Annotated in this window: 210 protein-coding genes and 2 tRNA genes (2 of these 212 running past the window's edge); 105 read left to right on the top strand and 107 right to left on the bottom strand. The window is 61.8% G+C overall.

The features are described 5' to 3' along the window. Positions 1 to 434, top strand: partial view of a bifunctional 2-polyprenyl-6-hydroxyphenol methylase/3-demethylubiquinol 3-O-methyltransferase UbiG gene (ubiG, locus tag AX756_RS02100; RefSeq protein WP_068307939.1) — the 3' portion only. The gene continues 313 nt to the left of window position 1, outside the view; the window shows 434 of its 747 coding nt (coding positions 314-747); the start codon falls outside the window, past its left edge; it ends in the stop codon at positions 432 to 434. 6 nt (positions 435 to 440) lie between these two features. Here ubiG and thpR read toward each other — a convergent pair whose 3' ends face one another. The 5 genes from thpR to AX756_RS02075 are packed head-to-tail and all read right to left on the bottom strand — an operon-like array spanning position 441 to position 3279. After that, positions 441 to 989, bottom strand: a complete 549-nt coding sequence (gene thpR / locus AX756_RS02095; RefSeq protein ID WP_068307937.1) for an RNA 2',3'-cyclic phosphodiesterase — start codon at positions 987 to 989, stop codon at positions 441 to 443. A gap of 3 nt (positions 990 to 992) precedes the next feature. Next, entirely contained in the window at positions 993 to 1433 is a 441-nt protein-coding gene (locus tag AX756_RS02090) for a MarR family winged helix-turn-helix transcriptional regulator (RefSeq protein ID WP_068307934.1), read from the bottom strand. After that, positions 1430 to 2263 (bottom strand): carbon-nitrogen hydrolase family protein, encoded by an 834-nt coding sequence (locus tag AX756_RS02085; RefSeq protein ID WP_068307931.1) that lies wholly within the window; start codon positions 2261 to 2263, stop codon positions 1430 to 1432. Before AX756_RS02085 ends, AX756_RS02090 begins: the two co-directional genes overlap by 4 nt. 9 nt (positions 2264 to 2272) lie before the next feature. Then, positions 2273 to 2536: a glutaredoxin 3 gene (gene grxC / locus AX756_RS02080; protein ID WP_068307928.1), complete on the bottom strand. Its 264-nt coding sequence runs from the start codon at positions 2534 to 2536 to the stop codon at positions 2273 to 2275. A 35-nt stretch (positions 2537 to 2571) separates the two neighbouring features. Next, positions 2572 to 3279 (bottom strand): double zinc ribbon domain-containing protein, encoded by a 708-nt coding sequence (locus tag AX756_RS02075; protein ID WP_231700959.1) that lies wholly within the window; start codon positions 3277 to 3279, stop codon positions 2572 to 2574. A 37-nt stretch (positions 3280 to 3316) separates the two neighbouring features. On the opposite strand from AX756_RS02075, the gene AX756_RS02070 reads away from it, so the two are divergent. Both AX756_RS02070 and hemH read left to right on the top strand, forming a co-directional pair. Next, positions 3317 to 4177 (top strand): methyltransferase domain-containing protein, encoded by an 861-nt coding sequence (locus tag AX756_RS02070; protein ID WP_068307924.1) that lies wholly within the window; start codon positions 3317 to 3319, stop codon positions 4175 to 4177. Positions 4178 to 4232: 55 nt separating this feature from the next. Beyond that, complete coding sequence (gene hemH / locus AX756_RS02065) at positions 4233 to 5267, top strand: ferrochelatase (protein ID WP_068307920.1); 1035 nt, start codon at positions 4233 to 4235, stop codon at positions 5265 to 5267. Between the two features lie 92 nt (positions 5268 to 5359). Here hemH and msrA read toward each other — a convergent pair whose 3' ends face one another. Further along, positions 5360 to 6022 (bottom strand): peptide-methionine (S)-S-oxide reductase MsrA, encoded by a 663-nt coding sequence (msrA, locus tag AX756_RS02060; protein WP_068307918.1) that lies wholly within the window; start codon positions 6020 to 6022, stop codon positions 5360 to 5362. A 134-nt stretch (positions 6023 to 6156) separates the two neighbouring features. Here msrA and AX756_RS02055 point away from each other — a divergent pair, with 134 nt between their 5' ends. Both AX756_RS02055 and AX756_RS02050 read left to right on the top strand, forming a co-directional pair. Next, positions 6157 to 7074, top strand: coding sequence for a D-amino acid aminotransferase (locus AX756_RS02055; RefSeq protein ID WP_068307915.1), 918 nt, complete (start codon positions 6157 to 6159; stop codon positions 7072 to 7074). After that, positions 7074 to 7796, top strand: coding sequence for a sulfotransferase-like domain-containing protein (locus AX756_RS02050; RefSeq protein ID WP_068307912.1), 723 nt, complete (start codon positions 7074 to 7076; stop codon positions 7794 to 7796). The genes AX756_RS02055 and AX756_RS02050 overlap by 1 nt, the downstream gene beginning before the upstream one ends. A gap of 27 nt (positions 7797 to 7823) precedes the next feature. Here AX756_RS02050 and AX756_RS02045 read toward each other — a convergent pair whose 3' ends face one another. Further along, on the bottom strand, positions 7824 to 8111 hold the full coding sequence (locus tag AX756_RS02045) for an SCP2 sterol-binding domain-containing protein (protein ID WP_068307910.1): 288 nt from the start codon (positions 8109 to 8111) through the stop codon (positions 7824 to 7826). Positions 8112 to 8237: 126 nt separating this feature from the next. After that, complete coding sequence (locus AX756_RS02040; RefSeq protein WP_068307908.1) at positions 8238 to 9461, bottom strand: argininosuccinate synthase; 1224 nt, start codon at positions 9459 to 9461, stop codon at positions 8238 to 8240. Positions 9462 to 9861: 400 nt separating this feature from the next. Between AX756_RS02040 and ilvA the strand changes: the two genes are divergently transcribed. Continuing rightward, complete coding sequence (ilvA, locus tag AX756_RS02035) at positions 9862 to 11106, top strand: threonine ammonia-lyase IlvA (protein WP_068307905.1); 1245 nt, start codon at positions 9862 to 9864, stop codon at positions 11104 to 11106. 88 nt (positions 11107 to 11194) lie between these two features. Here ilvA and AX756_RS02030 read toward each other — a convergent pair whose 3' ends face one another. Continuing rightward, on the bottom strand, positions 11195 to 11692 hold the full coding sequence (locus AX756_RS02030) for an Hpt domain-containing protein (RefSeq protein WP_231700958.1): 498 nt from the start codon (positions 11690 to 11692) through the stop codon (positions 11195 to 11197). A gap of 20 nt (positions 11693 to 11712) precedes the next feature. Here AX756_RS02030 and AX756_RS02025 point away from each other — a divergent pair, with 20 nt between their 5' ends. After that, positions 11713 to 12981, top strand: coding sequence for a PP2C family protein-serine/threonine phosphatase (locus tag AX756_RS02025; protein WP_068307901.1), 1269 nt, complete (start codon positions 11713 to 11715; stop codon positions 12979 to 12981). On the opposite strand, the gene AX756_RS02020 is transcribed toward AX756_RS02025, so the two are convergent. Continuing rightward, positions 12953 to 13423, bottom strand: coding sequence for an NUDIX hydrolase (locus AX756_RS02020; protein WP_068307898.1), 471 nt, complete (start codon positions 13421 to 13423; stop codon positions 12953 to 12955). The two genes, AX756_RS02025 and AX756_RS02020, sit on opposite strands and share 29 nt — an antisense overlap. A 77-nt stretch (positions 13424 to 13500) precedes the next feature. Here AX756_RS02020 and hslO point away from each other — a divergent pair, with 77 nt between their 5' ends. The 9 genes from hslO to AX756_RS01975 all read left to right on the top strand — a co-directional run bounded on the left by hslO (position 13501) and on the right by AX756_RS01975 (position 23247). Next, positions 13501 to 14496 carry an Hsp33 family molecular chaperone HslO gene (hslO, locus tag AX756_RS02015; protein ID WP_068307895.1) on the top strand — a complete coding sequence of 332 codons (996 nt, stop codon included), beginning with the start codon at positions 13501 to 13503 and terminating at the stop codon, positions 14494 to 14496. Further along, positions 14483 to 15088, top strand: coding sequence for a CoA pyrophosphatase (locus tag AX756_RS02010; RefSeq protein ID WP_082738879.1), 606 nt, complete (start codon positions 14483 to 14485; stop codon positions 15086 to 15088). Before hslO ends, AX756_RS02010 begins: the two co-directional genes overlap by 14 nt. After that, positions 15085 to 16248 carry a CCA tRNA nucleotidyltransferase gene (locus AX756_RS02005; protein WP_068307893.1) on the top strand — a complete coding sequence of 388 codons (1164 nt, stop codon included), beginning with the start codon at positions 15085 to 15087 and terminating at the stop codon, positions 16246 to 16248. Before AX756_RS02010 ends, AX756_RS02005 begins: the two co-directional genes overlap by 4 nt. Next, positions 16245 to 16841 carry a LysE family translocator gene (locus AX756_RS02000; RefSeq protein WP_068307891.1) on the top strand — a complete coding sequence of 199 codons (597 nt, stop codon included), beginning with the start codon at positions 16245 to 16247 and terminating at the stop codon, positions 16839 to 16841. Before AX756_RS02005 ends, AX756_RS02000 begins: the two co-directional genes overlap by 4 nt. Before the next feature lie 80 nt (positions 16842 to 16921). Continuing rightward, on the top strand, positions 16922 to 18766 hold the full coding sequence (locus AX756_RS01995; protein ID WP_068307888.1) for an ABC transporter ATP-binding protein: 1845 nt from the start codon (positions 16922 to 16924) through the stop codon (positions 18764 to 18766). Next, on the top strand, positions 18763 to 20595 hold the full coding sequence (locus AX756_RS01990; RefSeq protein ID WP_068307886.1) for an ABC transporter ATP-binding protein: 1833 nt from the start codon (positions 18763 to 18765) through the stop codon (positions 20593 to 20595). Before AX756_RS01995 ends, AX756_RS01990 begins: the two co-directional genes overlap by 4 nt. Then, positions 20592 to 21821 carry a class I SAM-dependent RNA methyltransferase gene (locus AX756_RS01985; RefSeq protein WP_068307884.1) on the top strand — a complete coding sequence of 410 codons (1230 nt, stop codon included), beginning with the start codon at positions 20592 to 20594 and terminating at the stop codon, positions 21819 to 21821. Before AX756_RS01990 ends, AX756_RS01985 begins: the two co-directional genes overlap by 4 nt. A gap of 22 nt (positions 21822 to 21843) precedes the next feature. Further along, entirely contained in the window at positions 21844 to 22659 is an 816-nt protein-coding gene (locus AX756_RS01980) for an ion transporter (protein ID WP_068307882.1), read from the top strand. 87 nt (positions 22660 to 22746) lie between these two features. After that, positions 22747 to 23247, top strand: a complete 501-nt coding sequence (locus tag AX756_RS01975; protein ID WP_068307880.1) for a L,D-transpeptidase family protein — start codon at positions 22747 to 22749, stop codon at positions 23245 to 23247. Positions 23248 to 23274: 27 nt separating this feature from the next. On the opposite strand, the gene dalA is transcribed toward AX756_RS01975, so the two are convergent. Further along, positions 23275 to 23763 carry a divisome-associated lipoprotein DalA gene (gene dalA / locus AX756_RS01970; RefSeq protein WP_068307877.1) on the bottom strand — a complete coding sequence of 163 codons (489 nt, stop codon included), beginning with the start codon at positions 23761 to 23763 and terminating at the stop codon, positions 23275 to 23277. Positions 23764 to 23923: 160 nt separating this feature from the next. On the opposite strand from dalA, the gene AX756_RS01965 reads away from it, so the two are divergent. The 3 genes from AX756_RS01965 (at position 23924) to AX756_RS01955 (ending at position 25212) form a co-directional block, all read left to right on the top strand. Further along, positions 23924 to 24523 (top strand): L,D-transpeptidase, encoded by a 600-nt coding sequence (locus AX756_RS01965; RefSeq protein WP_068307874.1) that lies wholly within the window; start codon positions 23924 to 23926, stop codon positions 24521 to 24523. 137 nt (positions 24524 to 24660) lie between these two features. After that, positions 24661 to 24843 (top strand): hypothetical protein, encoded by a 183-nt coding sequence (locus AX756_RS01960; RefSeq protein ID WP_068307872.1) that lies wholly within the window; start codon positions 24661 to 24663, stop codon positions 24841 to 24843. 186 nt (positions 24844 to 25029) lie between these two features. After that, on the top strand, positions 25030 to 25212 hold the full coding sequence (locus AX756_RS01955; RefSeq protein WP_068307870.1) for a hypothetical protein: 183 nt from the start codon (positions 25030 to 25032) through the stop codon (positions 25210 to 25212). An 82-nt stretch (positions 25213 to 25294) separates the two neighbouring features. Here AX756_RS01955 and AX756_RS01950 read toward each other — a convergent pair whose 3' ends face one another. Beyond that, the gene (locus AX756_RS01950; RefSeq protein WP_068307867.1) at positions 25295 to 26179 is read right to left on the bottom strand and encodes a ribokinase; all 885 of its coding nucleotides are present in this window, start codon (positions 26177 to 26179) and stop codon (positions 25295 to 25297) included. Positions 26180 to 26183: 4 nt separating this feature from the next. Beyond that, positions 26184 to 28439, bottom strand: a complete 2256-nt coding sequence (locus AX756_RS01945) for an NADP-dependent malic enzyme (protein ID WP_068307864.1) — start codon at positions 28437 to 28439, stop codon at positions 26184 to 26186. Between the two features lie 183 nt (positions 28440 to 28622). Between AX756_RS01945 and mutS the strand changes: the two genes are divergently transcribed. Beyond that, complete coding sequence (gene mutS, locus AX756_RS01940) at positions 28623 to 31274, top strand: DNA mismatch repair protein MutS (protein WP_438938391.1); 2652 nt, start codon at positions 28623 to 28625, stop codon at positions 31272 to 31274. Between the two features lie 103 nt (positions 31275 to 31377). Here mutS and AX756_RS01935 read toward each other — a convergent pair whose 3' ends face one another. Together AX756_RS01935 and hrcA are read right to left on the bottom strand one after the other, a co-directional pair. Next, a complete protein-coding gene (locus AX756_RS01935; protein ID WP_068307859.1) occupies positions 31378 to 31956 on the bottom strand; it encodes a nucleotide exchange factor GrpE in 579 nt (192 codons plus the stop codon). Positions 31957 to 31964: 8 nt separating this feature from the next. After that, complete coding sequence (gene hrcA, locus AX756_RS01930; protein WP_068308166.1) at positions 31965 to 33029, bottom strand: heat-inducible transcriptional repressor HrcA; 1065 nt, start codon at positions 33027 to 33029, stop codon at positions 31965 to 31967. A 124-nt stretch (positions 33030 to 33153) separates the two neighbouring features. Here hrcA and rph point away from each other — a divergent pair, with 124 nt between their 5' ends. From rph to AX756_RS24940, 4 genes are read left to right on the top strand one after another with little or no spacing between them, the layout of a single operon-like run. Then, positions 33154 to 33867: a ribonuclease PH gene (rph, locus tag AX756_RS01925; protein ID WP_068307858.1), complete on the top strand. Its 714-nt coding sequence runs from the start codon at positions 33154 to 33156 to the stop codon at positions 33865 to 33867. A 1-nt stretch (position 33868) separates the two neighbouring features. Then, positions 33869 to 34483 (top strand): RdgB/HAM1 family non-canonical purine NTP pyrophosphatase, encoded by a 615-nt coding sequence (rdgB, locus tag AX756_RS01920; protein WP_068307856.1) that lies wholly within the window; start codon positions 33869 to 33871, stop codon positions 34481 to 34483. Further along, the gene (gene hemW / locus AX756_RS01915) at positions 34440 to 35639 is read left to right on the top strand and encodes a radical SAM family heme chaperone HemW (protein ID WP_068307854.1); all 1200 of its coding nucleotides are present in this window, start codon (positions 34440 to 34442) and stop codon (positions 35637 to 35639) included. Before rdgB ends, hemW begins: the two co-directional genes overlap by 44 nt. Further along, entirely contained in the window at positions 35636 to 36043 is a 408-nt protein-coding gene (locus tag AX756_RS24940; RefSeq protein WP_082738877.1) for a YbaN family protein, read from the top strand. The genes hemW and AX756_RS24940 overlap by 4 nt, the downstream gene beginning before the upstream one ends. On the opposite strand, the gene AX756_RS01910 is transcribed toward AX756_RS24940, so the two are convergent. The 7 genes from AX756_RS01910 to AX756_RS01880 form a co-directional block, all read right to left on the bottom strand. Next, positions 35964 to 36881 (bottom strand): ParB/RepB/Spo0J family partition protein, encoded by a 918-nt coding sequence (locus AX756_RS01910; RefSeq protein WP_068307852.1) that lies wholly within the window; start codon positions 36879 to 36881, stop codon positions 35964 to 35966. The genes AX756_RS24940 and AX756_RS01910 overlap by 80 nt on opposite strands. Positions 36882 to 36893: 12 nt before the next feature. Beyond that, entirely contained in the window at positions 36894 to 37703 is an 810-nt protein-coding gene (locus tag AX756_RS01905) for a ParA family protein (RefSeq protein WP_068307849.1), read from the bottom strand. Next, the gene (gene rsmG, locus AX756_RS01900) at positions 37696 to 38328 is read right to left on the bottom strand and encodes a 16S rRNA (guanine(527)-N(7))-methyltransferase RsmG (protein WP_068307847.1); all 633 of its coding nucleotides are present in this window, start codon (positions 38326 to 38328) and stop codon (positions 37696 to 37698) included. The genes AX756_RS01905 and rsmG overlap by 8 nt, the downstream gene beginning before the upstream one ends. Then, positions 38321 to 40192: a tRNA uridine-5-carboxymethylaminomethyl(34) synthesis enzyme MnmG gene (gene mnmG, locus AX756_RS01895; protein WP_068307846.1), complete on the bottom strand. Its 1872-nt coding sequence runs from the start codon at positions 40190 to 40192 to the stop codon at positions 38321 to 38323. Before mnmG ends, rsmG begins: the two co-directional genes overlap by 8 nt. A gap of 2 nt (positions 40193 to 40194) precedes the next feature. Further along, entirely contained in the window at positions 40195 to 41475 is a 1281-nt protein-coding gene (gene mnmE, locus AX756_RS01890; RefSeq protein WP_068307845.1) for a tRNA uridine-5-carboxymethylaminomethyl(34) synthesis GTPase MnmE, read from the bottom strand. 21 nt (positions 41476 to 41496) lie between these two features. Continuing rightward, entirely contained in the window at positions 41497 to 42768 is a 1272-nt protein-coding gene (gene rho, locus AX756_RS01885) for a transcription termination factor Rho (RefSeq protein ID WP_068307844.1), read from the bottom strand. A gap of 132 nt (positions 42769 to 42900) precedes the next feature. After that, complete coding sequence (locus tag AX756_RS01880; protein ID WP_068307842.1) at positions 42901 to 43353, bottom strand: CopD family protein; 453 nt, start codon at positions 43351 to 43353, stop codon at positions 42901 to 42903. A 409-nt stretch (positions 43354 to 43762) separates the two neighbouring features. Between AX756_RS01880 and AX756_RS01875 the strand changes: the two genes are divergently transcribed. From AX756_RS01875 to dnaQ, 4 genes are read left to right on the top strand one after another with little or no spacing between them, the layout of a single operon-like run. Next, complete coding sequence (locus AX756_RS01875) at positions 43763 to 44359, top strand: Maf family protein (protein WP_068307841.1); 597 nt, start codon at positions 43763 to 43765, stop codon at positions 44357 to 44359. Further along, positions 44356 to 45189: a shikimate dehydrogenase gene (locus AX756_RS01870; RefSeq protein ID WP_068307836.1), complete on the top strand. Its 834-nt coding sequence runs from the start codon at positions 44356 to 44358 to the stop codon at positions 45187 to 45189. The genes AX756_RS01875 and AX756_RS01870 overlap by 4 nt, the downstream gene beginning before the upstream one ends. Beyond that, positions 45186 to 45779 carry a dephospho-CoA kinase gene (coaE, locus tag AX756_RS01865; RefSeq protein ID WP_068307834.1) on the top strand — a complete coding sequence of 198 codons (594 nt, stop codon included), beginning with the start codon at positions 45186 to 45188 and terminating at the stop codon, positions 45777 to 45779. Before AX756_RS01870 ends, coaE begins: the two co-directional genes overlap by 4 nt. Then, positions 45772 to 46461: a DNA polymerase III subunit epsilon gene (gene dnaQ / locus AX756_RS01860; RefSeq protein WP_068307832.1), complete on the top strand. Its 690-nt coding sequence runs from the start codon at positions 45772 to 45774 to the stop codon at positions 46459 to 46461. Before coaE ends, dnaQ begins: the two co-directional genes overlap by 8 nt. Before the next feature lie 8 nt (positions 46462 to 46469). Here dnaQ and AX756_RS01855 read toward each other — a convergent pair whose 3' ends face one another. Next, positions 46470 to 47258, bottom strand: a complete 789-nt coding sequence (locus AX756_RS01855) for a glycoside hydrolase family 25 protein (protein ID WP_068307830.1) — start codon at positions 47256 to 47258, stop codon at positions 46470 to 46472. A 144-nt stretch (positions 47259 to 47402) separates the two neighbouring features. Between AX756_RS01855 and hslU the strand changes: the two genes are divergently transcribed. The 3 genes from hslU (at position 47403) to AX756_RS01840 (ending at position 51142) form a co-directional block, all read left to right on the top strand. Further along, on the top strand, positions 47403 to 48710 hold the full coding sequence (hslU, locus tag AX756_RS01850) for an ATP-dependent protease ATPase subunit HslU (protein WP_068307828.1): 1308 nt from the start codon (positions 47403 to 47405) through the stop codon (positions 48708 to 48710). 61 nt (positions 48711 to 48771) lie between these two features. Next, the gene (locus AX756_RS01845) at positions 48772 to 49890 is read left to right on the top strand and encodes an alpha/beta hydrolase (RefSeq protein ID WP_082738876.1); all 1119 of its coding nucleotides are present in this window, start codon (positions 48772 to 48774) and stop codon (positions 49888 to 49890) included. A 1-nt stretch (position 49891) separates the two neighbouring features. Continuing rightward, positions 49892 to 51142, top strand: coding sequence for an MFS transporter (locus AX756_RS01840; protein ID WP_068307824.1), 1251 nt, complete (start codon positions 49892 to 49894; stop codon positions 51140 to 51142). Here AX756_RS01840 and AX756_RS01835 read toward each other — a convergent pair. From AX756_RS01835 to AX756_RS01825, 3 genes are all read right to left on the bottom strand, one after another. Next, positions 51104 to 51553, bottom strand: coding sequence for a Smr/MutS family protein (locus AX756_RS01835; RefSeq protein ID WP_321186416.1), 450 nt, complete (start codon positions 51551 to 51553; stop codon positions 51104 to 51106). The genes AX756_RS01840 and AX756_RS01835 overlap by 39 nt on opposite strands. 165 nt (positions 51554 to 51718) lie before the next feature. After that, entirely contained in the window at positions 51719 to 52750 is a 1032-nt protein-coding gene (gene mltA, locus AX756_RS01830; protein ID WP_068307820.1) for a murein transglycosylase A, read from the bottom strand. After that, entirely contained in the window at positions 52747 to 53415 is a 669-nt protein-coding gene (locus AX756_RS01825; RefSeq protein ID WP_068307818.1) for a Tim44/TimA family putative adaptor protein, read from the bottom strand. Before AX756_RS01825 ends, mltA begins: the two co-directional genes overlap by 4 nt. A gap of 105 nt (positions 53416 to 53520) precedes the next feature. Between AX756_RS01825 and AX756_RS01820 the strand changes: the two genes are divergently transcribed. Together AX756_RS01820 and secB are read left to right on the top strand one after the other, a co-directional pair. Next, positions 53521 to 54009: an FxsA family protein gene (locus AX756_RS01820; RefSeq protein WP_068307816.1), complete on the top strand. Its 489-nt coding sequence runs from the start codon at positions 53521 to 53523 to the stop codon at positions 54007 to 54009. A gap of 64 nt (positions 54010 to 54073) precedes the next feature. Further along, positions 54074 to 54601, top strand: coding sequence for a protein-export chaperone SecB (gene secB / locus AX756_RS01815; protein ID WP_068307814.1), 528 nt, complete (start codon positions 54074 to 54076; stop codon positions 54599 to 54601). 118 nt (positions 54602 to 54719) lie between these two features. Here secB and hslV read toward each other — a convergent pair whose 3' ends face one another. From hslV to regB, 9 genes are all read right to left on the bottom strand, one after another. Beyond that, positions 54720 to 55277, bottom strand: coding sequence for an ATP-dependent protease subunit HslV (hslV, locus tag AX756_RS01810; protein WP_068307810.1), 558 nt, complete (start codon positions 55275 to 55277; stop codon positions 54720 to 54722). Positions 55278 to 55387: 110 nt separating this feature from the next. After that, complete coding sequence (gene trxA / locus AX756_RS01805) at positions 55388 to 55708, bottom strand: thioredoxin (protein WP_068307809.1); 321 nt, start codon at positions 55706 to 55708, stop codon at positions 55388 to 55390. Between the two features lie 58 nt (positions 55709 to 55766). Further along, positions 55767 to 59159 (bottom strand): double-strand break repair helicase AddA, encoded by a 3393-nt coding sequence (gene addA, locus AX756_RS01800; RefSeq protein WP_068307807.1) that lies wholly within the window; start codon positions 59157 to 59159, stop codon positions 55767 to 55769. Then, positions 59156 to 62122, bottom strand: coding sequence for a double-strand break repair protein AddB (gene addB / locus AX756_RS01795; RefSeq protein WP_068307804.1), 2967 nt, complete (start codon positions 62120 to 62122; stop codon positions 59156 to 59158). Before addB ends, addA begins: the two co-directional genes overlap by 4 nt. Further along, on the bottom strand, positions 62115 to 62813 hold the full coding sequence (locus AX756_RS01790; RefSeq protein ID WP_068307802.1) for a nucleotidyltransferase family protein: 699 nt from the start codon (positions 62811 to 62813) through the stop codon (positions 62115 to 62117). The genes addB and AX756_RS01790 overlap by 8 nt, the downstream gene beginning before the upstream one ends. After that, entirely contained in the window at positions 62789 to 63811 is a 1023-nt protein-coding gene (locus AX756_RS01785; RefSeq protein ID WP_068307800.1) for an aminoglycoside phosphotransferase family protein, read from the bottom strand. The genes AX756_RS01790 and AX756_RS01785 overlap by 25 nt, the downstream gene beginning before the upstream one ends. Continuing rightward, positions 63795 to 64322: a tRNA (adenosine(37)-N6)-threonylcarbamoyltransferase complex ATPase subunit type 1 TsaE gene (gene tsaE, locus AX756_RS01780; RefSeq protein ID WP_068307798.1), complete on the bottom strand. Its 528-nt coding sequence runs from the start codon at positions 64320 to 64322 to the stop codon at positions 63795 to 63797. The genes AX756_RS01785 and tsaE overlap by 17 nt, the downstream gene beginning before the upstream one ends. A 53-nt stretch (positions 64323 to 64375) precedes the next feature. After that, on the bottom strand, positions 64376 to 65956 hold the full coding sequence (locus tag AX756_RS01775; protein WP_068307794.1) for a PAS-domain containing protein: 1581 nt from the start codon (positions 65954 to 65956) through the stop codon (positions 64376 to 64378). Positions 65957 to 66036: 80 nt separating this feature from the next. Next, a complete protein-coding gene (gene regB, locus AX756_RS01770; protein WP_068307792.1) occupies positions 66037 to 67437 on the bottom strand; it encodes a sensor histidine kinase RegB in 1401 nt (466 codons plus the stop codon). A gap of 93 nt (positions 67438 to 67530) precedes the next feature. Between regB and AX756_RS01765 the strand changes: the two genes are divergently transcribed. From AX756_RS01765 to AX756_RS01755, 3 genes are all read left to right on the top strand, one after another. Then, on the top strand, positions 67531 to 68151 hold the full coding sequence (locus tag AX756_RS01765) for an SCO family protein (RefSeq protein WP_068307790.1): 621 nt from the start codon (positions 67531 to 67533) through the stop codon (positions 68149 to 68151). A 120-nt stretch (positions 68152 to 68271) separates the two neighbouring features. Continuing rightward, entirely contained in the window at positions 68272 to 68826 is a 555-nt protein-coding gene (locus AX756_RS01760) for an ActR/PrrA/RegA family redox response regulator transcription factor (RefSeq protein ID WP_068307788.1), read from the top strand. Positions 68827 to 68851: 25 nt separating this feature from the next. Then, positions 68852 to 69223 (top strand): hypothetical protein, encoded by a 372-nt coding sequence (locus AX756_RS01755; RefSeq protein ID WP_156461356.1) that lies wholly within the window; start codon positions 68852 to 68854, stop codon positions 69221 to 69223. An 11-nt stretch (positions 69224 to 69234) separates the two neighbouring features. On the opposite strand, the gene AX756_RS01750 is transcribed toward AX756_RS01755, so the two are convergent. Both AX756_RS01750 and AX756_RS01745 read right to left on the bottom strand, forming a co-directional pair. Beyond that, on the bottom strand, positions 69235 to 69807 hold the full coding sequence (locus AX756_RS01750; protein ID WP_068307785.1) for a hypothetical protein: 573 nt from the start codon (positions 69805 to 69807) through the stop codon (positions 69235 to 69237). Positions 69808 to 69854: 47 nt separating this feature from the next. After that, positions 69855 to 70451, bottom strand: a complete 597-nt coding sequence (locus AX756_RS01745; RefSeq protein ID WP_068308163.1) for an HD domain-containing protein — start codon at positions 70449 to 70451, stop codon at positions 69855 to 69857. 191 nt (positions 70452 to 70642) lie between these two features. On the opposite strand from AX756_RS01745, the gene ahcY reads away from it, so the two are divergent. Beyond that, positions 70643 to 72031 carry an adenosylhomocysteinase gene (gene ahcY, locus AX756_RS01740; RefSeq protein ID WP_068307783.1) on the top strand — a complete coding sequence of 463 codons (1389 nt, stop codon included), beginning with the start codon at positions 70643 to 70645 and terminating at the stop codon, positions 72029 to 72031. Between the two features lie 204 nt (positions 72032 to 72235). Continuing rightward, positions 72236 to 72577, top strand: coding sequence for a DUF2853 family protein (locus AX756_RS01735; RefSeq protein ID WP_068307782.1), 342 nt, complete (start codon positions 72236 to 72238; stop codon positions 72575 to 72577). 366 nt (positions 72578 to 72943) lie between these two features. On the opposite strand, the gene AX756_RS01730 is transcribed toward AX756_RS01735, so the two are convergent. Continuing rightward, a complete protein-coding gene (locus AX756_RS01730) occupies positions 72944 to 73189 on the bottom strand; it encodes an acyl carrier protein (RefSeq protein ID WP_068307781.1) in 246 nt (81 codons plus the stop codon). A gap of 110 nt (positions 73190 to 73299) precedes the next feature. Here AX756_RS01730 and AX756_RS01725 point away from each other — a divergent pair, with 110 nt between their 5' ends. Genes AX756_RS01725 through AX756_RS01710 form a run of 4 tightly spaced genes read left to right on the top strand, consistent with a single transcriptional unit; the run spans position 73300 to position 78593 of the window. After that, positions 73300 to 74565: a type III PLP-dependent enzyme domain-containing protein gene (locus AX756_RS01725; protein WP_068307779.1), complete on the top strand. Its 1266-nt coding sequence runs from the start codon at positions 73300 to 73302 to the stop codon at positions 74563 to 74565. A 4-nt stretch (positions 74566 to 74569) separates the two neighbouring features. Beyond that, positions 74570 to 76024, top strand: a complete 1455-nt coding sequence (locus AX756_RS01720) for a class I adenylate-forming enzyme family protein (protein WP_068307777.1) — start codon at positions 74570 to 74572, stop codon at positions 76022 to 76024. Positions 76025 to 76054: 30 nt separating this feature from the next. Next, entirely contained in the window at positions 76055 to 77695 is a 1641-nt protein-coding gene (locus tag AX756_RS01715; protein ID WP_068307776.1) for a GSCFA domain-containing protein, read from the top strand. 4 nt (positions 77696 to 77699) lie between these two features. Next, a complete protein-coding gene (locus tag AX756_RS01710) occupies positions 77700 to 78593 on the top strand; it encodes a GNAT family N-acetyltransferase (protein WP_068307773.1) in 894 nt (297 codons plus the stop codon). On the opposite strand, the gene pyrC is transcribed toward AX756_RS01710, so the two are convergent. Genes pyrC through AX756_RS01695 form a run of 3 tightly spaced genes read right to left on the bottom strand, consistent with a single transcriptional unit; the run spans position 78590 to position 81241 of the window. Beyond that, positions 78590 to 79867, bottom strand: a complete 1278-nt coding sequence (gene pyrC, locus AX756_RS01705) for a dihydroorotase (protein WP_068307771.1) — start codon at positions 79865 to 79867, stop codon at positions 78590 to 78592. The genes AX756_RS01710 and pyrC overlap by 4 nt on opposite strands. Positions 79868 to 79904: 37 nt before the next feature. Beyond that, positions 79905 to 80306, bottom strand: coding sequence for a hypothetical protein (locus AX756_RS01700; RefSeq protein WP_068307770.1), 402 nt, complete (start codon positions 80304 to 80306; stop codon positions 79905 to 79907). Further along, positions 80303 to 81241: an aspartate carbamoyltransferase catalytic subunit gene (locus tag AX756_RS01695; protein ID WP_068307768.1), complete on the bottom strand. Its 939-nt coding sequence runs from the start codon at positions 81239 to 81241 to the stop codon at positions 80303 to 80305. The genes AX756_RS01700 and AX756_RS01695 overlap by 4 nt, the downstream gene beginning before the upstream one ends. Before the next feature lie 169 nt (positions 81242 to 81410). Between AX756_RS01695 and AX756_RS01690 the strand changes: the two genes are divergently transcribed. Together AX756_RS01690 and AX756_RS01685 are read left to right on the top strand one after the other, a co-directional pair. Further along, a complete protein-coding gene (locus AX756_RS01690; protein WP_068307766.1) occupies positions 81411 to 82739 on the top strand; it encodes an aspartate aminotransferase family protein in 1329 nt (442 codons plus the stop codon). Positions 82740 to 82813: 74 nt separating this feature from the next. Further along, entirely contained in the window at positions 82814 to 83824 is a 1011-nt protein-coding gene (locus tag AX756_RS01685) for a class 1 fructose-bisphosphatase (RefSeq protein WP_068307764.1), read from the top strand. Between the two features lie 364 nt (positions 83825 to 84188). Here AX756_RS01685 and tkt (AX756_RS01680) read toward each other — a convergent pair whose 3' ends face one another. Further along, entirely contained in the window at positions 84189 to 86198 is a 2010-nt protein-coding gene (gene tkt / locus AX756_RS01680) for a transketolase (RefSeq protein WP_068307762.1), read from the bottom strand. A 152-nt stretch (positions 86199 to 86350) separates the two neighbouring features. Here tkt (AX756_RS01680) and AX756_RS01675 point away from each other — a divergent pair, with 152 nt between their 5' ends. Further along, positions 86351 to 86806 carry an RpiB/LacA/LacB family sugar-phosphate isomerase gene (locus AX756_RS01675; RefSeq protein WP_068307759.1) on the top strand — a complete coding sequence of 152 codons (456 nt, stop codon included), beginning with the start codon at positions 86351 to 86353 and terminating at the stop codon, positions 86804 to 86806. Between the two features lie 68 nt (positions 86807 to 86874). On the opposite strand, the gene AX756_RS01670 is transcribed toward AX756_RS01675, so the two are convergent. Continuing rightward, entirely contained in the window at positions 86875 to 87645 is a 771-nt protein-coding gene (locus tag AX756_RS01670) for a triose-phosphate isomerase (RefSeq protein WP_068307757.1), read from the bottom strand. After that, positions 87642 to 88415, bottom strand: coding sequence for a DeoR/GlpR family DNA-binding transcription regulator (locus tag AX756_RS01665; RefSeq protein ID WP_068308160.1), 774 nt, complete (start codon positions 88413 to 88415; stop codon positions 87642 to 87644). Before AX756_RS01665 ends, AX756_RS01670 begins: the two co-directional genes overlap by 4 nt. A gap of 237 nt (positions 88416 to 88652) precedes the next feature. Here AX756_RS01665 and dhaL point away from each other — a divergent pair, with 237 nt between their 5' ends. After that, positions 88653 to 90404, top strand: coding sequence for a dihydroxyacetone kinase subunit DhaL (gene dhaL, locus AX756_RS01660; protein ID WP_068307755.1), 1752 nt, complete (start codon positions 88653 to 88655; stop codon positions 90402 to 90404). A 146-nt stretch (positions 90405 to 90550) separates the two neighbouring features. Here dhaL and AX756_RS01655 read toward each other — a convergent pair whose 3' ends face one another. Continuing rightward, positions 90551 to 91240, bottom strand: coding sequence for a GntR family transcriptional regulator (locus tag AX756_RS01655; RefSeq protein ID WP_068307753.1), 690 nt, complete (start codon positions 91238 to 91240; stop codon positions 90551 to 90553). 445 nt (positions 91241 to 91685) lie between these two features. Here AX756_RS01655 and denD point away from each other — a divergent pair, with 445 nt between their 5' ends. From denD to AX756_RS01625, 6 genes are all read left to right on the top strand, one after another. After that, positions 91686 to 92675, top strand: coding sequence for a D-erythronate dehydrogenase (gene denD / locus AX756_RS01650; protein WP_068308157.1), 990 nt, complete (start codon positions 91686 to 91688; stop codon positions 92673 to 92675). Between the two features lie 4 nt (positions 92676 to 92679). Further along, complete coding sequence (locus AX756_RS01645; RefSeq protein ID WP_068307751.1) at positions 92680 to 93612, top strand: sugar phosphate isomerase/epimerase family protein; 933 nt, start codon at positions 92680 to 92682, stop codon at positions 93610 to 93612. An 855-nt stretch (positions 93613 to 94467) separates the two neighbouring features. Continuing rightward, complete coding sequence (locus AX756_RS01640; RefSeq protein ID WP_068307750.1) at positions 94468 to 95481, top strand: TRAP transporter substrate-binding protein; 1014 nt, start codon at positions 94468 to 94470, stop codon at positions 95479 to 95481. 108 nt (positions 95482 to 95589) lie between these two features. Next, the gene (locus AX756_RS01635; protein ID WP_068307748.1) at positions 95590 to 96396 is read left to right on the top strand and encodes a TRAP transporter small permease subunit; all 807 of its coding nucleotides are present in this window, start codon (positions 95590 to 95592) and stop codon (positions 96394 to 96396) included. 28 nt (positions 96397 to 96424) lie between these two features. Next, on the top strand, positions 96425 to 98026 hold the full coding sequence (locus tag AX756_RS01630; protein WP_068308154.1) for a TRAP transporter large permease: 1602 nt from the start codon (positions 96425 to 96427) through the stop codon (positions 98024 to 98026). A 196-nt stretch (positions 98027 to 98222) separates the two neighbouring features. Beyond that, the gene (locus AX756_RS01625; RefSeq protein ID WP_068307746.1) at positions 98223 to 99125 is read left to right on the top strand and encodes a DMT family transporter; all 903 of its coding nucleotides are present in this window, start codon (positions 98223 to 98225) and stop codon (positions 99123 to 99125) included. Between the two features lie 51 nt (positions 99126 to 99176). On the opposite strand, the gene AX756_RS01620 is transcribed toward AX756_RS01625, so the two are convergent. Next, complete coding sequence (locus tag AX756_RS01620) at positions 99177 to 99911, bottom strand: SDR family oxidoreductase (protein ID WP_068307744.1); 735 nt, start codon at positions 99909 to 99911, stop codon at positions 99177 to 99179. A gap of 380 nt (positions 99912 to 100291) precedes the next feature. Between AX756_RS01620 and AX756_RS01615 the strand changes: the two genes are divergently transcribed. The 7 genes from AX756_RS01615 (at position 100292) to AX756_RS01585 (ending at position 106089) form a co-directional block, all read left to right on the top strand. Next, entirely contained in the window at positions 100292 to 101005 is a 714-nt protein-coding gene (locus AX756_RS01615) for an AzlC family ABC transporter permease (protein ID WP_068307742.1), read from the top strand. Beyond that, positions 101002 to 101331 (top strand): AzlD domain-containing protein, encoded by a 330-nt coding sequence (locus AX756_RS01610; protein WP_068307740.1) that lies wholly within the window; start codon positions 101002 to 101004, stop codon positions 101329 to 101331. Before AX756_RS01615 ends, AX756_RS01610 begins: the two co-directional genes overlap by 4 nt. Positions 101332 to 101345: 14 nt before the next feature. Then, the gene (locus AX756_RS01605; RefSeq protein WP_068307738.1) at positions 101346 to 102044 is read left to right on the top strand and encodes an RraA family protein; all 699 of its coding nucleotides are present in this window, start codon (positions 101346 to 101348) and stop codon (positions 102042 to 102044) included. Positions 102045 to 102310: 266 nt separating this feature from the next. After that, entirely contained in the window at positions 102311 to 102916 is a 606-nt protein-coding gene (locus tag AX756_RS01600; RefSeq protein ID WP_068307737.1) for a LysE family translocator, read from the top strand. A gap of 49 nt (positions 102917 to 102965) precedes the next feature. Then, a complete protein-coding gene (locus AX756_RS01595; RefSeq protein ID WP_068307735.1) occupies positions 102966 to 103883 on the top strand; it encodes a dihydrodipicolinate synthase family protein in 918 nt (305 codons plus the stop codon). 76 nt (positions 103884 to 103959) lie between these two features. Beyond that, complete coding sequence (locus AX756_RS01590) at positions 103960 to 105111, top strand: fumarylacetoacetate hydrolase family protein (RefSeq protein WP_068307733.1); 1152 nt, start codon at positions 103960 to 103962, stop codon at positions 105109 to 105111. Positions 105112 to 105186: 75 nt separating this feature from the next. After that, positions 105187 to 106089 (top strand): AEC family transporter, encoded by a 903-nt coding sequence (locus tag AX756_RS01585; RefSeq protein WP_068307731.1) that lies wholly within the window; start codon positions 105187 to 105189, stop codon positions 106087 to 106089. A gap of 289 nt (positions 106090 to 106378) precedes the next feature. Here AX756_RS01585 and AX756_RS01580 read toward each other — a convergent pair whose 3' ends face one another. From AX756_RS01580 to AX756_RS01555, 6 genes are all read right to left on the bottom strand, one after another. Beyond that, complete coding sequence (locus AX756_RS01580; protein WP_068307729.1) at positions 106379 to 107317, bottom strand: 2-hydroxyacid dehydrogenase; 939 nt, start codon at positions 107315 to 107317, stop codon at positions 106379 to 106381. A gap of 155 nt (positions 107318 to 107472) precedes the next feature. Continuing rightward, a complete protein-coding gene (locus tag AX756_RS01575; protein WP_068307727.1) occupies positions 107473 to 108423 on the bottom strand; it encodes an SMP-30/gluconolactonase/LRE family protein in 951 nt (316 codons plus the stop codon). Next, positions 108420 to 109397 (bottom strand): ABC transporter permease, encoded by a 978-nt coding sequence (locus AX756_RS01570; protein WP_068307725.1) that lies wholly within the window; start codon positions 109395 to 109397, stop codon positions 108420 to 108422. Before AX756_RS01570 ends, AX756_RS01575 begins: the two co-directional genes overlap by 4 nt. Next, positions 109394 to 110323: an ABC transporter permease gene (locus tag AX756_RS01565; RefSeq protein ID WP_068307723.1), complete on the bottom strand. Its 930-nt coding sequence runs from the start codon at positions 110321 to 110323 to the stop codon at positions 109394 to 109396. Before AX756_RS01565 ends, AX756_RS01570 begins: the two co-directional genes overlap by 4 nt. Beyond that, on the bottom strand, positions 110320 to 111747 hold the full coding sequence (locus AX756_RS01560; protein WP_068307721.1) for a sugar ABC transporter ATP-binding protein: 1428 nt from the start codon (positions 111745 to 111747) through the stop codon (positions 110320 to 110322). Before AX756_RS01560 ends, AX756_RS01565 begins: the two co-directional genes overlap by 4 nt. A gap of 66 nt (positions 111748 to 111813) precedes the next feature. Then, positions 111814 to 112821: an ABC transporter substrate-binding protein gene (locus AX756_RS01555; protein ID WP_082738872.1), complete on the bottom strand. Its 1008-nt coding sequence runs from the start codon at positions 112819 to 112821 to the stop codon at positions 111814 to 111816. A gap of 285 nt (positions 112822 to 113106) precedes the next feature. On the opposite strand from AX756_RS01555, the gene AX756_RS01550 reads away from it, so the two are divergent. Both AX756_RS01550 and AX756_RS01545 read left to right on the top strand, forming a co-directional pair. Next, positions 113107 to 114285: a GAF domain-containing sensor histidine kinase gene (locus AX756_RS01550; protein ID WP_068307715.1), complete on the top strand. Its 1179-nt coding sequence runs from the start codon at positions 113107 to 113109 to the stop codon at positions 114283 to 114285. Next, positions 114282 to 114998, top strand: a complete 717-nt coding sequence (locus tag AX756_RS01545; RefSeq protein WP_068307713.1) for a response regulator transcription factor — start codon at positions 114282 to 114284, stop codon at positions 114996 to 114998. The genes AX756_RS01550 and AX756_RS01545 overlap by 4 nt, the downstream gene beginning before the upstream one ends. A 266-nt stretch (positions 114999 to 115264) precedes the next feature. Here the strand turns inward: AX756_RS01545 and AX756_RS01540 are convergent, their stop codons facing one another. The 4 genes from AX756_RS01540 to tkt (AX756_RS01525) all read right to left on the bottom strand — a co-directional run bounded on the left by AX756_RS01540 (position 115265) and on the right by tkt (AX756_RS01525) (position 119944). Continuing rightward, positions 115265 to 116071, bottom strand: a complete 807-nt coding sequence (locus tag AX756_RS01540; RefSeq protein WP_068307712.1) for a shikimate dehydrogenase family protein — start codon at positions 116069 to 116071, stop codon at positions 115265 to 115267. A gap of 109 nt (positions 116072 to 116180) precedes the next feature. Beyond that, entirely contained in the window at positions 116181 to 117062 is an 882-nt protein-coding gene (gene garR / locus AX756_RS01535; protein WP_156461355.1) for a 2-hydroxy-3-oxopropionate reductase, read from the bottom strand. Between the two features lie 79 nt (positions 117063 to 117141). Next, a complete protein-coding gene (gene hyi / locus AX756_RS01530) occupies positions 117142 to 117909 on the bottom strand; it encodes a hydroxypyruvate isomerase (protein ID WP_068307710.1) in 768 nt (255 codons plus the stop codon). A 10-nt stretch (positions 117910 to 117919) separates the two neighbouring features. After that, positions 117920 to 119944, bottom strand: a complete 2025-nt coding sequence (gene tkt / locus AX756_RS01525; protein WP_231700956.1) for a transketolase — start codon at positions 119942 to 119944, stop codon at positions 117920 to 117922. A gap of 535 nt (positions 119945 to 120479) precedes the next feature. Between tkt (AX756_RS01525) and AX756_RS01520 the strand changes: the two genes are divergently transcribed. Both AX756_RS01520 and AX756_RS01515 read left to right on the top strand, forming a co-directional pair. Continuing rightward, positions 120480 to 121151 (top strand): GntR family transcriptional regulator, encoded by a 672-nt coding sequence (locus AX756_RS01520; protein ID WP_068307708.1) that lies wholly within the window; start codon positions 120480 to 120482, stop codon positions 121149 to 121151. A 207-nt stretch (positions 121152 to 121358) separates the two neighbouring features. After that, the gene (locus tag AX756_RS01515) at positions 121359 to 122864 is read left to right on the top strand and encodes an aldehyde dehydrogenase (NADP(+)) (protein WP_068307706.1); all 1506 of its coding nucleotides are present in this window, start codon (positions 121359 to 121361) and stop codon (positions 122862 to 122864) included. A 167-nt stretch (positions 122865 to 123031) separates the two neighbouring features. Here AX756_RS01515 and AX756_RS01510 read toward each other — a convergent pair. The 4 genes from AX756_RS01510 to AX756_RS26760 form a co-directional block, all read right to left on the bottom strand. Beyond that, positions 123032 to 123107, bottom strand: a tRNA-Thr gene (locus AX756_RS01510). A 251-nt stretch (positions 123108 to 123358) separates the two neighbouring features. Beyond that, positions 123359 to 124891, bottom strand: a complete 1533-nt coding sequence (locus tag AX756_RS01505; protein WP_068307705.1) for a heme biosynthesis protein HemY — start codon at positions 124889 to 124891, stop codon at positions 123359 to 123361. Between the two features lie 11 nt (positions 124892 to 124902). Next, complete coding sequence (locus AX756_RS01500; protein ID WP_068307704.1) at positions 124903 to 126417, bottom strand: ICP22 family protein; 1515 nt, start codon at positions 126415 to 126417, stop codon at positions 124903 to 124905. Positions 126418 to 126493: 76 nt separating this feature from the next. After that, positions 126494 to 127228, bottom strand: coding sequence for a uroporphyrinogen-III synthase (locus tag AX756_RS26760; RefSeq protein ID WP_068307703.1), 735 nt, complete (start codon positions 127226 to 127228; stop codon positions 126494 to 126496). A 60-nt stretch (positions 127229 to 127288) separates the two neighbouring features. Here AX756_RS26760 and tsaD point away from each other — a divergent pair, with 60 nt between their 5' ends. After that, on the top strand, positions 127289 to 128386 hold the full coding sequence (tsaD, locus tag AX756_RS01490) for a tRNA (adenosine(37)-N6)-threonylcarbamoyltransferase complex transferase subunit TsaD (RefSeq protein WP_068308148.1): 1098 nt from the start codon (positions 127289 to 127291) through the stop codon (positions 128384 to 128386). A gap of 18 nt (positions 128387 to 128404) precedes the next feature. Here tsaD and AX756_RS01485 read toward each other — a convergent pair whose 3' ends face one another. From AX756_RS01485 to AX756_RS01465, 5 genes are all read right to left on the bottom strand, one after another. Continuing rightward, complete coding sequence (locus tag AX756_RS01485) at positions 128405 to 129508, bottom strand: flagellar basal body P-ring protein FlgI (RefSeq protein WP_068307702.1); 1104 nt, start codon at positions 129506 to 129508, stop codon at positions 128405 to 128407. Beyond that, on the bottom strand, positions 129508 to 130515 hold the full coding sequence (locus AX756_RS01480) for a flagellin family protein (RefSeq protein ID WP_068307699.1): 1008 nt from the start codon (positions 130513 to 130515) through the stop codon (positions 129508 to 129510). Before AX756_RS01480 ends, AX756_RS01485 begins: the two co-directional genes overlap by 1 nt. Positions 130516 to 130517: 2 nt before the next feature. Further along, positions 130518 to 131975, bottom strand: a complete 1458-nt coding sequence (gene flgK, locus AX756_RS01475; RefSeq protein ID WP_068307698.1) for a flagellar hook-associated protein FlgK — start codon at positions 131973 to 131975, stop codon at positions 130518 to 130520. Positions 131976 to 132005: 30 nt separating this feature from the next. Continuing rightward, complete coding sequence (locus tag AX756_RS01470; RefSeq protein WP_068307696.1) at positions 132006 to 133349, bottom strand: flagellar hook protein FlgE; 1344 nt, start codon at positions 133347 to 133349, stop codon at positions 132006 to 132008. A 100-nt stretch (positions 133350 to 133449) separates the two neighbouring features. Beyond that, positions 133450 to 134283 (bottom strand): flagellar motor protein MotB, encoded by an 834-nt coding sequence (locus tag AX756_RS01465; protein WP_068307695.1) that lies wholly within the window; start codon positions 134281 to 134283, stop codon positions 133450 to 133452. 268 nt (positions 134284 to 134551) lie between these two features. On the opposite strand from AX756_RS01465, the gene AX756_RS01460 reads away from it, so the two are divergent. From AX756_RS01460 to AX756_RS01445, 4 genes are all read left to right on the top strand, one after another. Next, a complete protein-coding gene (locus AX756_RS01460) occupies positions 134552 to 135133 on the top strand; it encodes a polysaccharide biosynthesis/export family protein (protein ID WP_231700955.1) in 582 nt (193 codons plus the stop codon). Positions 135134 to 135147: 14 nt separating this feature from the next. Then, positions 135148 to 136536 carry a hypothetical protein gene (locus AX756_RS01455; protein ID WP_068307691.1) on the top strand — a complete coding sequence of 463 codons (1389 nt, stop codon included), beginning with the start codon at positions 135148 to 135150 and terminating at the stop codon, positions 136534 to 136536. Positions 136537 to 136623: 87 nt separating this feature from the next. Continuing rightward, on the top strand, positions 136624 to 137283 hold the full coding sequence (locus AX756_RS01450; protein ID WP_082738868.1) for a rhomboid family intramembrane serine protease: 660 nt from the start codon (positions 136624 to 136626) through the stop codon (positions 137281 to 137283). A gap of 224 nt (positions 137284 to 137507) precedes the next feature. Beyond that, complete coding sequence (locus tag AX756_RS01445) at positions 137508 to 137753, top strand: hypothetical protein (protein WP_068307687.1); 246 nt, start codon at positions 137508 to 137510, stop codon at positions 137751 to 137753. 87 nt (positions 137754 to 137840) lie between these two features. On the opposite strand, the gene AX756_RS01440 is transcribed toward AX756_RS01445, so the two are convergent. The 3 genes from AX756_RS01440 to AX756_RS01430 all read right to left on the bottom strand — a co-directional run bounded on the left by AX756_RS01440 (position 137841) and on the right by AX756_RS01430 (position 139623). Continuing rightward, positions 137841 to 138260, bottom strand: a complete 420-nt coding sequence (locus tag AX756_RS01440; RefSeq protein WP_068307686.1) for an EVE domain-containing protein — start codon at positions 138258 to 138260, stop codon at positions 137841 to 137843. Further along, positions 138260 to 138532 carry a YciI family protein gene (locus tag AX756_RS01435; protein WP_068307685.1) on the bottom strand — a complete coding sequence of 91 codons (273 nt, stop codon included), beginning with the start codon at positions 138530 to 138532 and terminating at the stop codon, positions 138260 to 138262. The genes AX756_RS01440 and AX756_RS01435 overlap by 1 nt, the downstream gene beginning before the upstream one ends. Positions 138533 to 138669: 137 nt before the next feature. Next, complete coding sequence (locus AX756_RS01430; RefSeq protein WP_068307684.1) at positions 138670 to 139623, bottom strand: sugar phosphate isomerase/epimerase family protein; 954 nt, start codon at positions 139621 to 139623, stop codon at positions 138670 to 138672. 258 nt (positions 139624 to 139881) lie between these two features. On the opposite strand from AX756_RS01430, the gene AX756_RS01425 reads away from it, so the two are divergent. The 4 genes from AX756_RS01425 to AX756_RS01410 all read left to right on the top strand — a co-directional run bounded on the left by AX756_RS01425 (position 139882) and on the right by AX756_RS01410 (position 142449). Next, positions 139882 to 140358 carry a hypothetical protein gene (locus AX756_RS01425; RefSeq protein WP_068307683.1) on the top strand — a complete coding sequence of 159 codons (477 nt, stop codon included), beginning with the start codon at positions 139882 to 139884 and terminating at the stop codon, positions 140356 to 140358. A gap of 116 nt (positions 140359 to 140474) precedes the next feature. After that, positions 140475 to 140945 (top strand): DUF1810 domain-containing protein, encoded by a 471-nt coding sequence (locus AX756_RS01420; protein ID WP_231700954.1) that lies wholly within the window; start codon positions 140475 to 140477, stop codon positions 140943 to 140945. A gap of 62 nt (positions 140946 to 141007) precedes the next feature. Next, a complete protein-coding gene (locus AX756_RS01415; protein WP_068307681.1) occupies positions 141008 to 141880 on the top strand; it encodes an SDR family oxidoreductase in 873 nt (290 codons plus the stop codon). An 8-nt stretch (positions 141881 to 141888) separates the two neighbouring features. Then, a complete protein-coding gene (locus AX756_RS01410) occupies positions 141889 to 142449 on the top strand; it encodes a hypothetical protein (protein WP_068307678.1) in 561 nt (186 codons plus the stop codon). A 17-nt stretch (positions 142450 to 142466) separates the two neighbouring features. On the opposite strand, the gene dxs is transcribed toward AX756_RS01410, so the two are convergent. The 6 genes from dxs to AX756_RS01380 all read right to left on the bottom strand — a co-directional run bounded on the left by dxs (position 142467) and on the right by AX756_RS01380 (position 147809). Then, complete coding sequence (dxs, locus tag AX756_RS01405; protein WP_068307677.1) at positions 142467 to 144401, bottom strand: 1-deoxy-D-xylulose-5-phosphate synthase; 1935 nt, start codon at positions 144399 to 144401, stop codon at positions 142467 to 142469. 54 nt (positions 144402 to 144455) lie between these two features. Further along, positions 144456 to 145328 carry a polyprenyl synthetase family protein gene (locus AX756_RS01400; RefSeq protein WP_068307676.1) on the bottom strand — a complete coding sequence of 291 codons (873 nt, stop codon included), beginning with the start codon at positions 145326 to 145328 and terminating at the stop codon, positions 144456 to 144458. Further along, a complete protein-coding gene (locus tag AX756_RS01395) occupies positions 145325 to 145567 on the bottom strand; it encodes an exodeoxyribonuclease VII small subunit (RefSeq protein WP_068307673.1) in 243 nt (80 codons plus the stop codon). Before AX756_RS01395 ends, AX756_RS01400 begins: the two co-directional genes overlap by 4 nt. Continuing rightward, a complete protein-coding gene (locus tag AX756_RS01390; protein ID WP_068307672.1) occupies positions 145564 to 146499 on the bottom strand; it encodes a histone deacetylase family protein in 936 nt (311 codons plus the stop codon). The genes AX756_RS01395 and AX756_RS01390 overlap by 4 nt, the downstream gene beginning before the upstream one ends. An 81-nt stretch (positions 146500 to 146580) precedes the next feature. Then, positions 146581 to 147300, bottom strand: coding sequence for a response regulator (locus tag AX756_RS01385; protein ID WP_068307671.1), 720 nt, complete (start codon positions 147298 to 147300; stop codon positions 146581 to 146583). Further along, positions 147297 to 147809, bottom strand: coding sequence for a MarR family winged helix-turn-helix transcriptional regulator (locus tag AX756_RS01380; protein WP_068307669.1), 513 nt, complete (start codon positions 147807 to 147809; stop codon positions 147297 to 147299). The genes AX756_RS01385 and AX756_RS01380 overlap by 4 nt, the downstream gene beginning before the upstream one ends. 155 nt (positions 147810 to 147964) lie before the next feature. Between AX756_RS01380 and AX756_RS01375 the strand changes: the two genes are divergently transcribed. Further along, entirely contained in the window at positions 147965 to 148834 is an 870-nt protein-coding gene (locus AX756_RS01375; protein ID WP_068307667.1) for a branched-chain amino acid aminotransferase, read from the top strand. Between the two features lie 89 nt (positions 148835 to 148923). Beyond that, entirely contained in the window at positions 148924 to 149394 is a 471-nt protein-coding gene (locus AX756_RS01370) for a hypothetical protein (protein ID WP_156461353.1), read from the top strand. A gap of 40 nt (positions 149395 to 149434) precedes the next feature. Here AX756_RS01370 and AX756_RS25465 read toward each other — a convergent pair whose 3' ends face one another. The 4 genes from AX756_RS25465 to mtgA form a co-directional block, all read right to left on the bottom strand. Further along, entirely contained in the window at positions 149435 to 149632 is a 198-nt protein-coding gene (locus tag AX756_RS25465) for a hypothetical protein (RefSeq protein ID WP_156461352.1), read from the bottom strand. A gap of 66 nt (positions 149633 to 149698) precedes the next feature. Continuing rightward, positions 149699 to 150736 carry a tRNA epoxyqueuosine(34) reductase QueG gene (gene queG / locus AX756_RS01365; protein ID WP_068307663.1) on the bottom strand — a complete coding sequence of 346 codons (1038 nt, stop codon included), beginning with the start codon at positions 150734 to 150736 and terminating at the stop codon, positions 149699 to 149701. Between the two features lie 15 nt (positions 150737 to 150751). Further along, positions 150752 to 151417, bottom strand: a complete 666-nt coding sequence (gene fzlA / locus AX756_RS01360) for an FtsZ-binding protein FzlA (protein WP_068307661.1) — start codon at positions 151415 to 151417, stop codon at positions 150752 to 150754. Between the two features lie 61 nt (positions 151418 to 151478). Beyond that, entirely contained in the window at positions 151479 to 152222 is a 744-nt protein-coding gene (gene mtgA / locus AX756_RS01355; protein ID WP_068308142.1) for a monofunctional biosynthetic peptidoglycan transglycosylase, read from the bottom strand. A gap of 124 nt (positions 152223 to 152346) precedes the next feature. On the opposite strand from mtgA, the gene AX756_RS01350 reads away from it, so the two are divergent. Next, entirely contained in the window at positions 152347 to 152853 is a 507-nt protein-coding gene (locus AX756_RS01350; RefSeq protein ID WP_068307659.1) for a hydrolase, read from the top strand. Between the two features lie 66 nt (positions 152854 to 152919). Here AX756_RS01350 and gltB read toward each other — a convergent pair whose 3' ends face one another. Genes gltB through AX756_RS01335 form a run of 3 tightly spaced genes read right to left on the bottom strand, consistent with a single transcriptional unit; the run spans position 152920 to position 159665 of the window. After that, a complete protein-coding gene (gltB, locus tag AX756_RS01345; RefSeq protein ID WP_068307657.1) occupies positions 152920 to 157458 on the bottom strand; it encodes a glutamate synthase large subunit in 4539 nt (1512 codons plus the stop codon). Then, positions 157445 to 158200 (bottom strand): hypothetical protein, encoded by a 756-nt coding sequence (locus AX756_RS01340; protein ID WP_068307655.1) that lies wholly within the window; start codon positions 158198 to 158200, stop codon positions 157445 to 157447. The genes gltB and AX756_RS01340 overlap by 14 nt, the downstream gene beginning before the upstream one ends. Positions 158201 to 158228: 28 nt before the next feature. Beyond that, positions 158229 to 159665, bottom strand: a complete 1437-nt coding sequence (locus tag AX756_RS01335; RefSeq protein ID WP_068307654.1) for an NAD(P)-dependent oxidoreductase — start codon at positions 159663 to 159665, stop codon at positions 158229 to 158231. A gap of 215 nt (positions 159666 to 159880) precedes the next feature. Between AX756_RS01335 and AX756_RS01330 the strand changes: the two genes are divergently transcribed. Continuing rightward, on the top strand, positions 159881 to 160684 hold the full coding sequence (locus AX756_RS01330) for an undecaprenyl-diphosphate phosphatase (protein WP_068307652.1): 804 nt from the start codon (positions 159881 to 159883) through the stop codon (positions 160682 to 160684). Between the two features lie 110 nt (positions 160685 to 160794). On the opposite strand, the gene AX756_RS01325 is transcribed toward AX756_RS01330, so the two are convergent. Continuing rightward, on the bottom strand, positions 160795 to 161775 hold the full coding sequence (locus tag AX756_RS01325) for a complex I NDUFA9 subunit family protein (RefSeq protein ID WP_068307651.1): 981 nt from the start codon (positions 161773 to 161775) through the stop codon (positions 160795 to 160797). 182 nt (positions 161776 to 161957) lie between these two features. On the opposite strand from AX756_RS01325, the gene AX756_RS01320 reads away from it, so the two are divergent. Both AX756_RS01320 and AX756_RS01315 read left to right on the top strand, forming a co-directional pair. Continuing rightward, a tRNA-Leu gene (locus AX756_RS01320) sits at positions 161958 to 162044 on the top strand. A 165-nt stretch (positions 162045 to 162209) separates the two neighbouring features. Continuing rightward, the gene (locus AX756_RS01315) at positions 162210 to 163394 is read left to right on the top strand and encodes a tyrosine-type recombinase/integrase (protein ID WP_068307650.1); all 1185 of its coding nucleotides are present in this window, start codon (positions 162210 to 162212) and stop codon (positions 163392 to 163394) included. Between the two features lie 157 nt (positions 163395 to 163551). Here the strand turns inward: AX756_RS01315 and AX756_RS01310 are convergent, their stop codons facing one another. The 4 genes from AX756_RS01310 to AX756_RS01295 form a co-directional block, all read right to left on the bottom strand. Continuing rightward, positions 163552 to 165786 carry a RelA/SpoT-related domain-containing protein gene (locus AX756_RS01310; protein ID WP_082738864.1) on the bottom strand — a complete coding sequence of 745 codons (2235 nt, stop codon included), beginning with the start codon at positions 165784 to 165786 and terminating at the stop codon, positions 163552 to 163554. A gap of 175 nt (positions 165787 to 165961) precedes the next feature. Beyond that, on the bottom strand, positions 165962 to 167446 hold the full coding sequence (locus tag AX756_RS01305; RefSeq protein WP_082738863.1) for a recombinase family protein: 1485 nt from the start codon (positions 167444 to 167446) through the stop codon (positions 165962 to 165964). 1256 nt (positions 167447 to 168702) lie between these two features. Continuing rightward, positions 168703 to 168921: a DUF1127 domain-containing protein gene (locus tag AX756_RS01300; RefSeq protein ID WP_231700953.1), complete on the bottom strand. Its 219-nt coding sequence runs from the start codon at positions 168919 to 168921 to the stop codon at positions 168703 to 168705. A gap of 210 nt (positions 168922 to 169131) precedes the next feature. Beyond that, on the bottom strand, positions 169132 to 170145 hold the full coding sequence (locus AX756_RS01295; RefSeq protein WP_068307644.1) for a LacI family DNA-binding transcriptional regulator: 1014 nt from the start codon (positions 170143 to 170145) through the stop codon (positions 169132 to 169134). A gap of 164 nt (positions 170146 to 170309) precedes the next feature. Between AX756_RS01295 and AX756_RS01290 the strand changes: the two genes are divergently transcribed. From AX756_RS01290 to AX756_RS01270, 5 genes are read left to right on the top strand one after another with little or no spacing between them, the layout of a single operon-like run. Further along, on the top strand, positions 170310 to 172307 hold the full coding sequence (locus AX756_RS01290) for an FAD-dependent oxidoreductase (protein ID WP_068307642.1): 1998 nt from the start codon (positions 170310 to 170312) through the stop codon (positions 172305 to 172307). Positions 172308 to 172310: 3 nt separating this feature from the next. After that, entirely contained in the window at positions 172311 to 174170 is a 1860-nt protein-coding gene (locus AX756_RS01285; protein WP_068307640.1) for a [FeFe] hydrogenase, group A, read from the top strand. A gap of 40 nt (positions 174171 to 174210) precedes the next feature. After that, positions 174211 to 175191 carry an ABC transporter substrate-binding protein gene (locus AX756_RS01280; protein WP_068307636.1) on the top strand — a complete coding sequence of 327 codons (981 nt, stop codon included), beginning with the start codon at positions 174211 to 174213 and terminating at the stop codon, positions 175189 to 175191. Between the two features lie 5 nt (positions 175192 to 175196). Then, entirely contained in the window at positions 175197 to 175952 is a 756-nt protein-coding gene (locus AX756_RS01275) for an ABC transporter permease (protein ID WP_231700952.1), read from the top strand. Then, complete coding sequence (locus AX756_RS01270) at positions 175949 to 176731, top strand: ABC transporter ATP-binding protein (protein ID WP_068307630.1); 783 nt, start codon at positions 175949 to 175951, stop codon at positions 176729 to 176731. Before AX756_RS01275 ends, AX756_RS01270 begins: the two co-directional genes overlap by 4 nt. Here AX756_RS01270 and AX756_RS24935 read toward each other — a convergent pair. The 3 genes from AX756_RS24935 to AX756_RS01260 form a co-directional block, all read right to left on the bottom strand. Then, a complete protein-coding gene (locus AX756_RS24935) occupies positions 176677 to 176868 on the bottom strand; it encodes a hypothetical protein (protein ID WP_082738862.1) in 192 nt (63 codons plus the stop codon). The genes AX756_RS01270 and AX756_RS24935 overlap by 55 nt on opposite strands. A gap of 174 nt (positions 176869 to 177042) precedes the next feature. Continuing rightward, positions 177043 to 178431, bottom strand: coding sequence for a MarR family transcriptional regulator (locus tag AX756_RS01265; RefSeq protein WP_068307627.1), 1389 nt, complete (start codon positions 178429 to 178431; stop codon positions 177043 to 177045). A gap of 107 nt (positions 178432 to 178538) precedes the next feature. Then, entirely contained in the window at positions 178539 to 180806 is a 2268-nt protein-coding gene (locus tag AX756_RS01260; RefSeq protein ID WP_068307626.1) for a response regulator, read from the bottom strand. 169 nt (positions 180807 to 180975) lie between these two features. Between AX756_RS01260 and AX756_RS01255 the strand changes: the two genes are divergently transcribed. Together AX756_RS01255 and pbpC are read left to right on the top strand one after the other, a co-directional pair. After that, a complete protein-coding gene (locus AX756_RS01255; protein WP_068307625.1) occupies positions 180976 to 186432 on the top strand; it encodes an alpha-2-macroglobulin family protein in 5457 nt (1818 codons plus the stop codon). After that, positions 186429 to 188462 (top strand): penicillin-binding protein 1C, encoded by a 2034-nt coding sequence (gene pbpC, locus AX756_RS01250; protein WP_068307624.1) that lies wholly within the window; start codon positions 186429 to 186431, stop codon positions 188460 to 188462. Before AX756_RS01255 ends, pbpC begins: the two co-directional genes overlap by 4 nt. Positions 188463 to 188476: 14 nt before the next feature. Here pbpC and AX756_RS01245 read toward each other — a convergent pair whose 3' ends face one another. Together AX756_RS01245 and AX756_RS26320 are read right to left on the bottom strand one after the other, a co-directional pair. Further along, complete coding sequence (locus AX756_RS01245; protein ID WP_068307622.1) at positions 188477 to 189652, bottom strand: acetyl-CoA C-acyltransferase family protein; 1176 nt, start codon at positions 189650 to 189652, stop codon at positions 188477 to 188479. Between the two features lie 73 nt (positions 189653 to 189725). Further along, complete coding sequence (locus AX756_RS26320) at positions 189726 to 190154, bottom strand: MarR family winged helix-turn-helix transcriptional regulator (protein WP_231700951.1); 429 nt, start codon at positions 190152 to 190154, stop codon at positions 189726 to 189728. A 129-nt stretch (positions 190155 to 190283) separates the two neighbouring features. Here AX756_RS26320 and AX756_RS01235 point away from each other — a divergent pair, with 129 nt between their 5' ends. Together AX756_RS01235 and tdh are read left to right on the top strand one after the other, a co-directional pair. After that, positions 190284 to 191477 carry a glycine C-acetyltransferase gene (locus tag AX756_RS01235; protein WP_068307620.1) on the top strand — a complete coding sequence of 398 codons (1194 nt, stop codon included), beginning with the start codon at positions 190284 to 190286 and terminating at the stop codon, positions 191475 to 191477. A gap of 8 nt (positions 191478 to 191485) precedes the next feature. Continuing rightward, positions 191486 to 192511 carry an L-threonine 3-dehydrogenase gene (gene tdh / locus AX756_RS01230; RefSeq protein WP_194247538.1) on the top strand — a complete coding sequence of 342 codons (1026 nt, stop codon included), beginning with the start codon at positions 191486 to 191488 and terminating at the stop codon, positions 192509 to 192511. 16 nt (positions 192512 to 192527) lie between these two features. Here tdh and AX756_RS01225 read toward each other — a convergent pair whose 3' ends face one another. Next, positions 192528 to 193367 carry an amino acid ABC transporter substrate-binding protein gene (locus AX756_RS01225; RefSeq protein ID WP_068307616.1) on the bottom strand — a complete coding sequence of 280 codons (840 nt, stop codon included), beginning with the start codon at positions 193365 to 193367 and terminating at the stop codon, positions 192528 to 192530. A 195-nt stretch (positions 193368 to 193562) separates the two neighbouring features. Between AX756_RS01225 and hmgA the strand changes: the two genes are divergently transcribed. Then, on the top strand, positions 193563 to 194924 hold the full coding sequence (hmgA, locus tag AX756_RS01220) for a homogentisate 1,2-dioxygenase (protein ID WP_068307612.1): 1362 nt from the start codon (positions 193563 to 193565) through the stop codon (positions 194922 to 194924). 134 nt (positions 194925 to 195058) lie between these two features. On the opposite strand, the gene serA is transcribed toward hmgA, so the two are convergent. Both serA and AX756_RS01210 read right to left on the bottom strand, forming a co-directional pair. Further along, positions 195059 to 196654: a phosphoglycerate dehydrogenase gene (gene serA, locus AX756_RS01215; RefSeq protein WP_068307610.1), complete on the bottom strand. Its 1596-nt coding sequence runs from the start codon at positions 196652 to 196654 to the stop codon at positions 195059 to 195061. Between the two features lie 66 nt (positions 196655 to 196720). Further along, the gene (locus AX756_RS01210) at positions 196721 to 197863 is read right to left on the bottom strand and encodes a phosphoserine transaminase (RefSeq protein ID WP_068307606.1); all 1143 of its coding nucleotides are present in this window, start codon (positions 197861 to 197863) and stop codon (positions 196721 to 196723) included. Positions 197864 to 198124: 261 nt separating this feature from the next. On the opposite strand from AX756_RS01210, the gene serB reads away from it, so the two are divergent. The 3 genes from serB to AX756_RS01195 all read left to right on the top strand — a co-directional run bounded on the left by serB (position 198125) and on the right by AX756_RS01195 (position 200227). After that, entirely contained in the window at positions 198125 to 199003 is an 879-nt protein-coding gene (gene serB / locus AX756_RS01205; RefSeq protein ID WP_068307605.1) for a phosphoserine phosphatase SerB, read from the top strand. After that, entirely contained in the window at positions 198996 to 199751 is a 756-nt protein-coding gene (locus AX756_RS01200) for a TSUP family transporter (RefSeq protein WP_068307604.1), read from the top strand. The genes serB and AX756_RS01200 overlap by 8 nt, the downstream gene beginning before the upstream one ends. 158 nt (positions 199752 to 199909) lie before the next feature. After that, the gene (locus tag AX756_RS01195) at positions 199910 to 200227 is read left to right on the top strand and encodes a YciI family protein (RefSeq protein WP_068307603.1); all 318 of its coding nucleotides are present in this window, start codon (positions 199910 to 199912) and stop codon (positions 200225 to 200227) included. A gap of 17 nt (positions 200228 to 200244) precedes the next feature. Here AX756_RS01195 and AX756_RS01190 read toward each other — a convergent pair whose 3' ends face one another. Next, positions 200245 to 201243, bottom strand: coding sequence for an asparaginase (locus tag AX756_RS01190; RefSeq protein WP_068307601.1), 999 nt, complete (start codon positions 201241 to 201243; stop codon positions 200245 to 200247). Positions 201244 to 201411: 168 nt separating this feature from the next. Between AX756_RS01190 and AX756_RS01185 the strand changes: the two genes are divergently transcribed. Continuing rightward, positions 201412 to 201939, top strand: a complete 528-nt coding sequence (locus AX756_RS01185; RefSeq protein ID WP_068307595.1) for an invasion associated locus B family protein — start codon at positions 201412 to 201414, stop codon at positions 201937 to 201939. Positions 201940 to 202030: 91 nt separating this feature from the next. Next, positions 202031 to 203218, top strand: a complete 1188-nt coding sequence (gene rlmN, locus AX756_RS01180) for a dual-specificity RNA methyltransferase RlmN (protein WP_068307593.1) — start codon at positions 202031 to 202033, stop codon at positions 203216 to 203218. A 71-nt stretch (positions 203219 to 203289) separates the two neighbouring features. Here rlmN and AX756_RS01175 read toward each other — a convergent pair whose 3' ends face one another. The 3 genes from AX756_RS01175 to AX756_RS01165 all read right to left on the bottom strand — a co-directional run bounded on the left by AX756_RS01175 (position 203290) and on the right by AX756_RS01165 (position 205379). Beyond that, a complete protein-coding gene (locus AX756_RS01175) occupies positions 203290 to 203817 on the bottom strand; it encodes an HdeD family acid-resistance protein (RefSeq protein WP_156461351.1) in 528 nt (175 codons plus the stop codon). 72 nt (positions 203818 to 203889) lie between these two features. After that, the gene (locus AX756_RS01170; RefSeq protein ID WP_068307587.1) at positions 203890 to 204525 is read right to left on the bottom strand and encodes a class I SAM-dependent methyltransferase; all 636 of its coding nucleotides are present in this window, start codon (positions 204523 to 204525) and stop codon (positions 203890 to 203892) included. Positions 204526 to 204527: 2 nt separating this feature from the next. After that, positions 204528 to 205379: an LOG family protein gene (locus tag AX756_RS01165; protein ID WP_068307586.1), complete on the bottom strand. Its 852-nt coding sequence runs from the start codon at positions 205377 to 205379 to the stop codon at positions 204528 to 204530. Between the two features lie 67 nt (positions 205380 to 205446). On the opposite strand from AX756_RS01165, the gene AX756_RS01160 reads away from it, so the two are divergent. The 8 genes from AX756_RS01160 (at position 205447) to AX756_RS01125 (ending at position 212425) form a co-directional block, all read left to right on the top strand. Continuing rightward, complete coding sequence (locus AX756_RS01160; RefSeq protein ID WP_068307585.1) at positions 205447 to 206376, top strand: threonine/serine dehydratase; 930 nt, start codon at positions 205447 to 205449, stop codon at positions 206374 to 206376. A gap of 55 nt (positions 206377 to 206431) precedes the next feature. Continuing rightward, positions 206432 to 207271 carry a 2,3,4,5-tetrahydropyridine-2,6-dicarboxylate N-succinyltransferase gene (dapD, locus tag AX756_RS01155; RefSeq protein WP_068307584.1) on the top strand — a complete coding sequence of 280 codons (840 nt, stop codon included), beginning with the start codon at positions 206432 to 206434 and terminating at the stop codon, positions 207269 to 207271. A gap of 257 nt (positions 207272 to 207528) precedes the next feature. Further along, entirely contained in the window at positions 207529 to 208464 is a 936-nt protein-coding gene (locus tag AX756_RS01150; protein ID WP_068307582.1) for a hypothetical protein, read from the top strand. 52 nt (positions 208465 to 208516) lie between these two features. After that, on the top strand, positions 208517 to 208855 hold the full coding sequence (locus AX756_RS01145) for a DUF8846 family protein (RefSeq protein ID WP_068307580.1): 339 nt from the start codon (positions 208517 to 208519) through the stop codon (positions 208853 to 208855). A gap of 144 nt (positions 208856 to 208999) precedes the next feature. Then, positions 209000 to 209200, top strand: a complete 201-nt coding sequence (locus AX756_RS01140; protein ID WP_068307578.1) for a hypothetical protein — start codon at positions 209000 to 209002, stop codon at positions 209198 to 209200. A 77-nt stretch (positions 209201 to 209277) separates the two neighbouring features. After that, positions 209278 to 210651 carry an MFS transporter gene (locus AX756_RS01135; protein ID WP_068307576.1) on the top strand — a complete coding sequence of 458 codons (1374 nt, stop codon included), beginning with the start codon at positions 209278 to 209280 and terminating at the stop codon, positions 210649 to 210651. After that, entirely contained in the window at positions 210615 to 211517 is a 903-nt protein-coding gene (gene mepA / locus AX756_RS01130; RefSeq protein ID WP_068307574.1) for a penicillin-insensitive murein endopeptidase, read from the top strand. Before AX756_RS01135 ends, mepA begins: the two co-directional genes overlap by 37 nt. Continuing rightward, complete coding sequence (locus tag AX756_RS01125) at positions 211490 to 212425, top strand: esterase-like activity of phytase family protein (RefSeq protein ID WP_068307570.1); 936 nt, start codon at positions 211490 to 211492, stop codon at positions 212423 to 212425. The genes mepA and AX756_RS01125 overlap by 28 nt, the downstream gene beginning before the upstream one ends. On the opposite strand, the gene AX756_RS01120 is transcribed toward AX756_RS01125, so the two are convergent. From AX756_RS01120 to AX756_RS01090, 7 genes are all read right to left on the bottom strand, one after another. Further along, entirely contained in the window at positions 212394 to 213365 is a 972-nt protein-coding gene (locus AX756_RS01120) for a glycine betaine ABC transporter substrate-binding protein (RefSeq protein WP_068307568.1), read from the bottom strand. The two genes, AX756_RS01125 and AX756_RS01120, sit on opposite strands and share 32 nt — an antisense overlap. Before the next feature lie 7 nt (positions 213366 to 213372). Continuing rightward, complete coding sequence (locus AX756_RS01115) at positions 213373 to 215820, bottom strand: ATP-binding protein (RefSeq protein WP_197431041.1); 2448 nt, start codon at positions 215818 to 215820, stop codon at positions 213373 to 213375. Between the two features lie 190 nt (positions 215821 to 216010). Continuing rightward, positions 216011 to 216877, bottom strand: a complete 867-nt coding sequence (locus AX756_RS01110) for a YjjW family glycine radical enzyme activase (protein WP_068307564.1) — start codon at positions 216875 to 216877, stop codon at positions 216011 to 216013. Then, complete coding sequence (locus tag AX756_RS01105; protein ID WP_068307562.1) at positions 216849 to 218384, bottom strand: YjjI family glycine radical enzyme; 1536 nt, start codon at positions 218382 to 218384, stop codon at positions 216849 to 216851. The genes AX756_RS01110 and AX756_RS01105 overlap by 29 nt, the downstream gene beginning before the upstream one ends. A gap of 43 nt (positions 218385 to 218427) precedes the next feature. After that, the gene (locus AX756_RS01100; protein ID WP_231700950.1) at positions 218428 to 219579 is read right to left on the bottom strand and encodes an isocitrate/isopropylmalate dehydrogenase family protein; all 1152 of its coding nucleotides are present in this window, start codon (positions 219577 to 219579) and stop codon (positions 218428 to 218430) included. Positions 219580 to 219846: 267 nt separating this feature from the next. Next, on the bottom strand, positions 219847 to 220290 hold the full coding sequence (locus AX756_RS01095; protein ID WP_068307559.1) for a lasso peptide biosynthesis B2 protein: 444 nt from the start codon (positions 220288 to 220290) through the stop codon (positions 219847 to 219849). After that, positions 220283 to 220510: a PqqD family protein gene (locus AX756_RS01090; RefSeq protein ID WP_068307558.1), complete on the bottom strand. Its 228-nt coding sequence runs from the start codon at positions 220508 to 220510 to the stop codon at positions 220283 to 220285. The genes AX756_RS01095 and AX756_RS01090 overlap by 8 nt, the downstream gene beginning before the upstream one ends. Positions 220511 to 220691: 181 nt before the next feature. Here AX756_RS01090 and AX756_RS01085 point away from each other — a divergent pair, with 181 nt between their 5' ends. Then, positions 220692 to 221570, top strand: a complete 879-nt coding sequence (locus AX756_RS01085) for a phosphoenolpyruvate carboxykinase (ATP) (RefSeq protein WP_156461350.1) — start codon at positions 220692 to 220694, stop codon at positions 221568 to 221570. Between the two features lie 93 nt (positions 221571 to 221663). Here AX756_RS01085 and AX756_RS01080 read toward each other — a convergent pair whose 3' ends face one another. Beyond that, positions 221664 to 223331 carry an ABC transporter ATP-binding protein gene (locus AX756_RS01080; RefSeq protein ID WP_068307555.1) on the bottom strand — a complete coding sequence of 556 codons (1668 nt, stop codon included), beginning with the start codon at positions 223329 to 223331 and terminating at the stop codon, positions 221664 to 221666. A 1-nt stretch (position 223332) separates the two neighbouring features. Continuing rightward, on the bottom strand, positions 223333 to 223908 hold the full coding sequence (locus AX756_RS25985) for a hypothetical protein (protein WP_163887079.1): 576 nt from the start codon (positions 223906 to 223908) through the stop codon (positions 223333 to 223335). A gap of 204 nt (positions 223909 to 224112) precedes the next feature. On the opposite strand from AX756_RS25985, the gene ade reads away from it, so the two are divergent. From ade to AX756_RS01060, 3 genes are all read left to right on the top strand, one after another. After that, on the top strand, positions 224113 to 225918 hold the full coding sequence (ade, locus tag AX756_RS01070) for an adenine deaminase (protein ID WP_068307551.1): 1806 nt from the start codon (positions 224113 to 224115) through the stop codon (positions 225916 to 225918). 5 nt (positions 225919 to 225923) lie between these two features. Beyond that, the gene (locus tag AX756_RS01065) at positions 225924 to 227390 is read left to right on the top strand and encodes an AMP nucleosidase (RefSeq protein WP_438938393.1); all 1467 of its coding nucleotides are present in this window, start codon (positions 225924 to 225926) and stop codon (positions 227388 to 227390) included. 131 nt (positions 227391 to 227521) lie between these two features. Then, positions 227522 to 227618 carry the beginning of an HU family DNA-binding protein gene (locus AX756_RS01060; RefSeq protein ID WP_068307548.1) on the top strand. It continues 194 nt past the right edge of the window, so 97 of the gene's 291 nt are visible here — the first part of the coding sequence; it begins with the start codon at positions 227522 to 227524; its stop codon lies off the right edge, out of view.

Below are 227618 nucleotides of genomic sequence, written 5' to 3'. Positions count from 1 at the left end.
CCGAGCAGTCCGGGCTGGACATCGACTATCGCTGCATCACCGCCGAGGAGATGGCCGCGGCGGGCGAGAAGTTCGACGTGCTGCTGAACATGGAAGTGGTCGAACACGTGTCGGACCCGCTGGCCTACCTGACCGCCTGCCATGACCTGCTCAAACCCGGCGGGCTGATGATCTGCTCGACGATCAACCGCAACCCCAAGAGCTTCGCGATGGCGATTGTCGGTGCGGAATGGGTGATGCGCTGGCTGCCCAAGGGCACGCATGAATGGAACAAGTTCATCACGCCCGACGAGCTGAAGGAGTTGCTGGAAAAGGCCGGGCTCCGGCATGAGGACGCGACTGGGTTCGTGTTCAACCCGATCCTGTGGAGCTGGTCGCTTTCCTCCAGCGATCTCTCGGTGAACTACGTCACCGCCAGCACCCGCCCGGCGTAAGCGCGTCTAGGCGGTCTGCAACTCATAGCGGGCCAGCTCACTATGGCGTGCGGGACCGTGGCCAAGTTCTGACTGATACAGCGAGAAACTCTCGGCCCGAAAACCCGGAATCTCGGCCAACGCGTTGGCTCTAAGGAAATCGGCCAGCCTGTCCGCCGCTTCGCCCGACGGCGCGCGGTTGAAGCGCGCGAGTGTTACATGCGGGCGAAAGCGGGTGCGTTTCAGCGCCAGTCCGGACTGGCGGGCCGCTTGTTGGACCTTGTCGTGAAGATGCACGATCCCCGGTTCCGGGCGCACGGCGGCGTGCAGGATCTCCGGTTTCGCGCCGCCGAAAAGGTCCAGCCCGGCAAAGGTGACCTCGACCGCGGGATGGGAGATCTCGCTCAGGGCCAGATGCAGATCCCGTGCCTGCATCTCCGGCACTTCATCCAAAAAGGCCAAGGTCAGGTGCAGGTTCTCTCGCGGTGGCGTCCGGCCGACCGGCAACCGGGCCGAGAGCATTTCCAGGCGGTCCAGAACCGGGTCGGGCGGCGTAATGGCCAGGAAGCAGCGCATGACCTATCCCGCACCGAGCTTCTCGCGCAGTTCCCGAAGAACCGGCAGCGCCAGCCGAACGCGATCCGGACCGATCTCCTCGACGACCTCGGCGATGATCGGAGAGACCGCCGCAATCGCCGTTTCTCGTGCCGCTTTCCCAGACGGGCTGATCGAGATGAATTTGCGCCGCGCATCGTTCCAATCGGGGCGAACGTGCACGTGGCCTGCCCATTCCAGCTTGGAGAGCGTGTTGCTCATCGCCCCACGCGTCAGGTGGAAAGCTTGCGCGAGCTGCGCGGGCGTGCGCTCCTCGCCCACGCGGGCAAGATGATTGAGCACGGAAAACTGGCTCAGCTCCATCCCCTTGGGCAGCGCCTTGGAAAGGCGATTATGGGCAAGCTGGTCGATCGTGAAGATCTCGGAAAACAGCGCCACGGCGAGGCTATCGGTCTGCTGGCTCATTCCGGCCCTCCGAAGGGACGGTCATGCGTGAGCGAGGGCACGCGGGAACGGGCGCGGGCCACCTCGGCCATGTCGATATCCACCAACATGACTGTGGGGTCCTCGCCGGCATCCGCCAACACCTCGCCCCAGGGGGCAACCACCATGGAATGGCCATAAGTGCGCCGCTGCTTGCCCCGGCTGCTCGGGTGCGTCCCGCATTGTGCCGGTGCCAGGACGAAGGCGCCGGTCTCGATGGCACGAGCCCGCAGCAGCGGCTCCCAATGGGCGGCACCGGTGACGGGCGAAAAGGCGGCCGGGACTGTCAGGATTCCGGCACCGGCCTGCGCAAGCCGCCGGTGAAGATTGGGAAAACGGAGGTCGTAGCAGATCGTCATCCCGATCTTGCCGAAAGGCGTCTCGGCGATCACCGCCTCGGTTCCCGGTCGGTAACCAGCCGATTCCCGGTAGGTCTCGGTTTCCGACACGGTCACGTCGAACATGTGGATCTTGTCGTAGCGCGCGACGATTTCGCCCGCAGGGCCGATCAGGAAGGAGCGGTTGGCGAAACGCCCGTCCGGGTCGTCGGTCCGGAGCGCCAGCGAGCCGATCAGCAACCAGACCCCGTGTTTCGCCGCGGCCTTGCGCAGCGCGGCGAGGGTTATGTCTTCCGCTTGCCCTTGCAGAACTTTGCGCTGCCGCGTCGCACTGCCCGAGAGGCAGTTCGTCACCTCCGGGGTCAGGACGAATTCGGCGCCCGCCGACACAGCTTCCTCCACCCGCGCCAATGTTTCGGTCAGATTGGCGACCGGGTCGTCGGAGACGTTGAGCTGCAGAAGTCCTACCCGCATGTTCCCGTATCAGACCTCGGCGTTCAAAAGCGGATCGAGCTTGCCCGCGCGCTCCAGTCCATAGAGCTCGTCACAGCCGCCGACATGGGTTTCGCCGATGAAGATCTGCGGCACAGTATAGCCGCCATTCGAACGGTTCAGCATCTCCTGCCGGCGCTCGGGTGCGCTGGACAGGTCCACCTCGGAAAAGGAGATACCCTTCTGTTTCAGAAGGCGCTTGGCCGCGTGGCAGTAACCGCAAAAGGGAGTGGTATAGATTTCGACAGGCTGCATATGCTCTCAAGGCTCCGGCTTATCCGGCGGCGACCTTACCCGTCCTTGACCACCCGCGCCAGAGCCACGACCCGAACATCTGTTGCACCTGCAGCATAACAAGCCTCGGCACAGGCCGCGAGCGTCGCACCGGAAGTCAGAACATCGTCCACAAGCAGGACGGGCCGGTCCGCGACCCGTACGGACTGGCGCGGATTGATCGAGATGGAATCGACCAGATTGGCAAACCGGGCATCCCTGCCCTTGCCCTCCTGCGAGCCTGTGAAACGATGCCGTTTCAACAGGTCCGGACAGTGCTCCAGCTCCAGTTCACTCGCCAGCCGCGCCCCGAGCAGCGCGGCCTGGTTGTAGCGGCGTTTGAACAGGCGGCGCCAATGCAGCGGCGTCGGCGCCACGATCTGGCCGGGCAGACGGATATCCCGCGCGGCAATGGCCATCCAGGCGCCGGCCGCCCGGGCCAGTTCGGTCCGGTCGCCATGCTTGAAGGACAGCACGAGCCTGCGGCCATTGTCCCGATAGGCAAGCACGGCGCGCCCCTTGCTCCACGGACGGGCGATCCTCAGGCAGTCATCGCAACAGGCAATCTCGGTCGGATCATCGCCCGGCAATGGCACCCCGCAAAGATCGCACCGCAACCCGGTTAGAAACGGCGTTCGGCCCCAGCAATCGGCGCAAAGACCGCCATCGGTGCCGACGATTGCGTTGCAGGTCAGGCAATGGGGAGGGTAAACAACATGCATCATCGCCCGAAACCCGGACCGCAAGGCAGCATTTCCCAGCATGACGACCCCTCGATTGACCGATCGCGCCGCCCTCAGCCGCGCCCGTTCCCGCGCGTGCGCCACCCAAGGCGGCATGGCGGATTTCCTCCATCGGATGATGGCGGACGAGGTGGAGGAAAGACTGCATCTGGTTAACAGGACGTTTACGGATGCCGCCGTGATCTCGGGTTTTCCCGCGCTCTGGTCAGAATTGCGCCCGGATGCCAAGCAGGTTTCCGACGACGAAACCCTCGGGCTCGATCTGGCCGCCCATGATCTGGTGATCCACGCCATGGCGCTGCACTGGGCCGATGACCCGGTTGGCCAGCTTGCCCAGGCGCGCCACGCGCTCCGCCCGGACGGGTTTTTCCTTGGCTTCAGTTTCGGCGGCGAGACCCTCACCGAGCTTCGACAGGTCCTCGCCATGGCCGAAACCGAAGTGATGGGCGGGTTGTCGCCACGCGTGGCGCCAATGGGCGAGATCCGTGACCTTGGCGGGCTCTTGCAGCGCGCCGGCCTCGCCCTGCCCGTGGTCGATAGCCTGCCGCTGACCGTGACATACGAGACGATGTTCCACCTGATGCGCGATCTGCGCGCGATGGGCGAGGTGAATGCGCTGGCCAACCGGCACAAGGCGCCGGTGCCGCGCGAATTCTTCCTGAAGGCCGCCGAGGACTATGCCCGCCAGTTCGGAACAGAGGACGGGCGTATCCGTGCCACTTTCGAGATCCTCGTGATGACCGGATGGGCGCCAGATGCCTCGCAGCCACAACCCTTGCGCCCGGGCTCGGCCACCACGCGGCTGGCCGATGCGCTCGGCGCGGAAGAAATCGGCTTGAACGATCCCGCCGGACAGGGCCGAATTGCCGACGACGATTGACGAAGCACCCCGCGATTCTATTTGGTCCCAGACCACTTAAAGCCAGGACAGACCGATGATCATGACCCGCCCCGATGACCACCCGAGTTTCCCCGAAGAGAAGATCGGCGTGTTGCTGGCCAATCTCGGAACGCCCGACGCCACCGACTACTGGTCGATGCGGCGTTACCTGAGCGAGTTCCTGAGCGACCAGCGGGTGATCGATTACCCGAAATGGAAATGGCAGCCGCTGTTGCAACTCATCATCCTGTCCAAGCGGCCGTTCACCTCGGGCGAGGCCTATCGCTCGATCTGGAACAACGAGCTGAACGAGAGCCCGATGATGACGATCAGCCGGGCCCAGAAGGAAGCCATCGCCGCCGAGATGCAGGCGCGCTACGGTGACAAGGTCGTGGTGGATCTGTGCATGCGCTACGGTAACCCATCGACCAAGGAGCGGGTTAAGGCGCTGATCGAGCAAGGCTGCCGCAAGATCCTGTTTTTCCCGCTTTACCCACACTATGCCGGCGCCACCTCGGCCACGGCAAATGACCAGTTCTTCCGCGTTCTCATGGAGGAGAAGTGGCAACCCACGGCCCGGATCGTGCCGCCCTATTTCGACGAACCCGCCTATATCGACGCGCTGGCGCAATCGGTGGAGCGCGGCTTCGCCGGGATGGAGGAAGCGCCGGACATGCTGGTGTGTTCCTATCACGGCGTGCCGAAACGCTACCTGATGGAGGGCGACCCGTATCACTGCCAGTGCCAGAAGACGACGCGGCTGTTGCAGGAGCGGACGGGGATGGACCCGGAAAAGATCTGCACCACTTTCCAGAGCCAGTTCGGGCCGGAAGACTGGCTGCGGCCCTACACGGTCGACCATGTCGCGGAGCTTGCGCGGCAGGGGAAGAAGCGGATCGCGGTGATCGCGCCGGCCTTCTCCGCCGATTGCATCGAGACGCTGGAAGAGATCAACGAGGAGATCAAGGAAAGCTTCGAGGAAGCCGGCGGCGAGAGCTTCACCTATATTCCCTGTCTGAACGACGACGCGCCCCATATTTCGGCGCTGAGTGAGGTAATCACGAACAATCTCAAGGGATGGATCGAGTAGGGGCGCTCCCACCCGTCGTCGCCGCATCACAGATGCGCTCATCCGGTTGAGGGTGGCCGCGCGCCACGAGCGCGCGGCGGATTTGTCGGTGATCAACCGCCCACAAAAGGCGCATCGTTGCCCCAGAGTTGCCGGACCCGGTCATCGCGACCGCAGCTGTCTCGATACAGCTTGTAAGCCTTTCCCTTGGAGCGGGGACCGAAGCGGGTGAGGATCAACTCGTCCTGCTTGTAGTAATCCTGATGGTAGTCCTCGGCCGGGTAGAATGCCTGCGCGGCAAGGACGGGAGTGACAATCTTCTTGCCTAGCGCCTGCTGGGCAGAAGCCAGACCGGCCTCTGCCGCCGATTTCTGAGCAGGCGTTGCGAAGATCGCGGTGCGGTAGCTCTCGCCACGATCGCAGAACTGGCCGCCTGCATCGGTCGGGTCGACCGAGCGGAAAAACAGGTCCACGAGTTGGGGGTAGCTGACCTTGGCCGGGTCGTAGGTAATCTCCACCGCCTCGTAATGACCGCTTCCACCGCGCACGACCTGTTTGTAGCTCGGGTTCTTCACGGTTCCTCCGGTAAACCCGGACACCGCTTCGATCACGCCCGGAACGCTCTCGAAATCGGATTCCACGCACCAGAAGCACCCGCCGGCAAAGATCGCCGTTTCGGTTTGCGCCGCCTTGGCGTCGTCGCAATGCACAACCGTCCCGATGGCGATGAACAGCGCCAGAAGGGCCGGTTTCACGTTGTCCAGAATGGCTAGCATGACATTTCCTTTCCTTTGACGGCAATGTGCCCACAGGCGCGTTTCACCTGCAATTCAACCGGCCGTGAGATCACGCACAGGTGACGCAGGTTTCAGGCTTTCCCTTTCCCTCACGCCCCCTTAGCGTCGCCGCCATGACACAGAGTGCTGACAAGATCTCCACCCACCAGGCGGCCGAGGACGCCCGCAACGAAACCATTTCGATCTGGTTGAATGGCCGGGTCGTGCCCAAGGCCGAAGCGGTGGTTTCGGTCTATGACAGCGGGTTCATGCTGGGCGACGGCATCTGGGAAGGGTTGCGGCTCTATAACGGCTATTGGGCGTTTCTAGATGAACATCTGGACCGGCTTTTCGAGGCCGCGCTGGCGGTGGATCTCGAGATCGGGCTGGATCGGGAGGGCGTGAAAGCCGCGCTGGAGGAGACGCGCGCGGCCAACCGGATGCAGACAGACGCCCATGCGCGCCTGATGGTGACGCGGGGGGTCAAAACGCGACCCTTCCAGCACCCGTCGCTCTCGCAGCAGGGGCCAACCGTCGCGATCATCATGGAGCATTCGACGCCGTCGCTGCCAAGGCCGATCCGGCTGGCGACGGTTCCGCATATCCGTGGCCTGCCGATGAGCCAGGATCCGAAGCTCAACTCGCATTCCAAGCTGAACTGCGTGCTGGCCTGTATCGCCGCCGAGAAGGCCGGGGCGGATGAGGCGCTGATGCTGGACGTGAACGGCTTCGTGAACACGACCAATGCCTGCAACTTCTTCATCGTCCGCAAGGGCGCCGTTTGGACCTCGACGGGCGATTACTGCATGAACGGGATCACCCGGCAGAAGGTAATCGATATCTGCCGGGCGAACGGCATCCCGGTTTTCGAGCGCAACTACTCGCTGGTGGACACCTATGGGGCCGACGAGGCGTTTCTGACCGGTACCTTTGGCGCACAAACTCCGGTGGGCAAGATTGACGGCCGGCAGATCGGCACCGGCCAGATGGGGCCGATGACCGAGCGGTTACGGGGGCTCTACAAAGACCTCGTCGCGCGGGAGTGTCGTTGATGCGGATTGCGATGTGGTCCGGCCCGCGGAACCTCTCGACGGCGATGATGTATGCCTTTGCCAACCGGGCGGATTTCGCGGCGGTGGATGAGCCATTCTATGCGGCCTACCTCGCCGCGACTGGGCTGATCCACCCGATGCAAGACGAGATTCTCGCCGCGCAACCAACCGATCCAGCGGAGGTCGTGGCCTATCTCACCGGTCCCGTTCCGGGTGCCGCTCCGCATTTCTACCAGAAGCACATGACCCACCATATGTTTGCCGACATGCCGACGGATTGGATGGACAACATGGTGAATGTCTTCCTCATTCGGCATCCGGCGCGGGTGATCGCGAGTTATGGGCTGAAGCGGGAAAACCCGACGCTGGACGATATAGGCTTCTGGCAGCAGGCCGACCTGTTCGACCATGTCGCGGAGGTGCATGGCAAGGCGATCGTGGTGGACAGCCACGACATTCGCGACAATCCCGAAGGGATGCTGCGCGCCCTGTGCGCTGAGATCGGGCTGGAATTCGACTCAGCAATGCTCTCCTGGCCAGCCGGCGGCAAGGATTGCGACGGAGTCTGGGCGCCGCATTGGTACGAGTCCGTCTGGAAAAGCACTGGGTTCGCCGGTCGCGAGGGGCCTCTGCCGGAAGTGCCGCAACATCTGCGCGATGTTCTGGAAGCCGCCCTACCGCATTACGAACGACTGGCAGCGAGTGCTTTGAAAGCTGCGTAGGGCGGGTTTCCACACCAGCGTTTCGGATCAGCCTTTCAGCAGTTTGCCAAGCTTCATTGCCACGGACGGATCGCCGCCGACCTTGATCTTGCCCATCATGACCGCCGTCATCGGGTTCAATTTGCCGGTGACGAGCTTTTCGAGGTTCTCGACGCTCATCTTCAGCGTACAGGCCGCCGGTCCGTCTTCTAGAGACACCTGCTTGTCGGCAAGCGTGATCACGCCGGCGGCGCCGCAGTCGAATTTCAGGCTGTCAGTAAAGTCGCTCTTCGAAAGACCCTTCTGAATGGTCTCGGCAATCGCTGTCAGTGACATGGCTTTCCTCCCTCTATGTCGAAATCGGTAGGAAGGCGCGCCCAAAGCGGCAAGTCTGACGCTGCGTTGCGGCAAACGAAAAAGGCCGCCCCGAAGGACGGCCCGGTTTCGATGTCCCGGATCGGTTTACTTGAACCGCTTGTCCCGACGGGCCAACAGCCGCAGCCGCAAGCCCTGAAGCTGGATGAAGCCTTGGGCATCGGACTGGTCATAAGCGCCCATATCCTCTTCGAAGGTCACTTGCTCCTCGGAATAGAGCGAATGATCCGACCAGCGGGCGACGACACGGGCCAGCCCCTTGTAGAGCTTCATCCGCACCGTGCCGGTGACATGCTCCTGGCTCTTGTCGATTGCCGCCTGGAGCATCTCGCGCTCGGGGCTGTACCAGAAGCCGTTATAGATCATCTCGGCATAGCGCGGCATCAGCTCGTCCTTGAGGTGGATCTGCATCCGGTCGAGCGTGATCGACTCGATGCCGCGATGGGCGTCCAGCAGGATCGTGCCGCCCGGCGTCTCGTAGATGCCGCGCGATTTCATGCCGACGAAACGGCCCTCGACGAGGTCCAGCCGGCCGATGCCATGCTTGCCACCATACTCGTTGAGCGCGGTCAGGACCGTCGCCGGGCTCATCCGCTCACCATTGATGGCAACCGCGTCGCCTTTCTCGAACTCGATCTCGATATATTCAGGCGTGTCCGGTGCATCCTCGGGATGGACGCTGCGTTGGTAGACGTAATCTGGCGCCTCCTCGGCCGGGTCTTCCAGAACCTTGCCCTCGGACGAGGTGTGCAAAAGGTTGGCATCGACCGAGAACGGGGCCTCGCCGCGCTTGTCCTTGGCGATCGGAATCTGGTGGGCTTCGGCGAATTCGAGCAGCTTGGTGCGCGAGCCGAGATTCCATTCCCGCCAGGGAGCAATCACGATGATCTCGGGATTCAGCGCATAGGCCGAAAGCTCGAACCGCACCTGGTCGTTGCCCTTGCCGGTCGCACCGTGGGAAACCGCATCCGCGCCGGTCTCGGCAGCGATCTCGACCAGACGCTTGGAAATCAGCGGGCGGGCGATGGACGTGCCAAGCAGGTAGAGCCCCTCGTATTGCGCATTGGCACGGAACATCGGGAACACGAAGTCGCGCACGAATTCCTCGCGCAGATCCTCGATGAAGATGTTTTCCGGCTTGATGCCGAGCAACTCGGCCTTCTTACGCGCGGGATCAAGCTCCTCGCCCTGGCCGAGATCGGCTGTAAAGGTCACGACTTCGCAGCCGTATTCCACCTGCAACCACTTAAGGATGATGGATGTGTCGAGGCCGCCCGAATAGGCAAGCACCACTTTCTTGGGGGCGGACATGCTGGATCCCTTTGTCTCATTTTCCTGCGCGCGATATCGTCTTTTGGTCATCAGGGCAAGGTAAGCCAGCGTGGGTGAGGCGGCGTAAAGGGTGAGTTCTATGCCGGAAATAGCGTTCCAGCTAGCTTGGCGCATTTTTAGGCACGCAATCAAGATGTTGCTGGGCAATTTGTGACCAGCGCTCCGCGCGAGCCAAGTATAAATGCTCGCAGCCATCGCCGTGCCTCTATTCGCTGCCCTGTTGGACGCAAACGTGCCAAATGCGCCTGACGCGCCAGATCCTTCCGCTGGCTTGCTACGATGGTCTCGTTGAGCCTGCTGGCCACGCTCTATGGATTTCTAGTGGAGGGGCCAATGCGCTGAGACTTGCGTCCGCATCCGCCATGCGCCAGATGAAGGCATGAGCTCCTTCGCCGAAAAAGCCCGCGCCGCGACTGCCGAGATGCGCAGCCTGTTTCCGCCGACACCGCTTCAGCGGAACGATCACCTGTCCGACAGGTTCGGCGCCGAGATCCTTCTGAAGCGGGAAGACCTCTCGCCGGTGCGCTCCTACAAGCTGCGCGGCGCGTTCAACGCCATGCGCAAGGTGCTGGCGGACAAGCCGGAGCAATCGCTCTTTGTCTGCGCCAGCGCGGGCAACCATGCACAGGGCGTCGCTTTCGTTTGCCGCCATTTCGGCGTGCGGGGCGTGGTGTTCATGCCAGTAACCACCCCGCAGCAGAAGATCCAGAAGACGCGGGTTTTTGGTGGCGACTCGATCGAAATTCGCCTGACCGGCGACTATTTCGACGACACGCTGGCGGAAGCAAAGAAATGGTGCGCTACCGAGGGCGGCCATTTTCTCGCGCCCTTTGACGATGCCGATGTCATCGAGGGGCAGGCCTCGGTGATGGTTGAAATCCTCGACGAGATCGCCCCACCCGACATGGTCATCCTGCCGGTCGGAGGTGGCGGTCTGTCCGCTGGGGTCACGCGCTACCTGGCTGAATGCGCGCCATTGGTCGGGTTGCGCTATGTCGAGCCCACCGGCGGGGCCAGCCTGAGCGCGGCGGTGGCTGCCGGACACCCTGTGACGCTGGACCGCGTGAACACCTTCGTTGACGGCGCAGCAGTGGCACGAATCGGCGATCTGCCCTTTGAAGCGCTGGACCATGTCGCCCCGGCGGATGTGCTCTGCGCGCCGGAGGATCGGATCTGCACCACCATTCTCGAAATGCTCAATATCGAGGGTATCGTGCTCGAACCAGCGGGGGCGCTATCGGTCGACGTACTTCCGGATCTTGCCAACCAGATCCGTGGGCGGCGCATCGTCTGTGTGACGTCTGGCGGGAATTTCGATTTCGAGCGACTTCCCGAGGTGAAGGAGCGCGCGCAGAGATACTCCGGCGTCAAGAAATACATCATTCTTCGCCTGCCTCAGCGGCCGGGCGCCCTGCGCGATTTCCTGGACCTTCTGGGACCGGAAGACGACATCGCCCGCTTCGAATACATGAAGAAATCCGCCAGGAATTTCGGTTCGGTCCTGTTGGGGATCGAGACGAGCCACTCGGCGAATTTCACCGCGCTGTTCTCGCGTCTCGAAGCGGCCGGGTTCGTCTATAACGACATAACGAGCGACGAGACCCTGTCGGAATTCGTGATCTGAGTGAAGCGGGTGATGTTACCGCAGCGGGCGGAATTGGCCGCGTCCGTTTCCACGCGTCAGCTCTCCGGACAAGGCCGGCAAACGGTCCTCAGGCGGCCATGCCCTTTTCCATGCCGTCCAGGAAGAAGGTTTTCGACCTTTCGTAGCAATTGAAGATCTGAGCAAGGTCCACTTTCGACGCTTCGCCACCAGCGGCCATCGTCTCGCCTGCGAGGCAGAATCCAGCGAGGTCCGCGAAGCCGAGATTCGCCGAACATCCCTTGAGAAAGTGGAAATCCTCTTCGAACAGGGTGGGATCGGGATCCGATCTCAAACGAGCCAACACGCATTCGACTTCATCGATGAAAAGCTCGACGACCTCGTCGAACTCTGATGCGCCGATCTCTCGCTTCAATTCACCAACGCGCTTCCAGTCGATCATTTGGAATCCTCCGGCCATTGCCGATATTTTTCGAGCCAAGGCTAAGACGCCACCGTTAAAAAAGGCCTTAGACGCCCAATTTTCGGTAGATTGCCAAAGTTCACCGGACGTTAATCGCCCTGTGTCACCCAATTGCAGGAGACGAGGCGCAAAGCTGAAATTCACGACCGGGCTCTAGTACTGCCATGCAGATTCACTGCCATTCAAAGGATCCGGAGACACATCGGCCGAAGGTCCTTGTGGTCGATGACAGTCGTTTGCAGCGGCGAATTCTGTGCGCTTCCCTGAACCGGTGGGGTTTCAACGTCACCGAAGCTGCTTCAGGCCCCGAGGCCTTGGAAAAATGCGCCGCGAACCCACCGGATCTTGTCATCAGCGACTGGATGATGCCGGGGATGAACGGCCCGGATTTCTGCCAGGCCTTTCGCGCAATGGAACGGGATTCCTACGGATATTTCATCCTGCTGACGTCCAAATCCGAAGCCGTGGATGTTGCGCAGGGGCTGGACGCGGGGGCTGACGATTTTCTGACCAAACCTGTCAGCGGGGACGAGTTGCGAGCGCGCCTCAATGCCGGCGAGCGCATCCTTCGCATGGAACAGGAACTCGTGGACAAAAATCGCCTACTGAGCAGCACGTTGGAGGAACTTCAGGCACTCTACGACTCGCTGGACAGTGACCTCATCGAGGCCCGCAAGCTACAGCAATCATTGATCAAGGAGCGAAACCGGCGGTTTGGCGATTCCGAAGTCTCGCTTTTGCTGCGCCCAAGCGGCCATGTCGGCGGCGACCTTGTCGGGTTCTTCCCGATCGATTCCCGGCGCGTGGGTCTTTTCGCGATCGATGTGTCGGGCCACGGCGTCGCCTCGGCGCTAATGACCGCTCGCCTCGCGGGGTACCTGTCGGGCAGTAGCGCAGACCAGAATATCGCGCTATTCGAAGGCGAATTCGGTATCTACGACGCACTTCCCCCAGAGCAGGTCGCCGAACGTCTCAACAACCTCACACTCGATGAGATCCAGACGGAAACCTATTTCACCCTGCTCTATGCCGAGGTCGACCTGGTCAGCGGCCATGTGATGCTGGTTCAGGCCGGTCATCCCTATCCGGCAATCCAGCGGGCTGATGGTACGGTCGAAACCATCGGCTCCGGGGGCATGCCGGTCGGCCTCATGCCGGATGCGTCCTTTGAGCGGGTCGAATGCGATCTCGGTTGTGGAGATCGCCTATTCATCGTTTCAGATGGTGTCACCGAATGCGAATCCCCGGACGGCAAGATGTTCGACGAAGAGGGTTTGAGTAAAACCCTCGCCAACAACCGGCATCTCAAAGGCCAGGAATTTCTGGAAGCGGTGACCTGGGATCTGCACCAATACGCTGGGGAAAAGGAGTTTTCGGACGACGTCTCCGCCGTCCTTTTCGAGTTTACCGGCCCGAAACGGAACGCGGATTGAGCCCCGAACGAAGCGCCGCAGACAGGAACCGACGATCCCCTTCATTGCCGAGGAGTCCAGCGGCCTCCGCAGCAGGCATCCAGACGGCGAGATGGCCCTTTTCCGTCGGCGGGCCCTGTCGACGGACCGGCGCACCGGCGTAAACCGTACAGAGTTTCTCGGCCCAAAGATCGTAGTCCGGCATGTAGGTGAAGCGCCGGAATGCGCCCAGCCGTTTCTGTAAACGCATGCTCCAGCCGGTTTCCTCGTAGACCTCCCGGTGCAGCGCCGCGATCGGTTGCTCCCCCGGATCGATACCACCACCCGGTAGCTGCAACTCGGGGATCGGAGCGGATTGATGGGTCAGCAACACCTGCTCCCCACGCAGCAAAACAGCGTAGACGCCGTGGCGCAGGATGTATCTTTTGCCCGCCTGAACGGGCTCTCCGACACGCCGGATCATGGGTTTCCCCTTTTAACGGCGCATTGCCGCGCCTACATGGCTGCGATATGCCAGCCACAGGCCTTCAAGGAAACCCCATGACCATTGGTTCCAGAATCGCGTGGGACGATACTGTCCTGCCCTTCCAACTTGATCGTTCCGACATTCGTGGCCGGGTCGCTCGTCTTGACGGCGTTCTGGACCGGGTGCTGGAACAACATGACTATCCGCCGGCCATCGAGGCACTTGTCGCCGAGATGACCCTACTGACCGCGCTCATCGGACAGACGCTCAAGCTGCGCTGGAAACTGTCGCTTCAGCTGCGCGGTGACGGCCCGGCACGGCTGATCGCGACCGATTACTACGCCGCCAAGCAAGATGGCGCACCGGCACAGATCCGCGCCTATGCCAGCTATGACGACACGCGCCCGCTCGAGGGCAAGCCATTCGACCTCATAGGCAAGGGCTATTTCGCCATCCTGATCGATCAGGGCAAAGGCACGACGCCCTACCAGGGGATTACCCCGATCGCCGGCGAGAGCCTGTCGCAATGCGCCGAGACCTATTTCGCGCAGTCCGAACAGATCCCGACGCGTTTCGAGCTGCGTTTCGGCCACTCGACCGGCATCGATCACGAAGGCTGGCGGGCCGGGGCCATCATGTTGCAGGCGATGCCGAAGGCGTCCATTCCCGCGCCGGCGGAGAAATCGGAGACGGAGCCACAGCTCCTGACGGCGGATGACATTCTCGATGGCGAGGAGGGCGAGAACTGGCAACGCGCCAATATCCTGCTCGACACGGTGGAAGATCTCGAAATGGTCGGTCCTTCGGTCCAGCCGACGGAGCTTCTGGTTCGCCTGTTCAACGAGGAGCGTCCGCGGGTCTTCGACGCGCAGCCGGTCGAATTCGGCTGCACCTGTTCGCCCGACAAGGTGCGCCAGTCGCTGTCGATCTATTCGGCCCGCGATATCGGCCACATGACAACCGAGGAAGGCACGGTGACCGCGGATTGCCAGTTCTGCGGAGCGCATTACATATTCGACCCCAAGACGCTCGGCTTCGAAGCCGAGGAGGCCCCGGGTGACTCCGCGTGACGCCCTCCGATCCCGGCTGCTCGGCGCCATTGCTGCGCCGGGCAGGCCGTCGTCGGATTACGACCTGAATAGGGATATCGCGCTTCCGCCCAACCGGAAGCTTCGCGCGGCAGCCGTGCTGTTGCCGATCGCGCTGGAACCGCGCGGCATCCGCCTCTACCTCACCAAGCGGTCTTCGCGCCTGAAGCACCATCCGGGACAGGTCGCCTTTCCCGGCGGAAAACTGGACGAGGCGGATTCGGGCCCGGAAGCCGCCGCGCTTCGGGAAGCGCAGGAGGAGATCGGCCTGGACCCGGCAAATGTCGAGATCCTCGGCACGCTGCACAGCCACGAGACCGTGACCAGCTTCGACGTGACTCCCGTCGTCGGCCTGTTGCGGCACAGCTTCGAGCCGGTTCCGGAACCGGGCGAGGTGCAGGAGGTTTTTACCGTGCCGCTGGAACTGGTCACGGATCCGACCCGTTTCACGATAGAGACCCGCCGCTGGCGCGGAGTTTCACGGAGTTTCTACACCGTGCCGCACGGCCCCTACTACATCTGGGGTGCGACGGCGCGCATTTTACGATCTCTGGCCGACAGGATTGAGCCATGAAACCGATCTCGGCGCCCTGGCTGGAAAGCCCCGCTGTCCAGCATGTCTGCAAGCTGCTGGAAGCGGGCGGCTACAGAGCGCTGTTTGTCGGCGGTTGCGTGCGCAACACGTTGCTGGGGTTCCCGGTTTCGGATCATGACCTGTCCACCGATGCGCCACCGAAGGCGGTGATCGCGCTGATGCACGATGCCGGGCTCAAGGTGATTCCGACCGGTATCGAGCACGGAACCGTCACCGTCATCGTCGATGACGAACCCTTCGAGATCACGACCTTTCGTCTGGATGTCGCGACCGACGGCCGCCGCGCCGTGGTGCATTTCTCAACCAATGTGGTCGATGACGCCCACCGCCGCGACTTCACGATGAATGCCATCTATTGCGACCGCCACGGCGAGATTTTCGACCCGCTGGACGGTTTGGCCGATCTGAATGCAAGGCGGCTGCGCTTTGTTGGCACCGCCGTCAAACGCGTGCGCGAGGATTACCTTCGCATCCTGCGTTTTTTCCGGTTCTCGGCGTGGTATGCCGATCCCGAACAGGGCATGGACCCCGAAGCACTCGACGCCTGTTCCGGGCAGAGCGACGGGCTGCGCCAGATCTCCGCCGAACGGATCGGAGCGGAAATGCGCAAGCTGCTCTCGGCGCCCGAACCGAGCCAGGCCGTTTCCGTCATGCAGACAACCGGCGTGCTCCCCACGATCCTTCCGGGGGCCGATGTGACGGCGCTGCCGATCGTGGTTCATATCGAACAACAACTCGGCCGCAGCGCCGACCCCGTTCTGCGCCTCGCCGCGTTGGGCGGCGAAGACGTGGCGAACCGTCTGCGGCTGAGCCGAAAGGACGCCCGCAAGCTTGAACGGATTTCCGATGCCGCGCGGTCCGGCATGTCCGCCCGCGAGATGGGGTATCGCCTCGGCGCGGCCGACGGACCCGCCGCCGTGATCCTCTATTCGGCGCTCATGGGCGTCTCCGTTTCGCCCAAGGCGATGGAAGATGCCGCGCGGGGAGCGAAGGCGGAGTTCCCGGTTCGGGCAAAGGATCTCATGCCCGATCACGCCGGTCCGGAAATCGGCACCGCGATGAAGGCAATGGAACGACGCTGGATCGAGTCCAGTTTCCAGCTTTCCCGTGCAGAATTGCTGTCGGAGAGCTCGCAATGAGCCTCGACTCCTTCCTCGCCCTGCTGGGATTGGCGGCGGTTGCCGCGTATACACCCGGGCCAAACAATGCGCTCGTGGCCAATTCCGGCGCGACCTTCGGCCTTCGGCGCACGCTGCCGCATATCCTCGGAATCGGGTTCGGCTTCCCGGTGATGGTCTTCCTCGTTGGCTTCTTGCTGGGAGGGCTGTTCCAATCCTCGGCGCTCCTGCGTGAGGCGCTTCGCTGGATCGGCGCGGCGATCCTGCTCTGGCTGGCCTGGAAAATCGCAACTTCCGGCGGGGTGAGCAGCGCAGGCCAGAAGCCGCGCCCCTTCACCTTTCTGGAAGCCGCCGGCTTCCAATGGATCAACCCGAAGGCCTGGGCCATGGCGATCGCGGTCACCGCGCAGTTCATCCACCCCGAGGCACCGCTCGCGACCGCGTTGATGGTTGGCGCGGTCTTTGTTTTCATGGGGCTCAGCAGTGCCGCCACATGGGCACTTGTCGGGCGCTCGATCATCCGGATGCTCACCGACGAACGCCACCTGAAGCAGTTCAACATCGCGATGGCGATCATCGTCGCGGGCTGTGTGGTCTTGCTTTTCCTCGAGTGAGCCGCCTTTGCGCAACGCGCAATTTCCTGTAACAGGGCTGGGTTATTGATGGCCTCATCCTTTTGCCAAGGCTGACCAAATTGTTCCGACGCTTTGAAAACCTCGTCGATCCCTATACCGCGTATAAGGAGACCGATACGCCGCCAAGCCGGCTATGGCCGTTCCTGTGGGACTATTCGCAGCCCTTCAAACGGATCTTCGCCGTGGCCGCGACGCTGTCGGTCATCATGGCAATGGTGGAGATCGCCCTGATCCATTACATGGGCCGGGTTGTCGACATGCTGGGCAGCACCAGCCCGGGCGATGTCTGGAAGGAACACGGCTGGGAGTTGATCGGCATTGCCGCCTTCATCCTGATCCTCCGACCGCTGATACAGGCGCTCGACGTCCTAGTGCTCAACAACGGCATCATGCCGAATTTCGGCACGCTGATCCGCTGGCGTTCGCACCGGCATGTGTTGCGTCAGTCGGTGGGCTGGTTCGAGAACGATTTCGCGGGCCGGATCGCCAACCGGATCATGCAGACGCCGCCCGCCGCCGGCGAGGCAATCTTCCAGATCTTCGATGCGCTTTCCTTTTCGTTTGCCTACCTGATCGGTGCGACGATCCTTCTGGCGCAGGCGGATCTGCGCCTCGCGCTGCCATTGCTGGCGTGGTTCGTACTCTATGTTCTGCTGTTGCGATGGACGATCCAGAGGGTCGGGCCTGCCTCCAAGGCGGCGTCGGACGCGCGCAGCGAAGTGACCGGGCGCGTGGTGGACAGCTACACCAACATCCATTCGGTCAAGATGTTCGCCCATCATGACCGCGAGATCGACTACGCCAGGGACGCGATTGAGAATACCCGCAAGACCTTCCAGAAGGAGATGCGGATCTACACGGTGATGGATATCTCGCTGACCATCCTGAATGGCTGGCTGATTGTCGGCGTTGTCGGCTGGTGCGTGGCGCTCTGGATGCAGGGTTCGGCGAGCGTGGGTGTCGTGGCCGCGGCGACGGCGTTGACGCTGCGGCTCAACGCGATGACCGGCTGGATCATGTGGGCGGTCTCCAGCTTTTTCCGCAATCTCGGCGTCGTGGCCGAGGGGATGGAGACCATCGCCCAACCGATCGCATTGGTGGACAAGCCCGGCGCATCGGAGTTGCAGATGGGCGACGGCCGGATTCTTTTCGAAGATGTCAGCCATCATTACGGGCGCGGCGCGGGCGGGTTGGATCGCCTGACCCTGGATATTTCGCCGGGTGAGAAAATTGGCCTGATCGGGCGGTCGGGAGCCGGGAAATCGACCCTCGTTAAGTTGCTGCTGCGGTTCTACGACCCGGAAAACGGTCGCATCCTGATCGACGGTCAGGATGTGACAGAGGTGAAGCAGGACAGCCTGCGCAGCCATATCGGCATGGTGCAGCAGGATTCCGCGCTGCTGCATCGCTCGATTGCCGAGAACATCCTCTATGGCCGCCCGGAGGCCAGCGAGGCCGAGATGATCGCCGCCGCGAAACGCGCCGCGGCGCATGAGTTCATCGAGGAGTTGGCCGATCAGGAAGGCCAGTCCGGCTATGAGGCCAAGGTGGGTGAGCGCGGGGTGAAGCTCTCCGGCGGGCAACGGCAGCGGATCGCGCTGGCCCGCGTGATCCTGAAGGACGCGCCGATCCTTGTTCTGGACGAGGCGACCTCGGCGCTCGACAGCGAAGTCGAGGCCGCCATTCAGGACACGCTCTATGGCGTGATGGAAGGCAAGACGGTGATCGCCATCGCGCACCGTCTGTCCACCATCGCCCGGATGGACCGGATCCTCGTGCTGGACGCGGGCCATATCGTCGAGCAAGGCACACATGCGGAACTGCTGGAAATGGGCGGCCTTTATGCGCAATTCTGGGAGCGTCAGTCCGGCGGCTTCATCGGAATGGACGACGCGGCGGAATGAAGATTTCGGACCTGATCCCCGCCTTCGCCCCGGCTGAAGGCCCGCCTCCGACGCGGCTTGGAGCCTTCCTGCATTGGTGCCTGAAGGGCACCCTGCCGATCCTGCTTGGCGCAGGCCTTCTGTCGGCGCTTGTCGGCACGCTGGAAGTGATCAGCGCGTTGCTTCTGGGCCGGATCATCGACACCGCGCTGGACACCGGCCCGGAGGATTTCTTCTCCGGCAACCTGCCGCTCCTGCTCTTCGCGCTGGCCTTTTTCGTCATCCTGCGCCCGCTCTGTTTCGGCGCGGCGGCAACCGCCAACTCGGTTATCGTTCAGCCGAATGTCACGCCACTGGTGCTTTCGCGGCTGCATCGCTGGACGATGGGCCAATCCATCACCTTCTTCGACAACGATTTCGCCGGCCGTATTGCACAGAAACAGATGCAGACGGCGCGGGCGGTGACGGACGTTGTGTCGGAAGTCATCAACGTGGTCTTCTTCGCGCTGGCCTCGCTTGTCGGTTCGGCGCTGCTGCTGACCTCCATCGACTGGCGGGTGGCCCTCGCGCTCTCGCTCTGGCTGGTCTGCTATCTCGGGTTGATCTCGCTTTTCCTGCCACGCGTCCGCAAACGTTCCAAGGCACGGGCCAACGCGCGCGCTGCCGTTTCGGGGCAGGTTGTTGACACGATCACCAATATCAAGACCGTAAAGCTCTTTGCCCATGCCGGCCACGAGGATCAGGCGGCGCTCGGCGCGATGGACGGGTTTCGCTCGACCGCGATCGATTTCGGCATCATCGCCTCGGGGTTTCGCGCGGTCTTGATGACGCTCGCCGGAATCCTTCCGGTTCTGCTCATTGGCGGCACGCTCCTGCTCTGGTCTCAGGGGCAGGCGAGCGCCGGCGATATCGCGGCCGCCGGTGCCATTGCCATTCGCATCGCCCAGATGACCGGATGGGTCAGTTTTACGCTGATGGCCATCTACGCGAACGTTGGCGAGGTCGAGGACGGCATGCGCACGCTGGCCGTGCGCCATGGACTGACCGACGCGACGAATGCCCGGCCACTGAAGCCGTCGCGCGGGCATGTCAGCTTCGACAACATCTCCTTCACATACGGGCGCGGCAAGGGCGGCGTGGACGGGATTTCGCTGGAACTGCTTCCGGGCGAAAAGGTCGGGCTGGTGGGGGCCTCGGGCGCGGGTAAGTCCACGCTTGTCAGCCTGCTCCTGCGCCTGCACGACCCGGAAAGCGGGATAGTGCGGATCGACGGGCAGGATATTCGCACGATCACGCAGGACAGCCTGCGTCGGCAGATCGGGATGGTTACCCAGGAGACCGAGATGTTCAACCGCTCCGCGCGCGACAACCTGCTCTATGGCCGCCCCGACGCCACCGATGCCCAGATGATCGCCGCCGCCAAACGTGCCGAAGCGCATGAGTTCATCCTTTCCCTGCGGGATTTCAAGGGGCGCGAGGGTTACGACGCGCATCTTGGAGAACGCGGCGTGCGCCTCTCGGGCGGCCAGCGGCAGCGGGTTGCGCTCGCACGCGCGATCCTGAAAGACGCGCCGATCCTGGTGCTGGACGAGGCGACCTCGGCGCTTGACAGCGAGGTTGAGGCACAGATCCAGACTGCGCTGGACCGGGTCATGGAGGGCAAGACGGTGCTGGCCATCGCGCACCGGCTCTCCACCATTGCGCGCATGGACAGGATCGTTGTGCTTGAGGAAGGTCGGGTGGTCGAGCAGGGCAATCACGCGGAGTTGCTTGCCGCGGGTGGTCTCTACGCGCGCTACTGGGAGCGCCAGTCCGGCGGCTTCCTCAACATCACGGAGGCGGCGGAATGAGCGAATGGGTGATAGAACGGCTTGGCCATCTCGGGGACGGAATCGCCGCTGGCCCTGTCTTTGCCCAACGCTGTCTGCCCGGCGAACGGATCACCGGCAGACTCGAAGGAGACCGGATCGAGGATGTACGCATTCTTGAACCGTCACCTCATCGCGTCTCGCCCCCCTGCCGACATTTCAAATCCTGTGGCGGTTGCGCGGTGCAACATGCCGATGACGCGTTCGTTGCCGAGTGGAAGCTGGGCATCGTGCGCACAGCGCTGGAAGCGCATGGGCTGGAGACCGAGTACCGTCCGGTGCACAGCTCACCGGCGCGCAGCCGCCGTCGCGCGGTGTTTTCCGGTCGTCGCACCAAGCGGGATGCGCTGATCGGCTTTCACGGCCGGGCCTCGGATGTTGTGATCGACGTACCGGGTTGCGTGCTGGTCGAGCCGGCACTGCTTGCCGCCCGCCCCGCGCTCGCGGAAATGATTTTGCTCGGCGGTTCCCGAAAAGGGGAACTGAGTTTCACTGTCACCCTGAGCGCCGAGGGTCCCGATATCGCGGTGTCCGGTGGCAAGCCGCTCGACCTCGACCTGCGTATGGCCCTGGCCGGGCTGGTCGAGCGCCACGGCCTGTCGCGCCTGAGTTGGGGCGATGAGGTGGTCGGCCTGCGCGCTGCGCCACGTGTGGATTTTGATGGAATCGCCGTGACGCCTCCCCCCGGCGCCTTTCTGCAGGCAACCCGCGATGGAGAAACCGCGCTCCTCAAAGCCATTACGGAAGCTGTCGGATCGGCCAGGCAGGCCGTTGATCTCTTTGCGGGATGTGGAACCTTCACCCTGCCACTCGCCCGGCATGCCGAACTTCATGCTGTCGAAGGCGCGAAGGAGCTGACCGATGCGCTGATCGCTGGCTGGCGCAATGCTTCCGGACTCAAGCACGTGTCTGCCGAAACACGCGACCTCTTCCGCCGCCCTCTCCTGCCCGATGAGCTGCGCAAGTTCGAGGCCGCGATCATCGACCCCCCACGCGCGGGCGCGCTCGCCCAGACCGAGCAACTCGCCGCCTCGGGAATCGACCGGGTCGCAGCCGTTTCGTGCAATCCCGTCACCTTTGCCCGCGACGCCGGCCTGCTGGTTGCGGCGGGGTTCCGCCTCGATTGGGTGCAGGTCGTGGACCAGTTCCGCTGGTCTACCCATGTCGAACTTGCAGCAAGCTTCTCGCGAGACCATATCGGCGGCTAACGGAACCGCCCAAGGAAGGCACATGCGCGCAACACTGACCTCCTGGCTAGAACGGCCAGCCACGCGAAATTTCGTGATCGGCGTGATCATTTTCAACGCCATCCTGCTCGGTTTGGAGACCTATCCGGCGGTCATGTACCGCATGGGTGGGCTGATCATCGCGCTGGATTATGCCTGCCTGACGATTTTCGTGATCGAAATCACGGCAAAGCTGATCGCCTATCGCTTCCGGTTTTTCCGCGGCCCGTGGAATATTTTCGACTTCGTGATCGTTGGCATCGCCCTTGTTCCGGCTGCCCATGCGTTCTCCGTCTTGCGGGCGCTGCGGATCCTGCGGGTCCTGCGGGTGATCTCTGTCCTGCCACGCCTGCGCCGCGTGGTCGAAGGCTTCATCTCGGCGCTTCCCGGCATGGGGTCGGTCTTCCTGCTGATGGGGCTGGTCTTCTATATCGGCGCGGTGATGAGCACGAAGCTCTATGGCGAGAGCTTTCCGGAGTGGTTCGGCTCGCTTGGCCGCTCGCTCTATTCCCTGTTCCAGATCATGACCCTGGAAAGTTGGTCGATGGGAATCGTTCGCCCCGTCATGCAGGAATATCCCGGCGCCTGGCTGTTTTTCGTGCCCTTCATCCTGCTGACTACCTTCGCGGTTGTGAACCTGCTGGTCGGCCTGATCGTGAACTCCATGCAGGATGCCCATCACGAGGAAGATGTCGAGAAGACAGACGCCTACAGGGACGAGGTGCTTTCCCGGCTGGAGGAGATCGACCGATACCTCAAGGCGAACCAGCAAAAGGTGCCCGTACAGGATAGCGAAGGGAGGCCGATCACGACGTCGTGATTCCGCTGATGAGCGTCTGAACGCTTCATTTCATACTGATTCTGAGGTATTCATAGCGGAAAACACCCATAGAGGCAGTGTTCGAGCATGTTGTTTCCCAGACGTAGTATTCTGGCCGGTGGCGCCGCGCTGACGCTTGCGGCCTGTTCTTCCAGTAAATTCCGGTCCTATAACGGACCGGAGGTGACCCGGCTGCAGGTGGTCAAGCACCGCCGCAAACTCTACCTGTTTCACCATCAGGAACTGCTGGCCGATTTCAAGGTCCATCTTGGCAACACGGCCGAAGGGCCCAAGCAGTTCCGTGGTGACGGAAAGACGCCCGAAGGCGTCTATTACATCGACCGCCGCAATCCGCGCAGCTCCTTCCACCTGTCGCTCGGGATCTCCTATCCGAATGCCGAGGATTTCGCCTTTGCGCGCTCACAGGGGCGCGATCCGGGAGGCGACATCTTCATTCATGGAGATCGCCGCAAGACCGACCCGCGCGGCAAAGACTGGACCGCCGGCTGCATCGCAGTGAAGGACAAGCAAATCGAAGAGATCTATGCGATGGTCCGGATCGGCACACCGATCGACATTCATGCCTGAGAGATAGGTGCGGGAACCGGCGGCGCTCTAGCCGCCGGTGATCAGCGTCCACCAGATCTTGCCGTTCTTCTCCTGGTACCAGGAAAAGCCGAGGTCACGCGCGGCCGGATCCATGATCACGTTGCGCGTATCGGGCTGACCCATCCAGGCGGAGAGGGTCTCGACCTCCGACTCGTAGGTCTCGGAGATGTTCTCGCCCAGCATCCGGCCGGTATAGCCGACGCGGGCCACGCGATCGAGCGGCGAGGATCCGTCCGAGCCGAAATGCCAGGGCCGGTTCTGTGCAGACATGTCGCGCGAATGGGTCGCGGCGGCGGCGTTCAGCTGCGAATTGAGCTGCAAGCTCGACAGACCGGCAGCCGATCGCGCGCTGTTGATCGAATCGAGCGTGCGATACTGGATCTTTGCCGTATCCCCCGAGGAAATCCGGTAAGAGCCGGAACCACCGCCGGAAGGCCCGCCACAGGCAGAAAGAACAAACGCCATTGCGGCAAGGAGAGCAAAAAGGCTTTTCATGTCGTGAGCACCATTCCCTTTGGTCCTGTTCCCTCTAGCGGGAAGCCGGCGCTGTTTCAAACAGTTCGAACGGGGATAACCGCCGATTGATTTGCGAACGCGGTCCGGACGCAATAGTATCTCCGCCGTTGCGTGGAGATGGATTACCGACGAGGACGCTATGACCGATTCGATTTCGAACAAGCTAAACCGCCGACGGTTTCTTGGCACGGGTGCCGCCCTTCTGGGCGGGCTTGCAAGCCCCGCCCTTGGCCAGAACTCGGTTTTCGAACCTATTCCCGAGAGCGACCCGGCCATTCAACGAAATATTTCCAGCTTCCGTTCGCTGAGCTGGCAGCCCTATTTCTCCAACACGAATGGCGGCGCGATTCTTGTCGATACGACCTCGCGGGCGCTGCATTACTGGTCTGCCGACCAATCCATCTACAAGCTTTACCCGACAAGCGTGCCGATTTCCGAGGAAATGACCCGACGCGGCCGAACCTCGGTGACCCGCAAGGTCGAGGGGCCTTCATGGGCGCCGACACCGTCGATGAAGAAGCGCAACCCGGAATGGCCGGATTTCGTTCCGCCGGGACCGGACAACCCGCTTGGCACGCATGCGCTCTACCTGGGCTGGAAGTATTACCGGATTCACGGCACGCATGACACGCGCAAGATTGGTCGCCGTTCCTCGAATGGTTGTATCGGGCTCTACAACGAGCATATTTCCGAACTGTTCGCGCTGGTTTCCCCGGGTGCGCAGGTGCTCCTGATCTGATCAGTACGGCGTAACACCCTGTGACGCCTTGCGTAATTGGCAATGAACCGTTCGTCTGAGAGAATCGCCCCACGAGGAACTCATGGGGCACGGACGGACTAATTCCGGGCCGTCCGGTGCGGTACACGGAGGTTGTCATGAAAAAACTCGCTCTCGCAGCTGCGCTTTCTCTCGCAACGACTGCGGCATTCGCTGGCGGCTATGAAGAACCGATCATCGAACCGGTCATCATCGAAGAAGAAACCGGTTCGTCCACGGGTGCCTGGATACCGCTTCTGGTCTTCGCCGTGATTGCCGCCGCAGCAGCGTCCTGCAACTGACTTTGCCTTTACTTCAAGGGGAAACGGGTGTTGCCAATTTGACGACATCTCGTCCATGCTCATCAGGTAAGTTCGTGAACAATTGCCAAATCAGAATCGGTCTGCAAGGAATTGATTACGAGGTACTACTACTTGGGGCGCGGGCGTCCTCACTAACTACGTCCCGCGCAGAAACTGGAGGTTAACATGAAGAAATTCGCTCTCGCCGCTGCTCTCTCGCTCGCCGCGACCGCCACTTTTGCTGGTGGTTACGAAGAGCCGATCATTGAGCCGGTTATCATCGAAGAAGAAACCGGTTCGTCGAGCGGCGTCTGGATTCCGCTGCTGGTCTTTGTTGTGATCGCTGCTGCTGCTGCGTCGTCGCATTGATCTGCGGATCTTATGAATTGGAAAAAGGCGGACCTTTCGGTCCGCCTTTTTTCGTTCCTGCCTTTGTCTACTCGATCCGACTCTAGCGTGATTCTTCAAGAAACAGGCGAACTTCGGGAAGGGTGGGGATCGCCTCCGAGGTGCCATCTCGCGTGACCTTCAGCGCCGCGGCGTTCACGGCCAGTTCGAGACATTCCACGGTTTCCACTCCCTGGTCCCGGCCAGCACAGAAATAGCCGACAAAGGTGTCGCCTGCCCCGGTGGTGTCGACCGGATCGACCTCCGGCGCGGGGACAGTCAGCATCTCGCCGTTCTTCAGGTCATACCAGGTTGCGCCCTTCGCCCCATGTGTGACCAGCAATTCCGGAACCGGCAGATCGGTGATGACAAGCCCCATCGCTTCGGCCAATTGCTTCGCCTCGACCTCGTTGACCGCCAGCAGATCCACATGCGGCATGGTTGCCCGAACCGCCTCCAAGTCAAACGGTGCCGCTGAATAGACAACGTGCATACCACGGGCCCGCGCTCGCTTGGCGGCAAAGACCTGCGCATTCGTCTCGTTCTGCATCAACAACATGTCCTGGGGTTTCGCCCGTGCCAGGGCCGTTTTCACGTCGGCCTCTTCGATCATCCGGTTCGCACCCGGATAGATCACGATGCGGTTTTCCCCATCCGGCGTCACGAAGATCAACGCGTGCCCCGTTGGCCCGGCCAATTCGATAGCGACATGGGTCGCATCGACCCCCAAAGCCTTGAGCTGCTCCACGGCCCAGACACCTTCGCCGCCGATGGCACCGATATGCTGGACCACGGACCCGGCCCGCGCGGCCGCGACGGACTGGTTTGCCCCTTTGCCGCCGAGGCCACTGACGCAGCCTGTGGCGGCAACCGTTTCCCCGTTCACCGGGCAGTTATCCACCCGGTAGAACCAGTCGATATTGATGGAGCCCAGGTTGTAGATTGCCATTTCGCTAACCGATCTTGCAGGCCGCGATCGCAGCCATGTGGAGGATGTCGTTCACCGTCGCCCCCATTCGGCAGATCTGGATCTGCGCACCGACACCGGAGAGAATGGGCCCGATAATCGTCGCGCCGCCCATTTCCTGCAGCAGTTTGACGGAGATCGAGGCAGAGTGACGGGCTGGAACCACGAGGATATTTGCCGGGCCGGACAAGCGACAGAACGGATAAAGCGCCATCTGATCGCGGTTCAGCGCCACATCGACGGTCATTTCGCCATCATACTCGAAATCGACATTGCGCTTGTCCAGGGCATCCGACGCCTTGTGCATTTTCTGTGCGCGCTCGGAAACCGGGTAGCCAAAGGTGGAGAAGCTGGCAAAAGCCACGCGCGGCTCCAGGCCCAGCCCACGGGCAACCCTGGCTGCGGCAATGGCGATATCGGCGAGATCCTCCTCGTCGGGCCATTCATGCACCAGCGTATCCGCGACCAGAACTATCCGGCCCTTGTGGATCAGCGCCGTCACGCCAACTGCACCATCTTCGGCCGAAGCGGGGAAAACGCGGTTCATCTGGTGAAGGACATGCGCTGCCTTGCGGGTCACGCCTGTGACAAGACCGTCGCCATGGCCATGGGCCAGCATGAGCGCCGAGAAGACATGCCGGTCGCGGGCGGCCATCCGGTAGATGTCGGACGTATCGAAGCCCTTGCGTTGCAGTTTCTTGTAGAGAAACTCCGTATAGGCATCGAGATGTCGGGTATTGGCGGCGTTGACCACCGTCAGCTCTCGGTAAGCATCGGCCATACCGACCTCTTCGAGCTTCAGCTTCACATCTTTCTCGCGTCCGACCACCAGCGCCTTGCCGAAGCCCTGCCGCTGATAGGCGATGGCAGCACGCAGCACCGTGGGATCGTCACCCTCGGCAAAGATCATCCGGGCCTGCGCGGCCTTCGCGCGGGCCGAGATCGAGGACAGGATCGTTGCGGTCGGGTCCATCCGGGCGCGCAGGGTCTGCTCATAGGCATCCATATCCACGAGCGGACGGCGCGCGACGCCCGTATCCATCCCGGCACGGGCAACTGCCGGCGGGATCGTGTAGATCAGGCGCGGATCGAAGGGTGTCGGGATGATGTAATCGCGGCCAAAGCTGAGCTTGCGGCCATAGGCCATGGCAACCTCGTCGGGCACGTCTTCCCGCGCAAGCTCGGCCAGGGCGCGGGCGCAAGCGAGCTTCATCTCGTCATTGATGGCCTTGGCCTGAATGTCCAACGCACCGCGGAACAGGTAGGGGAAGCCCAGCACGTTGTTGACCTGGTTGGGATAGTCCGAACGGCCGGTGGCGACGATGGCATCGCCGCGCACCTCGTGCGCCTCTTCCGGGGTAATCTCCGGATCCGGGTTCGCCATTGCGAAGATGATCGGATCGTCATTCATCGAGGCGACCATCTCCGGCGTCAGCGCGCCCTTGGCGGAGACACCAAGGAACACATCGGCGCCCTTCATCGCATCTTCGAGTGTGCGGTCATCGGTCTTGGCGGCATGGGCAGATTTCCACTGGTTCATGCCCTTCTTGCGGCCCTGGTAGATCACACCCTTGGTGTCGCAGACGATGCAGTTGTCCTGCTTGGCACCCATCGTCTTGATCAATTCGATACAGGCGATACCGGCGGCGCCGGCGCCGTTCAGCACGATCTTGCAGTTCTCGATCTTCTTGTTGGTCAGATAGAGCGCATTCATCAGGCCAGCCGCACAGATCACCGCGGTGCCATGCTGGTCGTCGTGGAAGACCGGAATGTCCATCAATTCCTTGAGCTGCTGCTCGATGATGAAACATTCGGGCGCCTTGATATCCTCAAGGTTGATGCCACCGAAGGCTGGGCCCATTAGCTTGACCGCATTGATGAATTCCTCGGGGTCCTGCGTGTCGAGCTCGATATCGATGGAGTTGATATCGGCGAAGCGCTTGAAAAGAACCGCCTTGCCTTCCATCACCGGCTTGGAGGCGAGCGCGCCGAGATTGCCCAGCCCCAGAATGGCGGAACCGTTGGAGATCACGGCAACGGTGTTGCCCTTGGTCGTGTAATCATAGGCGCTTTCGGGGTTTTCGGCGATGGCCTCGACGGGAACTGCTACACCGGGGGAATAGGCGAGCGACAGGTCCCGCTGGGTCGTCATTGCCTTGGTCGCGACAACTTCGAATTTTCCCGGCGTCGGGTCCATGTGGTAATGGAGTGCTTCGTCGGATGTGATCTTGTTCTTGGCCATGATTGCTCTTTCTCCCCCCTGTCCAAACCTCTGAGATTGGGACTATCCCGCCTTTCAAGGAAAAGCGAAACCGCCGATTGACGCGGTTTGACCAAGGAAGCTGTGGATAGCTTTGCCGATGCGCTTCAAAGCCGGGCACAGCTCGACTAACCTGCGCCGAACTTAACGTCGATACCTGGGGGAATGCCTGTGACCGTCACGCCAATGATGGCGCAATTTCTGGAGATCAAGGCCGGCCATCCGGAGGCGCTGCTGTTCTACCGGATGGGCGATTTCTACGAGATGTTCTTTGACGACGCGGTAGCCGCGGCCGCCGCGCTCGATATTGCGCTCACCAAGCGTGGAAAGCACGAGGGTGAGGATATCCCGATGTGCGGGGTGCCGGTGCATGCCGCGGAGGGCTATCTGCTCACGCTGATCCGCAAAGGGTTCCGGGTTGCCGTCTGCGAGCAGATGGAAGACCCCGCAGAGGCGAAGAAACGCGGCTACAAGGCCGTGGTGCGGCGGGAGGTGGTGCGACTGGTCACCCCCGGCACCCTGACCGAGGACAGCTTGTTGGAGGCCCGCAGGAACAATTTCCTTTGTGCCTTTGCCCAGGTCAGGGACAGCGCGGCGCTCGCCACGGTGGATATTTCGACTGGAGAGCTGCGCGTTGGCCCCTGCCCGCTTGTCCGACTGGGGCCGGAACTGGCGCGGCTGGCACCACGTGAGGTTCTACTCTCTGACAATGACGGGCCGGGTATCCGCGATCTCGTTGAGGAATCCGGCGCCGCGGTAACACCGATTGCTCGGAGCAGTTTCGACAGCTCCGGCGCGGAGACGCGGCTGAAAGAGGTCTTCGGCATCGCGGATCTACAAGGCTATGGGAATTTCGGCCGAGCCGAGCTTGCCGCGCTTGGGGCGGTGGTGTCCTACTTGGAGATCACCCAAAAGGGCAAGCTGCCGCTTCTGCGACCCCCGCAACGGGATATCGGCGGCGAGGTGATGCAGATCGACTCCGCGACGCGCCGCAACCTAGAGCTGACCGCGAGCCTGTCGGGCGGGCGTGAAGGTTCGCTCCTGTCGGCCATTGACCGCACGGTGACCGCTGCGGGCGGGCGTCTGCTGGCGCGGCGCATTTCCAGTCCGTCCTGCAAGATCGAGACCGTGATCGCGCGGCTCGATATCGTCGGCGGTTTCGTCGACGACATTGACGGCTGCAACAGCTTGCGCGATGCGCTGCGCAAGGTACCGGACATGGACCGGGCGCTCTCGCGGCTGTCGCTCGAACGCGGCGGGCCGCGCGATCTTTCCGCGATCCGAAATGGCCTCGGACAGGCCGTCGACATTGCCGCGGCGCTGCGTGGCTTTGCCGAAAACGACAGGCTGTTGCCGTTCGTCGGGGATCTGGAAGGACATGATGAGATCGTCGAGTTGCTCGACTCTGCGCTTGTTGCCGAGCCGCCGCTGATGGTGCGCGATGGCGGTTTCATCGCCAGCGGGTATGACGCCGAACTCGACGAAGTACGGACGTTGCGCGACGAAGGTCGCGGGGTGGTCGCCTCGCTGCAAGCGCGCTATGCGGAAGTGGCCGGCGTTGGCTCTCTAAAGGTCAAACATAACAATGTGTTGGGCTATTTCATCGAGACGACGGCGACACATGCGGACAAGATGCTCTCCGCGCCGCTCTCGGAAACCTTCATCCATCGCCAGACCACGGCCAACGCGGTTCGTTTCACGACAGTGGAGCTTTCCGAGCTTGAAACCCGCATTCTGAATGCCGGCAACCGGGCACAGGAGATCGAGAAGGCGCTTTTCGAGCAGCTACGGCAGGAAATCCTGCGTGCGGCTGGCGAGATTGGCACTGCCGCCGCCGCACTGGCCGAGATCGATGTCTCAACGGCACTGGCAGACCTGGCGCGGGCCGAGAACTGGTGCCGTCCAACAGTGGATGAAAGCCGCGATTTCGATATTGTCGGCGGGCGTCATCCGGTTGTCGAACTGGCATTGAAACGTGCCGGCAAGAGCTTCGTTGCCAATGATTGCTTGCTGACGGCCGCGGAGAAGGCGGCGCATGTCCGGTTGCTAACAGGCCCGAACATGGCCGGTAAGTCGACCTATCTGCGGCAGAACGCGCTGATCGCGCTGCTGGCGCAGGCAGGGAGTTTTGTGCCGGCGGATTCTGCCGTGATCGGCCTGGTCTCCTCGCTTTTCAGCCGTGTCGGTGCCTCCGACGACCTGGCGCGGGGGCGCTCGACCTTCATGGTCGAGATGGTGGAAACCGCCACGATCCTGAATCAGGCCGATGAACGTTCTCTGGTGATCCTTGATGAAATCGGGCGCGGCACGGCCACCTATGACGGTTTGTCGATCGCCTGGGCGACGCTGGAGCACCTTCACGCCACCAACCGGTGCCGGGCGCTCTTTGCCACCCATTACCACGAACTGACCTCGCTGGCCGCGAAACTCGACGGTGTCGAGAACGCAACCGTCGCGGTGAAGGAATGGGAAGGCGAGGTGATATTCCTGCACGAGGTACGCGAAGGCGCGGCAGACCGTTCCTACGGCGTTCAGGTGGCCCGTCTGGCGGGTTTGCCGGCCACCGTCGTGGAACGGGCGCGCGTCGTGCTGGATCAGCTGGAAAAGGGAGATCGGGAGGGCGGGAAACGGCAATTGGCGTTGATCGACGACCTACCGCTCTTCTCGGCGGTCCCTGCGACCCCTGCCCCGTCTGTGGCGGCGCTGCCCGACGAGATCACGAAACGGCTCGAAGAGGTTCTGCCGGACGAACTATCACCACGCGATGCGCTGAACCTGGTCTACGAGTTGAAAGCATTGGCTCGGAAAGACTCGTAACGTTTTGAAAAGCAGCGTCTTCGCGCTCCCGGACACAAAAAACGCGCCCAAGCCTGAGAAACTCAGATTTGGGCGCGCTGCATTTCTGTGAACCGCGTTTGCCTTATCCGGCCGGCGTCGAGGAGACACCGACCTGCGCCGGACGCAACAAGCGGTCATGCAGAAGGAAACCTTCGGTCAGGACCTGAATGATGTCGCCGGCGGAAGTGTTAGGCACCGGGGCCTCGAACATGGCCTGGTGGATCTGCGGGTCGAACTTCTCGCCGATCTCCGGCTTGACCAGCGTGATTCCATGCTTGGTGAACACGTTGAGCAATTCGCGCAAGGTCAGCTCGACCCCTTCGATCAGGGCCGCGGCTTGCGCGCGCTGGTCCTCGGTCGCCGCCTCAAGCGCGCGGTTGAGGTTGTCGTAAACCGGCAGCATGTCACGGGCGAGTTTCGATCCGCCATATTGCTCGGCTTCCCGGCGATCCCGTTCCCCACGCTTTCGGGCGTTCTCGGCATCCGCCAGCGCGCGCATGAAACGGTCGCGGAACTCGTCGCGCTCCGCCTTGATGGCGTCCAGCTCGTCATCCGTCTCCAGTGGATCACTCATGAAGTCCTCGGCCTCTTCGGCCAGGCCTTCGATGGAGATCTCTTCAACCTGCTCTTCGAGGTTTTCGTCTTTTGTCGCTTCCGCCATCGTACCCTCTAGCTTCGGTCCGATATCATCCTGCCCACGAGCTGTGCTGTGTAGTCCACGATGGGCACGATGCGTCCGTAATTCAATCTTGTGGGGCCGATCACTCCGACCGCGCCCACGATCTTTCGATCCGCGTTCATATAGGGAGAAACCACCAGAGAGGAACCCGAAAGTGAGAAAAGCTTGTTCTCCGAACCGATAAAAATGCGCACACCCTCGCCTTCGTCGGTGAGTTCCAGGAAATCGGCAATATCGCGCTTTCGTTCGAGGTCGTCGAAGAGCGAGCGGATGCGATCAAGATCCTGCGCCTCGGCGCCCTCTTCCAGCAGGTTCGCGCGGCCGCGCACGATCAGCCGTTCGGTCGTCCCGCCCTCGCCCGACCAGGTCGCGATGCCGCTTTCGACGAGTTCGCGGGCGAGACTGTCGATCTCCTGCCGATGCTCCTTGATCTCGCGCTCGATGGAACGGCGCAATTCGGACACGGTGCGGCCTTCGGCAAGCGAGTTCAGGAAATTCGCGGCCTCTCGCATCGAGGACGGCGTCTGACCCGGCGGCGGCGTGAAGATCCGGTTCTCGACCTGGCCATCGGCGAAGACAAGAACGACGAGTGCCCTGTCAGCAGCCAGTTGGACGAATTCGATATGTCGAATCGGCGCCTCATGTTTGGGCGCCAGAACCAGGCTGGCAACGCGGGTCGTGCCCGAGAGCGCGGTGCCGACCCTATCCAGCAGGTTGGAGATTTCCTGCTCGCCTCCGCCGAGGGTTGCATCGATGCGCTCCCGATCCTGTTGATCGAGGTCCCGGACTTCGAGCAGACCATCGACGAACATGCGCAGCCCCTGCTGCGTGGGAACCCTGCCTGCCGAAATATGGGGTGAGTCCAGCAGGCCAAGGTATTCCAGATCCTGCATCACGTTTCGAACGGTTGCCGCAGAGACCTTCTCGGACATGGATCGCGTCAATGTGCGGGAGCCAACGGGTTCGCCGGAAAGAAGGTAGCCTTCGACGACCCGGCGAAACACTTCCCGCGAGCGCTGGTTCATCTTTTCGAGGATCTGTCCGGTGTCGGTCATCATTCCAAACGAAACTCTCTGGATCGGACTATGATTTAGGTGCCGAAAGGGTCCGGGGTCAATCGGGCTTGCATCCCAGAGTGCTCCAAGCCAAGAGGATGTCAACGCGAGAAGGAGAAAGCCCATGCGCCCGTCCGGCCGAGACGTAAACCAGATGAGAGAGATTTCGATCGAGACCGGAGTGACCCGGCACGCCGAAGGCTCCTGCCTCATCAAATGCGGCGATACGCATGTGCTGTGCACTGCATCGATCGACCCGCGGGTGCCTCCGTTTCTGAAGAACTCGGGGCTTGGCTGGGTAACGGCCGAGTACGGGATGCTGCCGCGTGCCACGCATAGCCGGATGAACCGGGAGGCTAAACGCGGTCAGTCCGGAAGAACTCAAGAGATTCAACGTCTTATTGGTCGTTCGCTCAGAGCAGGTATCGACAGGGTTGCGCTTGGTGAACGGCAGATCGTGATTGACTGCGACGTGATTCAGGCCGATGGCGGCACACGGTGTGCCTCGATCACCGGCGGTTGGGTTGCGCTTCGTCTTGCGGTCAACAAGCTGATCAAGGCGGGAGACGTTCTGTCCGACCCGATGACGGATCACGTGGCGGCCGTCTCTTGCGGGGTTTATGGTGGCCAGCCGGTCGTCGATCTCGACTATCCCGAGGACAGCGAGGCCGGAACGGACGCCAATTTCGTGATGACCGGTCGCGGACGTTTGATCGAAGTTCAGGCATCTGCAGAAGGCGCGACCTTCGGGCGCGAGGAGCTGACGACGCTGATGGACTTGGCCGAGAGCGGAATCGCCGAGTTGGTCAGCGCGCAGAAAGCTGCCGTGGAGGGCTGAGATGCGTCACTTTGAAGGTAAGGATCTGGTCATCGCGTCCCATAACGCGGGCAAGATTCGCGAGATCGGCCAGTTGCTGGCGCCGTTCGGGGTTTCGGTAAAATCCGCCGGAGAGCTTGGGCTGCCGGAACCCGAGGAGACGGAGGACAGCTTTGCTGGAAATGCCCGCATCAAGGCCCATGCCGCGGCGCGGGCCAGCGGCCTTCCGGCGCTGTCAGACGACAGTGGCCTGAGCGTGGATGCGCTGAATGGTGCGCCCGGTGTCTATACCGCCGACTGGGCCGAGACGCCGAATGGACGCGACTTCAAGATGGCGATGAAGAAGGTTTGGGACAATTGCGAGAAGATCGCGGCGCCGGAGCCTAGAACGGCCCGTTTTCATTGTGTTTTGTGCCTTGCCTGGCCGGACGGACATGACGAGATCTTCGATGGGCGTGTCGAGGGACATCTGGTGTGGCCGCTGCGGGGTGAACATGGGTTCGGCTTCGATCCGATGTTCCAGCCCGTGGGCGAAACCGAAACCTTCGGTGAAATGGATCCTGAACGGAAACATGGCATGAGCCATCGCGCGGATGCGTTCGCCAAGCTGGTCGACGGATGTTTTGCCGGTAGCTGATTGGCAGAACGCGGGCTTCGGTCTGTATTTGCACTGGCCCTTCTGCCAGTCCAAATGCCCCTATTGCGATTTCAATTCCCACGTGGCGGCCTCCATCGACCAGGCTCGGTGGGCAGACGCCTATGTTCGCCAGATCAGTTTGGCTGCTGGGCTGGTCCCTGACAGAAAGCTCGACTCGGTATTCTTCGGTGGAGGTACGCCAAGCCTGATGGCGCCGGAGACGGTTGGGCTGATCCTTGAGGAAATCCGAAAGACCTGGCCTGTTTCAAACAACCTGGAAGTCACGCTCGAAGCCAACCCCTCCTCGGTCGAAGTCGTAAAGTTCGAAGGGTTTCGCGATGCGGGCATCAACCGGGTGTCGCTGGGTGTTCAGGCTTTGAATGACGGTGATCTTGCTCGCCTCGGGCGGCTGCACTCGACGACAGATGCTAGGAAAGCCTTTGAAATTGCGAGAAAAACATTTTCACGCGTCTCCTTCGACCTAATTTATGCACGACAGGATCAATCCCTGGACTCGTGGCGCGGAGAGTTGGAGCGAGCGTTGGAGATGGCCATCGATCATCTTTCGCTTTACCAACTGACGATCGAGCCCGAAACGGCCTTCGGGCGCCGCTTTGCGGCCGGTGGACTGCATGGCTTGCCGGATGAGGACCTCTCGGCGGACATGTACGACCTGACCGTGGATCTGTGTGCGAAAGCAGGGTTGGAACTCTACGAGATTTCCAATTTCGCGCGGAAAGGCTCTGAAAGCCGGCACAATATTTTGTATTGGACTGGAGGGGATTACCTAGGAATTGGGCCGGGCGCCCATGGCCGCGTGACCCTAGATGGCGAGCGTTGGGCGAGTGTGGCCCCATCAAACCCGGTGGTCTGGCTTGAACAGAGCGAAGTAAATGATGCCCCATGTTGGGTAACCGAGCGGCTCACACCACAAGATCGCGCAGAAGAATACTTGATGATGGGGTTGCGCCTGACAGAGGGGATATCTTTCGAACGCTTGATGGCGCTTGGGGCAGACACGGGAATGCCCGGACGGTTGCGGGAAATGGAAGAAAACGGGATGATCCGTTGGACCACCGACCGAGTGCAGACCACGGAGCGCGGCCGTTCGATACTGAATGCCGTGTTGCGGGAGCTTCTTGCGGGGCAGACATGAAGGTTCTTTGGCTCCTGGCGGGTGGAACGTCCCTGGCGCTTGGCATTTTGGGAGCCTTCTTACCGCTATTGCCGACGGTTCCGTTTATCTTGCTCGCTGCTTTCTGTTTTTCGCGATCTTCCCAAAGGCTGCATGACTGGCTACTCGATCATGCGCTTTTCGGGCCAACCATTGCGGATTGGCGCGAGAATGGCGCGATATCTCGGCGAAGCAAGACGCTCGCGACCATATCGATCATCTTGGTTCTGTGCTTGTCCATCGGCATTGGGTTCGCGCTTTGGATCGTCGTTGTTCAGGCTGTCATCCTGAGCGCGGTTTTGCTGTTCATATGGACTCGTCCAACGGGCTCGTTGAAAGCAACTGACATAGGGCATCAAGCTGATCCAAGGAACGATAGCGAATGACCATCTGTCCGGAGCCATCGATATCCAGATGATCGATGGATACTTTCATTCGAAGGTTCGCAGAAAGATCCGATTCCAGTGCCCGTGTATCCGCGTCTTTTTCCGGAGTCTGTCTTTTGCTTAGAGTCTTCGGTTGCCGAACCGTATCCGGTTTTTTTACGAGAGCTTCCGTTTCGCGAACGGATAGGCCTTTGGAAATGACCTTGCGTGCAAGAGCAGAAGGCTCGTCGGACGTGATGATGGCCCTGGCATGGCCAGCAGAGATCTTGCCTTCGCGCAGCATTCCTTGCACTTCATCCGGCAGTTGAAGAAGCCGCATTATATTCGCGATATGGCTTCGGCTCTTGCCGAGAGCCTGAGCCAGTTTTTCCTGTGTATGGCCAAAACGCTCGATCAACTGGCGATATCCGAGCCCTTCTTCAATCGCGTTTAGATCTGCTCGCTGGACGTTCTCGATGATGGCGATTTCGAGTACTTCCGTGTCGTCGAATTCCCGGATAACGACTGGAATATCATGTATCTGTGCCATTTGAGCGGCACGCCAGCGGCGTTCGCCCGCCACGATCTCATATTGAGATTTGTCGCGGGGATTCTCACGTACGATCAAGGGCTGGATGATCCCTTTTTCTCGAATGGAATCGCAGAGTTCCTGCAGAGCCGTGGGAGAGAAATCTTTTCTAGGCTGATCAGGGTTTGCGACGAGGCATTCGATTGGCAAGGTCCGTTCGGCCGCAGCCGGTGTGGCGTCGGTCGCATCAGCCGATTCCAAGGAAACGTCGGCCATCAAGGCCGACAGACCGCGCCCCAGCCCTCTGGTTTTTCTGTTCTTTTTTTCCATTTCCACCCCGGTTTATAACGATGATCCGACACTGCGAGAGACCATTTCCTGCGCGAGATCCCGGTATGCCATACTTCCCTTGGAACGCGTATCGTATTCAAGGACCGACTGGGCAAAGCTGGGTGCTTCGCTGATCCGAACATTGCGTGGAATCCGCGTTTGGAAAACAAGGTCACCCAAAGCTTCGCGTGCATCCTGCTCGACTTGAAGCGACAGATTATTCCTCGTGTCATACATCGTCAGCAGTACGCCCTCAATACGGAGGTCTGGATTGGCCGTCTGGCGAACTTCCCGCAAGGTCATCATGAGTTGCGACAGCCCTTCGAGTGCATAGAACTCACTCTGCAACGGAACAAGAACCGAGTGGGCGGCGACCATCGCGTTGACCGTCAACAGATTCAACGAAGGCGGGCAGTCGATCAGAACATGGTCATAGCCAAGACTATCGAAGCTCGGTTTTCGCAGGGCATCGTGAAGGAGAAAGCTCCTTCTTTCGTTGGAGACCAGTTCGATGTCAGCAGAACTGAGATCGGTCGTGGAGGGCGCAAGTTCCAGATTGGCAATATCGGTTTGCCGCACGATCGAAGCGATCGATGCATCCTCAAGTAACATATCATAGGTTGTCATGTCGCGATCCGAGGCTGAGACACCCAAGCCAGTGGAGGCGTTTCCCTGCGGATCGAGGTCGACAATCAGTACCTTCTGGCCGGTTTCAGCCAAAGCTGCGCCAAGATTGATCGTTGTGGTGGTCTTTCCCACCCCGCCCTTCTGGTTGGCGACAGCAATGATTTTTGCCGTATTCGGCTTTGATCTGTCAGACACGGGCGATATCTCCAAGCACCAAAATGGCTGCGTTGTCGTCGGTTATACTTGGCTTTTGCGACAGCTTGAAGTTCCACTGCTGTCGGGCGGCGCCGAGTTCTTGTTTAAAACGCTCCCCTTTCGGAAAAATGCACTTTCCGGCACCCGAAAGATGTGGATGAGCGTATTCGAGGAGCTTGGACAGGCTCGCCACGGCACGGGCCGAGATGATGTCCGCACCTTGTGGCGGTAGATCTTCGATCCTCTTCGAAAAAACCGTCACGTTGACGTTGACGGTTCTTGCTGCGTTAACAAGGAATGCCGATTTTCTCTTGTCGCTTTCAACTAGGGTGAAACTAAGTTCCGGCGCCAACTCCTTCGCAATAATTGCGCAAACCAGTCCCGGGAATCCTCCGCCGGACCCGAAATCGAGCCACGAGTGCTCGTAGCCGGTCGTACAGTTCATCAGTTGTGCTGAATCTGCGATATGCCTGACAGCGCCTGCGGCAAGAGTCGAAGGTGAAACAAGATTGATCGTCGTGTTCCATTTGCGAAGCAACTCGAGGTGCGTACTCAAGCAATCCAGTGTTTCACGTGAAACATTCCGGTTGAGCGCATCTGTTATCAAGCGCTCAAGTTCAGGCACGACGGCGTTCTCCCCGCCGAATATGGGCGAGAATCAGCGTCAGAGCCGCAGGCGTCATACCACCGATACGACCTGCTTGCGCCAATGTCCGCGGCCGCACATTTTCAAGCTTGCTCCTCAGTTCGTTCGAAAGGCCCTCAAGCTTACTGTAGGAAAAGTCGGCCGGAATGGTCCAAGCCTCATCTTTTTTCAGGGCCTCTACGTCCTTCTGTTGGCGATCAATGTAGTTCTTGTAGAGAGAGTCGCGTTCAACCTGCTTGAGAATCTCTGGCTCGATCTGATCCAACCCCGGAATCAAATCTGATAGGCCCTCCACAGTTGCCCCTGGGAGAGCCAATGCATCCAAACCGGACCTCTTGGGCCCGTCCGGATTTACCTTGATCCCTGCCACACCGAGTGTCCTCGAACTGATCATGTAGCCACCAAGAAATTCCTTGGCCGTTTCAATTTCCGAGAGTTTTCTGTCAAAAACCTCGGCCCGCTCGGGAGATACAACCCCTAGAGATATCGCCAATGGCGTCAATCTCTGGTCAGCGTTATCAGCCCTCAAGGACAAACGGTACTCTGCTCGTGAAGTGAACATCCGATAGGGTTCGGCGACACCCTGGGTTATCAGGTCATCAACCATTACGCCAATGTAACTCTCGCTGCGCTCGAAAATGACCGCATCAAGCTGTCTGGCGTGACGCGCAGCATTCAGGCCTGCAACCAAACCTTGAGCTGCGGCCTCTTCATATCCGGTTGTTCCATTTATTTGACCGGCCAGGTAAAGCCCGGAAAAATCACGTAGTGCCAGACTGGAGTCCAAGCTTCTGGGATCAATATAGTCATACTCGATCGCGTAGCCCGGTTGAAGAATCCGAACATTTTCGAGCCCCCGAATAGAACGAACATAGGTATGCTGAACATCCTCCGGCAAAGACGTCGAAATGCCGTTTGGATAGACAGTAAAGTCATCAAGTCCTTCAGGTTCCAGGAAAATCTGATGCGAATCCTTCGAGGAAAAACGCACGACCTTGTCTTCTATCGACGGGCAATATCTTGGACCAACGCCTTCGATATGGCCACCATACATCGCAGAGTGTTTCAGGTTAGCCCGAATGATGTCGTGGGTGGCGGCATTCGTATGAGTGATCCCGCAAGAGATCTGTCGTACAACCGGCACAGTCGACAGGAAGGAGAACATCGACGGATCAGCGTCTCCCGGCTGCGACTCGAGAACGCTCCAGTCTATCGTGCGCCCATCCAGCCTGGGAGGTGTGCCCGTCTTCAATCGACCGATGGGAAGGCCGAAAGCCCGAATCTGATTTGCCAACAAGACCGAATTTCGATCTCCGATCCGTCCCCCCGCGTGCTTTTTGTCACCTATATGGATCGTGCCGTTGAGGAACGTTCCAGTCGTAAGGACAACTGCTGAAGCACGAATTTCACTGCCATCTGAAATGGATATTCCTGAAACGCGGCGATTTTCTTCCAGAAGCCCGCAGACCTCAGCTGTGATAAGAACAAGGCCCTCCGTTCCATGAATCTCTCTGGTCATGGCTTCGGAATACAGCTTTCGGTCAGACTGCGTACGTGGTCCCTGAACCGCTGGCCCTTTTTTCCGGTTCAAGAGCCGAAACTGAATTCCCGACAGGTCAGCGACCCGACCCATGACACCGTCAAGTGCGTCTATCTCCCGGACAAGGTGGCCTTTCCCAAGTCCGCCAATCGCGGGATTGCAGGACATGATTCCGAGATCCGTCGCCTTCAGAGTGACCAGCGCAACTGTTGCACCGGCCCTCGCCGCAGCAGATGCAGCTTCGCAACCAGCGTGCCCGCCACCAACAACGATGACATCATAGTCCTGTTTCACGTGAAACATCCTCACTTACCAATGCAGAAGTTTCTGAAGATCTCCCCAAGAACATCTTCGACACCGATGCGACCCACAAGGGAATCGACACTACGAATGGCTCCCCTTATCGCCTCCGCAACCAATTCCTCCAAGCCCGATTCTAGCGCCAGGTAGTCAAGAGCGTGATCGAGGGACTCGACCGCAACTTGCAATGCCTGTTGATGACGAAGATGCGTTGCCAAATGCGTCTGAGAAACCCGATTACCTAAAACCGTGGAAATGTGCGCCAGAAGATCGGAAACGCCCTCGCCGGTCACTCCGGAAATTCCGCTTCCAACGTCCTTGTCGAGAAGATCAGATTTTGGTGTCAGAACCAAATCCTCGGCTTCGAGTTTCAAGCCTGAACCTGGCGTCCCCAAAACAACCCGAAGATCCGCCTGGTTTGCCCGATCGAGTGCTCTTTGAACGCCGATTGCCTCAACAACGTCCTTCGTCTCGCGCAATCCCGCTGTGTCCAGAAAAGTCACCGGGAGTCCATCGACATCCATTCGGACCTCGATGACATCCCGTGTCGTCCCCGCGATTTCTGACGTAATCGCCGCATCACGCCCCGCCAGACGGTTCAACAAGGTGGACTTCCCCGCATTCGGCGGACCAACGATGGCAACCTCAAAACCAGACCGTAGACGCTCCGCTACGCTGACACCCTCGATCTCTCGTGCAAACTCGTTTCGAAGCGATCGCAGCAAGCTTTCGACTTCGGGCGATACATCCTCCGGAACCTCTTCATCAGCGAAATCGATTGTGGACTCGACTAACGCCGCGGATCTTAGCAATTGGGATCGCCAGATATCGACTTGCCGACCCAACTCTCCATCAAAAATCCGGAAAGCCTGAAGCCTCTGCGCCTCCGTCTCCGCAGTCAGAAGGTCCGAAAGCCCCTCTACCTCGGCCAGATCGAGGCGGCCATTTTCCAATGCACGGCGCGTGAATTCTCCCGCCTCAGCCACGCGCGCCCCCTCTTGGGCCGAGAGTACCTTCAGCAAGAAACCTACAACAGCCGGACTTCCATGCGTCTGAAATTCAACAACTTCCTCCCCGGTAAAGCTCTCACCGGCCGAAAAAGCCAAGACCAAGGCTTCATCAATCACGACGCCGGAACTGAGAAGTCGACGCAAAGACGCCCTTCGAGGTTCTGGAACATCTCCCGCAAGGAGACGACAAATGTCCCAGGCTCTCGGGCCGGAAACGCGGACCACCGATACCCCGGCACGGCCGGGCGCCGTCGCCAGGGCAAAGATCGTATCCATTTCTGTCGTCCAGTGGCCCTATCAGGTGTTCATGGAGTCGAAGAAATCGGAGTTGAACTTCGTCTGCTTCAACTTCGAGATCAGGAACTCGATCGCATCCGTCGTCCCCATCGGATTCAGGATCCGACGTAGAACAAAGGTTTTCTGCAAGTCTCCCTTGTCGACCAGAAGTTCTTCCTTCCGGGTACCCGACTTGAGAATATCCATCGCCGGGAAGACCCGCTTGTCAGCCACTTTACGGTCGAGCACGATTTCCGAGTTACCCGTACCCTTGAACTCCTCGAAGATCACTTCGTCCATCCGGCTCCCGGTGTCGATCAGAGCGGTCGCGATAATCGTAAGCGATCCACCTTCCTCGATGTTCCGGGCAGCACCAAAGAATCGCTTCGGTCGTTGCAGCGCATTCGCGTCCACACCACCGGTCAGAACCTTGCCCGAGGATGGCACAACAGTGTTGAATGCCCTACCAAGTCTTGTGATCGAGTCGAGAAGAATAACAACATCTCGTTTATGCTCAACCAAGCGCTTGGCCTTCTCAATCACCATTTCCGAAACCGCGACGTGTCGCGTCGCCGGCTCGTCAAAGGTCGACGAAATCACTTCGCCTTTCACGCTTCGCTGCATGTCCGTCACTTCTTCCGGACGTTCATCGATCAGCAGCACGATCAGGTAGCATTCTGGATGGTTATTCTCGATCGAATGCGCAATGTTCTGCAGCAGCACCGTCTTACCGGTCCGCGGGGGTGCCACGATCAAGCACCGCTGGCCCTTGCCGATCGGTGCCACCAAGTCGATGATCCGGGCAGAACGATCCTTCACCGTCGGATCGGCCGTCTCCATTTTCAGTCGTTCATCGGGGTAGAGCGGGGTCAGGTTGTCAAAATTGACCTTGTGACGCGCCCGTTCCGGGTCCTCGAAGTTGATCTGCGTAACCTTGGTCATGCAGAAATAGCGCTCATTCTCGCGCGGCGCCTGGATCACACCATCCACGGTATCGCCCGTGCGCAGCGAGTATTGCCGAATCATGTCGGGCGAAACGTAGATGTCATCCGGCCCCGGCAGGTAGTTCGCTTCCGGCGACCTCAGGAAACCGAAACCGTCCTGCATCACTTCCAGCACGCCATCGCCAGAAATCTCCCAACCGTCCTCGGCGCACTCCTTCAAGATGGCGAACATCATGTCGCCCTTGCGCATCGTGGAGGCGTTGTCGATCTCCAGATCCTCCGCCATAGCGAGCAGGTCCTTGGGGGTCCGTGCCTTGAGTTCGGAGAGTGTCAGCGATTGTTCGGCCATGAATAATGTTCCTGCACCGGCTGTACCGGTGACGATTTCGTATTTGAATGGAGAGACCTGGCAGGACTGCCATTGATCCGGCATTTAAGGGCTCCGTGCCGAGGAGTCAATTCCTGCACAACACAGGCCGCTTCAGAAACGAACTATGACCGAGAACACGATGACCAGCATCAACACCGTCGGCAGCTCATTCATGATCCTATAGGTTCGCCCTGACAGCTTGAAATCGCCATCGATGAAATCGTGCCGATGGGCGGCGAGCCACATGTGGAACCACGTCATCGCCAGGATCGACACAGCCTTCGTATAAGGCCACACAGCGCCCCAGTCGACAATTCCGGGGGTCAGCACCAGCATCAGGCCAAACACCCAGCTGGCGATCATGGATGGGTTCATGATGAGCTTCAGAAGCTTCCGCTCCATCATCTGGAAGACAGCATCCATCTCGGTGCCCGGTGTCGCCTGTTCCGTGTGGTGAACGTAGAGACGCGGCAAGTAGAACAAACCCGCCATCCAAGCAATCACGGAGACCACGTGCAGGGACTTGGTCCAGACATATATATCGATCAGCCAGTCTTCGATCATGGTCGTTCTCCTTGGAATTCCGACCTACCCTAAATAAAAAAAATAAGAAGAAATAAAAGATGTTGTTGATGTAGGATCTGTGCATTTGTGGATTATACGGAAATCCACCGAGTCATCCCCAATGTGAAGTGAATCAGACAAGCTTGTCACAATATGTGGATAATTTGAATATACGTTCTTATTTCAGTAAGTTACCTACAGACCGGATGTAGACAATACTGGGTACCAGTTCGGGACGGCGGTGGACAGCAGGATTGATCCCGAGCGGCCCCGTTCGATCTGCACACCGTGGACGGGATGTGACCGCAATCCCCGAAACCGACCACCAATCCCCTACTGGAAATTCTCTCCCAATCAGGTCACAAGATTTCCAATACGGAGTCCCAGAGCTATCCACGAGGTTGTCCACATGCCAGTTCTGTGTCTCGCGTCCGGGTCGGAGGTCCGGGCCGAACTCTTGCGCAATGCCCATGTTCGGTTCGAGGTGTCGAAAGCCCGTATCGACGAAGAGACCGCGCGCCAGGCGATGCAGGCCGAAGGGCTCTCGCCGCGCGACATCGCCGATCATCTTGCCGAGCTCAAAGCCCTCAAGGTTTCAGCGCGCGCGCCGGACAGGCTCGTTCTTGGATGCGACCAGATCCTCGAACTTGACGGAACGATCCTGACAAAGCCGACGGATCCCGCCGACGCTGTTTCACAAGTTCTGCGGCTTTCGGGCCGGGAACACCGCCTTCACAGCGCGGCAGTGCTGGTCGAAGACAACCGCCCGGTCTGGCGCATCACTGAGACGGTGCGGATGACAATGCGGACGCTCTCGAAATCCTATGTCGATTCCTATGTCACGCGGAATTGGGATCAGATCCGCTACTGTGTCGGTGCCTACCAGCTCGAGTCCGAAGGCGTGCGTCTCTTTGAGCGTGTTGATGGCGATTTCTTTTCCGTCCTTGGGCTTCCGTTATTGCCGCTGTTGGATCATCTTGCACTCAGAGGGGTGATCGAAACATGACTGCCAGAATACCACTTGCCGGGGTGATCGGATCTCCCGTCGCCCATTCCTTGTCTCCCAGGTTGCATGGATATTGGCTGAAAACCTATGGCTTGGCGGGCCATTACATTCCTATGGATATTGCACAATCGGATCTGGCCGAGGTGTTGCAGATGCTCCCGCGGATGGGTTTCGTCGGTGTAAATGTCACCATTCCGCACAAGGAGACGGCGCTTTCCCTTGCTAATCTGGTAACCGATCGCGCCGCCCTCATCGGTGCTGCCAACACATTGATTTTCCATGAAGATGGACGAATTCACGCAGATAACACGGATGGCTATGGTTTCCTTGCCAACCTGCGCCAGAACGCCCCCGGTTGGGATGCGCAATCGGGTCCGGCGGCTGTGTTCGGTGCCGGCGGTGCCGCCCGTGCAATCGTCACGGCGTTGATAGATGCGGGTGCCCCGAGCATCCGCCTGACCAACCGCACGCGGGGACGCGCCGAAGCGCTGAGATCGGAATTCGGGCCCAAGATCGAAGTCCATGACTGGGTTCATGCCGGGCCGATGCTGGCCGGCGCGGCCACCGTCGTGAACACCACGTCGCTCGGGATGGTCGGCAAGCCGGATTTTCGGGTGTCGCTCGATGCGCTCGATCCGGCCGCCACGGTCAATGATCTTGTCTACGCCCCGCTAGAAACGCCTTTTCTCAAGCAGGCCGCCGAGCGTGGTTGCCGGGTTGTGGACGGTCTCGGAATGCTCCTGCATCAGGCCGCACCCGGTTTCGAACGCTGGTTCGGACTCCGGCCGGAGATAACGGAGGAACTCCGCCAAGCGGTTCTCACCCAATGACGAAACCTTTCCTGATCGGGCTGACGGGTTCCATCGGAATGGGCAAGTCGACAACCGCCGGCATGTTCGCCGATGAAGGTGTTCCGGTTTGGGATGCCGATGCCGCCGTGCACCGTCTCTATTCACCGGGCGGCGCTGCGGTAGAACCAATCAGTGACATCTGCCCGTCCGCGATCATTGATGGCGCGGTCAGCCGTGAAGCGCTGAAGAACTGGATCAGCCAAGACGATACCGCGCTTGGGCGGATCGAATCCGTCGTCCACCCGCTCCTTACCACGGATCGCGCCGAATTCATTGCCACAACCTCCGCGCCTATCCTGCTGCTCGATATTCCGCTTCTCTTCGAGACCGGCGCGAGCGAAGGGATGGACTTGAATGTCGTCGTCTCGGCCCCGGCGGGAGAACAACGCACACGTGTCCTCGCCCGTCCCGGAATGAGTGTTGAACAATTCCACCGAATCCTGTCGAAACAGATGCCCGATGCCCAGAAACGCGCCCGCGCCGATCTGGTCATTGACACGACTACCCTGGAGGGCGCACGAACACAGGTTCGGACGCTGATGACGGAGCTGAGGAAATCACATGCGTGAAATCGTGATGGATACGGAGACAACCGGACTGGACCCCTACGATGGCCACCGGATTGTCGAGATCGGCGGCGTGGAGCTCGAAAACCATGTCCCTACCGGCCGCACCTATCACCAATATATCAACCCCCGGCGGAACATGCCGATGGAAGCCTACGAAGTTCATGGAATCTCCGAAGAGTTCCTGGCCGATAAACCCCTTTTCGAGGCGATCGCGCAGGATTTCATGGATTTCATCCAGGATGCCGTGCTGGTCATTCACAACGCGCCCTTCGACATGAAATTTCTCAACGCGGAGCTGGAATGGGCGGGCTTTCCGAAACTGCCAAAGGCACAGGCGCTGGACACGCTGGCAATGGCGCGAAAGCGTTTCCCCGGCTCGCCCTCCTCTCTGGACGCGCTTTGCCGCCGCTTCAACATCGACAACTCCTCGCGCACGCTTCACGGCGCGCTTCTCGACTCTGAGATCCTTGCGGATGTCTATCTGGAACTTATCGGCGGCCGGCAGCCCGATTTTGCTCTCGCCTCCAACTCACAGAGCAGTTCCAACTCCGGATCCGCATGGCGCCCGCGCCCGCGCCCGACCCCGCTCCCCTCGAAGCTTACGGAACCGGAACGCTTGGCGCATCAGGCGCTGTTGGAAGCGCTCGGCGATGACCCGCTCTGGAAAAGCTTTTCGGACTGAACCGGCGTTCAGTTCGGGTAGCTCTTCCACGCCTGCTGGGAGCCGTGGAACACGTTGATATCCACCTTGCCAGACACGCCCGGAACAAGCCCGGTTCCGGTATATTGCCAGAAATCCCATCGCGCCCCGGGATAGCGCTCAGAAGGATGGTCCGCGACCGAACGCAGCCAGAACCGTGTTCCGTAGAGCTTCCCAATATCCGTGTCTTCCCAGAAATCGACCGACGTATAGAGGATCGGCCGTTGTCCGTAATGGCGTTCCAGGATGTCGAGGAACTTCTTTGCCTCCGCACGGACCACCGCGCCGTCGGGCCGCAATGTGCAGGTGGGCGAATAGGGATTCCATTCCATATCAAGTACATGCGGCAACCCACCCGCCTCCCGGGGGACATTGGCGATGAACCACTTCGCCTGCGCCTCCGCTGGCGCGCAGAAGTAATAAAAATGATAGCCAGCCCGCGGGATGCCGGCCCGCCCGGCGTTGCGCCAATGCTCCCGGAACATCGGGTCAAGCTCTTCGACCCCTTCGGTGGCCTTGATGAAGACGAACGAAATTCCGGCGTCCCGTGCCGTGGCCCAATCGATGGAGCTTTGCCAGCGCGACACGTCCAACCCGTGCACTGCATAGGATTTCGGCGTGCGGCCAGACCACGGATGCGGATCGGCATCGCCAAAATCTGGATGGGTCACGGCGACCGGACGGGAACCGGTTCTGGAAACCTCCCCCTTGTCCTTTCCCCCGCCTCCACAGGCCGAAACGAGAAAAAGCAACAGCGAGACAAAAACTTTCAGGCGCATATCAAACTCCGGTCAGTCCGGGAAAAAAGGATCGAAAATCCCGGCAATGAACGCATGAGAAGTGATTCCGGGCAACCGTGAAGGCTTGCGTCTGACGCTGGGGTGACTACCTAGGCGACAATATTGCCAGCAAAGGCCGAGAACATGACCGACCTGACCCCCCGCGAGATCGTGAGCGAGCTCGACCGTTTCATCATTGGCCAGAAGGATGCCAAGCGCGCCGTGGCCGTGGCGCTCCGCAACCGCTGGCGGCGCAAGCAGCTCTCCGACGACCTGCGCGACGAGGTTTACCCGAAAAACATCCTGATGATCGGCCCCACGGGCGTCGGCAAGACAGAGATCTCGCGCCGCCTGGCCAAGCTCGCCCGTGCCCCTTTCATCAAGGTGGAAGCGACCAAGTTCACGGAAGTCGGTTATGTCGGTCGCGACGTGGAACAGATCATCCGCGATCTGGTTGATACCGCGATCCAGCAGACGCGGGATTTCATGCGCGACGAGGTCAAGGCCAAGGCGTATCAGAACGCCGAGGAGCGGGTTCTGGAAGCCATCGCCGGCGTGGATGCGCGCGAACAGACCCGCGAGATGTTCCGCAAGAAGCTCAAGAGTGGCGAGCTGGACGACACGATCATCGAACTGGAAGTCGCCGATGCCGGCCCCTCCATGCCCATGTTCGAGGTTCCCGGCCAGCCGGGCATGAATATGGGTGCGATGGATCTCGGCTCGATCTTCGGCAAGGCGTTCGGTGGACGGACTGTGAAACGCCGCCTGTCCGTGGCCGACAGCTACGAGGTGTTGCTCTCCGAGGAGGCCGACAAGCTTCTCGACGACGAGGCCGTGACCCGTATGGCTCTGGAATCCGTGCAACAGAACGGCATCGTGTTTCTCGATGAGATCGACAAGGTCTGCGCTCGTCAGGAAGCGCGCGGCGGCGATGTGAGCCGCGAAGGCGTGCAGCGCGACCTGCTGCCCCTGATCGAGGGGACCACGGTTTCCACCAAGCATGGGCCGGTCAAGACGGACCATATCCTCTTTATCGCATCCGGCGCTTTCCACATTGCCAAGCCGTCCGACCTGTTGCCGGAACTTCAGGGCCGCTTGCCGATCCGCGTTGAATTGCGCGCCCTGACCGAGGATGACTTCGTTCGCATTCTGACGGAAACAGACAATGCGCTTACCCGGCAATACACCGCGCTCATGGCAACCGAAGAAGTGGTGGTCGATTTCACCGAAGATGGCATCGCCGCATTGGCCCGCATAGCGGCAGAGGTGAATAGCAGCGTCGAGAATATCGGCGCGCGTCGTCTCTACACCGTCATGGAACGTGTTTTCGAGGAGTTGAGCTTCACAGCGCCCGACAGGCCAGGCCAGGCCGTGACTGTGGATGCCGATTTTGTCAGCGAAAACCTTGGCGAGCTGGCCGGGTCGGCAGATTTGAGCCGCTACGTCCTCTGAACGGCCGCGGCAAATTGCCGAATACATGGCGCCTGTCACATCAACGGTCTAGACGGGCGACATGTATACATCATCACCGATACGGATCCTCGTGATCCTGGCGTTCGTTCTGGCATCCTGCACGGGACGCTCAGAGATCGCCCCACGCCCGGCCCCGTCCGGCATCGGTACAGATGTCGAAATCCTTGTCGGTTCTAGCCGCCAGCGCGACGAAAGCGGCGCTTTTGGCGCTGCAAGTCGCGGGCAGATCCGTTTTTCCAGTATGGAAATCTCGATCCCGCCCAAGCATGCGGAGGGAAAGGTCGAGGTCGGTGGAAAGAACCCCGATCCGGAGCGGCACTTCCTGACCCGTTCGATCCAACCCTTGTCCGCTTCGGAATTTCGCGCGGATATCGCGCGGAGGCTGGCAGAAAACCCGCAATACAACGGGGAAGTCTTCATCTTCATCCATGGTTTCAACAACACCATGGCCGATGGCGTTTTTCGTGCGGCCCAGATCCATTCCGATCTCGGTATCAATGCCCTGCCGGTCCATTACGCCTGGCCATCGAGCGGCTCCCCGCTCCGATATGCCTATGATCGCGACAGCGTTCTCTATGCCCGCAATGGTCTTGAGGAGTTGATCGAGGAAATTGCCGCCGCGGGCGGGCGAAACATTATCCTGCTCGCCCATTCCCTGGGCTCGCAGGTCATGATGGAGACGTTGCGGCAGATGTCGTTGCGCGGCCGTGGTCCGGCCTGGGACCGCATCGGCGGCGTCGCCCTGATGGCGCCGGATATCGATATTGACCTGTTTCACAGTCAGGTCGCCGATATCGGCCCCTTGCCGCAACCTTTCCTGTTACTTGTTTCGAATCGTGACAGTGCCCTGCGCCTGTCGGCGCAGCTGACCGGACAACGTACCCGGCTTGGCAATATCGGCTCGGCGACCGAGGTCGGCGAGCTCGAAGTTACAGTGGTCAATGTCTCCGAGTTTCGGGACACCTGGAACACACACCTGACAGCCGTCAGCTCCCCTACCCTCATCGCCCTCCTGTCCGAGACGAACGCGATCGAGAAGGCATTCCACCGCGACATCACCACCCGCCCCGGCCTCATTCCGGGAACCATTCTGACGGTGCAGAACGCAACCGAGATCATCCTCGATCCCGTCCGCATCCACCAGGAAACGGGTTACTAGCATGCAGACAGGTCTCCTCGGTTTCCTGCGCGATAACGCAGGCTGGCTCGGCGCAGGCTTCCTGCTGACGCTGACATCGAGCTTCGGACAGACCTTTCTCATTTCGGTCTTTGCCGGCGAGATCCGGGCGGCCTATTCGCTGAGCCATGGGGATTGGGGAGCGATCTATGCACTCGGAACACTGGCATCGGCCGTCACGATGCTCTGGGCCGGCACGCTTGCCGACCGGTTCCGCGTGCGCGACCTCGCCTTGATTGTTCTGCCGATCCTTGCCGCCGCGTGTCTGGCGATGGCGGCTGTTCCGGGTGCCTGGGCGCTGCCATTCGTCGTCTTCGCATTGCGGCTTGCCGGACAGGGCATGACCTTCCACATCGCGATTGTCGCCATGGGTCGCTGGTTCGACGCGAACCGGGGAAAGGCGCTCTCGGTGGCAACCCTCGGGGTGACCATTGGGCAAGCATTGCTTCCACTGGGCTTCGTGGCCATGCTGCCGGTTTTCGGTTGGCGTGCGCTCTGGGTTCTTGCAGGCGTTCTTGTCCTTGCCGTGGTACCGGTCTTGATGGGGTTGCTTCGACAGGAGCGGATTCCCTCGGAGTCCGCGCAATCTCAATCCTCCACTGGAATGGAGGGCCGCCACTGGCGTCGCAGCGAGATGCTGCGGCATTGGCTGTTCTGGGCGATGGTGCCGCTCCTGCTCGGCCCGCCCGCCTTCACCACGGCGTTGTTCTTCCTCCAGGTGCATGTCGCCGAGATCAAGGGCCTCTCCCATCTCTCATTCGTTGCGCTGTTCCCGGTTTTCACCGGCTGCGCCACGGTGATGATGTTTACGAGCGGCATCATGCTGGACCGGCTTGGAACTGCGCGGCTTCTCCCGTTTCTCGCGGTGCCCATGGCGCTTGGTTTTCTTGTGCTCGGCTTCAGCAATGGTTTGCTCGGCGCGGCACTGGGAATGGCTCTTCTGGGTATGACCACTGGTGGAATCTCGACCCTCCAGAGCGCATTCTGGGCCGAGTTCTATGGCACGCGAAACCTTGGCGCGATCAAGTCGGTTGCCGCGGCGATCATGGTTTTCGGCTCGGCGGTCGGTCCGGTCGTCTCAGGTTATCTCATTGATACCGGGATCGGATTCGAAAGGCAGATGGTGTTGATCGGCGGCTATTTCTTCGTCACGGCCATCATCGTGACCTTGGCGATGCGGCGGATACGGCACGCGCTATCGTCTGCGGGAGAGGTAGACGTAATAGGCGCCTGAGCCGCCATGGCTGATATGGGCATCCGTGACTTGCAGGACCAGCCCACCGAGCGGTGCAAGATGCAACCATTGCGGCACCTGGTTGCGCAGAATGCCCCGAGGGGTCGGGATCGGACCATCGTCCCACTTGCCTTTGCCCTTCCCTTTGCCGGTCACGACCAACACGAGGCGGCAACCATCTGCATGGGCAGACATGATGAAACGGTTCAGGGCCGGATGCGCCTGTGAGAGCGTCATGCCATGCAGGTCGATCTTGCGCTCCGGCTTGAGCTTGCCCTTTCTCATCCGGCCGAATGTCTTCTTGTCCATCCGGACCGGCTGGCCTGCGAGCCGTTGCTCCAACGTATGACCGAGGTCATGCCCTTTGGACTGGTCATAGCGGGCAGCCTGACCAATTCGGAACTCCGTCACGACTTTCGGTTCCGGTTCGGACCGGGAAGGTTTTTTTGCATTGGCCGGGACAATCGGATCCGCAACTCGCTTCTTGCGGTTCGGGTGCAGCGGATTCGTCGTCCGCGCAACTTGTTTCCAGACGGCCAGGTCATCCTCCGAGAGGCGGCGCTTTCGAGGCATCCGTTAGTCCTCTTCGGTCATGGCATAGGCGCGCTGGATCGGAACCAGCACGACCATGCGTCCCGGGTCACGGACTTTCCCGGCGGCCCTCCCCGCCTTGGTACCGGTGCCAAAGAAAATATCGGCGCGTTGTGCCCCCTTGATCGCAGAGCCGGTATCCTGCGCGATCATCAACCGGTGGATGGGCTCGGCGCCGTTCTTTTCGATCCAGACCGGCGCGCCAAGCGGCGTGAATTCCGGATCGACCGCGATGCTGCGCTCCGCCGTCACCGGCCGGTTCATCGCGCCGATCGGTCCTTCGCCGGGATCGTTTCCTGTCACCTTGCGAAAAAACACGAAGGACGGATTGTGGCGGAGCAATTCCTGACCGTCCACGGGATTGCGGCGCACCCAATTCTTGATCACCTGCGCCGAAACCTGGTGCGCTTCATAGATCCCGCGACGGATCATTTCCTGCCCAATGGAGCGATAGTTATGACCGTTATGGCCGCCATAACCTACCCGGATCACCTGTCCGCCGGACAGACGGATGCGGCCGGACCCCTGGATCTGCAGGAAGAACAGCTCCACTGGATCCTCGACCCAGGCAATTTCCAATCCGCGCCCGGACAGCAGCCCCTCTTCCTCGATCTGCGCGCGCGTGGCCCAGGGCTGCCCGTCTGGCAGTTCCCTGGGCTTGGCGAAAAGCGGGAAACGATACCGGGCCGACGGTGTGAGCGAGCCACGCAGCTCCGGCTCGTAATAGCCGGTGAACAGCGCCTCCTCGTCTCCGCCAATCAGAACCGGGCGAAAGAACAGCTCGAAAAAGCTCCGCCCGCCGCCCTGCGCCTTGGCCAGCTTGCACAAGCCGCGCCATTCCGGCTCGCTCGGGATGTCACAGGTCTTCAGAAAGGTCTTCAGCGCCGCCTCGTGATCGTCCTGCGCCCAACCGGACAGGTCGTCAAAGGACAGGATCTGAAGGTCGGAGCCTCCAACCGCGGGGCTGGCAGCCGCCAGCAGGGCCGCGAAAACAGCCGCGCGGCCCGCAGGTGTCATCCGCCCGTGGCCACCAGTTGCCAGTTCGGATCGCCCGCGCCCATGCGTCGGGCAAAGGTCCAGACGTCGCGCTGGCGCTTGATCTCGTTTTCGGACCCTTCCAGCACATCGCCTTCGGCATTGCGAACAACCGACGTCAGTTCACCGACGAAGCGAACGGTGATCTCGCCGGTATCTGTGGTCTGGTCGAATTCCGCGCTTAGAAGGGAAAGCTCCCGAACGCCAATGAAATTCGCCTTGATTGTCAGGCCTTGCGAAGCGCGATCCTCCAGAACCTGGTTGAAGGCATCATGCACATCCGGGCTCAGGAAACGGGATACCTGTTCGATATCGCCATGCTCGAATGCCATCAGGATCATCTCGTAGGCACCACGTGCGCCATGCAGGAACTCGCCGACATTGAAGCTGGGCTCCGCGCGCTTCATCTGGGCAAGCGCCTCGGCCGTCGGGCTGCCTTCTTCGGCGTGGTTGGTGATGTCATGATCGACACCGCCTTCGATCACCTCGAATTCCGGCCGTCCCGCAGAGCGGTCCGCCTTGCTCTCGTTCACGGAAAGCGGAGGTTTCTCGAAACCTTCGCGGGTTCCGAGGACGGACCTGAGCCGCAGGATCAGGAAAATCGCTATCCCGGCCAAAACCAGGAGCTGGATCACGGCAGCACTCATCTATGTCCTCTTCTTTCGTGTCGGGGTTGGTATCCGGCTTACAGGGCACTTATGTAAGCGAGCACGGATGACAAGTCCACAAACACCGCCCCCGGGAGAAGGCTTATGCCCCTGCTTTTGCTGTTTATCGCCATTCCGCTGATCGAGATCGCCCTGTTCATTCAACTGGGATCGTTCCTCGGGCTCGGCTGGACGCTGTTCATCGTCGTTCTGACAGCGGTGATTGGCACGTGGCTGGTAAAGCAACAGGGGATGCGGGTGTTGATGGATGTTCAGAATTCTTTCAACGATCTCAATGACCCGACCGAACCGCTGGCCCATGGCGCCATGATCCTGTTTTCGGGCGCGCTGCTGCTGACACCGGGGTTTTTCACCGACACGGTCGGCTTCCTTCTGTTGATCCCGAAAGTGCGTGAGGCGATGTTCCGCTACATCCGCTCCCGCATCGTGGTCCACTCTTCGGCCACGATGACAAGTGCAGGATTTCGTTCCCGACCGCGACGGACTGGCGAAGACGTGATCGACGGTGAGTACAACGAGATTCCAGAAGAGCCGCGCAGGACAAGCGGCCCGTCCGGTTGGACTCAGGATTGAGGCGCCTGCTGCACTCTGATAAGGCCGCATCAGCCCGAAGAATTGCAATTTCCTGGAGACAACCATGTCCGATCAACCCACCGAAAACGGCGCAACCCCCCAAGGTGGTGCCCAACAACCGCCTGCTCAGCCGAAGATGCAGGTTCTCGGACAATTCATCCGTGACCTCTCCTTCGAGAACATCGTTGCCCAGAAGGGTGTGAATGGCGAGGTCTCGCCCGATGTCCAGGTTCAGGTCAATCTCGACGCCAAGAAGCGGAATGTCGAAAACCAGTATGAAGTCGTCACCAAGTTCAAGGTCGAGTCCCGCAACAAGGATGAAGCCAAGTCGCCCCTGTTCCTGATGGAACTGGAATATGGCGGCATCTTCCTGATCGAGAACGTGCCGGATGAGCAACTGCACCCGTTCCTTCTGATCGAATGCCCGCGGATGCTCTTCCCCTTCGTGCGTCGCATCGTTTCCGACATGACCCGCGATGGCGGTTTCCCGCCGCTCAATCTCGACACCGTCGATTTCGTGGCCCTCTACCGCCAGGAGCTGATTCGTCGCGCTCAGGCCGAGCAGGCCGCGAAGGCGCAGCCCGACGCCTGAGTCTTTCGACACCAGTGAAATGAATCCGGGAGGCAATACGCCTCCCGTTTTTTTTGTTCTGCCTGACTTTCCGTTCGAGCCGCTTCGGACGTTGGGGCGCTGCTTGGCGGCCCTCTGGTCACGAACCGATGCGTTCGACCGTCAAGTTTCCATTGGTGTAGACACAGATATCCGCCGCGATCGCCATGGCCTTGCGCGCGACCTCTTCGGCGGACATCTCGCTATCCATCATGCTCCGCGCCGCTGCGAGCGCGAAATTGCCGCCCGAACCTATCGCCGCGATCCCGTGTTCGGGTTCCAGCACATCGCCGGCGCCGGTAATGACCAGCAATTCCTTGCCATCCGTCACGATCAGCATCGCTTCGAGTTTCTGAAGGTATTTGTCCGTCCGCCAATCCTTGGCCAGCTCCACTGCCGCCCGCGCAAGCTGTCCCGGCGTGGCTTCCAGCTTTTTCTCCAGCCGTTCCAGCAGCGTGAAGGCATCCGCCGTGGAGCCGGCAAAGCCGCAGACAACGTCATGCCCGCCAGGGTTCAACCGTCGCACCTTGCGCGCCGTGCCCTTGATCACGGTCTGGCCGAGGCTCACCTGCCCGTCGCCCGCAACGACAACCTCGTTACCCTTGCGCACACCAATGATCGTTGTCCCGTGCCAGCCGGGGAATTCGCTCTCGGCCATAGTCGTCTCCATATCTGGTCGCGCTCTATATGGTTGCCCCGCGGCCCGCGCACAACCGGGCACGAAAAAGGGCGCCGAAGCGCCCCTGTCCATGTTCACTTCCGGTCGGCTCAGACGGATTCGTCGATCCAGGCCTTCAGCGCGGCTTTCGGTGCGGCGCCGATCTTGGACGAGACAACCTGGCCGTCCTTGAACAGGAAGAGAGCGGGGATACCGCGAACGCCGAGCGCGGCCGGCGAGTTGGGGTTCTCGTCCACGTTCACCTTGGCGATCTTGACCTTGTCGCCATACTCCACCGCCAGCTCTTCGAGCGCCGGGCCGATCTGCTTGCAGGGGCCGCACCATTCGGCCCAGAAATCCACCACGACGGGGACTTCGGAATTCTTTACGTCAGCGTCAAAGCTGTCGTCGGTCACAGCAACGGTTGCCATTTACTTTCTCCTTCGCATCAGGCGTTGCAGCGGAACGTAAGGAGCGCCCCTCGAAGCGTCAAGGCAAGGCAGCTCTGCTCACGGCAGCGTGCAGCATTTCGTCGGGCAGTGGCATCAGGCGGCCGCTGCGCGTCCAGAGGATCGCGCACTCGACCCGCCGCCCCGGAAAAACCTGTTTCAACGCCGCCGCATAGGCGCCCATCTGCCGCAATAACCCCTCCGGGGTTTCGCTCGCCGTGACGGGTTCCTTGGCATTGGTCTTGAAATCGACGGCCAGAACCGAGTCCGGACGGATAACGAGCCGGTCGATGGCGCCATGAACGCGGCGTCCGGCCAACTCGGAAAGGCTGGCGGAAATGTCGACTTCCGCCAACGTGTCTTCGCTGAACAGGAACTCCAGAGCCTCGTTTTCGAGGATATGGCCCGCCTCCTCGAGCAATCCGGTTGTCTCGGCTTCCAACACGTCCGGTCCGAGTATGGACTTGACCGCATCCGGCCAGCTTCCCGCCGCGAAATTCGGCAATTGCTCCAGCAAGAGGTGGATCCGGGTGCCATGCAGCTTGGCCTCCTCCTCGGACAGACCCTCGGAGTCGCCGAAAACGATCTTGGCGCCGCCGAGATCGGAAGGAGACAATGTCCCCTCTACCCGGATCGGAGGGGCGGCCATGTTGTTGGCCCAGACCGGCAATACGGCGGTTTGTTGGCTTTCGCCGTCCATCCCGTCGGGGCGACAAGCGCTATCCCATGCCGCGGCCTGCAACCGCAGCCCCTGGCCCGCCGGGAAATCCTGCGCCCCGGCCCCGGCTTCCTCGAGCCCGGCGCGAACCTGCTCGTACCAGCTATCCCCGGCTTTTCCGAGATCGCCTGCCGCAGCCACGATCAGCCATTGCTCCGCCCGTGTCATCGCCACGTAAAGCAAGCGTTGGGATTCCTCGGCACGCTTGTCGATGGCGGCTTGTCGCAAGGCATTCACCGGCTCCGGGCTCTGTGCCTTGGCGACGTTCCAGAGCGGTGCTCCATCGGTGGGCAGCAGGTCGCCGCGAAACTCGCGCGACTGCCGTCGGTTGCCGCAATCGGGCAGGATCACGATGGGGGATTCCAGCCCCTTGGAGCCATGCACGGTCATCACCCGAAGTTTACGCCCCCGCCCCTCGGCACGCCGCTTCACATCGACCTCGGCCCCTTCCATCCGGGCCAGAAACCCTGTCAGGCTGGTCGCCTCAGCCTGTTCGAAGGCGAGCGCCTGCGTCAGCAACGCATCCACGCCGTCCGAGGCCTCCTCGCCCAGCCGCGCCATCAGCCGTCGCCGCCCGTCATGGCGCGTCAGCAGCCGCTCGATCAGGTCATAGGGGCGCAGGTAGTCTGCTACATCGCGCAGATCGCGCAGGATTGCATAGGCTTCGGGAAACTCCTTCTGCCGGCGGCGTAGCGCGGCCCAGAGATACTCCTTCTCAGCCCGTTCCGTCGCCAGCTCGTAAAGCGCCGCTTCGCTCCAGCCGAACAGCGGCGAACGCAGCGCTTCGGCCAGTGCAAGGTCGTCCTCCGGCATGGAAAGGAAAGCCAGCACCGAGAGGATGTCGCGTACTGCGAGCTCCTCGCCCAGTTTGAGCACATCGGCCCCCGCCACATCGAGTCCCTGCCCCTTGCAGGCCGCGATAATCTCTTGAAACAGAGAGACATTGCTGCCGCCGCCGCGCCCCTGCACGAGGATCAGGATATCGCCCGCATGGATCGCGCGCGGATGGAAACCGCCATCGTGCTCTTCCCACAAGAACCCGCTGTTCACCATTTCCCGCGCTTGCCGGGCGACATGCTGGGCCAGTTCGACGACATGATGTTCGTCGCTGACCATGTCGACAGGGTCGTACCATTCCCGCTTTTCGGGTTTGGGCTTCGGCTCGATCACCGGCCAGAGATCCACGCGACCGGGAAGACCGGTCTTGAAGGCCAAATGACTCACCGCGCCGCCCATGCCATGGGTGTTGTCCGCGCCAAAGGTCACATCCACCGTGCTCAGGATCTCCCCCGAGGATCGGAAGGAGTATTTCAGCTCCAGTTGCTGCAGGGTCAGGTCGATATGCGTGAGCTTTTCGGCGAAAGCCTGGCGCATGTTGATAAACCCGGTCGGATCGGCCCCCTGGAAGGAATAGATCGACTGTTTCAGGTCGCCCACGACGAAGATCGAGCGCTCGCCTGCTTCCGACACGCCCGTTCCGGCGGTAAATTCGCGCGTCAGGTGCTCGATCACCCGCCATTGCAGGGGGCTGGTGTCCTGCGCCTCGTCGACAAGGATGTGGTCGATGCCGCCGTCGAGCTTGTAGAGCACCCATTCGGCCACGCCCTCGCGGGCCAGAAGCGCCTCGGCCTTCTGGATCTGGTCATCGAAATCGAGCCAGCCGCCAAGGTCCTTCTGCCGGGCGTATTCTGGCAAGAAGGCGGCCGCGAAGCGGTGCAGGATGTGCGATTTCAGCGCCACGTCATGCGCCATGAAGGCCTGTTTCGCCGCCGCCACAGTTTCGGCCAGAGCATCGACATCCTCTTCCAGCGGTCCGAGGTCTCTGCGCGCGTTCTTGGTCAGAACCGAGGGCTTCGGCTGGTTCATGTTGTCGCCGGACGCATAGAGGAAGCGCTTCACCAGCAGGGTGAATGCCTCCGCGTCGAGCCCGGTTGCGCGCAGGTTGCGCAATTCGATGGCGAATTCCTGCATGGTCTTGGATTGGGCGGAAAGCAGATCGGCCACCTGCTCCATCGCCGGGTCTTCCAGCGCGGCGGCGATTTCAGCCAGAGTGCTTTCCGGTGAGAACCCTTCGGGCAGACCGACGGTGCGCAGCGTGCGACTCCAATCGGGCGGTTCCTTGAACTGCTCGCGGCTGGAGGAAAGCTGAGCTGCCAGCCCGGTCATGTCCGCATCGCTCACAAGGGCGGCCATCTCGGCAAAAAGCTCCGGTTCCTGCGCGGCGACATGGTCCAGAACCTGCACCTGGAGCCGGGCGGCGGCCTGGTCGTCCATCTCGGAGAACCCGGGGCTGACGGAAGCCTCCAGCGGGAAGCGGCGGAGGATCCCGGCACAGAAGGAGTGGATCGTCTGAATCTTCAACCCGCCCGGGGTCTCGATGGCACCGGCAAAGAGACGCCGCGCCTTGGAGAGCGTCTCCGCGTCGAGCGCAACCGGTACACCCAGCTTGCCGAGCGCCGTGCGCAGGTCCACGTCTTCCAGCATCGCCCACTCGCCGAGCCGCTTGAACAGGCGGTTCTGCATCTCCGAGGCCGCGGCCTTTGTATAGGTCAGGCAGAGGATGTTCTGCGGCGGCACATCGCCCAAGAGCAGCAGCGCCACGCGGTCTGTCAGCACCCGCGTCTTGCCCGATCCGGCATTGGCCGAAAGCCAGGTCGAAGCACGCGGGTTCGCGGCTTCGATCTGCTGCTGCGTCGCCTCGTCGAAACCGCTCATGACGTCTCCTCCGGCCCGACCATGATCCGTTCGACTTCGCTGGTCAGATCCCATTCTCCGTACCGTGCGAGGTGATCGTAATCGCCCGCGAAATTGGTCAGCTGCGCGGCGCGGATCGAGCTATAGCCCTGCTCGCGGTCCCGATAGCGTGTGATCAACTCCCGCAGCCCGTCCAGCGTGACATCGGCAAGGCGCCCCTCCTGCGTGTCGATATCGAGCGGACGGTCCTGCCCGCTGGCGCCGATGGCGATATAGCCCAGCTTTTCAACCGGCGCCTTGGGTAGAGCCGTGAACCCGTCCTGCTCAAGCATCGCCGCTTCCAGCGGGAGCTGTTTCTCGAAATGCAGCACCATGTCCTTCGAGGGCGGTTGGCCGGATTTGTAGTCATACACCGCGTAGCCGCCACCTTGCAGCCGGTCGATCCGATCGGGCCGCGCGATCAGTGTGAAATCGAGATCGGACAGATCCAGCCGCCCCCAGTCTTCGGTCAACGCCGGTTCGCCTTCCTCAAGGCGGGCAAATTCTCCGTCGATGATCCGATCCGCCACGGCCATGAGCCGGGCATGCCAGAGCGCCTGCATGGACAGTACCGGCGTCGCTCGGGCAAGCTCCTCGCGCGCGATACCGGACAGGCACTGCCGGGCAGCGTCCCGGTCGCCATGCCAGGTTTCGCGCGCGACCACGAATTTCTCCATGATCTCATGCAATGCGATGCCGCGCATCCGCGCATCGGGTTCCGGCGCTAGCGGGTTCAGCTTTCGCAGCCGCAGGATGTGGCGGGCATAGACGGCGTAGGGGTCGCGGATCAGTTGCGTGATCCGCGTAACGGCCAGTTGGCGCGGGCGCACAGCGACAGGCGGGCAGGGGGAGGGACGCGGTGCGCGGGGCAGGGCTACATCGGGTTGTTCGAGCGCGGACGCGCCGCGAAGCCAGCTTTGCCCGCGCGCTTGCATCCCCGAAAGCGCCTCTGCCCCCTCCGGGCCAAGCCCGCCGAGCAGGTTGGTAAGCCGGTTGAGCCAGCGTGAAGGAACGGTTTCTGCTTCCTCGTCGCGCTCCGGCCGGGTGAGCATCACCTCGCGTGCCGCGATGGCTTGTTGAAAGTCATGCGCCGACAGGCCGATCCGGCGTTCCGGGCTGAGCAAGCCTGCCTCCCGCCGCATCGGCCGGTTGAGCCATGTATCGGGCGCTGGCAGGTCGGGCCAGGTGCCATCGGTCAGCCCGGCCAGAATGACCAGATCGGCACCGCCGACCCGCGCCTCCAGCGTGCCCCATATCATGACGTTGGGGTGGGGGCGCACCGGGTCCAGCACGTTGAAGCCCGACAGGTGACCATGCAGAAGTGTCGTATAATCGCGGGCGGTCATCGCCCCGCCCCGGTCGCCGGCATCGCGCAGCGCCTGCATGGCGCTGGCCGCCGTCTCGCCGGCATCCTTCGTCCAGAGCTTGCCGGTATCCTCTCCACCAAATCCTGTGGCCAGCCTTTCTGCCAGATCAAGATGATGGGCGACGTGGTCGGAGAGGCTTCCCGCCTTGCCGCGCGGGACCGAGGCCAGCAGACCGGCGAGCCATTCGGCCCAATTCTCGCGCCCATCTTTGACCTTCTGATCCTCGGCGAAGCCGCGCAATTTCTCCGCGTCGGGATGGCTGGTGCCCTTGCCCCGCAGATACAGCTCCAATTCTCGCGTCCAGCGCAGGTGCGGCCCACGTATTTCCTTGGACGACGCCGTGATCGGGTGCTTGAGCAGGACGAGCAATTGGGGCAGTTCCGGCGCCGTTTCGAGCAATTGCGCGACATGGCGCAGGAAGCGGCCGGGCGCGGCCTGATGCAACGGTTCGCCGGCGCTGTCATCGGGCTCTATTTCCCAACGTTGAAGCGCGGCGGTCACGCGACGAGTGAGCATACGATCCGGGCTGATCAGGGCCGCTTTCTGCCCATCCTCGACTGCCTTGCGCAGGCGCAGGGCGATCGCTCCGGCTTCCGCTCGCTGGTGTGGCGCTTCGACAAGGGTCATGCCGGCGGTTGCCTCGGTCAGCTCGGTCAGGCGTCGCCCTTCATTCCGCCACTGGTCGGTCACGGGCGCCGGGCGCAGCGCAAGCGACAGCAGGCGATTGCGTTCCGGCACCATGGGCGGGGTCTTGTCCCAAGGGATGACCTCGTCCGGCGCAAGTTCCAACGCATCCATCAGGACCCTGAAGCGATATTGCGGATGATCCTCGGCGGGAATGCCCCGCTCCAGCGCTGTCCAGACAGCTGGTGGCTGATCGAAATCGAAGCCGGGCAGGACAACATGCCCGTTGGGGAGCCGCGCGACAGCCTCCATCAGCATCCGCGTCGCGCCCCGCGAGCCGGTCGAGCCTGCAATGAGGATGGTTCCCTTCGGCGGGCTGTGTTTCCAGCGCTCCGAAAGCGCCTTCACGATCAGCCGCCTGCGGGCTTCCGAGCCGGCGAGGCGATCCGAGCTGTCGCCGAAATAGGTGAAGGCGGCTTCGACAATCGCGCGGCCCTGCTCCCAATGCCGGGCAAAACCGCCGACATCCAGCGCGGCGAGTGCTTCGGGCCCAACGCCCTCGCCATGCATCTCGTCCAGCAGCGCGGCGAGGCTTTCGGCCAGGTCGAACACGGCAGAGCGCGGCGCAAGCTCCGGGTTGGTCTCGATCAGGCTCATCAACAGCTCGGCCAGGTCGAGTTTCAACTCCAGCGGCTTGAGCGCCTGCGGGATCTCGGGAAAATCTCCCGCGTCCGAGAGCTCCGACAGAAGACGCAGCTTCGGCAGCAGGCGCGGCGGGCCGGCATCGAACTCGTCGCGAATGCGGCGCAGCATCCGGCCGCTATTCACATAAATCGTGCAGCGCGCCCAGGCGGTCGGGTCGCTTTCCGGAAACCGCGCGGCCAACCCGGAAACGAGCGCTTTGGGGTAGTCCTGCCCCAGTCCGACGGCGAAGAGTCTGCCGCGTTCATCCATCGGTCTGTCCGTTCAGCATCCGCTCGGCGGTGGCGATCCCTTCCGGGCGGCCAACATCGCACCAGTTTCCATCATGCAGCAGGCCGAACAGCCGCCCGGCTTCCAGCATCCGGTCCCAGAGCAGGTTGAGCGAAAACGCGTCCTGTCCGATTTCGTGCAGCCCTTCCGTCCGCAGGATCTGCGCCCCGGTGTAGATCGCGCCGGGTCCACGCTGCAGGCGTCCGTCCGGTCCCGCCCGAAAATCGCCCGCGCCGCTGTGACCCCGCGCATTTTCCGGCGCGACCAGCATCAGAAGGGCATCCATCCTGTCGGGATCCCAGGCGGCACGCAGGGCAGCGAGCGGGTTCGCACCGGTCCAGACCGCATCCGTGTTAAGGGTGAAGACGGGGTTGCAGCCAAGCAGTGGCAGGGCCTTGCGCAGGCCGCCACCGGTTTCCAGAATATCGGGGAGTTCCCTTGAAACGGCCACGTCGGAGCGTTCGGAGAGATGGTCTTCGATTTGATCGGAATGGTAATGCGTGTTGACGACCTTGCGCGGCACGCCCGCCGCGTCGGTCAATGCCAGCGCATGGTCGAGCAGTGGCCGCCCGGAAACTTCCAGCAGTGGCTTGGGACGGTTTGCGGTCAGGCTGCCCATCCGGGTTCCGAACCCGGCGGCAAAGAGTATCACGGCGTCGGGCATGTTCCGCATTTCTCCCTGATGGATTGGAGCACTTCTTCGCTGGGCGCGGGAAGGGTCTCAGACACGAAATCCGCGATATCGGCAAGCGAAGGATGGGTCAGGTCACGTTGCAGATGGGACCAGACGCGCGGGATCAACTCAATGTAATGCGCCTTGCCAAACTGCATGCAAAGCCGTGCGAAAACGCCGAGGATTCGCAAGTTCCTTTGGGCGCCCAGCGTGGCGCAAGCCAGCGCAAGTTCCTCCGGCGGGAGGCCTCCCAGTTCACTGAAGCGGGCAAGCGCGGCCTTCCGGGCGGGTTCCGAGACATCGCGTCGGGCATCTTCGAGCAGCGAGATCAGGTCGTAAGCCGGATGGCCGGCAAAGGCGTCCTGGAAATCCAGCAAGCCCACCCGCCGCGCGCCCTGCCGGTCGGGAAGCCAGAGCAGGTTCTCGGCGTGAAAATCGCGCAAGGCCAGAACCGGCGGCGTTTGAGCGAGCCTGTCGAGATGCGGACGGAGAAGTCGGCCGAGGGTTTGCGACGCGTCGGCTGGAACGGTTTTCCCGGCGCCCGCCGCATAACAGCTCAGCACGAGACCGACAGCCTGCGACATTTCCCGTGGTCCCAGCGTTGGAAGGCCGGTGGGTGGCGCGTGGCGGTGCAGTTCGACAAGCACATCGACGGCGGCTTCATAGAGACCGGTTTCCCGCGCGGAATCGTCTTCGATGAGGCGCGCAAAAAGGGCGTCGCCGAAATCTTCGAGCAGCAGAAATCCAAGTTCGGGGTCTTCGGCGAGGATCTGGGGAGCCGACAGCCCGCTATCGGCGAGGAAGCGTGCGATCCAGCAAAAAGGGCGGATATCCTCGCCGGTTGCGGGAGGTGCATCCATCAACACCGCGGTCCCCAGCGAAGGGTCACTCAGGCGAAGATAGCTGCGGGCGGAAGCGTCCCCGGCCAGCGGTTGGGCGCCGGCCGCGCCCCATCCGCAGGAGGACAGGAAGCGGTGTCGATCAGCCTGTCGTGTCATCGGGACCCTTCACTGCTTTCTCCACCCGCATGAGCCTGTCCTTCCAACGCAGCGCCGGTCCACGCAGAACGACGCGCCGACCTTGCCCCTGTTCCGAAAGTTCGATGTCGAGCGCATCTCCCGGTGCGTCCGGGCCAAGCCTGTCGGGCCACTCGACAAAACAGATCCCGGTTTCAAACCCCTCGTCCAGGCCAAGTTCCATCACCTCCGATGGGTCGGCAAGACGGTAAAGATCCGCGTGCCAAAGCTCGGTATCGCCCGCCGGGTAGGTTTGGACGAGCGTATAGGTTGGTGAAGGAATATCTTCGGCCGCCTCACCGTTTTCTTCCATCAGGCATCGTATGGCGGAACGGGCAAGGTGGCTTTTGCCGGCACCGATCGGGCCGGACAACAACAGGCAGTCGCCCGGTTCCAGGAGCCGGGCCAGATGCGCGCCAAGCTGCGCCGTCGCTTCCGCATCGGGAAGGTCGATGGTGCATTCGTACAGGGATATCTGGCTTTGCCCGTTCATGGGCGCAGACTAGCGTTCTGCCCCATGCCTGCAAGCCGCAATGGGGGCCGCGATCAGCGCAGCGCGACGGGCATGCGTGTCCAGATCTTTGGCGGCGCGTCGTCGTTTCCGGAGGCTTCGTTCACGATCGAGAAGGAAACCAGCGTATTATGCCCGATCAGAGGCACGAAGCGGCAATCCATAAGCAAGCCATTCGTACGCCGGATCTGGACGGTCCATTCGGCCCGTTCATGTGTTGCGCCGACGAAATCCCGCAGATCGCCCCAGGCAGGGCTCGGCGCGCAGGAATTCTGCCACAGTCGCGTGGCCTCGATGATGCCGGTATCGCCGAGCATGGCGTTAGGATCGTGGTCCCACAGGTTGCAGTAGGCGGTGTTGAACTGAACGAGAGTGCCGGATGCGGAGAACACGGCAATGGCTTCCTCTACGCCATCGAGCACCGCTTGTCCGAGCTCAAGCTCGGCGCGAAACTGGCGCGTCAGGGTCATTTCATCGCTGATGTCTTCGAACAGGAACGCAATCGCGCCGTCGGGATGCGGCCTGCCGGTGACGCGATAGGTCTCGCCGGTCGGGAGTGACCAGGTTTCCTGATAGGTTCCGGACGCTGCCGCGCTTTCCAGATCCACGATTTGCTGGCGCCACTGTCCGAAATCCTTGGGCTCTGGCGCGCGTTGCTTTTGCCGAAGCTTGTCCAGGAATTCGAACAAGGTCGGCCTCGCGCTGAGAAATTGCGGCTCAAGTGCGGACAGGTCCGCGAGGGCCGGATTGAACAAGGCGAGGCGGCGCTCGCGGTCGAACACGGCGAGGCCTGTTGGCAGATGCGCGAATGTCTTGGTCAGCGTCTGAACGAACTCGTGCAGGGACGTCTCCGCCCGCACAAGCGCGTCAGCCGGCAAGGCAAAACCCAGCGTTTCCTCGCCGACGGGCTCGAAATAGCAGTCGAACCACGCTTTTTCCGATCCCGGCAGTTCTATCGACATCCGTTTCGGGGACCGCGCCTTTTCCATGCCGCAAGCTCGATGATCAAAGATGCGGGGCAGTGGCCAGCTGATCGTTTCGTCCTCTCCAAGCGACCGCTCGGCGAGATCGACATAGGCGCCATTGGCCCAGCGTACCTGACCGGCGGCGTCTTCCTTCCAGCCGAGCATGGGCGCGAGATCCACGACCTTCTGCAAGGTGTCGATCTCTCCGCCGGAGATGGCATTTCTCAAGCTCTCGCTCGAACTCGAGTCGGAATGGGGGTTTGCCTTTATGACGATGCGCGCCAGGCCGCCCCGCCACTCCGCCTCGAGCGCTTCGCCGGTCGGGCCGTGGATCACGAAATACTGGCTTTCGGCCAGGGTTCCGATCCTGTCGTTGAATTCCGCGAAACGGTGCTCCAGAACGGCCAGAAAGCGTGGCCAGTCCGCCAGGAAATCCGGCCCGGTTTCAAGCAATGCGCGTGCGCCCGGGCTGGCATCTACAAGGACCTTGTCCTGAAAGAGAAAGACGACCTCTTCGTCGAGTGTCTCTATGGGGCTCCAGGAGATCTTCCGGCTGGGCTGAAAGTAGGAGATCACGATCAGGGCCAGCATGGCCGTTCCCAGGGACGATACAACCATGACAAGACCAAGAGTCAGGTCGATCTGCTGCATCAAGTGAAAGCCTTCTGCCTGGGTTTCGGTCGATCTACTCTTATGAGATCAATAGTTAACCTCTCGTTAAGGATAGCGGCTCACCCCACCCGGAACGGCAGATTTTCTCCCAGGCCTTCGCTTGTATCGGAATCGTCCGCTGCAATGTCGTCCCGGTTCCAGGCGACCTCGATAATAGCGCCGCTGCGCTCCGGCCGCTCGGCTTCGGTCAGGAACGGATCGGATCCGTTGGAAAAGGTCAGGGTTCCACCGGAGCGCTCCAGCAGGGTCTTGGCAATGAACAGGCCGAGCCCCATGCCTTCGTATTCAGGCCGCTTGGCACGCTCGGCCGAGGATTTTCGGATCCGCATGAAGGGGTCGCCAATCCGGCCGAGGGCCTGCGGCGGGAAACCGTGGCCGTCATCGGCAATCCGGATGATGATCTGCCTGGGCGTCCAGCGGGCATCCACCCACACATTTTCCCGCGAGAAGTCGACGGCATTCTGCACGAGGTTCCGCAACCCGTGGATGATCTCCGGCCGCCTGTGAACGGAGGGCTGCCTGCTCCCACCTCCGGGGCCCGGCGAAACCTCGAAATGAAGCGTCTTGCCACGGTCGCCATGCGGCTCGGCTGCTTCGCGGATGATCGTGTCCAGCGGCGCCTGGCGCATGTGCAGATCGTCCTTGCCGGCCCGTCCCATGGAACGCAGGATGTCGCGGCAGCGATCGGCCTGATCCCGGATCAGTTCGGCATCCTGGCGCAAGATCTCGTCATCTTCGAGTTCCTCGATCAGCTCCGCGCTCACCAGCTTGATCGTGGCCAGCGGGGTTCCCAGCTCATGCGCCGCCGCTGCCACGACACCGCCGAGATCGGTCAGCTTCTGCTCGCGTGCCAGCGCCATTTGCGTCGCGACCAGCGCATCCGACATTGAATGAACCTCGTTCGCCACGCGCCGGGCATAGAGCGCCATGAACCCGATGCCGACCACGATGGAAATCCAGAAACCGAAGCGGAAAATGTCGGGAATGCTCAGCAGCGTCCCGCTTTCGGTCCGCAAGGGCAGGTAGAAAAACCCGATCAGCGTGATGAACAGGATGGCGGCGCCGGCCAGAACGGACGTGTAATGCAGCCTCAGGGTGGTCGCGGCAATCGTCACAGGAGCCAGAACCAGAAGGGCAAACGGGTTGTTCAGCCCCCCGGTCAGGTAGAGCAGGAAGGCCAGCTGCGAGAGGTCGAACAGCAATGTCAGGAAGGTTTCGTGTTCCGACAGGCGCTTGTTCTGTGGATAGACGAACACGGCCAGCAGGTTCGCCACGATCGCCACGCCGATTGCCAGAAGGCAAAGCCCAAGCTCGAGTTGAAGCCGATAGACGCTCAGTGCGATCACGATGGTGGTGAGTTGCCCCGCGATGGCAACCCATCGCAGAACGATCATGGTGCGCAATCTTACCCAATGGCTTCTCGACATTCCGTCGAAAACCGGGAAGGAAGGTTCAGCCATTTGTGCTCCTGTGTCTCGACAAGGCGTTGCGTGCGCCTTTGATAGCGAGACGCTGGGGTATCGGCAAACGGGTTCGAATCCGGAGTTGAGACGATGAAGACCAGCACCATTGCCATACTGGCCGGCGCGACGGTGATAGCCGTGCTCGGTGGGATGACCGCGTTCGTGATGACCGGCGAAAAGGACGCGTTCGCCGAATGCCGTTCCGGCGCGGTGGCCGCCGGACCCGGGGGAATTGGCGGGCCGCTGGAGCTGGTGAGCGAAACCGGCGAGACGGTGACTGACAAGGAAATCTTCACCCGGCCGTCGCTGCTATATTTCGGCTATACCTATTGCCCCGATGTCTGCCCGATGGACACGGTGCGCAATGCTGAAGCCGTGGATATCCTGAAGGAGCGCGGTCTCGACGTGCAACCGATCTTCGTGTCGGTGGATTATGGCCGGGATGACGCGCAGTCGATGAACGACTTCACTTACAACATCCATCCGGACATGCTCGGGCTGACAGGATCGGAGGAGCAGATCCGCGCGGCGTCGAAAGCCTACCGGACCTATTTCAGCATCCGCGATCCCGAGGACGAGTATTACCTGATCGATCACTCGACCTTTACCTACCTGGTGCTTCCGGAGACCGGGTTCCTTGAATATTTCCGGCGCGAACTGACGCCGGACCAGCTGGCCGACAAGGTTCAGTGCTTCCTCGAAAAGCTGTGAAACAGTGTTTTGCGTTGCAAAGACGCCACTTCCGTCGCGCAACTGTTTGACGCTGCGGCGTCGTGACACTAGTGTCCGGTCGAACAACAAGAACTCAAAGGTTAAAGCCGGAGGCTGCCGATGGTGGAGCGCGAACTGCAGGATATCGGCGAGGACAAGTCGCTTCTGATCGTTGACGACGACGAGCCATTCCTGCGCCGTCTGGCCCGTGCCATGGAGAAACGTGGTTTCGAGCCGGAGATGGCCCAGTCGGTCGCGGCCGGCAAGGCCGTTGCGACGGCCCGTCCGCCGGCCTACGCGGTTGTCGATCTTCGTCTGGAAGACGGAAATGGCCTCGACGTGGTTGAAACCATTCGGGAAAAACGCCCCGACGCACGCATTGTCGTGCTGACGGGGTATGGCGCCATCGCCACCGCCGTCGCGGCGGTCAAGATTGGCGCGACGGATTACCTGTCTAAGCCCGCCGATGCGAATGACGTGACCGCGGCGCTTCTGGCCAATGGCGATGCGCTGCCGCCGCCGCCGGAAAACCCGATGTCGGCCGACCGCGTGCGCTGGGAGCATATCCAGCGGGTCTACGAGCTGTGCGACCGCAACGTCTCCGAGACGGCGCGGCGGCTCAACATGCATCGCCGGACGCTGCAGCGGATTCTCGCCAAGCGCAGCCCGCGCTGAGGCGATGACAGACCGGATGACGAAAATGCGAAAACCGGCCCTCGTGGCCGGTTTTTTGCTGCTCACCGGCTGCATGTCCGGCACGCCGCAATCAGGGCCTTCGGTTTCAGAATACCGGTCTCCAGTGGCTGAACCCGTCTTCACGCAGGACGGGATCAATGCCGGCACGACCGGACAGGAGATCGATTTCAATCGCGCCGAGCCCGGGGTCATCACCGCGATGTCCAAGCTGATGGGCGCGGGGCCGGTTTCGGTCAGCGCGGCCTGCTCCGGGTTGCGGGAGGCGCGTTGGAAGGATGGCACTACGCTGTATTTCGAACCGCGCGCCTATGATCCGGCCGCTTTCGTCGGCTGGCAACGTGGGGCCGAGCGGGCGGGACGAACCTGCACGGCCTGACGGCGCAGGGGCTATTCAGCGTTTCCGGCCAATGGTGGCAAACTCTCCATGAGCCTGTCGAAAACATCGCTGGCGCGTTGCGCGGCGGCTTGCATGTCCGATTCCGTCCCGGTCAGGCGCATCTTCACCAGACAGTCGCCCCAGGCATGAACGGTCAGGAAATTGTTGATAAAGGGTTGGGTATCGCTCTCGGTGTAGAGATCCATCCGAAAAACGACAGTTTCCGCCGTGTCACCGCGTTCGATGCGCTCGAATCTCGGCTTGTCCTTTGGCCGGTGACCAAGCGACTTGTTCACCCGCAGAACATCCTGTGCGCCGACAAAGAAATACTTCTCGGCGAGCGCTTCGTCGACCTCCGAAGCGTCTGCATCGAAGAAGAATACGGACAGCGCCTCCGGGTCCGGGTAGTCAAAGCGCATTCCAAACCCAAGGCCGGGTGCGTCATACTCGGTTCGCTCGACCTCCAGGGCCGAGTCCGCGATGTCAGGCGTGTTTTCGAACAGTGTCCGGCACCAGTCGTGATCCGCCTGCGCGGTCGCCGCGCACAAGACCAGCGGGGCGACCAACCCAATGATAGATTTCATGTTTCGACTTCCCCGTTGCTCCACCCGATGGCGTCAGGTTGGCATCGTCACGCGATGCTGTCGAGAAGCTCTTTATGTCGTTGCGTGAAAGCCTCCCGCGTTTCGACCGGCGGGCGCAGATGCAGCACCAGCCCGTCGATGATTGCCGGGTCCGGCTTGCCGAAAAACTTGTTGGATTCGGCAATCGAGAACCCGGCCAACTGAGTCGCTTCCAGCCATGCGCTGATCCGGTCCGCCTTTTTGATCTTCTTTTTCACCGTGACGGGGATCTGCGCGGGCAGTCCGAAACGGATATGAATCGCCGCCGTCAACCGTTCGTCCAATGCACCGTAATTCGCGCCGATTGCGGCCTTCACCGGCGAGATCATGTCGCCGATCACGTATTCCGGAGCATCGTGCAGCAGGGCCGCCAGCCGCCATTTGGCCGGCGCATCGGTCACCAGCCGGCCGAAGATCGCTTCCACCAGCACGGAATGCTCGGCCACCGAATAGGCAAAATCGCCCTTTGTCTGGCCGTTCCAGCGCGCCACGAAAGCCAGCCCGTGGGCAATATCCTCGATCTCGATATCCATCGGCGTCGGGTCCAGCAGATCCAGACGTCTGCCGGACAACATGCGTTGCCATGCGCGGGGAGCTTTGGCCATGAAGCACATCCTTGGGTGTTGCGGCTTTGTTCCGGCTGCGTATCGAAAACTCCGCGCGATGTGTAGCCCCGAGATCGGTCGGACCCGCAGATCCCCCGGGGATCGGCGGAATCTCCCGTCCACCCTTGCCGCAGAAGCCCACCAAGGCTATGTGACCGCTCAAACCAATTCGTATTTGCAAGGAGCGCGGCATGGCGCAGGACTATATCGTCAAGGACATCTCTCTGGCCGAGTTCGGCCGCAAGGAGCTGGATATCGCCGAGACCGAAATGCCCGGCCTGATGGCGTTGCGCTCCGAATATGGCGCGAAGAAGCCGCTTTCCGGTGCGCGGATTGTCGGCTCGCTGCACATGACCATCCAGACCGCCGTCCTGATCGAGACGCTAGTCGAGCTTGGCGCCGATGTTCGCTGGGCCTCGTGCAACATCTTCTCCACGCAGGACCACGCCGCCGCCGCGATTGCCGCTGGCGGTGTTCCCGTCTTCGCGGTCAAGGGCCAGTCGCTTGAGGAGCATTGGGACTACCTCGACCGCTCCTTCCAGTTCTCCGAAGGGCCGAACCTGATCCTGGACGATGGCGGCGACGCCACGCTCTACGTTCTGCTTGGCGCACGTGCCGAGGCTGGCGAAGACGTCCTGGGCGTGCCCGGTTCCGAGGAAGAAGAGGTCATCTTCAACCAGATCCGCAAGCGGATGGCTGCAAGCCCCGGCTGGTTCACCAAGATGCGCGACCAGATCAAGGGTGTTTCCGAAGAAACCACCACCGGCGTTCACCGTCTCTATGACCTGCACAAGAAGGGCCAACTGCCCTTCCCGGCGATCAACGTGAACGACTCCGTCACCAAGTCGAAATTCGACAACAAGTATGGCTGCAAGGAATCGCTTGTCGACGGCATCCGCCGTGCAACCGATACGATGATGGCCGGAAAAACCGCCGTCGTCTGCGGTTATGGCGATGTGGGCAAGGGTTCGTCCGCTTCGCTGCGCGGCGCCGGCGCCCGGGTGAAGGTGACCGAGATCGACCCGATCTGTGCGCTACAGGCGGCGATGGATGGTTTCGAAGTGGTCCGGCTCGAAGATGCGGTTTCCACCGCCGATATCTTCATCACCACCACCGGCAACAAGGATGTCATTCGCCTCGAGCATATGCGCGAGATGAAGGACATGGCGATCGTCGGCAATATCGGCCATTTCGACAACGAGATTCAGGTGGCTTCGCTGAAGAACCTGAAATGGACCAACATCAAGGACCAGGTGGACATGATCGAGATGCCGAATGGCAATCGCATGATCCTGCTCTCCGAAGGCCGTTTGCTGAACCTCGGCAACGCCACCGGCCACCCGTCCTTTGTCATGTCCGCTTCATTCACAAACCAGGTGCTGGCGCAGATGGAGCTGTGGCAGAACGCCGAGAGCTATGGCAACGAGGTCATCATCCTGCCGAAGCATCTCGACGAAAAGGTCGCCCGCCTGCATCTGGACCGGATCGGTGTTCGCCTGTCCGAGCTCAGCCCTGACCAGGCGGATTATATCGGCGTGACCGTCGAAGGGCCGTTCAAGCCGGAACATTACCGCTACTGACGGATCCGCTTCCATGGTTTCAAACGCCCCGCCTTCGAGCGGGGCGTTTTGTTTTTAAGATGCTGGTTCCCGTCATACCGTTGCAGAACCGCTCGGGCTTGCCGCGGATTTGGACTTGTTTCGTGAGGTCGGACGATTAACGTGCTGGGAAGGCGGAAAACCGTCTGTCCATTATTGTAAAATGTCACGACCGGGAGGAAGGCCATGAGCAAACGCGACGAGTTGATCGCCAAATACGCGGATGATCTGAAAAACAAATGCGGAATGGAGCCCGATATGGACCTCCTGACCAAGGTGACCATCGGCTGCGGCCCGTCAATCTACAACGCAGATTCCTCGACCGTGGCTTCCAGCCAGGAAAGCGAGCTGGAAACGGTCAAGAACAATTTCCTCATCAAGAAGCTTGGCCTCGCCGATGGACCCGACCTTGGCGCGGGTATCGCAAAAGCGATCGAAACCTACGGCTCGGGCGAGCGCAACAAGTATCGCGCCGTGTTCTATTACCTGCTGGTCAAGCATTTCGGCAAGGAATCCGTCTACGGCTGAAGCAAGATGCATTGTCGCGAAATTTGAGAAAAATGCGCGATACTAGATGTTTGCAAGGAATCATCCCGTCGGGTAGCTATGTCTTGCGGGTCAAGGATGACCCCGGACATACATTCCGAGCGTGTGGTGCAACTGAGGCACGTGGGGTAATGGAGGGTTCCGGGGTGGGGCCCTCCATTTTCATTTTCAGGTCCGAAAACTCGCGTTCCGACGGCCCCAATCGGGCAGTTGCAAGCATGGTCGAATGCAGATCCGGCGAATGAAAGTGATGCCCTCTGGGCGGTTCGTTTGAAAGGCGGGCCAAACAATTGGTTTCGGGCCGTGTTTCCTCACCCGGATATTGTCTTGCCGAAATCCGTACAGCAATCAGTCCTGGCTGAGAAAGGCGACGATCTTTTCGACGCTGTCGAAGTTTTCCAGAACGACTTCGGATTGCGCAATCGTCTTGCCCGTCTCCTCTTCGAGGAACTCGATCAGGCCGGCCATGGCGAAGCTGTCGATCAACCCATCGGAAAACAGGGCGGTCTGGGCATCGAGCGCGACATCTTCATCGTCGATCTCGTCCCGCAGAAATTCGAGGATCTTCTCAGCCAGTTGAGCTGTATCGGCCATTGTCTTCCTTTCCGACGATACGCAACGGGCAGGAAGGCGAAGATTGCACGGCCTGCCATCGGTCTGTAGGCTGTTTGCAGTGCTTTTTTCCAGCGGTCAATGGACACAACTTGCAGACGCGCAGCCTCCTGTCCCACCTCGAGACGATTGTCGAGGAAACTCCCAACCTGCCAACACCTTGCTACATCTATGATGCGCCCGCGCTGGAGAGGCGCTTGGCGGAGTTGACCGGTCTTTTCGGCGATGAATTCACCATCAGCTATGCCGTGAAGTCCAACCCGAACCCCGAGATCCTGCGCCGTATTGCGGCTGTCACTGGCCATCTGGACGCCTCCTCTTTCTTCGAGGTCGTGCGCGCCATCGAGGCGGGGCTGTCCCCGGAACAGATCAGCTATTCGGGGCCGGGCAAGCGCGACAGCGAGCTGGAGCGGTTCGTGGGATCCGGTGGCGAGCTTGTTGTGGAGGCGCTGGACGAAATCGAGAGCGTCGCGGCCATTGCAGCGGGAAAGGGCATGCGGCAGCGGATCCTGCTGCGCATTAACCCCGATTCCATCCCCAAGGGCTTCGGCGCCTCCATGTCGAAAAAGCCCAGCCAGTTCGGTGTGGACGAGGGGCAGGCGGCGCAGGTGATTGCCCGTATCCAGTCCCTGCCCAGCCTCGATCTGGCCGGCTTTCACATCTATGCGGGCTCCAACTGCGTTCAGGCCGAAGCGATCATCGAGAACATCACCAACATGGCGCGGCTCTTCGCCGAGGCCGCGTCGGTCAGCGGTGCGCCGGTTCGCAAGCTGATCTTCGGTGCCGGTTTTGGCCTTCCCTATCACGACGGGCAGGAAGCGCTGGATGTCGTGGCGGTCCGCGCCGGGCTCGCGCCAGCACTGGCGGAAATCGCTTCCAATCCTTTGCTGGCCGATGCGCAGAAGGTGCTCGAGATTGGCCGTTGGGTTGTCGGACCCTGCGGTGCTTTGATCACGTCTTGCCTGAGCCGCAAGGAAAGCCGCGGACTTCAGGTCGCCGTCTGCGATGCGGGTTTCAACACCCATCTGGCGGCTTGCGGCATGATGGGGTCCGTCTTTCAGAAGAACTGGCCCATCCACCGGCTCGGCCCGTCGGAGGGCGAGGCGGAGGAATACCTGCTGGCCGGCCCGCTCTGCACCTCCATCGACACATTGGCCCGCCGCATTACCCTGCCGCCGCTACACAAGGGCGACCGCATCGCGGTGCTGATGTCCGGCGCCTACGGGCTGACGGCCAGTCCGGACGGATTCATCAGCCATCCGGCGGCGTGGGAATATTTGTGGACCGGCGAGACATTGCAGGACATCACCACGACTCGCCGCGCCACCGCCGATGCCATATTGCCGGGAAGGGAGTGAGCCGATGCAGGCCACGCCACTTGCCGTCTTTGAGCAGATCGCCGCGTGCTATCCCGAACGGGAGGCGATCCATGTCGCGGGTCATTCCGAGAGTTTCGATACGCTTTCCCGACGTGCCGCCGCCATGGCGCGCATGTTCTCCGCCGAAGGGGTGGAGCCCGGTCGCCATGTGCTGATCTCCGCGCCGAATTCGGTCGCGGTTGCGGCCGCCGTCCCCGCGATCTGGTCGCTTGGCGCCATTCCGGCCTTTCTGTCGCCCAATGTGCTGGCCGAACGGCGCGCCGAGGTGATCGCGCGGCTCGATCCGGGTTTGATCCTGACGGAGGATGTTTTGGAATCGGCCCCGGCGCCGGGTGAAACCATATTGAACGGCGCCGCCAAGGCGTCGGAAATCGGTTCCGTCGTCTTCACCTCCGGCTCGACCGGCGTGCCGAAAGGTGTCGAGCAGAAAGCCACGACCCTGCTCGACGGCGCGCGCCGAGTGGCAGCTTACCAAGGCTATGCCGAAGAAGAACGTATTCTCTGTCCGGTGCCTTGGTCGCATGACTATGGCTGGGGGCAGTTGCTGAGTTGCCTGACCCTTGGAAAGACGTTGGTTCTGCCGGAAACCCAGAGCGCCGCCGCCGTCTGTGAGGCCATCGGCAGTGCCCGGCCGACGCTGGTAGCCGGGGTGCCCTCTTTCTTTGCCAACCTGCTGTTTGGCGTCTCCGACATCGCGCGCACGGATATCGGCTCCATTCGCCGGCTGACCTCTACCGGCTCCCGGTTCTCTCCGGAGCTTCTGGAAGCGGTGGGCGAAACCTTCCCCAAGGCGACGGCCTGGCTCAATTACGGGCTGACCGAGACATTCCGGACCGCCTGCCTGACGCCAGCCCTGCAAGCCGAAGCTCCCGAGAGCATTGGCCGGGCCATTCCGTCGGTCACGGTCGCCGCCTGCGCCCCCGATGGCCGCCTGCTCGCCCCGGAAGAGGAGGGCGAGCTTGTGCATTTCGGGCCGGGCATGTTCCATGGCTATTTCGCAGACGCCGAGCGCAGCACGTCCGCACGCCGGCGGGCAGGGGAGAACGGCCATGCGCTGCCCGAGGACGCGATGGGCGTGGCGACCGGCGATCTGGGCGTGATCGACGGGGCAGGGCGCATACACCTGACGGGCCGAATGGACCGACAGATCAAGTCGCTCGATGTCGGCATCAATCTCGACGAGGTGGAAAAGGCGCTGCGCGGCTCCGGCCTGTTGACAAATGTTGCCGTGATTTCGGAACCTCATCGCCTTCTTGGTAACAAGATCATTGCCCATTGCGTGGTAAAACCCGGCACGGAGCCGCGCGACGTGAAGCGATTTGCCAAGCGGGAGATGACGAAATACCTGCAGCCGCGGGAATTCGTGATCACCGAGGCATTGCCGACCACCGCCGCCGGGAAAATCGATTACCGCGCCCTGGGCAGGAAGACCGGCTAGAGGATCCGGCGGGGCAAGCAGGAGAGACGCATGCAGAAACTCGATGTCGAGACGGTCCACCGTATCACCTCGCGCAACAAGCTTCGCCAATACGCCTCGCCCAAGAAGGGCCGCGCCCGCATTCTGCCGTTTGCCCAGCCGCGCATGCGGGCGGGAGCGGAGATCGCGCCGGAGGCCAGTTTCTTCGTCGGCGGCTCCTGTTTTGCGCGCAACATTGAGCGCGCGTTGGCTTTTGGCGGTCTTCCGGTGTTGTCGAGTTCCGAAGATACCCCCATGCCCTCGCCGCCCGGCCAGATCGCCAAGTGGTTCAACAAGTTCAACACCGACACGCTGTTGAACGAGATGCGCTGGGCGGTACAGCCGGAGGCGGATTTCGGCGTGCCGAGCCTGGTGGAGTTCGAGGGCGAATATAGCGACCTGCAAATCGGCTGGTCCTTTGCGCACAAGCAGGAGCAGGCGGAGTTCCTGCGCCGGGCCTATTGCGGTGCCTATTCGGGGGCCAACGAGGCAGATGTTGTGATCATCACGCTGGGCAGTATCGAATGCTGGTATGATTGCGAACAGCAGATCTACCTGAATGGCATGGTTCCGAAACGGGTCAGCGAACAGATGCCGGGCCGGTTCGAATTCCACTGCTTCGATTTCGAAGATGCCTATGCCTCCCTTCAGCGTGTCTATGATCACGTCATGGCGCGGCCGGGCAAGAAGCCGGTGCTTGTGTTTGCCGTCTCTGCGGTGGCGCAGCCGGCGACCTATGGTGCCGAGGATGCGCTTGTTTCCAACATGGCGAGCCAAGCAATCCAGCGCGCAGCGGCAGAGCAATTCGTCCGCGAACACGAGGATTGCTGGTATTTTCCGGCCTATGAATACTGCCTGCTGAGCGACCGGCGGTACTCCTATCACGAGAACACCTTCAATCACGTCCAGCAACCGGTGATGGATCGGGCCGTTGCCAATATGCTGGAGGCGATGCAGGGGCCGAGCGAGGTGCAGAGCATCATTGCCGCGCGTGGGCTCGTGGCCGATCACAACTCGGCGGGCGATCCGGACAAGGCGCTCGCGGCGGTGGAGAAGCATGACGAGACCTATGGCGACAGCGCCGGGCTCGACGTGGTGCGCGCCCAGACATTCGCGGCCCATGACCGGCACGAAGCGGCGCTGCCCTATTATATGCGCGCGGCGCGGTCGGAGAAATTCGGCACTTATTCGCTCTGGTCGACGGCGGTCAGCGCGGCATTGCGGTGCAAGCGCCCTGAACTGGCAGCCGAGATCGTTGCGATTGCCGAGGAACGCGGAAACGATCCCGAGCGGCTCGCGGTGCTGAAGGAACGTGCTGCCACTGCCGCGCCCGCCATCGCCGCCGCGCCGGAGCCCTCCGCGCCGCAGCTTCCGCGTGACGAATTGATCCGCATCCACGACACCTACAAGGAGCTGCTCGGGAGCGATCCGCAGCGCGTGGTGAACGAGCTTGGGGAGATGCTGGAGACGGGCAAGCTGGCGGATGATCGTTTCGTCTGGCTCTATGCCCGCGCGCTGACCAAGACGGATGCGCCGCAGGCAATCGCTTTTCTGAGAGAGCTATGCGCCGGGGAATTCAAATACATGGCCTCGGCCGAGAACACCCTCAACAACCTCGTCGCCCGGGAACAGAGACTGGGCAGGGCGGTGTGATGCCATGACGGGTGAGTTGCTCAGCTTCGCTTCCGTTGCCCCTTTCGAGAGCCTGCCCGTTGGCTCTCCGGATTGGCGACGCGCGGTTGTTCAACTTGGCCCCGAGGCCGCCGTCACGCGTGCCCTTTCGCAGCGGATCCTGCGGGACGGCCAACCCATCGCGTCGCTGCAAGCGGGCGCGGAAGGGGACAGGGTCCGGGCAGGGGTCGACTCGGAGCGGGGGCCGCTTTCCGAAGAGACATTCGCCAAATGGATCGACGTAGTCTTTCTCAACACGACAGCGCGAGAGATCGAGATAGACCAAGCGGGAACAGACCCGCTGGTTATGTCGCGCGATGGCTGGTCGCGCGGGCGCGATATCCGGATCGAGACAGGGCGGGCGGTCCTGCGGCCCTTTACCGAGGACGATGCGCCGGCGTTTCGCGAGATTGCCGGCGATCTGGAAGTGGCGCGGATGATGATCAATATCGCGCATCCGCTCTCGGAGAAAGCCGCCGCCCGCTGGATGCGTCAGCGCCGCTTTCGTGGCCGGCCGGGTTTTTTCCTTGGGATCTATGTCGAGGGGCATCTTGCCGGGTCCGTCGGCTTCGGGGCCTTCTCCAATGCGCTGGCCTATTTCTTGGCGCGGCCGCAGTGGGGCAAGGGGCTCGCGGGAGAGATCGTCCCCGCCTTCGTTGCCAATGTTATCCCGCGTTTCGCACTGCCTTCGATGTTCGCGGGCGTTTTTACGGACAACCCGGCCTCCAGCCGCATCCTCGAACGGATCGGTTTCCGCGAAGTGACGCGGAGCGATTTCCAGTCCCCCGCACGGGAAACGGCGGAGCGGATCATCGAGATGGAACTGACACCGGAACAGGCGCCGGAGTATTTCGCCGCAATCCAGCTGGGTACGACCTAACCTTTCGCGTCGAAAACCTTCGCTCCGTCGACCCATGTCTGCAACACGCGACCTTGCATTCGCTGGCCGTCGAAGGGCGTGTTCTTGGATTTCGACAACATCTCGAAGCGGTTCAGAACGAAAGGCGCATCCGGGTCGAAGATCACGAGATCAGCCGGCGCGCCCGCGCTCAGCCGCCCGCCGGGCAGGCCAAGACGTTTGGCCGGGTTGAAAGCCATCGCCCGGAAGAGCTGTGGCAGGCTCAGCATCTCAGCGTGATAGAGCTGCATCGCAGCCGGCAGGAGGGTTTCCAGACCGACCGCGCCCGAGGCCGCTTCCTCGAAGGGAAGGCGCTTGCTTTCCTCGTCCTGCGGCGTGTGGAAAGACGAGATCGTGTCGATCAGGCCGGAGGCCACGGCCTCGACCACGGCCAGCCGGTCGTTTTCGGAGCGCAGTGGTGGCTTGATCTTGAAGAAGGTACGGAAATCGCCGACGTCCAGCAGGTTCAGCGTCAGGTGGTGGATCGAGGTGCCCGCCGTCACGTCGAAGCCGTTCTTCTTGGCGCGTTCCAGCGCGGGTAGGGCGCGCCGCGTGGTGATCTGGTCTGCGTGGTATTTCACGCCCGTCATCTCCACCAGCGCGATGTCCCGGTCCAGCCCCATCCGCTCCGCCATGGGTGAAACGGCGGGAAGCCCCTTGAGCGCGGCGAACTTGCCGGAGGTGACGGAGGCGCCGTTGGACAGGCCCGGCTCCTGCGGGTGCGCAATCACAAGCGCGTCCAGCGAGCGGGCATAGGTGAAGGCGCGGCTGAGAACCTTGGTGTTCGTGGTCACCGTGTCGCCATCGGAGAAGGCAACCGCGCCGGCATCAAGCAGGAAGCCGATCTCGACCATCTCGCGCCCCGCGCGCCCCTTGGTGAGGGCCGCCATCGGCGCGATGCGCACCGGGCTGTCCTCTCCGGCGCGGCGGGTGACGAATTCCAACACTTCCGGCGTGTCAATCGCCGGCACGGTGTCGGCGCGGGTGACCATGGTCGTCACACCGCCAGCCGCCGCCGCCAGGCCCGCGGTGCGGAAGCTCTCCTTGTGGCGCTCGCCCGGTTCGCAGACCTTCACCCCGATATCGACGATCCCCGGCGCGAGGCACTTTCCGCTGCAATCGACCACCACGTCCGAATGCGGCACCGGGCCGGTTCCGGCTTGCGTGATGGTCCCGCCGGAGACCAGCAGCCAACCCGGCGCATCCGTGCCCTGTTCAGGGTCGATCAGGCGGGCGTTCTTGAAGAGGATGGTCATGTGTCGCCTCGTGGAGTTGTTCGGGCAGTTGGGTCCGTCATGACGCGGCCCTGGATATGTGGTTTTCGATCCGCGCGCGCAGGGCAGCCGGGTCGGAGAGGTACTTGATCAGGTGTTTGTCGCCGCTGCGGGTGATCACCTGCACGGAACTGCCGAAGCTGCGCACCTTCGAGATGTCCCGCAGCGCGATCCGCTTGCCCTGCGAGCCCTGGATTTCACCATCGGTCAGGACCCAACTCAACGCCAGCTCCTCGGAGGCGAGGTAGAAGCCGCGTATAGCCATCGCCATAGGCGCCGCGATCAGTCCAACCCACCAATCGGCATTTCCGAGCCACCAAAGGACCAGACAAGTCCCGATGGCACCGACCACGGAGATCACGACGTGGTCGCGGATATAGGTCGCGCGGTTGGCGCGCCATGTTTCGGGCTGGTTGTTCACGCCGCCTCCGCCCGCAGGTTGCGCGCCAGAAGGTCCATCGCGGCCATGCGCACGGCCACGCCCATTTCGACCTGCTCCTGGATCACCGAGCGGTTGATGTCGTCGGCAATGGTGCCGTCGATCTCCACGCCGCGATTCATGGGCCCCGGATGCATGACGATGGCGTCTTCCTTGGCATGGGCGAGCTTCTCGGCATCGAGCCCGTAGCGGTGGTAATACTCCCGCTCGGACGGGATGAATCCGCCATCCATGCGCTCCTTCTGGAGCCGTAGCATCATCACCACGTCGCAGCCTTCCAGCCCCTTGGCCATGTTGTCATAGACCTCGACCCCCCAATCGGCCGCACCCGATGGGATCAGCGTCGGCGGGCCGACGAGGCGCACGCGGTTCTCCATCTTGCCCAGCAGGAGGATATTGGAGCGGGCCACGCGCGAATGGGCGATATCGCCGCAAATCGCGATATTGAGCCGGTGCAGCCGGCCCTTGGAGCGGCGGATCGTCAAGGCGTCGAGCAGAGCTTGGGTCGGGTGTTCGTGGCGGCCGTCACCGGCATTCAGGACGGCGCAATTCACTTTCTGGGCAAGCAGGTCGACCGCGCCGGAATGCGGGTGGCGCACCACCAACAGATCGGGATGCATCGCGTTCAGTGTCAACGCAGTGTCGATCAGCGTCTCGCCCTTCTTGATCGAACTGGCTTGCATCTGCATGTTCATCACGTCCGCCCCAAGCCGCATTCCAGCCAGCTCGAAACTCGCCTGCGTGCGGGTGGAGTTCTCGAAGAACATGTTGATCTGCGTCAGCCCGGTCAGCGCGTCCGCGTGTTTGACCGAGGCGCGGTTCAGCCCGACATACTCGTCCGCCAGATCGAGGATCGTGGTGATCTCGACCGGGTGTAAGGGTTCGATTCCAAGGAGATGCCTGCTTCGAAACGTCATTTCTGCCTCCGACCTGATCCGCTGGACAGCTTATAGCAGAGCGGCGGGGACGGACAACGCGGCGAGATTGACGGCATGGGTGAGGAGGTAAATATTGGCTTGTGACGTTTCCGGGCAATCAGTGACCCGGCGCGGCTTCCTCGAAGCCCGAACAAGGCAAGGACAGAAAATGAGCCATGTATTTCCGCGCCATACCAAGGCGCTCCCCCCGATGGCCGTGGGCGGCGAAGGGTGCTACCTGATCGACGCTTCCGGCAAGCGCTATTTCGACGGCTCTGGCGGCGCGGCCGTTTCCTGCCTCGGTCATGGCGACCCGGAGATCATCGCCGCGATCCAGCAGCAGGTCGGCAAGCTCGCCTTTGCGCATACCGGTTTCTTCACGTCCGAGCCTGCCGAAGGGCTGGCGGATATGCTGGCCAGCAATGCGCCGGGCGACCTCGACCGGGTCTATCTCGTTTCCGGTGGCTCGGAGGCGACCGAGGCGGCGATCAAGCTGGCGCGGCAGTACCATGTCGAACGTGGCGAGCCGCAGCGCCGCCACATCATCGCGCGCAAGCAGTCCTATCATGGCAACACGCTCGGCGCGCTGGCCGCGGGGGGCAATGAATGGCGCCGGGAGCAGTTTGCGCCGCTGCTTGTTAACTTTTCCCATATCTCGCCCTGCTATGAATACATGCTGCGGCGCGCCGACGAGAGCGCTTTCGAGTATGGCCAGCGCGCCGCGCAGGAGCTGGAGGACGAGATCCTGCGGCTGGGCGAGGACAGCGTCATCGCTTTCATGGCCGAGCCGGTTGTTGGCGCCACGGCGGGCGCGGTTCCGGCGGTTGAAGGCTATCTCAAGCGCATCCGCGAGATCTGTGACACATACGGCGTGCTGCTTATCCTCGACGAGGTGATGTGCGGCATGGGCCGGACCGGATACCTGTTCGCCTGCGACTACGACGATGTGGTTCCCGATATCCTGTGTATCGCCAAGGGCCTCGGGGCGGGCTATCAGCCGATCGGCGCCATGCTGTGCACGAAGGCGATTTATGAGACGATCGAGAATGGTTCGGGTTTCTTCCAGCACGGGCACACCTATATCGGCCATCCGGTGGCCGCGGCTGCCGGGCGCGCGGTGTTGACGGCGATCCTTGAGCGTGGCTTGCCCGAGCGGGTTCGGGTTATGGGCGAAAAGCTCGACGCCGCCCTGCGCGAGGAATTCGGACAGCATCCCAATATCGGCGATATCCGTGGGCGCGGCTTTTTCCGTGGGGTGGAGCTGGTCGCGGATCGCGAGAGCAAGGCGGTTCTGGATCCGTCGTTGCGCACGGCTGCGAAGATCAAAAAGGCCGCCTTCGAGGCGGGTCTCGTCTGCTACCCGATGTCGGGCACCCGCGATGGGCGTAATGGCGACCACGTGTTGCTGGCCCCGCCCTTTATCACGACCGAGGAACAGATCGGCGAGATCGTTGAGAAACTCTCGACCGCGATCGGGTCGGTTCTGGAAACGGTCTAAGTGTCGCCTTGTCACCGGACGGAAATGACGAAACTGTCCGCCGTGCAGTGAAACCGACCTGAAAGGAAGTGACTATGGCGATCAACAGGGCGACTCTCCGTCAGTTTCTCCTTCAGGAATACAGGACACACGGGGTGGAAAAGGACCTCGTGTTCCTGCTTGAGGATATCGCGACCGCCTGCCGGGAGATCTCGACCCTGATCCGGAACGGATCCTTCCTTGAGACGCTTGGTACGGCCGGTTCGACCAACGTTCAGGGCGAGGCGCAGAAGAAACTCGACGTGATCGCCAATGAGCAATTCGAGAGCCATATTCGCAATTGTAGCCGAGTTGCCGCATTGGTTTCGGAAGAGGTGGACGAGGTGACCTGGCTGAAAGACACGGCCAAGGCGGGCGATTACATCGTCTATTTCGATCCGCTCGATGGCTCTTCCAACCTGGACGTGAACCTGTCTGTCGGCTCGATCTTCTCCATAATGCAATTGCCCGAAGACGCGGTTGCGGGCGATGTGAAGACCGTGTTGCGGGACGGCAGCTATCAGATCTGCTCCGGCTATTCGATCTTCGGCCCCGCAACCACGCTGGTGCTGACGCTCGGCCACGGCGTGCATGAATTCACCAACCACCTCGCGACGGGCGAGTTCCGGATCGTTTCCCGCAACATGACCATCCCGGAAGATTGCAATGAATTCGCGATCAACGCGTCGCGCTTTGCCGATTGGGATGCGCCGGTCCGGAGCTATATCGAGGATTGCATTGCCGGTCAAAATGGACCGCGGGGCAAGTCCTTCAACATGCGTTGGACAGCATCGATGGTGGTGGACATTCACCGGATCCTGACGCGCGGCGGTGTCTTCCTTTACCCCGAAGACAGTCGGAATCGCGCCGAGGGCGGGAAGCTGCGCCTAATGTACGAGGCCAACCCGATCGCTTTCCTCGTGGAACAAGCGGGAGGCCTTGCCTCGACCGGAAAGTCGAGAATTCTCGACATACAGCCGGAATCGCCGCATCAGCGCGCGTCTGTCATTCTTGGATCCCGTAACGAAGTGCTCCGGATCGAAGAGCATTATCGCAAGGACGGCTGACCCGGATCGCGCCGCGGCTACGCTGGCAGGGGGCGTTGCCCCCTCGCGCTCTTGCGAGCGCTCCCCCCGGGATATTTCAGGACAGATGATGGGAAATGGGTCTCCAAGGTCATCTGTCGGGAATTCTCCCGGGCGTGTGGAGCAATGCTTGCAACGTTCGTAGTAGAATGCGCTCAGGGAAAAAAGACCGCCAACCGGTGATGCGGCTGGCGGTCAGGCCCGGTGCAGGGAGAACGACGCCCTGAAAATACAGGATGGGCTGTCGGGTATCGGCCCAGTCCTTGGCGAATTGCGCCAGGCCTTTGTCGGTAAGAACGAATTTGGCGGGCGGCCCGAAGGCCGCCGACAATCTTAGCGCCCTACATCAAAGCAGCGCCTTGGCGCGCGCAACGATGGCATCGCAAGTGATGCCATATTCCTCGTAGAGCCTTTCCGCGGGAGCGGAGGCGCCGAAACCGGTCATGCCGATAACGTCTTCTTCGCTGGCGACGTAGCGGGTCCAGCCGAATTTCGAGGCGGCTTCGATGGCGATGCGCGGAGCGGTTCCGAGCACTTGCGCCCGGTATTCCGCCGGTTGAGCATCGAACAGGTCCCAGGAGGGCATGGAGACGACCGCCGCCTTGATCCCGTCGGCAGCGAGCGCTTCGGCGGCTTCGACCGCGAGGGCGACCTCGGTGCCGGTGGCGATCAGCGTCACGTCGCGATCATCGCCGCCGCGCAGGATATAGGCGCCTTTGGCGGTGAGGTTTTCCTCGCCTGCTTCCAGACGAAGCTGAGGCACGGCCTGCCGCGAGAGCGCCATGAGCGAGGGCCGCTTGCGATTACGCACGGCGATATCCCAGCATTCGAGCGTTTCCACCGCATCGGCGGGCCGGAACACCGTCAGGCCGGGCATGGCGCGCAGGCTGGCCATGTGTTCGACCGGCTGGTGCGTTGGGCCGTCTTCGCCGAGGCCGATGCTGTCATGGGTCATCACGTAGATCGTGCCGATGCCCATCAGCGCGGAGAGCCGGATGGCGTTGCGCGCATAGTCCGAGAAGACCAGGAAGGTGCCGCCATAGGGGATGACGCCGCCATGCAGGCACATTCCGGTCATCGCTGCCGCCATGCCGAATTCGCGCACGCCGTAGCCGACATAGCGGCCGGGCTTCTCGCGGGTGAACTGGCTGTCGGTCGCCTTGGTGCGGGTGAGGTTGGAACCGGTGAGGTCCGCCGAGCCGCCGACCATCTCCGGCACGGCTTCGGTCAGAGCTTCCAGCGCGATCTGGCTTGCCTTGCGGGTAGCGACCTTTTGCGGTGCTTCGAATAGTGCGGCGCGGGCCTTGGCAACCGCCGCGTCGTAGCCTTCGGGTAGGGCGCCGCTTGTGAGGCGGTTGAATTCGGCTTGTTCGGGCGCTTCCCTGGCGTCCAGCCGGGATTGCCAGGCAGCGCGCTCGGCGGCGGCGCGCTGACCGATTTGCAACCATTGCTCCGCAAGTTCGGACGGGATTTCGAAAGCGCCGGGTGCGCAGCCAAGCGCCTTTTTCGTGGCGGCGGCTTCTTCGGCGCCGAGTGGGGAACCATGGCTGCCCGCGGTGCCGGCCTTGGTCGGAGCACCGTAGCCGATCACCGTTTTCATCGCGATCAGCACCGGGGCGTCGTCGCTGCTGCGCGCTTCCGCGAGAGCCGCGTCCAGCGCTGCGGCGTCGTGGCCGTCACAGGAGAGCACCTTCCAGCCGCAGGCCTTGAACCGGGCGGGGATATCCTCGGAGAAGGAGACGGAGGTCGGTCCGTCGATGGTGATGGAATTGTCGTCATAGAGAACAACAAGCTTGCCGAGTCCGAGATGACCGGCGAGGCTGATCGCCTCCTGTCCAATCCCTTCCTCCAGACAGCCGTCGCCAAGAAAGACATAGGTGCGGTGATCGACAAGATCCGCGCCGAAACGGTCGGCCATCAGCCGTTCGGCCATCGCCATGCCGACAGCGCCGGCGATGCCCTGACCCAATGGGCCGGTTGTGGTCTCGATACCGGCGGCGTGGCCACATTCCGGGTGGCCAGCGGTCTTGGCGCCCCACTGGCGGAAATTGCGCAGCTCGTCGAGGGTCATGCCCTCGTAACCATTCAGGTGCAGCAGGCTGTAGAGCATCGCCGAGGCATGGCCATTCGAGAGCACCACGCGGTCGCGATCCGGCCAATTGGGGGCGGAGGCGTCGAATTTCAGGTGCCGGGCGAAGAGAGCCGTGGCGGCGTCGGCCATGCCGAGCGGGGCGCCGGGGTGGCCGGAATTCGCGGCTTCAACCATGTCGATGGAAAGCGCGCGGATGCAGTTGGCAAGCTCCCTGTTACGGGTCGGGTCGATGGCGGCGCCGGTGGCGGGCGAATCCTTTGGCATGTCATTCACTCCTTTGTCACACGGCTACGCTTAAAGTCACAAAAATGCAAATCAAAATCCCATGATGAATGTTATAATTGTTGAATTCGACGCGCTGCATGTTACAGTTGCGCCATCTCCAGGCCTTGGAGCCCAGGAAGAAAGGAAAAGAAATGAAACTAGCAGTGGCTGGCGACTCTGCCGGAAAAGGCATGGCGCATGACCTCGCCGTATATCTGGCGGACCGCTACGATGTGACCGAAGCCTCGGAAACCCCCGAGGGCGCAGAGAAGTTCTATGCCGACATGGCGGATCGCGTGGCGAGCGGCGTTGCCGATGGCACGTTCGACAAGGCGATCCTTGTTTGCGGCACGGGTATTGGCGTTTGCATTTCGGCGAACAAGGTGCCCGGAATCCGTGCCGCGCATCTGCATGATTGCTATTCGGCCGAGCGTGCGGCGCTGTCCAACAATGCCCAGGTCGTCACGCTGGGTGCCCGTTGCATCGGTCTGGAGCTAGCCAAGAAGATCGTCGACACGTTCCTGGTGGAGACTTTTGACGAAGCCGGCCGGTCTGCTGGCAATGTCGACGCGATCAACAAGCTCGACGTGAAATACGGCAAGGCCTGATCCGGACCGTAGGAAATGAAAAAACCGGCGCCCGAGGGTGCCGGTTTTGTCTTTGTGTGGTGGTTAACTCAGATCACTGCGGCGCAACGGGCGAGGATGTCGAGATAGCCTTCGACGTTCCAGGCCGAGCGACCGATGAACAACCCGTCGATCGAGGGGCAGGTGATCAGTTCTTCGCAATTATCCGGGTTCACCGAGCCACCATAGAGGCAGGGGATGGCGCGTCCGAGCACGTCTTCGGCAACGGCGGAGATCTCGGCTTGCCGGGCATCGGCATAGTCGGAGCTGGCCGGGATACCGTTTTTGCCAATTGCCCAGACCGGCTCATAGGCCAGCAAGATCGGTGCCTTCAGCGCGTCGCCTTTCAACCCGGCCAGAGCACCGCGCACTTCGGCTTCGAGCACTTCCTGCGCACGGCCCGCTTCGCGCTCTTCCAGCGTCTCGCCGATGCAGAGCAGCGGAATCAATCCGTGGCGCACGGCGGCCGCGACCTTCAGGCCCGTCGTTTCAATGGTTTCCCCGAAATTCGCCCGGCGCTCAGAATGGCCGATCTCTACCAGGTCGAGATTGCAATCCTTGAGCATTACGGGAGAAACCTCGCCCGTCCACGCGCCCTCATCATCCCAGTGCATATTCTGAGCTCCAACGAGCACTGAGGTTTCGCTCAGTATCTCCTTGACCTGCCGAACGGCAGTGAAGGGCGGCACCACGAAACGCTGGATGCGGCTGTCGCGCCCGCCATCGGCAGCGGCCAGCGCCTCGGCGAAGGCGCAGGCCTCGGCCAGTGTCTTGTTCATTTTCCAGCTGGTTCCGACCCAGATTGAAGGAAGCTCGGTCATTCCGCTTTATCCTTTGCGATTGTTAGGGTGATACCGGCGTCCCGCAGCTCATCCATGGAGGCTGTGCCCGGCTCGGCATCGGTGACGATTGCGTCGAAATCCCGTAGATCCGCCATGGCATGCAGGGCGGAGCGGCCGAAGCGCTGATGGCCGACCATGAGACATTTGCGGTCCGAGATTTTCATCATGGCCTGCTTGGCGCGCACCACGGCATCATCCATGTGATAGCTCGTGGTCCGGGACACGGCGGGCGTGGAGATGAAGGCGATATCCGCTCGCAGCCGGAACAGGCTCTCCTCGGTCACGACACCGAAAAAGCCGTTATACTTGGAGGAATAGGTGCCACCGAGACCGATCAGGGTCATGCCGCGTTCATTGCGAAGCGCTTCCATGACCGCGAAATTGTTGGTGATGACCGTCAGCGGCCGGGCCTCGACCAGCATCGCGCCGAGCACAGCCGCCATAGAGCCGTCATTGACGATCACGGTGGAGCCGGGTTCCACCAGTTCCAACGCCGCACGGGCGATGCGGCGTTTGACGTCGCCACCTTGACGTTCGCGGAAACGGAAGTCGCTTTCGAACTGCGTGCCGGGTTCTATCGTCGCTCCGCCACGAACCTTGCGCAGCAAACCGGCCTGCTCCAGATCGTCCAGATCGCGGTGGATCGTCATCTTGGAGACCGAGAAATGCTCCGCAAGGGCATCGAGCGCGACCGACCCGTCGCGAACGAGCATATCCATGATCTCCTGCCGTCGGGCGTCTCTTTTCACGATCGTCACATCCTTTTGTGAAAACGTAGCATATAAAATCACAAAAACAACTATATTTCGTGCGAATTTGTTGCGTTTGGTGCGGGCCATGTCTATGATCGCCGCCAAATCGGGCCTCGATCACACCCCGATTCCCGCCTGTCCGTGCGGGTCGACGACATGAACAGGTTCCGTGGAACCAGCCTTGCGGCGATCCGCGCGGCGGTAACATGCAGGAGGAGCAAGACCTTGAACGCTATGGACCATTCCACCAAAAAGCTGATGAACGCACCGGAAGACATCATTCCGGAGATGATCGAGGGGATGCTCGCGGCGCATCCAGACATGCTTAAGCTCGAAGGCGAGAGCGGTCGTGCTGTTGTCGCCGTCGACGGGCCGCGTGACGGCAAGGTCGGTATTGTTATCGGCGGCGGTTCGGGCCACGAGCCGGCTTTTGCCGGGTATGTCGGCCGCGGGCTGGCGGATGCCGCGGCGGTTGGCAATGTCTTTGCCTCGCCCTCGCCCGAGCAGGTCAAGCAGGCGGCGATGGCCGCTGATGGCGGCGCGGGTGTCGTTCTGCTTTACGGCAACTATACCGGGGACGTGCTCAACTTCGACATGGCGGCCGAAGAATGCGCCGAGCTGGGCATCGAAGCCCGGTCGGTCCAGGTGATCGACGACGTGGCCTCCGCCCCGAAGGGACGTGCGCATGAGCGCCGCGGGATCGCAGGCGACTTCTTCGTGTTCAAGATCGCAGGCGCTGCCGCAGATCTTGGCCGGTCGCTGGACGAAGTGGAAGACGCCGCAAGGCGCGCCAATGCCGCCACGCTCTCCATGGGCGTTGCGGTTTCGGCTTGTTCCATGCCGCAAACGTTGAAGCCGAATTTCGAGATCGGTCCGGACGAAATGGAAATCGGCATGGGTATCCATGGCGAGCCCGGCATGCGCCGCGACAAGATCGATACGGCCGACAATGTCACCGACGAGTTGATGGGCCTGATCCTGGGCGAGATGGACCTTGGCGAAGGCAGCGAGGTTGCAGTCCTGGTCAACGGCCTTGGCTCGACCGCTCTGATGGAGCTCTACCTGATCAACCGGCGCGTGGCGAAGATCCTCGGCGAGAAGGGCGTGAAGATCCATCACACCTGGGTCGGCGAATATTGTACCTCCATGGAAATGGCCGGTGCGTCCGTTACCCTGCTGAAGCTCGACGACGATCTGAAAACGCTGCTGGACCATCCCTGCCGCACGCCCGCGCTGACCGTGGGTACTGCACCCGCTCCGGTCGAAGGTGCTGTTCGGACAAAGCGGAACTACGACTCTGCCAGCCGTGCGGACAGTATCGACCGCGACACGCTGGCAACCGACGGCGCCGTGACGCCGGAGGTGTTCCGCACGATGATGTATGCCGCTGGTGCCGCGATTGCACGTGACCGCGACATGCTCAGCGAGTTGGACGGGGTGATCGGCGATGGTGACCATGGCGTGACGATGGATATCGGCTGGACCGCCGTGATCAAGGCGCTGGACGCCGCGCCAAAGGATGACACGATCAGCCAGACCTGTACCAAGATGGCCAAGGCTTTCCTTGACGCGGTTGGCGCGTCCTCCGGTCCGCTTTATGCCGGCGCCTTCAACACCGGCGGCAAGGCCGTGAACGATCGCCTGAACCTGGATTCCGCGGCGACGGCGGCTTGGGTCGACGGCATGCTGAAAGGCATCCTTGGACGCGGTGGTGCCAATCCCGGCGACAAGACGATGATCGACGCCTGGATGCCCGCTGCCGAGGCCGCGCAGGCTGCGGCTGCTGGCGGCGCGGATGTGCTCGGCGTCATGCAGGCGGCGACCGATGGTGCCCGTGAGGGTGCGCAGGCGACTAAGGATATGGAAAGCCGTCGCGGACGGTCCAAGAAACTCGGCGCCCGCTCCGTTGGTCATGTCGATCCCGGCGCGGCCTCCTGCCATGTCATGCTCGAAGCCATGACCGAAGCACTGCGCGCGACGCTCTGAAGCGCGCTACAACGGGTTACAATAGGTCGGGACGTCAACATTGCGTGGCGTCCCGAAGCTTTTGTGGGTGCCGCGATTCGATAGGCGCTTCGCCTGCGGAGAGCGGGCATCTTTCAGCAGGGATTTCGGCTCTGGAAAGGACGGAGTCAGTCGGCGTTCGGGTCCAGCAATCTCTGGTTTGCCCTTCCGCTCATCAGATGCTTGGTCAGCGCGGTAGCGGAGCGCTCCGCATCGCGGGCACAAAGCGCATCCAGAATCTCCGTGTGTTCGGCTATCGTGATATCGCGCCAGCGGAGTTGCCGTGATGACATGAAGCGGGCGCGGAACAGGGCGGCATTGTACTGCCGATGCGTGTCGGCCAGCGCAGAGTTATCCGCGCCGCGCACAATGGCGGAGTGAAATGCCATGTCCGTCCGGAAAAACTTGAGCGGCTCGCAGTCATCCGGAAAGTTCTTGAAGCGCTCATGGATCGCCACAATCTCGTCGATCTGCTCCTGCGTCGCCCTTTTGGTGAACAAACGTCCGGCAAGTGCTTCGAGCGCCGCCTGAACATCGAAGAGATCTTCAATGTGCTCCAGTGAAGGGTCCGCAACCTGAGGACGGCGATTTGGCAGGACATCGATCAGCCTTTCCGCTGCAAGTTCGCGGATCGCTTCTCGTAGGGGCGTTCGGGAAATCCTCAGCCTTTCGGAAAGTTCACGTTCAGAGAGCGGCTGCCCGGGAGGAAGCTTTCCGATCAGAATCAGTTCTCTCAGTCTTTCTGCCGCGATCTCGGCCAGAGACATGCGTTCAACGCCCAGATCGTCATCCAGATTAGCCAGCCCGTTCTTTTTCATCCGTCCATTCCCTCCGTGATCCATTCTAGAATGCTTGGGCAAAATGGAAATGGGCGGAGGTGGAAAAAGGGCATTTTTTTAAAAGGTGTTTGGTATACAATTTTACCATTGCGTGGAAAACGCCGTTATGCGAACCTCTTTGCGACGGTTGACCGGACGTTATAAAACGACTCACTACAACGAGCCGGCGGCTGCTGTTGAGAGGAGATCCTGGCGGAACATGGCCAGCCGACAAAGTCGTCCCTGACCCCGCCCGCCGACCGCACCTGTACATCGCTCGATCAAGATCGCATGCGATCGTGCAGATATGGCCATTTGTGCATAGCCGCCAAAGCGACACCGGGCTTTCGGGTTCTGGTCTGCCGCAACAGGAGGCGGGCACGCATTTCTCCTATCACAGTCCTGTAAATCGCCCTTGGGCGCTCGAATGGAGGAGATGGAACAAATGAAAGTGTTGATCATCGGCGCAGCCGGGATGGTCGGACGGAAGCTCGTTGAGCGGATTGCGGTCGAGCCCGAAATCCTTGGGGGTCCGATCGAAACTTTGTCGCTCGTCGACGTATTCGAGCCGCAAGTCCCCGCGAGCCTCGCCGCGATTGCCAAACCTGGAACCGTCGATCTGGCCAAGCCGGGTGTCGCTGAGCAACTCATCGCTGACCGCCCCGACCTTATCATCCATCTCGCCGCCATCGTCTCCGGCCAGGCAGAGGCTGATTTCGACCTCGGCTACGCGGTCAATCTCGACGGCACGCGCTGGCTCTTCGACGCGATCCGGACCGAGGGTCTCAAGGAGCCCTACTGCCCGCGCATGGTCTTCGCGTCCTCCATTGCCGTTTTCGGTGCGCCCTTCCCGGAAAGCATCCCGGACGACTTCTTCACGACCCCACTCACGAGCTATGGCACGCAGAAGGCCATTTCCGAGCTTCTGCTGGCCGACTATACCCGTCGCGGCATCTTCGATGGCGTCGGCATTCGCCTACCCACGATCTGCATCCGCCCCGGCAAGCCCAACGCGGCGGCCTCGGGCTTCTTCTCCAACATCCTGCGCGAGCCGCTTTCCGGACAGGAAGCCGTGCTTCCGGTGGATGAGAGTGTCCGCCACTGGTTCGCCTCCCCGCGTTCCGCTGTCGGGTTCTTCACCCACGCATCGACGATGGACACTTCGTTGATCGGCCCGCGCCGCAACCTGATGATGCCGGGCATTTCGGCTACCGTGGGCGAGGAGATCGCGGCCCTTGAGCGGGTCGCCGGTCCGAAAGCCGCGGCGTTGATCAAGCGCGAAGCGGATCCGACGATCCAGGGTATCGTCGCCGGCTGGGCCCGGTGCTTCGACGCCACCCGTGCACGCGAACTCGGTTTCACCGCAGAGAAAGAGTTCGACGAAATTATCCGCATTCACATCGAAGACGAACTAGACGGAAAGATCGGAGGATAACCTCATGTCGAAATACAAATGGACCCGCGAAGACTGGCCGATTGCCTGCGCGATGATCCCCTTCGCACCGACGCTGCCCGATGGCAGCCTGGTGCAGGACGCTCCCGCCGAGGTATGGGCGGACGCGCTGGCGCAGGTGGCTGAAGAAGGCTTCACCGAGCTGGATCCGACCGATAGCTGGATGCGGGTTGCGGACCTTGAAAAGTCGCGCCTCGATGAGTTCAAGGCCGTGGTCAAGGAAGCCGGTCTGACGATTCCGGCCATGTCGACTTCGCGCAAATGCGTGATCGACCCGGAAACTGGCGACCAGATGCTGGCCTATTGCCACCGTTTCCTAGACACCGCCGCTGATCTCGGCGCCAAGGAAGTGGCGTTTGGCTTCTTCGGACCCTTCACCGAAGCGCAGACCAAGGAACTGTGGTTCTGGCTCGCCGAAGGCTACAAGAACCCCGACGATCCGGACACCTGGAAACTGGGTGTGGACCGCATCCGGGAACTGGCCGATCATGCCAAGGAAGTCGGCATCTCCATCGCTATGGAAATGTACGAAGACACCTATATCGGCACCCCCGAGAGCGCGGTGCGTTTCGTAACGGACGTGGATCGCGACAATGTCGGTATCTGCGCCGATATCGGTAACCTCGTGCGCCTGCACCGTCCGATGCCGAAATGGGATGTCATGCTGGCCGAAGTCGCGCCCTTCATGAAGTACTGGCACATCAAGAACTACATCCGCGATGAAGATCCGGCGACCGGTACCTACATGTCCGCGCCGGTGCCGATCGAGTTCGGTATCATCAACTATCGTGAAGCAATCCGCATGGCACTGGCCGAAGGTTTCGCCAGCCCGATCCTGCTTGAAAGCTATGGTGGTGACGGTCTTTCGGTCTGCGGCAAGAACCTCCAGACCCTGCGCCGCATCCTGCCGCGCGCCTGAGTCCCTCCCTGGGAAGCGCCGGCAGGGCGGCACCGCCGTCTTGCTGGCCTTCCCGACTTTTTCACTGATGCTCAGTGGGATACGCAGTTTCTGGGCCGGCTTTGCGCCGGCCCTCTTCCGTTTCGACCCCTCGTGTCGCGGGACATGACTATTTCCCGCTACGGCCGCAACTCAAGCGGCGGCATTTCCGCCGATCAAAGCTCTCCGAAGCCATGCTGCGACTGTCCTTGAATGTTCGTCGGGCCCTGGGAACCTGTCTCAAAAAGCACCGATCCGGACGCCTTCATAAGGGTGGGCGTACCCTTTCTGGTGACGGTGAAGGCGCCTGAAACTACTGCCTCAAACCGGCATCCTGGCCTGCGAATCGGCTGCCGCACCCAGACAGAAAGACCCCTCCTGACGTCGGCGAATCAAAGTTCACAACGATCCTGGATCGGTTGATTCGTTTTCGTTGCAACAACTTCACAGTCCGAAATTTGCCTAACGCGGTCGTTCCGCCGACTTTGCAAGAAATACGCGTCGGTTTGCCACATGTTGGGGGGCCGAAACAGCGGCTGCCCCAATAGTGTTGCGCCGTGCAATAACGTCGCGCCTGTCGAGATGTAAATCAGACTTCGACTGTTGTTAGCGCCGGATTTCTTAAGATCCGAGACCATTTAGCTGCACAATAACGCGAAATGCCGAAAAAACAGCAAGACCGCGAAGGTGATTCAGTGCAGTTTTGTAAAACAGCACCCGTTGAACAAAGCGGCGTGCTTGGGTAGCATACTGGTGGATGGTATACCATTCATTGGTTGGCGAATGCTTGCCGAACGAAATAGGGCGGACGATGGCCGCCCGGGAGGAGAAAAAAGTATGACGTACAAGACAGCTCTCATGACGGTTGCCGCTGGCGCTCTCATGGCCTCGGCCGCAGTGGCTGAACCGGTGAATCTCCGGGTTCAGACGCACTACGCGTCCGAGCACCCGACAGGCAAATTCTACGCCCAGTTCAAGGACGACGTAGAAACCATGTCCGGCGGCGACATCACGCTGGAAATCTTCTACTCGTCTTCGGTCGTCGCCACGACCGAGACCTTCGACGCCGCGATCAACGGCATCGTCGATTGTGACGGCACCGGCGGCGCCTACCAGACCGGCAAGAACCCCGCCTTCCAGTTCGTCGGCGACATGATGGGCGGTTACGAGACCCCCTGGCAAAGATACATGTGGCTCTACTACGGCGACGGCAAAGCGATCGCCAACGAACTCTACAACGAGCATGGCATGGAGCTGATCGGCTGGCAGATCTACGGCCAGGAATCGCTTTCCTCCTCGAAGCCGATTTCCGGCGTTGCCGATCTCGAAGGCTGGAAATTCCGTTCGCCCCCGGGCATGGAGACCGAGATCTTCCAGAAGCTCGGCGCCTCGCCGATCGTGATGGACTTCACCGAGATCTTCACCGCGCTTGAAACTGGCATCATTGATGGCGCCGACGCATCGGGCATCGCCAACAACGTCGGCCTCGGCCTCTACGAGATCGTGAAGCACGCGAACTATCCGGGCTTCCACTCGATGCCGGCTGACCACTTTGCCTGTAACAAGGACGTCTGGGACGGCCTGACAGATCAGCAGCGTCGCATCATCGACACCGCCTGGCAGAAGCTCGCCTTCCAGCTGTCGCTCTACAACGACAAGGCCAATGCCGAAGCCGCGGCCCAACTGGCCAGCGAAGGCGTGACCCTCTACGAATGGTCGGCTGAAGACATCGCGAAGTACAACGAAGCTGCTGTCGCGGCCTGGGACGACTGGGGCACCCGTACTCCGGAAGCCGGCAAGATCCTGGAAGCCAATAAGACCTTCCTGCGCGATCTCGGCATAATCGAGTAATCTGACCTCCTACTGCCCGCTCATCCTGTGAGCGGGCGCCAGGTGAGCCCGACAGGGCTCACCTTTCCCAATCCCCAATAACACAAACAACCGTCCTGGAGGAGGAGCATGGAATCCGATAGTCTCTGGCTTGGACACATGCGCAAGCCTGTCCGGCTCATAATGCTGGCCTTTCTCGGGGTCACGGCCCTGATCTATGTTTGGCTGGTATTCAACAAGATCTTCATGGCCGACGCGATCGGAATGCACGAAATGATCCGACCCTCCGAGGGGGGGGCAATCGTTACGATCATGCTGTACGCCATGCTCGGATCGCTACTTTCCGCCGGGATCTACCTGTCGGATTTCAAGGGTGATATCGAACTGGAGCCAGACGGCTTCTTTGATATCTTCTCGCTGGTGATCTCCCGCATCTCGATGGTGCTGACCGCACTCATCGTGCTTGTGATGTTCTACGAGGTGATCTCGCGCTACGTCTTTTCGCGGCCGACGCTCTGGGCAAACGAGCTCTCGCTCTGGATTGCGGCATTCGTATTCCTGTTCGCAGGCCAATACGCGATGCAGCAGCGCAGTCATATCCGGATCTACGTGATCTACGATATCATGCCTCGCTGGGCGCAAAAGGCGGCCGATGTGCTTTCCACGCTGCTGATCGTCTTCTTCACCTTCTCGATGATCTGGGGCGGCTACAACGACGCCAAGACTCGGGCGCTTCGTATGGAGACCTTCGGTACCGCCTGGGATCCGCCGCTCCCCGGTACGATCAAGGCCGCGATCCTGATCATTATCGTCCTCGTTACCATTCAGGCCATCTCGAATCTGATTGCCGACTGGAACAAGCTTCCCGAACACCACAGCGGAGCCGAGGTCGACGAGACCGAAATCGAGCACATCCGCCAAGCGCTGGAGAAGTGAGTTGGAATTTCTCGAACTATTCGCGTGGATGAAGGTCGATAGCATCGCCACGCTTTCTATCATCCTGCTGCTGGGCATGTTCTTCCTGCTTGCCATCGGGATGCCGCTGGGCTTCGCCTCGGCCTTTCTGGCCGTCGCCGTTCTGATCATGAAATTCGGCCCGGAAATGCTCTACGGCAATTTCGGCAGGGGACCACTCGCGGTCGTCGGGGGCGCCATATACCGACAGATGACAAACTATGTCCTCATATCGGTGCCACTCTTCATCTTCATGGCGTCGCTGCTGGAACGTTCCGGTATTGCCAAGGACATGTATACCGCCCTCAGCATGTGGCTCAGCCGTACCCGTGGCGGCATCGCCATCGTCACCTCGCTCATGGCCGTTCTCATGGCCGCCATGTCCGGGATCATCGGTGGTGAAGTTGTGCTGCTCGGCCTTATCGCCCTGCCGCAGATGTTGCGCCTGGGCTACAACCAGAACCTCGCCATCGGTACGATCTGTGCCTCCGGCTCCCTGGGCACCATGATCCCGCCCTCGATCGTTCTGATCATGTACGGCCTGGTGACCGAAACCTCGATCAAAGCACTCTTCACCGCAGCCTTCCTGCCCGGCTTCATGCTGGCCTCGTTCTTCATCATCTACATTGTGGTGACGACGCAGCTCGATCACAAAAAGGCACCTCTTCCGCCGGATGATCCGGATGCGCCGAGGGGGATGGAAAAGATCCTGATGTTCGTGGGCTTCCTGTCGAAGTTCTTCATCTGGGCCGGCGGTGCGCTGATCATCCGTAACCTGTTCCTGACCTTCACCGGCCAGAACGACGTCGAAGCAGGTGTCGACCCGATCGCTCTCGGCATGGTGTCGGACCTGCCTTACCTGTTTGGCCTCGTGATCATCTCGGCCGCACTCATGTTCTTCGTGGTCGGCAAGGACCGTTCGAAAGCCGGTTGGGATATGGGCAAGGGCCTTGTGGCGCCCATCGTCGTCATCGGCGTGGTTCTCGGCTCCATCTACATGGGGATCACCGGGATCACCGAGGCCGCCGGCATGGGCGCGATCGCGGTCTTTGTCATCGGTCTGATCCGTCGCGAGATGACCTTTGACATCGTCTGGGACAGCCTGATGCGGACGCTGAAATCCACCGGTACCATCCTCTGGGTGACCATCGGTGCCTCGGCTCTCGCTGCTGCCTACACGCTCGCCGGTGGGCCGACCTACGTGGCCAATATGATCGTGGCGGCAGATATGCCGACGATGAGCATCATCCTGGTCATGATGTTGATCTTCCTGATCATGGGGATGTTCATGGACTGGATCGGCATCGTTCTGCTGATCATGCCGGTGTTCCTTCCCATCGTGTCCAAGCTGCCGGTGGCGGAACTCGGGTTCCTCGGCCATCTCGAACCGCAGCATGTGGCGATCTGGTTTGGTGTGCTGTTCTGCATGAACATGCAGGTGAGCTTCCTCTCGCCGCCCTTCGGCCCTGCCGCCTTCTACCTGAAGTCGGTTGCGCCGTCGCATATCACGCTGATCGACATCTTCCGTGGCTTCCTGCCCTTCATCGTTCTGCAGCTCCTGGCTTTGACAGTGCTGCTGACCTGGCCGCAGATCGTGACAGTGTTCTTATAGCGGAACCCATATCCTAAATGCCGGGGCGGATCTTCCGCCCCGGTCCTTTTGTCGCCTTCGGCTGCGACCGGCCAGCACGGCCCAGCCAGCAGAATGGGACCAATCTCAAAGTGCAAATCGTTGCCTTCTGTTCCGACAGCACCATTTTCTCCGCCATGCCGCCGCGACAAGGGCGGCTTTGTCTTGTGAGGGCAAGGTGAGTTCCGTCCGCCCCCGCGAAGAGCGCACCACCGCAGGGATCCTCACCATGGCGCTTGCGGTCGCTTTCTACACCTGCATCGACACATCCGCTAAATGGCTCAACCTGATCGGCATGCCGGTGATGCAGATCGTCTTCTTTCGCTATGCGGGCCATTTTATCTACGCGCTGCTGCTCTATGTTCCGCAGGAGGGAGTGGGCGCCTTCCGCTCGAACGCGCCACGTCTGCAACTATGGCGCTCCTTCTTCCTGCTCGCATCCACGGTTCTGAACTTCATCGCGCTGAAATATCTGCCGATCACGGTCACCACGGCTGTTTCTTTCGCGTCACCGATTGTCGTGACGCTGCTCGGGATCCCGATTCTCGGCGAGAAGGTCGGTATTCGCCGGATCATGGCCGTCTTTGTCGGCTTCTCTGGTGTGCTCCTGGTGGTTCAGCCATGGGGTGAGAGTTTTCACCCGGCGATCGTCTTCAGCCTCGCGTCGCTGATTTCGGTCGCGCTCTATTTCATCATGACCCGGAAACTGTCCGGGGTGGAAACCAATGCGGTTCAACAGATCTGGTCGAGCGGCCTGGCGACTGTGGCCCTGTTGCCCTTCGTTCTTCCGGTCTGGTCATGGCCGGACAGCCCGACCGTCTGGGCCGTGGCTATTGCCATTGGCGCCTTTGGCATGTTCGGACATTCGATCACCGCGGTTGCCTATCGCTGGGCCGACGCTTCGGTATTGGCGCCGATGATGTATCTGCAGATCTTCTATGCCAGTTTCGCCGGAATCGTGATCTTCAACACATGGCCGACAATCTGGACGCTCATTGGCGGCATCATCATCGCCATCTCCGGGCTCTATATCTGGCACCGGGCCCGCGAGGAGGCCCGCCTGGCCGCCATGCTGCCCTGAGGCAGGAGGCGTCGCGCCCGAAACAAGGCTGCTCCGAGCGCGGGTCAGCCTTCAACCGCGCCCGATATAGGGCATGTTGGTCGCCAGAACCGTCATGAACTGGACATTCGCTTCAAGCGGAAGCGACGCCATGTGCAGGACCGAACGGGCCACATTGTCCACGCTCATCATCGGCTCAACCGCAATGGAGCCGTCGGCTTGCGGTACGCCGGCGGCGGCAGTGCTGCCCATTTCGGTCGTGGCGTTGCCGATATCGATCTGCCCGCAGGCGATGGAGAAGGGCCGGCCATCGAGGCTGATGGTCCGGGTCAGCCCGGTGATCGCGCTTTTCGACGCCGTGTAGGGTGACGCTCCCCAGCGGGGCACATAGGCCGAGATCGAGCCGTTATTGATGATCCTTCCCCCCTGTGGGTTCTGGTGGCGCATGACACGGAAGGCGGCGCGGGCCGCAATGAAAGCGCCGGTCAGGTTCACCTCGATCACGTTGCGCCAGTCGGCGACGGAAATCTCGTCGATCGGTGCGCCTTTCATGGCCACGCCGGCATTGTTGAAGATCGCGTCGAGATGGCCCCAGCCTGCCGCGGCCTTGTCGAATGTCGCGTCGACCTGTGCTTCGTCCGTCACGTCGCAGGGCAGGACCAGCGCGGCGTCACGGCCCGCTGCGGTTTCTTCCAATGTTTCCACGCGGCGACCCACCAGCCCGACACGCCAACCTGCATCGAGAAAGACATTTGCCGTGCTGCGGCCAATGCCGGAGCCGGCTCCGGTGATGATGATGCTCTTCATTCCATATGTCCTCCTGGCGGTCTCGGAAAGGGCTCCGGGTCCGCTGATTGTGTCAGATCCTTGCACGGCCCGAAACAGCCTGTTGGTAGGCGAAAAGCGGTAAAAGCCCCACGGGATCGGGTCGTTAGGCACATTCGATATCGGTACCACTTGAGGTACCCTTCCTCTCTGGTATACAAAATGCAAGTCGAAATCGAGACCTTGGGAGGAGTCGTTTTGGGCAGTTTCCACCAGACCCGGAATGTGGTTTGCCCCCAAGCCCGGGCGGCCCGTCCAGTTCCCGTAAAGCCCGGTATGCCGGCCGATCCCACGGCTTTCCGGCCCGCCGATCGCGACAACCGGTTCAGAACCGGACCCTCGCGGACCGGAGGCATTTCGCTGTGACGCAAAGAGCAGCGTTCTGGCGTGGCTATATCGACACCGCGCCCTTCGTCCTCATCATCATCCCCTATTCCGTGCTCTTCGGCGTGGTCGCACGGGATGCCGGGCTCGACGTGCTGCAAACGTTCTCGATGTCCGTTCTGGTGATCGCGGGCGCCTCGCAATTCACCGCGCTTGCGCTGTTGCAGGACAACGCGCCTGTCCTGATCGCGCTGCTGGCCGCACTGGCGGTCAACCTGCGCATGGCGATGTATTCCGCGGCGCTGGTTCCCCATGTCGGCCATACCTCGCTCCGAACCCGGGCGTTGATGGCCTATGTCATGGTCGATCAGGCCTTTGCCGTGGCGGTACGCACCTACGAGGACAACCCCGGGATGACCCGGCCAGAGAAGGTCGCCTATTACTTCGGTTGCATGGCGCTGATCTGCCCGCTCTGGTACGGCTTCACCCTTATCGGGGCCCTCGTGGGAACGGCCATCCCGTCCGAATTCTCGCTCGATTTCGCGGTTCCGGTCTGTTTCATCGCCCTGCTTGGGCCACTTTTGCGCACGCTACCGCACGTGCTCGCGGCACTCGTGGCGGCAGTGGCGGCGCTGGCATTCGCATGGGTGCCCTGGTCGCTGGGGCTGATTATTGCCGCGTTCTGCGGCATCGTCACCGGCGCCCAAACCGAGCTTTACCTGCGCCGCAGGGCGGAGAGGGGGCTGGCATGATTTCCGATGCCACTTTCTGGACGCTGACCATCCTGCTCGGGATCGGTACCTACCTGATCCGATTTTCCTTTCTGGGGCTTCTGGGGCGCAAGACGCTGCCCGACTGGGTGTTGCTTCACCTCAAATATGTCGGTGTCGCCGTCTTTCCCGCTCTTGTCCTTCCACTCATCGTCTGGCCAGAGGCGACCGGCGGCGTGCTCGACCCGCTCCGCGTTCTCGCAGCGCTTGCAACCCTGTTTGCCGGCTTCCGCTTCGGCGTCGTCTGGGCCATCGTTGCCGGAATGGGCACGCTGTACCTTTTGCAGTTATTCACCAACCAGATCTGACCCAGGAGATCGCCATGATCGAGTCACCTCCAATCCTGACCATCCGCCGCAACTTCCCGCGCCCGACCGCCGCGCAGGTCGACGCCTTTCGCGATGTCCCGACGGCCTTTGTCTGTGATGCCATGGGCGGGCAGGGCGCCATGGCCTCCTCGATACGGGCAATCGGCGACGGCCGGGACATGACCTGCCGCGCCGTCGGCCCGGCTCTGGTGGCCGATAACGGGCCGGGCGAGATCCTTGCCTCGCTCGCGGCGCTGGAGATCTGCCAACCGGGCGACATCGTCATTGCGGCGATGCATGGCCACCGCAATGTGGCCTCCGCCGGAGACCTGTTTTGCGGCATGATGAAGAACAAGGGCATCGCGGGCTTCGTCACCGACAGCGAGATGCGTGACTACAAGGCCATCGTCGAGGTCGGGTTGCCGGCCTGGTGCACGGGTCTCAACCCGAACTCGCCCAACGGAACCGGCCCCGGCCGGGTGGGCTTCGAGGCATCTGTCGGCGGACGGTGTGTTGCCAGTGGCGACATGATCATTGCCGACGAAAACGGCGTTGTCGTCGTGCCGTTAGCCCAGATCGACACCGTGATCGAGGCGGTTGCCAAGGTCGTGGAGCTGGAAGCGGAGCTTGAACAGAAAGTGAAGGATGGTTTCGACAGCTTTCTCGACCTCGAAGAGATGATCGCCGATGGCCGCGCGGTGATGGTCGACTGATCACGACCACTCTCCAATTTCGGCGCGCCGGCTATGCCGATGCGCCGACCTCGTCGTGTTGCTGGGAACGTCCAGCGCCAAAGCTAGATTGTTTCCTTACTTTTGTAGCTCCAAGCTTGACATTCGTAGTCAAAAGCGCCTGAAATTGCTTGGTATACCATTCTGGCCGGACACCACCCGGAACCGGAGGAGGGACATCCACATGACCAGATCTCAGGCCCCGACACGGGAGGCTTTGTCGTGAAATTGCGTCGGATTCAGAACTCATGCTGACTTTCGCAACGGCGGTGATCCTCCTGATCCTCACACCGGGTCCGGGCGTCATGACGACAGCGGGGTTTGGCGCGGCCTATGGTTTCCGACCGTCCCTGCGCTACGTGCTCGGCCTTTTCATCGGGACCAACCTTGTGTTGCTCACGGTGGTTTCCGGGCTTGCGGCGATCCTGATGTCCATCCCCTGGTTGCGCACCGTACTGATGCTCGTTTCGGTTAGCTACCTGCTCTATCTTGCTGTCCGCATCGCGACTGCTGGTGCCCGCGTCGCCTTCATGGAGGCGCGCGTGCCGCCGGGTATCACCGGGGGCGTGCTGCTTCAGGTGATCAATCCCAAGGCCTATGCGGTCAACACCTCGCTGATGACCGGGTTCAGCTATGCCCCCGAGGCGCCGGTTTTCGAACTGGCGAGCAAGGTGCTCATTATGAACGCGATCTGGATTCCGATCCACCTTGCCTGGCTCTGGGCGGGTGTTTCGCTGCACCGGCTCGATCTTTCCGAACGCACCCATCACCGTATCAACGTCGCCATGGCGCTGGCATTGCTGGGCGTTGTCGCACTGGCCATGTGGTCGGCCACGAGGCCGCATCATCCATGATGGCGATTTCGGCCCAAAACTGCTCACCTTGTATGAAACCGGAGATCCCATGACGGACCGACCGTATTCCGGCATCTGGCCGGTCGCCCCGACCCCATTCCATGACGATGGCAGCCTCGACCTCGACGGCATGAAGCGCGTTCTCGACTGCATGATCGACCAGGGGGTCGACGGCATCTGTATCCTGGCGAATTTCTCCGAGCAGTTCCTGATTTCTGATGCCGAGCGTGAAACGCTGACACGGCTATGCCTCGAACATGTCGCGGGGCGGGTGCCGGTGATCGTCACCATCAGCCATTACGCGACGCCCATCGTCGTGGAGCGGGCGCGCTTCGCCAAGGATCTCGGCGCGGCCATCGTGATGATGATGCCGCCCTATCACGGCGCACTGCTCAAGGGCACGCCGGAGCAGACCTTCGAGCAGTTCCGGGCCGTGGGCGAGGTGGGTATCCCGATCATGCTGCAGGACGCGCCGCTTTCGGGTGTGGACCTGCCGGTGCCGCTGCTGGTGCGGATGGCGCGCGAGATCGAGATGATGAAGCTCTTCAAGATCGAATGCCCGCAGGCGGCAGGCAAGCTCCGGGCGCTTATCGCCGAGGGTGGCGACCTGATCGAAGCGCCCTTCGACGGCGAGGAAGCGATCACGCTGCTGGCCGATCTCGATGCCGGCGCGACCGGTTCCATGACATCGGCCATGATCCCCGACCTGATCGGCCCGGTGATCCGGGATTTCCTCGCCGGGAACCGCCAAGCGGCAATCGATGGCTACTCCCGCGTGCTTCCCGCCATCAACCACGAGAACCGTCAATGCGGATTCCGCTCCGCCAAGGTCGCGATGGTAGAGGGCGGGGTGATCGGCTCCGCGTTCTGCCGCCATCCGATCCCGCCGTTGCACCCGGACACCGCCGCGATGCTGCTTGAGTTGCTGCGCCCGCTCGACCCGCTCGTGCTCCGCTGGGGCAGGTGAGGCCGAGCAATCAATTGCGTGCAATGATCTAATCGGCCCGGAAGGTCTTCGCCAAACGAGCCACAGGAGAACCAAGATGCTACCGCTTTCCAACCCGACCCCCGAAGCCACCCTTGTCACCCGAGTCTGGAGACCGGGTATCGGCCCGGCGCTGGTTCGGCTGGATGGCGACACTGTCACCGACATCACCAGCCGCGAGTTGCCGACCATGCAGGCATTGCTGGACAGCGCAGACCCGACCGCGACCACCCGCGCCGCTTCGGGCGAAGCGATCTGTTCGCTGGCGGAACTCGTGGCGGGCTCCACTCCCGATGCCGGCGAGGACGATCTGCGCCTGCTGGCGCCGCCCGATCTGCAGTCGATCAAGGCCTGCGGCGTGACCTTTGCCGCCAGCATGGTGGAGCGGGTGATCGAGGAGCAGGCCGCAGGCGATCCCGACAGCGCGGCCGCGATCCGGGAAAAGGTTGGCGCGGTGATCGGCGACAGCCTTTCGGGCATCGAGCCCGGCTCGCCCAAGGCGATGGACGTGAAGGCGGTCCTGCAAGCGGAGGGGCTCTGGTCGCAATATCTCGAGGTCGGGATTGGTCCTGATGCGGAGGTGTTTTCCAAATGCCCGACCATGGCTTCGGTCGGATGGGGCGCGGCGGTCGGTCTGCACCCGATGTCGAAGTGGAACAACCCGGAACCGGAGATTGTGCTGGCCGTGAACGGGCGCGGCGAAATCTGCGGCGCGACATTGGGCAATGACGTGAACCTACGTGACGTGGAAGGCCGCTCGGCGCTGTTGCTCGGCAAGGCCAAGGACAACAACGCCTCCTGCGCGATCGGTCCGTTCCTGCGCCTGTTCGATGAACGCTTCGGACTCGATGATATCCGCAAGGCCGAGTTGACGATGAAGGTCGAAGGCACGGATGGTTACGTGCTCGATGGCCATTCCTCCATGTCGCAGATCAGCCGGGACCCGGAGAACCTCGTACAGCAGACCGTTGGCCGCCATCACCAGTATCCCGACGGCTTCTTCCTGTTCCTCGGCACGCTCTTCGCCCCGGTCCAGGATCGCGATGCGCCGGGACAGGGCTTTACGCATCACCTGGGCGACGTGGTCACGATCTCCGAACCCGCGCTCGGCGAGCTGCGCAACACGGTTGGGCTTTCGACCGAATGCCCGGAATGGCGCTTCGGCATCTCGGCGCTGATGCGGAACCTTGCGGGCCGGGAACTGCTCTGATCGGCGTCAAATGGCGCCCTCATGTCCCGGGGCGGTGAAAGTGAATTCAGCAAAGGTCTCCAGCGGCACCGTCCCATGCTCCACGTCCTGACACATCAGATCCTGCCGGTCTTCTCGATGCTGGCACTTGGCTTCTTGCTCGGCCGTTTCGGCAAGGTGAGCCGGGCGGAAGCGGCGGCGATCAATCGCGTCGGCTTCCTCGTATTACAACCGGCCCTTCTCTTCCCGCTGGTAAGCGGGCTGGATCTCTCGGCGTTCCATTTCGATGCAATGGCAATCTATATCGGTTGCCAGGTCGTGGTCTTTGCTCTCTCTTTCGCGGTTGCGCGCTACCTGTTGCGGCGAACTGCGATCGAAGCCTGGCTGTTGGCAATGGCAACCGTCTTCGTCAACTCGGTGCTCTATATCCTGCCGATCGCGCAACTGATGCACGGCGGCGAGGCCGGAATGCCGATCCGCGCGGTCGTGGCCTGGGATTCGGCGGTGAGCTTTCCTTTCTTCATCATCACGACCGACCTTTTGGCCAATCGCGGTGCGGCATTGGGGCAAACGTTGAAACGGCTCGGGGGCAACCCTGTGCTCCTCGCCGTCCTGCTCGCGCTGGTCTTCAACTTTGCCGGGTTAACCGCGCCGGCTCCCGTGCTGACGGCGATGAATTTCGCCGGCGTCGCAGCCGCACCGATGACGCTCTTCGCGCTCGGCGTGATCCTGTCAGGCCAGAACCTCGTTCCAACGCCGACCGTCGTGTCAATTTCCACTCTGAAACTCATCGCCTTCCCGGCGCTTGCCTGGGCGGCGCTGCATCTTGGCGAACGACCAGAGGAGTGGAACACCCTTCTTCTGCTCTGCGCGGCCGGACCATCCGGGGCGATGGCCTTCTCGTTGGCGTTGCTGCATGGCGTGCGCACCGACCAGATCGCGCCGGTCATCATCTGGACTTCGGTTCTGTCGCTGATTTCGCTGGCTTGGCTCGCCTGACAAAACACCTTGAGCCTAGCGGCTAAGGTGCGTTTTCAGAGCATATAAGACAGAATTTCTGCTTTGAGCAGATTGCGGGGTTGGGAAGGGGGCGTTTCCCCCTGCGCTCTATCGAGCGCTCCCCCAGGATATTTTCCGGAAAGGGGAAGCAATGTGCTTCTCCCCTTCATCTTTCCTAGAATACCTCCGCCGGAGGCACGATCCGAAGGATCGTCTACCTTCGTGGACGAAGGGGTGGCTCAAAACGAACAGACGCTCCAACAGGGCGCCGCCTCGCCCTTTTCCGCTCTTAATTCACCGGCGTCAGCAGCGGTTCCTTGGCATGATAGGCGACCAAGTTGTCGCGCTGGAGCTTGGCCATTGCCGCGCGGGTCTCCACCGTGCCCGAACCCTGGTGCGGTTGCAGAACGACATTGTCCAGTGCGTAGAAACGCGGATTGATATCGGGCTCGTTCAGGTACACGTCGAGCGCGGCGCCGTAGATCTTGTCCTGCTCCAACGCATCGAGCAGAGCCTCTTCATCGATGGTGCTTCCGCGAGAGATATTGACGATGATGCCACGCGGCCCGAGCGCATCGAGAACTTCGGCAGAGACGAAGTTCACCGTGTCCGGCCCGCCAACCAGTGCAACGATCAGGTAGTCGACTTCCTTTGCCAGCGAGACTGGATCGGCATGATAGGTCCAGCCTGACGTTTCCTTTTCGGAACGTGCGAAATAATGGATATCCATCTTGAAAGCGACGAGTCGGTTCGCGATCTCGCGCCCGATCCGGCCGAGACCGACGATGCCGGCCTTGCCGCCGCTGACCTTGCGGTTCAGGCGATACTCGCCTTTTCCCTTCCACTGACCAGAGCGGGCCCAGTTGGTGGCGTGCTCCATCTCGCGACCACGCATCAGCAGAAGCGCCACGGCGAGATCGGCCACGTCGTCGTTGAGAACGTCCGGGGTATTGGTAACCTTGATCCCGCGCGCATCGGCCGCTTTCACGTCGATTGCGTCGTAGCCGACGCCGAAATTGGCGATCAGCCCGATATTTGGCAGCAGGTCCATTGCTTCGCCGCCAAAGGCATTATGCCCTTTGAAGGCCACGGCAGTCGCGCCTTCGCGGGTGGCCGCGTCGAGCCCGGCCAGATCGGCGGGGCTCGCAAGGAAAGTCGGCGCAAAGGCATCATTCAGGGCGGCTAGGTCGGTCTCGCTATAGGGGCCGATGACAATGGTGGCGGACATGGCGTCTCCTTGGGTCCTTATTTGCAAGTTGGGGCATTGTGAACGGACGACAAAAAGGCTGATACATCAACCCTCTCTCACGCCAGGTTGGCTTGCCCCCGGCGATGCTCCAGTTTTCTGCGGGTGATCCCCGCGGAAGGCAAGACACGCCTCGGTCAGCTTACCGGGCCATTTGCCGCGGAACGGCCCCGGGTCCACGGTTCGGCCCCGGGAGTATCGACATAGATGCGGTAGATCGAGGTTGTGGCGGTGATGAACATGCGATGCCCATCCGCACCTCCGAAGCAGATATTGGCGACCGTTTCCGGCACAAGGATCTTGCCAAGCAAAGCCCCGTCGGGCGCGAAGCAATGCACGCCGTCCTTGGCCGAGGACCACAGGTTTCCGGCCATGTCGCAGCGCATCCCGTCGGGAAGGCCCTTGTCGATCGTGGCGAAGACGCCTTCATCCGTGAGTTTTCCGCCATCGACACCGAAGACGCGGATCTCCGAGGGCACGTCGGCCCTGTGGCTGGAACCGCTCTCGGCAATGAAAAGCTTGGTTTCGTCGGGCGAGAAGCAGAGACCGTTCGGTTGCACGAAGTCGGACACGACGGCGGTCAGCTCCCCTTCGGGCGAGATACGGTAGACGTTCTGGCTCGGCTGTTCCTGCGCGCGGCGGTAACCTTCGAAATTGCCAATGATGCCGTAGGTCGGATCGGTGAACCAGATCGCGCCATCGGAGCTGACAACGACATCGTTGGGAGAGTTGAGCGGCTTGCCCTGGTAGCTGTCGGCCAGCACCGTCAGCGTACCATCATACTCTGTCCGCACGACATCCCGGTAGCCATGGCGACAGCCGATCAGCCGCCCTTGGCGGTCGCGCGTATTGCCGTTGTTGAACTCGGTATTGGCACGGAACTGCGTCAACTCACGGGTCATCTCGTTCCAGCACATGATGCGGCGGTTCGGGATGTCGGAAAAGAGCAGGCTGTTCCACTCTCCGAACCAGACCGGACCCTCGGCCCAGATGAAACCGCTCGCCAGATGCTCGAGATGGGACATCGGGTGCACCAGCTCTCGAAAGCGGTCGTCGTGGATCTGGAGATGCGGGGGGTAGACCGTCACTGTTTGGACCTCCTGGTGCTGGCGGCAATCACGATGGCGATAATGATGGTGCCGGTCAGGACCATGCGCACGCCGGCCCCGGTGCCGTAACTGTTGAGCATCGAAACCACAAGGAACATGAAGAGCGCCGCACCCCAGACGCCGGGCACGTTGGAATCGCCGCCGGCAACGGAGCAACCGCCGATCACGACGACCGCGATGGACATTAGCAGGTATTCGGCCCCCATGTTAAGCGCGGCGCCGCCGGAGAAACTGGCCAGCAGGAAACCCGCGAGCGAGGCAAACAGCGCGACGGTGATATAGGTCGTCGCCCGGACGGCCTCGACCGGCACGCCAGCCAGTCGGGCAGCGCGGAGGTTCTGGCCCGTTGCGAGCAGCCAGCGCCCCCATGTCATCCGTTCCAGGAGGATCCAGAGGAGGATAGCGAGCGCAAGGGCGATCCACGCGACATTCGGGATGTGGAGAAAGCGTCCGGTCGAGAAATCGGCCAACCCCTCGGGCGGCTTGATCCGCAATCCGCGGTTCGACCAGATGGCGATGGACTGGTAAATCAGCGAGGCGGCCAGCGTCGCGATGATCGGCGGCAGTCGCAGCAGGAATATCAGCGCGTAATTGGCCAGACCGACGCCGAGGCCGGTGGCGAGTGCGATGAAGAGCCCATAGAACGCGGTGCCAGGTTCCGTTCCCATTGCACGCAAGGCGAGCGTTGCGGCCAGAGTCATCGTTGCCGGTACCGACAGGTCGATATTTCCGGGGCCGAGGGTGATGACGAGCATCTGTCCTAGCCCGACAATGGCCGCGAAGGCGCCGAAGCTGAGGGCGGCATAGGCAAGCTCGCCCGCGCCACGACCCGAGGTCAGCCAGAGCGTAGCCGAGAAGGCTAGGGCTGCGGCCGTCCAGGACCAGATCCAGGGCCGGGAGGTGAGGGCAGCGAACGAAAAGCCGCTTTTTCGGGATGCAGATTGCGCGCTCATGTGGCGGCTCCTTTCCGGCTGAAGATCAGCCGCGCGGTCAGCACGAGGATCAGGATGGCGCCTTGCGAGCCAATCTGCCAGTCCGGCGAAAGCCGCAGGAAGCTGAGGAAGGAGGCGGCCAGCGTCAGTGTCAGCGCACCGATCACGGCACCTACGGGAGAAACTTTGCCGCCGATGAACTCACCACCTCCCAGGATCACGCCGGCGATGGAAAGCAAAGTGTAGCGCAGCGCGATATTGGCGTCCGCCGCGGTGGTCAGGCCCACCAGCGCCATGCCGGCCAGCACGCCGAACAGCCCGGCCAGCCCATAGGCGCAGGCCTTGAGCCGGGTGAGAGAGAGGCCGGCGCGGGTAATGGCGCGTGCATTGCCGCCGACACCCCGCAGCACGGTCCCGAAGCCGGAGCGCATAATCAGGAAATGGGTGACGATGGCGATCAGAATCGAGGCCACGACGGCCATCGGCATGAACGGCGGTTTGACTGTCATCAGGGTCCGTAGCCAGCCCGGAGAGGCGCCACCCGGCGACGGCAGTATGAAGAGCGCCAACCCGCCCCACACGAAGGACATACCCAGCGTGACCACGATGGCCGGAAGTTCCAGCGCGTCGATCACGGCACCCATCGCCGCATAGGCAAGGATCAGCGCCATCAGCATCAGGATTCCGATCATCGGGCTGTCATTGAGATAGGTCGCGGTGATGCAGGCCACGAGGCTGACAAAGGCGCCGACCGAGAGGTCGATATCGTTGACCATGAGGATCATCATCTGCGCGATGGTCGCCAGCGCGATCGGAACCGCGAGGTTGAACAGCAGGTTGAGCCCGAAATAGCTCATCGCACGTGGCTGCATGTAGAAGGTCGCCGCGAGCAGCACGGCGAGCGAGATCACCGGCAGCAGGATGCGGTATTTGGAAAAGAAGCTCATGACGCCTCCTGCATGTGGAAGGACGCTTCGAGGATGCGTTCCTCGGTGATGTTCGGTGGGGTCAGTTCGGCGCTGATCTCGCCATTGCGGAAGACGAAGACCCGGTCGCACTGGCAGACCTCTTCGGTCTCGGTCGAGTACCACAGGAAGGTACGGCCGTTCGAGGCCTCCTCCCGCAGCATGGCATAGACATCCTGCTTTGTGCCGACATCGACGCCGCGCATCGGGTCGTCCATGATCACCACCGGCGCGTTCGAGGCCAGCGCGCGGGCGAATAGCACCTTCTGCTGGTTGCCGCCCGACAGGGACAGAACCGGGTTCTCGACATCGTCGGTGCGAATGCCGATCCGGCGCTTCCATTCCTCGGACTTCGCGCGTTCGGCCTTGCGGTCGATCCACCCCCAGGCATCGAGCTGGCGCAGGAGGGAGATCGACATGTTGAAGAGGATCGACCAGAGCGGCAGGATTCCGTCGCGTGGCCGGTCGCCGGCAACGAAGACGCATTTCGGGCGATGCCCGGCGCGCCAGTTGGAACTGCTGGAGAGGTAGAGCTTTGCCAGCGCTGCAGCCTGGCCATGGCCGGCCAGGCCCGACAGACCGACGATCTCGCCCTTGCGCGCGGTCAGGCCCTGCTCGGTTTGGATAACGATCTCACCGGTGTGGCGTTGCGCGGTCGCGGCGGCCTCTGTGCCCTCGGCGGCGACGTGGCCCATCGCTTCGACCAGACCCCGCCGAGTGAACTCGGCCGTGGGACGTTCGGCAACGATGCCGCCATCCTTGAGAACGATAATGCGCGAGGCGACCTCGAAGACTTCACCCAGCATGTGCGAGATGAAGATTACCGCGCCGCCGTCGGCACAGAATTTCTTGATATGAGCCAGGAGCTGCTCCGCGATCCCGGCATCGAGCGAAGAGGTCGGCTCATCGAGAATGACCAGGCGCGCTTTCGAGCCGCGCGGGGCAAAGCCGATGGCGATTTCCACCATCTGCCGCTCGGCGATGGGCAGGGAGTCGATCTCGGAACTGGGGTCTATTCCATGGCCGGGAAAGATCTGGTCGAGGCTCTTGGTGATGATGTCGCCAGCGGTCCGGCGCCAGTTGGCCCCCTTCAGGTCGCGTTGCGAAATCCGGAGGTTCTCGGCCACGGTCAGGTTGGGGCAGAGCGACAATTCCTGGAAAACCGAGCGGACGCCCGCACCGGCGGCATCAGTGGCCCCCGGAAAAACGATCTCGCCCGAGCTTGGAGCGAGTCCGCCATTGATGAGATAGACCAGCGTGGATTTTCCGGCCCCGTTATGCCCGACGAGCCCGAGGCAATCCCCGGGCCGGACGGACAAGCTTACCCCGTCGAGTGCGCGTACCGGACCAAAATGCTTGGCGGCGTCGGTCAGCGATACGATGGGGGCGCCTACTTGCTCGCTCATGCGCGCCTCGTGTTCCAGAAAGGGGCGCAGGCCGGTTTCCCGGCCCGCGCTGGGGAGGATCCTAGGTCATTTCGCCGAAGCGATGACTTCCTTGGCGTCTTCCATGCCGTAGCTCACATTGGCGACGGAGCCGGCCGGCGTGGTGGCAAGCGCTTCTTCCAGCGTGTCCTGCGTGACAGTCAGGAACGGAACGGTCAGGTCCTTCGGCACCTCTTCGCCGCTCAGGATCTGCTGTGCGACCCAGAAGGCGAGCGAGGCGACGCCGGGTGCGATGGAGAGCGACATCGTCTCGTAACCGGATTCGGCATAGGAATCCGCCCACCATTTCAGCTCGTCCTGACGGTTGCCGAGCACGATCAACGGCATGTCACGGCCAGCGGCCTTGAAGGCCTGCGCGGCGCCATAGCCATCACCGCCCTGGGTGACCACGCCGACGATTTCCGGAAGCGAGGGCAGGATACCTGCGACGGCCTTCTGCGCCACGTCCTGCGCCCAGTCGCCATGCACGGAGCCGACGATCTTGAACTGGTCATGCTTGGCCACACCGTCGTGAATCCCCGCGCTGATCTCGTCATCGACGAAAACACCGGCGAGGCCACGGATCTCGAGCAGATTGCCACCATCGGGGATGCGCGTGGCAAGGTAATCCACCTGCTCGCGACCCATCTGCTGGAAGTCCACCGCGATCCGCCAGGCGCAGGGCTCGGTCACGACGCCGTCGAAGCTGACAACGGTGATACCCGCGTCACAGGCTTCCTTGACCGCACCGTTGAGCGCCGTCGGCGAGGCCGAGTTCATGACGATCGCGTCATAGCCTTGCAGGATCATGTTCTGGATCTGCGCGGCCTGCTCGGTGGCCTGGTTCTCGGATGTGGTATAGGCGTCGGCCGCAGCCACAACACCGTCTGCCACCGCCTTGGTCGCGACGCCTTCCCAGCTTTGCAGCATCGCCTGGCGCCAGGAATTACCGGCATAGTTGTTCGACAATGCGATGCGCTTGCCGGAGGTGTCCTCCGCCTGTGCGGCACCTGCTACCAGGGCGAGCGCAGCCACCCCAAGAAGAAACTTGGTCATCGTGATTTCCTCCCTGCACGCATTTGGGCGTGCATTTGTTCCTTGGCACGCCAACTGCGTGCACTCTGTGAACTCCGGCGCTCCTCAACGCCGCGCCCGCCGACAATTCAGCCGATCAGGTGGCGACGATGGTAAATGGGACAGGCCGACTGTAAAGGAACCGCCCCGCACAAAATTTGCGGGTTCCCGCAATATGACTGCGGGCAGTGGTGTTTTCTTTCCCGGATTTGTCGTGCACTCTTTCGGGTACACGCAAGATTGGCCGGCTGAACCCGGGAGGAGATGATGGCCACCAAGCACAAGCCGCTGATCGCGGACGACGTGTTCCTCCGTATCGCGGCGCATCTGGCAGAAGGAACGGATATCACCTCTGCGCTAGAGGCCGTTGCCGACGAGATCGCGGAGGTTATCCCCTTCACCCATACCGACATCTGTCTGCATGATCGTCCGGGATGGGTGGCGAGCTACGAGGTTGGCATCCGCACCCGCTGGTCACGCGAACATACACGGCTGAATTTCTCGCCGGTTCGGGATCTGCTGTTGAATGACTGCGAATACATGCTGACGGCGGACGCAACGCGGGACCCACGCTATACCTTTGCCGGGGCAACCTCGGCGCCGATCTTCAATCACAAGCTACGCAGCCGGGTGAACGTGCCGCTGAAGGTGATGGGTCGCCATATCGGGACGCTGAACATCTCTCATTCCACCCCGGGTCTCTACGATATCGAAACAGTCGGACTCGCCCAGCACGTGGCCGATATCCTCGCGCCATCCTTCCACGCCATGCATACCGCCCAGAGGGCGAAGCAGGCGGCCCGTGCCGGCGAAGCGGCGCAGGCGCGCGAGGAAGGGTTGCGGCGCGGGGCGCTGGAACTGACGCAGGCGCTGGAGCAGGAGCGGCAACGGATCGGCATGGATCTGCATGACCAGACGCTGGCCGATCTGACCCGACTTCTGCGCGAGGTCACGGGAGAGGAGGCGTTGAATCGAGACGCGCTCGCTGCCTGGATCGGCGAGACGATTGGCGATCTGCGCCGGATCATCGACACGGCCGTGCCAACCTTGCTGGAACTGTTCGGATTTACACATGCGGTGCATGTCCAGCTTGAGCGTGCGGTGGGTGGGGCGCCGGTGGAAATCGCGGTCGAGGACAGCACGGATGGCGCACCGGACCGGCTCGATCCAACGGTTCGGATCTCGCTGTTCCGCATTGCCCAGGAGGCGATCAACAACGCAGCGGCGCATTCCGGCGCCGGGCACATCACCGTTCGTATCGACCGCGATGCGCCCGGGTTGCTGACGGTGACAATCCGCGACGATGGCTGCGGCATCCCTGCCGATCCCGAACGCCAGTCGGGCATTGCTCATATCCGGACCCGTGCGCGGCTGATCGCGGCCGATCTGGCCATCTCGGGTACGGAGGGCACGACGGTTCGTGTTTCCCTGGAGGAAAAACAATGAAGGTCCTGATCGTCGAGGACGACCAGTTTCATGCGTCCTATCTCGAAGATGCGCTGGTCGAGGCGCTTCCGGAAGTCACCCAGATATTTCACGCGGTGAATGGCGAGGAGGGTGAAAAGCAGGCCCGCTCGGCGCGAATCGAGGCGGTGGTGATGGACCTTCAGATGGAACACCGCAACGGGATCGAGGCCGCGCGCACGATCTGGTCGGAGCGTCCGCACACACGGATTCTGTTCTGGTCGAACTACGCGGACGAGGCTTACCTGCGTGGCATTTCCACGACGGTGCCCGAAGACAGCGCCTATGGCTACGTTCTCAAGACAGCCTCCCGCGACCGGTTGAAGCTGGCGCTGCGGGCGGTTCTGGTCGAAGGCCAGATCATGGTCGACCGCGAGATCCACCGCCTGCAACGTCGAGCAAGTTCGCCGCGCAACGCGCTTCAGGACAGCGAATACGAGATCCTGCTGGATCTCGCGATCGGTCTGCAGGACAAGCTGATCGCCGAACGGCGCGGCATGTCGCTGCGCACGGTGCAAAACAGGCTGCTGTCCCTCTATGACAAGCTCGGGGTCGATACCGTCACGGACGAGGGCTTGCAATTGAACAAGCGTGTGCGGGCGCTGAACCGGGCGCTCGTGACCCGCACGATCAATATCGACTCACTGGATACCGCGCAGCGAGATTTCGAACGCTGGCTAGCGCGGCGCGGGTAAATCGACCGGATAGGATTTTTCCGAGCCGTTTTCGAAGACTGGGGGGCGCTGATGGCCGCCATTGGTTGTTCGAACCATTGGTGGCCGCTCGGGATACTCCTCGTCAGAAGATGTCTATAGCTTTCCAGCGACTTCTTTTGACACAAAAAATTCCCGCCGGAGGCACGATCCACAGGATCGCAATCGTGTGCGGCATTTTCCGTAAAGCGGACCGGCAAGATTCCTGCCGATCCGCAAACTTGCAGACAAAGACCGTAGCTCTGCAACTATTCCGCAGTGCGGAAGAAGCGTGCCATCTCGATGAACTGGTAGTCGAGCATGCTGCCGCCCTGCAGGGTTCTGTGTCCGCGGGCTTCGGCCTCCTTCAGAAGGCGGGTCACCGGGGGAACTTGCACGACTTCGGCAACGACAGTGTCGCCTTCCAGAAGGTCGGGATCGATCGGCATCGGGTCGTCCTCATGCATGCCAAGCGGGGTGGCATTGACCACCACGTCGTAGCCGGCCGGGTTCGGGCCAGGACCTTCGACCGAGATCGGCAGGTCGGGCACTGCGCCGCGCAAGCGTCCGGCGAGCGCCTCTGCGCGTGCGCCGTCGAGGTCGCTGATGGTCAGGCGGCTGATCTCGGACTGCGCGAGCGTTGCGGCGATGGCCGAGCCGGCGCCGCCGGTGCCAACCACCAGGAAGGACTTGCCCTTGGGCGAAAAGATCTGGTCGGCCAGGCCGTTCACGAAACCCATGCCGTCGAGGTTGTTGCCGGTCCAGCTTCCGTCCTCTTCCGGGCGGATGATGTTCGTGGCTCCAGCCAGCGCAGCCGTCGGCAGCACCTTGTCGACGAGGTCCATGAAGGTGACCTTGTGCGGGATGGTAATGACCATGCCACCGAAATTCGACAGCGCCTTGAAGCCTTCCATCGCCTTGGCAGCGTTTCCGGGTTTCACATGGACGGGAATGAAGACCGCATCCATGCCTTCCTTCTCGAAATACTCGTTGAACAGGAACTGAACGCGCACGTGGTCGATGGGGTGGGCCACGACACCGAAGACTTTCGTCGTGCCGCTGATGACAGGTTTCATTGCCATTGTCCTAGCTATTGTCTGGTTGTCAGGTGGTGACGTTCGCCGGTGCGTCCCGCCATCTCGCGGGAGATCGATCCGGCCGGGTGCTCCGGCGAACGCTTTCCGCTTATTTGCGGATCTCGACCTTGGCGAGTTTCTCGTAATGCTTGGCCACCGCGCAGTGATCGCTGGCGCCTTCGCCGTCGAGTTTCAGCGCCTGCATGACTTCCATGATACCGGCGGTGAGTGGGACCGAGACGTTCAGATCATGCGCGGTATCGAGCGCGTTCTGCAGATCCTTGATATGCAGCTCGATGCGGAATCCGGGGTTGAAATTGCCCTCCAGGATCATCGGGATCTTGGCGTTCATCACCGTGGAGCCCGCGAGCCCACCCTTGATCGCGTCGAACACGGCCTCGGGGTTCACGCCGGCTTTGGTCGAAAGGGTGAAGGCTTCGGAGACCGCCGCGATGTTCAGCGCGACGATGATCTGGTTGGCCAGCTTGGTGACGTTGCCGGCGCCGATATCGCCGACGCGGACGACGGAGCCCGCCATCACGTCGAGCACATCCTTGACCTTGCCGAAGGCGGCTTCGTCACCGCCCACCATGACTGCGAGCGTGCCGTCGATGGCCTTGGGCTCGCCGCCGGAGACCGGCGCGTCGAGCATCACGACGCCCTTTTCGGCGGCCGCGGTGCACAGCTCCTGCGAGGCGGCCGGGGCGATCGAGCTCATGTCGACCAGGATCGTGCCTGGCTTGGCGCCGTCCAGAACGCCGTCTTCGCCCATGACCACTTCCCGCACATGCGGCGAGTTCGGCAGCATGGTGATGATGAGGTCGGCCTTTGAAGCCACGTCCTTGCTGGAGCTGCCAGCTTCGGCGCCGAGCGCGACGAGGTCGTCCATGGGGGCGAACTTGTCGAATACGACCAGCGAATAGCCCGCGTTGATGAGGTTCTTGGCCATGGGGCGGCCCATGATGCCGAGACCGATGAATCCGATTTTCATGTCTATCTCCAGAGTCCTTGTGTTTCGACCCGCGATGCCGGGAAGGTGGCCCCGGTCTCGCGTTCAGGCGTTGCCTTGCTCAGGCTTTGAAGCGTTCCAGCCAGCCGAAGCCCTGATCGGGCACGTATTCGCACCCGATCCAGCCATCATATCCAAGCTCGTCGATATAAGGCAGCAGGAAGTCGTAGTTGATCTCCCCCGTGCCCGGCTCGTGACGTCCCGGATTTTCGGCCAGTTGGATGTGGCCGATCCGGGCAAGGTTGGCCTTGATCGTGTTGGCCAGTTCCCCCTCCATCCGCTGCATGTGGTAGATATCGTATTGATACAGCAGGTTGTCGGAGCCGACCTTGTCCAGGACCGCGAGCGTCTGCGCGGTGTTGGACAGGAAGAAACCGGGGATGTCGAAAGTGTTGATCGCCTCGGCAACCAGCAGGATGCCGGCCTTCTTCAACTCGGCGGCGGCGAAGCGGAGGTTCTCGACCAGCACTTCCTCGGCCTTCTCCGGGTCCACTCCTTCTGGAAGCTTGCCGGACAGGCAGTTCACCTTCGGGCAGGAGAGCGCGGTGGCATAGGCGACGGCCTTGCCGACGCCGTCCTGGAACTCCCCCACGCGGTCCGGGTGGCAGGCGATGCCGCGCTCGCCCCCGGCCCAGTCGCCGGCCGGCAGGTTATGGAGGGCCTGGTTCAGGTCGTTGGCCTTGAGAAGATCGGCAAGCTGGTCGGCCTCGTAGGCATATGGAAAGAGGAACTCCACCCCCTTGAAGCCGACATCGGCCGCCGCCTTGAACTTGTCGAGAAAGCCCATCTCCGGGAAGAGCATGGACAGGTTGGCTGCAAGTTTTACCATGTCTGCGCCCTCACGCTTTCGTTTCCGCCAGCCGCGCTTCGACAGCGGCGGCAACGGCTTTGGGTGTAATACCGAAATGTTCCATCAGCTCATCCGGCATGCCGGCCGCGCCGAAGCCGTCGAGGCCGATGATGAGCCCGTCCGGACCCACGTATTTCTCCCAGCCATAGACGGTCGCGGCCTCCACGGAGACGCGCAGTGTGTCCGTTCCGAGCACAGAGGCGCGGTACGCTGCATCCTGTTGGTCGAAGAGGCTGAGGCAGGGCATGGAGACCACACGGGTCGGCACGCCTTTCGCTTCAAGCAGCTTCTGTGCGCCGAGCGCGACGGAGACTTCCGAGCCAGTAGACAGCAGCGTCACCTTGGCCTTGGACGATGCCTCCGTGAAGACATAGGCGCCACGACGGCAGAGATTTTCTTCCGAATAGCCCGAACGCACCGCCGGAACTTTCTCGCGGGTCAAGATCATGGCAACCGGCATGTCCTCGGCTTCCAGCGCCAGCTCCCAGCATTCGGCCACCTCGGCGGCATCGGCGGGACGCAGCGACAGCATGTTGGGCGTTGCCCGGAAGGTCGCGAAATGCTCGACCGGCTGGTGGGTCGGGCCGTCCGGGCCTTGCGTGATCGTGTCATGCGTCATGATGTAGAGCACTTTCTGCTCCATCAGCGCCGAGAGACGGATCGCGGGGCGGCAGTAATCCGAGAAGCACATGAAGGTGGCGCAATAGGGCAGGAAGCCCTTGTGTAGCGCGATCCCGTTGGTGATCGCCGCCATCGCATGTTCGCGGATACCGAAATGGATGTAGCGGCCGGCGAAATTGTCCCGCGAGATCGAGTCCACCTCGTCGGGGCGGCTCAGGTTGGACGGTGTCAGGTCCGCCGAGCCACCGATCATGGTCGGGATGGCCGGGATCAGTTTGCTCATCACCTTCTGGGAAGATTGCCGGGTCGGTTCGTCTCTGGGAGCCTCGGCGACCTCCCGCTTCACCGCGTCGATGATATCATGCCAACCCTCGGGCAACTCGCCGGCGATGGCCGCAAGCAGCTCCTTGCGCGTGCCGGTATCGGCTGCGTCCAGACGGGCCTGCCAGGCAGCCTGATCCACCGCACCGCGCGCACCGGCGGCACGCCAGTCGGCAAGGATGTCTTCGGGGACCTCGAAGGGGGCATAGTCCCACTCATAGGAAGCACGGGCTGCAGTGGCTTCGGCGTCGGTCGGCGGCTGACCGTGAGCGGCAGCGGTGCCTTCCTTGACCGGCATGCCGAGGCCGATGGTTGTCTTGCAGGCGATGATGCTGGGCGTGTTCGTCGTTTTGGCCTTGGCGATGGCCGCGGCAACGGCTTCGGGATCGTGCCCATCAACCGCTTGCCAGTCCCAACCGGCGGCTTCGAACCGCAGCTTCTGGTTCTCGGAGGTGGCCAGGCTGGTCGGCCCGTCGATGGAGATTCCGTTGTCGTCGAACAGCACGATCAGCTTGTCGAGGCCCCAATGCCCGGCCAGTGCGGTCGCCTCGTAGGAGATACCCTCCATTAGGCATCCATCGCCGACCAGCGCGTAGGTATAGTGATCGACCAGATCGGAACCATAACGCTCGCGCATCATGCGCTCGGCCAGCGCCATGCCGACGGCCATACCGACCCCTTGCCCGAGCGGACCGGTGGTGGCCTCGACGCCAATGTCCAGATCGACTTCGGGGTGGCCCATCGCCCGGCTGCCAAGGCGCCGGAAGGTCTTGATGTCGTCCAGCGTCATCGCCTCGTAGCCGGTCAGGTAGCCCAGCGAATACATCAACATGGAGCCGTGGCCAGCCGAGAGGACGAAACGGTCACGGTCGGCCCAGTCGGGTTTCTTTGGGTCGAATTTCAGGAATTGCGTGAACAGGACGGTCGCCATGTCTGCCGCGCCGAGCGGCAGGCCCGGGTGACCTGTCTGGATCTTGTTGATCGCATCGACCGAAAGCGCCCGGATCGCGTTCGCCATCCGCTTGGTGCGTGGCCCGGTCAGGGCTTGGGGTGAAGATGAAACGTCCATCATTGCCTCGCTTTCCATCTCTGAGAGACAGGTGTCAGAGGAGCCGGCGCGCAGCCCTGCTCCCGGAATTCGTATTTTTGCCGTCGGTTGTCTGGATTCGGTGGGAATCAAATGCCCGGAATGGCGGAGCGCCCGACGTGCGGGCGGCAGAAAACTCCGCTGCGCCATGCATGGCGCTCGGTGAAAAGGTGCATTGTTTCATGACCTTCCTCCCACTTCCCGGCTTTTCGCCTTGTCCGGTGGCCGTTCCGGCAGAGGCAACAGGTCGCTACCGGAGCCGGTTGCGCCGTCCGCCGCATGTAAGGTACGGTATACAGAGTCGCAGATTTTCGCAATGCGACAATCGGGGGCGCGTGTATTCACGGCCATGTTGGGTCAGGTCGAATGTCAGGATGGATCGGGTCGATGCGCGGACCAAGCGCGGCGCTGTGGAAGGGGATTGAAGGACCTGTATCGTGACCGTATTTAGGCTGGGGACTATTTGTCGCGGCAGTCTGGCCAACCGGGCGATCGTGTCTCAACGAAGCTGGAGATCAAATTGATCAATCTTTCTCTGACACGCCCGAACACGCTGGTACATGCTGTGACGGAACGCCTGCGAGAGGCGATCGTGACGGCCGAACTCAAGCTCGGCGAGGCCCTCTCCGAAGAGAAACTGGCCAGTGCTTTCGGTGTGAGCCGCACCCCCGTGCGCGAAGCGCTCAACCTGCTCCAGTTGCAGGGGTTGATCGAGATCGCTCCGCAACGCGGCAGCTTCGTGTTCCGCCCGACAATGGAGGATATCGCCCATCTGTGCGATTTCCGCATCGCGATGGAGCTTACGGTCATACCGCTATGTGCCGAGCACGATCATGCGTCCACCAATGCAGCCCTGCTTGAATGCCTTGAAGAAATGGAGAAGGCCTTCGCGAAAGATGACGGCTTTGGCTATGCCACGCTCGATGACGCCTTGCATCAGCTGTTCTTCAGCCACTGCGGGAACCCGTATTTTCAGGATGCGTACGGTCTTATCGCCGGACGGATCTCGGCGCTTCGCAACAACCTGACGATCGACTACCAAGCGGACCGCGCGGTTTCCATGGAGGAGCACCGCCAGATCGTGAAGATGTTCTCCGAGACGGAACTCGACGATATCGAAACGGTGTTGAAAGCCCATATCGGCCGCACGCGTGAGAACTTCCTTGAGGCAATGGAAAACGGCGTGTTTTGATCCGCCGGATCCGAAATGCAGCGACGTTGACATCCTGAACCCGAATGATTACCCGAATTTATGGGTTTGGTATAATGGATTCCATTTGGTCGTGCGGTTCTCGAAACGCCGGCATGTCCTGAACCATGAGTGGGAATCCGACAAACCGACATTTCCTGCAAACGGTTCCGAGCTGGAGCCGTTTCCAAGCTCCTACGAGGGTTCATCATGCTCAAAGGCAAGCACCTGATCGCCGGCGAATGGGTCGGCGGCACCACATCGTTTGAAAACATGCCCGTCGAGGGGGCGCCTGACAGTTTTGCAAAGGGCGAGCCGGAGCATGTCGATGCCGCCGCGCGTGCCGCCGAAGCGGCGTTCTGGTCCTACGGTTTCAGTGAGCGCAGCACCCGCGCGGCCTTCCTGCGCAAGATCGCGGAAGAGATCGACGCCCGCGGCGCCGAGATCACGGCGATGGGCATGAAGGAAACCGGCCTGCCCGAGGCACGGCTGAATGGCGAGCGCGGGCGCACCGTCGGCCAGCTTCGCCTTTTTGCCGAACACATCGAGGCTGGGGACTACCTCGACCGGCGGCATGACGAGGCCCTGCCGGATCGTGCTCCGCTGCCCCGGCCTGACCTGAAAATGGTTCAGCGCCCCATCGGCCCGGTGGCCGTCTTCGGCGCGTCGAACTTCCCGTTGGCTTTCTCAACGGCGGGCGGCGATACGGCGGCGGCGCTTGCGGCCGGTTGTCCGGTCGTGGTCAAGGGGCACTCGGCCCACCCCGGCGTGTCGGATATCGTCGCCCAGGCGGTCGATGCGGCGGTCAAGGCCTGCGACCTGCATCCCGGTGTCTTCAGCCAGATCCAGGGCGGCAACCGCGCCGTCGGAACCGCCCTTGTCCAGCATCCGTTCATCAAGGCCGTGGGCTTCACCGGCTCGCTCGCGGGCGGGCGCGCCATGTTCGACCTCTGCGCGGCGCGGCCCGAGCCGATCCCGTTCTTCGGCGAGCTTGGCTCCGTGAACCCGATGTTCGTGCTTGAAAGCGCGGCGGCAAACCGGGGCAAGGAAATCGCCACCGGCTGGGCCGGGTCGTTGACCATGGGAGCCGGCCAGTTCTGCACCAATCCCGGCGTTGCGCTTCTGCTGGCGGGGCCGGATGCGGATGCCTTCGAGGCCGCTGCCAAGGATGCGCTGGCCGAGATCGGCGGCCAGACAATGCTGACCGATGGCATCGCCGGATCGTACCATTCCGGAGCGGAGCGGATGACCGAATCCGGGAGCGTGCGTTCCGTTCTGAAAACCGAATGCACAGGCCGGACCGCCACTCCCTTCCTGTTCTCGACGAAAGCGAAGGATTTCCTCGCCAATCATGATCTGGCCGAAGAAGTCTTCGGGCCGCTCGGCCTGATCGTGATCGCAAAGGATGCGGAAGAGCGCCTTGAAGTTGCCCGCTCGATTGTTGGCCAGTTGACCTGCACGATCCACATGGACGATGCCGACCTGCTGGCGGCGCAGCAGCTCATGCCGATCCTCGAACGCAAGGCTGGCCGTTTGCTGATCAACGGTTTCCCGACCGGCGTCGAGGTTTCGGACACGATGGTGCATGGCGGGCCTTACCCGGCCTCCACGAATTTCGGCGCAACCTCCGTGGGAACGCTCTCCATCCGCCGCTTCCTGCGCCCGGTCTGCTACCAAAGTTTCCCGGACAGCCTCCTGCCCAGCGATCTGGCTTGAGCGCAACCAGACATGCAGAAATCGGCCGCGGTGCTCCAATAGGGCCGCGGCCGTTCTTTCACATCTAGGTCTAATACAACGACTAACCGCAGACCGAGCCACCAGAGTTCGCCATTGCCTTGAGTGCCGGAAAAACGGCCTGGGTATTTGAGTTGCTTGAGAAAAGGTGGTGCCGCTGAAGGGACTCGAACCCCCGACCCCATCATTACGAATGACGTGCTCTACCAGCTGAGCTACAGCGGCGACCTTTTCGGCGGCGGAGCTGTATCAGATCCGCCATCCAGCGCATTGTGCCAGGATCAACCCCGTCACATTGGCTTTTCAAAGCCGTTTCCAGCTTCGATCTCAGGCCCAATAATCCGTCGAACCGGCAAGGTCAATCGCGGAATTAGCAGCTTTCCGCAGGAATTTCCGAAGATGCCGGCAGGGTCCGGAGCCGGAGCCTGAGAAACGCTCCGGGAAGCTCGAAGGCTTCCCGAGACGCAAATTGACCCCTACTTTTTCTCGACTTCCGTGGCTTCGATCGTAACGGTGTCGCCCTGTGCCTCCGTCGCGATTTCGGCCTCGGTAGCGGTGCTTTCTTCGGCGTCCGCCACGTCTTCGGCGGCGGCGTCCACCTCCGGTGTCTCGGGGGCTACCGGCTCCGGCGTCTTGCCGACGACGAGCGGGAGCATTTCGCTACCCGTGGGCATCGCCAGCTCCGATTTGGCCAGCTCACGCCAGCTCAGCGTATCGAAGCCGCCGCAATTGGAGCAAACCGGCGTCCAGGTGGGTTCGGTATTCTGGCAGCTCTCGCAGACCCATTGCGGTCCGCGCGGCGCGGTCACGGCCTTGGCCAGCCAGCCGCGCACAACCGCGTCGTCTTCGCCTTCGCCGCGTTCGATCGCGGCCATGATCGACAGAGAGCGGGCCGTTGGATCGGTCGTCGGCAGATCGCCGAGGGAACGACGCGCGGCCGGGAAATCTTCGGCGCCGATGTTGAGTTCTGCCAGAAGCATCTTGGTTTCGGGATGATCCGGCTTAATCTTGGTCAACTCGCCGAACCGCTTCAGACGTGCCTTCGGATCCTCGTCTGGTGCGATCTCGGCAAAGGCAACGGCCAGTTCCGGATGCGGTTGCGACTCCCACGTCTTCTTGAGCACGCGGGCGGCCAGGCGCGGCTTGCCCTTCTCGATGTAGCTGCGTGCGGCCATGATCGAGGCAGGCACCAGATCGGGCGAAAGCTTGTTGGCCTCGATGGCCGCTTCCCGCGCCTCGATGGACTTGCCGGAATCGAGCACGTCCTTGGCCTCCGAAAGCGCCAGAACGGCGTCGCGGCGGCGATGGACATCGCGGGGCAGGGTGCCCGTGCGCAGCTTGGTGCCAAGCGTCTTGCGGGCGCCGCGCCAGTCGTGGTGCTCGGCCTGAAGCTTCAGCAGCGTGTCCTGCACTTCCTCATGCTTGGGCTTGAGCGCATAAGCCTTCTCGGCAAGCTTGAGCGCCGTGTCGGTGTCGCCCTCTGCCAGCTTCTGCTTCATGATGCCCCGGATGCCGACAAAGCGCGTCTTGTCGTCTTTCAGCAACTTCTTGTAGGCATCCTCGGCAAGCTTCTGGTCACCGATCATCTCGGCCGCCTGGGCGGTGATCACGCTGGTCACTTCCGGCGCTTCCAGCAGTTTCTCGGCCTTGGAGACCTTGGTCAGCGCCTGCCGGCCTTCGCCGCTTGCCAGCGCCATCAAAGCCTCGTTCATGGCCCGGTATCCGCGACGTTCCCGGTTCCGGTCGAAATAGCGCGAAAGCGCGGTTTCGTCCCCAAGCAGGAACTTGAGGAATGCATAGAGCAGGCTCAGCAGTTTGAAGGCGACATACAGGATGCCGACCACGGCAAGGGCTACCAGCACCGCCTGAAGTGGGCCAAGCTCGACCTCCTTGTAACCGCTGATCGCGATCACCACGGAGGGGCCATTTTCCATCACGTAGCCGGCGCCCACGGTCAGGGCCGCGACCACCGCGACAAACAACAGAATCTTTATCAGAGACCAAAGCATCACGGGTGTCCTCAGTTGGTGGCCAGGCTGGCGGCGAGTTCATTTGCGGCGGCAAGCGCCTCGGCCCGGGCAGCGGCGAGTGCCATCCAGTCGGCCATGATCTGTTGGCCACCTTCGGGCAGCGCTGACAATTCGGCAATGGCATCCGTGAGGCGCGCTTCGGCAACAGCGGCTTCGGCCCTACTCAGGACCGCGTCGGGATCATCGCCATCCGATGGCACAAGCGAACGCACGCCGAGTTGGTTCTGAAGCCAGGTCGATGCGCGCGCACCCGGTGTTTCCGGCGTTGTCTCGCTCCGGGAAACGGAAAGCGCCTGCCGTGCGGCAACCGTGTAGGCTTTCTGCAATTCGGAAAGGGTCGTGACGCCATCGGCAGCCGCCGCTTCCAACACTGCGGGAATCTCGATCCCGTCCAGCATTGGCAGGGTGCCGGCAAATGAGCTGCCATTTTCCAGTGCGGCCTGGATATCGACCAACGCCTGCGCCTGGGCAGCGCGAAGAGCCTTTTCCCGTGCCGCCTCTTCGGTGGCGGTGGCGTCGGCGATGGCTTCGCTGGAGGCATCGAGCGCTTCGCGCACGGCCTCGTCGGCTGCGGCCGCGGCGGATTTCACCAACGCGTCTGCGGCAGCCATCTGGGCGGTGACCGTCTCGCGTAGTTGCGCAAGTTCGCGGCCATAGGCTTCAACGGCTGCAATCGAGGCCGGATCGGGTGAATCGTCCAGCGGACGCTTCTCCAGAACCCCCATCCGATCCGCCAATGCGCCGATCTGCGATGTCACGTTGCTCAAGGCTTCTCCGCTCGCGATTCCGGCGGCCAATTCGTCAAGGGCAGCTTTAACTTCCTGCGACTCGTCCTTCACAGTGGCGAGCGCGCTGGAAGACGCGGTCTCTGCGAGCTTCCCCTCCAGCATGTCGATTTCCGCCTGCAGCGCGGTGATGGTTGCGCCCTGGCTCTGCAATGCCGCCTTAACTTCGGGATTGGCCGGCATGAACTTCGCGGGCACGACATAGGGTGCGGCAAAAAGCAGGCCAACCGCCGCGAGAGCGCCGCCGAAGAAGCCGGGAACAATAGCGCCCCTGCGTTCCACGACCACGGTTTCCTTTTCGATGGTATGCGGCACCTCCGTTATCGGCGGTTCCGGCTCGGTCGACTTGGCGGCCGCTTCCTCGGTGTCAGCGGGCGTTTCGACATGTTCGACACCGTCCATGGTTTCGAGATCGGTGACATCCTGCGGATCCTCGGGTTCCGCCAACTCCTCGGCTTCCATCCCGTCGGTATCGGGTTCGGCTTGCGCCTCGGCCTCGAAGTCATCGGTCGGAGCAGGCTCACCTTCAGAAACCTCTTCGATGGCTTCCTCGATGATCTCCACGTCTTCGATCGCGTCGGAGTCCTCTAACGGCGTTTCCTCGGAAACAACGTCTTCTGAATCCTGCGCTTCGTCTTTGGTCTGCGCATCTTCTACGATGTTTTCGTCGGGCCGTTCCGTTTCCTCGGACGCCGCATCGGACTTTTTCGTATCAACCACTGAAAATTACCCCCCGAATCTCGGCAATGTGCCTGACGGTTATCAGGCATGAACTTAGCTTGGCGCGCCCCCTGCCTCAAGCGGAGGGGTCTGCGTCAAACAGACTGCCCATCGCGGACAGGATGCCAGAGGCATCCGGCGAGGCGGCAATCAGAACACGTTCACCCGGCCGCGCTACCCATGCCTTGGCCGTGGCCTCACTGATTGCCACAACGTGAACATGTGCGCTTCGCTGTTCCGCAGCCTGGGAAAGCAGGTTGGCGGAGCGCGGCGAAAAGACGGGAGCAATGATATCTACGTTTTTTTTCAGAATGTTGAGAACATCTGGTCGCAGTGTAAGCGCTCGCTGATCATAGGCAACCAGCGTTCGAGATGTCCGTCCGGCTTCCCGCAATGTCTCGGCCAGGTTTCCGCGCCTGTGCTGCCCCGTGACGTGAACGATCGCGATGCCTGCCGCTTCTTCGATGAGCGCCGTGGTCAAAGATGCCACCGTGGGCCGTGTCATTCTGACAGAATAACCCTCTGCGCGGGCCATTTCGGCCGTTCTGGCGCCAACGCACCAGGCTGGTCGGCCTCTCGCTTTCTGCTGCTGCGACAAGGCGCGGACGCCATTTTCCGAAGTAAAGGCGATCTCTTCGTGCAGCCTGGGTGGAGACGCGATTTCCACAGGGACGATTTCGAAAAGTGGCGCAATGACGGTTCTCGCGAATTTCCCGATGGTCTCTTCGACCTGCCGGGAGAAACGCCGACAGGCCGCTTCCGGCCGCGTCAACAGGAGGGTCGTGTTGCGAAGGTTCACTTTGCTGGCCATTCCAACTATCTGGACAGAACATTCCTAACCGTCGGACCGTATCTCGTGCAACGCCCGGACATTCCCAATCGACTGACTGTGCTCGGTATCGAGAGCAGTTGCGACGATACTTCTGCTGCCGTCGTGCGCTGGTGCAAAGGTTCGGGCGCCGAAATCCTGTCGAATATTGTCTCTGGCCAGACCGACCTGCATGCGGCTTTCGGCGGTGTCGTGCCGGAAATCGCCGCCCGAGCCCATGCCGAGAAGCTGGATTTGACGGTCGAAGCTGCGTTGCGGGCCGCCGATCTCCGCTTGGAGGATCTGGATGCTATTGCGGTTACCGCGGGTCCGGGTCTGATCGGCGGTGTGCTGTCCGGTGTCATGTGTGCCAAGGGGCTTGCCGCAGGGGCAGGCTTGCCACTGGTTGGGGTGAACCATTTGGCGGGCCACGCACTAACGCCGCGCCTTACCAATGGGCTCGGTTTTCCGTATCTGATGCTGCTCGTTTCCGGCGGGCACTGCCAGTTTCTCATCGTCGAGGCGCATGACAGGTTCCACCGCCTTGGGGGAACCATTGACGATGCCCCCGGCGAGGCCTTTGACAAGACCGCACGTCTTCTGGGGCTTGAACAACCGGGCGGTCCCGAGGTGGAAGCTGCCGCCTTGGCAGGGGATCCAGAACGGTTTTCATTTCCGCGCCCGCTTCTGGACAGGCCGGGATGCGACATGTCCTTCTCTGGCCTGAAAACAGCGCTTCTGCGTGCCAGGGATGCTTGCATCACGCGTGAGCAGGGGTTGCGCAAACAGGATCGCGCGGATCTTTGCGCGAGTTTTCAGGCGGCCGTTGCCGATGTGCTCGCCAAGAAAAGCCGGCGAGCGCTCGCTGCGTACCTCGCCTTGAACCCGCCTGTGCCGATGATGGCGGTCGCGGGCGGAGTGGCTGCGAACAGCCTGATCCGTGCCCGGCTCGAAGCGGTGTGCGAAGAGCTAGGAACCGAGTTCGTCGCGCCGCCGCTAGCGCTTTGTACCGACAACGCGGGCATGATTGCGTGGGCCGGAATAGAACGTTTCAGGAGCGGCGAAACCGACGATCTCACCCTTTCGGCACGCCCGCGCTGGCCATTGGACACCCGCCAAGCCGCCATGTTGGGGTCGGGTAAAAAGGGCGCCAAAGCCTGAGGGCGCCATTTTGCGTAGTTACTGGACGATAAATTCCGCGTGCAGCGCCCCTGCTGCCTTGATGCTTTTGAGTATGTCGATCAGGTCGCGAGGCGCGACGCCAAGTGCGTTGAGTCCGGCAACCACCTCGGCGAGAGACGTACCGCCATCTACTTCGGCCAACCCGATTCCCGGCTCCTCTTCGATCTGGGCCGTCGACCGGGGCACAACGACGGTTTCACCCGGAGAAAATGGGTTAGGTTGGATGGCAATCGGGGTCTCGTCGATCCGAAGCGTCAAGTTTCCCTGGGAAACCGCGACGCGCGATATCCGAACATCGTCCCCCATGACGATGGTTCCCGAGCGTTGGTCCACGACCACTCGCGCCTTTCGTTCTGGCTCGACCGTGAGGTTTTCGATTTTGCCGATCGCTCTGGCGGGTGAACCGCTACGCGTTGCGGCAATATCCAGTTCGACGGTTCCCGAATCCAGCATCAACGCGACCTGTCGTCCGAAGAAGCGATTGATCACAGTTTCTATCCGTCCTGCTGTTGTGAAATCAGGAACGCGCAAAGCTAGGCGGAGGGACTGAAGCGAACTGAAATCAAAATCTATCTCCCTCTCGATCCTGCCGCCAGCAGGAATGACGCCGGACGTTGGAACCCCTGTGACGACCGAGGAGGCCTCTGCCTCGGCGGACACGCCTCCGGACAATACCGCACCCTGCGCAACTGCATAGATCTGACCGTCGGCGGCGGTCATCGGGGTCATAACCAGGGTTCCTCCCATCAGGCTCTTGGCGTCGCCGATCGCTGAGACAGAAACATCGATCCGGCCACCGGACCGCGCGAACGCGGGAAGCGTGGCAGTCACGAAGACGGCAGCCACGTTTTTCGGTCGGAACTGCTCGCCGGTCACATTTACGCCCAGACGTTCCAGCATGTTGGAGAGGATTTCTTCCGTGAAAGGCGCGTTTCGGATACCGTCGCCTGTTCCGTGAAGTCCGACCACAAGTCCGTAACCAACCAGATCGTTGCCGCGAACGCCGTCGAATTCCACGAGGTCCTTGATCCGGACCGGACCGGCGTGACCAGTGGGAACGATTGCGAACAGGATGAGAATGGCGACAAGAATGTTGTTCATTACAGGTAATTGGACAAGCTGAGATTGGAAGTTCTTACGGTGAGCGCGTAGAGCATCTCGATCTGAGACTCGACTTGCTGCAGTTGGGTCGCCCGGTCGTAGGGGTCAGCGGTCAGTAGCTCGGCCAATGCGAGGTCAAGCGCGCTTCGTTCCGATTGAGCCTCGCTTTGGGCGTCTTCGATGGATTCCTGAATGGCGCCGATTTCCGAACGGGTCAGCAGAAGGTTCTCGTTGGTATTCAGCAGCTTCTCCCCTGCCAGATTTGCAAGACTTGTTTGTTCGTCCGATGAAAGGGAAACCGCCGAGGACTGGATCAGAACAGCCAAGGCGACGCCTGCAAGTGTGTTCCGTATTTCTTCATCCGCGGCAGTGGCTTCGATGGAGACGCTCCTATCTGAGGCGACGGACATTGGCGCGAGCGGCTGCGTCGATCCCTGATAGCAAGGCGTTGTCTCGAATGCGCCCCCCGTGGAAAACCAAGCTTCGACGACACTTGCAACACCGGCGGCTGTTGTTTCACCCGACACGGCGGTCTCGAGCGCTTCGAGCATTTCGGAGGCATCCGAAAGCGGTGGTGTATCGGTGGAAACGCCGCCAAACACGAACCGGCCTGCATGATTCGTGTTCAGCCGCGCGACGATGGATTCGAAGTCCTGCGTGGCGGCGCTTGAGACCGCCTGTGCTTGAGCTGCAGTCGCAGACGTTCCCGCTGAGAGTAAATCGATTGAAAGATCCTGCGTGGATTCCTGGATGTCTCCGAGTGCCGTTTGCACGGCGCTGGCAAAACCTTCCGCCTCGGTAGCCGCAAGATCGAAGGCATCCAGGCGGGTCAACGAGGACTCGATCCCCGAAATCGCTCGATAGCTGCCACCAAGTGCAGTGTCACGGATGGAAACCTGCCCACTTGCAAGCTCCTGAACCAAGGTCTCCATTTCCGCCTTCAACGAAGCATTCTGGGTTCGGAAGAGGGTACTGGTCGCGAGATCGCCGAGGGATTGAATGGCCATGATCAGAGCTCCAACAGTTGCTGCATGAGTTCATCGACCGTCTGAATGACGCGTGCGTTCGCGGCGTAGGCTTGTTCGATCATGAGCAGCTTTTGCATTTCGGTATCGGTATCCACGCCATCCTGAGCAATTTCATAGGCAACCGCCTCCGCTCTTGCCGAATGGAATGCCTGAGCGTTTTCTTGTTGGCTGAAATTCGACGAGATCTCCGAAAGCAGATCGGAGGCAATCCCAGACAAGGATCTCGACACGCCGGCAGAGACGCCGCTAGCGGCCACACGGGTTTGCGTGATCCGGTCTGCCATTGCCGACAGCAGGCTGGCATCGCCTTCCTCCCCGGCGGTGACAGCGCCAACGCCGTCGCGGATCCGCCAGGCTTCTCCACCGCTATTCGGATCGACATTTGCGTTCACGGATATTCGGGCAGCCAACCCCGTTTCCAAAGTCGGATCGAACGAGACGGCGCCGTCCACGAACAGCCCCAAACCATCCGTTGCGACGGTCGAGTCAAGGCTGGAGTCCTCGAATCGGCCGATCAGGTCGCGTGCCAGTGAATCCAGGCCAGCCTGGGCTTCCACGGTAATCACGTCTCGGACTTCGAACGCCGCCGCAAGACGTCCGCCTTCGATCGATCCGTAGCTGGAATGAAGTGTCAGCGGTTCTCCGTTCAGTTCCAACCCCGACAATGTTCCGTTCTCCAGGGTCATGTTCGGCGTGATCACCGCATGGGGCGTAAAGCTCAGTTCGGCTGCCGGGCCATCCAGAAGTGTCGCGCCTCCCGGAGTAAATAGGGCGATCTGCTTGCCGTCCCGCTCGACCTGGTGAACCGGGATGATCTCGGAAATGGAATCGACAAGGGCCTGGCGCTCATCCAGGAGAGAGGCCGTATCCTGGCCGGAATTGCCCATGCGGAAGATCTGCCAGTTCAGCGACTGAACCTGATCAAGCTGGGTGTTCAGCTGCGATACCATGTCGGCGATATCTGCGTCCGCTTCCATCCGGGTTTCCGCGATTTCATCGGAGATGCTGTTCAGCCCTTCGGCCAGGTCAACCGCTGCGGATACAGCTTTCTCCAGGCGAATGGTCTCCTCGGGCCGGCTGGCCGCAGAAATGAGGGCCGCCTCGAATTGATCGATCCTGTCGGTCAGGGATCCGCTCTCGGTCGGGTATCCGATGGCAGTTTCTATGCTGATCCAGGCCTCTGCCTGGGTTTCGGCGTTGGCCATGTTCGCGTTGGCATCGCGTTGGTCCGCCAATGCGCGTTCGTTGACGATACGCGTAATCCCGACAACTTGAACGCCGGCACCATTTCCGCCGACCGTTTGAGCTGCGAGATTGATTTCGCGCTTTGCGTAGCCTTCGGTCATGGCATTGGCCACGTTCGACGACACGAGTTCGACGGCGCGGGAGGCCGCGTTCAGTCCGGACAGGGCACTGTGCAGGGAACTTGAGAGCGACATTAGTCACGGCCTCCCGTTTGCCAGGGGATCCTAGCGTTTGATGTTGGTGGTTTCCTGAAGCATCTCGTCCACCGTCTGAATGACCTTGGCGTTGGAAGAGTAGGCCCGTTGGGTCTGGATCAGGTTCGTGAGTTCATTGGCCACGTCGACCGAAGATTCCTCAAGCGCGTAACTGACGATGTCCCCGGTGGCGCCATCGCCGGCATCCCAGAGGTAGAAACTGCCGCTTTCGCTCGAAATCTGGTAGGTCTGGTTGTCCAGAGACGTCAGCCCGTTGGGATTGGACATGGAGATGAGCGGAATCTGGTAGACGACCCGAGAAATACCGATGTCGAAATTGGCGATGACATAGCCATTCGCATCGACCTCGACCGAGGTCATGTTGCCAACGGGGGAACCGTCTTTCGAAATCGATGTCGGAGCGAAGCTGTCCGACAGCTGGGACATGCCGGCAGAGTCATGCTGGGCCCCGATGTCGATATCGATCGGGCCGCCATCGACATAGACTCTCAGAATCCCAGTTGTCGCATCGTAGCTTGACGTCTTCGTGGCATCGATATCGTCGATCGTCTCGGTCGCCGCGTCATGGACTACGGATTCGAGCGTACCGCCGTAATCCCGATCGTCTGCGAAAACGAGATCGTATGCTGCGATCACTTCGCCCGGCGTGGCGGAATCTGAAATGGTCATGGTCCAGGTATTGGTCGCATCGCCCACGGTGCCCGCCACGGAAGGCGTATAGGTGATGGTCAGGGACTGGGAAGTTCCGAGGTTGTCGTAATACTCGATCGGCAGAGTCAGCGAGTCGCCGCTTCCGCCATACTCCGTCTCGGTTGCGGGCAGGTTCACGCCGAGTGAGATATTCTCGGTCGGTTCGCCCGCAAACTGGTTCACATTGATCTGAACCGGTTCCAGTCCATCGGCCGTATCTCGCGGGTAATCCGGGACGGTCCCGTCCGCTTCGGCGGGCCAGCCCATCAGCACAAGGCCACTCTCGGTCTTGAGAATGCCGTCCTCATCGGTTCGGAAGGAACCGGTGGTGGTGAGATACATGGTTTCTTCGCCATTTTCCGTTCCGACATCGGATTCGGTCGTGACTGGAAGGAAGCCGTCGCCGCGCACTGCGAGGTCCGTCGAGTTCGACGTCGTGACAAGCGCACCAGATTCGTCGATGAGGCGGTTCGTGGTCACACGGACCCCGCCGGCGGAATAGGATCCGCTGCCACCGTCGATCACCATCGAGTGGAAATCGGCCTCGGCACGTTTGTAACCATAGGTCGATGAGTTGGCGATGTTGTCGGAAATCGTTGCAAGCTGCGTTGCGTTCGCGGCCAAACCCGCGACGCCCGCATTCAGGGAGGAGGAAATGGTCATAAAAACGCGCCTTTCTGCTGCTGCGACCAGAACTAGGCCACACTATTGGCGCCGGCGCTTTAATGGCGGGCTAACAGATAAAATTTTATGGTTTTACCGTTCAGCGTGCCGGCTCAGCGCGTAGCAGGACGATTTCCAGGCGATCGTTTCGCATCGACATGGGGTTTGCGACAGCGGGATGCCTGTCCGCATAGCCCGCAACCCGTTCGATCCGGTCTTCTCCAACCGAGTCCCCGAGCATGAGTCGGACGGCCTCCGCACGGGAAAGGGAATGGTCCCAAACCGGGTTGTCGGCCAGAACGATTGCGTGTGAACGGCTGAAGCCCTTGAGCGCTATGTCATTGGTCGTAAGGGCAAACACGCGCCCGATAACCGAAACAAGATCTTCGAGTACCGGTGTTGGTGTCGCGCCGCCCGCCACAAAGAGCGGTTCGCCCTCCAGCGAGAAAAGCTCGATGACAAGACCCTCGTCGGAGATCTTGGTGACGACATGGCGGAAGGCGTTCTGCATGGACATGCTTTCGCCACCAGTGCCCAACAGCATCTCCTCGATGCCTTCTAGGCCCTTGTCCTTGTTCGCGTCATTGGGCACGGGCAGGCCGGGAGACCCCGGCATGCCGGGAGCGGCATATCGGTTGGTCGCACCTATCCCGTTCTGTGCGAGCGTTTCCTCGGTGAAGACCGAATCCCCTCCCAGGGTACCGTCTCCTCCACCAGAAATTCGGTTGAGGGGAATCGTCGGGCTGAAATAGTCCGCGATACCCTTCCTTTGCTTTTCCGTTGTTGCATTCAGCAGCCACATCAGCATGAAAAAGGCCATCATCGCCGTAACGAAATCGGCATAGGCAACTTTCCACGCCCCTCCGTGGTGTGCCTCGCCGGCAATAACCTTTTTCCGCTTGATGATGACTGGTGCGTTGGAACCAACGCTCATCCCATCACCTCGCTTTTCACCCGTCATCAGACCTAGCAGCCGTGGATGAACGAAACATTGATGGGACTCGGCGCTCAATTTCGCCGCCCGACGGCCGTAAGAGAGGTTCCATGATGCAACACCGAGGGGGAATAGGCTGACGGGCTTTGGAAATTTTCCCGTTTTACAAGAATTGGTTGTAATAATTGGCCCAAATGCTCCGAAGAGAGCACTGAGGCAGATCCGTATCGAGGGTAGCAGAATGATAATGAGGCTCTTCATCGCTATAATGGCGATGATTCTGACTCTGGGTAGCGCCAGCGCCCAGGGCAATTATCTCGTCAAACCGGGTGACACGCTTCGAATTGAAATCCTTGAGGACACCTCGCTCAACCGCCAGGTTCTGGTGTTGCCCGATGGAAATGTCAGCTTCCCCATGGCAGGGACAATTCGAGCCAGTGGGAAAAGCACCGAACAGATCGCGCGCACCATATCGAGCAAGGTCGCGTCGAATTTCGCTGTTCAGCCGACGATCTATGTGTCGGTGGCAGAGGTCTATGCATCTCGAAAAGAAGTACGCGAGCAGCCCGATGAAATGGTGACGGTCTATCTCGTGGGCGAGGTCAACACCCCCGGACCGAAGGAAGTGGAGCCCGGAACGACCTTTTTACAGCTTCTCTCGCAGAGCGGTGGCTTCACCAAGTTCGCGGCGACGAAACGGCTGCAGCTCAGAAGAACCGCCGCGGATGGGCGCCAGAGCCTGTTCAAGGTCAATTACAAGGCGATCTCTCAGGGGGCGATGGTCACCAGTGATCCTGTCCTCGTTCCCGGCGACGTGATTCTTGTCCCGGAGCGGCGCTTGTTCGAGTAACGAGAGCTGAAGCCATGGGCGCCATCCGACATCCTGATCTTTTTGCCGGCCTGTTGGCGCTGGCGATGGTTGCCGCACCAGCCTGTGCGGTAACGGTTCAGGAAGATGCGTCCAATCTCTATTTCGATGTCGGTTCGGGCCTTGAAGTTAACGATAACTACGAAAGCCTCGAAGACCCGCTCGGAACGACGAAGTTGTGGGTCACGGATTTCGCGCTGGGCTACGAGACCGAAACCCGTCGGGAGAAATTCTCGTTCGAGACGGGCGCCCGTTTTGAACTCGGCGATTTCGCGGAGGACCCGGACCGCACCAGCCAGTGGATCAACCCCTTTGCCACCTTGCAATACCGGCGGGAGGGAAGCGGTTCCTTCTTTCGAACCAAGCTGGACTATCGCGAGAAGGATAACGGGATCGACCTGGATAGGGATTTCGATTCCAGCACCGACCTGGTGGTGGACCAGGGAACGCGCAGCGACGCGCGGGCCGAGATCGAGTTGGCGGTAGGCCTGGAATCGCCCACCTGGGCAAAGGCAGAGCTTGCCTATCACCAGCGCCGGTTCTTCGACACGACAGACCCCGACCTGACTGATCGCGATACGTTCCGTGTCGAAGGCGAGCTTGGATTCGCGTTGACCCGGACAAGCTCTCTGTTGCTCGTCGCGGGATATCGTGAGCGGGACGTGATCGATGACCTCGACGATGACGAGGAGCATTCCTCATTCGGGATCGGGATTCAATCGCAGCTGGCCCCCGACCTGACGCTGCGCGCCATCCTCCGATACGAGCGGGATGAGGTCACCAGCTCGGCGTCCAAGGGCCGCGAGACATCGGTTGAAGAGGCGCCGACGATCGATCTCTCGTTCGTCAAGGAGTTCCGCAATGGAAACCTGCGCTTTGCTTTGAAGAACGACCTGGACAGCAACGGGCTTCGCACCACGGCCCGCATCGGACGAAAGCTGGACCTGCAGCGGGGCGAGATGAATTTCACCCTCGGCGCCACATGGCTGGACAATGGGCGGGTCACCCCCGTCGGAACGCTGAGATGGGAGCGGGACTACAGCACGCGCAGGATTTCTTTGGATTTCAACAGTTCCGTCTATACCAATGACGACCGGAACGAAGCGCTGCGCAACCGTCTTGCTTTCCGGCTGGACCAGGAGTTGACGGCCCAGGACGCGCTTCGGCTCGATGTCGGTGCTTCCATATCGGACGACCTCGACGGCGAAGGCAGCGACTATCGGCAGGCTGGCGCAAGCATCAGCTATTTCCGCAGCATCCACAGGGATCTGAGCCTTGTCGCGGGCTACCGGCATGCCTTCTCCGATAACGGAGACAACGAAGATGTCGTGACCGAGAACAAGGTTTTCGCCCGCATTGACAAGCGGTTCTCCCTGCGCCCCTGACCTGTCCGGCGTGACACGCCCGGCCGCGTCGGTTGGCGGTTCCCATACGGCTTGCCATTTGGCGTATTCGCGATCAAGCATCAGGACATGATTTCAACCGTTTCACGCATGCGTGCCCCGGGAAAACCGCTTCTTCTTGGGATTATCGCGCTCTGTACACTGATTGAAGCAGCCTGCCTGCTGACCGAAATCGTCCCATTCGGAAGCTGGAATCTCAGGAACCTGCTTCTCGGATACGGGGCCTTCTGGCCGGATCTTCTACATGGGAGCCAGCCGGTCTATGCGTTCCAGCCAGCGCTCATGTTCGTCACCTATGGCTTCCTGCATGGCGGGTTGCTGCATCTCGTCTTCAACATGATGACGCTTTGGATGCTGGGCCGTGTCGTGATCGCGCGCTCCAGCGCGCTCCATTTCTCTGTGATCTACCTGCTGTCGTTGCTCGGGGGCGGGGCGTGTTACGGCTTGTTGCATTCGGAAAGCTGGCCGATGGTCGGCGCGTCGGGCGCCCTTTTCGGGCTGGCCGGTGCGATCGTGCTCTGGATCTGGCGCGCGCAACCGGCCCTTTCGGCTTCCCTTGCCGCAACATGGAAGATCTTCGCATTCCTGCTGCTCTACAACGTGGTCATGTATTTCGCGCTGGCCGGTGGGTTGGCTTGGGAGGCGCATCTGGGTGGTTTTCTGGCCGGATGGGTGGTGGCCTGGATCTGGCCAAGGCGCGGCCCGAAGGGCGGTTCCCGGAGTGTTTGAGTACGCGGCGCGCGCGTCCAAGCCTTAACAGTCGGTGAACAGCCCGGTTGGCGCGGAGGCAGTCTCTTTACCAATCCCTGCAAATTTCCACTCCGTTCGACATTTCGCCGGAAAGGAACGCCCCTGTTCCTGTTTCGTGTATGAAGCGCGCTCGGGTTGGCACTCTGCGATGGACAGCGCTCTCCGGTGGTCAGGGAAAGAACCTTTAGGAAAGGGAAAACAGCATGAGCAACTGGCAATCCGAGGCCTTGGTGACCGATGAATTTCCGCATTGGGCAAAGCCGGCAACGCTCGACGTGGATCCGGGCAGCGGCAGCGTAGAGCTCGAACGCCGCAATTCGGCGGGGAACTGGGAAAGCTTCCAGTCCTTTGACACCGCTGGGGCCTACAAGGTCGAAGTGGTCAATTGCCCCGAAATGCGGGTCAACGCCACGGCGGATGCGATGTTCCGCTGGACATGGAACGGCTGAGCCTTCGCGCGACGCTGACAAAAAACGGCCGGGCAGGTGAGATGCCCGGCTCTTTCTTTTAATCAGACTGGTACAGATTGCCGGAACTCAGGGGTCAATTCCGCCCAAGGCGCAGACGATCTGCCACTCGTCTTCCCGAACCGGTTGAACCGACAGTCGTGAGTTCTTCAGAAGCGCCATCTCGGCAAGATCGGGATGTTCCCGAATCTCGGAGAGCGTCACCGGGCGGGGCAGCGGTTCGACCGCGCGAATGTCCACGCATTCCCAGCGCTCGTCATCGATGGTGCTGTCGGGATGCGCCTCGGCACAGATCTCGACGATGCCGACCACCGCCTTGTCCTTTTGCGAATGATAGAAGAAGCCGCGATCGCCCAGCTTCATCGCCCGCATGTTGTTGCGCGCCTGGTAGTTGCGTACGCCATCCCATTCCTCTCCGGTCGCCCCCTTCGCCACCTGATCCTCCCAGGACCAGGTCGACGGCTCGGATTTGAACAGCCAGTAGGCCATCAGCCGATCACCCGGTTCCAGGGGATGATCTCGACGCTCTCGAACAGGTCGGCCTTGGCGTAGGGATCGGCGGCCGCCCATTCTTGGACCTGCGCGACGCTCTCGACATCGAAGATGACCAGCGAACCGCACATCTCGCCATTGGCGTTCAGCAGCGGGCCGGCCTGCGCCACGAGACCACCGCTCTTGAGGTGCTCCACATGGGCGGCACGGTTCTTCAGCCGGGTGTCGAGGGCGTCGGCCTTGTCCTTGGCGATGAGTGCGACGAGCATCGTGATCTCCTTGAATCGGTTGGACGCACAATCTCGTGCAGGCCAACGCAAATCAAGAGCCGGGCCTCGGTAAATGGGGCCGTCATCGTCGCAACCTGGGCTGAACCCTGTCGGGCCAGCCCCGGTTTGGCCGTCATTCAGAGAAGGTCGTTGAGCATGCGCATGGTCGAGGTCGGGTTGCGGCTCTTGTAGCGCGCGGCCATGTCGTCCTTGTCGATCCGCAGCGAGATTTCCTTGAGCTTGTTGGCAATGGCGGCCGCATCGGTAAAGACCTGCGGGCTCTCATGCTCCTTGCAGACGATGTCGAAGGCGATCCAGTCGTCATAGCCCAGCCGCTCCAGCGTGTAGAACAACTCGATGAATTCCCAAGTGTGCCAGGTGCCGGGCGTCAGGTCCCAGTCGCCGCGCGTGTCGTTGTCGTTGATGTGGACATAGAAGAGCCGGTTGCACTTGTGCAGCAGAGCGGCCGCCGCCGCCGGGTTCTCGCCGGCAAGGAAGCAGTGGCCGGCATCGAGCGTCGCTCCCAGATTGTCCGCGCCGACAATATTGGCAAAGGCGATCAGTTCGCCCGCATTGCCGATCTGGCAGCGCACGCGCGGCTCGTTGATCTTGTATTCGATGCAGATCTTCATGTCCCGGTTATGGGCGCAGATCTGTTCGAAGCATTCGGCCGAATAGTCGAGCGCGGCGATCGGGTCGAGCTCGAACGGGTAGTCGAAACCTTCGTTCAGCGGGCAGGTGTGGAAGCGCGGCGCGCCCAGTTCGGCGGCAAGGTCGATGGCGCGCTTGGCATCGTCCACGGCGGCCTGTCGCTCGGCCGGGTCTTCGGCGGTCCAGGCGCCACGCAGCCAGCGGTCATTGCGCACGGAGGCAAAGTTGATCGCCGAAACCGCCAGGTTGTTGCGCTTCAAGGCCTCCTTGGTGGCCGCGATGTCGGAAGTATCCGCAGGGCAGCGCAGCTCTACCGCGCCGATCCCCTCCGCCGCGCCCGCCCGATCCAGATGCGTCGGTGTGTCGGCGGCGTCCTGGTAGACGAGGAAACGGTTCTTTGTCTGCCCCAGGAAGAGGGTGATGATCGAAAGCTTGAGCATGACGGATCCCTTGGTTCTCGCGTGATCTCGGAGATGAACTTCATGTATACTACAATGCATACATAAAAGATTGCAATACGGCATCTGCGCATCCGCAGAGATTCCGTCGAAAAAGTATTGTTCAAATTTGCACACACACTACAGAAATGCGCAGTCTTTTGCATCATCAAACAGTACCCATTTCTCCCTCATCCAAGGCGGACAGACAAACCGCCGACAGAGAAACGAGACACGAAGACCACTTGAAAGGACCAGAAAATGAAACGTTTTGCACTCGCAACCACCGCCCTGCTAACCCTTGCCGTTGCCGCCCCGGCCTTTGCGGGCGACCAGCTCGCAACCGTGCTCGGCGTGCAGGGGCAGGGCTTTTCCCAATCCGAGCTGATCCAGCTCAAGGCCGCCTATGACGATGGCGACACGACCCGCATCAACTTCCTGCTGGATCATGGCGGCGCGGCGGACATCACTGCCTCCACCAAGAGCACGGTTGATCCCGGTGCGCAGCAATTGGCCGCTTCCCTCGGCGTAAATGCAGCCGGCTACAGCCTCGGTGAGCTCGTCGCGCTGAAAGCCGCCCTTGATGACGGCGATGCCGCGCAGATCAACGCGGTGCGCGATCATGCCGCGAACAAGCATCTCGAGCCGTCCTCGGCCTGGGCCCAGTTGGCCAGCTCGCATGGTATGGACGCCACGACCTCCAGCCCTGCCGTTTTGGTCCTCGAGCATGGCGGCTGAGGTCTGCCAGATCGGGGCCAAACCCTGAACAAGGCCAAATGGCGATCCGGCCCGGTGCGAAAGTGCCGGGCCTTTTCTCGTTCTACGGGACGTAGGTCGGATGGACCGGTCATGCTATGGCAGATCGCGTGGCAATGGTGGAGCGGCTGAAGATGTATGACGAGACGAGCCTTGAACGTTTCACCGAAGCGCAGGATGGGCGTTGGTCCGTCGCCATGGCCGAGGTCGATGCAGGCCTCAAGCAGAGTCACTGGATGTGGTTCATATATCCGCAGCTTCGCGGGCTGGGTCACAGCCACAGGGCGCAGTATTTCGGCATTTCGGGCACTGACGAGGCGCGCCGTTACCTTGCGCATCCGCTGCTTGGTCTCCGACTGGTTGAATCCTTCGAGCGCCTCAAGCCGCTGGCCGGCCAGTCGCCCGAGCGGATCTTTGGCGATGTCGACGCCTGCAAGTTGCAATCCTGCGCGACGTTGTTTGCCGCCGTGGCCGGCGATCCCAGCCCCTTCAATTATGTTCTGGACCGCTTTTTCGGCGGCGAGCGCTGCGCTCAAACGCTGGACATGTTGGCCGCAGAGGGCCGGTGACCGTCGGCGCCAATCGAAATCCGGCCTTCCCAATCGGTGAGCACTCTCGCATACAGAGCGACATGAAACGCACTCTTCTGACACTTGGACATGGCTATTCGGCGCGGGTTTTGGCGCGGCATCTGGTGGAAAGCGGATGGCGCGTCATCGGAACAACACGGACCGGAGAAGAAGCCGCCAAACTGGCCGATACCGGCGTTGAAATCCATGTCTGGCCTGGATGCGAGCTTCGGCCGCTCCTCGCTCAGGCGACGCATGTGCTCCTCTCCGCCGGCCCCGGCGAATCGGGCGACCCGTTCCTGCCGCATGTTAGCGAAATGCTTTGCGAGCGGCCGCCGCAATGGCTCGGCTACCTGTCCACCGTCGGTGTCTATGGCGATCACGAAGGCGGTTGGGTGGACGAAACCACGCCATTGACGCCTTCCACCCGGCGCGGAAAGCTGCGGGTCGAGGCCGAGCAGGCCTGGCAAGACCTCGCAGCCAAGGGAAATCTGCCGCTGCACATCTTTCGTCTCGCCGGAATCTACGGCCCCGGACGCGGCCCCTTTGCCAAGCTGCGCGCGGGAACGGCGCGGCGGATCATCAAGCCGGGGCAGGTCTTCTCGCGCATCCATGTCGAGGACATCGCGCAGGTGCTTGTCGCCTCGATGAAGCGGCCTGATCCGGGCGCGGTCTATAATGTCTGCGATAACGACCCTGCGCCGCCGCAGGATGTGATCGCACATGCCGCCGAATTGCTGGGCTTGCCGGTGCCGCCCGATACGCCCTTCGAAGATGCCGATTTCAGCCCCATGGCGCGCAGCTTCTACGCCGAGAGCAAGAAGGTTCGGAATGATCGGATCCGCGAGGAACTCGGGGTCAACCTGCGCTACCCGGATTATCGGTCCGGGCTGGCCGCGCTATTGACGGCGGAGGAAGCGCAGGCGGAGAAATGAGGCGGTGTGTGGCGGTCTGCGTCCTGTTGTTTCTCTTCCTGCCATTTGCGCCGGAGCAGGCGCTGTCAGAGCAGGCCGCGCACGGTCTGGCCTGGAATCGCTCGGGGCTACCGGCGGTGTTTCCGCTGCAGGTGAAAACGCGGGAAGGGCAGGACTTTTTCCTGACATTGGAGGAGGCAGACACAGGCACCCCGGTCATGGGCGCGCATATCGAGGGAGGCCGCTTCTTCAAGTTGCTTGTGCCGCCGGGAACCTACCACCTTCGGTTCGATCCGGCTGAAAAGGGCGCTTCCCTGTTGCAAGGATTGCGCCTGCCCGAACCTTTGATCTTCCAAACTCGCGGCAGTGGAAAGAAGGCCGGACATATCGTCGATATCTCTGAGCTGACGTCAGACCGACCTGACGGAGCCAAGATCCGACCGCAATCCATTTGCCAGGTGCTTGAGCAGGATATCGTGTCACGCTTTCCCGGACGGGAATTCGATGCGTCCGGCAAACCGCTGCCCTATCGGCCGCGCGACTGGTCCGACTATCCATCGGTGAACATCCGCGCCTATTACTGCGACTGACGGCAGGCCGGCGTGGTTCAGCCAGATGCGCTTGCTGCCCCGATCCGGGCAACCCCGATCACGTCCAGCACCTTGGCCTCGATATCCACGGCATTCATGCCCGCGACGGAATACATGTCCTTGGGCGAGGCCTGGTCGATGAAGGTATCGGGAAGCACCATGGAGCGGAATTTCAACCCGTGGTCGAAGACGCCCTCTTCTGCAAGCAACTGCGCCACATGGGAGCCGAACCCCCCGATGGCGCCTTCCTCGATGGTGATCAGCGCGTCGTGGTTATGCGCCAGGTCGAGGATCAGGTCGCGGTCCAGCGGCTTGGCGAAACGCGCGTCCGCGATGGTCGGGTTGATGCCGCGGCGGGCAAGGTTCTCTGCTGCCAGCTCAACCTCCTGCAGACGCGTGCCGAATGACAGGATGGCAACGCCACTTCCCTCGCGGATGATCCGGCCCTTGCCGATCTCAAGCACTTCGCCCCGTTCGGGCATATCCACGCCCACACCCTCGCCGCGCGGGAAACGGAAGGCAATCGGGCCGTCGTCATGCTCCACGGCGGTGGCGATCATGTGCTTCAGCTCGGCCTCGTCGGCTGCGGCCATCACCACCATGCCCGGCAAGTTGCTCAGGAACGCGATGTCGAAGGCGCCGGCATGGGTCGCGCCATCGGCGCCGACAAGCCCCGCGCGGTCGATCGCAAATCGGACCGGCAAGCGCTGGATGCAGACATCATGCACGACCTGGTCATAGCCACGTTGCAGGAAGGTCGAATAGAGCGCGCAGAACGGCTTCAGCCCGCCCGCAGCCTGACCAGCGGCAAAGGTCACGGCATGTTGCTCGGCGATACCGACATCGAAACAGCGGCTCGGATAGCGTTCGGCGAACAGGTTCAACCCGGTCCCATCCGGCATGGCGGCGGTGATCGCGGTGATCTTGTCATCCTCGGCGGCGTGCTGGAGCAACGCTTCGGCAAAGACCTTGGTGTAGCTCGGCGCATTGCTCGGCGCCTTTTTCTGCGTGCCGGTTACAACGTCGAACTTGGCCACGCCGTGCCCCTTGTCGGAGGCCGCCTCTGCGGGTGCGTAGCCCTTGCCCTTCTTTGTGATCGCGTGGATCAGCACCGGACCATCTGCGCGCGACTTGACCGTGCGCAGCACCGAGAGCAGCATATCCATGTCGTGCCCGTCGATCGGGCCGACATATTCGAAGCCGAGCTCTTCGAAGAGCGTGCCGCCGATGGTGACATGCTTGACCATGTCCCGCGCGCGCTTGGCGCCTTCGTAAAAAGGTTCGGGCAGGAAACTGAGCGCGCCCTTGGCGGCGGCCTTCAGATCCTGGAACGGCGCACCGGCATAGAGACGCGAGAGATAGGAAGAGAGCGCCCCGACGGGCGGCGCGATGGACATCTCGTTGTCGTTCAGGATGACGATCAGACGTTTGTCCAGATGGCCTGCATTGTTCATCGCCTCGAAAGCCATGCCGGCGCTCATCGCGCCATCGCCGATCACGGCAATCGCATCGCCCAGCCCCTCTTCCGTCACCCCACCCAGATCGCGCGCGGTGGCAAAGCCGAGCGCGGCGGAGATCGACGTGGAGCTATGGGCGGCGCCAAACGGGTCATAGGGCGACTCGGAACGCTTGGTGAACCCGCTCAAGCCGTCCTTCTGGCGCAGGGTGCGGATACGGTCCCGGCGTCCGGTCAGGATCTTGTGCGGATAGCATTGGTGCGACACGTCCCAGATCAGCTTGTCGCGCGGGCAGTCGAAAACGGCGTGAATGGCCACGGTCAGCTCCACCACGCCCAACCCCGCTCCCAGATGCCCGCCGGTTTCGCTGACCGCGCTGATCGTCTCGGCGCGCAACTCATCGGCGAGCTTCACCAGCTCGGCATTGCTGAAATGCTTCATGTCGGCCGGGCTTTTGACCCGGTCAAGAAGCGGTGTGACAGGTTTCATCACCATGGCTCGGCCCTCCGCTGGCCGCAGCTTCACGACGGCCCGTGAGGGCGGCCGAGTTCATTTTTCGCGCGCGATAACGAAGCGAGCGGTCTGTCGCAAGCTTTCGGCGCGTGCACCATAAGCCGATAACGCCTCTTCGGCCTCCTCCACAAGGGCCCGTGCCCGCGACTTGGCGCCCTCCAGTCCAAGCAGCGAGACGAAAGTCGCCTTGCCGGCCTCCGCATCCTTTCGCAATGCCTTGCCCGCAGTGGCGGCGTCGCCCTCCACGTCCAAGATGTCGTCCGCGATCTGAAAGGCAAGCCCGAGCGCAGTCGCATAGCGGGTGAGCGGAGCCACATCGGCACTGGCCAGACGCGCACCCGCCTCCGCCGACCAGCGGATCAGCGCGCCGGTCTTGTTGGCCTGCAACTCGGTGATCTGGTCGAGCGTGTAGGGCGCGGTGGCGGTCTCGGCCGCGATATCCTGCGCTTGACCGAGCACCATTCCGCGCGCACCGGCGGCCCTTGCCATGGAGGACACGAGGTCCACCCGAACGGCTGCGTCGGGCGAACAGGCCGGGCGCGACAGCAGCTCGAACGCCAGTGTCTGCAAGGCATCGCCCGCCAGAATCGCCGTTGCGTCGTCCCATTTCACGTGGACCGTGGGCTGCCCCCGGCGCAGGTTATCGTCATCCATTGCCGGCAGGTCGTCATGGACCAGCGAATAGGCATGCACCGCCTCGATGGCCGCAGCCGCCCAGATCGCCTGTGTCTCTGGAATATCGTGCAGCGCCGCGCTCTCCAGCACCAGGAACGCGCGCAGCCCCTTGCCGCCGACGACCGCGTAGCGCATCGCCTCCACGACCGGTTGCGCGGCATAGCCCTGCAACTCCGCCAGAAGGCAGGCCTGAACGCGGTCCGCGGTGGCCGCCAACGCGTCGCGATAGGTCATTGGGCGTCGAAAGCTTTCGTTCCGGTCGGGTTTCCGGCGGCATCGGTGGTGATCGCCGCGACCTTTTCCTCGGCCGCCTGCAGCTTGGCCTCGCAGCGCTTGCGCAGCGCGTCGCCGCGTTCGTAGAGCTGGATCGATTCCTCCAGCGCCACCTGGCCGTTTTCCAGCTTCTGAACCACCTGCTCCAGTTCGGCCATGGCCTGCTCGAAGCTCATTTCTTCAACGGGAGTATCGTTCATGCGCCTCGCTCCATCAGCACTTTAACATGGGCCGCCGTGGAAGCGGCCAGCGCCTCCAGATCATAGCCGCCCTCCAAAGTCGAGACCACGCGCCCGCCGGCATGCCGGTCGGCAATATCGCAGAGCTTTTCTGTCACCCAGACGAAATCCTCGACATCGAAATTCAGCTGGGCCAGCGGATCGTCCCTGTGTGCGTCGAAGCCGGCCGAGATCAGCACCAGTTCCGGCTTGAAATCGTCGAGCGCGGGCAGGATCCGTTCTTCCATGATCTTCCGGAAGGCCGCACCATCGGCCATGGGCGGCAGAGGGGCATTGATGATGTTGCCATGTGCGCCGGTTTCCCGCGGCTCGCCCGTGCCGGGATAGAGCGGCATTTGATGCGTCGAACAGAAGAGAACACGCGCCTCATCCCACAACAGGTCCTGCGTGCCGTTCCCGTGATGCACGTCGAAATCGATGATCGCCACCCGTTCCAGCCCATGGTGATCGAGCGCCCGCTTGGCGGCGATGGACACGTTGCCGAACAGGCAGAAGCCCATCGGTGTCGCCTTCTCCGCATGGTGCCCCGGCGGCCGGATCGCGCAGAACGCGTTGCTGACCTCGCCCGCCATGACCGCATCGACAGCCGAAACCACCGCTCCGACGCCGCGCAGGGCGGCTGTGAGCGAGCCCGACATCACATGCGTATCCGCATCCAGCGACACATGTCCCTCTGCGGGAATCGCGGCCTCGATCGCGGCAACATGCGCCTCGGGATGGACACGGCGCAGTTCGGAACGCTCGGCCAGGGGCGCCTCGCGCCGGTCCAGGGCCTCAAAGGCCGGGTCCTCCAGGGTTTTCCAGATCGCCCGCAACCTGTCTGCACGCTCTGAATGCCCTTCGGGCGTTTCGTGCCCCAGGCAATCGGAATGCGTGAAAAGTGCTGTGGTCATTGCAGACCCTTCCCTGTTCAACCTCAATCCATTCGCCGACGGCAGAACCGGCGACATTCTTGCGTCCGGCGCCCGCCGCGATCAGTCCGGCGCCAGCATGTAGCCCGCCCCGCGGACCGTCTGAAGGAAGCGGGGTTGTCTCGGGTCGGACTCGATCTTGCGTCGCAAACGCGTGATCTGGACGTCCACGGCGCGCTCCTGTGCCTGATCTCCGTCGCGCCCAAGCTCCTCCACCAGCCGCGCCCGGCTGAGCGGCTCGCCCGGATGGGCGGCGAAGATCCGCATCAGCGAGACCTCGGTCGCGGTCAGGCGTATCGGCTCCTCGCCGCTCCACAGCTCCGCCTTGTCCACATCGTAGCGAACGGACCCGAGATGCAGGATTTTCGGGCCGGCATCGACACGGGTCTCGCTCGGCACACGGCGCAGGATCGCGTTGATCCGCAGCAGCAGTTCCTTGGGCTCGAAGGGCTTGGCGAGGTAGTCGTCCGCCCCTGCCTCCAGCCCCTTGATACGGTCCTCGGTTTCGCCTCGGGCCGTCAGCAGAAGAATGGGGGTTGCGATCTTGTTGCGTAGGGACGCGGTCAGGCTCACGCCGTCCTCGCCCGGCATCATGACGTCGAGAACGATCAGGTCGAAATCCAGCCCCGACAGCAACCGGCGCGCATGGGCGGCATCCCGGGCAGCACTCACAAGGAAACCGTTCCGGATCAGGAACTTCTTCAGAAGCGCCCGGATCCGTTCGTCATCATCCACTATTAGCAGATGCGCCTCGATCATGGCGCCCGCCGGAAATTCGCTCATCGACTATTCTCCGTCAGACGTTGATAGCGCCGACGCATCTCCGGGTCCATCATTGCTTCCAGAACCGTGCGAAAGCCCGCCACCGCGCCCGGCCCGGCAGAACGGAAGGCGTCGCGTACGCGCGCCTGCTGCGCGTCGCTCAGTTCGCGCTCCAGCACCAGGCCCTTATCGGTCAAAAAGAGGTGGCGTTCTCGCTTGTCCCGCGTGCCGACCCGGCTCTCGACCAGTTCATCCTCGATCAATGTCCGCAGCACCCGGTTCAGCGATTGCTTGGTCACCCCGAGAATGGCCAACAGGTTGTTCACCGTCGTGCCGTGGCTTCGATGAATGAAATGGATCGCCCGGTGATGTGCCCGGCCATAGCCGCGTTCCTCCAGGATTCGGTCCGGGTCCGAGGTGAAGCCCTTGTAGGCAAAGAACATCGCCTCGATCCCCTTGCGCAGCTGTTCATCAGTCAGGAACAGCAACGTTTCCCCATGTTGACCATTGCCACCGGGTCCTTGCGCCATTGTCGGTCTCTCTTTTGTCCTCACAATCACGTTTTATGTCAGCCTTGTTGACATTGCTAGGACCAACTGCTAGCTGCGGTCAGTTTTTGCGCAACTTTGCGTCCGGAGCGGACATTTTTTGCGCAACTTTCGAAAAAGGCCAAGGAGTAGAAGATATGGCTGGCGCATATGACGATCGAGACGGAGTCATCTGGATGGACGGGAAGCTCGTGCCCTGGCGCGACGCGAACGTGCACATCCTGACCCACGCATTGCATTATGCCTCCTCCGTATTCGAAGGCGAACGCGCCTATCACGGCAAGATCTTCAAGAGCCGGGAGCATTCCGAACGCCTGAAGAAATCCGCCAACATGGTCGATTTCGAAGTTCCCTATTCGGTCGATGAGATCGAGGCCGCCAAGGAGCTGATCCTCAAGGAATCCGGTCTTCAGGATGCCTATGTCCGGGCCGTTGCCTGGCGTGGGGCCGGTCCCGACATGGGGGTAGCGTCCGCGCGCAACCCTGTTCGCATGGCGGTCGCCGCCTGGGAGTGGGGCGCCTATTATGGCGATGCCAAGCTCAAGGGAGCAAAGCTGGACATCTCCAAGTGGAAGCGGCCCTCGCCGGAGACAGTTCCGAGCCACGCAAAGGCGGCCGGTCTCTACATGATCTGCACCATGTCCAAGCATGCGGCAGAGGCAAAGGGCTGTTCGGACGCGATGATGTTCGACTATCGCGGCTACGTGGCCGAGGCGACGGGGGCGAATATCTTCTTTGTCCGCAATGGCGAAGTGCATACACCGCTGCCCGACTGCTTCCTGAACGGCATCACCCGTCAGACCGTCATCGAGATGCTCAAGAAAAAGGGCATCGAGGTGAAGGAACGTCACATCATGCCGGAAGAGCTGGAAGGTTTCGAGCAATGTTGGCTGACCGGCACCGCGGCCGAGGTTACGCCTGTGGGCCAGATCGGGGATTACACCTTCGAAGTCGGTGCCCTGACGCGGGACATTGCCGAAAGCTACGAGAAGCTGGTGCGGTCCTGATTTGCGACGCCGGCCCGTTCACCGGGCTGGCTTTGCCTAACGGCGGATTCTTAATTCGTTGTTGAGATTTGCGCGCGATGCTCGCGCCAATGGAACAAACCGCGCATCCGCCTCAGCAGCGACAGGTATCGATCCTTGCGATCCTGATTGTCGCCATCGCCACCCCGGCGACACTGGCCTTGAGCTATTATCAACTCACCGGTGATCCGACATTTCGCCCGCTGGCGCTGACCGTCGAGCGGCTCATCGCCAGTGGCCAGGGCCTTGAGCATCTGGATGTTCAGGGTTTCGTGATCGCAGGAAGCTCCCAAAAGAGCCGTGAACTGGGCGCCCGTTTCGGCCAGAAGCTGGAGCGGGCATTCTATGGCAAGGGGCTGGAGGCGAATATCCGACTACATCCGGAGCCCACCGAAGGGCCGGCGCAGATCATCTTTCTTACAGGTGGTGAAACCCACGGCCCGTTCCATCTCCATGACGCACCGCAAGCTGTTCGGATCGTGTCCGAGGCCGCAAAACGTCAGCACGATCCGCAATACATAACGCGCGAGCATACCTGGTAGCCCGGCCAAGCCCGTTCGGGTCATGGCCGGGAAAGCCTGTTCAGGCTGTCATACCACGATCAATCCGCAGGAAAGCCTGAAAGCGCATTGCGTCATTGCAAGGCCCCCTCCTCTTGCGAAGCAGGTATTTCGCAGCCGGGTTGGTGCCCTCGGGGGCAGTCCGGCGCGACACTTCGGAAAAAGGCTTCACTTGAGACTTCGTCCGGCGGCGTTTGTGGTCGAGCACATGTTTGCCCATGCGATCCTCCGTTTCTACGACACCCCGATGATAGCAGATGAACAGGCCAAGGGAAATTGACACGGATCAGGAAACCTCCGGCAATCTTGCCAAAGCCCAGTTGGCCGCATCCGAAACCGTCAAATCCGAATCGTCGCACAGGTTTTCGACAATTGCCCGGAAACCGGGCTGTCCCGAGTTGCCGATAGCGTAGAGAACGTTCCGCACGAAGCGGTTTCGGCCGATCCGCTTGATCGGGCTGCCGGAGAAACGGGCACGAAAGGCGCTGTCATCAAGCTGGGCGAGCTCGGCGAGCGGCGGCGCGACGAGGTCATCGCGTGCGGCATAGCGCATGTCGCTCGCTTCGACCGCGAACTTGTTCCACGGGCAGGCGGCAAGGCATGCATCGCAGCCATAGATTCGGTTTCCCATCCGGGCACGCAATTCGGGGTCGACCGGCCCGTGATGTTCGATTGTCAGGTAGGAAATGCACCGCCGTGCATCCATCCGATAGGGTGCAACAAAGGCGTCGGTCGGGCAGGCATCGAGACAGGCACGACAAGACCCGCAGTGATCCTGTTCCGGGGCGTCCGGCTCCAGTTCCAACGTGGAAAAGATCGAACCGATAAAGAACCAGTTGCCCAGATCGCGGCTGACAAGGTTCGTATGCTTGCCCTGCCAGCCAAGCCCGGCGGCCTGTCCCAGCGGTTTCTCGGCCACGGGCGCGGTATCGACGAAAACCTTCACTTCGCCGCCACCTTCGGCAATCAGCCAGCGCGCCAGCCGCTTCAACCGCTTCTTGACCAGGTCGTGGTAATCCTTGCCGCGGGCATAGACCGAGACCGTCGCCAGTTCCGGGTCGGTGATACTAGCCTCGGGGTTCTCCTCGGGCGTGTAGCTTTCGGCCAGCAGGATGATCGAGCGCGCCTCGGGCCAGAGCGCGGAAGGGTCCCCGCGCCACGTCATCCGCTCCGCCATCCAGCCCATCTGCCCGTGAAAGCCACGCTCGACGAACTCCGCCAGATCGCCCGGAACATTCGGAATCGCATCTGGCCGGCAGATCCGCATGAGCGAGAAGCCTTCTGCCAATGCTTGCCGTTCCAGCCGGTCACGCAGGTCGGTCATGCCGCCTGTCTCGTCTCAGAAATCGAGGTCAGCATATTGCCGGGACGGCGGAAAGCCGGGGACCTGGTCGGCCAGGAGTCCGCGGAAGGCCGGGCGGGACTTGATCTTGGCATACCAGTCCTTGACGTTCGCACTCCGGTTCCAGTCGACATCGCTGATGTAGTCGAGCGAGGAGATATGCGCAGCGGCGGCGAAATCGGCGAGCGTCATGTGATCGCCCGCGAGCCAGCGGCGTTGATCCAGCAGCCAGGTCATGTAGTCGAGGTGATACTTGATCGCTCGCGCCCCGGCCTTGACATTCTTGCTCTCCGGATAACCCTGTTTGGTGATCTTCTTGTTCACCCGCTCGTACAACAGATTCGCGGTCACCTCGTGGTGGAACTTGTCGTCGAACCAGGAACACAGACGGCGCACCTCGTAGCGCTCCTTGGCGCCCTTCGGCAGCAGCGCCGGCTCCGGGGCCACATCCTCTAGGTACTCACAGATCGGCTGACTCTCGGCCATGGTCATGCCGTCCATTCGCAGTACCGGGACCTTTCCGGCCGGGTTGCGCCGGAGAAAATCGGGATCCTGTTCCCAATAGCGTTCTTCGACCAACTCCACCTCGATCTTCTTTTCCGCCAGAACCAGGCGCACCTTGCGGCAAAAGGGAGAAAGTGGAACGTGATAAAGTCGATTCATCGAGAGCCTTCTGGGAGCGTGAGGGTGGATCGTCTTTTCTTGCCGTGCCTGCGGGGCATTTTCAATCCTCGAAACAGGCCGCGCGGCCGTCAAAGGCGATGGTTGCGGCGCCATCCGCGATCGAGGTCGCACGCTTTTTCAGCCACGGGGTGGGTTTTGCCGCGTTGCGCTGTTTCGGGTTTGGCAGGACGGCTGCAATTCTGGCGGCGCGGGTCGCGTCCAGTTCCCGGGCCGAAACTCCGAAATAGGACTGGGCGGCGGCTTCGGCTCCGAAAACGCCTTCATCCATTTCCGCCACGTTCAGATACACTTCCAGAATCCGGCGCTTGGGCCAGGCCAACTCGACAACCGGGGTAATCGCCGCCTCCAGCGCTTTTCGCAGCCAACTGCGTCCTTGCCAGAGAAACACGTTCTTGACCGTTTGCTGGGAAAGCGTCGAGGCCCCCCGCTGGCCACCATCATCCAGCGCCTCGCGGATCGCCGCCATGTCGAACCCCCAATGGAGGCAGAAATTCGAATCTTCCGCGGCGACAACCGAGCGCGGGACATGAACCGACATCTCTTCGAGCGGTACCCAGACCCGTTCGACCCCGTCCAGACGCCGGGCTTCGGTCCAGATCGTGTGGGTCGTCGGCGGATTCACGAATCGGAACAGGATGACGAGGAACAGGACAAGGACGACCGGTGCCCAGAGCGCGCGCCAGATCCACTTCCGAGCGAACAAGGCAGCCTTGACCGGCAGGAGGTCCTGCCGGGAACGACTGGCCTTGCCCTTGGCCTTCGATCTGCTCTTCTTCTGTGCCACGGGTCTCACATGCCGCGCGAGGCCGGCGGCCGTCAAGTCGCTGGCAATACCGTCCCGGATTTGACTCGGGTCATGGCGCGGGCAGGCATCATCTGCGAAACTGCGGCGGCAGGAGGCGAGAGCCATGCGGACCAATCGACTCCCCCATTTTGACGACAGCGTGAACCCAACGAATTGCTGTCCGAAATTCAATCCCGACGGCTGGGACGGCGCGAAGCTGCATTTCGAGGACAAGCCTTTCCTGAGGGCCGAGACGCGGGCAGCGATGCATGTCCCGGTGAACATGGGCAAGGTCTTCAGGCGGGTCGACGAGCATATCCGCGCCTCGGGCGGCTGGGATACCGACAACATGATCGTGCTAAGCAAAGACCTGTCGCCTTGGAAGGCGGAACATTACTTTTCCGTGGACCACCCGGTGCCGCAGGAGGAAATGACCACCCTCTCGGGCGACTTCGTCACCCGTGTCTTCGAAGGTCCCTATTCGAAGGCAAAAGAATGGTACGGCGAGATGGAAGAGCTTGCCCGCAGCCACGGCTGCGAGAGCAGCGAGGTCTTCTTCTTCTACACGACCTGCCCGAAATGCGCGAAGCACTACGGAAAGAACTACGTCGTGGGCGTGGCCCGGATCTGAGCCGTGAAAAGGCACAGGCCGGCCCCGAGGGACCGGCCTGCCTTTTCCTGATCTGCGTCGCGGCGATCACTCGGCCGGGATCGCGTCCTCTTCGACGCTGAGCGGGTGCGGGATGTGCACCAGCATTTCCTTCGGGCAGACCTGCACGAAATGGCGCAGCTCCAGGTCCCAGTGCTGAAGGATATCGGCGGCCTTGACGGATTGCGTCTCTGCCACGTGCCGTTCGATCAGATCGCGCAGCTCGGCTTCCCAATGCGGGTGGCTGACCTGTGCCGTAACCAGCGTCTCCATGTTCATCAGCTCGCGCGACGTGCCGTCCGGATCATAGAGATAGGCCATGCCGCCCGTCATGCCGGCGCCGAAATTGGCGCCGATGGAACCGAGGATCACCGCGATGCCGCCGGTCATGTATTCACAACCGTTGGATCCGCAGCCCTCGATCACGACCTTCGCACCCGAGTTCCGCACCGCGAAGCGCTCGCCTGCACGCCCAGCGGCAAAGAGATAGCCGTCGGTCGCGCCATAAAGCACCGTGTTGCCGATGATCGTGTTCTCATCCGCCTTCAGCGGCGAGTTCATCGGCGGGCGTACGACGATGGTCGCTCCCGACAGGCCCTTGCCGACATAGTCGTTGGCATCGCCCGCCACTTCGAGCTTCAGTCCCGGCGCGCCGAAGGCCCCGAGCGACTGGCCGGCAGAGCCGGTCAGCTTTACTGTCAGGTGATCGGGCTGCAGCGCGTTTCGCATGCCGAAACGCTGCACGATATGCGATGAGGTCCGCGTGCCGATGGTACGGTGCGTGTTCTGAACGGCATAGGAGAGCTGCATCTTCTCCCCGTCCTTCAGGAACCGCGCCGCATCGGCCACGATCTGCGCGTCGAGCGTATCCGGCACCGGGTTCCGCGGTTTGCGCAGATCGTAGGTGATGTCGCTGGCGCCATCGACCGTGATCAGCAGCGGGTTGAGGTCCAGGTCGTCCAGATGCGCGTTGCCGCGCGATACCTGCGCCAGCAGGTCGGTGCGGCCGATCACCTCCTCGAGGCTCTTGGCGCCAAGTTCGGCCAAAATCTCGCGCACTTCCTGGGCGTAGAAGGTGATCAGGTTCACCACCTTGTCCGCAGACCCGGTGAACTTGTCGCGCAGTTTCTGGTCCTGCGTGCAGACGCCGACCGGGCAGGTGTTGGACTGGCACTGGCGCACCATGATGCAGCCCATCGCGATGAGCGCGGCGGTGCCGATACCGTATTCCTCGGCGCCGAGCATGGCCGCGATGACGATGTCGCGGCCCGTGCGGAGCCCGCCATCGGTGCGGAGCGTCACGCGGTCGCGCAGCTTGTTCATCGCCAGCACCTGATGCGCCTCGGTCAGGCCCATCTCCCAGGGGAGTCCGGCATATTTGATCGAGGTCGCGGGCGAAGCGCCGGTACCACCGTTATGACCGGAGATCAGGATCACGTCGGCCTTGGCCTTGGCCACGCCGGCGGCGATGGTGCCGACACCGGAGGAGGCCACGAGCTTCACCGTCACCTTGGCCCGCGGGTTGATCTGCTTGAGGTCATAGATCAGCTGCGCGAGGTCTTCGATCGAGTAGATATCGTGGTGCGGCGGCGGTGAAATCAGCGTCACGCCCTTGGTGGAGTGGCGCAGCCGCGCGATAAGATCGGTGACCTTGAGCCCCGGAAGCTGGCCGCCCTCGCCGGGCTTGGCGCCCTGGGCCACCTTGATCTCAAGCTCCTCGCAGTGGTTCAGGTACTCGGCGGTCACGCCGAAACGGCCCGAGGCCACCTGCTTGATCTTGGCCGAAGGGTTGTCGCCATTCGGCTCGGGCACGAAATGCGCCGGATCTTCGCCCCCCTCGCCGGAATCCGACTTGGCGCCGATCCGGTTCATGGCGACGTTGAGCGTCTTGTGCGCCTCGGGCGAGAGTGCCCCCAGCGACATGCCCGGCGTCACGAAACGCTTGCGGATCGAGGTGATCGACTCGACCTCTTCGATCGGCACCGGACGGCCAAGCGGCTTGAAATTCATAAGGTCGCGCAGGTGGATCGGCGGGTTCGCCTGCATCTTCTTCGAGTACTGCTTCCACAGCTCGAAAGAGCCGGTGTTGCACGCCGATTGCATCATGTGCATCGTCTGCGCACCCCAGGCATGGGTCTCGCCGGACTTGCGGGCCTTGTAGAAGCCACCGAGCGGCAGGATATCGGTGCCGCCCCCCCAGCCATCCTTGTGGACCTTTTCCGCCTTGCGCTGGACACCGGCAATGCCGATGCCCGAGATGCGGCTGGTCATACCGGGGAAATATTCCGCCACCATGGCGCGGGAGAGGCCGACGGCCTCGAAATTCAGCCCGCCCCGATAGGAGGAGATGACGGAGATACCCATCTTGGACATGATCTTGAGCAAGCCGGCATCAATGGCCGCGCGGTACCGCGACATCGCCGCGTTGAGCGGGCCGTCCAGCAGGCCGCGTTCGATGCGGTCTGCCAGGCTGTCCTCGGCCAGATAGGCGTTCACCACCGTCGCACCGCAACCGATAAGCACGGCGAAGTAATGCGGATCGACGCATTCGGCCGAACGCACGTTGAGCGAGCAGAAGGTCCGCAGCCCCTTGCGCGTGAGCCAGGAATGCACGGCGCTCGTGGCAAGGATCATCGGCATCGGCACCTTGTCGTCCGACTGATGGTGATCAGTCAGAACGATATGGCCGGTACCCGAGCGCACGGCGTCTTCCGCCTCGGTCCGGATCCGGTCGAGCGCCACGCGCAGCGCGCTCTGCTCGCCGCCTGCCGGGAAGGTACAGTCGATCTCGATCATCGGCGCGTTGAACTCGGCGACCAGCTTGTCGAACTGGGCATTGCCGACGAAGGGGCTCTCCAGGATCAGGATCTCGGTCTGCGAGCTGTCCTCGTCGAGAACGTTCTTGAGGTTGCCGAAACGCGTCTTCAGGCTCATCACGCGATATTCGCGCAAGGAGTCGATCGGCGGGTTCGTCACCTGGGAGAAGTTCTGGCGGAAGAAATGGCTCAGCGGGCGGTATTTCTCGGACAGCACGGCCGAAGGCGTGTCATCGCCCATGGACGCGATCGCTTCCTTGCCGTCCTCGGCCATGGGAGCGAGAATCTGTTCCAGCTCCTCAACGGAGTAGCCAGCCGCGATCTGCCGCTTGCGCAGCTCGGCGCCGGTAAAGAGCGGCTTCTCGGTCTCGCCGGCAAGAACGCTGTCAAGCTCGACAACCTTTTCCACCCATTCGCCGAAAGGCTGCGAGGAGGCCAGCTTGTCCTTCAGCTCCTTGTCATGGAAGAGCTTGCCGGTGGACATGTTGACGGCGATCATCTGGCCCGGGCCAAGCGCGCCCTTCTCGACCACGCTGGTTTCGTTCGTCGGGACCATGCCGACCTCGGAACCGGCGATCAGCAGCCCGTCGCCCGTCACGACATAGCGCATCGGGCGCAGGCCGTTGCGGTCCAGCCCGCCAACGACCCAACGGCCATCGGTCATGGCCAGCGCAGCGGGGCCGTCCCAGGGCTCCATGACGGAGTTCACGTAGGAATACATATCCTGCCAGTTCTGCGGAAGATCCACAGCCTGCTGGGACCAGCTCTCGGGCACCAGCATGGTCTTGGCCATCGGCGCCGAACGCCCGGCGCGCACCAGCATTTCGAACACCGAGTCGAGCGCGGCGGAATCCGACGAACCCTGCGCGATGATCGGCTTGATGTCCTCGGCCATCGGCCCGAAGGTCGCGTGCGCCATCCGGATCTCGTGGCTCTTCATCCAGTTCGTGTTGCCCTTGAGCGTGTTGATCTCGCCGTTATGGGCAAGCATGCGGAAGGGCTGGGCCAGCCACCATTGCGGGAAGGTGTTGGTCGAATAGCGCTGGTGATAGATCGCAAAGGCGCTCTCGAAACGCTCGTCCTGCAGATCCGGATAGAACTCGGCCACCTGTTCGGCCAGCATCATCCCCTTGTAGATGATCGAGCGGCAGGAGAGCGAGCAGACATAGAAATCCGGCACCCGACGGGTCGACGCGGCCTTCTCGATGCGGCGGCGGATAACATAGAGCTCGCGCTCGAACGTCTCCTCGTCCACGCCCTTGGTGTTGGAGATCAGGATCTGTTCGATCTCCGGACGCGTCGCATTGGCCTTTTCGCCAAGGCAGGAGATATCCACCGGCACGTGGCGCCAGCCATAGATGTAGTAGCCCATCCGCAGGACTTCGCTCTCGACGATGGTCCGGCAGGCTTCCTGGGCGCCAAAATCGATCCGGGGCAGGAAGATCTGGCCCACGGCGATCAGCTTTTCCACATCCGGCTCGTGGCCGGTGCGGCGGATCTGGTCATAAAAGAAGGGCACCGGGATCTGCACATGGATGCCCGCGCCGTCGCCGGTCTTGCCGTCGGCATCGACCGCGCCGCGGTGCCAGACCGCCTTCAGCGCATTGATGCCGTCTTCGACCACCTTGCGGCTCTTCTTGCCATCAATGGCCACCACAAGGCCCACGCCGCAGGAGGAATGCTCTTCCTCTTCGCGGTACATGCCGGTCTTCGCCAGTTCCTCGCGCTTGGCCCGTTCGGCCTCGGCCCACGTATCGTCATAGGTCGTCATTGCGCTTCTCCTTTCGCTGGGCAGAGGCAGGCGGCAAATAGCCGATCTCCTCCGTCGCGTTGCATCCGTAGAGCGGTGTCATCTCCGTGAACCCCGCCTCGCCGGGGCGGATGAACCGCACCGGGCTGAAATCGTTTTTCATTTCCTCGCCGTCCTGCAGAAAGCTGTCGGCGCCGAGGAAGAACAATCGCTCTTCGGCCAGCACGTATTGATTGCCGGCCACGGCAAAGATCTCTTCACCACTGTCCGCATCCATCGCGGTCGAGGTGTATTCCGTCTCAAGCAGCTCGACGCCGTCGATCACCACCGTGCGCCCGGTCAGTCGGTCCTCGCCCTGGTGCACCACGTCGCGAATGCCTTCGGGGCCTTCTTCCCGGATCACGAAAGCGTAGCTGTCCTGACCGGTTTCCAGCAATTCCCCAAGCGAGGCCGGGTCCGGAGCGGTTTCGGTAAGATGCTCCCGGGTGTTCTGCCGGAAATACTGACTGTCGAGCCACTGGAAGTCATGATCATAGACCGAGAGCGAATAGACGCCCTCGACATCGTAATGCACTTCCCAAGCCGTCCCCTCCGGTGCGGCCTCGCACCGCCAGTAATGGGAGACGCCGCAACCCTTCTGCTGAACCGTCAGAAAGCCTTCGCAGCCCTCGGGTACTTCGATCGAATCAGCCAAGGCGGGCAGGGCGGTCAACGCAAGCGCGCCCGCCAAACCCAGCAGCCATGTCCGTTCAGTTCGTCCCATATCTGTCCCTTTGCCGGCCGTGCTGCGGTTATTCCGCCGCCACAGCGGCCGCCGCCGTGTCGAAACCCTCGATCATCGCATCGGCGGCCTCGCGCCCGTCCCGGATCGCCCAGACCACGAGCGAGGCACCGCGCACGATGTCGCCCACGGCGTAAACGCCCGGCATGGAGGTCTGATGGCTCCGGAAATCGGCCTTGATCGTGCCCCAGCGGGTCACTTCGAGCTGAGGCTGGCTCCACAAGGACGGAAGCTCCTCCGGCTCGAAACCGAGCGCCTTGATGACCAGATCGGCCTCTTCGACATAGTCGGCCCCCTCGATCACCTCAGGGCGTTGCCGACCCGACGCATCCGGCGCGCCGAGGCGCATCTTCTGTACCATCACGCCCGACACGGGCTCGCCCACGAAGCCGTTCGGCGCGGTCAGCCATTCGAAGACAACGCCTTCTTCCTCGGCATTCTGCACCTCGCGCTGCGAGCCGGGCATGTTGGCGCGGTCGCGGCGATAAAGACATTTCACGCTCTTGGCGCCTTGGCGAATCGCGGTCCGGACGCAGTCCATCGCAGTGTCGCCGCCGCCGATGACGACAACCTTGCGGCCTTCGGCATTCAGCTCGCCATTATCGTATTCCGGAACGGCATCGCCGAAATTCTTGCGGTTGGAGGCCGTCAGATAATCGATGGCCCGCACGATTCCATGTGCGCCGGAGCCCGGCGCCTGCAGATCACGCGACTGGTACACGCCGGTCGCGATCAGCACCGCGTCATGCTTCTTGCGGATCTCGTCGAAGGAGATGTCCTCGCCGATATTGCAGTTGAGCACGAAATCCACGCCGCTCTGTTCAAGCTGCTCGTTGCGGCGCATCACGATGTCCTTCTCGAGCTTGAAGCCCGGAATGCCATAGGTCAGCAAGCCGCCCGCGCGGTCATAGCGGTCATAAACCGTCACCTGAACACCGGCACGACGCAGCCTGTCGGCCGCAGCCAGTCCGCCGGGGCCGGCACCGATGATGCCGACGCTTTCGGTGCGTTCCGTGGCGGGCTTGATTGGTTGCACCCAGCCTTTTTCCCACGCCGTGTCGGTGATGAACTTCTCCACCGCACCGATGGTCACTGTACCATGGCCGGATTGCTCGATGACGCAATTGCCTTCGCACAGCCGGTCCTGCGGGCAGATCCGCCCACAGATCTCGGGGAAGGTATTGGTCAACTGGCTGACCTGATAGGCCTCCTCCAGCCGGCCCTCGGCCGTGAGCTTGAGCCAATCGGGGATATTGTTGTGCAGCGGGCAATGTGACTGGCAGTACGGAACCCCGCACTGGCTGCATCGACCGGCCTGCTCCTCGGCTTTCGCCTCGGCGAATTCACCATAGATCTCCAGGAAGTCGTGCGCCCGGTCATCTGCTTCCCGCTTCGCGGGCATCTGCTTGTCCACGGACACGAACTGGAGCATTCGCTGTTTGGCCACTGGCTGCCTCCATAATTCAGTCCGCGCTGAATACACGCCTGCTCAAAAGAAATAAAGTCATAAACAGTGACCTACTTTGTAGAATTTTCCCGGCAAGGGGACCCTTTTTTTCGCGGCCGTTTGAAATTGAGACAGCAAAGCTGTCATGTTTCTGGTCTTTTCATTCAGAATCATCCGGTTACTCTGCCGACGATTTTGATCAGGGACCTACACCAATGACGCTCTTTCACATTCTACTGGTCTCGATAATTCAAGGCATTACGGAGTTTCTTCCCGTTTCCTCCTCGGGCCACCTGATTCTCTTGCCCAGCTTGACCGGGATGGATGATCAGGGGCTGACCATAGATGTCGCCACCCATGTGGGGACCCTGTTCGCCGTCATCCTGTTTTTTTGGGCCGACGTGAAGACAGCCCTCGGGGGTATTCCCTCGCTTCTGCTGGGGCGTATCGACACGCCGGGCGCGCGCCTTGCCTTCCTCTTGATCATCGCGACCATCCCTGTGATGGCCGTCGGACTGGTTCTGAAGCTGACAGGCCTGGATGAGGCCATGCGCTCCACCGCCGTGATTGGTTGGACAATGCTGCTCTTCGGAATCCTGCTCTACTGGACGGACCAGAAGGGGGCGGAAAACCTTAAGGCCTCCGACTGGTCCCTGCGCCAGGCCTGGATCCTGGGGCTCTGGCAGGCGGTAGCGTTGATCCCGGGGACGTCTCGCTCGGGTATCTGCATCACCGGTGCCCGACATATGGGTTTTGCTCGTGGCGACGCAGCCCGCATCTCGATGCTCATGTCCATCCCGACGATTATGGCATCCGGCGCGTTGCTCGGCCTTGATGTCATTGCCGAAGGAGACATGGCGCTTTTGCGCGATGCCTCCATCGCGGCGTGTTTTTCCTTCGTGGCCGCGCTTCTGGCATTGAGCTTCATGATGCGACTGCTTCGCTCGGTCAGCTTCACCCCTTACGTGATCTACCGCGTCGTTCTCGGTATCGTGCTGCTCGTGATCGCCTATAGCTGACGGACCAGGAATGGGCATATAGGGGTCTGCACCCAGCCTTTGAGTTCGGGTCTTTCAAACGAAAAGGGTCGGCGTGGAGCCGACCCTTTTGAATAGCTTCCCGTGTTTCCTCAGGCCTTCAGGTTGCCTGCCGATTCCGTGAGCGCCTCGAACTGACCGCCGGGGCGGAAACGCCACAGGTAATCCGGCAACACGGCCTTGGCCGCGAGCGGTTCGATCCCGAGATCGGCAAATGTCTTGGCGCCCTCGCTCACGACATTGTCCCGCTTGAGGTTCTTGATCTGGTCGCGGGTCAGCGGTGCCTCGATATTTCCCAGCGTGACCTTCTGAAGAATGCCGAAGCCACCTGCCATCAGATTGGCGAGACCGGTGGGCATGTCGTTGATCAGCCGTTCGCGGCGCACGATCTTGAGCATGAGCTTGATCCAGTCCCGGAAGCTCGCCACATCCGGCCCGCCAAGCTCGTAGATACCGGGTTCTGCCGCGCCCGTTACACCGGCCACCGCCGCCTTGGCCACGTCATCGACATAGACAGGCTGAAACTTCGTATCGGCACCGATGATGTTCAGCACAGGGCCGAAGCGCGACATCGAGGCAAAACGGTTGAAGAATTCGTCTTCCGGACCGAAAATCACCGATGGCCGCAGGATAACCGCGTTCGGCATGTGCTGGAGGACGGCTTCTTCGCCAGCGGCCTTGGTGCGGGAATATTGCGATTCGGACGTCGCGTCGGCGCCAATCGCGGAGAGGTGGACCATCGCCGTTACACCGGCTTCCTTCGCAAGGCGTGCGATCCGTTCGGGTCCGTCGATCTGCACCGCTTCAAACGTGTTTTTCCGGAACTCGGCGAGAATCCCGACGCAATTGACCACGGCATCCGCGCCATGGATCACGTCACGCACCGAGTCTTCGTCGCGGATATTGCAAGCAACCGGTTCGACCTGTCCGACTTCACCAAAGGTGCGCACGAAGAGGTTCTCGTCGGGGACCCGGGTCGCGACCCGCACCCGCCAGCCTTCCTTGGCCATGCGGCGGGCGATATAGCGTCCGACGAAACCGGAGCCGCCAAAAATCGTGACGAGTTTGGTCATGTAAGTTTCCTCCGTTCGGTGGCTCACGCATCGAGATAGCGCTGAGTCGGCAAACGAACAAGCAGCGATTGCGTCGCGCCACTCCACCTTGCTTCTTGAGAAAGAGCAAAGGAGTGAAAAAACTCCCTGATTGGCGTTGACACCTCTCGGCACCGGATATAATCACCGCGCTCACGACACCGGCCCAGGTGGCGGAATTGGTAGACGCGCTAGCTTCAGGTGCTAGTGTCCGTATGGACGTGGAGGTTCGAGTCCTCTCCTGGGCACCATTTCTTCCGAACATACCTCCTCATAACCGCACGAAAACATGGACTTTTTGTCTGTTTTCGGTCTATGCTTTTGCCCATAGCTGAACATGCTACCCCACCCAATACCCCACCAATTTGGGGTACCGATCTGGGGTATCAGGGACCAGTTCGGGAGGTGATACCCCAATGGCGCTCACAGACCTCAAGATCAAGAAGGCAAAGGCCAAGGAACGGCCGTACAAGCTCTATGACTCGCTCGGTCTGTTCGTCCTCGTGAAGCCAAACGGCTCGAAGCTCTGGCGCCAGAAGTATCAGCTCGACGGGAAAGAGCGCACGATCGCGCACGGTTCGTATCCGGTGGTGTCGCTCCGCGACGCGCGGCAGAAGCGCGACGAAATCCGCGATCAGCTCGACGCGGGCACCGACCCTGCCGTGCAGAAGCGCCTCGATCAGATCGAAGCGGAGACGCAAGCACGGACGACCTTCCTTCTCGTTGCGGAAGAGTACCTGCAGATGGCGTATGACCGTGAGCTCGCCGACGCGACGATGCGGAAGAAGATCTGGCACATTCACACACTCGCAGAAGAGCTCCATCACCGACCGATCAATGAGATCACCTCGGCTGAAATCCTGCACCTCCTCAAGAAGGTCGAGCACAGCGGCCGGCGTGAGACGGCGAAGAAACTCCGCGGCACGCTATCGGGCGTATTCCGCTTAGCTGTGGTCACGCTACGGGCGGAGAACGACCCGACTTATGCAGTCAGAGGGGCGTTGCTGCCGGTAAAGGTCACCAACCGCGCGGCGATTACCGATGAGAAAGCGTTCGGGCAGTTCCTGCGCGATCTTGATGATTATACCGGCGCCGGCGTGATCAAGGATGCCATTAAGTTTCAGATTTTGACCATGACCCGCCCCGGTGAGGTGCGTGGCGCCAAGAAGCAAGAGTTCGACCGTGAGAAGCAAACATGGACCATTCCGGCCGAACGCACCAAGATGCGCAGAGAACATGTAGTGCCCCTATCGGAGCAGGCCATGGATGTCTTAGGGCGAAACTGGCCTGAAATTGAAGGTGTCGAACTCCTGTTCCCGTCCCTTCAATCTAACCGCAAGTGGCTTTCCGAGAACGCATTCAATTCGGCCATTCGGAGGATGGGGTACTCGAAAGACGAGGTCACGTCACACGGCTTTCGAGCGACGGCGAGCACCATCCTTAACAATCGCGGCTACGACCCCGATGTGATCGAAGCTGCGCTGGCGCACCAGGACCGAAACGCCATCCGTCGGACGTACAACCGGGCAACGTACTGGGATCAGCGGGTTGAGCTGATGCGGAAATGGGCAGACCTATGCGACCAGTTTGCGAGAACTTGACATCGAGCGCGAGCCCGTGACCAGAATCCAGAGAACCACGTTCGGCGAAAAGAAGAAAGGCCGACGTCAACGCCGGCCTTGCTTGGGTTTCAGATTAGTCTCCGATTACTGGAATCGCCATATGGCTCTCCTTTCCTCCCAGTTGATGGTACAAGATTTAGGCCATTTCATGACCCCCAAGATATTGTAGCGCGGAATCGATTGTCCGCAACATGTAGTCAGCTTCTTCAGGTGCGGGAGCTGGGTGCTTGAGTTGACCTTCAACTATCTTTTCCCGGAAATCGCGCAAGCCCGAATCATCAGTGGCCGACTCATCAAAGTACGCTTTGGCGATCAGCAAGCTGTGCTCGTCTTTCCAAGTGTTTTGCCCGACCCCCAAAACGACAGCCTTTGCCAGCAGTCCTTCGAGATCCACACCTAAGGAACGAACTGCCTCGACGCTCCCCAAGATTTCCACAAGATCTGACGCGTAACAGACCGCGTCATTGGCCGCATTGCGAAGATTCTTTTCGTAGTCTGGTTTGGAAAGAAACTTTTCACCCTGGAACTTATCCAAAATCGCTACGTTTTCCCGCAACGCAAACTCGATTTTCTCTCGGCGCTCTGACTCAGGAGGAGCAAGCCCGGATTCTCTTGACGACTCTGCGAGCTTCTCCGATATGACCCAGTTGCAGTATGCAAAAAGGCGCCTAATTTTTATGTCGTAGAGGTGATGAGGATCAATTTCAAAGTGAGGCAACGATGTGACATCGTCCCTCCTAACTTCTAGTCTTTCATGGGCTAACTCCAGGAATCCAAACGCCTCATCAATTCGGCCTTGGGACAACAATACATGCCCAAGCCGATATCGGCAGATTGCATCCTGTCGATAAGCATTATCGCTCACGACCCCCCGATAAATGCTCTCCGACCGCGCAAAATAATCGTCCGACTTCTCCTTAGTTCGTCCTGAGATCTTCAGAATCCGACCTATCCAAAACAAACATAGCGCTTCTTCCATGAAAAAAATGTACCTAGCAGAGCCATCGGACTCGTAACGTGCTTGATCAATTTCTCGATAGCTTCCACGAATTGAATCAATCTGGTCAACGCAAGATTTCAGTTTCGAAATAATATCCGTCGGACTCCCATTTCTCATATCACTGAGAAACAAATTGATCCGAGTGTGAGCATCCTGAATGGTTGACTCCAACTCAACAAGTTGCTCCTCCAACCCGGGAACTGGTACGTCGTTCCTTATGTCTGGGTGATGAATACGGGAATCAACAATCTGTCCGTTAACGTGAAACGCTCCAAGCGGATCCAGGAGGCTTATGCTTGTGATCTGGTCAATTTGATTCCGGATTTTGTCAGCGGACTCTCCGCAGATATCCACTTGCCGTTTCAGCGTATCGAGGGCGCTGACGGTTTCTTTGTAGAGTTCGCCGATTCTCTCATCAGGAAACTCAATGTCTCCCGCCTTGTATTCCAGTTTGTGTTGGATTTCGCCCCAGATGTCCTCAAACCCGGTTCGAATCTGTACCTCAAGCGGCACAATGGAGGTCCGCCCCTGATGGTAACTATTCAAAAGGCATACAATGTGAATCGAGGAATACATTTTCTCGCCTGGGAGCTGCCGGGTTTCTTCCAGCTTAGGGGTAACAGAGTCCACATTCCGAAATGTCTTTTCGAAGAAGTTGTAGCAGTCAATATAGGAAGGTGGAGCGGAAGGTGTTCTGAAAACTATCACCTCTTTAATTGAAGCTAGTGGGTCAAGGCCCGCAAACAGTCTGCAATCATTCAAGCTTCCGAAGCGAACAAAATCCATGAATCGCCTACACGTAGGTAGCAGTTCTTGACTGTGTAGGGTCAATAGCCTTAGTCCGATGACATCCGTAACATCATTGGCGCGATAAGCTGGGTCTTTTTCTTTCTGCTTCTTTATAACTTTTTTTACAAAACTGTCCTCAGACTTAATCCGACACTTCACGGCATACAGGTAATTGTAGATGCTCGCCGGGCCCAACGACAGAGCCGCTAGCAGTTGCGCTCTGGCCGCCTCAGCTCCGATCAGCGCCTTAACTGCGTCACCGCGAATGGCAACAACGTCCTGCTTACTCAAAATCTTTCCCCGCAACGAGTTTCCCGCACACTGCCGCAAGAGGCTGACGATCGTCAACCTCCGCGTGCGGGTGCCTGAATGACCAATGCTCCGCGGCATCAGGTTTGTCACTTCCTGTCGGGTGAGGCTAATGGCAACATCAGGGGAACTGCCTGACGAGTCGTAGTCTGCGCAGGTGTTCAGATAGCCCAATAATCCACTTTCTGCGCTAGAGCTAGCAGCTGAGGTTTCAAAAAAGGCTCCCGGGGCGAAGCAAAACAAAATTTGGAAAGCAATCTCTGACAATGGCATGAAGGGCGACCCAGACTATTCGGCGTACAACTTCAGGAACAAGAAGCAGGAAGAACAATACGAAAGGACAGGAAAGGTTTCTGCGGCGACGCCCGTGATATACAACGCTGCTGCGGTTGATCTGTTAGTGAAGCTGTTGAGCACTTGAGACACGAGCTGCACGAGTCGCACGGGTTCACCCTGAAATGTCATTCGGATAGAAGATCTCGATCAAGGCTCGAAAAGTGTCTCGGGTACCCCCGCCAGATGGGGCAAGCATGTCAGTCTTGGCCCGCACGAGCCGATCAGACGGCTCAAGTTCAACCTGGGAACCAGTCCAGGTTCGGTTCGAAAAGCAATTCTCAATGATTCCCCGTTTCGCCGGCGGTTTTGCTGAGGCGTAAAGCGCCGCAAGGCTTTTCATGAGTTCGAAGAATTTCTCGATGTCCTCGGCGGATACGTCTCGTTCCTTGAGATTCCGGAGGTCTTCGTTGAGGCCGGCAATCTCGATCTGCAGCGTCTCCCGCCGTCTGGCGTAGGCTTCCCGATCAAGGGTCCCGTCGAGCAGGAAGTCGGTCAGACGGTCGAGGCGATCCTTGGCGTCAGCCAGCCGCAGTTTCAGGTTCTGGCGCTCTTCCTCAAGTCGAGCTGGCATATCCCAGGTCTCATACTTCGCGCGCATGGTCTCGACGTCCTCGTCGGTGAACTGGAGCTGCCCGAGACCCTGGAACACAGCGGCGTCTAAGAGCTCCTCACGGGCCGTCTGTTTGACGCAGCCGGCTGTGTGGCAGCGGTAATACACGTGACCCTTCTGCCGCTCAGGCGTCAGCAGCGTGCCGCTGCCGCCACAGCGGAAGAGCTTCCTGAGCAGGTGATCATGCTTGGTCTTTTTCTTGGTGTACCGCCCCTCCTTGATCGCTTTGATCCGTGCGAAATCAGCCACCGAGATCAGTGGTTTGTGTTTGCCTTGGAACACCTCGCCGGTCCGGCCATTTTGTGTCAAGCCGCAGTAGAAGCGGTTCTGGAGGATGTTTTCGATGGTGCGGCGTGAGACTGGCTTTCCACCGCGTGTGGTGAGACCACGTTTCACCATCTCGGCGTGCAGCGACCGGATCGAGTGATCGCCGGTGAGGTAGAGATTGAAGAGCTGTTTGATGAGCGGCGCCCGGAGTGGGTCAGTCGTCTTCAACTTTCCGCCACCCTGGTTCTCGTACCCAAGCGGCGCATAGAAGGGATAGAGACCCTGCTTCAGTCGCCCGTTGATGCCCTTGCGGGCTTCAATGGAGAGATTGCGGCAATAGTCGGCGGCCACAGCCATCTGGATGTCGGCGACCAGGCGACCGCCGCGAGAACGGAAATCCAGGCTCTCAGTGGCGAAGTACACGTCGATGCCTTTGTCGGAGAGTTCGCCTATCCGGCCCCAATCAAGGAAGTTCCTGGCGCTGCGGTCGATGCGGTGGATGATGAGCCCCGCAGCGCGACCGCGCTTGAGCTCCCTGATCATATCATTGAAAACCCGCCGGCCCGTCTTGGCGGCGGTCTCCTTCTCTTCAAACCAGCGGATGATCTCTAGGTTCTCACGACTCGCAAATTCCGTGATGGCATCTTTCTGTGCTTCGAGTGAGACCCCTTCGCCTTGCTTCTGGGACGACACCCGGATGTACCCAAAACACGGTTTCATACATTGTCGTCGTTACCCTCGGACTCTACCAGATCTGGAGATTTTTGCGAATCGCGCCACGGCCAAGAACCGTCGCGCATCATGTCTTCGAAAACGCGTTGGCAGAGTTCAAGGTGGCGGTTGAGGAAGTCGTCTTGATCCATCTTCGAAGTCTACGGGTGACGACCAAAGCCGACTAGGAGGTCTAGGATGCAGTGTGTCGATTTCTAGCCGACTAGCATTGGACCTGCTCGGCGCGATATCCTGTCTATCAGACACCCTGTACAGAACAACCACCAGATCGGCATGGGCGGACCGGAAAGGTTTCACCTTTCCGGGGTTCGTTGCTTCATGCCGATCTGGTGGTGTTCTCAGCGATGATGACCGGGTCAAAAATGGGGATACTGGACCCCCCACACTGACCCACAACCTGTATGTACATCGTGTATGTACATCAGCCGGAGAACATACCGGAACATGGTTGACCGGATTCGGGGTATCTGCGAGCGTGACTTCATCTACTATCGCAGATGAATCTCGCGTTGCCAGCGCGACGCTCAACCACTCCGCCTGATCGGCGGTGTTACGTACAGATCTTGCGCCTGAAGCTCCAAGCGATTGAGATTCACTGGTGTTCGGAATACGGTTGCCGAAGAGAAATAACGTGCGTGTATGGTCCCTTATGTGCACCCGAACCTCCGAATCTTTGGTGGTCCTGGGGTATGTGCCCGGGGTACGCACGAAAACCACACAGGCATTACTGATTTGATATCAAAAGATTAAACGGAAAAGGTGAGTCCTCTCCTGGCACCACTTCTCCCAAATAAAATCAGTGCATTATAGCGCCAATTGGCTCCTCAGGTTCCCACCTGCGGCTCGGTGATTGTGTTCTAGAGCATCCAGACATGCACGACATCCGCACCCACTTGCGGTGCGAAGGATCGTGGGTGACTGGACTGTCAGCGGTGGCGCGAACGGCGACTCCATTTCCAGCAGTTCACAGAGACTATCCCGTCTGCATGTTTCCCGATTTCGTTTGGTCCACCCCGCGTTCGAGGCAACGGTCACACGCGTTGCCCCCTGGCATTGCGTTCGACGAATCCATGGACAAACCGAACGCCATTGGTTCCGCCTGCTTAGGCATATTTGTCGGAGACGAAGTGCCACGGAACCTCGGACGCTGCGCTTCCGCCGTGTCGAAAAACAGAACGCCCACTGACGAACAGCGGGCGTTTTCATTCGTGTCGTGACCTTTCTTGCCTTTCAGGTCCTGTGGTTCAGGCGCAGGCTTCCTCAGCGGCTTTCCTGGCAAGGAAGTGGAAGTCGGCACGGCTCATGTTCAGATCCGTCAGGTCGCGATCGTCGAGCTTGTCCAGTTCGGAGATCGTGTTGCGGTAGTGGGCATAGCGGCGGCGCCATGCGGCAAAATCGGCGAGAAGGCGGCGGGGGGCTTCAAACAGCGGGGCGGGGGCGAATACAGCGTCGTTCATGCTCATGGTCTGGTCCTTTGGTCCGTGTTCCCGTTATCGCTAACGGCGTCCTGCCCTAGATATAGCCCCTTTGATTGCGCTAACAATTGGCAGGAATGAATGCCCGGCTTGCGACGGCTGCATAAGTCGGCATTTCATATTTAGTTCACGATATTAGAATCTTGCCGCATTGCAGCACGTCCGATGGTGTCGATCTATGCACGGATTTCCGCCATATCAGACATTCTCGGCCATGAAGATCTGGGCGTTGGTCTCCAGAGGTTCCTCGACCTTGGCAAGACGTCCAAGATGACAGGCAATCGCCTCGGCGGCAAGGCGTGTTTCTCGCCTGGGGTTCTGATCCAGAACGGCGTGAATGCGGCGTTGGCGCAACAATTCGCGGCGATTGGACGTCAGTTCATGCGACACGATATGAACCGTTCCTTGTCGCCCAAGCCCTTCCACCGCTTCCACCACCTCCGTAGCTCCGACCGACAAAAGATAGATGCCTCGGATGAACGGATCGGCTTTCAGGCTCCGATGGACAAGCTGATGGGCAAGGTCGCGTTGCTCGCCCGTTTCGATCATCCGCGACAGGACGCATTGCGGATGCCGGCGTTGCAGGATCTCCGAGAACCCTGTCGCCCGCGCCCTGTGCCCAGCCATGTCCAGCCGGCCGACCAGCATCATCACATGTCCGCCGCTCTCGCCCATGAACATCCCCAGCAGATCGCCGGCAATCCGCCCGGAGCGCTCGTCATTGGGCCCGACATAGGCAACGCGGCCGCAATCGGCGATGTCCGTGGCGAGCGTGATCACCGGGATCGTATCGCTGATGCTGCGGATCGCCTCGGCAATTTCGGGAACATCGGATGTCGAGATGATCAGACCGTCGGCCCAGCTCCGCAAGCCTCGTATCCGCTTGGCTATGTCGGCATGGCCGCCCAAAGGAATGTGGACAACCTGCATCTGCACAGAGAGCGGTGCGAGCATCTTGCGCGCGGTCTCGATACCGGCCTGCAACTCGGCGTGGAACGGATTGGTCGGTGGCTGCACCATGACGGCCACCCGGCGGATCTGAGAGCTGGCGAAATCCAGTCGGCGGTCCAGTTCGAGCAGATGCGCCGCGCGCATCACTTTTTCTTCCTTCGATCGCTCGACGCCGCCGCGATTGTTGATAACGCGGTCGACCGTGGCAATCGACACGCCTGCCTCGCGCGCAACATCCGTCAGGGTTGCCTTTCGTGCCATGTCGCTTCGCGCCTCCTACCGTCGCAGATTAGTCAGGCTGCGGCGCCCTGTCATCCCGATTTGATGGCTTCCCATCAAAGTTGGATTTCTGACCTATTTTACGTTGCGGTAACGTCGGCCTCGATGGGCGGCCTGCCGCCACGGTTGGCCAAGGAGGATGGCGTATGTCGAAAATTGTCTTTGGGGTATGGGACGGACAGGTGCACGACCCTCAAGCCGAGGCAGAGGGCGCCGAGACCCGCCTCTCAACCCTGACCAATTTCGACGAGTTCGACGAGGGCAACGGCATCCGCGCGTTTTTCGGGGATCGCGGGTTCTTCGTGTTCGAGGAGAATGTGAGCCTGGTCGACGCGCTCTACCACTACATGAACAAGGCCGCCGAGCAGTCCTGCGGCGCCTGCACGCCTTGCCGGATGGGTACCGTTCTGGTGCGCGATGCGCTGGACAAGATGCGGCGTGGGCTCGATTCCCCCCTCGATTTCGATGATATCGAGATGCTGGGCGAGCAGATGCGTCAAACCTCGCTGTGCGGCCTCGGTCAGACCTGTGCAGTGGCGCTGCTGGACGTACTCAGAAACTATCGCGAAAAGGTGGAAACCGAGATCGCCGATCATCGGCCGATCCGTGCCCAGCACGGCATGGCCTACATGACCGCGCCCTGCATCGAAGCCTGCCCCTCCAAGATCAACGTACCGCGTTACATCGACTATATCCGCGATGGACGGCCGGAGCGCTCGCTCGGCGTGCTTCTGCAGAAATACCCGATGGCGGCGACCTGTGGCCGGGTCTGCGTGCGCTATTGCGAGATGGCCTGCCGGCGGAAATTCGTGGACGAGGCGGTCGGCATCAAGACGCTCAAGCGCTTCGTGGCCGACAAGCAGAAGGGCCCGAAGGCGCTCAAGTTCACCCGCGACATGATCCGCAAACCGCTGGATGACAGCATGAAGATCGCCGTGATCGGCGCCGGGCCGGCGGGCATTTCCTGCGCCTATCACCTGCTTCTGCACGGCTACCAGGTGGATGTGTTCGAGAAATCCGACCAGGCTGGCGGCATGGCCCAGATCGGCATTCCCTCCTACCGGCTGCCCAAGGACACGCTGGCGATGGAGACCGACATCATCGTCGAATTGGGCGGGCGGTTCCTGTTCGGCCAGCAACTCGGGCGGGATTTCTCCATCGATGAGCTTTTCACGCGCGGCTACAAGGCCGTCTTCCTCGGCCTCGGCTGCCAGGAGGGCACCGCGCTGGGCATCGAGGGCGAGAGCGTCGCGCGCGATGGCTATTTCAGCGGCATCGAGTTCCTGCTGAAGGTGCATGACCACGTGGATGAAATCGAACGGCTCGACATGAAAGGCGAGGTCGTCGTCGTGGGCGGTGGCAACGTGGCGATGGACTGCCTGCGCTCGGCGGTCCGGCTTGGCGCCGACAATGTCCATGTGATCTATCGCCGGACGCGGGAGGACATGCCTGCCGACGAGGAGGAAATCGTGGCAGCGGGTGCGGAGGATATCCATTTCCACACGCTCACCAACCCGACCCGGCTGATCACCGAGAATGGCAAGGTCATGGGTGTCGAACTGGTCCGCATGGAGCAGACCGAGCCCGACGAAAGCGGACGGCGCAGCGTGCGCCCCATCCCCGGTTCCGAGTTCACCCTTCCATGCGACACTTTCATTGCCGCCATCGGCCAACAGGTCGAGGATGGCACGCTTGTCGAAGGGGATGGGATCGCCTTCGACAAGTGGCGCTGCGTGTCGGCCGACAAGGGGCTTGCGACCTCGCGCCCCGGCGTCTTTGCCGGTGGCGACTGCGTGACCGGCCCCTCGACGCTGATCTACGCCATGGCCGCCGGCCTCAAGGCCGCGCGCAATATCGACGACTGGGTGCAGCTCGGCACACAACGCTTCTTCAAGCGTTCCCGGATGCGGGACCTGATCTCGGACAACCGCTTCCTGGCCAGCGACGTGGTGGAGGCCCCGGTGCGCAACGCCTATCGCGTGCACAATCCCGAACTCGACCCGGAGCTGCGCAAGCACATGTTCGGCGAGGTCGAGCAGACCATCTGCGAAAAAGAGGCTTATGCCGAGGCGCAACGATGCATGCGCTGCTACCGGATCTATTCCGTCGTCACCCAGCATGCCATTCCCGAAGGAGCGTCCTGAGCCATGTGCACGACCGACCTCGCCCAACTCGCCGCGCGTGACCCGGAAGCCGCCACGATCTCGCTGACCATCAACAAGACCGCCTGCCGGGCCTTCCCCAACGAGCCGATCCTCTCCTGCGCGCGGCGGCACGACATCTACATCCCGACGCTCTGCGAGATGGATGACATCGACCACACGCCCGGCGCTTGCCGTATCTGCATGGTGGATATCGTTCAGGCAGGCCGCGACAAGCATCAGATCGTCAGCGCCTGCGACACGCCGGTGCGCGAGGGGATGACTGTCGCCACCCGCACCCGCGAGGTTCGCGATATCCAGAAGCTGCAAGTGGAACTGCTCATGGCGGACCACCTGCAGGATTGCGCGACCTGCGTGCGCCATGGCGACTGCGAATTGCAGGATCTGGCGCAATTCGTCGGGCTGACCGAGAACCGTTTCTTCGACCGCGAACGTACGTTGGCGCGCGAGGTGGATACCTCCTCGCCCGCGCTCATCCGCGACATGCAGCGTTGCGTGCGCTGCCAGCGTTGCGTGGCAGTCTGCCGCCATCACCAACAGGTTGACGCGCTTGCCATGGAGGGCACCGGGCTGGACCGGCTGGTCACGTTGCGCCACGGCACCGATCAACTCAACTCCACCTGCGTCACTTGCGGGCAATGCGTGCTCGTCTGTCCAACCGGCGCGCTGGGCGAACGCGACGAATGCGAGCGTGCGCTGGATTATATCTGCGACCCGGAGCTGACCACGGTGGTGCAGTTTGCCCCCGCCGTGCGTGTGGCCTTCGGCGAGGAGTTCGGCATGCCCGCCGGCACCAATGTGCAGGGGCACATCATCACCGCTTGCAAGAAGATCGGCGTCGATATCGTACTCGACACGAATTTCGCCGCCGACGTGGTGATCATGGAGGAAGGCACCGAGTTGCTCTCCCGTCTCAAGGACCGCTCGCGCCCAACCTTCACCTCCTGCTGCCCGGCCTGGATCAATTTCGCGGAAATCCACTATCCCGAGATTCTGCCGTTGCTGAGTTCGACGAAATCGCCGCAACAGGTGCTCTCGACCGTCGCCAAGACCTACCTGCCGGAAAAACACGGGGTGAAGCCGGAGAATATCCGGGTGATCTCGATCATGCCCTGTACGGCGAAAAAGGACGAGGCCGTTCGCCCGCAGCTCACCATGGATGGCGCGCCGGAAACGGACGTGGTGCTGACTACCCGCGAATTCGCCCGCCTGCTGCGGCGAGAGGGGATCGACCTGAAGGATCTGGAACCCTCCGCGTTCGACGATCCCTATATGAGCGAGTTTTCCGGTGCCGGCGCGATTTTCGGCACCACCGGCGGCGTCATGGAGGCCGCCGTGCGCACGATCTATTCGGTCGTCAACGGCAAGGAACTCGACCAGATTGAGCTGGAGCAATTACGCGGCTTCGAAGGGGTGCGCGCGGCCACAGTCGATCTCGGCGGACCCTTCGGCGAGGTGAAGGTGGCCATGGTGCACGGGCTCGGCGACACCCGCGCGCTGGTCGAAAAGGTGCTGGCGGGCGAGACGGATTTCGATTTCATCGAGGTCATGGCCTGCCCCGGCGGGTGCGTCGATGGCGGCGGCTCTCTGCGTTCCAAGAAGGCCTACCTGCCGCTGGCCATGGCGCGGCGCGACACGATCTACAATGTCGACCGCAAGTCGAATGTGCGCCAGTCCCACAATAACCAGCAGGTGAAAACGCTCTACCGGGACTTCCTCGAAGCCCCCAATTCGGAGAAGGCGCACACGCTTCTGCACACGCACTACACGGACCGCCGCCGCGAAATGCAGCAGACCGTGAAGGACGTCTGGGACGACATTACGATGAGTTCGGTCGTCTACTGACCCCTGACCTGCTTCCCCTACGGTTTTCAAAGGACGCCGAATGATGAAACCTCTGTACGGACAGATTGACCGGCGCGCCCTGCTCGGCGGGCTGGCGGCCTCCGCGCTGTTGCCCCGGATCGCCACGGCCTCCGAACAGCCGCTCACGCTCTGGGGCATTCCGGCCTCGCCCTCGGCGGTCTTTGCCCGCGCGGTTGCGTCGGGCGATCTGCCCAATGTCGCGTTCGATATCTGGAAAAGCACCGACCAGATGCGCGCGGGTATTGCGTCGGGCCGCTTCAAGCTCTTCGCCACCTCCACCTATGCCGCGGCCAATTTTTACAACCGCGGTGCGGGCATCCGCATGGTCAATGTCGTCACATGGGGCGTGCTCTACGTGATGGCGCGTGACGAGAGCGTGTCCCGGATCGAGGATCTTGCCGGCAAGCGCGTGTTGCTCTCGAACAAGAACGAAGCGCCGGACCTGCTGTTCCGGCTGGTGCTGAAATGGTCCGGGCTCGACCCGGACAAGGATGTGGAGCTTGATTATGTGGGCTCGCCCGGCGAGGCGGTGCCGCTCTATCTTTCCGGTCGCGGAGACGTTGCCGTTCTGCACGAACCAGCCGCAACCGCCGCCCTGATGCGCGCCGCGAAGGCCGAACAACCGCTTTTCCGCGCCATCGACATCACGGAGGTCTATGGCCAGCACACCGGCCGCGGGCCGCGCATCCCGCAGGTCGGCCTCGCAGCCAACCCGGAGTTCCTTGCCGCCGAGGCCGAGTTGGTCGCCGCGACCCACGCGGCTTGCGTCGAAGCCGGACGCTGGGTGCTCGACAACCCGCAGCAGGCTGGCGAAATGTCTGCCGCGTATCTGCCGCTCCCCGCGCCCGTGATCGCGCGCTCGCTGCCCTTCGTGCATCTCGACGTTCAATCGGCGAAAGAGGCACAGGAGGATATCGAGGTCTATTTCAACCACCTTATGAGCCTTGATCCCGGCATCGTAGGCGGCAAACTTCCCCCCGACGATTTCTATTGGGGCTGAGCGATGTGAAACGCCTCTACGGCGCTTTGGGAATCCTGTTGCTGCTCGGTCTCTGGGAGCTGGGGCACCGCGCCTATGGTGCGTTGGTCCTGCCGGGGCTGGACGACACTGCCCGCGCGCTTCTGCGACTGGCGCGCGAAGGCGAGATCGGGCCGGCCCTCGCCGCCACGGCCTTGCACGCCGGTGCAGGCTGGCTGGCCGGCGCCGTGATCGGCACGCTGGCCGGTACCGCTTCCGGGTTGCGGGATGGGCTGCGCCGCATGCTCCACCCGGTCGCGATCATACTTCTCGGCGTTCCGGCGATTGCCTGGGTGGTACTGGCCCTGCTCTGGTTCGGTGGCGACCGCGCCGTGATCTTCACGGTCGCCATTGCCACCGGCCCCATCGTTTTCGCCGCCGCCGTTCAAGGCGCGCGCAGCCTCGATGGCGGCCTGGCCCGGATGGCGCGCGCCTTCCGGGCGCCCCCCTCGGCGATGGTCTTCGATGTCTATGGCCCGCATATGCTCGGCCACCTCTTTCCCGCGCTGGCAACGGGTTTTGCCATGTCGTGGAAAGTGGCCGTCATGGCCGAACTTCTCTCGGGCGCTGGCGGGATCGGCGACGGCATCGCCGGGGCAAGGGCGCGCGTGGATACGGCGGAAACCATGGCCTGGGTTGTTGTCATCGTCATCGCGTTGATTTTGCTCGACCACATGCTCTTGCGGCATCTGCGAACGAAACTTGAACGGTGGCGTGACGATGAAGGTGCGGCAGAGCCATGACCGGTCCCGTTCTGTCCTTCGACAACGTCATCTTCCGTTATGGGAACACGCCTGTTCTCGACGGTTTCTCCGTCGATATCCCCAGAGGCTCCATCACCTGCCTGATGGGGCCATCCGGCTGTGGCAAGAGCACGTTGATTGCATTGGCGGCGGGCCTGTTGAGGCCGGAGAGCGGCGTTCTCCGGCGGGCCGAGGGCTGCCGGACCGCGCCGATGTTCCAGGATCCGCTGCTGCTACCCTGGCGGGATGCGCTGTCAAATGTCGCTTTCGGCCTCAAGGCCGAGCCGATCCCCGCGGCTGAAAGAGTGGAGCGCGCACGGACGGCGTTGGAAGAGACAGGTCTGTCGGGGGCGGAACTCTGCAAACTCCCGCGCCAACTTTCCGGCGGGATGCAGCAACGTGTTGCGCTGGCCCGCGCGCTCGCCGTGGCGCCGGATCTGCTCCTACTCGACGAGCCATTTCGCGCGCTCGATCCACCTCTTGCGCGGCGCATGCATGCACGGGTGCGCCATGCCATCGAGGAGCGCCACGCGACCGCGTTGATCGTCACTCATGATACGCGAGAGGCTGTGCGGATTGCCGACCGGGTGGTGTTGCTGTCCACCGCGCCCGGCCGGATTCGTGCCCTGCGGGAGTTCCCCGACCGGCCTGGAAACCGAACCGCCGTCGAAATCGCCGAGCTTGCCGAAGAACTGGACGCTCTCGCCGACAGCGGACCGCGCGATCAGGGGTCTTCTTCGGGTGGATCGAAGGTAATGAAGAGCCGATACGCGGAGTAGATACCGGCCGCGAGGAAAAGCACCGCGAAGCCAGCCGAGCCCATTGACAGCTCGACCAGCCCCCAACCGACGCTGAAACCAACAGTCACGATCCGCACCCAGAGCGGGCGGAAAAAGGGGACGTCGAAATTGAACATGTCGGCTGCTCTCCCATGGCACTCGAAGCCGTTCCCGGCATGGCCAGTTTCGTCGCAATTCTCGGCGGTTGCCAGTGGGCTTTTCAAGAGCAAAAACCCGTCAATGACGAGGGGCCCGACCGGGCCCCATTATTGTCTGGACGCGCAAACATACCGACCAAAGTACCGGTCACATCACATCGCCGCCCCGCAACGCGCGCGTAGCACCTCCATCACGGCAGTCGGAATTTGCAGGCAGGGCTGTTCGATCGCCTGCCCGTCAAGACGCAGAACGAGGGTGTGGAAATACCCTTTCTGGTTGTTCGGGGCCGCAATGAGCGAGAAATGCGTGACCCGGGAATACGGAATGAAGATGTCATTCGACGCATGCCACGCTTCGCCTCGGCGGTGCGAGGGTCTGTCCCGGTTGACGATGACGAGTTCCGATGGCGTGTCCAGCAGCAGAACGCCTGTGGAAACCTGGCGATCTCCACTGACATCGAAGCAACGCTGGCCCTCCGGCTCGAAATGGATGGGCGAGACGTCGTCCTCGCTGCGACGCCGGATCTCCAGCAGCGCAGATCCGAAGAACAGGTCCGCATCCGTGATCTCGATCGGAGGCAGTGTGATATCGGGCAGCGCCGTGCTGCCACGATCACCCCGCAGGCGGGCGCGCACGAAGTCTGTCACCTTGTCCATCAGGTCGGTCGACACCCTGTTGAAGCTCAGCGTGCTGCGCGTCCCGTCCCTGAGATAGAGCGTCCAGACGCCCTGCAGCTTGTCGCCGTAGCTGCCCACGGCGGCCACGTCATCCCATGCCGCATAGGTCCGCGTGACGCCGCCATCCTCCAGCCGGATGACGGCCACACCTTCCTTGTCCACGACAAACACGGCGTCGTAGAGGTCCATTCCCGGGCGCAGTTGCCGGCGGTCGGCGTTCTTCGGCAGTTTGAGCAGGAAATCGGCATCCTTGTTCTCGGAATAGAAAGCGCGGAAGCGCGGGGGCATGTCCTCCTCGGCTTTCACCTCGGTCAGCCATGGGCCGAAAGCGTCATACTCCTTGCGATCCTCGGGGCTTGCCGCATGGTACCAGTTCAGGACCGGGGCGTGATCATCCAGTGTCGCAGCCATTTCCTTCTCCTCCACTTCGCGAAAATACCCGGTCAGCAGGTCCAGGCCTTCCGCCGCAAGACGCCGGTCGTTCGGAGCCATCGCGGTGAACAGGTCCCGCAGCTTTTCCTGACGATCCGCTTCGAACCTCCGCGCGAAAGCCGCTCCCTGCGGTGTCAATTCGGCGATGTAGCTTCTGTCGTCCTCGGGGTTGTCGGTTCGGGCGGTCACCCCCAGCCCTTCAAGGCGGCGTAGAACCGAGGTGAGGCTTCCCTTCTGCATGTTCAGCCCGCGGCTGATCCGCGTCGGGGAAAGCGGGCCGAGGCGTTCCAGAAGCATCACGACCATCACTTCGCTCTCAGTCAGCATCCGCCCATTGTACTCGATGCGGTACAAGATCGGGGAAATGTGGACGGGCACGAGGCGCAGGAAATCCGTGACGCTCCGACCGAGGCTTTCATCGGGCGAAACCATGACTCGATTCCATGTTTGTTTGATTTCTTACTATATCTCGATATCGGAAATATGTCAATAAAACCTGGGTATTTCTTGCCTTCCGGGTGAGGATTCTGGCGGGACGCTCACTCGGCCACGGCAACCTCGCGCGCGCCCGGCGGCCTGCAACCGGACGGGCAGGCTTCCCGAATGATCGCGGAAATCAGAGATTTCTGCATCGGCTTGGTCAGGTAGTGATCCAGGCCAGCGGCCAGGATGTCTTCCTTGTCCCCCGCCAGCGCATGCGCCGTCATCGCCACGATGGGAACATGGCGCTTGCCGGCTTCCATCCGCCGGATCTCACGCGTGGCTTGCTTGCCATCCGTGCCCGGCATGGAAATGTCCATGAAGATCAGGTCGGGCTGGAAATCCTTGTAGAGCGCGATGGCTTCTTGCCCGTTCGAGGCGATTTTCAGCTCGATATCGAGCGCCTTCACCAGCTTCTGGAAAACGAATTGGTTGGTCCGGTTATCCTCGGCGGCAAGCACCCGCATCGTTCGCGCTTCCTCCTGTTTGTGCTGCGCGGAGTGACGACATGATGCGAAGCAGGGTGTCCCCGCCGACGTGCCGGCATCCGGTTCTTCGGCTTGGGGTGCGGCACCATGATGCGGGGCCAACGCCGCGAGCGTTCGGAAAAGGTCGCTCCTCAGGATCGGTCGACTGAGAACGGCGTCCACCGTTCCGAATTCTCCGGAGGTTTGGTTCATACGCTTGTCTGCGCACAGCAGAACCGTCGAGGAATGGAGCCCGGCGAGCCGCATCGCCCCCGCAAGCTCCAGTCCGGTTGCATCCGGTAGCCGCTCGTCGATCAGGACGATCTGAGGTCGGAACCCGTCGCCGATTTCGGCCAGCGACGCGCTGCCGCTGGACGCGCAATGCACATCCATGCCGAGCTGGCGGAGTTGTCGCGACAGGATCTCCTGGTCGAGATCCCCGCCACCGACCATCATCGCATTGGCCAGCCCGTCTGCCAGCCCTTGCGGGATGTGCCGGTTCTCTTCGCCAAAGGGCAACGAGATCCGGAACCCGAAGCAGGATCCCTTGCCTTCTTCGGACTCGACCCAGATCTGCCCGCCCATCCTGTCGATGATCTCGCGACTGATGGCCAGGCCAAGTCCCGTCCCCTCGAAGGTACGATTGCGTTCCTGTTCCACCTGCGCAAAGGAATCGAAGATATGCTCCTGCATGTCGGCCGCGATCCCGATTCCGGTGTCTTCCACCGTGACGTGGGTCTGCCATGCGCCCCCGTCGGCCTCGATTCCGACCACGCGGATGAAGACATGCCCTTTTTCGGTGAATTTCACCGCGTTTCCGATCAGATTGGTCAGGACCTGCCGAATGCGACCCGGATCGCCGACCAGCTTGGTCGGCAGGAACAGGTCGTAATCCACGTGAAGGTCGAGCCCCTTGTCGCGCGCCATGGGCGCGACAAGCGTCAGGACCTCGTGCAGCATCCGCTCCATGTCGAAGGGCTGGGGGCGCAACTGCATCTTCTCGGCTTCCAGCTTGGAGAAATCCAGCACGTCATTGATGATCGACAGCAGCGACTCGCCAGAGCTGCGGATGGTGCGCAGATAGAGACGCTGCTCCTCGTCCAGATCGCCTTCCAGCAGCAGGTCCACCATCGACATCACGCCATTCATGGGTGTGCGCAGCTCGTGGCTCATATTGGCAAGAAAGGCGGATTTGGCACGGTTTGCCGCTTCCGCCCGGATGCGCGCCTCGCGCAACTCCTCTTCCCGCCGCTTCATCACCGTGATGTCGACGGCAAGGCACACCATGTCCCCGTCGCGGGATCGCTGGTCCAGCAGGCGGAAATACTGTCCGTTCCAGAGCTGGATCGTGACCTCGGGGATATCGGGCCGGTCCCAACGATCCAGCATGTCCGCCAGCCAGTTCGACGGCGTCATGTCGCCGATATCGAAGATGCCTTCCTCGGCGGCGAAGCGAATCATTTCGAGATAGGGAATGCCCGGCTGGATGACCTCCGAATAGTCGAACAATGCCAGCCAAGCGGAGTTGGCCGCGATCAGCCTGTCCTGCTGGTCAAACACCGCGAACCCGTCGCTGATCGCCTCGACCGAGTCCCACAAGCGCCGCTCATGGATTTCGGCCAGCTTCCGCACCCGTTCCAACTGCGCCTGCGTTTGCTGGTTGCGGTCCTTCAGCGCTTCGGCTTCGTGCCGCACCTGGGCGACCTCTTCGCGCTGCTCGATGATCTGGCCGGACAAATCCAGCGCATGTTGCGACAGCTTGCGGTTGGCCTCGAACAATTCACGGCTCTTGAGCTCCAGCTTGCGCTCCGCCGCCAACCGGGCCCGGCGTTCCATAACCAGTTTGTCCGTCAGGCTCATCTCGTGGCATCTCCCGCTCAGCCGGTTCAGGCGATCTCGTTGCGCAATCCTTCCCGCACTTTGGTGAACAGGGGTTTAATCTCGGCAGGGATAGCCGGTGGGGAATCGTTGCAAAGCCGCGCCGCGTTGTGTCACGCTAAGGGGTAGGCTTGCCCGCGGAGTTCTTGCCATGCGTTTCGATTATTTGAAGGTTTTCATTTTCGCCTGCTGTCTTCTCACGGCGCTTCCGATTCAGGCACGGGCACAGACATTTGACAGCCCGATCCCGGAGCGGCGCCTTCTCGTCGAGCGAGACACGGATTTCTACGGCGACGACCTGCGCTCGCTGTTCGACACCACCTTCGAGGCGTGCCAACAGGCCTGCCTGACGGATCCAAACTGCCAGGCCTTCACCTTCAATTCACGCTCCAACAGCTGTTTTGCAAAGCGCGCGGTGACGAAGCGTGAGCCCTATACCGGCGCGATCTCGGCAATTGTGGTTAAAACCCCCACGGCCACCCTTGAGACGGCTAAGCTGCGCTCCGCCCAACTGGACTTCATGAGACCCGAGGATCTGGTGGCTGCCCGGAAGGAAGCCGAAGCCATCGCGATGCGCCACTTCACCAGCGGCTGGAGCCCTCAAGCCTTGATAAGCGGCATGGAGGAGGCGCGCGTCGCCGGTGACCACAACGCCGCGCTCAAATGGTCTGGCTCCTATACGGCCATGACGGATGCGCCGGACGGCTGGCTTGCTTATGCGGAATCTGCCTTGCAGGCCAAAATCAATGACCGCAACAGGCAGAACGAGCTGCGCCAGCGTGCCATTCCGGCAGCCGTGAATGCCTATCTGCGTGCGGCCACACCGCAAATGCAGGCCGAAGCGCTGCTGGTTCTGGCGCGCGCATTGGAGGACAGCAAGCGCGAGCGTGAAATCCTGCCCGCCCTGCGCCTGGCCGACCGAACTGCACCGTCGGGCGCGGTCAGCACCGCGTTGAACGAGGCCATTTCACTTTACGGCTTCCAGATCGTCGACCACCGCGTTGACAGCGACCCGGCCCGCCCGCGCATCTGCGCCATTTTCAACGAGCCGCTTGCCCGCGGGATGGATTTCGAACCCTATGTTCAGCTTCCCGAGACCGGATTTTCGGTCGAGGCCGAGGACAGGGAGCTTTGCGTCGAAGGCGTCCAGCATGGCGCGCGATACCAGCTCACCTTCCGTGCCGGCACACCTGCGGAATCCGGCGAAGGGCTGATCAAGGACGTGGATCTGAACGTCTATGTGCGCGACCGCTCGCCCTCCGTCCGTTTCCCCGGCCGCGCCTATGTGCTGGCGCGCACGCCCGATGCGGCGCTGCCCATCGTGACGGTCAATCTCGACGAGGTCGAACTGGCTTTGCACCGGGTGGACGATCGCAACCTGATGCAGATGATCCAGCAGAACATGTTCGGCGAGCAGCTTTCCCCGTGGGAGACCGACCGGCTCGAAGGCAAGATGGCCGAGGAAATCTGGCGAGGCACCGGGGAGGTCGACCGCGCGCTCAACCAGGATGTGACCACGCTTCTGCCCATGGCGGAGGCCATCGGCGATCAGCCAGCCGGTCTTTATGCGCTGCAGGCCTCGGTTGCGGGCATGGACAGCTATGACGCGCCGACGGCGACGCAGTGGTTCGTGATCTCCGATCTTGGCCTTGCCAGCATGAGCGGCGCCGACGGTTTGCACCTCTTCGTGCGCTCCCTCGGCACGGCCGATCCGCTGGAAGGGATCGACGTCTCGCTTATCTCCCGCTCGAACCGTGTGCTGGCCAGCGTCGCGACCGATGCTGACGGTCATGCCGCTTTCGAGCTCGGCCTTGTCAATGGTCGCGGCGGATCTGCCCCGGCGCTGGTTCTGGCGCGCAAGGGCGAGGAGGATCTCGGCTTCTTGTCGTTGTCCGATCCGGAATTCGACCTCTCCGATCGCGGTGTCGAGGGGCGGCAGGCCGCCGGCCCGGTGGACCTGTTCCTGGCCACGGATCGTGGCGCCTACCGCGCGGGCGAGACGATCCATGCCACCGTGCTGGCTCGCGACGGCAAGGCGCAGGCGATTGCCGGCCTGCCGGTTACCGCGATCCTGTCGCGGCCCGATGGCGTCGAATACAGCCGTCATGTGACGGATGGCGGAACGGCCGGGGGCCATGTGGTCTCCATGCCGCTGGGCGGAACCGTTCCGCGCGGCACCTGGAAGATCGCCCTGCACACGGACCCGGACGCCCCCGCGCTCAGCACGCGCGAGCTGCTGGTCGAGGATTTTCTGCCCGAACGGATCGATTTCAAGATGGTGCTGCCCGAAGGCGCGCTGGACAGCACGAGCAAGCCGCCCCTTGCCGTCAACGCCCAGTACCTGTTCGGCGCTTCTGGCAGCGACCTGCCGGTGGAGGGCGAAGTGCGCCTGAGCGCGACCGACATGATCGAAGGCTTCCCGGGCTACAGTTTTGGCCGCTATGACGACCCGTTCGAGCCGCATATGGCCGCGCTCGAGGCCACGCGTACCGGCGCGAACGGTGTTGCGATCCTGCGGGTTGCCTTCCCGGATATCCCCGAGACGACCCGCCCGCTCGAAGCACAGGTGAGTGTGCGCGTCTCCGAAGGCTCCGGCCGCCCGGTCGAGCGGCAGATGACCCGCCCGGTCGCGCCCACCGGGCCGCTGATCGGCCTGCGCCCACTCTTCGACGGTGTTGTCGGCGAGGGCAGCGAAGCCGGTTTCGAAGTGATCGGGATTGGCGCGGACCTCTCCGCGATGCCGATGCGCGTCTCCTGGAAGCTCAACCGTATTGAGACCCGCTACCAGTGGTACTCCGCCTATGGCAGCTGGAACTGGGAACCGATGACGCGGCGTAGCCGGGTTGCCAGCGGCGAGGCCTCGCTGGAGGGTGCCCCGCTGCAGATCTCGGCCCCGGTGGATTGGGGCCAGTATGAACTGGTCGTGGAGCGGGTGGACGGGTCTTATGCCGCCGCCGCATACGCCTTCGACGCGGGCTGGTACGCGCCCGCCGAAGCGCTGAGCACGCCCGACCTGCTGGACGTGTCGCTCGACCGGGAGGCCTATCGCGCAGGTGATGCCGCGCGCCTGCGGGTCGTGCCGCGCCACGCGGGCAAGGCGCTGATCACGGTCGCCTCCAATCGGTTGATCGACATGAAGACGGTCGAGCTTCCGGCGGGCGAAAGCCTGATCGAGCTGCCCGTCACCGACGACTGGGGGGCGGGCGCCTATGTCACTGCCACCCTGATCCGGCCGATGAACGCCCCCACCGAGGGCCACGCGCCCGCCCGCGCGCTCGGCCTTGCCCATGCCAGCGTCGATCCCGGCGCCGCGCGCCTTTCGGCCAGCTTTGAGGTTCCTGAAAAGGCCGAGCCACGCGAAGCGCTGGAGGTCGTCCTCAGGGTCGAAGGCATGACCGAGGGCGAGACCGCCTTTGCCACCATCGCCGCGGTCGACCAGGGTATCCTGAACCTGACCGGCCACCTGCCCCCCGATGCGCCCGGATATTACTTTGGCCAGCGCAAGCTCGGGGTCGGTATGCGCGACATCTATGGCCGCCTGATCGACGGGCAATCCGGCAATCGCGGCAGCCTGCGCTCGGGCGGCGATGCCGAAGCCCAGATGCGCATGCAGGCGCCGCCGCCGACGGAGGAACTGGTTGCCTATTTCAGCGGCCTGCTGACCGTTGGGCCCGATGGTACCGCGCGTACCTCATTCGACATGCCGTCCTTCAACGGGCAGGTGAAACTCATGGCCGTTGTCTGGAGCAATTCCGGCGTCGGTAAGGCCGATGCGGATGTGCTGGTGCGCGATCCCGCCGTGCTGACCGCTTCGCTGCCGCGTATCATGGCGCCCGGCGACAGCACCGAGATGCGGCTGGAACTGGTTCATGCCGAGGGGCCTGTCGGAGCCTTTGGTATCGAGGCAATGGCGGAAGGTGTGACGCTCGACGCGAGCGCCATACCGGCTGCGCTGGAGCTTGGCGAAGGGGAGAAGACGGTCCTCTCCGTGCCGGTCATGGCGACCGAAACCGGCCTTGCCGAGATCGTACTGGCCGTCACCACGCCGGGCGGCAAACGGCTTGAGAAGACGTTGAAACTGCCGGTGCAGGTGAACGACCCCGAAACCGCCACCACCACCCGCTTTCCGCTGGCGGCGGGGGCGAGTTTCACGCTCTCGCGCGATGTCTTTACCGGTATGCGCCCGGGCACCGGCTCGGCCACGCTCGCGCTCGGCCCGCTGGGTCGGCTGGACGCGCCCGGCCTGCTCTCCGCGCTCGACCGCTACCCCTATGGCTGCACCGAGCAAGTGACCAGCCAGGCACTGCCGCTGCTCTATTTCGACCAGCTCGCCAGCGCGATGGGGATGGAGGAAAACGCCACGATCCCGGAGCGGATCGGGCAGGCGATCGACATCGTGCTCTCGCGCCAGACTTCCTCGGGCGGCTTCGGGCTGTGGAATGCCTATGACAGCGATATGTGGCTCGATGCCTATGTCTCGGATTTCCTCAGCCGCGCCCGTGCGCAAGGCCACAGCGTGCCGGACCTCGCCTTCCGGCAGGCGATGGACAACCTGCGCAACGAGCTGAACTATGCCGGCGATTTCCAGACCGGCGGTGAAGATGTCGCCTATGCGCTGTTGGTGCTGGCCCGCGAGGGTGCCGCGCCCATCGGCGATTTGCGGTACTATGCCGACGTGAAGGGCGATGATTTCGGCTCGCCGCTGGCAACCGCCCAGATCGGCTCGGCGCTGGCGATGTATGGCGATCAGCCGCGCGCGGACGCCATGTTCCGTCGGGCGGCGGCACAGCTTCTGCCAAAACTCTCGGACGAGCAGGAAGCGATATGGCGGGCCGATTACGGCACCAACCTGCGCGATTCCGCCGCCGTTCTGACACTCGCCGTGGAGGCGGGCAGCGAGGCATTCGACCGGAACGTTCTGGTGGACCGGCTGGCCGATACCGACCGCAGCCGTTCCACGCAGGAGAGCGTCTGGTCGCTTCTGGCCGCGCATGCGCTGGTCGAAACCAGCGCGGGTGATTTCCTGATCGACGGAGACCCGGTGGACGGACCGCTGGTGCGGGTGATGGAGGACGAGACCTCGGCCGTGCCGATCATCGTCACCAATACCGGCGCGCAGGAGGCGCAGCTCACCCTGACCACCTTTGGTGTGCCCCTGCAGCCCGAGAGCCGCAACGGCAACGGCTATTCGATCGACCGCGCCTATTACACGATGGAGGGCGAACCCGCCGATCCCGGCCTTGTGCAGCAGGGCACGCGGCTGGTGGCGGTTCTGACCGTCAAGCCTTTCCAGCAGAGCGAGGCGCGGCTGATGGTAAACGACCCGCTGCCCGCGGGCTTCGAGATCGACAATCCGAGCCTCGTGCGCTCAGGCGACATTCGCGGGCTGGACTGGCTGCAAACGGCCGAGGCCCGCAATACCGAGTTCCGGCAGGAGCGCTTCCTGGCGGCGGTGGACTGGCGCTCGGACAAGCCGCTTCGGCTGGCCTACATCCTGCGCGCCGTGTCGCCGGGAAGCTACCACCACCCCGCCGCCAGCGTTGAGGACATGTACCGTCCGCAGTTCCGCGCCCGCGGCGAGGAAGGCCGGGTGACGGTCACCGAATGAGACGGTTCGGCCTCTTCCTGCTGGCGCTGGCGCTGTTTCTCGGCGCCGCCGGGCGGGATGCATTCGATGCCTGGGTGGACGCGACCGATATTCCGGTGCTCGTGGTCGAGACCTCGGTCGAGGTTCTGGACCGCGAGGGGCGGCTCCTGCGCGCCTTTACCGTTGCCGATGGCCGCTGGCGGATGGCCGCGCGGCTCGCGGATGTGGACCCGGTCTATCCCGCCATGCTGGTCGCCTTCGAGGACAAGCGTTTCCATCGCCATCATGGCGTGGACTGGCTCGCCATGCTGCGCGCCACGGGGCAGGCGGTGCAGAATGGGCGCGTCGTGTCGGGCGGATCGACCCTGACGATGCAGGTTGCTCGCCTGTTGGAAGATGGCACGACCGGGCAGATGGCGGGCAAGATCCGCCAGTTCCGGCTGGCGCTCGCGCTGGAGCGGGAGCTGAGCAAGGAAGAGATCCTCTCGATCTACTTCGAACGCGCGCCCTTTGGCGGCAATCTCGAAGGGGTGCGCGCGGCGAGCCTGGCCTATTTCGGCAAGGAACCGAAGCGGCTCACTCCGGCCCAGGCCGCGCTTCTGGTGGCGATCCCGCAGGCGCCGACGTCGCGCCGCCCCGACCGGCACAATCAGAACGCCACCGTGGCGCGGGACAGGGTGCTCGCCCGCATGGTCGGCGCCGGTGTAATAGATGCTGATACGGCCGAAGCGGCGCGGACAACGCCGGTTCCGGCCATCCGCCGCAGTTTCCCGGCGTACGCCCCGCATCTGGCAGAACGGCTACAGGCCGAGCACCCGTTGCGCAATGTGCATCTCACGACGCTCGACCGTGACCTGCAAGCCTCGCTCGAAACCCTCGCCGCCGAGGCTGCAAGCGCCTCGGGCGAGCGGCTTTCAGCGGCGATCATGGTGGCCGATCATCGAAACGGAGAGGTTCTGGCCTCTGTTGGCTCGGCGGGCTATCTCGCCGAGGAGCGCGGCGGCTGGCTGGACATGACCCGCGCCCTGCGCTCGCCGGGATCGACGCTCAAACCGCTGGTTTACGGGCTGGCCTTCGACGCGGGCCTGGCCCATCCGGAAACGCTGATCGAGGACCGCCCGGTCTCCTTCGGCCGCTACGCCCCAGTCAATTTCGATGGGCTCTATCGCGGGACGGTCCGCGTGCGGCGGGCGTTGCAGATGTCGCTCAACATCCCCGTTGTCGCGCTGACCGAAGCCATCGGCCCGGCGCGGCTGGTTTCGCGGCTTGAACGGGCAGGCGTCACGCCCGTCATCCCGAACGACACGCCCGGCCTTGCAGTCGCACTCGGCGGGGTGGGTGTCACGCTCGAAGACCTGATCCGCCTTTACGGCGCCATCGCGCGGGGCGGGGTGTCGATGCCGCTGCACGACACGCTGGGTTTCGAGTTCGAGGAAAAGCGCATTCTCACGGATGTCTCGGCCTGGCAGCTCGGCCATATCTTGTCGGGCATGCCGCCGCCACCCCATGCCGCGCGGCTGAAGCTCGCCTACAAGACCGGCACCAGTTATGGCCACCGCGACGCCTGGGCGATCGGGTTCGACGGGCGGCACGTGGCCGGTGTCTGGATCGGGCGGCCGGACGGGACGGCGGTGCCGGGTGCCTTTGGCGGCGATCTGGCGGCGCCGGTGCTGTTCCAGACCTTCGGGCGGATCGGTCCGCGGATCGAGCCGCTCTCCCCACCGCCCGCCGCGGCCCTTCTGGCAGCAAATGCGGATCTGCCCGCCCCGCTGCGCAACTTCCGCCCGCGCAATGCCGTCTTCCGCGAAGCCGCCGATGCGCCCAAGCTCGCCTTCCCGCCCGATGGCGCCGAGGTCGAGGCATATGACGGGCTGTTGCTCAAGGTGCGTGACGGCACTCCGCCCTTCTCATGGCTGGCCAATGGCGCGCCTGTCATCCTGCAGACGCGTCAGCGCGAGAGCCTCCTGCCCGATCCGGGCAAGGGCTTCCTCGATCTATCGGTCATCGACGCCGAGGGACGCACGGCACGGGTCTCCATCAGGCTGAAATAGCGCCCGCGCTCACGTCACAGGCGTTCCAGCGCCAGCGCGATCCCCTGTCCGCCACCAATGCACATGGTGATCAGCGCGCGCTTGCCGCCCGTGCGTTCCAACTCGTAGAGCGCCTTGACGGTGATGATTGCCCCGGTGGCCCCGACGGGATGGCCGAGCGCGATTGCGCCGCCATTCGGGTTCACCCGGGCCGGGTCCAGCCCGAGCGCGCGGTTCACGGCAATTGCCTGCGCGGCGAAGGCTTCGTTCGACTCGATCACGTCGAAATCCGAAACGTCGAGCCCGGTCTGCGCACAAAGCTTCTCGACCGCCGGCACCGGCCCGATCCCCATCACCTCGGGGCGCACGCCGGCATGCGCATAGCCCAGGATCCGCGCCTTGGGCACAAGCCCCGCTGCCTCGGCGGCTTCCGCCCGGGCCAGCACCAGCGCGGCGGCGCCGTCATTGATGCCTGAGGCATTTCCGGCGGTCACGGTTCCGTCTTTCTGAAAGGCCGGGCGCAGGGCGGCCAGCTTCTCCAATGTGGTCGCCTTCGGGTGCTCGTCGCGGGCAAAGGAAACGGTCTCGCGCTTCACCTTGACCTCCACGGGCACGATCTCGCGCTCGAAATGGCCCGCTTCGATGGCCCGCGCCGCGCGCTGTTGGCTCTCCAGCGCGAAAGCGTCCTGATCCTCGCGGCTGACGCCGTGTTCCCCAGCCACGTTCTCGGCGGTGATGCCCATATGCCCGGTGCCGAACGGGCAGTTCAGCGCGCCCAGCATCATGTCCTGCGCTGTCGCGTCGCCCATCTTGGCGCCCCACCGCGCGGCCGGCACGATATAGGGCGCGCGGCTCATGCATTCCGCCCCTCCGGCAAGCGCGAAATCGGCATCCCCGAGCGCCAGACCCTGGGCGGCGGACACGATGGCCTGCACGCCGGAGCCACAGAGGCGATTGACGTTCATCGCAGGCACGCTGTCCGGCACGCCGGCCTCCATCGCGGAGACGCGGCTGAGATACATGTCCCGCGGCTCGGTGTTGATGATGTGGCCGTAGGTGACAGAGCCGACCTGCGCGGGCGCGAGCCCGGAACGCTCCAACGCCGCGCGAGCCACGATGGCGCCGAGCGTGATCGGAGCCTGTCCGGCGAGCGCGCCGCCAAAGGCCCCGATGGCCGTGCGCGCGCTGCCGAGAATGACGATGTCCTGCATGTGATCCTCCCAGATCCTGTTCCCTGGCCTTGCTAGCAGAGCGCGCGTTGTGGCGCGCCCCGAACGTGACGTCTCAATCGCCGTCCTCGCCCATGCGTTCGAGCGCGGCCAGAAGCCCGAGCCCCCCCGGCCCGGTGCGTTTGAGCAACTCGGCCTGGTAGGCATTCGCCATCTGCGCCAGCTCCTCCATCATCTCCTGCCCGGCCTGCGTCAGGGTGAGCTTCACAAGCCGGCCATCGACCGGGTGGTCCTCCTTGCTGAGCAGCCCCTCGCCCTCCAGCCGTGTCGCCGCGCGCGAGACCCGGCTCTTGTCCATATCCACGCGCTGGTGGATCTCGCCGACACTGGCTGGCCCCGAGGCGGCGAGATGGGCGATCACCCGCCATTCCGCACGCGAAAGACCGAAGCGTTCGTTGTAGTGGCGGGAAAACTCGCGGCTCACCTTTCCGGCCAGAACGGCCAGCCGGTAGGGGATGAAAGTGTCGAGGTCGAAGTCGTTCAAGGGGCGCTCCCTGATCTGGTCTGCTATATAGCTGAAACACCGGCTCGAATTCGTCAAGCGCGGTCGGTTTCGGTCGACCCCGGTGGAAATTTGGGGGCATGATACGGACAACTGGACGGAGAGATCGGCATGACACCGGAATTCGCACGCCACCTTGCAGAGACATTGGCCGAGATCGAACAGCAAGGGCTGATGAAGCGGGAACGCCCCATCGCAACGCCTCAAGGGGGGCATGTCGAGGTCGATGGGCGCGAGATGCTCAATCTCTGTGCCAATAATTACCTCGGGTTGGCGGACGATCCACGCCTCGTGGCCGCCGCCAAGGCCTCGCTTGATGCGGATGGCTACGGGATGGCCTCGGTGCGGTTCATCTGCGGGACGAAGCCCATGCACCGGGAGTTGGAACGGGCGCTCGCCCGGTTTCTGGGCAAGGAGGACGCGATCCTCTTTGCCGCCTGCTTCGACGCCAATGGCGGGCTGTTCGAGCCGCTGCTCGGGGCGGAAGACGCGGTTATCTCCGACGCACTCAACCATGCCTCGATCATCGACGGTGTGCGCTTGTGCAAGGCGCAGCGCTACCGCTATGCCAATTCGGACATGGACGACCTGGAGGCGCAACTGAAGGCGGCGCGGGCGGCCGGCGCGCGTCATATCCTGATCGCGACGGACGGCGTTTTCTCCATGGATGGCTACCTCGCCAAGCTGCCCGAGATTACCGCGCTGGCCGGGCGTTATGACGCGATGGTCATGGTGGATGACTGCCACGCCACCGGCTTCATGGGCCCGCAGGGTCGGGGCACGCCGCATCACCATGGTGTGGCCGACAAGGTGGATATCCTCACCGGCACGCTGGGCAAGGCGCTTGGCGGCGCGCTCGGCGGCTATATCGCCGGGCCGCAAGCCGTGGTGGACCTGCTCCGGCAGCGCGCGCGGCCCTATCTGTTCTCCAACTCCCTGCCGCCCGCCGTTGTTGCCGCCGGGCTGGAAGCGTTGAGGATTGTCGAGGCGGGCGACGCGTTGCGGGCGCGGCTCTTCGAGAACGCCGCCTATTGGCGCGGGGGATTGCAGAGCCTCGGCTTCGATTTGCTACCCGGCGAACATCCGATCGTGCCGGTCATGCTGGGCGATGCGCGCCTCTCGCAGGAGATGGCAACACGGCTCTACGAGCACGGCGTCTACGTGGCCGGGTTTTTCTTCCCCGTTGTTCCGAAGGGGACCGCGCGGATTCGAACGCAGATGAACGCGGCGTTGAGCCGGGCAGACCTCGACCAGGCGCTCGACGCCTTCGGCAAGGCGGGGCGCGAGACGGGAGTTCTGTCATGACGCCGATGATGAAGGCGCTGGTGAAGGCAAAGCCGGAGATGGGCCTGTGGATGCAGGAGGTGCCGATCCCGTCGATCGGCCCCGACGACGTGCTCATCAAGATCAAGAAGACCGGGATCTGCGGTACCGATATCCATATCTGGAACTGGGACGAATGGGCCCGCAAGACGGTGCCGGTGCCGCTGATCACAGGGCATGAATTCGCCGGCGAGATCGTCGAGATCGGTCGCCGGGTAGAGGATCTGCATGTCGGTCAGCGCTGTTCGGGCGAGGGCCATTTGATCGGCCATCACTCGCGCCAGTCCCGCGCCGGCAAGTTCCATCTGGACCCGGAAACGAAGGGCGTGGGTGTGAACGTGCCCGGCGCCTTTGCCGAGTACCTGTGTCTGCCGGCTTTCAACGTGGTGCCACTGCCGGAGGATATCGAGGACGATATCGGCGCCATCCTGGACCCGCTGGGCAACGCCGTACACACGGCGCTGAGTTTCGATCTTGTGGGCGAGGACGTGCTCATTACCGGCGCCGGTCCGATTGGCATCATGGCGGCGGCCATCGCCCGGCATGTCGGCGCGCGACATGTGGCAATCACCGATGTGAACCCGGACCGGCTGGCGCTGGCCACGCAGGTGGCCGATGTGCGCCCGGTCAATGTGCGCCACGAAGACCTTAGGGACGTCATGGCCGAGTTCGGCATGAAGCAGGGTTTCGATATCGGGTTGGAGATGTCGGGCAACCAGGCCGCGCTTGACCAGATGGTCGAGGCCTTGACCATGGGCGGGCGGATCGCGCTACTGGGCATTCCGCCCGGAAAATCGCCCGTTGACTGGTCCCGGATCGTGTTCAAGGCGATCACGATCAAGGGCGTCTATGGGCGCGAGATCTTCGAGACCTGGTACAAGATGATCGCCATGCTCCAGAACGGGCTGGATGTTCACAACGTCATCACCCACCGCTTCAAGGTGGATGACTATCGGACCGGGTTCGAGGTGATGCGCGGCGGCTCCTCGGGCAAGGTCGTACTCGACTGGACCTGAGCGCCGCCGCTTGTAATCAGGGGACCTCGGGCGCGATCATGTACAGCGCACGCAGCGCCTGGCCGGGCTGAAGATTAGGCAGGGTCTGCTTGTAGATCCGCTCCATGAAGCCGTTCCGGTACATGGCGGACAGGATCTGGTCGACGAGCAGGCGGAACTCGGAATCTCCGCGTGCCAGGGCAAGGCCCTGCTTCTCGACCGTCAGAAGATTGCTCGTTAGGCGCAATTCGCTGCCGAGATTCATGGTGTTCACTTTGTGGACGATGATCGACTGATCGCCGAAAAAGGCATCGATCTCGCCATTTTTCAGCGCGTCGATGCCGGCATCGTAGCTGTCGAAGGCAACTTCTTCGGCGGTGATCCCGGTGCTGGCAATCGTGTTGGTGAGCGCCCGGGCCGTCGTGGTGTTGGAGCGCACGCCGATTTTCTTGCCATCGAGCGCCTGGATTGCGGGATTACCGTTGCGCGGCAGCAGAACGACCGCGCCGTCGACATAGGTCGGTATCGAGAAATCGACTATCTTGCGGCGTTCCAGGGTGATCGTCGAAGCGCCGCAGAGCAGGTCGATCTCGCCCGAGGCGACCTTGTCGAAGCGGTCCTCGCCGGTGACCTGATGAAAGGTCACGTTGAGGTCTTCCATCTCGAGGCTCTGCGCGAGGGCTTGCGCGAGGGTGACACAGACAAGGACGGAGTATCCGGCCGCGTTCCCATCTTCATTGGCATAGGAGATCGGGGCGGCGTCGGTGCGATAGCCGATTTTCAGTTCGCCGGTCTCGCGGATGCGGTCAATGGTTTGGGCGGATGCCTGACCGGCCACGCCAAGGGCGAGGGTCAGGACAAGGTAAAGGATGCGCATGGGCTCGAACTGCCTTGGTCTATTTCTGTTTTGCAAACCCTAACGACCACGCTGCCTCGGCACCACTCAATTCCGCGGCATCGATGCGCCGGCATGTGGGGCGGATCGGGCAGGCTTGACATCGTTGCAAGTGCAACGATATGGCAGGTCCAAAGGCGAGACGCAAGAACAGGGCGCAGCGAAGAGGAGATCCGAATGACCCGACATGAGCTTCCCGAAGGTATGATCCGTGCCGCCAGCCTGTCCGGCCCGCATGAGGGATACATGCCCGGCTTCGGCAATGATTTCGAAACCGAAGCGCTGCCCGGTGCGCTACCGCAGGGCATGAATTCGCCGCAGAAATGCAATTACGGCCTTTATGGTGAGCAGCTTTCGGGAACGGCCTTTACCGCCCCGAGCCACCAGAACGAGCGCACGTGGTGCTACCGCATCCGGCCCTCGGTGAAGCATTCCAGCCGCTATACGCAGATCGACGTGCCCTATTGGAAATCCGCGCCGAATGTCATTCCGGACGTGCTGTCACTTGGGCAATACCGCTGGGATCCGATCCCGCATGAGGAGCAGGCGCTCACCTGGATCACGGGGATGCGCACCATGACCACCGCGGGCGACGTCAATACCCAGGTCGGCATGGCGAGCCATATCTACCTCGTCACGGAATCGATGAAGGACGACTATTTCTTCTCTGCTGACTCCGAACTGCTCGTGGTGCCGCAAGAGGGACGGTTGCGTTTTGCGACCGAGCTGGGGATCATCGATTTGGAGCCGAAAGAAATCGCCATCATCCCGCGCGGTCTTATGTACCGGGTCGAGGTGCTGGAAGGCCCCGCCCGCGGATTTGTCTGCGAGAATTACGGGCAGAAATTCGAGCTTCCCGGCCGTGGTCCGATCGGAGCCAACTGCATGGCAAACCGGCGGGACTTCAAGACGCCGGTGGCTGCCTTCGAGGATCGCGAAGTACCGTCGACCGTGACCATCAAGTGGTGCGGCCAGTTCCACCGCTGCGAGATCGGCCAGTCGCCGCTGGATGTCGTGGCATGGCATGGCAATTACGCGCCGGTGAAATACGACCTGCGGACCTACTGCCCCGTCGGCTCGATCCTGTTCGACCATCCGGACCCGTCGATTTTCACCGTTCTGACCGCGCCCTCCGGCGTGCCCGGCACGGCGAATATCGATTTCGTGCTGTTCCGGGAGCGCTGGATGGTGATGGAGGATACGTTCCGTCCGCCCTGGTATCACAAGAACATCATGTCCGAGCTGATGGGCAACATCTACGGCCAGTACGATGCCAAGCCGAAGGGGTTCGTGCCGGGCGGCCTGTCACTCCACAACATGATGATCCCGCACGGGCCGGACAAGAACGCCTTCGAGGGGGCGTCGAATTCCGAGCTGGCGCCGGAGAAGCTCGACAACACGATGTCCTTCATGATGGAGACCCGCTTTCCACAGCACCTCACGGAATTTGCCGGCAAGGAGGCGCCGTTGCAGGACGATTACATCGATTGCTGGGCGGATCTGGAGAAGAAGTTCGACGGAACACCCGGCAAGAAGTAACGGCTGAAGCATATTCCGAGCGAGACCATTGGTTCGCGCCGCTCGATGCGCGCTATCAGCTCAAAGGCCAGAGGCAGAAAGAAGCGCGCCGGAAAAACCCGGCGCGCTTTGATGTGTTGATTGTCGCCGGCCGATCAGGCGACGTTGAAGGCCAGCGGCGAGACATTGCGGAACAGGCCCGTCGCCTTGAGCTTGGCGATCACCGACGGATCGACCGGCCCGTCCACATAGAGCAGTGCGATGGCGTCCTTGCCCGGCTCGGAACGGCCGAGAGTGAAGTTGGCGATGTTGACGCCGTTTTCGCCCATAGTCTGGCCGAGCGTGCCGATGATGCCCGGAACGTCCTCGTTGGTCGTGTAGAGCATGTGCTCGCCGATCTCGGCATCGATGGTGATGCCCTTGATCTGGATGAAGCGGGGCTTGCCGTCGGAGAAGACGGTGCCGGCGATGGAACGCTCGCGGTTGTCGGTCACGACGGTGAGCTTGATGAAGCTGTCGAAGACGCCCGATTTGGCTTGCGTGGTGCGCGAGATCCCGATGCCGCGCTCGGCGGCCTGGATCGGGGCAGAGACGAGGTTCACATCCGGGTTCGATGCCTTCATCACACCGGCAATGGCGGAGCAGCCGAGGGCGTCGAGATTCATCGACGAGACCTTGCCGTCATAGAGGATATTGATCGCCTTGATCGGCTCGTCGGTCATCTGGCCGATGAAAGCTCCGAGATGTTCGGCCAGTTTCAGCCACGGCCCCATGACCTTGGCTTCCTCGGCAGTCACAGACGGCATGTTGAGCGCGTTCTCGACAGCACCGGTGTTGAGATAGGCCGACATCTGCTGGGCCACCTGCAGCGCCACGTTCTCCTGCGCCTCGGTGGTGGAGGCACCCAGATGCGGGGTGCAGACGACGTTGGGCAGGCCGAAAAGCGGGTTCTCGGTGGCCGGCTCCTTGGCAAAGACGTCGAAAGCGGCGCCGGCAACATGGCCGGATTTCAGCATGTCGGCCAGTGCTTCTTCGTCCACCAGGCCGCCACGCGCACAGTTGATGATCCGCACGCCCTTCTTGGTCTTGGCGAGGTTCTCGCGGCTCAGGATATTGGCCGTTTTCTCGGTAAAGGGCACGTGCAAGGTGATGAAATCGGCGCGCTTGAGCAGCTCGTCCAGCTCGACCTTGGTGACGTTGAGCTTTGCGGCACGTTCGTCGGAGAGGAAGGGATCATAGGCAATGACCTTCATCTTCAGGCCAACCGCCCTGTCGCAGACGATGCCGCCGATATTGCCGGCACCGATCACGCCCAGCGTCTTGCCGGTGAGTTCCACGCCCATGAACTTGGACTTTTCCCACTTGCCGGCATGGGTCGAGGCAGAGGCCTCGGGGATCTGGCGGGCACAGGCGAACATCATGGCGATCGCGTGCTCGGCGGTGGTGATCATGTTGCCATAGGGCGTGTTCATCACGATCACGCCCTTCTTGGACGCGGCCGCGATGTCGACATTATCGACACCGATGCCGGCGCGGCCGATCACCTTCAGATTGGTGGCCCTTTCCAGCAGCTTTTCGGTGGCCTTGGTGGCCGAGCGGATGGCGAGGCCGTCGTAATTGTGGATAAGCTCCAGGAGCTTGTCCTTCTCCTTGCCGAGGGTCGGAAGGAAGTCCACTTCGATGCCGTTGTCACGGAAGATCTGGACGGCGGTTTCGCTCAGTTTGTCGGAAACGAGAACTTTGGGGGCCATTGGAGACTCCTTTGGCATATATTTTTTGTCGGGGAAGGCGCCGGGCAGGTGGCCCGGCGTGAAGGCTTACTGCGCGGCGATCTCGGACTCGAAGGCCCAGACCAGCCAGGGGACGAGCGCCTCCAGGTCGGAGGCTTCCACCGTGGCGCCGCACCAGATGCGCAGGCCCGCAGGTGCGTCGCGGTAGGCGCCGATGTCGAGGGCAACGCCTTCATCGGCCAGCCGCTTGGCGACGGCCTTGGCGAAGGCTGCGCCGTCCTTGATCCGGTCGTCGGAGAATTTGAGGCAAACGCTCGTGTTCGACCGGATGGCCGGGTCGGCGGCCAGGAAGTCGATCCAGTCGTTCTCGGCCACGAATTTGCCGATCACCGCTGTATTGGCATCGGCGCGTGCAATCATGCCGGCGAGGCCACCCACCGATTTCGCCCAATCCAGCGCGAAGAGATAATCCTCGACGGCCAACATCGACGGCGTGTTGATCGTCTCGCCGCGGAATATGCCCTCGATCAGCTTCCCGCCCTTGGTCATGCGGAAGATCTTGGGCAGCGGCCATGCGGGCGTGTAGCTTTCCAGCCGTTCGACAGCGCGGGGGCTCAGAATCAGCATGCCGTGGGCGGCTTCGCCACCCAGCACCTTCTGCCAGGAATAGGTCACGACATCGAGCTTGTCCCACGGCAGATCCACCGCGAAGGCGGCCGAGGTGGCGTCGCAGATGGTCAGGCCCGCGCGGTTCGCGGGGATCGCATCGCCGTTCGGCAGGCGGACACCGGAAGTGGTGCCGTTCCAGGTGAAGACGACATCGCGGTCGAAATCAACGGTCGAGAAATCGACGATCTCGCCGTAATCGGCGGTCTTCACCACGGCGTCGAGCTTGAGCTGCTTGACGACATCGGTCACCCAGCCGGTGCCGAAGCTCTCCCAGGCGAGCATCTCGACCGGGCGCTCACCGAGCAGGGACCACATGGCCATTTCCATGGCGCCGGTATCGGAGGCGGGCACGATGCCGATGCGGTAATCGGCGGGGATGCCGAGGATCTCGCGGGTCGTCTCGATGGCGTCCTTGAGCTTGGACTTGCCGATGGGGGCGCGGTGGGAGCGGCCAAGCGCGGCGTCCTTGAGCGCATCGAGCGAGAATGTGGGGGGTTTGGCGCAGGGGCCAGAGGAAAAACGCGGGTTCACCGGCCGCGTGGCCGGAGCTTGAATAGCCATTTCTGGTATCCTTCCAGATATATGCCTCTCGTTGGGGAGAGGTGTCCCGCCGACGCTCATATGGTGGGCAGGGGCTATCTGGCAATAGGGAAAATGGGCCTGTCCCGACTCTTCTGCGCGGAAAAACGACGGGCACGGTCCACTATCGGAAACTTCGCGGCGTGGTTCGTCCCAATGTATCCTCGATCACCATCATGCGGGGTAGCGAAAAGCTGGAGATCCTGATTTATGCAGCCTCGGACCGAAGCCAGGACAAATGCCATGTACGTCGTCACGCTCTTGACCAACCCTGCCACGCCACACCTTGAGGCGGCGGCTGTCGAGGCTCTGCGCAACGCCTGGGGCGGCGGTGCGGCGCAATGGTTGGCGCCGGATGTTGCGGCGGAATTCGAGATGGAGTCGGTCCCCGCCAATCGCTGGCAGGTCTGGGAGGACATGCAGGCGCTGGGCGTTGATCTTGTCGTTCTGCCCGCCGAAGGGCGACGCAAGAAGATGCTGCTGGCCGATATGGATTCGACCATGATCGGGCAGGAATGCATCGACGAGCTGGCCGATGTCGCGGGCGTTGGCCCAAGGGTGAAGGAGATCACCGCGCGGGCGATGAATGGCGAGCTGGATTTCGAAGGTGCGCTGCGCGAGCGGGTCGGCCTGTTGAAGGGGCTCGATGTCGAGGTAATCGATCAGGTTCTGGCCGAACGGATCACCCTCACGCCGGGCGGCCGCGAGCTTATTGCGACGATGAAGGCCAATGGCGGCTACGCGGCGCTGGTTTCGGGCGGCTTCACGGCCTTTACCTCGAAAGTGGCGGCCACGCTCGGCTTCGACGAGCACCGTGCGAACACGTTTCTGGAACAAGACGGCAAGCTGACTGGCGCGCCGGGGATTCCGATCCTGGGGCGTGCGGCGAAGGTTGCGGCGCTGGAAGAGATTTCCGAACGGCTCGGGATCACCCATGCCGATGTGATGGCGGTGGGTGACGGGGCCAATGACCTAGGCATGCTGGAGCTTGCCGGGGCGGGTGTTGCGCTGCACGCCAAGCCGAGCGTCGCCGCGCAATGCGACATTCGCATCAATCACGGCGACCTCAGCGCCCTGCTCTACATTCAGGGCTATAGCCGCGACGAGTTCGTGGGTGTTTGAAGTTTCCTATGACGTGCTGGCCATATTGGTCTGCACGGCGTTTGCGGCCGGATTCGTGGACGCGATCGCCGGCGGCGGCGGGCTGATCTGCCTTCCGGTCATGCTCATGGTGGGCGCGACGCCGGTCGAGGCGATCAGCACCAACAAGCTGCAGGCGAGCTTCGGCGCCGCGACCGCCGCGCACAGCTATGCCCGCGCGGGGCATGTGGACCTTTGGAGCCAGCGCTGGCCCGCGGCGGTGTCATTCGTTGCCTCGGCCTGCGGAGCGGTGCTGGTCACGACCTTGCCGACGGATGGCGTGCGTGCCTTCCTTCCCTGGCTTCTGATCGCCATTGCGTCCTTCTTTGCCTTGCGTCCGGGGCTGAACGATATTGACCGCGCGCCGCGCATGTCGGCGTCAGTCTTCATGCTGACTGCCGTACCAATCATTGGCTTCTATGACGGTCTGCTTGGGCCGGGAACCGGCAGCTTCTTCATGCTGTCCCTCGTCTTCCTCGCTGGTCAAGGTATCCTCAAGGCCACAGCGCACACCAAGGCGCTCAACCTCGCCTCGAACCTGGGCGGATTGGCCTTGTTTTCCCTTGTCGGCCAGATCTGGTGGGCGACGGGGCTGGTCATGGCACTGGCCCAGATCGGCGGGGCTCGGCTTGGCGCCAGGTTGGCCATGCGCAAGGGCGCGCGGCTGATCAAGCCCCTGCTGGTCGTGGTTTCGCTGCTTCTGGCCGGACGGTTGCTGATCTCGGGCTAGATCGGCCCCATGAAAGGGGCATTCCGCCCCGTTTTGCGATGGTGACAAAACCGGCCCGGGACGCCATGCTTTCCATACCAAACAGGGAGGGTGGCCGGGCTGTGCGCACCGGCCACTTCAAGGATTTTCAAAACGGGATTCCAACAGGGAGGAAATGGATGCCCAAATTCGTATTTGCATATCACGGCGGCAAGCAGCCCGAGACCGAAGAGGAGGGCGCTCAGGCCATGGCGGCGTGGAACGCATGGTACACCGAAATGGGGTCGGCCGTTGTCGATGGCGGCAACCCGGTCGGACAGTCCTGGACGGTCAAGAAGGGGTCTGTCGAGCAGACTGGTGGTGCCAACCCGATCTCCGGCTACACGCTGATTCAGGCGCCAGACATGATCAAAGCGGTCAATTACGCCAAGGGTTGCCCGATGGTGAAGGATGGCTCCGGCTCCGTCGAGGTTGCCGAAGCCCTGGACATGGGTTGATCCGGGAACTTGACGCTTCAGGCGTCAAACACATCAGGTACCGGCCTTAACTGGCCGGTATCCACCCCGCGACGGTTCAGGATATGGGGGTACATGTGCTTGTGAGTCGCCGGATGCTCCGGATCGAGCACGCCCAGCCGCACCAGGATCGCCGCGATCGCGCTGTTCGAGGCGCGCGTGCTTCCATCTTCGATCTTCAACGCCACGCCCAGCCCCTTGCCGGGCAGGATCGCGGTGAAATAGGCCTCTGCGCCTGTCTTGATCACGCCTGCGCCACCGAGCGCGCGCATGATGTTGGTGCAGGCGCGGCCTTCGCCCGCCACCAGGTCGGGATGTTTCATCATCGCCTGAACCAGCCGGAACTGCGCGTCCTGACTTGCGCCCTTGCCCTCCCGCGCGGCGGCAAAGGAGGCCATTGCCCGTGCCATCCCATGCAGGGTCGTGGCGAAATTCGGCGCCGAGCAGCCGTCGATGGCGTAGCCCGCGACCGGCTCCTGCGTGACTTCCTCCCAGGTGGCCTTCACGGCTTTCTGCACCGGGTGGAGCGGGTCGATATATTCCGGCCCGCCCCCCAGATGCTTCGACAGGGTCAGGAAACCGCTATGCTTGCCCGAGCAATTATTGTGCATCTGGCAGGGCGCGCTGTCCGAACAGATCAGCGCCTTGCGGGCCTGCCGGTCGTCCGGCATTTGCGGGCCGCAGCGCAGGTCGTCATCGCCCAGCCCCAGATCCGACAGCCAGCGTGACACCCGGTCGGTGTGGATCGCCGCACCGTTATGGCTGGCACAGGCCAGCGCCAGTTGCTCTGTGCCCAGGCCGAACCTGTCGGCGGCGCCGCTTTCGACCAGCGGCAGGGCCTGGATCATCTTGGACGAGGACCGCGGCAGAATCACCTTTTCCGGCTCTCCCCAGGCATCAACGACCTCGCCGGAGGCATCGCAAACGACAGCATGTCCCCGGTGAACAGACTCGCGGATTTCCCCTCGCCAGATTTCGACCATCTCAACTGAGGCCATTGTGCAATCCTTTCCGGCAAATATCCGCCGGGAGGGGTTCACCCGACCGGCAAATTTGCGTTACCATGCGCAGCAGCGGGTTGAAATCCCAGCCGCTTCAAGGAAGGTCCGGAGACAAGGACCAATGGCGGTACGAATTGAGGCAGAGACAGCTGGAGGCTGTAACAGATGTTTTCCCGGATCATTGCTGGCATGATGGTCGGCGCGTTTGCTGTTTTGGGCAGTCAGGTTGCCGCTCAGGAATCGGACAACCGTGTTGCGGCCAAGACGGATTGGAGTGTCTTTGTCGAGGATGACCCGACGGAGTGCTGGGGGGTGTCCGCGCCCAAGGAAACGGTGAATACCCGCGATGGGCGCACGGTTTCGGTGCAGCGCGGCAAGATCCTTCTGTTCGTTACCTTCCGACCGGGCAGCGGCGCGGCCGGCGAGGTTTCCTTTACCGGCGGCTATCCCTTCGCCAGCGGCTCGACCGTGACGGTCAATGTGGGCGACAGCTCGTTCGAGCTTTTCACCGAGGGCGAATGGGCCTGGCCTGCCTCTCCCGAGGATGATTCCAAGCTGGTCACCGCCCTGAAGCGCGGCGCCGAGGCGAAGTTCTCCGCCCGATCCAGCCGCGGCACCAGGACCGAGGACACCTTCTCACTCATGGGCTTCACCGCCGCGATGGAAGAGGCCGAACAGCGCTGCGCCCAGTAGGGCGCCGCCGCTTTGGGCGGTTTCCGCCACGGGACTTGGAAATACCTGCGACAATCTGTATATCGGGGCCTCAACCCCGAAGGATCAGCCTATGACCGCCAGCGCCCCGATCACGCAGGATGTCGTGACCATTGCCCGCAAGCTGCCCGAAACCGACAGGATCAACCTTGTCGGCCTGACTCGTACGCAGCTCAGAGACACACTGATTGCGCATGGCACGCCGGAGAAGAAGGCGAAGATGCGCGTCGATCAGCTCTGGCAGTGGATCTACCAGAAAGGCGTGCGCAACTTCGACGACATGACCAACCTCAGCAAGGTCTATCGCGCCGAGTTGGCCGAGGCCTTCGTCATCGAGTTGCCGGAGATCGTTTCGAAACAGGTCTCCGAGGACGGTACCCGCAAATATCTGGTGCGGATCGCCGGCGGGCACGAGGTCGAGACCGTCTACATTCCGGAAGAGGGGCGTGGAACGCTCTGCATTTCGTCCCAGGTGGGCTGCACGCTGACCTGTTCGTTCTGTCACACGGGCACGCAGAAGCTGGTGCGCAACCTGACGGCCGGAGAGATCGTCGGCCAGGTGATGCTGGCGCGCGATGACCTCGGCGAATGGCCGGAACCGGGCCGCGCGCCCAAGGATGAATCGCGCCTCGTCTCCAATGTCGTGCTGATGGGCATGGGCGAGCCGCTCTACAATTTCGATGCCGTCCGCGACGCGATGAATATCGTGAAGGATGACGAGGGGATCAGTCTGAGCCGTAGGCGGATCACGCTTTCCACCTCCGGCGTCGTGCCGGAGATCGCCCGGACGGCCGAAGAAATTGGCTGCCTGCTGGCGATCAGCTTCCACGCCACCACCGACGAGGTGCGCGACACGCTGGTGCCGATCAACAAGAAATGGAATATCGAGACGCTTCTGAACACGCTGCGGGACTATCCGCGCCTGAGCAATTCGGAGCGGATCACCTTTGAATACGTGATGCTCAAGGGCGTGAATGACAGCGACGCGGATGCCAAACGGCTGGTGAAGCTGATCGCCGGCATCCCGGCCAAGATCAACCTGATCCCGTTCAACGAATGGCCCGGCGCGCCTTATGAGCGCTCGGACTGGGAGCGGATTGAGAGCTTTGCCGACATCATCTACAAGGCGGGCTACGCCAGCCCCATCCGCACCCCGCGCGGCGAGGACATCATGGCTGCCTGCGGTCAGCTCAAATCGGCGACCGAGCGCGTTCGCAAGAGCCGGGCACAGATCGCGGCCGAGGCCGGGCTGGAAGGCTGACCGGGCAGAGGGCTTCGAAAAGGATGGACGCCGCCCGGCCAGATGGCCTGGCGGCGTTTTTTATGTCTCGATCAGGCCTCGCCCGCGCCCTTGGCGTCCGAAGTGAAGGCCATGGCGAGCGCCGAGGTGCCGTCGAAGATCAGGTTGATGCCGAGCAGGATGCCGAGCGAACTGACGGCGGAGGCCGGGAAATTGGCGAATATCATCAGCCCAAGCACCAGCGAGGCGATGCCCGAGATCAGCACCATCCAGAAGAAGCCGCGGTCCTGAAGCGAGAAGGACAGGATGATCTTGGAAATGCCGGTGGCGAGGAACATGGCTGCAACGACCGTGGTCAGCGCGACCATGCTCTTGAGCGGTTCGCCCAGGATCATGATGCCGAGCACGACGGCGAGCAGACCGAGAAGGATGTTCCAGATCTTGGCGCTCGCGCCTTCGGCACGGAAGCCGGCCACGACCTGGACGATCCCGATCAACAGGAACATCCAGCCCGCGATAACCGTCGCGGCGACGGAGGCGGCGATCGGGTTGGTCAGCGCGAAAACACCGCCAGCAATGGCGATAAGCGCCATGAGGAACCAGAGAATACGATTGGTCATGTGATTTGCCTCGATCAGGGTCAACGGACGCCTCCTCGATCATCCGGAAACCCAGCAACTGGATCAGACAGTTCACAAACCGGATGGCGACAGGCGTCTAAACACAGATACCTGAAATTCCTGCTTTTTCCCAAGAGGAGTTTCATGAAGATGGCGTTGCGACATGACGGGCTCGAATGTGTTGGGCACACTGGTCGCCAATACGTCCCGCAAACTGTCGGGGGAATAGCGTGCCACCGGAAGGCCGGCGCACTTCTCTGGTCCGTCGAGATCGAATGTCGCGAGGATCGCGTGACCGCCGGGCCGGAGCGCCCTGGCCATCACATTGAAATAGGCGTCGCGTCGTGCCGGTTCGGTCAGGAAATGCAAAACGGCCCGGTCATGCCAGATGCTGAAAGTGCACTCGGGCGCCCAATCCAGAACGTCGCCTTCGATCCAGTCGATTTCGGCTGCCCTGGCTCCCAGGCGGGCCTTGGCGAGCGAAAGCGCGGTTTCCGACAGGTCCAGCACCGTAAGCGGTCCGAAGCTGTCTGCAAGCAAGCCGTCCACGAGTCGCGAAGCGCCTCCGCCGACATCGACGATGGGCTGGCCCGGTTTCGCGTAGCGCGCAATGAGTTGGCGTGACAGGGCCGCTTCCTGCTCGAACCAGGTGAGCGCAGTCTCCTCCCGACTGCCATAAAGCGCGTTCCAATGCTCCCTGTCGGACAAGCCTACCTCCCCGGAACTTCTCCTCGCTTGAGACCGACACCTTCCCAGCTGTCGATCGCGGCCACCGCCTCCTCGGCGGTCTCCACGATGCGGAAGAGCTCGAGATCTTCCGGGCTGATCGTTCCGACGTCGGCCAACGCCTTGAAGTTGATTACCTTCTCCCAGAATTCTCGCCCGAAGAGCAGGATGGGAACCTGCCGCATCCGCCCGGTCTGCACCAGCGTCAGCGCTTCGAACAGCTCGTCCATCGTGCCGAAACCACCGGGGAAGATCGCGATGGCGGAGGCGCGCATGAGGAAGTGCATCTTGCGGACGCCGAAATAGTGGAAATTGAAACTGAGTTCCGGCGTGATGTAGGGGTTGGGCGCCTGCTCATGCGGCAGCACGATATTTAGCCCGATGGATTTTCCGCCCGCATCGGCCGCACCGCGGTTGCCCGCCTCCATCACGCCCGGCCCGCCGCCGGTGATGATGATGTCTTCCCGGCCACCAGACCGCGCGATGCTGCGTTCCGTCATGATGCGGGCGAACTTGCGTGCCTCGTCATAGAAACGGCTCATCGCGGCCATCTCGGGCGTGGGTGCCTTGTCGGCCTCCTCCGGGGGTCGTATACGGGCGCCGCCGAAGAGCACGATGGTGGATTCCACCTCCTGCTCCTTCATCATAATCTCGGGTTTCAGCAATTCCAGCTGTAGTCGCACCGGTCGGAGCTGGTCGCGCAGGATGAAATCCAGATCGTCATAGGCGAGACGATAGGCCGGGGAGCGTGTCTGCTCGGTATCGGGCACGCCGGAGGAGGTCTGAATGTCTTCCTGGGCGTCGCGGAAGGAGCGTTTGGTTGGATCGTCTTTCATCGCGCGCTTTACTATGTTTTGTGTGTTCAACAAACGCTAGACCGTGCCGGCGCTGGAGGAAAGCCAAATGAACGACTGGAAAGAGCGGATCGATGCAGCAGCGGATCGCACCGCCGGGTTGCTGCGCCGGACGCCGCTGATGGAAACCCGTGCGCTCTGGAACGAGAAGCTCGTGGAGATCAAGCTCGAGCAGATGCAGCATACCGGTGCGTTCAAGCCGCGCGGTGCGTTCAACACGCTGCTGTCGAACAAGGTACCGGACGTTGGTGTCGTCGCGGCCTCGGGCGGCAATCATGGCGCGGCCGTGGCCTATGCGGCGGCGAAGCTCGGCATGAAGGCCCGCATCTTCGTGCCGGAGCTGGCCGGGCGCACCAAGATTTCCCTGATCGAACAATATGGCGCCGACCTCGTCGTTGTGCCGGGTTCTTATGCCGAAGCGTTGGAAGCGGCCCGCGCCTGGGAGGCCGATACCGGCGCGCTTCAGGTGCACGCCTACGATTCTCCCGAGACCGTGGAAGGGCAGGGAACGCTGTTCCGCGAGTGGGAAGGGCAGGGGCTTGAAGCCGACACTATCCTTGTCGCTGTCGGCGGCGGCGGGCTGATTGCCGGCGCGATGGCCTGGTTCGAGGAAGAGCGCAAGGTTGTCGCGGTCGAGCCCGAAGGGTGTGCGACGCTGACGACAGCGATGCGTGAGGGCGTCGATGCCGAGGTCGACGTTTCCGGCGTGGCCGCCAATGCGCTCGGCGCGCGCAAGATCGGCAAGATCTGCCATCAGCTTGCCGTCGAACAGCTCGTGGAGACGGCCGTGGTGAGCGACGCGGCGATCCTGGAAGCGCAGAAGCTGCTCTGGCAGAAGCTGCGCCTGCTGGTCGAGCCGGCCGGCGCCACCGCGCTGGCCGCGCTGCGTTCGGGTGCCTACCAGCCCGAACCGGGCGAGCGGGTTGCGCTGGTACTGTGCGGCGCCAATGTCGAGCCAGACCCGCTCGGCGTTGCCTGATCAAGCCCGTCCGTGTAGAGCGGGCGGAACTCAGTCGAACCAACAGGACCGTCACATGTCGAGTGCTCAGACCAACGCCCAGCTGGAACAGGCCATCGAGGCCGCCTGGGAGATCCGCGATACGATCAATCCGCATACCGGCGGCGAGACGCTGGAAGCCATCGAGGATACGCTCGCCGCGCTCGACAGCGGCAAGCTGCGCGTGGCCGAGAAGCTGGAGAGCGGCGATTGGCACGTCAACCAATGGGCCAAGAAGGCGGTCCTGCTCGGCTTCCGCATCAAGGACATGGAACAGCAGGATGGCGGCCCGCAAGGTGGCCACTGGTGGGACAAGGTCGACAGCAAGTTCAAGGGCTGGGGCGATGCGGAGTGGAAGGAAGCCGGTTTCCGCGCTGTTCCCAACTGCATCGTGCGCAAATCGGCCTATGTCGCGCCCGGCGTGGTGCTGATGCCCTCCTTCGTCAATCTCGGCGCCTATGTCGACACGGGCACGATGGTCGATACCTGGGCCACGGTCGGCTCCTGCGCCCAGATCGGCAAGAACGTGCACCTGTCGGGCGGCGTCGGCATTGGCGGTGTGCTGGAGCCGATGCAGGCCGGCCCGACGATCATCGAGGATAACTGTTTCATCGGCGCGCGCTCGGAGGTGGTCGAGGGCTGCATCGTGCGCGAGGGCTCGGTGCTTGGCATGGGCGTTTTCATCGGAAAATCCACCAAGATCGTCGACCGCGAAACCGGGGAAGTCACCTATGGCGAGGTGCCACCCTATTCGGTGGTCGTCTCGGGCTCGATGCCCTCGAAGAACGGCATCAACCTCTATTGCGCGGTGATCGTGAAGCGCGTGGACGCGCAGACGCGCTCCAAGACCGGGATCAACGAGCTGCTGCGCGACTGATTCGTCCGAGGCAGACCCACGTGATTTAAGGCCCGCCATCCGGTGGGCCTTTTTTAATGCCTGTGACTAAAATCCGGCCAATTCCATCTTTCCGGGCGTAGTCGGACCCGGAAGGTGTTCGAATTGTGGCGCCGGCCCGAAAATGAACATTTTCAATAAATTAAACGCCAACATTCCGGCGAATTTGCCGGGCATTGTTTACAACCATGTTGGTACCCGATCCTCCCCCGCTCGGTTTCCGAGTCCTGCAGGCCATAATGGACCTGCGCGCCGCCGCTGGGCGGCAACCGCAATCGGCCATTCGCGGCATTGCCGCCAGAATCCCGCCTTCGGATCAGGAGCGCGGCGGCGATAGCCAGACGCTGACCCGCATTGTCCTGCATCAGGGATGCCGGCTCGAAACAGAGCGGGATCGTGCGTTGATCGATGCGCTGCAACTCGCTGCGTCTCAACCCGAAGCCGACCCGGCCGCGTTTTCCGCCGCCACGGCAATCCTGCTGGCAGATCGCCTTCAGCATGGCCTTTACCCAGAGACGATGGGCGATTTCTGGGAGAGCTTTCAGGACAATTACTGCGCCTTGCCCAAACGCGACCGGGCAGCCATTTTCCAGGGATTTCTGATCGGCGCCGATACAGGCCGTGTTGAGATCACCGGTCCCCGCCCCGAGAGCTGCCATCTCAGCGAAAGCCGGGAAGAGGTTCAGGGCGCCCTTCTGGAGCTTGCCGATCGCGGACAAGCGCGTTTGCAGGCCGGCGTCTCGAAGGCTGTTGGTGCGCAAATGGCGCTTCTGCTGCTGCCCGAACTGAACGTGCTGCTCAAGGGCGAGCGGCGCGGTAGCCTGACCGGAGACAGCCCGCTTTTCGCGCCGCTGCTGGAAATGGCGTCGGATCGGCGGCACCCGGCACATGACTTCGCCACCGCGCTCCTGCTCCGCGAAGCAATCGAAAACGGCGATTCCGAAGGGTGGTTCTCGATCACCCTGTGGCCGGAAATGGCCGCCGATTGGCTGTCCACCGATACCCCATACGCGCGCCCGATCCTCGCCGGGCTGCGCTATCTCTACGAAGCCTTCCCGGACTGGGAGCCGATGCCCCGGCGCGCCACAAGCCCGAAACGGCTTGAGAGGCTGCCGCTCATTCCTGTGCTCGACGACAGTTTCAACGGCGGCAGAAACGGAAGCCGGACGGGCTGACACCTGTCGGTGGCGGCTTGGCAAGTTTGACGGAACCGCCTATGGCCATGCCATGAGCGAGAAAAAGCAAAAGAAGCCCCGCAAGCCGCAACAGGCCTATACCCTGCTTGTCGAGGTCGGTCGTCATGAGGGCGACGGGCTGCCTAACGATTCCACCGGGGCGGCGTTGATGTGCTACGCCTCCGGTGTGGACGAGGCCGAAGCCGTGCGGGAAACAGTGGCCATTCTCAAACAGGCCGAACTGGCCCCGCTGGACGTGACGGGCTACGGCACACTCGAAGAGCGGCTGGCCGAGGGCCATGAAGTGCCCGACGAGGAGCGCACACTGATGCAGCGCGCCCTGGATGAGAACGCGGTTATCGTCGCCCAGATGACTCCCTTTTACGACTGACGGCTCGCCATGGCGCAACGCTCGAATTGTGGCGTTCAGGTGGCGGCATCGGAGCGAGGGCCGGGCTTTTGCCCCACGCTCGCCCCATTGGTGACGTCACGGAATGGGAAAACGGACGGGAGCCGAGCAAAAACCGAGGTCGTCATGCAGATCGTGCCAGCCCTTCGCGTAACCGCCGCAGCCGTGACATTGATCGCGGGGCTCTTTTCGGCCGGTGTCCGCTTCGGACCTATGGTTGCGCCGGAACAGCATGAAGCGGCGATGATCTCGCTGGCCGCAGCCTTTGGCGAAGATATCGGCCCGGTCAAGGGATCCGCGCAGCCCCCCCTCCGCGTCGCATACTAGCTGCCCGCTCGGGCAGCTTGCCCGTGGCACAGGCTTCATGCGAAATGCATGGAGGACGACACGGGACGTGCACAAGCATGACAGGCATTTCGCACCGGAAGCGTATCTGGGGCTGGTTCTTCTTCGATTGGGCCAGCCAACCATATAACACGCTTCTGATCACCTTCATTTTCGGCCCGTATATCAAGGAACTCTTGTCCGACGGAGCAGCCGCGCAGGCAGCGTGGGGCTACACGATCGGGCTGGCGGGTGCCGTGATCGCGGTCACGGCGCCATTTCTGGGCGCGATGGCCGACAAGGGCGGTCACCGTATCGGCTGGGTCGGGGCGTTTTCGTTGCTCTATGTTGTCGGCTCGGCCGGGGCATGGTTCGCGGATCCTGGCGGTTTCAATCTGTTGCTGATTCTGGGACTGTTCGGCATCGGGCTGATCGGGATGGAATTCGCGACGATTTTCACCAATTCGCTGCTGCCGGATCTTGGAGACGCCAACGAGATCGGTGGAATTTCCGGCTCCGGCTGGGCCTTTGGCTATGTCGGCGGGCTGATCGCGCTTGTGCTGATGCTGTTCTTTTTCGCCGAGAGCGCCGAGGGCACCACGCTTCTTGGCCTCGCCCCCGCTTTCGGCCTCGACCCGGTCGCGCGGGAAGGGACCCGTTTCGTCGGGCCGTTCACGGCGCTTTGGTACATTCTGTTCATGATCCCGTTCTTTCTCTGGGTGAAGGAGCCGGCGAACCATGCGACCGTACCGCTGCGGCAAGCGGCGAAGGACGCCTGGCCCGAATTGCGCTCGACCCTGCGAGCGCTGCCGCAGACACCGTCGCTCTTCGCCTTTCTCGGCTCTTCCATGTTGTACCGCGATGCGCTCAACGGACTGTATATCTTTGGCGGACTCTATGCGGCGGGCGTTCTTGGCTGGGGCGTGATCGACACCGGGATCTTCGGGATCATCTCGGTGATCGCCGCCGCGCTCTTCGCCTGGCTCGGGGGTATGGCGGATAACCGTTTCGGCCCGAAACCGTTGATCATCTGCTGCGTCCTGATCCTCACCGCGATCTGCATCGCGGTCATCTTCGTCAGCCGCGAGAGCGTCTTCGGCGTGGCGGTTGCGGCGGAGTCGACCCTGCCGGACCTCGTTTTCTACGCCATGGGCGCAAGCATCGGCGCGGCGGGCGGTGCCCTGCAATCGGCGAGCCGGACGATGATGTGCCGTCAAAGCGACCCCGAACGCATGACACAGGCCTTTGGCCTCTATGCGCTGGCGGGCAAGGCGACGGCGTTCATGGCACCGCTTGCCATCGGCGTGGTCACCGATATCACCAGAAGCCAGCAATTGGGGATATTGCCGCTGATAATCCTTTTTGGATTGGGGTTGGTGCTGCTAGTCTGGGTGAAACCCAATGGGGAGAGAGCAGCATGTCCACCTTCCGACTTGCCCGCGTCGCGGGGCTGATTGCCCTCGTGATCCTGTCGGCCACCGTTGCGCAGGCCGAGCCGAAGGCGAACCAGCTTTTCGGATCGAAAGACACGGCCTCGCGGCAGAAATCGCAGCCGATCGGCTTCTATTCCAAAGGCTGCGCGGCCGGAAACGTGCAGCTCCCCGAGAGCGGGCCGACCTGGCAGGCGATGCGCCTGTCGCGTAACCGTAACTGGGGCCAGCCGGTGATGATCGATTTCATCAAGGACCTGTCGGCCTATGCAACCAAGGTTGGCTGGAAGGGGCTCTATATCGGGGACATTTCACAGCCGCGTGGCGGGCCGATGACCTCTGGCCATGCCTCGCACCAGGTGGGCCTGGATGTCGATATCTGGATGAAACCGGCGACCAACCTGCGCCTGAGCCGCCGTGACCGGGAAAAGCTCAGCTCCATCAACGTGCGTGCCGAGAGCCAGAAATCGGTCAACGGCAACTGGACGGCGGCCCATGCCGCGATCCTGAAACGGGCCGCGCTCGACCCGCGGGTGGACCGGATTTTCGTCACTCCGCCGGTCAAGATCGAGTTCTGCAAGACGGCCAGCCGGAAAGACCGGAAATGGTTGCAGAAGATCCGTCCGATCTATGGCCACAACTACCATTTCCACGTCCGGCTGAAGTGCCCGAAGGGGGCAAGTGGCTGCGTAACGCAAAGCCCGACCGTTAAAGAGCTGTCCAAGGGCAAGGACGGTTGCGATGACACCCTGCAATGGTGGGTGACCGACTATCTGAACCCGCCGAAAGCCACCAAGCCCGCAAAGCCCGCGCCGAAGAAAAAAAGCGCGCGTGATTTCACAATGGCGGATCTTCCCGGTCAATGTGGCGCCGTATTGTCGTCGCGCTGATCGCGCTGGCGTGTCTGTTCCTTGTGGCGGGTCTGGCTGTACGCGAGATCCTGCCCAGGAATGTCACGGCCATATCCTGGAGCATGGAAAGCGAGAATTTCGGTGGCTGGTCGGCGGTTGACCTGTTGCCGGACGGCGTGGGCTTTCTGGCCGTTGGCGACGCCGGTGCCTTTACCCGTGGGCGCCTGATCAGGGAAGGTGGGCGGCTGGTGGCCGTGGAAGCAGGGGAGCCCGAGTGGCTGAAGAGCGATTTTGGTCCGTGGATCTACCCTTTCGTCGAAGATGCCGAGGGGGTTTCGCTTGAAAGCGACGGAACTTTTCTCGTGTCCTATGAAAGTAACAGCCGGGTGTGGCGCCACGACCCTGATGGGCCTCTACCGGAGCGGCTTGCGCGGAGCAAAGCCTTTTATCACATGAAAGCCAATGGCAGCCTTGAAGCACTGGCCAGCTTGCCCGATGGAACGATTCTGACCCTTCCCGAGAAACCGGACTCGAAAACCACCTATCCGGTTTACACCTATGACGGCCAGTCGTGGCGACAGCCGTTTTTTCTCTCGCGCGGGTTCGGCTGGAATGCTGTTGGCGCCGATTTCGGCCCCGATGGCCAGCTTTACCTTCTGGAACGGGGCTTCGTCGGGTTCGGCTTTCGCAGTCGTATCCGGCGCTTCGACATTTCGGAGGCCGACGGGATCCTAGATGGCGAAATGCTCTACAAGTCGCTTCCAGGGAGGCACGGCAACCTGGAAGGCATCGCGATCTGGCAGGACGACGCGGAGCGGATCCGCGCAGTCATGGTTTCGGACGACAATTTCCTCTCGTTCCTGCGCACGCAGATCGTCGAGGTCGTCCTTCAGGAAGGGCGCTCAATCGCCAAGGTCATTCAGCGCCGACCAACCAGCGATCGATGACCTGCGGATTTTCAGCGATCCAGGCGTCGACCGCCACGTCGATTTTCTGGCCATCGACCTGCACCGCCAGAATCAGGTCCGAGAGGTCGGAGGCGTCCATGTCCATGCTCGACAGAAAATGCGCCGCCTCTGGAAAGCTTCGGTTCAGCCGGCCGGAATAGGCCACGCGCACTGTCTTGATCCGATCGGCCGACGCCACATGGGACAGCTCGAACCAGCGGGCATCCTGATCGGGGTAAACGGGACGGTACGTCGCGGGATCATGCGCGGGCTCTGTCAACATGACCAGATCGAACAGCACCTGAACGTAATGCGGCGTGTAGCAGTAAAAGACAGCGCCGCCGCCATCCGCCAGAATCTGTGCCATACGGTCGTGGTAAAGGGCCTCGTTCTCGGTATTTGCGACCAATGCCGTTTCGAGACCGTAGTCGCGCAGTTTCACCTTGTGGACATTGGTGGAGGCCCAGCCCTCCTCTCCGATCCAGATGTCATTGACCCCGTCCCCGTCCGTGTCCAGAAGCCCGCGCAGGCGGGGATCCGCGAGTTCTTGAACCGCGTGGATGTCGTGCCGCTCTGCATAGCCCCTTGGAAGACAGATACCGCTGCGCCCGAAATAGCTACCACTGGACAGGAAGACCGTTCCCTTCCGTTTCACGTAGAGATCCACCAGGGAAGACTGGTTGGGCAGCCAGACATCGGGATGAACGTCGATCTCTCCGCGCCCCAGGTCCATCGCGGCAAAGATCCCGGCATTGGCGCGGGGAACATAGGTGGCGGATATGTCGAAGCGGTCCTCGATAATATGACCGATGAGCCGCGCCATGATCTGGGCTCCGATCCAAGTTGGCTCCCCGATCGCTACGTGATCGGCCGCGCGGGCCGGGAGCGATACGCCCAGAATGAGCGCGGCGATCAGGGCACGGAAAAGTCGCTTTGCCATCGTCCCGTCACATCTCCCGCGTCCCTGCCTGCCCATCGGCGCCTTGCCCGAGCGCGCGTTCCACCGCCCTGATCAGCGCGTTGCGGCTGACTGGCTTCGTCAACCAGATATCCGGCTCCCGAGAACCATTATCCGTCTTGTCGGATGTGACGTCGTATCCCGACAGGAAGAGAACCGGCAGGTTCGGAACCATGCCGCGAATGGCGCCCGCCAGATCCGAACCCTGCAATTTCCCCGGCATCACGATATCGGTGAGCAGCAGGTCGACATCGGGCGATTGCTTGAACAGCTCGAAAGCATCATCGCCCGTTTCCGCTTCGATCAACGCGTAGCCGGCCGCCGACAGGATCGACGACAGGACCTTGCGCACGTCGCTCTCGTCTTCCACGAGCAGGATCCGCCGCTTTCTGTGCGGCATGGCCGGGGCGGGGTCGTGCCGCATCCGGTCGGATACCGTGCCTGCCTTCATGGCGCGGAAATACAACTCGAACCGGGTGCCCTTTTCGCGTTCCGAGGTAACCTGAACGGCGCCACCGGACTGCTCCATGAACCCCTGCACCATCGACAGGCCAAGGCCGGAGCCAGAAGCGAGCGGCTTGGTGGAAAAGAACGGCTCATAGATTCGGGGCAGGATCTCGGGCGAAATGCCGGTGCCCGTATCCTCCACCACCAGACGAACATAGGTGCCCGGCTCCAGCCCCATGCTCCCACAAACCGGATCGTCCTGCTTCAGGCTGACGGCCGACGTGCTGATTGTGAGTGTCCCGCCCTCTGGCATCGCATCCCGCGCGTTGACCATGAGGTTGAGCAGGGCGTTTTCGGAAGATCCCCTGTCGAGTTTCACCTTGGGGAGCGCCTCGTCGAACTCAGTCACCACCTGTATGGATTCTGGCATTGTGCGACCAGCCCAGGCAGCGGTTTCCCGAACGACCTGGTTGAGATCCAGCACGGCCGGTTCGAGCCGCGCGCGCCGGGCGAAAGCAAGCATCTTGCGTGTCAGGCCTGCGCCACGTTCGCTGGCCTTCAGGCTGTTGTCGACGAATTCGAGCAAGTCCGGCCGCGCATCGGGCCCGCCTGTCAGCGCGTCCCGCAGGAGCTCTTGGTTGCCCATGATCACTGCCAAAAGGTTGTTGAAATCATGGGCGACACCGCCGGTCAGCTTGCCAAGACTGTCGTTCTTCTGTGCGAGATAGGCCAGTTCCTTCTGGTGCTCCAACTCTGCCTTGCGCTCGACCTCTTCGGTTACATCGATGATCAGGCTGTACCAGAGCGTCGCTCCATCGGGCAGTTTGGTCGGGTGCCCGCGACCTTCCAGCCACTTTTCGGTGCCGTCTGGCATGCGCGTTGGCCAGACAAAATGCCATTCCCGCAGCTCGGTCGCCGATTGCGCGATCTCGTCCAGAAACCGTTCCAGCGCGTCTTCGTCGCTTACGAGGCTCCAGAGCTTCACGATGTCATTCTCGAGGATCGTGGCATCGATCCCCCAGATTTCCGTGCAGCTTTCTCTCTGGAAAAAGTAGATCTCATCCGTCGGCCCTGGGCGCACATGGCCAGGCGGCATTCGATAGGTGAAGACGACGCCCGGCATGTTATGCAGCACGCCGGAAAGCTGGGTCTTGGCAGCCTCCAATTCGAGGATCGATTCCCTGCGTGCAACTGCGAAACGGTTGGCGAAGAGTGCGGGCACGAGAATGATCACGCCAAGCGCCAGCAGAAGGAGCCGATAGGAACGCTGTGCCTCCCTGTCGGGGCGCCACCCGTCATACGGACGCGCGAGGATGGTCCAGTGCCCGTATGGGAACGAAATCTCGGAGGTGACGGGGGAGTCTTCCATGACACCCATCGAACCATGGAGGATGTTCTGCGCGCCCTCGGCGTCGTTCTCGAACAGGACGAGATATTCGGTTTCGCCGTCCGGGTCCGGTATGCCGCTCAGGCGAAACATTGCTTCGATGTCGAGCAGCACGGAGATTGCTCCGACCACCGACACCGGGTCGTTGTCCAGTTTCAGCAGCGGCAGATGCAGGCCCAGAACGCTCGTCCCGTCTTCGAGCTTGACCGGGCCATACATGAAGGCGCCGAGCTGCGATCTCAGCCGCGGAGGGGCGCTGGCCGGACCCGGCTTGTCGCGCAGGTCACGGCCTATGCGCGCGCGATTGCCTTCGACCGGATACACGAACGTCGTGACGAAATCGGGTGAGAACTCCGTGACAAGCGCTTCCGGACGCTCGCCAAAGGCGCTCTCGGCGAGGAGTTCGAATCCCGATTGCGGGATGTCCTCTGACGAGCCGAGTTTGCCGGCAAGTTCGTGGAGTATCTCGATATTGGTGTCGAGACGCCGCTCGAAACGCGAGCGGGTGGTTTCGAGCGTTATTCCCACCTGTTCCCAGCTGTCTTGCAATAGCACCTTGCCTTGTTGACGGTCGGCGAGAACCGCAACAAGCAGGAGGATCAATGCGATCACGAATGTAGGTAAGTATCTGATTAAGTGCCGTCCTGGTATATTGCGGGTCGAACATCCCCCGCGAGGGAAGTTTATCGCAGATGCGAATACTCGCAAGTTCGCAGCATTGCCCACACCGCCTCAGAATGACGCGCATCGGCGCGTTTTGGGAGGCCTGCGCGAAATTCAGCCCGATTATCGGCTAAAGATAGACGGTGGGCCGGGCTACTGCCGACAACCCCGCGCCTTCGAGCATGGTGGCGACTCGCTCCACGCAGGCGCGATCGGCCGCCGGCCAGTCCCGCGCGGAACCGACGACACCGTGGTGCTGGAACGCGTTCAGGCGCAGCCGTGTCGCCGGATCCAACCCATTGATGAAATCCGTGAGCGCCGCGACTTCCGCCACGCTGTCGGTGAGGCCCGGAATGACGAGCAGCCGCAATTCCTCAAGGCGCCCCGCATCATGCAGGATCCGCGCGCTCTCCAGCACCTTTGTGTTGTCCCGGCCTGTCAGGCGCTTATGCGTGCCGGGGTCCATCGCCTTGATGTCCAGCATGACGCCGTCGGTCCAGGGCAGTACCTGCGCCCAGCCGGCGGGGCCAAGATGGCCGTTGCTGTCGATCATGCAGGTCAGGTGAGCGAGGGAAGGGTCCTGTTTGATCGCCTTGAAAAGGGCGGTCACGAATTTGAGCTGAACCGTCGCCTCGCCACCCGAAACCGTGATGCCGTCGAGAAAGACGCTGTCCCGGCGGAGCCTATCGAGGACTTCCGACAGCTCCATATGTTGCGCCATCGGGTTGGCGTGGATCGGGCAAATCCGGAGACATTCATCGCATTGGTCGCACGCGGTGGGATCGAAATGGATATGCCCATCCACGAGCGACAGGGATCCGGCATGACAGGCCGCCACGCAGTCTCCGCAATCGTTGCAGAAGGCCATCGTGTGCGGGTTGTGGCAGGTCGCGCAGGAGAAATTGCACCCCTGCAGGAACAGCACCATGCGGCTGCCCGGCCCGTCCACGCAGGAAAAGGAGAGAAGCTTACTGACCGTAGCCCGGGGCATATTCATGAGCTATCACGCGTGGTTTTCGGTCGAGGATCCCCGTCAGTTCCGCCGCCTCGGCCCCGAGTCCGGTGGTATTGATCCGGGAGCCTTCCTCCCGACGGTATTTCTCCACATCCGACAGGCGGATCATGTAGCCCGTGACCCGGACAAGATCATTGCCCGCCACGTTGGCGGTGAACTCCCGAAAACCGCTCGCCAGTGCTCCCTTGCACAGACGGTAAAGCGCTTGCGGATTGGCCTTAACGGTTTCGTCGATGGTCAGGATCTCGCTGATCCCTGCCGGGTAGAAGGCGTGATGCGGCGCCAGCGCCTTCACGTGGCTGACGGGGTCTGGCTCGGCCCCATATGGAATGCGTACCCCCGGCGTCGCTTCCAGATCCGTGCTGATGCCCGCCTGCGCATGCAGAAGCGCGCGTTCGCGCCAGGCGTGCCGGACCGGCGTTGCCTCGACCCGCGCGGCCATCGCTTCGGAGATACGATAGCCCAGAGTATTCGCCTCCGCGTCCCGACCATAGCGGGCCGTGCTGTTGTCGAGGCCCATCAGGTGATCGACCGCCTCCGCCATGCCATAGACCCCGAACATGGCAGTGAACCGATCCCGTTCGATCCAGCCTTCCTTCACGATGAAATTGTCGAAGAAACCGGACTGCTCGAACAGGTAATCCATGCGTGCCTGGATCAGGCGGAATTGCAGGTCCATGAAATGCGGCAGCGCGCGTTTCAGGAAATCGTCAATGCCGCGCGCCCGCCGGGCGACCTCGTGCAGGTTCAGCCGCACGAGGGTGCCCGCGCCACCGGCGGCCGGCAGGGCATTGTAACAACTGACAATCCCGTAGCCGCGTTCGTCGAAGGCAGCCGCGTGAAGCGGGTGGTTGGCGATATGGGGCTTGGAGCAGGCGACGATATTGTCGGTCGCAAGCCGCAGGAGGTCCTCGCCGGTCAGCTCGGGATCGTAGAGAAGTGTCAGGTTTGGCGCGACCTGCTGCAATTCCCGGTCAACCTGAAGCACCGCGCGGGCAACGCGGTTGTCATGTGGGCCGATATTCGCATGCAGGAAGGCATCCGGCAGAACTCGGTCGATATAGCGCCAGAGAAGGCGGATCTTGCCGATCAATTCCGTCTCGCCGACCCCGTCGCAATAGGGCAGCAACAGCCGGTCGATATGACCGATGAAGACCGGCATGGCCGTGACGGAGGGCACATGGTGAAAGGCAATCATCAGGCAGTTGATCGCCTCGTCCAGCGTCTCGGGCGGGTCGAGTTCGAGATATTCGCTCCCCTTCGTGAGCAGAACGGAAAGATCCGGCAGAACGTAGCGCGGCTTGTAGGGCGCATGCCCCTCGGCCAGATCGCAGAGGATGCCATCGGCCAGCGCCTGCGCGGTTTCCGCGTGGGTTTCGGGATAAGGCAGCATGTTCTCGGCCTCCAGCGACAGGAACCGCGCTTTTTGGGCGAGGCTCAGCGTTGGGTCCGTGACGATGGCCTGAAGTCTTTCCAAGTTCTGGGGCATTGCGCCGCTCCCGACTGTCCAGATGCGTCGAGTCTACCGCAAGTCAGGAGGCGAAGGTATCGGCGCCTTCGCCGCGCCCGGCCTTGACGCGTGGAGCTGGCGTCGCGATCAGCGCCAGCAATTCGCGGGTGACTGCCTCGGTCCCCATATCACCGCCGAACTCATCTGGCCGCAGCCGGTTTTCCGCGAACCCGCGCGCGACCGCCGCCTCGATCAGGGCCGCAGCCGCATTGCATTCCGAGAGAGCCCGCTTTTCGCCGAGATAGTCCAGCATCAAGGCCCCGCTGAGAATGGCCGCGAGCGGGTTCGCCTTGTCCTGTCCCATGATGTCCGGCGCGCTGCCATGGGCGGGCTGGAACAGTCCGATCTCGTCACCAATCTCGCCACAGGCCGCCATGCCCATCCCGCCGACAAGCCCGCCGGCCAGATCGGACAGGATGTCGCCGAACATGTTCTCCGTCACCAGGACATCGACCTCCCAAGGCTTTCGGACGAGATCCAGCGCTTGCGCGTCGACATAGGCATGAGCGACGTCGATATCGGGAAATTCCGGCCGGATCTCGTCGAAGATCTTGCGGAAAAAGGCGAGCGAGGCGAAGACATTGGCCTTGTCCACGCAGGTCAGTTTTCCCGGGCGGCCTCGGGATTTCCGCTTGCGCGCCAGCCGGAAGGCGAAGCGATGCAGTTTCTCACTGACTTCGCGGGAAATTCGCAGCGTGTCATAGACCGCCTCATCGCCCACGATTATCGACCGTCCGTGAACCGCGGCCGAATAGAAAAGCCCTTCCGTGGATTCCCGCAGGATCACCATGTCGATCCCGGCGGCGCGCGGGTCCGCCAATCGCCGGGGGATATTCGGATAAGCCTTCACGGGACGTATGCCCGCATAGAGACCGTACCTGTCCCGTAGCCTCAGATGCGGAGAGATCTCGGTGCCATCGGCATGCCGGACAGAGGGAAGGCCAACCGCGCCGAGGAAGATCGCATCCGCCTCGCCCGCGCGCGCTTCGCCGTCCGGCTCGATATCGATGCCGGTCTGCCGGAAATAGGCCGCCCCTGCCTGTATCTCGTCATAGATCGGCAGCGGCGCTCCCACGGCGGAAAGCGAAGCATTGACGATTCGAACCGCGGAATCGGCCACTTCGATTCCGATTCCATCCCCCTTTATGAGAGCAATCGTCAGGCGGGTTGTCACGCATTCCTCCATGGCTTGTGACGGATACACCGGGTTGAAGGCCTCCTCCTTCGCGGGATTTCAGCGCCGCGTGTGTCTGGATGGGTGCTCAAGACTCGGCTTCAGTTGCGGGCGCTGCCTGATCGGACCATCTCACCGGATGGACGCGACGTCAAATACTTTATCGTATACGTTGAGAGTTCGATTTTTCGGGCCGGACCACGTTGTCGGTGGAGGACGCATGTCAGCAGCGCACGGACAGATCCACGCAGCCGCGGATCTCTTGCCTCACTCGAAGGGAGAAAACCGCGAGATATCGCCTCCGGTCACGATCCGGTCCCGCCAGATCAACCAGGCATGGGCGAGGAAGCCCTCTGAATCTGTCTTGTTGGAACCCAGCTCGATCCGCGTCTCGATTCCTTCCGCGGCCAGCCAATGCCGTGCCGCCTCCGCCTGAATCAGGCAATCAGAACGCCACGGAACCGCGTTGGCCGCGCGCTGGACTGCTATCGACACTCGCTCGACGGTCTTCTCGGCAGAGTGATCCGTGTGTTCCGCCTGTCTCGCGGCATCGACGGGGAAAGGCGACAGGATTTGCGGTACAGAGGCACTGGCCACCTGTTTTCGGGCACGCCACAGCTCGTTGGAGGCCCGGTACAGATCCTGCAACTCCGCACGGTCGAGCTGCCGCGCCTTGCCGAGCCGGCGAAACAGGGCGGCAAGCCTAGCCATTTGGGGAAATCAGTTTCTTGTCAGACAGTTCCTGTAGGAAGGCCAGGACATCCGCCTGAGCCGAGCCGGGAACATCCGTGAATTCCTCTGAAATCCGTGCGACAATCTCGGCCGGCGCCTTGCCCTCCTTCAGGCCATTCCAGACAAAGCTGGCAACCGGGTCCATGCCGAAATACTGGCCGCTCTCCATGTCCAGCAGAACGGTTTTGTCGCCCTCCAAGAAAGGATACTCAAAACCTGTTCTGGTGGAACATGGGCAGGTTCTCGAACTGACTCAGGGAGCTACGGGTCGTAAAGGTGATCCGGGGGCCGGCGGCGTAGGCAAACGACCCTAGTGGAAGTTTGCAACGCGCAGATCTATTGATATTCGGAGTGAGTCAAACGTCGTTGGGTAATGTGTTTTGAACGACCTGAGTGTTCGCGTTAAAAATATCGCTGCGCAGAATGAACTGAGTGTGGAGCCATACAAGAGTTGGCTCCATCCGGACGGAACGGTTTGGTCACAATTCTACAGGACCAGTGATGAATATCGGCTCAGGTTCCTGGACCTGGCCGATTTCGTTTATGTGCCTGTCACAGAAGACATCCAGTGTTGGCCCGTTTCTGGAACTGACAAGGCAACTCTTGATCACCTCTTTATAAACCAGGTTCGACCCTTGGTTATAGGCATGCAGGGAGGGCTGGTTATGCATGCTAGCGGCGTTGAGGACGGTGGCATGGCGCTGCTGTTTGTCGGACTGTCCGGTCAGGGAAAGTCAACGCTTTCAACCTATTTCGCCACTCAGGGCCATTCGGTCATAAGCGATGATAGCGTGGTGTTTTCATCAGAGCCTCCGTCGCTAGAGATCGAACCCGGGCATGTTTCGGTCCGGCTTTGGCAAGACAGTTTCGAGAGGCTGTTGGCCGAGAGTGCCGGCGAAATTCAACAGGCGTCCTTGTCTTCCAAGAACCGTATTCTGAAACCGGAGGGAATCTCGTTCAGCGAAGCTCCCTGCGACGTTGGTGCTGTCTTCCATCTGGGAGACGCCACGGAGGATACGGTTTTGCTGGAGCGTCTATCCCCCCACGAAGCTCTGGCCGAATGCCTGACCCATATCTTCCTGCTAGAAGATCGTTATCAAGGCGTTCTGGAGGCCCATTTTGACAAGCTTTCCGAGCTTTCGAACAACGTGCCGCATTTCCGTCTTCGATATCCGCGTCGATATTCGAAGCTGCCAGAGGTAAGGCAGGAAATCTTGGACTACCTCGGCAACGGGAGAGAGCCGCATGACTCCATGTGACCGAATATCGGTGCCAAATCACGATCTGTGAGGCGTTTCCGCCATGCGACGAGCGTGAAATGCGCTCCAACCACAGCCGGGACGTAAAACCACTCAAGTCTCGATTCCTTCCGGCGGCGCGACCGTGCGGATGGCGCCATTCTCCAACACTATAATTCGGTCGGCAATCTCAAGGCTGGCCGGTCGGTGGGTGATCAGGATCACGGTGCGCCCGGCCAGTGCCGCGCGGCATTCGGCGACGAATTCCGCTTCGCCTTCGAGATCGTACATGGAGGTCGCCTCGTCCAGGATCAGGATCGGCGGGTTCTTGAGCAGGGCACGTGCGAGCGAGATTCGCTGTTGCTGCCCGCCCGAGAGCTTGACCCCCTTGTCGCCGACGATGGTCTCGTATCCCTCGGGCAGGGCGGACACGAAATCATGCGCCTGCGCGATCCGCGCGGCCTCGACAATCGCCTCCATCGGAGCGTCCGGCATACCAAACGCGATGTTTTCCCGCACGGTTGCGTTGCGCAGGTACCGGCTCTGCGGGACATAACCGATCGCTCGCCGCAAAGCGCCGAGCTCCATTTCCGCAATATCGCGGCCATCCAGAAGGATGCGCCCGCTATCGGGCTGGTACAGACCAAGCAACAGGCCGACAGCGGTGGATTTTCCTGCCCCGTTCGCGCCGGTCAGCGCAACGATCTCGCCGGCCTCGATTCGGAAACTCAGGTCTTTCAGGGCCGGGGTCCGCCCGGGATAGGAAAAAGCGACATGGTCGAAAGCAATCTCGCCGGCGGTCTGGAGCGCATCTGCCGAATACTCGAGGTTCTCCGGCGTCTCCCGCATAACATTTTGCAGCCGTTCAAGCGTCCCGCGTGCGGTTTGCACCCGGCCATAGACGGAGGCGAGCTGCGAGACCGGCCGGACCAGCAGGGCGACATACATCAGGAAACTGACGGCTTCCGAAGCCGACAGTTGCCCTGTGCGAAGGCTCTGCCCGGCCAGAACCAGCAGAACGACCGTGGCGGCCGAAACCACGAACTGGATGGCCGGATCGATAATCGCGTAAAGGCGCGCTTCCTTCACGGTGAGATCCTTCAGCTTCGAGACCTCGGTGTCGAAACGGGCCTGCTCGATCTTCTCGGCGTGGAAGGACTTGATGACCGGAAGCAGGTCCAGCATCTCCTCGGTACCCGCGATCACCTCGGAATGCTGTTTCTGGATTCGGGTTCCCAAACCGCGTAGCCGCCGGCCGATGAACTTCTGAAGGATGAAGAATGCGGGCACCAATACAGGCACCAGAAACGCAAGCGTCGGATCGATTGCCAGCATCATGACGCAGGCGCCCCCTGCGGTCACCAGAAGCGGGAGCAACTGGACCAGCGTTCCGGAGGCAAATTGGCTGAGCTGGACCAGATCCCAGGAAATCAGCGCGATGGCGCTGCCACGCCTTTCGCCCTGATGCCAGAGGATGGGAAGCGCCTGAAGCTGCGCGAATATCCGGCTGCGAAGTTCCGCGAGGATCGTCTCCGACGTGCGCCCGCTTACCCAGGTCGAGACCATGCGCAACCCGGTGCCCGTCGCCAGAAGGCCGAGAATTGCCAGCGTGAGCACGACCGGGCCCAGTTGCTGCCCTTCACCGAAGAAGTACCCGCCCAGACGGCCGCCGACCCAGGGAATGCTCAGGGCGATCACGGATTCGAGCAACAGGATCGCGATCAGAAGCAGCATTCGGCCACGATGCGGCGCAAGGATGGATTTAAGAAAATGCAGGGTCATCTCAGCGGGGCCGGTGCTTCTGGCGCCGCTCGGTGCGCAGAAGGTTGAGGCGGTCCTTGTACCGAAGGAAATGCAGGTAGAGTACGGAACGATCCGCCAGTTCTGGGTAGTATTTCGTGCGCAGGACCTCCTCCGAGGGTGACGCGTAGCAGCTAAAGGCCAGGGCTGTTCCCTTTTGCAGGACCGACCGAATGCCCTGTCCTGCGAGCTCGCGCAGCAGCGATTGGACAACGGCCCGGCCCTGTATTTCCCACGAGGTGAAGCCGAACGCCTCCGCCCGTATGCGCTGCGAGACATCCGCGGGCAAACGCGAAAGAAAGCCCGGATGGGACATCAAAAGGCATTGAACACCGTGAAAGATGGCTCGGTCTGCGATCAGTCCGCTATCGTGCAGAGCGGGAGGATAGACTCCTTCTTCGCCGCGTATGACCGCTGCAAGGCATTCATCAACAAGATCGGTCGTGCTTCTGGCCATTTTCGGTGTCAGCACTTTCATAAATGGTTTGGGGCAGGGAGCCCCGTGAAGGGGTACCCGCTTAACCAGGTTGGTTCTGTTTTCTGCGTCTTCACTTGTCAACGAAGGGTTCCTTGATCTCGTTAACATATTCGGGAGACAAGCGCTTTTCTGCAGATTTCCACATCTGGCGAAAAATGTGCAACCTTGTCGAAACCGACCCGCAAAGCGATGCTGTCGCTTGCATGTCATCTCGATCTGGTCTGGTGATGCACCGAACCCCTCCCCGGTGCTTGCATCGGCTGGGAAATCGGGAAAGCATGGCGCATGAAACCTTCTTCTATGAAAAGCTGGGCCGAAGCTGCCCCCCGTCTTGTGGCTGTTGCGGCTGGTCGTCAGGCCGCCGATCTGGTGATCCGGAACGGGATCTGGGTGAATGTGCAGAGCCGCGAGCTTCTGCCGGGCCACGATATTGCCATTGCCGAGGGCCGCATCGCATATGTCGGCCCCGACGGCTCCCATTGCGTGGGGCCGGAAACGCAGGTGATCGACGCCGCCGGGCGCTACATGCTGCCCGGCCTGTGCGATGCGCATATGCATATCGAGTCCGGCATGCTGACGCCGGCGGAATTTGCCCGTGCCGTCATTCCGCATGGCACGACCAGCATGTTCACCGACCCGCACGAGATCGCCAATGTGCTCGGGCTCGAAGGCGTCCGCCTGATGCATGACGAGGCGCTCTTGCAACCGGTCAACATCTTCACCCAGATGCCGTCTTGTGCGCCTTCGGCGCCGGGGTTGGAGACGACCGGCTTCGAGATCACCCCCGAGGACGTGGCCGAGGCGATGAGTTGGCCCGGTATCGTGGGCCTCGGCGAGATGATGAATTTCCCCGACGTGGTGAATGGCGATGCCAAGATGCTGGCCGAGATCGCGGCCACGCAGAACGCGGGCAAGACAGTCGGCGGCCATTATGCCTCGCCTGATCTGGGCCCCGCCTTTCACGCCTATGCCGCCGGTGGACCGGCCGACGACCACGAGGGCACGCAGGAAGCCGACGCGATTGCCCGCGTGCGCCAGGGGATGCGCGCCATGCTGCGGCTTGGCAGTGCGTGGTACGATATCGAGAGCCAGATCACGGCGGTGACCGAAAAGGGGCTCGACCCGCGCAACTTCATCATCTGCACCGATGATTGCCACTCGGGCACTCTGGTCAATGAAGGCCATATGAACCGCGCGGTGCGCCACGCCATCGAATGCGGTTGCGATCCGCTGGTGGCGTTGCAGATGGCAACGATCAATACCGCGAACCATTTCGGGCTGGAGCGCGAGATCGGCTCCATCGCGCCGGGACGGCGGGCCGACATCATCCTGTCCTCCGACCTGCGCGCCCTGCCCATCGATACGGTCATTGCCCGTGGGCAGATCGTGGCGGAAGGTGGCAGGATCACGGTCGATTGCCCGCATCTCGACTGGCCTGACCATGCCCGCAAGACGGTGCATCTGGGCAAGACGCTCGCCGCGGAGGATTTCGTGATCGCCGCGCCTGCGGGTGCCAACAGCGTCCGGGTCAAGGTGATCGGCGTGGTCGAGAACCAGGCGCCGACGAAAGCGCTCTCGGCGGATCTGCCGGTGATCGACGGGCGCATCGAGGCGGAGGGCGAGGTCTGCCAGATCGCGCTTGTCGAGCGGCACCGGGCGACGGGCGCGGTGAGCAACGCCTTCGTGCAGGGCTTCGGCTATCGCGGACGCATGGCCATGGCCTCCACCGTGGCGCATGACAGCCACCACATGATTGTTGTGGGTACGTCCCGCGAAGACATGGCGCTGGCCGCGAACCGCCTGGGCGAGGTCGGGGGCGGCGTGGTGCTGTTTGCCGATGGTGTCGAGCAGGCGATGGTGGAACTGCCCATTGCCGGGTTGATGTCGGACGATCACGCCGAATCTGTCGCCGCCAAGGCCGAGGCGCTGGGCGCGGCGATGGAAGCGGCTGGCTGTCGGCTCAACAATGCCTATATGCAGCATTCGTTGCTGGCGCTGGTGGTGATCCCCGAGCTTCGGATATCCGACAAGGGGCTGGTGGATGTGACGCGGTTCGAGGTGACGGACCTGATCGAGAAGGTTTTACAATGAATGACATGGCGCCGGTGGTGACACCGGATGTGCCCGACCGGGCGCTGTTCAACGATGCCGAGAAGGCCGTCGACCGGCTGATCCTGCTCTATGACAAGGCGACCCAGTTCCTTTCGGCCAGGTTTTCCGAGAGCCTCGCGGGCGAAAAGCCTCCGCATCGCTACCGGGCCTATTACCCGGAAATCCGCCTTGTCTCGACGAGCTTTGCGGAAACGGACTCGCGGCTCGCCTTTGGCCATGTCACCGAGCCGGGCGTTTATGCAACCACGGTGACGCGCCCGGACCTATTCCGGAAATACCTGATCCAGCAGATCGGGCTGGTGCTGAAAATGCATGGCCAGCCGGTCATGGTGGGCCCGTCCGAGACACCGATCCCGGTGCATTTCGCGGTGCTGAACGACGCCACGCTCAGCGTGCCCCAAGAGGGTGCGCTGCGTTTCCAACTGCGTGACGTGTTCGACGTGCCGGATCTGGCGACGACCAACGACGAGATCGTCAACGGCTATGGTTTTACCTATCCCGACGGTGCGCGGCCCTTGGCGCAATTCACCGCGCAGCGGGTGGATTACTCGCTGGCCCGGCTGAGCCATTACACCGCGACCGGTCCGCATCACTTCCAGAACCACGTGCTGTTCACCAACTACCAGTTCTATGTCGAGGAATTCGAGGCCTATGCGCGCGCGGCGCTGAACGACCCCGAGAGCGGATACACGTCCTTCGTGGCGCCCGGCAATGTCGAGATCACCGATGGCGATACCGCGATCAAGGAACCGGCGAAGCTGCCGCAGATGCCGACCTATCACCTGAAACGCCCGAACGGGGCCGGGATCACGCTGGTCAATATCGGCGTGGGGCCGTCCAACGCAAAGACAGCGACGGACCATATCGCGGTTCTGCGGCCACATGCATGGCTGATGGTGGGGCATTGCGCGGGCCTGAGGAATTCGCAGGCGCTCGGCGATTTCGTCCTCGCCCATGCCTATCTGCGCGAGGACAAGGTGCTTGATGACGACCTGCCGGTCTGGGTGCCGATCCCCGCCCTGGCCGAGATCCAGGTCGCGTTGGAGGATGCGGTCGAGCAGGTGACCCAGTTGGAAGGTTTCGAGCTCAAGCGGATCATGAGGACGGGCACGGTGGCGACGGTAGACAATCGCAACTGGGAGTTGCGCGACCAGTCCGGCCCGGTGCAACGGTTGAGCCAGTCGCGCGCCATCGCGCTGGACATGGAGAGCGCGACCATTGCCGCCAACGGGTTCCGTTTCCGGGTGCCATACGGCACGCTTCTGTGCGTTTCCGACAAGCCGTTGCATGGCGAGTTGAAGCTGCCCGGAATGGCCAGCGAGTTCTACAAGACACAGGTTGCGCGCCACTTGCTGATCGGGATAAGGGCAATGGAACTTCTTCGCGGAATGCCGCTGGAACGGCTTCATTCGCGGAAGTTGCGCAGTTTTGAGGAAACAGCTTTCCTTTGACCCGACGAAAACTGCAGAAAACCCCTTGTTTTCCTGTCTGATCACCCACAAAAAGTTGTGGGCTGAGCCAACATGACGTAGAATCAGCTAAATAAGCCCCAATAGAATGGGCAACAACGAGGAGACCATACATGGCCACCAAACCTATGACCAAGACGCAGCTTGTTGCCGCTATTGCCGAGGCAATGGACGCTGACAAGAAAACAGCTACCGCCGCTCTGGATGCCG

Source organism: Aliiruegeria sabulilitoris, from assembly GCF_001558155.1.
GTDB classification, from domain to species: Bacteria; Pseudomonadota; Alphaproteobacteria; order Rhodobacterales; family Rhodobacteraceae; genus Tropicimonas; species Tropicimonas sabulilitoris.
This window is presented reverse-complemented; position numbering and strand designations above follow the sequence as displayed.

Excerpts from the sequence above, each read along its gene's own strand:
- hslV (WP_068307810.1), bottom strand. The coding sequence starts at position 55,277 with ATGGCCGAGAGCGAATTCCCCGGCTGGCACGGGACAACGATCATTGGT.
- hemH (WP_068307920.1), top strand. The coding sequence starts at position 4,233 with ATGATCATGACCCGCCCCGATGACCACCCGAGTTTCCCCGAAGAGAAG.
- AX756_RS01845 (WP_082738876.1), top strand. The coding sequence starts at position 48,772 with ATGTATACATCATCACCGATACGGATCCTCGTGATCCTGGCGTTCGTT.
- garR (WP_156461355.1), bottom strand. The coding sequence starts at position 117,062 with ATGAAAATCGGATTCATCGGTCTCGGCATCATGGGCCGCCCCATGGCC.
- tsaE (WP_068307798.1), bottom strand. The coding sequence starts at position 64,322 with ATGAACGGGCAAAGCCAGATATCCCTGTACGAATGCACCATCGACCTT.
- AX756_RS02045 (WP_068307910.1), bottom strand. The coding sequence starts at position 8,111 with ATGTCACTGACAGCGATTGCCGAGACCATTCAGAAGGGTCTTTCGAAG.
- AX756_RS01935 (WP_068307859.1), bottom strand. The coding sequence starts at position 31,956 with ATGGCGGAAGCGACAAAAGACGAAAACCTCGAAGAGCAGGTTGAAGAG.
- AX756_RS01435 (WP_068307685.1), bottom strand. The coding sequence starts at position 138,532 with ATGCTCGTCGCACTCATCGCCAAGGACAAGGCCGACGCCCTCGACACC.
- AX756_RS01190 (WP_068307601.1), bottom strand. The coding sequence starts at position 201,243 with ATGGCCTCAGTTGAGATGGTCGAAATCTGGCGAGGGGAAATCCGCGAG.
- rlmN (WP_068307593.1), top strand. The coding sequence starts at position 202,031 with ATGACCGCCAGCGCCCCGATCACGCAGGATGTCGTGACCATTGCCCGC.
- AX756_RS01620 (WP_068307744.1), bottom strand. The coding sequence starts at position 99,911 with ATGAAGAGCATCATCATCACCGGAGCCGGCTCCGGCATTGGCCGCAGC.
- AX756_RS01370 (WP_156461353.1), top strand. The coding sequence starts at position 148,924 with ATGGAACAAACCGCGCATCCGCCTCAGCAGCGACAGGTATCGATCCTT.
- rdgB (WP_068307856.1), top strand. The coding sequence starts at position 33,869 with ATGCGTCACTTTGAAGGTAAGGATCTGGTCATCGCGTCCCATAACGCG.
- mnmE (WP_068307845.1), bottom strand. The coding sequence starts at position 41,475 with ATGGATACGATCTTTGCCCTGGCGACGGCGCCCGGCCGTGCCGGGGTA.
- AX756_RS01820 (WP_068307816.1), top strand. The coding sequence starts at position 53,521 with ATGCCCCTGCTTTTGCTGTTTATCGCCATTCCGCTGATCGAGATCGCC.
- AX756_RS01910 (WP_068307852.1), bottom strand. The coding sequence starts at position 36,881 with ATGGAAAAAAAGAACAGAAAAACCAGAGGGCTGGGGCGCGGTCTGTCG.
- AX756_RS02000 (WP_068307891.1), top strand. The coding sequence starts at position 16,245 with ATGAGCCTCGACTCCTTCCTCGCCCTGCTGGGATTGGCGGCGGTTGCC.
- AX756_RS01415 (WP_068307681.1), top strand. The coding sequence starts at position 141,008 with ATGAAACGCACTCTTCTGACACTTGGACATGGCTATTCGGCGCGGGTT.
- AX756_RS01165 (WP_068307586.1), bottom strand. The coding sequence starts at position 205,379 with ATGAAAGACGATCCAACCAAACGCTCCTTCCGCGACGCCCAGGAAGAC.
- regB (WP_068307792.1), bottom strand. The coding sequence starts at position 67,437 with ATGGCTGAACCTTCCTTCCCGGTTTTCGACGGAATGTCGAGAAGCCAT.
- AX756_RS01305 (WP_082738863.1), bottom strand. The coding sequence starts at position 167,446 with ATGAAACCGTGTTTTGGGTACATCCGGGTGTCGTCCCAGAAGCAAGGC.
- AX756_RS01340 (WP_068307655.1), bottom strand. The coding sequence starts at position 158,200 with ATGGGACGAACTGAACGGACATGGCTGCTGGGTTTGGCGGGCGCGCTT.
- AX756_RS01160 (WP_068307585.1), top strand. The coding sequence starts at position 205,447 with ATGAACGACTGGAAAGAGCGGATCGATGCAGCAGCGGATCGCACCGCC.
- AX756_RS01225 (WP_068307616.1), bottom strand. The coding sequence starts at position 193,367 with ATGCGCATCCTTTACCTTGTCCTGACCCTCGCCCTTGGCGTGGCCGGT.
- AX756_RS01265 (WP_068307627.1), bottom strand. The coding sequence starts at position 178,431 with ATGGTTTCGCCCGATGAAAGCCTCGGTCGGAGCGTCACGGATTTCCTG.
- AX756_RS01545 (WP_068307713.1), top strand. The coding sequence starts at position 114,282 with ATGAAGGTCCTGATCGTCGAGGACGACCAGTTTCATGCGTCCTATCTC.
- ahcY (WP_068307783.1), top strand. The coding sequence starts at position 70,643 with ATGGCGCAGGACTATATCGTCAAGGACATCTCTCTGGCCGAGTTCGGC.
- AX756_RS01750 (WP_068307785.1), bottom strand. The coding sequence starts at position 69,807 with ATGAAATCTATCATTGGGTTGGTCGCCCCGCTGGTCTTGTGCGCGGCG.
- AX756_RS01175 (WP_156461351.1), bottom strand. The coding sequence starts at position 203,817 with ATGACCAATCGTATTCTCTGGTTCCTCATGGCGCTTATCGCCATTGCT.
- AX756_RS01310 (WP_082738864.1), bottom strand. The coding sequence starts at position 165,786 with ATGCCATTGTCAGAGATTGCTTTCCAAATTTTGTTTTGCTTCGCCCCG.
- AX756_RS01185 (WP_068307595.1), top strand. The coding sequence starts at position 201,412 with ATGTTTTCCCGGATCATTGCTGGCATGATGGTCGGCGCGTTTGCTGTT.
- AX756_RS01585 (WP_068307731.1), top strand. The coding sequence starts at position 105,187 with ATGCTCCACGTCCTGACACATCAGATCCTGCCGGTCTTCTCGATGCTG.
- mltA (WP_068307820.1), bottom strand. The coding sequence starts at position 52,750 with ATGACACCTGCGGGCCGCGCGGCTGTTTTCGCGGCCCTGCTGGCGGCT.
- AX756_RS02050 (WP_068307912.1), top strand. The coding sequence starts at position 7,074 with ATGCGGATTGCGATGTGGTCCGGCCCGCGGAACCTCTCGACGGCGATG.
- AX756_RS01690 (WP_068307766.1), top strand. The coding sequence starts at position 81,411 with ATGAGCCATGTATTTCCGCGCCATACCAAGGCGCTCCCCCCGATGGCC.
- msrA (WP_068307918.1), bottom strand. The coding sequence starts at position 6,022 with ATGCTAGCCATTCTGGACAACGTGAAACCGGCCCTTCTGGCGCTGTTC.
- AX756_RS01720 (WP_068307777.1), top strand. The coding sequence starts at position 74,570 with ATGCAGGCCACGCCACTTGCCGTCTTTGAGCAGATCGCCGCGTGCTAT.
- AX756_RS01315 (WP_068307650.1), top strand. The coding sequence starts at position 162,210 with ATGGCGCTCACAGACCTCAAGATCAAGAAGGCAAAGGCCAAGGAACGG.
- dalA (WP_068307877.1), bottom strand. The coding sequence starts at position 23,763 with ATGAAAAGCCTTTTTGCTCTCCTTGCCGCAATGGCGTTTGTTCTTTCT.
- AX756_RS01880 (WP_068307842.1), bottom strand. The coding sequence starts at position 43,353 with ATGATCGAAGACTGGCTGATCGATATATATGTCTGGACCAAGTCCCTG.
- AX756_RS01735 (WP_068307782.1), top strand. The coding sequence starts at position 72,236 with ATGAGCAAACGCGACGAGTTGATCGCCAAATACGCGGATGATCTGAAA.
- AX756_RS01685 (WP_068307764.1), top strand. The coding sequence starts at position 82,814 with ATGGCGATCAACAGGGCGACTCTCCGTCAGTTTCTCCTTCAGGAATAC.
- AX756_RS01445 (WP_068307687.1), top strand. The coding sequence starts at position 137,508 with ATGAGCAACTGGCAATCCGAGGCCTTGGTGACCGATGAATTTCCGCAT.
- AX756_RS01675 (WP_068307759.1), top strand. The coding sequence starts at position 86,351 with ATGAAACTAGCAGTGGCTGGCGACTCTGCCGGAAAAGGCATGGCGCAT.
- AX756_RS25465 (WP_156461352.1), bottom strand. The coding sequence starts at position 149,632 with ATGGGCAAACATGTGCTCGACCACAAACGCCGCCGGACGAAGTCTCAA.
- AX756_RS01375 (WP_068307667.1), top strand. The coding sequence starts at position 147,965 with ATGGCTGGCGCATATGACGATCGAGACGGAGTCATCTGGATGGACGGG.
- grxC (WP_068307928.1), bottom strand. The coding sequence starts at position 2,536 with ATGCAGCCTGTCGAAATCTATACCACTCCCTTTTGCGGTTACTGCCAC.
- AX756_RS01950 (WP_068307867.1), bottom strand. The coding sequence starts at position 26,179 with ATGGCAATCTACAACCTGGGCTCCATCAATATCGACTGGTTCTACCGG.
- AX756_RS01985 (WP_068307884.1), top strand. The coding sequence starts at position 20,592 with ATGAGCGAATGGGTGATAGAACGGCTTGGCCATCTCGGGGACGGAATC.
- AX756_RS01630 (WP_068308154.1), top strand. The coding sequence starts at position 96,425 with ATGAAGGTCGATAGCATCGCCACGCTTTCTATCATCCTGCTGCTGGGC.
- AX756_RS01655 (WP_068307753.1), bottom strand. The coding sequence starts at position 91,240 with ATGAAAAAGAACGGGCTGGCTAATCTGGATGACGATCTGGGCGTTGAA.
- addA (WP_068307807.1), bottom strand. The coding sequence starts at position 59,159 with ATGAGCGGTTTCGACGAGGCGACGCAGCAGCAGATCGAAGCCGCGAAC.
- AX756_RS01775 (WP_068307794.1), bottom strand. The coding sequence starts at position 65,956 with ATGCAGCAGATCGACCTGACTCTTGGTCTTGTCATGGTTGTATCGTCC.
- AX756_RS01605 (WP_068307738.1), top strand. The coding sequence starts at position 101,346 with ATGATCGAGTCACCTCCAATCCTGACCATCCGCCGCAACTTCCCGCGC.
- AX756_RS01095 (WP_068307559.1), bottom strand. The coding sequence starts at position 220,290 with ATGGCTAGGCTTGCCGCCCTGTTTCGCCGGCTCGGCAAGGCGCGGCAG.
- AX756_RS01295 (WP_068307644.1), bottom strand. The coding sequence starts at position 170,145 with ATGGCACGAAAGGCAACCCTGACGGATGTTGCGCGCGAGGCAGGCGTG.
- AX756_RS01765 (WP_068307790.1), top strand. The coding sequence starts at position 67,531 with ATGAAGACCAGCACCATTGCCATACTGGCCGGCGCGACGGTGATAGCC.
- dnaQ (WP_068307832.1), top strand. The coding sequence starts at position 45,772 with ATGCGTGAAATCGTGATGGATACGGAGACAACCGGACTGGACCCCTAC.
- AX756_RS24940 (WP_082738877.1), top strand. The coding sequence starts at position 35,636 with ATGAAGGTTCTTTGGCTCCTGGCGGGTGGAACGTCCCTGGCGCTTGGC.
- thpR (WP_068307937.1), bottom strand. The coding sequence starts at position 989 with ATGCGCTGCTTCCTGGCCATTACGCCGCCCGACCCGGTTCTGGACCGC.
- AX756_RS01505 (WP_068307705.1), bottom strand. The coding sequence starts at position 124,891 with ATGCTTTGGTCTCTGATAAAGATTCTGTTGTTTGTCGCGGTGGTCGCG.
- AX756_RS01255 (WP_068307625.1), top strand. The coding sequence starts at position 180,976 with ATGCGTTTCGATTATTTGAAGGTTTTCATTTTCGCCTGCTGTCTTCTC.
- AX756_RS01590 (WP_068307733.1), top strand. The coding sequence starts at position 103,960 with ATGCTACCGCTTTCCAACCCGACCCCCGAAGCCACCCTTGTCACCCGA.
- hrcA (WP_068308166.1), bottom strand. The coding sequence starts at position 33,029 with ATGACCGACACCGGACAGATCCTCGAAAAGATGAACCAGCGCTCGCGG.
- AX756_RS01390 (WP_068307672.1), bottom strand. The coding sequence starts at position 146,499 with ATGACCACAGCACTTTTCACGCATTCCGATTGCCTGGGGCACGAAACG.
- AX756_RS01195 (WP_068307603.1), top strand. The coding sequence starts at position 199,910 with ATGCCCAAATTCGTATTTGCATATCACGGCGGCAAGCAGCCCGAGACC.
- AX756_RS01300 (WP_231700953.1), bottom strand. The coding sequence starts at position 168,921 with ATGAGCATGAACGACGCTGTATTCGCCCCCGCCCCGCTGTTTGAAGCC.
- tdh (WP_194247538.1), top strand. The coding sequence starts at position 191,486 with ATGAAGGCGCTGGTGAAGGCAAAGCCGGAGATGGGCCTGTGGATGCAG.
- AX756_RS01960 (WP_068307872.1), top strand. The coding sequence starts at position 24,661 with ATGAAAAAACTCGCTCTCGCAGCTGCGCTTTCTCTCGCAACGACTGCG.
- mepA (WP_068307574.1), top strand. The coding sequence starts at position 210,615 with ATGTCCACCTTCCGACTTGCCCGCGTCGCGGGGCTGATTGCCCTCGTG.
- AX756_RS01400 (WP_068307676.1), bottom strand. The coding sequence starts at position 145,328 with ATGACCTATCGCGACGCGTTGGCGGCCACCGCGGACCGCGTTCAGGCC.
- AX756_RS01455 (WP_068307691.1), top strand. The coding sequence starts at position 135,148 with ATGGGCGCCATCCGACATCCTGATCTTTTTGCCGGCCTGTTGGCGCTG.
- AX756_RS01450 (WP_082738868.1), top strand. The coding sequence starts at position 136,624 with ATGATTTCAACCGTTTCACGCATGCGTGCCCCGGGAAAACCGCTTCTT.
- dapD (WP_068307584.1), top strand. The coding sequence starts at position 206,432 with ATGTCGAGTGCTCAGACCAACGCCCAGCTGGAACAGGCCATCGAGGCC.
- hyi (WP_068307710.1), bottom strand. The coding sequence starts at position 117,909 with ATGGTAAAACTTGCAGCCAACCTGTCCATGCTCTTCCCGGAGATGGGC.
- AX756_RS01430 (WP_068307684.1), bottom strand. The coding sequence starts at position 139,623 with ATGCTCAAGCTTTCGATCATCACCCTCTTCCTGGGGCAGACAAAGAAC.
- AX756_RS01150 (WP_068307582.1), top strand. The coding sequence starts at position 207,529 with ATGGACCTGCGCGCCGCCGCTGGGCGGCAACCGCAATCGGCCATTCGC.
- AX756_RS02070 (WP_068307924.1), top strand. The coding sequence starts at position 3,317 with ATGACGACCCCTCGATTGACCGATCGCGCCGCCCTCAGCCGCGCCCGT.
- AX756_RS01715 (WP_068307776.1), top strand. The coding sequence starts at position 76,055 with ATGCAGAAACTCGATGTCGAGACGGTCCACCGTATCACCTCGCGCAAC.
- AX756_RS01610 (WP_068307740.1), top strand. The coding sequence starts at position 101,002 with ATGATTTCCGATGCCACTTTCTGGACGCTGACCATCCTGCTCGGGATC.
- tkt (WP_231700956.1), bottom strand. The coding sequence starts at position 119,944 with ATGATGGACGTTTCATCTTCACCCCAAGCCCTGACCGGGCCACGCACC.
- AX756_RS01480 (WP_068307699.1), bottom strand. The coding sequence starts at position 130,515 with ATGGCCATTCAATCCCTCGGCGATCTCGCGACCAGTACCCTCTTCCGA.
- AX756_RS01210 (WP_068307606.1), bottom strand. The coding sequence starts at position 197,863 with ATGGCTATTCAAGCTCCGGCCACGCGGCCGGTGAACCCGCGTTTTTCC.
- AX756_RS01235 (WP_068307620.1), top strand. The coding sequence starts at position 190,284 with ATGACACCGGAATTCGCACGCCACCTTGCAGAGACATTGGCCGAGATC.
- AX756_RS01825 (WP_068307818.1), bottom strand. The coding sequence starts at position 53,415 with ATGAGTGCTGCCGTGATCCAGCTCCTGGTTTTGGCCGGGATAGCGATT.
- AX756_RS01790 (WP_068307802.1), bottom strand. The coding sequence starts at position 62,813 with ATGCGGAACATGCCCGACGCCGTGATACTCTTTGCCGCCGGGTTCGGA.
- AX756_RS01135 (WP_068307576.1), top strand. The coding sequence starts at position 209,278 with ATGACAGGCATTTCGCACCGGAAGCGTATCTGGGGCTGGTTCTTCTTC.
- flgK (WP_068307698.1), bottom strand. The coding sequence starts at position 131,975 with ATGTCGCTCTCAAGTTCCCTGCACAGTGCCCTGTCCGGACTGAACGCG.
- hemW (WP_068307854.1), top strand. The coding sequence starts at position 34,440 with ATGCGTTCGCCAAGCTGGTCGACGGATGTTTTGCCGGTAGCTGATTGG.
- AX756_RS01670 (WP_068307757.1), bottom strand. The coding sequence starts at position 87,645 with ATGACCGAGCTTCCTTCAATCTGGGTCGGAACCAGCTGGAAAATGAAC.
- AX756_RS02090 (WP_068307934.1), bottom strand. The coding sequence starts at position 1,433 with ATGAGCCAGCAGACCGATAGCCTCGCCGTGGCGCTGTTTTCCGAGATC.
- AX756_RS02005 (WP_068307893.1), top strand. The coding sequence starts at position 15,085 with ATGAAACCGATCTCGGCGCCCTGGCTGGAAAGCCCCGCTGTCCAGCAT.
- AX756_RS01840 (WP_068307824.1), top strand. The coding sequence starts at position 49,892 with ATGCAGACAGGTCTCCTCGGTTTCCTGCGCGATAACGCAGGCTGGCTC.
- hmgA (WP_068307612.1), top strand. The coding sequence starts at position 193,563 with ATGACCCGACATGAGCTTCCCGAAGGTATGATCCGTGCCGCCAGCCTG.
- AX756_RS01080 (WP_068307555.1), bottom strand. The coding sequence starts at position 223,331 with ATGACCCTGCATTTTCTTAAATCCATCCTTGCGCCGCATCGTGGCCGA.
- AX756_RS01270 (WP_068307630.1), top strand. The coding sequence starts at position 175,949 with ATGACCGGTCCCGTTCTGTCCTTCGACAACGTCATCTTCCGTTATGGG.
- AX756_RS01955 (WP_068307870.1), top strand. The coding sequence starts at position 25,030 with ATGAAGAAATTCGCTCTCGCCGCTGCTCTCTCGCTCGCCGCGACCGCC.
- queG (WP_068307663.1), bottom strand. The coding sequence starts at position 150,736 with ATGACCGACCTGCGTGACCGGCTGGAACGGCAAGCATTGGCAGAAGGC.
- AX756_RS01515 (WP_068307706.1), top strand. The coding sequence starts at position 121,359 with ATGCTCAAAGGCAAGCACCTGATCGCCGGCGAATGGGTCGGCGGCACC.
- rph (WP_068307858.1), top strand. The coding sequence starts at position 33,154 with ATGCGCCCGTCCGGCCGAGACGTAAACCAGATGAGAGAGATTTCGATC.
- AX756_RS01565 (WP_068307723.1), bottom strand. The coding sequence starts at position 110,323 with ATGAGCTTCTTTTCCAAATACCGCATCCTGCTGCCGGTGATCTCGCTC.
- rho (WP_068307844.1), bottom strand. The coding sequence starts at position 42,768 with ATGGCCGAACAATCGCTGACACTCTCCGAACTCAAGGCACGGACCCCC.
- AX756_RS01710 (WP_068307773.1), top strand. The coding sequence starts at position 77,700 with ATGACGGGTGAGTTGCTCAGCTTCGCTTCCGTTGCCCCTTTCGAGAGC.
- AX756_RS01145 (WP_068307580.1), top strand. The coding sequence starts at position 208,517 with ATGAGCGAGAAAAAGCAAAAGAAGCCCCGCAAGCCGCAACAGGCCTAT.
- AX756_RS01465 (WP_068307695.1), bottom strand. The coding sequence starts at position 134,283 with ATGAGCGTTGGTTCCAACGCACCAGTCATCATCAAGCGGAAAAAGGTT.
- AX756_RS01470 (WP_068307696.1), bottom strand. The coding sequence starts at position 133,349 with ATGACCATTTCCTCCTCCCTGAATGCGGGCGTCGCGGGTTTGGCCGCG.
- AX756_RS01875 (WP_068307841.1), top strand. The coding sequence starts at position 43,763 with ATGCCAGTTCTGTGTCTCGCGTCCGGGTCGGAGGTCCGGGCCGAACTC.
- AX756_RS01760 (WP_068307788.1), top strand. The coding sequence starts at position 68,272 with ATGGTGGAGCGCGAACTGCAGGATATCGGCGAGGACAAGTCGCTTCTG.
- AX756_RS01260 (WP_068307626.1), bottom strand. The coding sequence starts at position 180,806 with ATGAGCCTGACGGACAAACTGGTTATGGAACGCCGGGCCCGGTTGGCG.
- AX756_RS01945 (WP_068307864.1), bottom strand. The coding sequence starts at position 28,439 with ATGGCCAAGAACAAGATCACATCCGACGAAGCACTCCATTACCACATG.
- AX756_RS01285 (WP_068307640.1), top strand. The coding sequence starts at position 172,311 with ATGTGCACGACCGACCTCGCCCAACTCGCCGCGCGTGACCCGGAAGCC.
- pbpC (WP_068307624.1), top strand. The coding sequence starts at position 186,429 with ATGAGACGGTTCGGCCTCTTCCTGCTGGCGCTGGCGCTGTTTCTCGGC.
- AX756_RS01580 (WP_068307729.1), bottom strand. The coding sequence starts at position 107,317 with ATGTCCGCCACCATTGTCATCGGCCCCTATAGCGAGACCGACCTAGCC.
- AX756_RS01065 (WP_438938393.1), top strand. The coding sequence starts at position 225,924 with ATGGCGCCGGTGGTGACACCGGATGTGCCCGACCGGGCGCTGTTCAAC.
- hslO (WP_068307895.1), top strand. The coding sequence starts at position 13,501 with ATGACCATTGGTTCCAGAATCGCGTGGGACGATACTGTCCTGCCCTTC.
- pyrC (WP_068307771.1), bottom strand. The coding sequence starts at position 79,867 with ATGACCATCCTCTTCAAGAACGCCCGCCTGATCGACCCTGAACAGGGC.
- AX756_RS01600 (WP_068307737.1), top strand. The coding sequence starts at position 102,311 with ATGCTGACTTTCGCAACGGCGGTGATCCTCCTGATCCTCACACCGGGT.
- AX756_RS01855 (WP_068307830.1), bottom strand. The coding sequence starts at position 47,258 with ATGCGCCTGAAAGTTTTTGTCTCGCTGTTGCTTTTTCTCGTTTCGGCC.
- AX756_RS01695 (WP_068307768.1), bottom strand. The coding sequence starts at position 81,241 with ATGACGTTTCGAAGCAGGCATCTCCTTGGAATCGAACCCTTACACCCG.
- AX756_RS01550 (WP_068307715.1), top strand. The coding sequence starts at position 113,107 with ATGGCCACCAAGCACAAGCCGCTGATCGCGGACGACGTGTTCCTCCGT.
- addB (WP_068307804.1), bottom strand. The coding sequence starts at position 62,122 with ATGGATGAACGCGGCAGACTCTTCGCCGTCGGACTGGGGCAGGACTAC.
- AX756_RS01105 (WP_068307562.1), bottom strand. The coding sequence starts at position 218,384 with ATGCCCCAGAACTTGGAAAGACTTCAGGCCATCGTCACGGACCCAACG.
- AX756_RS24935 (WP_082738862.1), bottom strand. The coding sequence starts at position 176,868 with ATGTTCAATTTCGACGTCCCCTTTTTCCGCCCGCTCTGGGTGCGGATC.
- AX756_RS01440 (WP_068307686.1), bottom strand. The coding sequence starts at position 138,260 with ATGGCCTACTGGCTGTTCAAATCCGAGCCGTCGACCTGGTCCTGGGAG.
- AX756_RS01280 (WP_068307636.1), top strand. The coding sequence starts at position 174,211 with ATGATGAAACCTCTGTACGGACAGATTGACCGGCGCGCCCTGCTCGGC.
- coaE (WP_068307834.1), top strand. The coding sequence starts at position 45,186 with ATGACGAAACCTTTCCTGATCGGGCTGACGGGTTCCATCGGAATGGGC.
- ade (WP_068307551.1), top strand. The coding sequence starts at position 224,113 with ATGAAACCTTCTTCTATGAAAAGCTGGGCCGAAGCTGCCCCCCGTCTT.
- denD (WP_068308157.1), top strand. The coding sequence starts at position 91,686 with ATGAAAGTGTTGATCATCGGCGCAGCCGGGATGGTCGGACGGAAGCTC.
- AX756_RS01870 (WP_068307836.1), top strand. The coding sequence starts at position 44,356 with ATGACTGCCAGAATACCACTTGCCGGGGTGATCGGATCTCCCGTCGCC.
- AX756_RS01555 (WP_082738872.1), bottom strand. The coding sequence starts at position 112,821 with ATGACCAAGTTTCTTCTTGGGGTGGCTGCGCTCGCCCTGGTAGCAGGT.
- AX756_RS01635 (WP_068307748.1), top strand. The coding sequence starts at position 95,590 with ATGGAATCCGATAGTCTCTGGCTTGGACACATGCGCAAGCCTGTCCGG.
- AX756_RS01980 (WP_068307882.1), top strand. The coding sequence starts at position 21,844 with ATGCGCGCAACACTGACCTCCTGGCTAGAACGGCCAGCCACGCGAAAT.
- AX756_RS02055 (WP_068307915.1), top strand. The coding sequence starts at position 6,157 with ATGACACAGAGTGCTGACAAGATCTCCACCCACCAGGCGGCCGAGGAC.
- AX756_RS02040 (WP_068307908.1), bottom strand. The coding sequence starts at position 9,461 with ATGTCCGCCCCCAAGAAAGTGGTGCTTGCCTATTCGGGCGGCCTCGAC.
- AX756_RS01990 (WP_068307886.1), top strand. The coding sequence starts at position 18,763 with ATGAAGATTTCGGACCTGATCCCCGCCTTCGCCCCGGCTGAAGGCCCG.
- hslU (WP_068307828.1), top strand. The coding sequence starts at position 47,403 with ATGACCGACCTGACCCCCCGCGAGATCGTGAGCGAGCTCGACCGTTTC.
- AX756_RS01485 (WP_068307702.1), bottom strand. The coding sequence starts at position 129,508 with ATGAACAACATTCTTGTCGCCATTCTCATCCTGTTCGCAATCGTTCCC.
- AX756_RS01965 (WP_068307874.1), top strand. The coding sequence starts at position 23,924 with ATGACCGATTCGATTTCGAACAAGCTAAACCGCCGACGGTTTCTTGGC.
- AX756_RS01595 (WP_068307735.1), top strand. The coding sequence starts at position 102,966 with ATGACGGACCGACCGTATTCCGGCATCTGGCCGGTCGCCCCGACCCCA.
- AX756_RS01645 (WP_068307751.1), top strand. The coding sequence starts at position 92,680 with ATGTCGAAATACAAATGGACCCGCGAAGACTGGCCGATTGCCTGCGCG.
- dhaL (WP_068307755.1), top strand. The coding sequence starts at position 88,653 with ATGGACCATTCCACCAAAAAGCTGATGAACGCACCGGAAGACATCATT.
- mnmG (WP_068307846.1), bottom strand. The coding sequence starts at position 40,192 with ATGTTTCACGTGAAACAGGACTATGATGTCATCGTTGTTGGTGGCGGG.
- AX756_RS01560 (WP_068307721.1), bottom strand. The coding sequence starts at position 111,747 with ATGAGCGAGCAAGTAGGCGCCCCCATCGTATCGCTGACCGACGCCGCC.
- AX756_RS02020 (WP_068307898.1), bottom strand. The coding sequence starts at position 13,423 with ATGATCCGGCGTGTCGGAGAGCCCGTTCAGGCGGGCAAAAGATACATC.
- AX756_RS01325 (WP_068307651.1), bottom strand. The coding sequence starts at position 161,775 with ATGACCAAACTCGTCACGATTTTTGGCGGCTCCGGTTTCGTCGGACGC.
- serB (WP_068307605.1), top strand. The coding sequence starts at position 198,125 with ATGTACGTCGTCACGCTCTTGACCAACCCTGCCACGCCACACCTTGAG.
- AX756_RS02025 (WP_068307901.1), top strand. The coding sequence starts at position 11,713 with ATGCAGATTCACTGCCATTCAAAGGATCCGGAGACACATCGGCCGAAG.
- dxs (WP_068307677.1), bottom strand. The coding sequence starts at position 144,401 with ATGGTGATGAAACCTGTCACACCGCTTCTTGACCGGGTCAAAAGCCCG.
- AX756_RS01125 (WP_068307570.1), top strand. The coding sequence starts at position 211,490 with ATGTGGCGCCGTATTGTCGTCGCGCTGATCGCGCTGGCGTGTCTGTTC.
- AX756_RS01425 (WP_068307683.1), top strand. The coding sequence starts at position 139,882 with ATGAAACGTTTTGCACTCGCAACCACCGCCCTGCTAACCCTTGCCGTT.
- AX756_RS02075 (WP_231700959.1), bottom strand. The coding sequence starts at position 3,279 with ATGATGCATGTTGTTTACCCTCCCCATTGCCTGACCTGCAACGCAATC.
- serA (WP_068307610.1), bottom strand. The coding sequence starts at position 196,654 with ATGGCCCCCAAAGTTCTCGTTTCCGACAAACTGAGCGAAACCGCCGTC.
- AX756_RS01540 (WP_068307712.1), bottom strand. The coding sequence starts at position 116,071 with ATGAAACCTGTCATCAGCGGCACGACGAAAGTCTTCGGTGTCGTGGCC.
- AX756_RS01350 (WP_068307659.1), top strand. The coding sequence starts at position 152,347 with ATGCGGACCAATCGACTCCCCCATTTTGACGACAGCGTGAACCCAACG.
- AX756_RS01420 (WP_231700954.1), top strand. The coding sequence starts at position 140,475 with ATGGCAGATCGCGTGGCAATGGTGGAGCGGCTGAAGATGTATGACGAG.
- AX756_RS01975 (WP_068307880.1), top strand. The coding sequence starts at position 22,747 with ATGTTGTTTCCCAGACGTAGTATTCTGGCCGGTGGCGCCGCGCTGACG.
- gltB (WP_068307657.1), bottom strand. The coding sequence starts at position 157,458 with ATGACGACCTATGACGATACGTGGGCCGAGGCCGAACGGGCCAAGCGC.
- AX756_RS01640 (WP_068307750.1), top strand. The coding sequence starts at position 94,468 with ATGACGTACAAGACAGCTCTCATGACGGTTGCCGCTGGCGCTCTCATG.
- ilvA (WP_068307905.1), top strand. The coding sequence starts at position 9,862 with ATGAGCTCCTTCGCCGAAAAAGCCCGCGCCGCGACTGCCGAGATGCGC.
- AX756_RS01110 (WP_068307564.1), bottom strand. The coding sequence starts at position 216,877 with ATGAATATGCCCCGGGCTACGGTCAGTAAGCTTCTCTCCTTTTCCTGC.
- AX756_RS01290 (WP_068307642.1), top strand. The coding sequence starts at position 170,310 with ATGTCGAAAATTGTCTTTGGGGTATGGGACGGACAGGTGCACGACCCT.
- fzlA (WP_068307661.1), bottom strand. The coding sequence starts at position 151,417 with ATGAATCGACTTTATCACGTTCCACTTTCTCCCTTTTGCCGCAAGGTG.
- AX756_RS01460 (WP_231700955.1), top strand. The coding sequence starts at position 134,552 with ATGGCGATGATTCTGACTCTGGGTAGCGCCAGCGCCCAGGGCAATTAT.
- AX756_RS01755 (WP_156461356.1), top strand. The coding sequence starts at position 68,852 with ATGCGAAAACCGGCCCTCGTGGCCGGTTTTTTGCTGCTCACCGGCTGC.
- AX756_RS01380 (WP_068307669.1), bottom strand. The coding sequence starts at position 147,809 with ATGGCGCAAGGACCCGGTGGCAATGGTCAACATGGGGAAACGTTGCTG.
- AX756_RS01140 (WP_068307578.1), top strand. The coding sequence starts at position 209,000 with ATGCAGATCGTGCCAGCCCTTCGCGTAACCGCCGCAGCCGTGACATTG.
- AX756_RS01395 (WP_068307673.1), bottom strand. The coding sequence starts at position 145,567 with ATGAACGATACTCCCGTTGAAGAAATGAGCTTCGAGCAGGCCATGGCC.
- AX756_RS26760 (WP_068307703.1), bottom strand. The coding sequence starts at position 127,228 with ATGGCCAGCAAAGTGAACCTTCGCAACACGACCCTCCTGTTGACGCGG.
- mutS (WP_438938391.1), top strand. The coding sequence starts at position 28,623 with ATGCCTGTGACCGTCACGCCAATGATGGCGCAATTTCTGGAGATCAAG.
- AX756_RS01120 (WP_068307568.1), bottom strand. The coding sequence starts at position 213,365 with ATGGCAAAGCGACTTTTCCGTGCCCTGATCGCCGCGCTCATTCTGGGC.
- tkt (WP_068307762.1), bottom strand. The coding sequence starts at position 86,198 with ATGCCAAAGGATTCGCCCGCCACCGGCGCCGCCATCGACCCGACCCGT.
- AX756_RS01330 (WP_068307652.1), top strand. The coding sequence starts at position 159,881 with ATGACGCTCTTTCACATTCTACTGGTCTCGATAATTCAAGGCATTACG.
- AX756_RS01730 (WP_068307781.1), bottom strand. The coding sequence starts at position 73,189 with ATGGCCGATACAGCTCAACTGGCTGAGAAGATCCTCGAATTTCTGCGG.
- AX756_RS01385 (WP_068307671.1), bottom strand. The coding sequence starts at position 147,300 with ATGAGCGAATTTCCGGCGGGCGCCATGATCGAGGCGCATCTGCTAATA.
- AX756_RS01570 (WP_068307725.1), bottom strand. The coding sequence starts at position 109,397 with ATGAGCGCGCAATCTGCATCCCGAAAAAGCGGCTTTTCGTTCGCTGCC.
- secB (WP_068307814.1), top strand. The coding sequence starts at position 54,074 with ATGTCCGATCAACCCACCGAAAACGGCGCAACCCCCCAAGGTGGTGCC.
- AX756_RS02085 (WP_068307931.1), bottom strand. The coding sequence starts at position 2,263 with ATGCGGGTAGGACTTCTGCAGCTCAACGTCTCCGACGACCCGGTCGCC.
- AX756_RS01245 (WP_068307622.1), bottom strand. The coding sequence starts at position 189,652 with ATGCAGGACATCGTCATTCTCGGCAGCGCGCGCACGGCCATCGGGGCC.
- AX756_RS01745 (WP_068308163.1), bottom strand. The coding sequence starts at position 70,451 with ATGGCCAAAGCTCCCCGCGCATGGCAACGCATGTTGTCCGGCAGACGT.
- trxA (WP_068307809.1), bottom strand. The coding sequence starts at position 55,708 with ATGGCAACCGTTGCTGTGACCGACGACAGCTTTGACGCTGACGTAAAG.
- AX756_RS01785 (WP_068307800.1), bottom strand. The coding sequence starts at position 63,811 with ATGACACGACAGGCTGATCGACACCGCTTCCTGTCCTCCTGCGGATGG.